At 73.0% G+C, this 230,686-nt stretch carries 160 protein-coding genes and 1 pseudogene; 98 read left to right on the forward strand and 63 right to left on the reverse strand.

Annotated features, from left to right (window positions below; genetic code table 11):
* Positions 1–79 precede the first annotated feature (79 nt).
* From FHX73_RS30740 to FHX73_RS30750, 3 genes are read right to left on the reverse strand one after another with little or no spacing between them, the layout of a single operon-like run.
* On the reverse strand, positions 80–1,390 hold the full coding sequence (locus tag FHX73_RS30740) for an aminotransferase-like domain-containing protein (RefSeq protein WP_145909216.1): 1,311 nt from the start codon (positions 1,388–1,390) through the stop codon (positions 80–82).
* Positions 1,387–2,331 carry an alpha/beta hydrolase gene (locus tag FHX73_RS30745; protein ID WP_145909217.1) on the reverse strand — a complete coding sequence of 315 codons (945 nt, stop codon included), beginning with the start codon at positions 2,329–2,331 and terminating at the stop codon, positions 1,387–1,389. Before FHX73_RS30745 ends, FHX73_RS30740 begins: the two co-directional genes overlap by 4 nt.
* Positions 2,332–2,356: 25 nt before the next feature.
* Positions 2,357–3,499, reverse strand: coding sequence for an alpha-hydroxy acid oxidase (locus FHX73_RS30750; RefSeq protein ID WP_145909218.1), 1,143 nt, complete (start codon positions 3,497–3,499; stop codon positions 2,357–2,359).
* A 231-nt stretch (positions 3,500–3,730) separates the two neighbouring features.
* Here FHX73_RS30750 and FHX73_RS30755 point away from each other — a divergent pair, with 231 nt between their 5' ends.
* The 13 genes from FHX73_RS30755 (at position 3,731) to FHX73_RS30815 (ending at position 16,714) form a co-directional block, all read left to right on the forward strand.
* Positions 3,731–5,116 (forward strand): class I adenylate-forming enzyme family protein, encoded by a 1,386-nt coding sequence (locus tag FHX73_RS30755; RefSeq protein WP_246213987.1) that lies wholly within the window; start codon positions 3,731–3,733, stop codon positions 5,114–5,116.
* 55 nt (positions 5,117–5,171) lie between these two features.
* Positions 5,172–5,450, forward strand: coding sequence for a phosphopantetheine-binding protein (locus tag FHX73_RS30760; protein ID WP_145909220.1), 279 nt, complete (start codon positions 5,172–5,174; stop codon positions 5,448–5,450).
* On the forward strand, positions 5,447–5,740 hold the full coding sequence (locus tag FHX73_RS30765) for an acyl carrier protein (RefSeq protein ID WP_211786390.1): 294 nt from the start codon (positions 5,447–5,449) through the stop codon (positions 5,738–5,740). Before FHX73_RS30760 ends, FHX73_RS30765 begins: the two co-directional genes overlap by 4 nt.
* Positions 5,737–6,849, forward strand: a complete 1,113-nt coding sequence (locus FHX73_RS30770; RefSeq protein WP_145909221.1) for a beta-ketoacyl synthase N-terminal-like domain-containing protein — start codon at positions 5,737–5,739, stop codon at positions 6,847–6,849. Before FHX73_RS30765 ends, FHX73_RS30770 begins: the two co-directional genes overlap by 4 nt.
* Entirely contained in the window at positions 6,846–7,367 is a 522-nt protein-coding gene (locus FHX73_RS30775) for a beta-ketoacyl synthase N-terminal-like domain-containing protein (RefSeq protein ID WP_145909222.1), read from the forward strand. The genes FHX73_RS30770 and FHX73_RS30775 overlap by 4 nt, the downstream gene beginning before the upstream one ends.
* A 98-nt stretch (positions 7,368–7,465) precedes the next feature.
* Positions 7,466–9,085, forward strand: a complete 1,620-nt coding sequence (locus FHX73_RS30780) for a class I adenylate-forming enzyme family protein (protein WP_145909223.1) — start codon at positions 7,466–7,468, stop codon at positions 9,083–9,085.
* The gene (locus FHX73_RS30785; RefSeq protein ID WP_145909224.1) at positions 9,082–10,359 is read left to right on the forward strand and encodes a beta-ketoacyl-[acyl-carrier-protein] synthase family protein; all 1,278 of its coding nucleotides are present in this window, start codon (positions 9,082–9,084) and stop codon (positions 10,357–10,359) included. The genes FHX73_RS30780 and FHX73_RS30785 overlap by 4 nt, the downstream gene beginning before the upstream one ends.
* Positions 10,360–10,407: 48 nt before the next feature.
* Positions 10,408–11,403, forward strand: coding sequence for a 4-hydroxyphenylpyruvate dioxygenase (gene hppD / locus FHX73_RS30790; RefSeq protein WP_145909225.1), 996 nt, complete (start codon positions 10,408–10,410; stop codon positions 11,401–11,403).
* Between the two features lie 26 nt (positions 11,404–11,429).
* Positions 11,430–12,344, forward strand: coding sequence for a phytanoyl-CoA dioxygenase family protein (locus FHX73_RS30795; protein WP_145909226.1), 915 nt, complete (start codon positions 11,430–11,432; stop codon positions 12,342–12,344).
* 56 nt (positions 12,345–12,400) lie between these two features.
* Positions 12,401–13,342 carry a thiamine pyrophosphate-dependent dehydrogenase E1 component subunit alpha gene (locus FHX73_RS30800; protein ID WP_145909227.1) on the forward strand — a complete coding sequence of 314 codons (942 nt, stop codon included), beginning with the start codon at positions 12,401–12,403 and terminating at the stop codon, positions 13,340–13,342.
* On the forward strand, positions 13,339–14,298 hold the full coding sequence (locus tag FHX73_RS30805) for an alpha-ketoacid dehydrogenase subunit beta (RefSeq protein WP_145909228.1): 960 nt from the start codon (positions 13,339–13,341) through the stop codon (positions 14,296–14,298). The genes FHX73_RS30800 and FHX73_RS30805 overlap by 4 nt, the downstream gene beginning before the upstream one ends.
* Before the next feature lie 176 nt (positions 14,299–14,474).
* Positions 14,475–16,169, forward strand: a complete 1,695-nt coding sequence (locus FHX73_RS30810) for a CocE/NonD family hydrolase (RefSeq protein ID WP_145909229.1) — start codon at positions 14,475–14,477, stop codon at positions 16,167–16,169.
* A gap of 167 nt (positions 16,170–16,336) precedes the next feature.
* On the forward strand, positions 16,337–16,714 hold the full coding sequence (locus tag FHX73_RS30815; RefSeq protein WP_145909230.1) for a VOC family protein: 378 nt from the start codon (positions 16,337–16,339) through the stop codon (positions 16,712–16,714).
* Between the two features lie 2 nt (positions 16,715–16,716).
* Here FHX73_RS30815 and FHX73_RS30820 read toward each other — a convergent pair whose 3' ends face one another.
* The 5 genes from FHX73_RS30820 to FHX73_RS30835 form a co-directional block, all read right to left on the reverse strand.
* Positions 16,717–17,070 carry a hypothetical protein gene (locus FHX73_RS30820; protein ID WP_145909231.1) on the reverse strand — a complete coding sequence of 118 codons (354 nt, stop codon included), beginning with the start codon at positions 17,068–17,070 and terminating at the stop codon, positions 16,717–16,719.
* 218 nt (positions 17,071–17,288) lie between these two features.
* On the reverse strand, positions 17,289–17,963 hold the full coding sequence (locus tag FHX73_RS30825) for a hypothetical protein (protein WP_145909232.1): 675 nt from the start codon (positions 17,961–17,963) through the stop codon (positions 17,289–17,291).
* Positions 17,964–18,154: 191 nt separating this feature from the next.
* Entirely contained in the window at positions 18,155–18,295 is a 141-nt protein-coding gene (locus FHX73_RS46610) for an RICIN domain-containing protein (RefSeq protein WP_342795338.1), read from the reverse strand.
* On the reverse strand, positions 18,292–18,570 hold the full coding sequence (locus tag FHX73_RS46615; RefSeq protein WP_170305151.1) for a hypothetical protein: 279 nt from the start codon (positions 18,568–18,570) through the stop codon (positions 18,292–18,294). Before FHX73_RS46615 ends, FHX73_RS46610 begins: the two co-directional genes overlap by 4 nt.
* Positions 18,571–18,611: 41 nt before the next feature.
* Positions 18,612–19,967, reverse strand: a complete 1,356-nt coding sequence (locus tag FHX73_RS30835; protein WP_145909233.1) for an extracellular catalytic domain type 1 short-chain-length polyhydroxyalkanoate depolymerase — start codon at positions 19,965–19,967, stop codon at positions 18,612–18,614.
* Between the two features lie 667 nt (positions 19,968–20,634).
* Here FHX73_RS30835 and FHX73_RS47360 point away from each other — a divergent pair.
* The 7 genes from FHX73_RS47360 (at position 20,635) to FHX73_RS30870 (ending at position 30,666) form a co-directional block, all read left to right on the forward strand.
* A complete protein-coding gene (locus tag FHX73_RS47360) occupies positions 20,635–22,641 on the forward strand; it encodes a glycoside hydrolase family 6 protein (RefSeq protein ID WP_281292748.1) in 2,007 nt (668 codons plus the stop codon).
* 81 nt (positions 22,642–22,722) lie between these two features.
* Positions 22,723–24,288 carry a cellulase family glycosylhydrolase gene (locus tag FHX73_RS30845; protein ID WP_145909235.1) on the forward strand — a complete coding sequence of 522 codons (1,566 nt, stop codon included), beginning with the start codon at positions 22,723–22,725 and terminating at the stop codon, positions 24,286–24,288.
* 216 nt (positions 24,289–24,504) lie between these two features.
* On the forward strand, positions 24,505–25,824 hold the full coding sequence (locus FHX73_RS30850; protein WP_246213988.1) for an ABC transporter substrate-binding protein: 1,320 nt from the start codon (positions 24,505–24,507) through the stop codon (positions 25,822–25,824).
* Positions 25,821–26,783 carry a carbohydrate ABC transporter permease gene (locus FHX73_RS30855; RefSeq protein ID WP_246213989.1) on the forward strand — a complete coding sequence of 321 codons (963 nt, stop codon included), beginning with the start codon at positions 25,821–25,823 and terminating at the stop codon, positions 26,781–26,783. Before FHX73_RS30850 ends, FHX73_RS30855 begins: the two co-directional genes overlap by 4 nt.
* Before the next feature lie 47 nt (positions 26,784–26,830).
* A complete protein-coding gene (locus tag FHX73_RS30860; protein WP_145909237.1) occupies positions 26,831–27,676 on the forward strand; it encodes a carbohydrate ABC transporter permease in 846 nt (281 codons plus the stop codon).
* 37 nt (positions 27,677–27,713) lie between these two features.
* Positions 27,714–29,177 (forward strand): GH1 family beta-glucosidase, encoded by a 1,464-nt coding sequence (locus tag FHX73_RS30865; RefSeq protein ID WP_145909238.1) that lies wholly within the window; start codon positions 27,714–27,716, stop codon positions 29,175–29,177.
* A gap of 277 nt (positions 29,178–29,454) precedes the next feature.
* Positions 29,455–30,666, forward strand: coding sequence for a heparan-alpha-glucosaminide N-acetyltransferase domain-containing protein (locus tag FHX73_RS30870; protein WP_170305153.1), 1,212 nt, complete (start codon positions 29,455–29,457; stop codon positions 30,664–30,666).
* Here FHX73_RS30870 and FHX73_RS45070 read toward each other — a convergent pair.
* Positions 30,612–32,741 carry a bifunctional polysaccharide deacetylase/glycosyltransferase family 2 protein gene (locus FHX73_RS45070; protein WP_170305154.1) on the reverse strand — a complete coding sequence of 710 codons (2,130 nt, stop codon included), beginning with the start codon at positions 32,739–32,741 and terminating at the stop codon, positions 30,612–30,614. The two genes, FHX73_RS30870 and FHX73_RS45070, sit on opposite strands and share 55 nt — an antisense overlap.
* Positions 32,738–32,992 carry a hypothetical protein gene (locus FHX73_RS45075; protein WP_170305155.1) on the reverse strand — a complete coding sequence of 85 codons (255 nt, stop codon included), beginning with the start codon at positions 32,990–32,992 and terminating at the stop codon, positions 32,738–32,740. Before FHX73_RS45075 ends, FHX73_RS45070 begins: the two co-directional genes overlap by 4 nt.
* Positions 32,993–33,170: 178 nt before the next feature.
* Between FHX73_RS45075 and FHX73_RS45080 the strand changes: the two genes are divergently transcribed.
* On the forward strand, positions 33,171–33,878 hold the full coding sequence (locus FHX73_RS45080) for a hypothetical protein (RefSeq protein WP_170305156.1): 708 nt from the start codon (positions 33,171–33,173) through the stop codon (positions 33,876–33,878).
* 81 nt (positions 33,879–33,959) lie between these two features.
* Entirely contained in the window at positions 33,960–34,565 is a 606-nt protein-coding gene (locus FHX73_RS30880) for a dihydrofolate reductase family protein (RefSeq protein ID WP_145909241.1), read from the forward strand.
* Here the strand turns inward: FHX73_RS30880 and FHX73_RS30885 are convergent.
* On the reverse strand, positions 34,559–34,912 hold the full coding sequence (locus FHX73_RS30885; protein WP_145909242.1) for a winged helix-turn-helix transcriptional regulator: 354 nt from the start codon (positions 34,910–34,912) through the stop codon (positions 34,559–34,561). The genes FHX73_RS30880 and FHX73_RS30885 overlap by 7 nt on opposite strands.
* 88 nt (positions 34,913–35,000) lie before the next feature.
* On the opposite strand from FHX73_RS30885, the gene FHX73_RS30890 reads away from it, so the two are divergent.
* Positions 35,001–35,813 (forward strand): polysaccharide deacetylase family protein, encoded by an 813-nt coding sequence (locus FHX73_RS30890; RefSeq protein ID WP_145909243.1) that lies wholly within the window; start codon positions 35,001–35,003, stop codon positions 35,811–35,813.
* Between the two features lie 29 nt (positions 35,814–35,842).
* Here the strand turns inward: FHX73_RS30890 and FHX73_RS30895 are convergent, their stop codons facing one another.
* Positions 35,843–36,220: a hypothetical protein gene (locus tag FHX73_RS30895; protein WP_145909244.1), complete on the reverse strand. Its 378-nt coding sequence runs from the start codon at positions 36,218–36,220 to the stop codon at positions 35,843–35,845.
* Between the two features lie 185 nt (positions 36,221–36,405).
* Here FHX73_RS30895 and FHX73_RS30900 point away from each other — a divergent pair, with 185 nt between their 5' ends.
* The 4 genes from FHX73_RS30900 to FHX73_RS30915 all read left to right on the forward strand — a co-directional run bounded on the left by FHX73_RS30900 (position 36,406) and on the right by FHX73_RS30915 (position 43,871).
* Complete coding sequence (locus tag FHX73_RS30900; RefSeq protein ID WP_145909245.1) at positions 36,406–37,377, forward strand: NmrA family NAD(P)-binding protein; 972 nt, start codon at positions 36,406–36,408, stop codon at positions 37,375–37,377.
* Between the two features lie 37 nt (positions 37,378–37,414).
* On the forward strand, positions 37,415–38,281 hold the full coding sequence (locus FHX73_RS30905; protein WP_145909246.1) for an alpha/beta hydrolase family protein: 867 nt from the start codon (positions 37,415–37,417) through the stop codon (positions 38,279–38,281).
* Positions 38,274–42,656, forward strand: coding sequence for a caspase family protein (locus tag FHX73_RS30910; protein ID WP_145909247.1), 4,383 nt, complete (start codon positions 38,274–38,276; stop codon positions 42,654–42,656). The genes FHX73_RS30905 and FHX73_RS30910 overlap by 8 nt, the downstream gene beginning before the upstream one ends.
* Before the next feature lie 318 nt (positions 42,657–42,974).
* On the forward strand, positions 42,975–43,871 hold the full coding sequence (locus tag FHX73_RS30915; protein WP_246213990.1) for a ParB/RepB/Spo0J family partition protein: 897 nt from the start codon (positions 42,975–42,977) through the stop codon (positions 43,869–43,871).
* Positions 43,872–43,937: 66 nt separating this feature from the next.
* Here the strand turns inward: FHX73_RS30915 and FHX73_RS30920 are convergent, their stop codons facing one another.
* Positions 43,938–50,264, reverse strand: coding sequence for an RHS repeat-associated core domain-containing protein (locus FHX73_RS30920; protein WP_145909249.1), 6,327 nt, complete (start codon positions 50,262–50,264; stop codon positions 43,938–43,940).
* A gap of 353 nt (positions 50,265–50,617) precedes the next feature.
* On the opposite strand from FHX73_RS30920, the gene FHX73_RS30925 reads away from it, so the two are divergent.
* On the forward strand, positions 50,618–56,497 hold the full coding sequence (locus FHX73_RS30925) for a LamG-like jellyroll fold domain-containing protein (RefSeq protein ID WP_145909250.1): 5,880 nt from the start codon (positions 50,618–50,620) through the stop codon (positions 56,495–56,497).
* A gap of 84 nt (positions 56,498–56,581) precedes the next feature.
* Here FHX73_RS30925 and FHX73_RS30930 read toward each other — a convergent pair whose 3' ends face one another.
* Positions 56,582–57,028 (reverse strand): anthrone oxygenase family protein, encoded by a 447-nt coding sequence (locus tag FHX73_RS30930; protein WP_145909251.1) that lies wholly within the window; start codon positions 57,026–57,028, stop codon positions 56,582–56,584.
* 90 nt (positions 57,029–57,118) lie between these two features.
* Here FHX73_RS30930 and FHX73_RS30935 point away from each other — a divergent pair, with 90 nt between their 5' ends.
* Positions 57,119–57,706 carry a TetR/AcrR family transcriptional regulator gene (locus tag FHX73_RS30935; RefSeq protein ID WP_145909252.1) on the forward strand — a complete coding sequence of 196 codons (588 nt, stop codon included), beginning with the start codon at positions 57,119–57,121 and terminating at the stop codon, positions 57,704–57,706.
* Positions 57,707–57,727: 21 nt separating this feature from the next.
* Here the strand turns inward: FHX73_RS30935 and FHX73_RS30940 are convergent, their stop codons facing one another.
* Complete coding sequence (locus FHX73_RS30940; protein ID WP_145909253.1) at positions 57,728–59,914, reverse strand: MMPL family transporter; 2,187 nt, start codon at positions 59,912–59,914, stop codon at positions 57,728–57,730.
* A gap of 615 nt (positions 59,915–60,529) precedes the next feature.
* Between FHX73_RS30940 and FHX73_RS30945 the strand changes: the two genes are divergently transcribed.
* The 5 genes from FHX73_RS30945 (at position 60,530) to FHX73_RS30965 (ending at position 69,450) form a co-directional block, all read left to right on the forward strand.
* Positions 60,530–60,697, forward strand: a complete 168-nt coding sequence (locus FHX73_RS30945) for a thiomuracin/GE37468 family thiazolyl RiPP peptide (protein WP_145909254.1) — start codon at positions 60,530–60,532, stop codon at positions 60,695–60,697.
* Between the two features lie 134 nt (positions 60,698–60,831).
* A complete protein-coding gene (locus FHX73_RS30950; RefSeq protein ID WP_145909255.1) occupies positions 60,832–63,459 on the forward strand; it encodes a lantibiotic dehydratase in 2,628 nt (875 codons plus the stop codon).
* A 167-nt stretch (positions 63,460–63,626) separates the two neighbouring features.
* Positions 63,627–64,013: a winged helix-turn-helix transcriptional regulator gene (locus tag FHX73_RS30955; protein ID WP_145909256.1), complete on the forward strand. Its 387-nt coding sequence runs from the start codon at positions 63,627–63,629 to the stop codon at positions 64,011–64,013.
* A gap of 89 nt (positions 64,014–64,102) precedes the next feature.
* Positions 64,103–66,172 (forward strand): phosphocholine-specific phospholipase C, encoded by a 2,070-nt coding sequence (locus FHX73_RS30960; RefSeq protein WP_145909257.1) that lies wholly within the window; start codon positions 64,103–64,105, stop codon positions 66,170–66,172.
* 371 nt (positions 66,173–66,543) lie between these two features.
* Positions 66,544–69,450, forward strand: coding sequence for a helix-turn-helix transcriptional regulator (locus FHX73_RS30965; RefSeq protein WP_145909258.1), 2,907 nt, complete (start codon positions 66,544–66,546; stop codon positions 69,448–69,450).
* 27 nt (positions 69,451–69,477) lie between these two features.
* Here FHX73_RS30965 and FHX73_RS30970 read toward each other — a convergent pair whose 3' ends face one another.
* Complete coding sequence (locus FHX73_RS30970; protein WP_246213991.1) at positions 69,478–73,989, reverse strand: type I polyketide synthase; 4,512 nt, start codon at positions 73,987–73,989, stop codon at positions 69,478–69,480.
* 517 nt (positions 73,990–74,506) lie between these two features.
* Between FHX73_RS30970 and FHX73_RS30975 the strand changes: the two genes are divergently transcribed.
* From FHX73_RS30975 to FHX73_RS31000, 6 genes are all read left to right on the forward strand, one after another.
* A complete protein-coding gene (locus tag FHX73_RS30975; RefSeq protein ID WP_145909259.1) occupies positions 74,507–81,604 on the forward strand; it encodes a type I polyketide synthase in 7,098 nt (2,365 codons plus the stop codon).
* Positions 81,605–81,609: 5 nt separating this feature from the next.
* A complete protein-coding gene (locus FHX73_RS30980) occupies positions 81,610–86,175 on the forward strand; it encodes a type I polyketide synthase (protein ID WP_145909260.1) in 4,566 nt (1,521 codons plus the stop codon).
* A 95-nt stretch (positions 86,176–86,270) separates the two neighbouring features.
* Complete coding sequence (locus FHX73_RS30985) at positions 86,271–86,534, forward strand: acyl carrier protein (RefSeq protein WP_145909776.1); 264 nt, start codon at positions 86,271–86,273, stop codon at positions 86,532–86,534.
* A gap of 2 nt (positions 86,535–86,536) precedes the next feature.
* On the forward strand, positions 86,537–87,361 hold the full coding sequence (locus FHX73_RS30990) for an alpha/beta fold hydrolase (protein WP_145909261.1): 825 nt from the start codon (positions 86,537–86,539) through the stop codon (positions 87,359–87,361).
* Positions 87,358–88,560: a glycosyltransferase gene (locus tag FHX73_RS30995; protein ID WP_145909262.1), complete on the forward strand. Its 1,203-nt coding sequence runs from the start codon at positions 87,358–87,360 to the stop codon at positions 88,558–88,560. The genes FHX73_RS30990 and FHX73_RS30995 overlap by 4 nt, the downstream gene beginning before the upstream one ends.
* Complete coding sequence (locus FHX73_RS31000; RefSeq protein ID WP_145909263.1) at positions 88,557–89,639, forward strand: class I SAM-dependent methyltransferase; 1,083 nt, start codon at positions 88,557–88,559, stop codon at positions 89,637–89,639. Before FHX73_RS30995 ends, FHX73_RS31000 begins: the two co-directional genes overlap by 4 nt.
* Before the next feature lie 26 nt (positions 89,640–89,665).
* Here FHX73_RS31000 and FHX73_RS31005 read toward each other — a convergent pair whose 3' ends face one another.
* Both FHX73_RS31005 and FHX73_RS31010 read right to left on the reverse strand, forming a co-directional pair.
* Positions 89,666–90,673, reverse strand: a complete 1,008-nt coding sequence (locus tag FHX73_RS31005) for a hypothetical protein (protein WP_145909264.1) — start codon at positions 90,671–90,673, stop codon at positions 89,666–89,668.
* A 170-nt stretch (positions 90,674–90,843) separates the two neighbouring features.
* A complete protein-coding gene (locus tag FHX73_RS31010) occupies positions 90,844–92,307 on the reverse strand; it encodes a glycosyltransferase (RefSeq protein ID WP_170305157.1) in 1,464 nt (487 codons plus the stop codon).
* Between the two features lie 639 nt (positions 92,308–92,946).
* On the opposite strand from FHX73_RS31010, the gene FHX73_RS31015 reads away from it, so the two are divergent.
* The 3 genes from FHX73_RS31015 (at position 92,947) to FHX73_RS31025 (ending at position 95,069) form a co-directional block, all read left to right on the forward strand.
* Positions 92,947–93,213 carry a hypothetical protein gene (locus tag FHX73_RS31015; RefSeq protein ID WP_145909266.1) on the forward strand — a complete coding sequence of 89 codons (267 nt, stop codon included), beginning with the start codon at positions 92,947–92,949 and terminating at the stop codon, positions 93,211–93,213.
* Positions 93,214–93,449: 236 nt separating this feature from the next.
* Positions 93,450–94,073 (forward strand): SEL1-like repeat protein, encoded by a 624-nt coding sequence (locus FHX73_RS31020; RefSeq protein ID WP_145909267.1) that lies wholly within the window; start codon positions 93,450–93,452, stop codon positions 94,071–94,073.
* 441 nt (positions 94,074–94,514) lie between these two features.
* Positions 94,515–95,069, forward strand: coding sequence for a P-loop nucleotide/nucleoside kinase family protein (locus tag FHX73_RS31025; protein ID WP_145909268.1), 555 nt, complete (start codon positions 94,515–94,517; stop codon positions 95,067–95,069).
* Positions 95,070–95,108: 39 nt separating this feature from the next.
* Here the strand turns inward: FHX73_RS31025 and FHX73_RS31030 are convergent, their stop codons facing one another.
* From FHX73_RS31030 to FHX73_RS31045, 4 genes are all read right to left on the reverse strand, one after another.
* Positions 95,109–96,272 (reverse strand): acyl-CoA dehydrogenase family protein, encoded by a 1,164-nt coding sequence (locus FHX73_RS31030; protein WP_145909269.1) that lies wholly within the window; start codon positions 96,270–96,272, stop codon positions 95,109–95,111.
* Complete coding sequence (locus tag FHX73_RS31035; protein ID WP_145909270.1) at positions 96,269–97,429, reverse strand: SDR family oxidoreductase; 1,161 nt, start codon at positions 97,427–97,429, stop codon at positions 96,269–96,271. The genes FHX73_RS31030 and FHX73_RS31035 overlap by 4 nt, the downstream gene beginning before the upstream one ends.
* Positions 97,426–103,911 (reverse strand): type I polyketide synthase, encoded by a 6,486-nt coding sequence (locus FHX73_RS31040; RefSeq protein ID WP_145909271.1) that lies wholly within the window; start codon positions 103,909–103,911, stop codon positions 97,426–97,428. Before FHX73_RS31040 ends, FHX73_RS31035 begins: the two co-directional genes overlap by 4 nt.
* Before the next feature lie 438 nt (positions 103,912–104,349).
* On the reverse strand, positions 104,350–106,536 hold the full coding sequence (locus tag FHX73_RS31045; RefSeq protein ID WP_145909272.1) for a HEAT repeat domain-containing protein: 2,187 nt from the start codon (positions 106,534–106,536) through the stop codon (positions 104,350–104,352).
* Positions 106,537–106,769: 233 nt separating this feature from the next.
* Between FHX73_RS31045 and FHX73_RS31050 the strand changes: the two genes are divergently transcribed.
* A complete protein-coding gene (locus FHX73_RS31050) occupies positions 106,770–106,979 on the forward strand; it encodes a hypothetical protein (RefSeq protein ID WP_145909273.1) in 210 nt (69 codons plus the stop codon).
* A 155-nt stretch (positions 106,980–107,134) separates the two neighbouring features.
* Here the strand turns inward: FHX73_RS31050 and FHX73_RS31055 are convergent, their stop codons facing one another.
* The 3 genes from FHX73_RS31055 to FHX73_RS31065 form a co-directional block, all read right to left on the reverse strand.
* A complete protein-coding gene (locus FHX73_RS31055; protein WP_145909274.1) occupies positions 107,135–107,887 on the reverse strand; it encodes a haloacid dehalogenase-like hydrolase in 753 nt (250 codons plus the stop codon).
* Positions 107,888–107,936: 49 nt separating this feature from the next.
* The gene (locus FHX73_RS31060) at positions 107,937–108,359 is read right to left on the reverse strand and encodes an NUDIX hydrolase (protein ID WP_145909275.1); all 423 of its coding nucleotides are present in this window, start codon (positions 108,357–108,359) and stop codon (positions 107,937–107,939) included.
* A 116-nt stretch (positions 108,360–108,475) separates the two neighbouring features.
* Complete coding sequence (locus FHX73_RS31065; RefSeq protein WP_145909276.1) at positions 108,476–109,318, reverse strand: NAD(P)H-binding protein; 843 nt, start codon at positions 109,316–109,318, stop codon at positions 108,476–108,478.
* Positions 109,319–109,471: 153 nt separating this feature from the next.
* Between FHX73_RS31065 and FHX73_RS31070 the strand changes: the two genes are divergently transcribed.
* From FHX73_RS31070 to FHX73_RS31150, 17 genes are all read left to right on the forward strand, one after another.
* The gene (locus FHX73_RS31070; RefSeq protein ID WP_145909277.1) at positions 109,472–110,380 is read left to right on the forward strand and encodes a LysR family transcriptional regulator; all 909 of its coding nucleotides are present in this window, start codon (positions 109,472–109,474) and stop codon (positions 110,378–110,380) included.
* Positions 110,381–110,621: 241 nt separating this feature from the next.
* On the forward strand, positions 110,622–111,704 hold the full coding sequence (locus tag FHX73_RS31075) for a zinc-dependent alcohol dehydrogenase (protein WP_145909278.1): 1,083 nt from the start codon (positions 110,622–110,624) through the stop codon (positions 111,702–111,704).
* Positions 111,701–112,660 (forward strand): ROK family protein, encoded by a 960-nt coding sequence (locus FHX73_RS31080; protein WP_145909279.1) that lies wholly within the window; start codon positions 111,701–111,703, stop codon positions 112,658–112,660. The genes FHX73_RS31075 and FHX73_RS31080 overlap by 4 nt, the downstream gene beginning before the upstream one ends.
* Positions 112,661–112,694: 34 nt before the next feature.
* The gene (locus tag FHX73_RS31085; RefSeq protein ID WP_246214042.1) at positions 112,695–113,693 is read left to right on the forward strand and encodes a phosphotransferase; all 999 of its coding nucleotides are present in this window, start codon (positions 112,695–112,697) and stop codon (positions 113,691–113,693) included.
* Positions 113,694–113,947: 254 nt separating this feature from the next.
* On the forward strand, positions 113,948–114,475 hold the full coding sequence (locus FHX73_RS31090) for a dioxygenase family protein (RefSeq protein ID WP_145909281.1): 528 nt from the start codon (positions 113,948–113,950) through the stop codon (positions 114,473–114,475).
* 122 nt (positions 114,476–114,597) lie between these two features.
* Positions 114,598–115,932 (forward strand): aspartate aminotransferase family protein, encoded by a 1,335-nt coding sequence (locus FHX73_RS31095; RefSeq protein ID WP_246213992.1) that lies wholly within the window; start codon positions 114,598–114,600, stop codon positions 115,930–115,932.
* A complete protein-coding gene (locus FHX73_RS31100; RefSeq protein WP_145909282.1) occupies positions 115,929–116,876 on the forward strand; it encodes an inositol monophosphatase family protein in 948 nt (315 codons plus the stop codon). Before FHX73_RS31095 ends, FHX73_RS31100 begins: the two co-directional genes overlap by 4 nt.
* Before the next feature lie 5 nt (positions 116,877–116,881).
* Positions 116,882–117,766 carry a diiron oxygenase gene (locus FHX73_RS31105; RefSeq protein ID WP_145909283.1) on the forward strand — a complete coding sequence of 295 codons (885 nt, stop codon included), beginning with the start codon at positions 116,882–116,884 and terminating at the stop codon, positions 117,764–117,766.
* Positions 117,753–118,649, forward strand: a complete 897-nt coding sequence (locus FHX73_RS31110) for a class-II aminoacyl-tRNA synthetase family protein (RefSeq protein WP_145909284.1) — start codon at positions 117,753–117,755, stop codon at positions 118,647–118,649. The genes FHX73_RS31105 and FHX73_RS31110 overlap by 14 nt, the downstream gene beginning before the upstream one ends.
* Positions 118,646–119,638, forward strand: coding sequence for an NAD(P)H-dependent flavin oxidoreductase (locus tag FHX73_RS31115; protein ID WP_145909285.1), 993 nt, complete (start codon positions 118,646–118,648; stop codon positions 119,636–119,638). The genes FHX73_RS31110 and FHX73_RS31115 overlap by 4 nt, the downstream gene beginning before the upstream one ends.
* A 3-nt stretch (positions 119,639–119,641) precedes the next feature.
* Positions 119,642–119,875 carry an acyl carrier protein gene (locus tag FHX73_RS31120; protein ID WP_145909286.1) on the forward strand — a complete coding sequence of 78 codons (234 nt, stop codon included), beginning with the start codon at positions 119,642–119,644 and terminating at the stop codon, positions 119,873–119,875.
* A 7-nt stretch (positions 119,876–119,882) separates the two neighbouring features.
* The gene (locus tag FHX73_RS31125) at positions 119,883–120,446 is read left to right on the forward strand and encodes an MOSC domain-containing protein (RefSeq protein WP_145909287.1); all 564 of its coding nucleotides are present in this window, start codon (positions 119,883–119,885) and stop codon (positions 120,444–120,446) included.
* Positions 120,443–121,810 carry a sialidase/neuraminidase family protein gene (locus FHX73_RS31130; RefSeq protein WP_145909288.1) on the forward strand — a complete coding sequence of 456 codons (1,368 nt, stop codon included), beginning with the start codon at positions 120,443–120,445 and terminating at the stop codon, positions 121,808–121,810. The genes FHX73_RS31125 and FHX73_RS31130 overlap by 4 nt, the downstream gene beginning before the upstream one ends.
* Before the next feature lie 50 nt (positions 121,811–121,860).
* Positions 121,861–122,319 (forward strand): MarR family winged helix-turn-helix transcriptional regulator, encoded by a 459-nt coding sequence (locus FHX73_RS31135; protein ID WP_246213993.1) that lies wholly within the window; start codon positions 121,861–121,863, stop codon positions 122,317–122,319.
* 26 nt (positions 122,320–122,345) lie between these two features.
* Entirely contained in the window at positions 122,346–123,728 is a 1,383-nt protein-coding gene (locus FHX73_RS31140; protein WP_145909289.1) for an MFS transporter, read from the forward strand.
* A 47-nt stretch (positions 123,729–123,775) separates the two neighbouring features.
* Entirely contained in the window at positions 123,776–124,069 is a 294-nt protein-coding gene (locus FHX73_RS31145; protein WP_145909290.1) for a DUF1330 domain-containing protein, read from the forward strand.
* Between the two features lie 49 nt (positions 124,070–124,118).
* Positions 124,119–124,790: a TetR/AcrR family transcriptional regulator gene (locus tag FHX73_RS31150; RefSeq protein ID WP_145909291.1), complete on the forward strand. Its 672-nt coding sequence runs from the start codon at positions 124,119–124,121 to the stop codon at positions 124,788–124,790.
* Positions 124,791–124,818: 28 nt separating this feature from the next.
* Here FHX73_RS31150 and FHX73_RS31155 read toward each other — a convergent pair whose 3' ends face one another.
* From FHX73_RS31155 to FHX73_RS31165, 3 genes are read right to left on the reverse strand one after another with little or no spacing between them, the layout of a single operon-like run.
* Positions 124,819–129,597, reverse strand: a complete 4,779-nt coding sequence (locus tag FHX73_RS31155) for a CHAT domain-containing protein (RefSeq protein WP_145909292.1) — start codon at positions 129,595–129,597, stop codon at positions 124,819–124,821.
* A gap of 45 nt (positions 129,598–129,642) precedes the next feature.
* Positions 129,643–130,605 (reverse strand): hypothetical protein, encoded by a 963-nt coding sequence (locus FHX73_RS31160; protein ID WP_145909293.1) that lies wholly within the window; start codon positions 130,603–130,605, stop codon positions 129,643–129,645.
* Positions 130,599–130,967, reverse strand: coding sequence for a hypothetical protein (locus FHX73_RS31165; RefSeq protein ID WP_145909294.1), 369 nt, complete (start codon positions 130,965–130,967; stop codon positions 130,599–130,601). The genes FHX73_RS31160 and FHX73_RS31165 overlap by 7 nt, the downstream gene beginning before the upstream one ends.
* Before the next feature lie 227 nt (positions 130,968–131,194).
* Between FHX73_RS31165 and FHX73_RS31170 the strand changes: the two genes are divergently transcribed.
* Positions 131,195–132,973, forward strand: coding sequence for an FUSC family protein (locus FHX73_RS31170; protein ID WP_246213994.1), 1,779 nt, complete (start codon positions 131,195–131,197; stop codon positions 132,971–132,973).
* On the opposite strand, the gene FHX73_RS31175 is transcribed toward FHX73_RS31170, so the two are convergent.
* The 5 genes from FHX73_RS31175 to FHX73_RS31195 all read right to left on the reverse strand — a co-directional run bounded on the left by FHX73_RS31175 (position 132,970) and on the right by FHX73_RS31195 (position 140,920).
* Positions 132,970–135,051 (reverse strand): SpoIIE family protein phosphatase, encoded by a 2,082-nt coding sequence (locus tag FHX73_RS31175; RefSeq protein WP_145909295.1) that lies wholly within the window; start codon positions 135,049–135,051, stop codon positions 132,970–132,972. The genes FHX73_RS31170 and FHX73_RS31175 overlap by 4 nt on opposite strands.
* A gap of 144 nt (positions 135,052–135,195) precedes the next feature.
* Positions 135,196–138,072: an ATP-binding protein gene (locus tag FHX73_RS31180; RefSeq protein ID WP_246213995.1), complete on the reverse strand. Its 2,877-nt coding sequence runs from the start codon at positions 138,070–138,072 to the stop codon at positions 135,196–135,198.
* Between the two features lie 154 nt (positions 138,073–138,226).
* Positions 138,227–138,997 carry a FadR/GntR family transcriptional regulator gene (locus FHX73_RS31185; RefSeq protein WP_145909296.1) on the reverse strand — a complete coding sequence of 257 codons (771 nt, stop codon included), beginning with the start codon at positions 138,995–138,997 and terminating at the stop codon, positions 138,227–138,229.
* A gap of 201 nt (positions 138,998–139,198) precedes the next feature.
* A complete protein-coding gene (locus tag FHX73_RS31190) occupies positions 139,199–139,702 on the reverse strand; it encodes an ATP-binding protein (protein WP_145909297.1) in 504 nt (167 codons plus the stop codon).
* Between the two features lie 273 nt (positions 139,703–139,975).
* Entirely contained in the window at positions 139,976–140,920 is a 945-nt protein-coding gene (locus tag FHX73_RS31195; RefSeq protein ID WP_246213996.1) for an ROK family protein, read from the reverse strand.
* A 501-nt stretch (positions 140,921–141,421) separates the two neighbouring features.
* Between FHX73_RS31195 and FHX73_RS31200 the strand changes: the two genes are divergently transcribed.
* From FHX73_RS31200 to FHX73_RS31215, 4 genes are all read left to right on the forward strand, one after another.
* A complete protein-coding gene (locus tag FHX73_RS31200) occupies positions 141,422–142,273 on the forward strand; it encodes a fumarylacetoacetate hydrolase family protein (RefSeq protein ID WP_145909299.1) in 852 nt (283 codons plus the stop codon).
* Positions 142,274–142,287: 14 nt separating this feature from the next.
* A complete protein-coding gene (locus FHX73_RS31205; RefSeq protein ID WP_145909300.1) occupies positions 142,288–143,043 on the forward strand; it encodes an SDR family NAD(P)-dependent oxidoreductase in 756 nt (251 codons plus the stop codon).
* Between the two features lie 93 nt (positions 143,044–143,136).
* Positions 143,137–144,129 (forward strand): aldo/keto reductase, encoded by a 993-nt coding sequence (locus FHX73_RS31210; RefSeq protein ID WP_145909781.1) that lies wholly within the window; start codon positions 143,137–143,139, stop codon positions 144,127–144,129.
* A gap of 29 nt (positions 144,130–144,158) precedes the next feature.
* Positions 144,159–145,001: an amidohydrolase family protein gene (locus FHX73_RS31215; protein WP_145909301.1), complete on the forward strand. Its 843-nt coding sequence runs from the start codon at positions 144,159–144,161 to the stop codon at positions 144,999–145,001.
* 67 nt (positions 145,002–145,068) lie between these two features.
* Here FHX73_RS31215 and FHX73_RS31220 read toward each other — a convergent pair whose 3' ends face one another.
* From FHX73_RS31220 to FHX73_RS31230, 3 genes are all read right to left on the reverse strand, one after another.
* Positions 145,069–145,398, reverse strand: a complete 330-nt coding sequence (locus tag FHX73_RS31220) for an L-rhamnose mutarotase (protein ID WP_145909302.1) — start codon at positions 145,396–145,398, stop codon at positions 145,069–145,071.
* Between the two features lie 71 nt (positions 145,399–145,469).
* The gene (locus tag FHX73_RS31225) at positions 145,470–146,513 is read right to left on the reverse strand and encodes an enolase C-terminal domain-like protein (RefSeq protein ID WP_145909303.1); all 1,044 of its coding nucleotides are present in this window, start codon (positions 146,511–146,513) and stop codon (positions 145,470–145,472) included.
* Between the two features lie 30 nt (positions 146,514–146,543).
* Entirely contained in the window at positions 146,544–147,311 is a 768-nt protein-coding gene (locus FHX73_RS31230; RefSeq protein WP_145909304.1) for a FadR/GntR family transcriptional regulator, read from the reverse strand.
* Between the two features lie 402 nt (positions 147,312–147,713).
* Here FHX73_RS31230 and FHX73_RS31235 point away from each other — a divergent pair, with 402 nt between their 5' ends.
* The 10 genes from FHX73_RS31235 to FHX73_RS31280 all read left to right on the forward strand — a co-directional run bounded on the left by FHX73_RS31235 (position 147,714) and on the right by FHX73_RS31280 (position 161,822).
* Positions 147,714–148,940: an ABC transporter substrate-binding protein gene (locus tag FHX73_RS31235; protein WP_211786391.1), complete on the forward strand. Its 1,227-nt coding sequence runs from the start codon at positions 147,714–147,716 to the stop codon at positions 148,938–148,940.
* 4 nt (positions 148,941–148,944) lie between these two features.
* Positions 148,945–149,913, forward strand: coding sequence for a carbohydrate ABC transporter permease (locus FHX73_RS31240; RefSeq protein ID WP_170305159.1), 969 nt, complete (start codon positions 148,945–148,947; stop codon positions 149,911–149,913).
* Positions 149,906–150,754, forward strand: a complete 849-nt coding sequence (locus FHX73_RS31245) for a carbohydrate ABC transporter permease (protein WP_145909306.1) — start codon at positions 149,906–149,908, stop codon at positions 150,752–150,754. The genes FHX73_RS31240 and FHX73_RS31245 overlap by 8 nt, the downstream gene beginning before the upstream one ends.
* 29 nt (positions 150,755–150,783) lie before the next feature.
* On the forward strand, positions 150,784–151,953 hold the full coding sequence (locus tag FHX73_RS31250; RefSeq protein ID WP_145909307.1) for a Gfo/Idh/MocA family protein: 1,170 nt from the start codon (positions 150,784–150,786) through the stop codon (positions 151,951–151,953).
* Between the two features lie 118 nt (positions 151,954–152,071).
* Positions 152,072–154,906, forward strand: a complete 2,835-nt coding sequence (locus FHX73_RS31255; RefSeq protein WP_145909308.1) for an NEW3 domain-containing protein — start codon at positions 152,072–152,074, stop codon at positions 154,904–154,906.
* A gap of 151 nt (positions 154,907–155,057) precedes the next feature.
* On the forward strand, positions 155,058–155,717 hold the full coding sequence (locus FHX73_RS31260; protein WP_145909309.1) for a ThuA domain-containing protein: 660 nt from the start codon (positions 155,058–155,060) through the stop codon (positions 155,715–155,717).
* Positions 155,702–156,811, forward strand: a complete 1,110-nt coding sequence (locus FHX73_RS31265) for a Gfo/Idh/MocA family protein (RefSeq protein ID WP_145909310.1) — start codon at positions 155,702–155,704, stop codon at positions 156,809–156,811. The genes FHX73_RS31260 and FHX73_RS31265 overlap by 16 nt, the downstream gene beginning before the upstream one ends.
* Positions 156,812–157,044: 233 nt before the next feature.
* Positions 157,045–159,876, forward strand: a complete 2,832-nt coding sequence (locus FHX73_RS31270; RefSeq protein WP_145909311.1) for an NEW3 domain-containing protein — start codon at positions 157,045–157,047, stop codon at positions 159,874–159,876.
* A gap of 132 nt (positions 159,877–160,008) precedes the next feature.
* A complete protein-coding gene (locus tag FHX73_RS31275; RefSeq protein ID WP_145909312.1) occupies positions 160,009–160,767 on the forward strand; it encodes a ThuA domain-containing protein in 759 nt (252 codons plus the stop codon).
* Positions 160,764–161,822 carry a Gfo/Idh/MocA family protein gene (locus tag FHX73_RS31280; RefSeq protein ID WP_145909313.1) on the forward strand — a complete coding sequence of 353 codons (1,059 nt, stop codon included), beginning with the start codon at positions 160,764–160,766 and terminating at the stop codon, positions 161,820–161,822. The genes FHX73_RS31275 and FHX73_RS31280 overlap by 4 nt, the downstream gene beginning before the upstream one ends.
* A gap of 7 nt (positions 161,823–161,829) precedes the next feature.
* Here FHX73_RS31280 and FHX73_RS31285 read toward each other — a convergent pair whose 3' ends face one another.
* From FHX73_RS31285 to FHX73_RS31300, 4 genes are all read right to left on the reverse strand, one after another.
* On the reverse strand, positions 161,830–162,819 hold the full coding sequence (locus FHX73_RS31285; protein WP_145909314.1) for an NHL repeat-containing protein: 990 nt from the start codon (positions 162,817–162,819) through the stop codon (positions 161,830–161,832).
* Positions 162,820–162,835: 16 nt separating this feature from the next.
* On the reverse strand, positions 162,836–163,741 hold the full coding sequence (locus FHX73_RS31290) for a helix-turn-helix domain-containing protein (RefSeq protein WP_145909315.1): 906 nt from the start codon (positions 163,739–163,741) through the stop codon (positions 162,836–162,838).
* Positions 163,738–164,502: a phytanoyl-CoA dioxygenase family protein gene (locus tag FHX73_RS31295; protein WP_145909316.1), complete on the reverse strand. Its 765-nt coding sequence runs from the start codon at positions 164,500–164,502 to the stop codon at positions 163,738–163,740. Before FHX73_RS31295 ends, FHX73_RS31290 begins: the two co-directional genes overlap by 4 nt.
* 153 nt (positions 164,503–164,655) lie before the next feature.
* Positions 164,656–165,489 (reverse strand): phytanoyl-CoA dioxygenase family protein, encoded by an 834-nt coding sequence (locus FHX73_RS31300; RefSeq protein WP_211786392.1) that lies wholly within the window; start codon positions 165,487–165,489, stop codon positions 164,656–164,658.
* 149 nt (positions 165,490–165,638) lie between these two features.
* On the opposite strand from FHX73_RS31300, the gene FHX73_RS31305 reads away from it, so the two are divergent.
* Positions 165,639–166,490: an AraC family transcriptional regulator gene (locus FHX73_RS31305; protein WP_145909317.1), complete on the forward strand. Its 852-nt coding sequence runs from the start codon at positions 165,639–165,641 to the stop codon at positions 166,488–166,490.
* A gap of 31 nt (positions 166,491–166,521) precedes the next feature.
* On the opposite strand, the gene FHX73_RS31310 is transcribed toward FHX73_RS31305, so the two are convergent.
* Complete coding sequence (locus tag FHX73_RS31310; protein WP_145909318.1) at positions 166,522–167,388, reverse strand: helix-turn-helix domain-containing protein; 867 nt, start codon at positions 167,386–167,388, stop codon at positions 166,522–166,524.
* A gap of 71 nt (positions 167,389–167,459) precedes the next feature.
* Between FHX73_RS31310 and FHX73_RS31315 the strand changes: the two genes are divergently transcribed.
* Together FHX73_RS31315 and FHX73_RS47365 are read left to right on the forward strand one after the other, a co-directional pair.
* The gene (locus FHX73_RS31315) at positions 167,460–168,317 is read left to right on the forward strand and encodes a phytanoyl-CoA dioxygenase family protein (protein WP_145909319.1); all 858 of its coding nucleotides are present in this window, start codon (positions 167,460–167,462) and stop codon (positions 168,315–168,317) included.
* A gap of 100 nt (positions 168,318–168,417) precedes the next feature.
* Positions 168,418–171,297, forward strand: coding sequence for an ATP-binding protein (locus tag FHX73_RS47365; protein WP_281292749.1), 2,880 nt, complete (start codon positions 168,418–168,420; stop codon positions 171,295–171,297).
* Here the strand turns inward: FHX73_RS47365 and FHX73_RS31325 are convergent.
* The 3 genes from FHX73_RS31325 to FHX73_RS31335 all read right to left on the reverse strand — a co-directional run bounded on the left by FHX73_RS31325 (position 171,266) and on the right by FHX73_RS31335 (position 176,618).
* Positions 171,266–174,304 carry an alpha-mannosidase gene (locus FHX73_RS31325; RefSeq protein ID WP_145909320.1) on the reverse strand — a complete coding sequence of 1,013 codons (3,039 nt, stop codon included), beginning with the start codon at positions 174,302–174,304 and terminating at the stop codon, positions 171,266–171,268. The two genes, FHX73_RS47365 and FHX73_RS31325, sit on opposite strands and share 32 nt — an antisense overlap.
* A gap of 139 nt (positions 174,305–174,443) precedes the next feature.
* Positions 174,444–175,355, reverse strand: coding sequence for a phosphotransferase family protein (locus FHX73_RS31330; RefSeq protein WP_170305160.1), 912 nt, complete (start codon positions 175,353–175,355; stop codon positions 174,444–174,446).
* A 174-nt stretch (positions 175,356–175,529) separates the two neighbouring features.
* Positions 175,530–176,618: a hypothetical protein gene (locus tag FHX73_RS31335; protein ID WP_211786393.1), complete on the reverse strand. Its 1,089-nt coding sequence runs from the start codon at positions 176,616–176,618 to the stop codon at positions 175,530–175,532.
* 564 nt (positions 176,619–177,182) lie between these two features.
* Between FHX73_RS31335 and FHX73_RS31340 the strand changes: the two genes are divergently transcribed.
* Complete coding sequence (locus FHX73_RS31340) at positions 177,183–177,638, forward strand: recombinase family protein (RefSeq protein ID WP_145909322.1); 456 nt, start codon at positions 177,183–177,185, stop codon at positions 177,636–177,638.
* Positions 177,639–177,645: 7 nt separating this feature from the next.
* Here the strand turns inward: FHX73_RS31340 and FHX73_RS31345 are convergent, their stop codons facing one another.
* Positions 177,646–178,803: an ROK family transcriptional regulator gene (locus FHX73_RS31345; RefSeq protein WP_211786394.1), complete on the reverse strand. Its 1,158-nt coding sequence runs from the start codon at positions 178,801–178,803 to the stop codon at positions 177,646–177,648.
* Positions 178,804–179,013: 210 nt separating this feature from the next.
* Here FHX73_RS31345 and FHX73_RS31350 point away from each other — a divergent pair, with 210 nt between their 5' ends.
* Positions 179,014–180,327 carry an outer membrane protein assembly factor BamB family protein gene (locus FHX73_RS31350; RefSeq protein WP_170305161.1) on the forward strand — a complete coding sequence of 438 codons (1,314 nt, stop codon included), beginning with the start codon at positions 179,014–179,016 and terminating at the stop codon, positions 180,325–180,327.
* Here FHX73_RS31350 and FHX73_RS31355 read toward each other — a convergent pair.
* The gene (locus tag FHX73_RS31355; protein WP_170305162.1) at positions 180,321–180,779 is read right to left on the reverse strand and encodes an ATP-binding protein; all 459 of its coding nucleotides are present in this window, start codon (positions 180,777–180,779) and stop codon (positions 180,321–180,323) included. The genes FHX73_RS31350 and FHX73_RS31355 overlap by 7 nt on opposite strands.
* 188 nt (positions 180,780–180,967) lie before the next feature.
* Here FHX73_RS31355 and FHX73_RS31360 point away from each other — a divergent pair, with 188 nt between their 5' ends.
* From FHX73_RS31360 to FHX73_RS31370, 3 genes are all read left to right on the forward strand, one after another.
* A complete protein-coding gene (locus FHX73_RS31360) occupies positions 180,968–183,316 on the forward strand; it encodes an ATP-binding protein (protein ID WP_145909325.1) in 2,349 nt (782 codons plus the stop codon).
* A gap of 75 nt (positions 183,317–183,391) precedes the next feature.
* Entirely contained in the window at positions 183,392–183,835 is a 444-nt protein-coding gene (locus FHX73_RS31365; RefSeq protein WP_145909326.1) for an ATP-binding protein, read from the forward strand.
* A gap of 106 nt (positions 183,836–183,941) precedes the next feature.
* Positions 183,942–184,379, forward strand: a complete 438-nt coding sequence (locus FHX73_RS31370) for a recombinase family protein (RefSeq protein WP_145909327.1) — start codon at positions 183,942–183,944, stop codon at positions 184,377–184,379.
* 197 nt (positions 184,380–184,576) lie between these two features.
* On the opposite strand, the gene FHX73_RS31375 is transcribed toward FHX73_RS31370, so the two are convergent.
* The 11 genes from FHX73_RS31375 to FHX73_RS31425 all read right to left on the reverse strand — a co-directional run bounded on the left by FHX73_RS31375 (position 184,577) and on the right by FHX73_RS31425 (position 201,911).
* Positions 184,577–185,500, reverse strand: coding sequence for a hypothetical protein (locus FHX73_RS31375; RefSeq protein ID WP_145909328.1), 924 nt, complete (start codon positions 185,498–185,500; stop codon positions 184,577–184,579).
* A 361-nt stretch (positions 185,501–185,861) separates the two neighbouring features.
* Positions 185,862–187,031, reverse strand: a complete 1,170-nt coding sequence (locus FHX73_RS31380) for a GDSL-type esterase/lipase family protein (RefSeq protein ID WP_145909329.1) — start codon at positions 187,029–187,031, stop codon at positions 185,862–185,864.
* Between the two features lie 170 nt (positions 187,032–187,201).
* The gene (locus FHX73_RS31385; RefSeq protein ID WP_145909330.1) at positions 187,202–190,222 is read right to left on the reverse strand and encodes an alpha-mannosidase; all 3,021 of its coding nucleotides are present in this window, start codon (positions 190,220–190,222) and stop codon (positions 187,202–187,204) included.
* Positions 190,223–190,309: 87 nt separating this feature from the next.
* Positions 190,310–191,566 carry a hypothetical protein gene (locus FHX73_RS31390; protein WP_145909331.1) on the reverse strand — a complete coding sequence of 419 codons (1,257 nt, stop codon included), beginning with the start codon at positions 191,564–191,566 and terminating at the stop codon, positions 190,310–190,312.
* 81 nt (positions 191,567–191,647) lie between these two features.
* Positions 191,648–193,384 (reverse strand): glycoside hydrolase family 35 protein, encoded by a 1,737-nt coding sequence (locus tag FHX73_RS31395; RefSeq protein WP_145909332.1) that lies wholly within the window; start codon positions 193,382–193,384, stop codon positions 191,648–191,650.
* A 33-nt stretch (positions 193,385–193,417) separates the two neighbouring features.
* Positions 193,418–195,385 carry a glycoside hydrolase family 5 protein gene (locus tag FHX73_RS31400; RefSeq protein WP_145909333.1) on the reverse strand — a complete coding sequence of 656 codons (1,968 nt, stop codon included), beginning with the start codon at positions 195,383–195,385 and terminating at the stop codon, positions 193,418–193,420.
* Positions 195,386–195,526: 141 nt separating this feature from the next.
* Positions 195,527–197,479, reverse strand: a complete 1,953-nt coding sequence (locus FHX73_RS31405) for a glycoside hydrolase family 5 protein (RefSeq protein WP_145909334.1) — start codon at positions 197,477–197,479, stop codon at positions 195,527–195,529.
* A 111-nt stretch (positions 197,480–197,590) separates the two neighbouring features.
* A complete protein-coding gene (locus FHX73_RS31410) occupies positions 197,591–198,436 on the reverse strand; it encodes a carbohydrate ABC transporter permease (RefSeq protein WP_145909335.1) in 846 nt (281 codons plus the stop codon).
* Positions 198,437–198,441: 5 nt separating this feature from the next.
* Positions 198,442–199,434 carry a carbohydrate ABC transporter permease gene (locus FHX73_RS31415; RefSeq protein ID WP_145909336.1) on the reverse strand — a complete coding sequence of 331 codons (993 nt, stop codon included), beginning with the start codon at positions 199,432–199,434 and terminating at the stop codon, positions 198,442–198,444.
* The gene (locus FHX73_RS31420; protein ID WP_145909337.1) at positions 199,431–200,702 is read right to left on the reverse strand and encodes an ABC transporter substrate-binding protein; all 1,272 of its coding nucleotides are present in this window, start codon (positions 200,700–200,702) and stop codon (positions 199,431–199,433) included. The genes FHX73_RS31415 and FHX73_RS31420 overlap by 4 nt, the downstream gene beginning before the upstream one ends.
* Positions 200,703–200,753: 51 nt before the next feature.
* Positions 200,754–201,911 (reverse strand): ROK family transcriptional regulator, encoded by a 1,158-nt coding sequence (locus FHX73_RS31425; RefSeq protein ID WP_246213999.1) that lies wholly within the window; start codon positions 201,909–201,911, stop codon positions 200,754–200,756.
* Between the two features lie 134 nt (positions 201,912–202,045).
* Here FHX73_RS31425 and FHX73_RS31430 point away from each other — a divergent pair, with 134 nt between their 5' ends.
* The 6 genes from FHX73_RS31430 to FHX73_RS45085 all read left to right on the forward strand — a co-directional run bounded on the left by FHX73_RS31430 (position 202,046) and on the right by FHX73_RS45085 (position 211,422).
* Positions 202,046–204,163, forward strand: a complete 2,118-nt coding sequence (locus tag FHX73_RS31430; protein WP_145909338.1) for an alpha-galactosidase — start codon at positions 202,046–202,048, stop codon at positions 204,161–204,163.
* 152 nt (positions 204,164–204,315) lie between these two features.
* A complete protein-coding gene (locus FHX73_RS31435; protein WP_170305163.1) occupies positions 204,316–206,115 on the forward strand; it encodes an alkaline phosphatase family protein in 1,800 nt (599 codons plus the stop codon).
* Positions 206,116–206,263: 148 nt separating this feature from the next.
* A complete protein-coding gene (locus FHX73_RS31440; RefSeq protein ID WP_145909340.1) occupies positions 206,264–208,084 on the forward strand; it encodes an alpha-amylase family protein in 1,821 nt (606 codons plus the stop codon).
* Between the two features lie 16 nt (positions 208,085–208,100).
* Positions 208,101–208,784: a response regulator transcription factor gene (locus FHX73_RS31445; protein WP_145909787.1), complete on the forward strand. Its 684-nt coding sequence runs from the start codon at positions 208,101–208,103 to the stop codon at positions 208,782–208,784.
* Complete coding sequence (locus tag FHX73_RS31450; RefSeq protein ID WP_145909341.1) at positions 208,784–210,565, forward strand: sensor histidine kinase; 1,782 nt, start codon at positions 208,784–208,786, stop codon at positions 210,563–210,565. Before FHX73_RS31445 ends, FHX73_RS31450 begins: the two co-directional genes overlap by 1 nt.
* Before the next feature lie 35 nt (positions 210,566–210,600).
* Complete coding sequence (locus FHX73_RS45085) at positions 210,601–211,422, forward strand: hypothetical protein (protein WP_170305164.1); 822 nt, start codon at positions 210,601–210,603, stop codon at positions 211,420–211,422.
* A gap of 257 nt (positions 211,423–211,679) precedes the next feature.
* On the opposite strand, the gene FHX73_RS31460 is transcribed toward FHX73_RS45085, so the two are convergent.
* The 3 genes from FHX73_RS31460 to FHX73_RS31470 all read right to left on the reverse strand — a co-directional run bounded on the left by FHX73_RS31460 (position 211,680) and on the right by FHX73_RS31470 (position 213,691).
* Positions 211,680–212,177 (reverse strand): NUDIX domain-containing protein, encoded by a 498-nt coding sequence (locus tag FHX73_RS31460; protein WP_145909342.1) that lies wholly within the window; start codon positions 212,175–212,177, stop codon positions 211,680–211,682.
* Positions 212,178–212,427: 250 nt separating this feature from the next.
* Positions 212,428–212,952 carry a hypothetical protein gene (locus FHX73_RS31465; protein ID WP_145909343.1) on the reverse strand — a complete coding sequence of 175 codons (525 nt, stop codon included), beginning with the start codon at positions 212,950–212,952 and terminating at the stop codon, positions 212,428–212,430.
* 493 nt (positions 212,953–213,445) lie between these two features.
* Positions 213,446–213,691, reverse strand: a complete 246-nt coding sequence (locus tag FHX73_RS31470; protein ID WP_145909344.1) for a hypothetical protein — start codon at positions 213,689–213,691, stop codon at positions 213,446–213,448.
* A gap of 612 nt (positions 213,692–214,303) precedes the next feature.
* Between FHX73_RS31470 and FHX73_RS31475 the strand changes: the two genes are divergently transcribed.
* Together FHX73_RS31475 and FHX73_RS31480 are read left to right on the forward strand one after the other, a co-directional pair.
* Positions 214,304–215,191, forward strand: coding sequence for a Scr1 family TA system antitoxin-like transcriptional regulator (locus FHX73_RS31475; protein ID WP_145909345.1), 888 nt, complete (start codon positions 214,304–214,306; stop codon positions 215,189–215,191).
* Positions 215,184–215,384 (forward strand): DUF397 domain-containing protein, encoded by a 201-nt coding sequence (locus FHX73_RS31480; RefSeq protein WP_145909346.1) that lies wholly within the window; start codon positions 215,184–215,186, stop codon positions 215,382–215,384. The genes FHX73_RS31475 and FHX73_RS31480 overlap by 8 nt, the downstream gene beginning before the upstream one ends.
* Before the next feature lie 116 nt (positions 215,385–215,500).
* On the opposite strand, the gene FHX73_RS31485 is transcribed toward FHX73_RS31480, so the two are convergent.
* Positions 215,501–217,087, reverse strand: a complete 1,587-nt coding sequence (locus FHX73_RS31485; protein ID WP_145909347.1) for a serine/threonine-protein kinase — start codon at positions 217,085–217,087, stop codon at positions 215,501–215,503.
* A gap of 195 nt (positions 217,088–217,282) precedes the next feature.
* Between FHX73_RS31485 and FHX73_RS47370 the strand changes: the two genes are divergently transcribed.
* Positions 217,283–220,177, forward strand: a complete 2,895-nt coding sequence (locus FHX73_RS47370; protein WP_281292751.1) for a helix-turn-helix transcriptional regulator — start codon at positions 217,283–217,285, stop codon at positions 220,175–220,177.
* Between the two features lie 65 nt (positions 220,178–220,242).
* Here FHX73_RS47370 and FHX73_RS31495 read toward each other — a convergent pair whose 3' ends face one another.
* Complete coding sequence (locus FHX73_RS31495) at positions 220,243–222,711, reverse strand: RICIN domain-containing protein (RefSeq protein ID WP_145909348.1); 2,469 nt, start codon at positions 222,709–222,711, stop codon at positions 220,243–220,245.
* Between the two features lie 663 nt (positions 222,712–223,374).
* Between FHX73_RS31495 and FHX73_RS31500 the strand changes: the two genes are divergently transcribed.
* A complete protein-coding gene (locus FHX73_RS31500; protein ID WP_281292753.1) occupies positions 223,375–225,843 on the forward strand; it encodes a ricin-type beta-trefoil lectin domain protein in 2,469 nt (822 codons plus the stop codon).
* 310 nt (positions 225,844–226,153) lie between these two features.
* Positions 226,154–226,951 (forward strand): S1 family peptidase, encoded by a 798-nt coding sequence (locus FHX73_RS31505; RefSeq protein ID WP_425461461.1) that lies wholly within the window; start codon positions 226,154–226,156, stop codon positions 226,949–226,951.
* 1 nt (position 226,952) lies between these two features.
* On the opposite strand, the gene FHX73_RS31510 is transcribed toward FHX73_RS31505, so the two are convergent.
* Positions 226,953–227,552 (reverse strand): GNAT family N-acetyltransferase, encoded by a 600-nt coding sequence (locus tag FHX73_RS31510; RefSeq protein WP_246214001.1) that lies wholly within the window; start codon positions 227,550–227,552, stop codon positions 226,953–226,955.
* Positions 227,553–227,746: 194 nt separating this feature from the next.
* Here FHX73_RS31510 and FHX73_RS31515 point away from each other — a divergent pair.
* The 3 genes and pseudogenes from FHX73_RS31515 to FHX73_RS31525 all read left to right on the forward strand — a co-directional run.
* Positions 227,747–227,959, forward strand: a pseudogene (locus FHX73_RS31515) (VOC family protein); the annotation flags it as partial.
* A gap of 126 nt (positions 227,960–228,085) precedes the next feature.
* Positions 228,086–229,585, forward strand: coding sequence for a hypothetical protein (locus FHX73_RS31520; protein WP_145909350.1), 1,500 nt, complete (start codon positions 228,086–228,088; stop codon positions 229,583–229,585).
* Positions 229,586–229,973: 388 nt separating this feature from the next.
* Positions 229,974–230,495 (forward strand): hypothetical protein, encoded by a 522-nt coding sequence (locus FHX73_RS31525; RefSeq protein ID WP_145909351.1) that lies wholly within the window; start codon positions 229,974–229,976, stop codon positions 230,493–230,495.
* The last annotated feature ends 191 nt before the right edge of the window (positions 230,496–230,686 follow it).

The following is a 230,686-nucleotide window of genomic DNA, read 5'->3' on the forward strand; positions in this document are numbered from 1 at the left end:
CCGGATCCGGTAGCAGCTCGGGAGCGGGAGGAAGGGGGCCGGGTTCACACCGGCCCCCTTCTTCCGTGCGCTGGCGCGTTCAGCCCGCGGACTCCCGGATGAAGTCGGCCAACCGGGCCACCCCCGCCTCGATCTGCCGCTCGCTCAGGGCGCTGATGGACAGCCGCAGCCGGCGCTCACCGCCGCCCGCCGGGTAGAACGGGGCCATCGGGGTCCAGAGGACCCCGTGGTCGCGGGCGCAGCGTTCCATCGCCGCCTCGTCGGCGGTGAACGGCACGTCCAGCACGGCGAAGAAGCCGCCCTCGGGCTCGTTCCAGGACAGGCCCAGTCGGACTCGCTCGGCCGTCGGGAAGTGCCGCTCCAACTCCCGTAGCAGCACTGCGAGGTTGGCCGCGTAGTGGGCGCGCGCCGGGGCGGTGGCGGGCCGTAGCCGGCAGTCATGGCGCAGCAGCATGCCGCCGATCACGGCCTGGCTCAGCGCCGGGGTGTTGACCGTCGTCATACTCTTCAGCTTGGCCAGTTCGTCGGCGAGCAGGCCGGTGCGGCCCCCCGGCCCGGTCACCTGCTGGTCGGCGACGACGTAGCCGAGCCGGGCTCCGGGGAAGCAGGTCTTGGCGAAGGAGCCGAGGTAGACCACCTGTCGGCGCCGGTCCAGGGCCTTCAGGGTGGGCCGTTCGCCGGGTTCGCGGGCGAAGAAGCCGTAAGGGTTGTCCTCGATCACCAGCAGCCCCTCCTCGGCCGCCGCCGCAAGCAGTTCGGCCCGCGCCGGCACCGGCATGCTGGTGCCGGACGGGTTGGCGAAGTCCGGGACCACGTAGAGCGCCCGCGGGCGCCGGCCCGAGGCCCGCACGGCGCGGGCCGCCTCGTGCACGGCCCGCCGGTCCGGTCCGCCGCCGGGGCCTTCGGGGACCGGGACGGTCGCCAGGTCGAGCAGCCGGGCGGCGCCGGTGACGCCGACGTAGCAGGGCGAGCTGACCAGCAGGACGTCCTCGGGCGTGGCGCACAGGGCGCGCAGCACCAGCAGCATGCCCTCCTGGGCGCCGACGGTGAGCACCAGCGCCTCGGGGGCCACGTCCAGGCCCTCGTCGTTGGCGAGGGTGCGGGCGACCAGGTCCGCGATGATGCCCTTGGTGGGGCCGTACTGGAACAGTGCGGTGCGCACCGCGCCGCGGCTCAGGCTGCGCTCGGCGAGGTGGGCGAGGTAGGTGTCCAGGTACGCGTGGACGGCCTCGGGCTCGAAGAAGCCGTCGTGCGGGCGGCCGGGGGCGAAGGAGAGCGCGTCGGGGTAGCGCTCGGTGACCTCGTTGAGCAGGGTCATCGCGTCCAGCAGCGGGTCCGCGAGGCTGGCGTGCAGTTCGCCGAGTGGCAGGCTGATTTCGGCGGCGCTCATCGCAGGGCCTCGCGCAGCCGCTCGGCGGCGTACCGCTGGGCCTCGCGGCCGTCGTCCAGGACGCCGGCCATGGCGAAGAAGCCGTGCGGCATGCCCGCGTAGCGACGGGCCTCGACCTGGACTCCGGCGGCCCGCAACGCCTCCGCGTACAGCTCGCCTTCGTCGCGCAGCGGGTCGTACTCGGCGGTGATCACGGTGGCGGGCGGCAGCCCGGCCAGCGAGGGCGCGCGCAGCGGCGAGGCCCGCGGGTCGGCGCCGTCGGCCGGGTCCGCCAGGTAGTGGTCCCAGTACCAGGCGACCGAGCGGCGGTTGAACAGCAGCGGGTCGTCGTGTTCGCGCAGCGACGGGGTGTCCGCGCCGTGGTCGGTGTTGGGGTAGACGAGCAGTTGGTGGCGCAGCGCGGGGCCGCCCCGCTCGCGGGCGGCCAGGGTGAGCGCGGCGGCGAGGTTGCCGCCGGCGCTGTCGCCGGCCACGGCCAGCCGTTCGGGGTCGGTGCCCAGCTCGGTGGCGTGCCCGGCGATCCACTCGGCGGCGGCCACGACGTCGTGGACGGCGGCCGGGAAGGGGTGTTCGGGGGCGAGCCGGTAGCCGGGCGAGACGGTGACGCAGCCGACGGCGTTGGTGAGCCGGCGGCAGATCGCGTCGCCGGTGTCCAGCGAGCCGAGGGTCCAGCCGCCGCCGAACAGGTAGAGCAGGGCGGGCAGTGGACCGTCCGGGGCGGTGTCGGCGGCCGGGCGGTGGATCCGCAGCGGCAGCGGTCCGCCGGGGCCGGGGATGGTGAACTCCTCGACCGAGCCGACCGGTTCCGGGTTCCCGGCGCAGGCCTGGAGGTCGGCGAGGTCGGCGGCGCGGGCCTCGGCGGTGGTGAGGGTGTAGAGCGGGGGCGTGCCGGCTTCGGCGCGCTGCTCTCGCAGGGCCTGGGCCTGGGGGTGCAGTGGCAAGGGGTGTCCTGGGGTCGGCCGCGGGTCAGCGGCACTGGTCGGGGGTCGGGGTGGCGAGGGGAGCGGCGGAGCCGGCCGGCCGGGCGACGGCGGTGTGGTCGAGGTCGGCGAGCCGTGGCCGGCCCAGCAGGGCCAGCGTGTCGTCGAGTTCGGCCTTCAGCAGAGCGAGGATCCGGGCGACGCCCTCCTCCCCGTCGACGGCCAGGCCCCACAGGACCGGGCGGCCGATCAGCACGGCTCGGGCGCCGAGGGCGATCGCGAGGGCGACGTCCGTGCCCGTCCGTACCCCGCCGTCCAGGAGGACGGGCAGTGTCGGCGGTACTGCGGCGACCACTTCGGGCAGCGCCGCCAGGGTCGGCAAGGCACCGTCGAGTTGGCGGCCGCCGTGGTTGGAGACCACGACGGCGTCGACGCCGTGCTCGGCGGCCAGCCGGGCATCCTCGGCGGTCAGGATCCCCTTGAGGACGATCGGCAGGCTGCTGCGCTCACGCAGCCAGGACAGGTCCGCCCAGGTCAGGCTGGGGTCGAACTGCTCCCTGGCGTGCTCGGCGATGCCCGAACTCCCCTGGCCGGAGCGATGGCTGGCAGCCATCAGGGTCTGGTCGAGGTTGACGGCGCGGATGTGCGCGGGGACGGCGAAGCCGTTGCGGGCGTCGCGCAGCCGTCGGCCGATCCGCGGGGCGTCCACGGTCAGCACCAGGGCACGGAAGCCGGCCGCTTCGGCCCGTTCGACCACGGCGGCCAGCGCGTCGCGGCGGCGCAGCCAGTAGAGCTGGAGCCAGAGCGGGCCGGTGGCGGCCTCGGCGATGGCTTCCAGGGTGCGGCTGGCGAAGATCCCGGCCACCATGACCGCCCCCGCGCGGCCGGCCGCACGGGCGGTGGCCACCTCGCCCTCGGGGTGGAACAGCTGGTGGTAGGCCATCGGTGCGATGCCGATCGGGGTGCGCAGCCGGCTCCCGAGCAGGGTGAGGCTCTGGTCGGTGGTGGAGACGTCGACCAGTGTGCGCGGGCGCAGGCGGCAGTGCTCGAACTGGGCCCGGTTGGCGGCCAGGGTCCGTTCGGCGCCGCTGCCGCCCTGCATGAAGTCCCAGATGTCGGCGGGGAGTCGGGCGCGGGCCGCTGCCTCGAAGTACGTGCTGTCGAGGTCCGCTGGTTCAACTGGCCCCATGAGCTGCCTTTCCGGGCAGGCCGCGCTCGGGCCCGCTCCGGCCCGGCAGCGTAGGAGGATTCATACCTATTGGTCTAGACCTTGCTTCCGCTCGATCATCTGTGTAATCGTCAAGCGTCTGACCGACCCCGTTGGTTGCGACCGATGTCCATCCAACCTCCCCTTCGTGGAGCGGCGTTGACAGGTTCATCCCCCCTTCCTCCCCCGCCGACCGGGGCCCCGCCCGACTGGGTGGACCGCTTCCTCCTGGCCGGCCCCGACGACCAGGAGTGCCTGCGCTTCGGCGCTCCGGTGACCCGGGCCGCCCTGCGCGCCCTGGTCGCCGAGCAGGCCGAACGGCTCGCCGCCGCCGGCCTGTCGAGCGGTGGCACGGTCGCGCTGCGACTGGCGCCCTCGCTCGGCTACACCGCCGCGCTGCTCGCCTGCTGGCAACTGGGCGCCCAGACCGTCCTGCTGGACCACCGGCTCACCGCCCACGAGGTCGCGCTCGCCGTCGAACGCCTGGCACCCCAGGTGCTGGTGGAGTCCGCGCACCGCCCCGCGGCGTCGCTGCGCGGCTTCGCCGAGACCGACCCCGTGCCGGCGGCCCTGCCGAACGGCCGCCCGGCCGCGACCGGCCACGCCCTGCTGCAGCTGAGCTCGGGCTCGACCGGTCCGGCCAAGGTGATCGCCCGCACGGCCGACGACCTGCTGCGCGAACTCGACTGCTACCGGCGGCTGGAGCTGTTCCCGAAGGCCGGGGAGCGGGTCGTCCTGCTCTCCTCGGTCGTCCATGTCCTCGGCCTGGTCGGCGGGTTGCTCAACAGCCTGCACGCCCGGGCACCGCTGACCGTCCCCGAGCGGATGACGACGGCCGGCATCCTGGCCGCGATCGCCGAGGACGACCGGCCGACCACCGTGATCGGTGTCCCGTTCCACGCCGAACTGCTGGCCGGTGCCAGCGCTCCCCCGCCGCTGCCGCAGCTGCGACGGATGATCGTCGCCGGCGAGCCGGTCCGCCCCGGACTGCCCGCCGCCTTCACCGCCCGGTACGGCGTGCCGCTCGGCACCATGTACGGCATGACCGAACTCGGGGTCATCGCCACCGACTTGGACGGCGCCCTGCACCCCTGGGCCGAACCCGTCCACGGCATGGCGCTGCACGAGGACGGCGGCGAACTGCACATCGCCATGGCCGACTCCCCTTACCCCGGCCTCGCCGACCCCACTCGCTGGTCGGACGGCCGACTGCACACCAGGGACGCCGCCCGGATCGACCCGGCGACCGGGCGGGTCACCGTGCTCGGCCGCCGCGACTCCCAGGTCTCCATCGGCGGCCTCAAGGTCGACCTCACCGAGGTCGAGCACACCCTCGCGGCCCTGCCGCAGGTCCGCGAGGCCGTGGTGGTCTTCGCGGACGGCGCCATCGAGGCCTACCTGGCCACCGAGCACGCCGCCGAGCAGGCCACCGCGCCCGCCGCCGTCCGCGACGCCCTGACCCGCGAACTGGCCTCCTACAAGCGGCCAAGGCACCTCTCCTTCCTGCCGGCGCTGCCCCGCACCGCCACCGGCAAGCTCGTCCGCGACACCACGGCGCTGCGCGCCGCCGCGGCTGCGGGCACCACGCCCGCAGCCTGATCCGCCGTCACGCAGCACCGCACCTGAACCCCGACACAGCACGAGGAGCACCACCATGCAGGAGCGCATCCACGAGTTCGTCCTCGCGGCCCTCACCGAGATGAGCTACGACGTCTCCGAGGTCACCGGCGAGACCGACCTCGGGCCCGCCGGGCTCGACCTGGAGTCGCTGGCGCTCGCCGACCTGTCGGCGCAGGTCGAGGACGAGTTCGGGGTCAAGTTCAACCTCGACGAGATGGAGACCACCGCGCTGATGACCCTCGACCAGTTCACCGCCGACGTGGCCCGCCGGATCGCCGCCACCGCCCCGACCGCCGCCGGCAGCGCCGCGTGAGCACGCCCGTGCTGCCGAACCGGGCCGAGGTCGTGGCGATGCTCGCGGCGTTCGGACAGCGTGCCGCGGCCGGTGTCCCCGAGGCCCTCGGGTCGCTGGAACTCACTTGGCTCACGGCCGAGTTCGAGCAGCGTTACGCGCTCGAACTGGAGCTCTCCGACGAGCAGTTCGCCGCCGTCCGGACGGTGGACGACGCCGTCGCGGTGCTGCGCGCGGCCGTGCTCGCCGCCGGCGCCGGAGCCGGAGCCGGAGCCGGAGCCGACAGAACCGTTGGGGCCGCGCGATCATGAGCACCAGCGCACCGTCGGCCGTCCGGCCGGTGATCACCGGTCTCGGGGTGCTCAGTGCCTTCGGCCGCGGGCTCGCCCCGCTGGCGGCCGCGACCGCACGGGCCACGACCGGCTTCACCGAGGTGACCCGCTTCGACGTCAGTCGGCGCACCACCCGGCGGGCGGCCCTGCTGCCCGACCCGCCGCCGCTCGCCCGAGCGGTGCTCGACGCCGTAGCCGACGCGTGCCACCAGTCCGGGCTGCCCACCGAACCCGGTGACACGCCGCTGCTGCTGGCCCTGCACAGCGATCTGCGCACCGGCGCGGTGGCCGAGGCCGTGACCAGCGGGTCCACCGCCCTCGGCCTGCCCGGGGTGACCCGGGTGTACACCGGCGCCTGCGTGGCGGCCGCCGGCGCGGTGGCCGACGCCGCCGCCCTGGTCGTCTCCGGCCGGCACCCCCGGGTGGTGGTGGCGGCCGGCCACCTGGTGGAGCCGGGCGTCTTCGCGGCCTTCGACGCGGGCCGGGCACTGGCCCGCGACGGGGAGCTGCGGCCGTTCAGCAGCGGGCGGACCGGCACCCTGCTCGGCGACGCCGCGGCAGCCGTGGTCGTCGAGGCGCACACGGCCGCCGCAGCGCGCGGCGCGCGCCCGCTGGCCCGACTCGCCGGCTGGGGCCGCTCCGGGGACGCGCACCACGTGTGCCGCCCACGGCCCGACGGCGAGGGGGTGGCCCGCGCCGCCCGGGCCGCGCTGGCCCGGGCGGGTGTCGCCCCGTCAGAGGTCGGCTACGTCAACGCCAACGGCACCGGCTCGCCGATGTCCGACCTGGCGGAGGCCCGGGCGCTGCGCGCGGTGTTCGGCGAGGCTCTGGACGAACTCCCGGTCAGCTCCAGCAAGTCCGTCCACGGCCACGCCCTGGAGGCCTCCGCGCTGCTCGAACTCGTCGTCACCATCGCGGCGTTGGAGAGCGAGCGGCTGCCGGTCAACGCCGGCTGGCTCGGTCCCGACCCGGAGATCGGCCTGAACCTGGTCCTGGCGGGCCCCCGCGCGGACCGCCCCCGCTACGCAATGAGCCTCAACTCGGCGTTCGGCGGCGCCAACACGGCGCTCCTGGTGGCCGCCGCATGAGCGGACTGCGCACCCTCGCCACCGCGAGCTGGCCGCACCCGCAGGGCAGCGGCGAGCTGCCCCCGCTGCCCGGCTTCACCGCCTCCACCTTCAACCCCCTGGTCGCGGCCGTCGCCGAGCTCTGCCTCACCCGGCACCGCGGCACGGACCGGGCCGACGGACCGGACGCCGACCGCACGGGGCTGCTGCTCGCCAGCGCCGGCGGCGACCGCGCCACCGCACTGGCCATCGACACCGCCGCCTCGGGGCAGCGGATGCCGCCGCTGCTGTTCTTCCAGTCCAACCCCAACGCCGTCCTCGGGCACATCGCCAGCCGCTGGGGACTGACCGGCCCCGTCGTCGCCATCAGCCCCCGGGAGACCGCCGCACCCGGCCGGATCCCGGCGGACGCAGTGGAGTTGGCCGCCCTGCTGCTCGCCGACGGCGACGCCGACCAGGTCCTGGTCATCGCCGCGGAACAGGCCGGACCGGGCGGGGGCGCCGACCACGCCACCGCGGTCCTGGTCACTTCCGCCTGACCGCACATCACCCCGTCCACCTGACACCCCGTCCGTTCGCGTCCCAGACGCCGCACCGCGCACCCGCATGGCCCCGCCATGGAAGGGATCCATTCACCGTGAGCATCCGCAGCATCCGCACTCTCCTGGCGGGCGACCCCGACGTCGGCGCAGGAAACGTGCTGACCAGCAGGATCGCCCTGGGCATCGGCCTCGACGACCCGCTGCTGACCTTCGACACCGCGGTGGACGACCACGCCGCCTGGGAGGCCCTCACCCTGCGCGAGGTCGACCGCGCCGTCCGGGCCCGGGCGGCCGCGCTGCGCGCCCTCGGCGTCGGCCGGCGGGACCCGGTGGTGGTGTACGCGACCGCCGCCGCCGACCACGTGCTCTCCTTCCTGGCGCTGACCCGGCTCGGTGCCATCCCGGCGCTGCTCAACCCCGGCGTGGAGGGCGAGCGCGCGGCCCGCTACATCGCCCGCCTCGGCGCCGTCGGCATCCTCACCGACCCCGCGCACCGGGCCGAACTGGCCGGGCACGACCCGGCGGCCCCGGTGCTCGCCGATGCCGCCGAGCTCGGCGCCGGCGACCCGGACGCGGCGCCCGAGCCCTACCGGCACTGCGCGGACGACCCGGTGGCGATCACCCACTCCTCCGGCACCACCGGGATGCCCAAGGCCGTGGTGCACTCGCACGCCAGCCTGTACGCGGCGATCCGCCACCGGGCCACGCTGCCCCGGCCGCAGGGCTCGGACCGGATGCTCAGCGCGCTGCCCGCCCCGCACGCGGCCACCCTGATCGCGCTGAACTTCGCCCTCAGCACGCACGGCCAACTCGCCCTGCTCTCCTCGCAGTCCGGCGCCGGCGTGCTGGACGCCATCGAGAGCTGGGAGCCGCGCGGCGTGATCGGCTTCGCCGCCACCTGGGCCGGCCTCGCCCACCACGACCTGACCGCCCGCAAGCTCGACACGATCGCGCTGTGGTGGAACACCGGCGACTGCGCGCACGAGGCGCACATCCGCCGGCTGATCGCCGCCGGCTCGCGCGAGACGCTCACCCGCGGGCAGCGCGGCCGCGAGCCGGGCTCGGTCTTCGTCGACGGCCTGGGCTCGACCGAGATGGGCCACTCGCACTTCTTCATCACCCACGCCCCCGGCACCGAGAAGTACGGCCGCTGCGTGGGCCGCCCGCACACCTTCGTGGACTGCGAGGTGGTCGGCCCGGACGGCGAGCCGCTCGGCCCCGGCGAGGTCGGCGAACTCGCCACCGCCTCACCGACCTTGGCGCCCGGCTACTGGAACGACTCGGTCACCACCTACCGCACCCGGCTGCGCGGCCGCTTCCTCACCGGCGACCTGATGTACCGGGACGAGGAGGGCTACTACTACCACGTCGACCGGCTGGTGGACTCGGTCGAGCTCGGCGACGGCCGGCGGCTGTACACCGCGATGTCCGAGGAGCGGGTGCTGGCCCGCGTCCCCGGCGTGCTGGACTGCACGGTCGTCGCGGTGAAGGACGGCGAGCGGGTGGTCACCGACGTGCTGCTGCTCCTCGCGGACGGCGCCGACCCGGCCGCCGACCGCACCGCGGAGGTGGTCGCCGCGCTCGACGAGCACACCGCCGCCACCGTCCGCTCGGTCCTGGTGGTCGGCGGCGACGACATCCCGCTCGGCCCGACCGGCAAGGTCCGCAAGGTCCTGCTGCGCGAGCGCCACCTCGCCTCGGTGGGTGCCCGATGAGCCGCACCGTCAGCCGGGCCCCCGGGCGCCCGGGCGCCGTCGTCACCGGAATGGGCATGGTCACCCCGCTGGGCCGCAAGCCCGGCGAGGTCTTCGAGGCGCTGACCGCCGGGCGCAGCGGCATCGTCGCCGTGCCCGAGGACCACGCCGCGCACGGGTGGCTGCCCGCCGCCGGGATCTCCCCGCACATCGAGGGCACGGAGGTGCTGCCGCCGAAGGAGACCCGCTGCGTCGACCGCTTCGTGCTGCTGGCGCTGGCCGCCGCGGACGACGCGCTGGCCGACGCGGGCCTGGTGGTCGGCCGCGACGTCGACGCCCGCCGCACCGCCGTGGTGCTGGCCACCGGTGGCGGTGGTCTGGAGACCTTCGAGCAGCAGTCGCACCGGCGTCTGGAGCGCGGCCGCCCCGCGGTCAACCCGTACCTGCTGCCGGGGATGCTCTCCAACATGGCGACCGCCCGGGTGGCGATCAAGCACGGGATCCGGGGCTTCAGCACCGCGATCGTGACGGCCTGCGCGGCCGGCGCCCAGGCCGTGGCCGAGGGCCTGCGGCTGATCCGGGCGGGCGACGCCGACGTGGTGGTGTGCGGCGGGACCGAATCCTCGCTGCACCCGACGATCGCCGCCACCTTCACCAACGCCCGTGCGCTGGCCCAGGGTTGGGACGACCCGGCGCAGGCGAGCCGACCGTTCGACACCCGCCGCAACGGGTTCGTGCTGGGCGAGGGCAGCGCCGTCCTGGTGCTGGAGAGCGTCGAGCACGCGAACGCCCGGGGCGCCGCCGGCTACGCCGAGCTGATCGGCTGGGGCTCGACCACCGACGCCCACCACCCGACCATGCCCCGCCCGGACGGCGAGGGCGCGGCCGACGCGATGCGCACCGCGCTCGCCAACGCCGGCCTGGCCGCGTCCGACATCGGCTACGTCAACGCGCACGGCACCGGCACCAAGCTCGGCGACATCGCCGAATCGGCCGCGCTGAACGCGGTGTTCGGCGAGCACCGGCCCGCCGTCAGCTCCACCAAGGGCGCCACCGGCCACCTGCTGGGCGCGGCCGGAGCGGTGGAGGCCGCCGTGACCGCGCTGGCCGTGGCCCGTGGCCTGCTCCCGCCCACCCTCAACCTGGGCGAGCCCGACCCGGCGTGCGACCTGGACCACGTCCGCGGCGCCGCACGGCCGGCGGAGCTGCGGGCCGCGCTGAGCAACGCCTTCGCGTTCGGCGGCCACAACACCAGCCTGGTCTTCGGGCCGACGCCCACCCGCGCCGCCAAGTAGGCCGCCGCCGGCCCACTCTCCTATCAACTGCACCTGCCAGGAGCCCAGTTGTCGATCCAGACGATCACCCATGTCGAGTACCACTGCGCGGACGCCGCGCGGACCGCCGCCGAGCTCCAGCGCGGCTTCGGCTTCCTGCGCGACACCGACCAGCCCGCGTGGCAGCCCGGAGTGCGGAGCGTCCACCTGCACCAGGGCAGCATCCGGCTGCGGCTCAACTCCAGCGAGCACACCGACCACCCGGTGGCCCGCTACGTCGAGCGGCACGGCGAGGGCGTCGCCGTGCTGGCGCTCGGCTGCACCGACCCGCAGGCCGCGCTGGAGCGGGCCGAGCGGCACGGCGCCGTGGTCCTGGACCGGGACGGCGCACTGATCGCCGGCTTCGGCGACACCGCGCTGCGGTTCGTCCCACTGGAGGACGCTCCGGCGCGGAGCGGTGGCGAACTGCTGGACGCCCTCGACCACGCCGCCATCTGCGTCCCGGCCGGCCAACTCGCGGACGCCGTACGGTTCTGCGAGGCCGCGCTAGGCTTCCACCGGATCTTCGGCGAGTACATCGCGGTCGGCGAGCAGGGGATGGACTCCAGCGTGGTGCAGAGCGCCTCCGGCGACGTCACCTTCACCCTGATCGAACCGGACACCAGCCGCCGGGCCGGCCAGATCGACACCTTCCTCGCGGACCACGACGGCGCGGGCGTCCAGCACCTGGCGCTGCGCACCGACGACATCGCCACCGCCGTCCGCACCGCCAGGTCGCACGGCGTCGAGTTCCTCGCCACCCCGGGCACCTACTACGACGGCCTGGCCGAGCGGCTCGGCGGCACCGCGATCCCGGTGCAGACGCTGCGCGAGCTGGACGTGCTGGTCGACCAGGACCACGGCGGGCAGCTGTTCCAGATCTTCGCCCGCTCGACCCACCCCCGGCGGACCTTCTTCCTGGAGCTGATCGAGCGTCAGGGCGCGGGCACCTTCGGCACCGCCAACATCACGGCCCTCTACGAGGCCGTCGAGCGCCAGCGCGCCACCGCCGGCGCCTCCGTCTGACCCGCCTCCACCAGAGAGAACGCCCCATGACCACCGCAACCGAGTTCGTCCTCACCCGGGCCGAGCGCGCCCTGCTGCCCACGCCCGAGGAGGTGGCGGGCTACCGCGAGCACGGCTGGTACCTGTCCGGCCCGCTGTTCACCGACGAGGAGCTGGACACCCTCCAGGCGGCCACCGAGAAGTACTACGAGGGGCACCGCGACCGCACCCTCGCCGTCCGGCCGCCGCGCCTGGCCGCCTGGGAGCCCTCGCACGGACCGGTCCAGCGGCACAACGACTACGTGCACTACGAGAGCGACGCGATCGCCGCGATCCTGCGCAAGCCCCTGGTCGGCGCCGTCGCCGCGCTGCTCGCCGGAGCCGAGGAGATCCGGGTCTTCCAGTCGACCCTGATCCTCAAGCCGCCCGTGCCCGAGGAGCCCTCCAACCGGGTGCCGTGGCACTTCGACAAGCACTACTGGCACACCTCGTCCTCGGACGACATGCTGACCGCCTTCATCCCCTTCCACGACTGCGGGGTGGAGAACGGCACCATCACCATGGTCGACGGCAGCCACCGCTGGCAGGAGCTCCCCTCGGGCGAGGACTCCACCCGGCACTTCGCCCAACGCGACGGCTCCGAACTGGAGTCGATCCTCGCCGCCAACGCCCGCCACAACGGCGCGCAGGTGCGCAAGGTGCCCATCATCATCCCGCGCGGGCACGTCAGCTTCCACCACTGCCGCACCTACCACGGCAGCGGCGCCAACCTGGCCGACACCCCGCGCCGGGCCCTCTCGCTGCACCTGCAGGACGGGGCCAACCAGTACCGCCACGCCACCCGCCCGGACGGCAGCCCCGCCTCCTACAACCACGACGTGCTGGTCCGCCGCACCGCCGACGGCCGCCCCGACTACGCCGACCCCGAGATCTGCCCCGTCATCTGGCGAGGAGTCCTGTGACGGACAGTCAGTTTCCTTATGTTGATGGGCTCGACACTCCTGCCGGGCGCTACCGGATGCTGCGGCTGATCCGCGGCTTCGAGGAACTCGCGCTCACCCTGGTGAAGTCCGGGGAGATCACCGGCGGCATCCACCCCTACATCGGCCAGGAGGCGGTGGCGGTCGGCGTCTGCGCCGCACTGCGCCCGCAGGACGTGATCACCTCCACCCACCGGGGCCACGGCCACGTGCTCGCCAAGGGCGCGGCCCCCGATCGGCTGCTGGCCGAACTCCTCGGCCGCACGACCGGGTTGAACAAGGGCCGGGGCGGCTCGATGCACGCCGCCGACTTCTCGCTCGGCATCCTGGGCGCCAACGGCATGGTCGGCGCCGGCGGTCCGATCGCGGTCGGCGCCGCCTGGTCCGCCCGGCAGGCCGGTGAGGACCGGGTCGCCGTCGCCTTCTTCGGCGACGGCGCGCTCAACCAGGGCGTCCTGCTGGAGTCCTTGAACCTGGCCGCGATGTGGCGGCTGCCGGTGCTGTTCGTCTGCGAGAACAACGGCTACGCCACCACGCTGCCGGCCGTGACCGCGGTGGCCGGCAGCGCCACCGGCCGGGCCGCCGGCTTCGGGATCCCCGCCGCCGAGGTGGACGGGATGGACACCGAAGCCGTCCGCGCGGCGGCCGCCGAGGCCGTCGAACGAGCGCGCACCGGCGGCGGTCCCGGCTTCCTGGAGTGCCGCACCTACCGCTTCGAGGGGCACCACACCATGGAACGGCTGATGAAACTGCGCTACCGCACCCCCGAGGAGATCGCCGACTGGCGCGACCTCGACCCGCTGCCGCGCGCCGCCGCACTCCTGCCGCCCGGCCTCGCCGCGCAGGTGGACGCCTCGGTCGCCGAACAGCTGGCCGCCGCACGGCAGTTCGCCATCACCTCCGAACATCCGGACCCAGCAGGCGCGTTGGACCTCCTCTACGCCGACGGCCTGCGCCCGAGGGCGGGGTCGACGGCATGAGGCTCTCCTACACCAAGGCACTCAACCGGGCGCTCACCGACGCCCTCGCGCAGGACCCGGCGGTCTGCGTCTTCGGCGAGGACATCGGCGCCGGCCTGGCCGGCCCCACGCTCAACCTGCTCGACCGGTTCGGCCCCGGCCGGATCGTCGACACCCCGCTCTCCGAGCAGGCCTTCACCTCGATGGCCATCGGCGCCGCCCTGAGCGGCCGGCGGCCGGTGATCGAGTTCCAGATCCCCTCGCTGCTCTTCCTCGTCTTCGAGCAACTCGTCAACCAGGCACACAAGTTCTCCCTGATGACGGGTGGCCAGGCCAGTGTCCCACTCACCTGCCTGGTGCCGGGCTCCGGCTCCCGGGACGGCTGGGCCGGCCAGCACTCCGACCACCCCTACAGCCTGTTCGCCCACGCCGGGCTGAAGACCGTCGTGCCGGCCACCCCCACCGACGCCTACGGCCTGCTGCGCTCCGCGATCGCCGACCCGGACCCGGTGGTCGTGTTCGCCCCGGCCGCCGCCCTGCCCGTGCGCGAGACCGTCACCTGGGAGCTGGCCCCGATCCCCCTGGGCTCGGCCCGGATCCACCGCGAGGGCACCGACGTCACCGTGGTCGCCATCGGCCACCTGGTGCACGACGCGCTGGCCGTCGCGGAGGAACTCGGCCCGGAGATCTCCGTCGAGGTGTTCGACCCGCGCACGCTCCACCCCTTCGACTGGACGGCACTGGCCGCCTCACTGGACCGCACCGGCCGCCTCGTCGTCATCGACGACTCCAACCGCAGCTGCGGCATCGGCGCCGAAGTCCTCGCCACGGCGGCCGAGCAGATGCGCCTCGTCGCCCCGCCCCGCCGGATCACCCGACCCGACGGCACGGTGCTGCCGTTCGCCCCCGGGCTCGACCGCGCCCTGCAGCCCCAGCGCGATCAACTGCGGGACGCCGTACGGGCCGTGCTGAAGTAGTCCCTGCCCCCTCGTTCCCCGGTCGAGTTCCGGCCCCCTCTCCACTTGGAGGTTTGCGCGGCACCGTTCACCCGTTCGAGTGAACAGCATGGAACACCTCCCCAGGGTGATCATGGCGGGGTCAGCATGTGCCTGACGCCTCGTCACCATCCCTTTCACAGAAGGTGGGTAAAGCCATGCCTGTCGACGGCAGCACGGATCCCTTTTTCGCGTTCGGAACCGATGACCTCGCGAAGCTGGACGCGATCCGCGAGGCGCTGCTCGACCCCTCGCCGCGCCGGATCGGCCGCCTGGACCAGTGGGGCCTGGCCGACGACTACGAGGTCTACGCGGAGATCGGCCAGTACTCGGAGACCACGATCACCCTGGCGGACGGGACGCAGCTCGACGCGTCGCTGAGCGTCCCGCGCGGCCTCGCCCCCGGGCAGACCTGCCCCGCAGTCGTCCTGCCCGCCCCGCTGATCAGCATCGGGCACCGGGCCTACCTCGGCATGCTCTCCCGCTGGACCCAGGGCGGCTACGTCGTCCTGGCCTACAGCCAGCGCGGTCTCGCGAAGTCCACGGGTGAGATCCACGTCGCCGGACCGCAGGACGTCGCCGACGCCGCCGAGGTCGTCGACTGGCTGCTGACGCAGAACCAGGTGGACGCGGAGCGGATCGGCTTCTTCGGCGCCTCCTACGGCGCCGGCACGAGCCTGCTCGCAGCCGCGAGCGACCCCCGGATCAAGGTCGTCGCGGGCACCAGCGCCTGGGCCGACCTCTTCACCTCGCTGTACGAGAACGGCACCCGCCACCTCGCGGCCTTCGAGGCCCTGGTGACGCTGTTCGGCGAGGACCGCTGCTCGCCCGAGTTCCGCGAGGTCATCCAGAAGATCCGCGCCAACACCATCGACGACCAGGTCAGGGAGTTCGCCCGGGTCCGCTCCCCCCGGAACAACCTGGCGAAGTACAACGACGCCGCGACGGCCATCCTGCTGACCACCAGCTGGCACGAGACCATCTTCTCCGTACCCGCCGTCATCGACTTCCACAACAACCTGACGGGGCCCAAGACGCTCCTCATCCAGGTCGGCGACCACGGCAACGCCGAACTCCCGGGCCTCGCCGGACTCCCCGCCAAGCCCACCGACATGGCCTACCGGTGGATGGATTACCACCTCGGCGGCACCGCCGGAAACGGCGCGCCGCCGCGGTTCGACATCCGCTCCGAGTACATGTTCAACCCCCTCTCCGACCTCCGGCACGCCTCCTGGGACGAGTACGCGCAGCCGAAGAAGCGGTTCCACCTCGCTGACGCCGCCTCCGGGCAGCGCGACGGACAGCTGGTCGAGGACCAGCCGCAGGCGGGCTGGACCCGTTCGGTGAAGGCCACCGGCAAGGGCACCAACATCGTCGTCGCCCCCAAGCTCGTCCAGACCGGCCTGGCCGAGCGCTGGGGCCTGCCCAACACCTACCGGACCGCCGAGACCGACCGCGGCCTGGCCGCCGTCTTCGCCACCGCACCGGTGGCGCAGGCCTCCCGCGTCCGGGGTGACCTGGAGCTGCGGGTCACGGTGAAGGCGCAGCAGGCCGGCGCCACGATCGTGGCCTACCTGCTCGACCTCAACCCCGCCACCGGCTCGGCCAACATCATCACCCACGCCCCCTACACCTTCACCGACCAGCCGGCGGGCCAGGCCACCACCGTGACCTTCCCCCTCCAGCCCGCCGACTACGTCGTGGCCCGAGGACGTCAGCTCCAGCTGGTGATCGACACCCAGGACCCGTTCTTCAGCTACGAGAACGTCACCACCCCGGTGTTCACCCTCGACATCACCTCCCCGAAGGGCAGCGAGTCCTACCTCGACATCCCCCTCCAGCCCATCGACTGACCCACGCCCCGGCACGCCGGTGCGACCGACCCGATCCCGACGGGCCGACCGCACCGGCTCTCGCCGTCCCTCCCCGCGTGTCCACGCATCACCAACCGTCCCCAGCTGCGAGGATTCCCGCACCGCCGCGACCAGGCCGTGGCCGGATCCGAGAGCGAGGGCGCCGCATGACGGACGGGACCGTGGGCATCGGCGGCATCAGCGGCGCGCACGTCATCCTCCACAGCCAGGACGCCGAGGCCGACCGCGCCTTCATCCGCGACGTCCTCGGCTTCCCGGGCGTCGACGCGGGCGGCGGCTGGCTGATCTTCCGGCTGCCCCCGGCCGAGGTCGCCGTGCACCCCGCCGAGGGAGCCCCCTCGCACGAGCTGTTCCTGATGTGCGACGACCTCACCCGGGTCCTCGGCGACCTCGCCACCCGCGGCGTACCACTCGCCCGCGAGGTCACCGAACAGCGCTGGGGCCGGCTGGCGGCGATCCGCCTCCCGAGCGGCGCGGAACTCGCCCTCTACCAGCCGCGCCACCCGACCGCGCACGACCTCTGACGTCACTGCTCCTCGTCGAACTCCTCGAACGGCTCGTCAGACCAGCGCCACGCCGCCGTCCCGTCACCGTGGACGTGCAACAGGAACTCGGCCACCGGCGTCCCGTCGGGAAAGCTCATGACGAGCGCCGCCCGGATCCGCTCATAGCAGGCGTCGGCGCGCTCCCAGTCCTCCTGCTCGGTGGCCCGCTCCTGCTCGGCGAAGAGCGGCCCGAACTCCTCGAACCCGGGCAGCGCCTCCACCTCGGCGTGCACCCACGGCATGTCAGTCCCCGTCACCCGCAGCCGGGCGACCTCGCGGTTGTCGTGGTGCAGTCGCCAGGTGCTGGGATCGGTGAGTGGTGAGTAGTCGGCCATGGCCCGATGGTGGCAGTCTGCGCTGACAAGCCGTGGGTAGGCCTATCAGCTGAGTGGGCGTCTGCTCCGCACTGCCGTCGGCCGGGGCGGGCGGTGACGCAGTCAGCGGGGGTAGTGAGCGACCAGCACCTGGCACTGGGCGCCTGCACGGTGAAACGGGATGAGGAGCCCGCCCTCATCGCCCCCACCAAGCCAGTCGCGACGGTGTTGATCAAGCCTCAGACCCGGCCGGAACGTTGGAGCATCAACCGGTAATGCTCCGGGGCAGCCAGGATGAGACTCTTGGCCCGCTCGTGATCGGCCTGAAGGACGCCCGGATAGGCGGACGAGTCCAGCGAGATCCACAAGGACAGGTCCTGGCGAGTTCCGGGGTCCTCGCAGGCCAGGAAGGCAGTCAAGACCGCATCTCGGTAGTCGTCGCGCAGATCGGACAGCGCGTCCAAGGCTGCCTTGCTCTCCGGAACGGGTATGCGGTTCTTCAGGTCGTCCGTTGATGCGTACCGGAGAGGCGGCCTGGAGAAGTACCAGGCCATCGTTGCCCCGACCTTCTGCGCGTCCGAGCCGGTACGGACGTACCGGATGATCTGCTCCTGCGTCCAGCGGTACCCAAGGGCCTTGATCAGAGGCTTGATGAGCTGGTTGATGCCGCTTCGGCACTGGTCATGCACGACGGCATTCATCAGGACGTCAGCGTGCCGGCGGGTGAGGTCAAGGTCCTTCACGGCGCCCCGACCGATCTCCCAGCGTTTGGCTTCGCAGCGATGATGCTGGTGCTCTCCCGTCATCCGGTCCGGAAGAACCCAGGACGGGCTGAAGACCTCCAACAGCTCATCAAGAAGCGGCTCGAAGGCCACTTCCCGCCCAGGGCGGTCAGGGATCATCTCGATTGCCACACCCATCCCCACGACAGACATTTGCCACCCCTCGCCAGCAGCGCTTCAGGATAACTGTGGTGCGCCGCCGCGGTGCGCAACACGTGTCGCACCTGACGGTGATACGCGGTAGACGGCGACCTGCGCGTTCTCGATCCTCGCCGCGGTGCCGGTCCCCACCACTACCGCGGTGACCGGCCCCTGAGCCCTGTTCAGCTCCGCAGGCTCCACTGCTGGCTGCCAGCACCCGAGCACGCCCACAACTGCAGCTTCGTCGCGTTGGCCGTGCCCGTACCGGTGGCGTCCAGGCAGAGGCCCGACTGCACTCCGGTGATGGTCCCGTTGGAGTTCACGTTCCACTGTTGGAGTCCGTCATCGCGGCGCCGAAGCCGACGATGCTCTGGAACGTCTGCGAGTTGTCGACGCTGATGGTCGCCGAACCCGAGGAGGCGGCGAAGCCGAGGTCGGCCTGCTGCGTCAGGTGTTGGCTCAAGTCCGAGGTGGTCAGCCACTTCTGGACCACCTCGCCGGCGGCCGAGGCGCGTGGCGCGGGCAGCACCGCCAGCGTCAGTCCGAATGTGCCGGCCAGTGCGCCGGCCAGGCTGGCGCGGCGGATGCCTTTCAACATCGTTGTCATGCCTCTCGGTTGGGGAGCAGGGTGGTGCGCACTTATCCGAGGGTCCACTGCTGGTTGCTTCCGCCGTCGCAGGACCAGAGCTCGACCGGGGCGCCGTCGGCGGTGGAGGCGCCGGTCACGTCCAGGCACAGGCCGGACTGGGCGCCGGTGATCGTGCCGTTGGTGTTGACGTTCCACTGCTGGTTGGCCTGGCCGTTGCAGGGCCAGACGATCGCCTTGGTGCCGTTGGCGGTGCCCCGGTCGTCGGCGTCCAGGCACAGGGTGCTGCCGCCGAGCGTGAGCGTCAGCTGGTTCGACGTGGTGTGCGTCCAGGTCTGGTTGGCCGCGCCGCTGCAGCTGTACGTCTGCTGCTGGGTGCCGGGCGTGGTGGTCGAGTTGGGGTCGTCCAGGCACTTGCCGGCGCCCACCGCGTGCAGTGCGCCCGTGCTGCCGGGGGTGGGGGCGCTGCCGTCGAGCCCCATGAAGTGGATGGCGTAGGCGGCCATCGGTGTTCCCTGGATGGGCAGTTGGTGCCCGGCGCCGACGATGCTGTACGTCTCGACCTGTGGGGTGCCGGAACTGCCGCCGTACCGGGCCCGGTTCCAGTTGGCGACCGGGGTGTCGGTCGAGGACGGGGTCTGGCTCACCCCGAGCACGTTGGTCCACTGCTTGGTCTCTTCGCCGAGGTTGTTGTAGTTCAGGGTGGGGTCGGCGGTGCCGTGCCACAGCTGCACGCGGGGGCGCGGCCCGGTGTAGCCCGGGTCGGCGTCACCGCGCACCAGGTCGCCCCACTGCTGCGCGGTCATGGAGACCTGGCCGCCGGCGCAGGGGCCGTTCCAGCCGCGTGCGGTGCCCGTGTAGAAGCAGTGGTAGGGCACGCCCATGAACGCTGCGCCCGCCTTGAACACGTCCGGGTAGTCCGCGAGCATGACGTTGGTCATCATGCCGCCCGAGGACTCGCCGGTGACGTACACGGCGTCGGGGTTCCCGCCGTAGTGCTGCTCGGTGTACGTGATCATCGACATCAACCCGACCGGGTCGCTGCCGCCGTTGCGCCGCAGCGCCTGGTCGGAGGAGACGTCCCAGCAGCTGCCGCCGGGGTTGGTGGAGGGGTAGATGACGAGGAATCCGTACTGGTCGGCCAGCGCCGCGAAATCGGTGCTGGAGTACAGGTAGGGCCCGGAGCCCTGGCAGCCGTGCAGCGCCAGCAGGATCGGCGGGTCGGGCTTGGCGTTGTTCGGGACGTACAGGTACATCTGCAGGTTGGTCGGGTTGGTGCCGAAGTTCGTGACCTGCGTCAACGAAGCGGCGACCGCCTGGGGCGCGGCGGGCAGGCTCACGCCGATCGCGGCGACGACCGCCAGGAGTACGACGAGCAGGCGGGAGTTCAGGTTCCGGGAACGCAGCATGGAATCGCTTCCTCCACGGGCTGTCGAGAGCGTTGGCAGCGAGCAGGGCATCCCCGGATGCCCATGGGGAGTTCGCGTCGTCGCGCGCTGGTGGTGGAGCGCTGCGATGAGATCTTCGCGGAACAGGTTCGCTGCTGCGGGTTCGAAGTTCTCGGTGGATGGCCCGTTCGGGGAGATGTGAGCGCTCACAACTGCGAGCACACGTTCGCGGCCGCCATGCTCTCGATTCTGGCGCTGATCTGACGTTCAGCATGCCGACAGTGCATCAGTGTTCATGACCTGTCAAGGAGTCACGGGACTACTGTTTCCCTCCCGGCGATGCGGATCGGGCGACAGCCACACCCGGCCCGCGCCCGGCCCGCCCGGCCCGCCGGAGGCAGCCGACCAGCGCGGACGCCCGGCAGCAGGCGCCCCGAAAGTTGCGCAACTCGCCCGACCGCCCGTGGGAGCGCTCCACAATGAACAGCTGTATCAGCAACGGCTCTTGACGGACCCCTAGCATCCTGGCTTTATGTGTCTGGGCACCGGCGAGAGCGCCCGCCGACTCGTGGAAGCGCTCCCACGCTTCCCGGAACTCCCCCAGGTTTCCCATCAGGACTCCCGTCAGGACTCCACCGCGCACGGCGCCACCCGGGCCCACCCCACCCCCACCCGAAGGGACCCGATCGTGCCCCACCTCACGCTCCGCAGACTCCGAACGGCCGCCGCCGCGGCCGCACTCGGCGCCACGGCCCTCGTTCCCGTGGTCGGTGCGCAGTCGGCGCAGGCCGCCGCCACCCACCTGGTCAACCCGTTCGTCGGCGCGACCGGCTACCTCAACCCCGACTACACCGCCGAGGTCAGCGCCCAGGCCACCGCCGACGGCGGCACGCTGGGCGCCACGGAGGCCCAGGTCGCGAGCAACTCCACCGCCGTCTGGATGGACCACATCGGTGCCATCGCCGGTGACGGCGGCCGCCTGGGCCTGCGCGCCCACCTCGACCGGGCGCTGGCCCAGTCGGCGAGCAGCGGCACCCCGGTGGTCTTCCAGGTGGTGGTCTACGACCTGCCCGGGCGGGACTGCGCCGCGATCGCCTCGAACGGCGAACTTCCGGCCACCGCAGCGGGGTTGACCACCTACGAGAGCCAGTACATCGACCCGATCGCGGCGATCCTGGCCGACCCGAAGTACGCCTCGCTGCGGATCGCCGCGATCATCGAGCCGGACTCGCTGCCGAACGCGGTGACCAACCAGAACAAGCCGGCCTGCGCCACCGCGACGCCGTTCTACGAGACCGGGATCGAGTACGCGCTGAACAAGCTGCACCCGATCGGCAACGTCTACGACTACCTGGACATCGGCCACTCCGGCTGGCTCGGCTGGCAGACCAACATGGTCCCGGCGGGCCAGGAGTACGCCAAGATCGCCAAGGCCACCACAGCCGGCTTCGCCAGCGTGGACGGCTTCATCAGCGACACCGCGAACACCACCCCGCTGAACGAGCCGTTCCTCACCGACCCCGACCTCCAGGTCGGCGGCCAGCCGCTGAAGTCCGCCAACTTCTACCAGTACAACCCGGACTTCGACGAGTACACCTACGACACCCAGATGTACGCCACCATGGTGTCGAACGGCTTCCCGAGCACCATCGGCATGCTGGTGGACACCTCGCGCAACGGCTGGGGCGGCAGCGCCCGGCCCACCGGGCTGAACACGGCCCCGACCACCACCAACGCCTACGTGGCGGCCAACAAGGTGGACCAGCGCCCGTTCCGCGGCGACTGGTGCAACGTCAACGGCGCGGGCATCGGCGCCCGGCCGCAGGCCCAGCCGTACGGCTCCGCCAACCCGATCATCGCCTTCCTCTGGGTGAAGCCCCCGGGCGAGTCGGACGGCGACTACCCGAGCGCGACCCACCCGCACGGCGACCCGCACTGCGACCCGAACGGCACCCAGACGGACGGCAACGGCGGCACCTACCCGACCGACGCCCTCGGCGCCGCCAACGTGCCGGCCGGCCAGTGGTACGGCGCCGAGTTCCAGCAGCTGGTCCAGAACGCCTACCCGTCCTTCGGGGGCTCCTCCAGCGGCGGCGACACCACCCCGCCGAGCACCCCGACCGGACTGACCGTCACCGGCACCACCGCCAGCAGCGTCTCGCTCTCCTGGACCGCCTCCACCGACAACGTGGGCGTCACCGGCTACGACGTGTACCGCAACGGCAGCAAGCTCGCGACCAGCAGCACCACCGGCTACACCGACACCGGCCTAACCGCCGCCACCGCCTACCAGTACACCGTCGCCGCCTACGACGCCGCCGGGAACCTCTCCCCCGTCTCCGCCGCGGTCACCGCGACCACGGCCGGCAGCGGAGGCGGAACCGGCGGGGGTGGCGGGTGCACCGCGACCTACTCGGTGTCCAATGACTGGGGCAGCGGCTTCAACGCCAACGTCACCGTGACCAACACCGGCAGTGCGCCCACCACGTCCTGGAAGGTGACCTGGACCTGGGCCGGCAACCAGCAGATGACCAACGCCTGGAACGCCACCGCCACCCAGACCGGCAGCGCGGTCAGCGCCGTCAACGCGGGCTACAACGGCACGGTGGCCGTCGGCGCCGGCACCAGCTTCGGCCTCTCGGGCAGCTACTCGGGCGGCAACACCGCCCCGACCCTGACCTGCACCGCGAGCTGAGCCCAAGCCACCTCCTCCCCCACGGGGCCGGCCGGACCACCCACCGGCCGGCCCCGCTCCTTCGCCCATAGGAGCGCTCCCATGACCCCTCCCCCGACTCCCCGCACCGTGCTCGCCACCGCCCTGCTGGCCGCCGGCACACTGGGCGCGGCACTGCTGCTGCCCGCGGGCGCGTCACCCGCCGCTGCCGCTGCCTCAGCCGCCAACAGCCCGTCCTGCGCCGTCAGTTACAGCACCAACGACTGGGGCAGCGGATTCACCGCGAACGTCACCGTCACCGACACCGGCAGCACCCCCCTCGACGGTTGGACCCTCGGCTACGCCTACACCGGCAACCAGACCCTCGGCAACGGCTGGAACGGCACCTGGACCCAGACCGGCAGCACCGTCACCGTCACCAACCCCAGCTACGCCACCACCATCGCCCCCGGCGCCAGCTACACCACCAGCGCCAACTTCAGCTACAGCGGGAGCAACACCGCACCCACCGCCTTCACCGTCAACGGCACCGTCTGCAGCCCGAGTTCAGGCCCCACGCCCACCCCGACACCCACGCCCACCCCCACCCCGACACCCACACCCACGCCCACGCCCACGCCCACGCCCACGCCGACCGGCCCTCCCCCGCCCGGGGGCGCCGCGCCCGCGCTGCACGTGGCGGGCAACCAGCTCCAGGACGTCACCGGACGCACCGTCACCCTGCACGGCGCCGACCGCTCCGGCGCCGAATTCGCCTGCGTGCAGGGCAACGGCATCTTCGACGGCCCGATGGACCAGGCCTCGATCGACGCGATGAAGAGCTGGCACCTCACGGCGGTCCGGATCCCGCTCAACGAGGACTGCTGGCTCGGTCTGCCGAACGTCCAGGCGGCCTACGCCGGTTCCACCTACATCAACGCGATCAAGTCCTACGTGCAGCTCCTGCACCAGAACGGCCTGAACACCGTCCTGGACCTGCACTGGACGGACGGCGCCTACACCGGCAAGTCCTCGGCCTGCACCTCCGCCGCCGCCACCTGCCAGAAGCCGATGCCCGACGCCGCCAACGCGATCCCGTTCTGGCGCTCGGTGGCCGCCACCTTCAAGGGCGACGACGCGACCGTCTTCGACCTGTTCAACGAGCCCTACCCGTCCCGCGCGACCGGCAGCGAGGCGAGCGGCTGGGCCTGCTGGCGCGACGGCGGCAGCTGCCCGGGCATCGGCTACCAGGTGGCCGGCATGCAGGCGATGGTGGACGCGGTGCGCGGCACCGGCGCGGACAACGTGCTGATGCTCGGCGGGATCGAGTACGCCAACGACCTCACCCAGTGGCTGGCCTACGAACCGACCGACCCGCTGCACCAGTTGGCCGCCTCCTGGCACTCCTACAACTTCAACGCGTGCTCCTCGGCCGCCTGCTGGGACAGCCAGCTCGGGCCGGTCGCGGCGACCGTGCCGGTGATCAGCGGCGAGCTCGGCGAGAACGACTGCGGGCACGGCTACCTGGACTCACTGCTGCCCTGGCTGGACCAGCACGGGATCTCCTACCTCGCGTGGACCTGGAACACCTGGGACTGCTCCAGCGGCCCCGCGCTGATCTCGGCCTACGACGGCACGCCGACCGCCTTCGGGGCGGGCTACCGGGCCCACCTCGCCACGCTCGGCTGACCCCGCCACCGCACGCCCTGCCGGGCGCCCCTCGGGACGCCCGGCCCTTCGTCGTACCCAACTCCGGCAGAGCACACATCAGTTACATCCGTGCCTGACCCTTGACACGCGCCGCCGCCAGGCCGCAACCTTCCGGCAGGCGTCTGGGAGCGCTCCCACGCCCTGCTCCCACGCCCTGCTCCCACCACCCGACCGCACTGTCCCGAAGGAGCCCCTGTGCACCAGACCCGAACCACCCGCCCCCGCAGATCCGCCCTCCTCGGGGCGGGTGCGCTGGCCGCCGCCGCGGTCCTGCTGGCCGGCTGCTCCTCCAGCGGCGGCTCCCCCGCCGCGGCCGGCCCGGGGCAGAAGATCACCCTGACCGTGGGCGACTTCGGCACCTTCGGCTACAAGGAGGCCGGCCTCTTCGACGCCTACATGGCGGCCCACCCGAACATCACCATCAAGGAGGACACCACCACCGCCGAGGCCGACTACTGGACCGCGCTGCAGACCCACCTGGCAGCGGGCAGCGGCATGGACGACGTGCAGGCCCTGGAGGTCGGCCGGATCTCCCTGGCCACCTCGGATGCGCTGAGCAGCGCCTTCGTCGACCTCGCCAAGGCGCCCGGCGTCAGCAAGGGCGACTACCTCCCGTGGAAGTGGCAGCAGGCGACCACCGCCGACAACCGCACCATCGGCCTCGGCACCGACGTCGGCCCGATGGCCATCTGTTACCGGCAGGACCTCTTCCAGGCCGCCGGCCTGCCCAGCGACCCGGCCGCCGTCAGCGCGCTCTGGGCCGGCGACTGGTCCAAGTACGTCGAGCAGGGCAAGGCCTTCCAGGCCAAGGCGCCCAAGGGAACGTACTTCATGGACACCGCCACCGGCCTGTTCAACGGCGTGGTCTCCTCCGCCGCCCAGCAGTACTACCAGGGCGGCAAGCTCGACTACAAGGACTCACCGAGCGTCAAGTCCGCCTGGAGCCTGGCGATGCAGGCCGACTCGGCCGGACTCTCCGAGGGGCTCAAGGAGTTCGACCCGGCGTGGCAGACCGCCTTCGCGCAGTCCAGCTTCGCCACCACGATCTGCCCGTCCTGGCAGCAGGCCAACATCCAGAAGTTCTCCGGCGCGGCCAACGCCGGCAAGTGGAACATCGCCCAGGCTCCGGCGGCCGGCAACTGGGGCGGATCATTCCTGACCGTGCCGAGCTCCGGCAAGCACCAGGCCGACGCGGAGGCGCTGGTGGCCTGGCTCACCGCCCCCGAGCAGCAGGCGAAGGTCTTCGAGGCGGTCGGCAACATCCCGTCCAACCAAGGCGCGTACGCGCTCAGCGAGGTGAGCGGCTACAAGAACCCCTACATCGGCCCGAACGCCCCCACCGGCCAGATCTTCTCGGCCGCGGCCAAGGCGATCCAGCCCGCCGAGACCGGCCCGCACGCCGGTGACCTGCAGAACGACTTCAGCAACGGGATCCTGCTGGTCGAGCAGAACCACAAGAGCGCGGGCGACGCCTGGAACACCACCGTCCAGCAGATCGACAGCAGCATCCAGTGACCCGGGCACTCCCCACTCCCCCAACTCCCGAGCGCCGCCAGCTCTGGCGCAGCAGGCTCTACCGCTGGGACAGCAAGGGCACGCCGTACGCGTTCGTCGCACCGTTCTTCGTGGTCTTCGCCGCCTTCGGGCTCTTCCCGCTGCTCTACACCGGCTGGCTCTCGCTGCACCAGGTGAGCCTCTACCACGTCAACCAGGCGCGGTGGGTGGGCCTGGGCAACTACCGCGACCTGTTCACCGGCGCGCCCAGCAGGTTCTTCTGGAACGCGCTGCGCAACACCGTCACGCTCGGCGCGCTCTCCACCGTGCCGCAGCTGGCGATGGCCATCGGCCTGGCCCACCTGCTCAACTACCGGCTGCGCGCCCGGGGTTTCCTGCGCACGGCACTGCTCGCGCCGTACGCGACCTCGGTGGCCGCCGCCACGCTGGCGTTCGCGCTGATCTTCAGCCCCGAGGGCGGGATGGCCAACTGGTTCATCCACCTGTTCGGCTTCGGCCGCGTCGACTGGGAGGCCGGCCGGTGGAGTTCGCAGTTCGCCATCGCCACCATCGTGACCTGGCGGTGGACCGGCTACAACGCGCTGATCTACCTGGCCGCGATGCAGGCGGTGCCGGGCGAGCTGTACGAGGCGGCCGCCATCGACGGGGCGAGCAGGCTGCGCCAGTTCTGGCACGTGACCGTGCCGGCGCTGCGCCCGACGATCCTGTTCACCGTGGTGATCTCCACCATCGGCGCCACCCAACTCTTCGGCGAGCCCTTCCTGTTCGGCGGCCAGAGCGGCCACCAGGGCGGCGCCGACAACCAGTACGAGACGCTCGGGGTGCTGATGTACGACCAGGGGTTCCACAACAGCATGCTGGGCCGGGCCTCGGCGGTGGCCTGGACGATGTTCGCGCTGCTCCTGCTGCTCGGCCTGGTCAACGCCCTGATCGCCCGTCGGCTCCGGCGGTCGCAGTGACGAACCCCGCAGCGAGCAACCCCGCACGAGGAAAGGTGCGGCGGGGCATGGCCCGAGCCGGACGCACCCACCACGCCGGCCCGGTCACCTACGCGGTGCTGGTGCTGGCCGCGCTGGCCTCGCTCTTCCCGCTCTACTGGACCCTGGTGGCCGCCTCCACCGACGCCCACCGGGTGGTGTCCAGCCCGCCGCCGCTGGTCCCGGGCGCGAACCTGTTCAAGAACCTCTCCTACGTCTGGCACCACGCGGGCGGGCGGGGCATGGGCCCGGCCCTGCTCAACTCCACGCTGGTCGCGAGCTCGGTGACGCTCGGCACGGTGGTCTTCTCGGTGCTGGCGGGGTTCGCCTTCGCCAAGCTGCGGTTCGCCGGGCGGGGCGTGCTGATGGGCCTGGTGGTGGCCACCCTGGCCGTCCCCGCGCAGCTGAGCGTGGTGCCGCTGTTCATCCTGATGCGCCAACTGGGCTGGGGAAACCACCTGCAGGCGCTGATCATGCCCACCCTGGTGACGGCGTTCGGCGTGTTCTTCATGCGCCAGTACCTGGTCCAGGCGCTGCCGACCGAGCTACTGGAGGCGGCCCGCACCGACGGCGCCAACTCGCTGCGGGTGGTCTGGCACGTGGTGCTCCCGATCGCCCGGCCGGCGATGGCGGTGCTGGGCATGCTCACCTTCGTCCAGTCCTGGAACGACTTCCTGTGGCCGATCATCGCGATGAACGGCGCGACCAACCCGACCGTGCAGGTGGCGCTGGCCGGCCTCGGCACCGGCTGGTCCACGGACTGGTCGGTCATCATGGCCGGAGCGCTGATCGGTACCCTGCCGCTGTTGCTGGTGTTCGTCCTGTTCGGCCGTCAGATCGTCGGCGGCATCACCCAGGGCGCCGTGAAGGGCTGACCCGCCGTTGTCCTCTACTTCCATGGGAGCGCTCCACATGACCTTGGCACCCCGCACCACCGATCGCGCCGAGTCGCCGCGGCGACAGCCCCCGCAGGTCTTCCCGCCCGGCTTCCGCTGGGGCGCGGCCACCGCGGCCTACCAGGTGGAGGGCGCCGTCCGGGAGGCCGGGCGGACGCCGTCGATCTGGGACACCTTCAGCCACACCCCCGGCCGGGTGACCGACGGCCACACCGGCGACCTGGCCACCGACCACTACCACCGGTTCCGCGAGGACGTCGCACTGATGGCCGAACTCGGCCTGAAGGCCTACCGGTTCTCGATCTCCTGGTCGCGGGTCCAGCCGACCGGCCGCGGCCCGGCGCTGGAGGCCGGCCTGGACTTCTACCGGCGGCTGACCGACGAGCTGCTCGCGCACGGGATCCAGCCGGTGGCCACGCTCTACCACTGGGACCTGCCGCAGGAGTTGGAGGACGCAGGGGGTTGGCCGGCGCGGGCCACCGCCGAGCGGTTCGGCGAGTACGCCCACCTCGCGGCCGAGGCCCTGGGCGACCGGGTGGCGCTGTGGACCACGCTCAACGAGCCGTGGTGCTCGGCCTTCCTGGGCTACGGCTCCGGCGTGCACGCGCCCGGCCGCACCGACCCGGCCGACGCGCTGCGCGCCGCGCACCACCTCAACCTGGCCCACGGCCGGGCGGTGGCCGCACTGCGCGCCGCACTGCCGCGCTCCGCCGAGCTGGCCATCAGCCTGAACCTGCACCAGGTCCGGGCCCTGACGGAGCGTCACGCGGACCTGGACGCGGCCCGCCGGATCGACGCGGTGGGCAACCGGATCTTCACCGGTCCGCTGCTGCACGGCGGTTACCCGGCGGACCTGAAGGCCGACACCGGGCACCTGGTGGACTGGGAGAAGCTGGTGCATCCGGGCGACGAGGCGGCGATCGGCGCGCCGATCGACCTGCTGGGCCTCAACTACTACACCCCGACCCTGGTCTCGGAGGCGGCGGACGGGGTCGGCGGCAACGCCCACGACCCGCACGGCAGCAGCGAGCACTCGCCCTGGCCGGGCGCGGAGCACGTGCTGTTCCACCTGCCGCCGGGCCGGACCACCGAGATGGGCTGGTCGATCGACCCGACCGGCCTGTACGACCTGATCACCGAGACCGCCCGCGCCAAGCCGGGCCTGCCGCTGCTGATCACCGAGAACGGCGCCGCGTTCGCGGACACCCTCGCCGCCGACGGCACCGTGCACGACCCGGAGCGGATCGCCTACCTGCACGGCCACCTGGCCGCCGTGCACCGGGCGATCGAGGACGGCGCGGACGTGCGCGGCTACTTCCTCTGGTCGCTGCTGGACAACTTCGAGTGGTCCTACGGCTACCACAAGCGGTTCGGCGCGATCTACGTGGACTACCCGACCCAGCGCCGGATCCCCAAGTCCAGCGCCGCCTGGTACGCCCGCACCGTCCGGGCCAACGCGTTGGCGGAGCCGGCCGAGTAGCGCGGGGCGCGGCCGACGGTGGGTGATCGGTGATCAGCGAGCTGCCGGGCCGTTTCCTCCGGACCGGCGGTTCGTTGATCGAGCGGTGCTGTGAAGGCCTTCGGGGCGCCGGCAGTGCCGCACTGCCGACAGCCGGAGGGCGGAGTTCACCGTGGAGACATCGGAGTCCGGGTCCGGTCCGGCGCTCGCGGCCGTACCGAGTCAGGCTGATGCCTCGTCAGCCCGGTCGGCGGAGGGGGCCCCGGAGACAGACCGCGTCCGCCGGCGCCTCACCGCGTTGGACACGTTCCGCGGCTGCCTGGTGGTCCTGCGGATCTTCATCGGCAGTCAGGTGGAGGAGCTCGCGGCTCCGGTCCTGCTGCACGCGGACGGGTTCGGGTTGACGGTCGCCGACCTGGTCGCGCCGGGGTTCCTGTTCATCATGGGCTTGGCGGTGCCGGTGTCCATGTCGGCGTTCCTCCGGGCGCCGGGCGCGGGCGATCCGGGCCGGCCGGACCGGCGGCGGCAGTTGCTGCGCATCGGACGCCGGGCCGTCCTGCTGTACGCGATCGGCACGTTCCTCAACGCGTACCCGTTCCTGCCCGAGGAGCTGGCGCACCTGCGGTTCACCGGCGTGCTGCAACGGCTGGCCGTCGTGTACCTGGTGGTGTCGCTGCTGTACGTCTCGTGCGCCTGGTCGCTGCTGCCCGGCGCGCGCACGAGGGTCACCCGTCTCCTGGTCCGGGGGTTCCTGCTCGGCGGCTTCCCGCTCGTGGGCGTGGCCGGCTGGATCGTGGCGACGTACACCTTCCACAGCCCCTGGCCCGAGTGCGCCGACGTGCACGGGCTGGTACGGGACTGCTCGCTTGAGGCCTACCTCGACACCGGGATGTGGGGCACCGGGCACAACTTCAACGGGGCCAGGTTCGACCCGGAGGGGCTCCTGTCGACGGTGGTGGCGGCCGTCAACTGCTGGGCAGGGCTGGTCATCGGCATCGACATCGTCCGGCACAGGCAGCGCTACGGCACGGTCGGCGGCGTTCGCCGGCGCGCGTCCCTGCTGATCGCCGTGGGCGTCGTGTGCGTCGCGGCGGGGCTCGCGCTGGGCCTGGTCATCCCGATCGGCAAGCAGCTGTGGACCCCGTCGTACGCGCTCGTGACCGTCGGGATCATGACGGTGGGCTTCGGCGCGGTGCTGTTGGTGTTCGACGGCGGGCTGCGGCCCGTGACCGTCGGGGCGAGCCCGGTGGGCTCCACGCTGGTGGCTCTCGGCCGCAACCCGCTGTTCTTCTACGTACTGTCCGAGGTCGTCATCGACACGCTGGACTACCTGCCGCTGCGGCACCACGGCGAGCAGGGGTCGGTGTGGAGCGTGCTCCCCGAGGTCGGCCTCGCCTCGTGGCTGCCCGGGCCGCTGGCGAGCGCGGCGTGGGCGGCGCTGTGGCTGCTGCTCTTCTACGTGCCGATCGCCCGGCTGCTCGTGGCGCGCGGCTGGTACATCCGGGTGTGACGGCGGCCGTGGCGCTCCCGCGCGCTCTGCCACTGGGGCCCGACCCCGAGGGCCGCGCTGACCAGGGCGTGGGCGGTGACCAGGCACAGGGCCGTGCGGTAGAGGGTCTGCTGGAGGGGCACCAGCCACAGGTGGCGCAGGCTCTCCCCGTCCTGGCGCAGGGCGTAGGCGGCGAGGGCGAGTTGGGCGAGGCAGAACGCGGCCCAGGTGCCGGCGGGGGCGAAGGTGCTGCCGAAGGTCAGCCCGTAGAGGGCGGCGGCGTCCAGGAGGGGCGCGGCGAGCGGGAGGACGAGCTGGAAGAGCAGCAGGTAGGGCAGGGTGCGACGGCCCAGCCGGCCCGCGGTGCCGCGCTCCTTGACGGCGTGCCGGTGCTTCCAGCTGGACTGCAGCGTGCCGTAGGCCCAGCGGTAGCGCTGGTGCCACAACTCCCGCACGGTGGTGGGGACGTGGGTGGCGGCGTGGGCGTCGCTCCGGTAGACCACGCGCCAGCCCGCCCGGCACAGGGCCATCGCGATGTCGGTGTCCTCGGCCAGGGTGTCGGCGCTGATGCCGCCGCAGGACGCGAGCGCCTCGCGCCGGAACGCGCCGATGGCGCCGGGGACGGTGGGGCTGGCGCCGAACAGGTCGAAGAGCCGGCGCTCCAGGCCGAAGCTCATGACGTACTCCAGGTGCTGCCAAAGGGGCAGCAGGCCGGTGCGGTTGGCGACCTTGGTGTTGCCGGCCACCGCGCCGACCGCGGGATCGTCGAAGGCCGTGACCAGGCGGGCCACGGCGCCGGGGGCGAGCACGGTGTCGGCGTCGACCATCAGGATCACGTCGTGCGCGGCGTGCGCGATGCCGGCGTTCAGTGCGGCGGGCTTGCCCCGGTTGGGCTGGGTGAGGACGCGGACCCTGGGGTCCTGCACGGTCCGGGCCGCCTCCGCCGTGCCGTCGCCGGAGCCGTCGTCGACGACGACCACGTCGATGTCGGGGCAGCCGCCCGCCAGCAGGGCGCGCACGCAGGCGGCGATGGTGTCCCGCTCGTTGTGCGCGGGGACGACGACCGAGACGGGCCGGCCCGGGTCGGGCAGGCCCCGGGCGGCGGCACGCCGCCGGTGCGCGACGGCGGCCGCGGCGAGCAGGAGTAGCCGACCGACCGTCAGCACCGCCACCGCGGCCAGCAGCCAGGCGGTCGCGGTGGGCACGGTGACGGCGGCCTGGAGCAGCAGGATCAGCGCGGCGCCGTACCAGCGGTCGAGCCGGGGCGCCGGGGCGGTCTGCGGCGGCAGGCCGACCGCCTCGGTGAGGGTGGTGAAGCGGTAGCCGCGCGCTTTGAGCGTGTCGATGTACTGGCCCAGGGCCGCGACGGTGCGGGAGCGGTCGCCGCCGCCGTCGTGCATCAGGACGACGGCCCCCTGCCCTTGCGGCGGCACGGCCTGGCGCACGATGTCCGCGGTGTTGCCGCCCTCCCAGTCGAGGCTGTCCTGGGTGGACAGGACGGTGAGGTAGCCGAGCGCCCCGGTGCGCCGGATCGCCTGCCAGTCGCGGTTGCCGACGGCGTCGGGCGTGGAGGAGTAGGGCGGTCGCAGCAGCGTGGTGCTCCGGCCGGTGGCCCCGGCCAGCACGGCGCGGCTGGCGGCGAGTTCCAGTCGCACCCGCCAGATCGGCGCGGTGGCCAGGTCGGCGTGGGTGAAGGTGTGCAGCCCGACCTCGTGCCCGGCGGCGGCCTCCGCGCGGACCAGTTCGGGGTGTTCGGCCACGTGCTCGCCGATCACGAAGAACGTTCCCGGGACCTGCTTGGCGGCCAGCAGCCGCAGGACCTGCGGGGTCCAGGTCGGGTCCGGGCCGTCGTCGAAGGTCAGCGCCACCGTCCCCGGGTGCACGGCGGAGCTGACCGGCGTGCCGTCCCGGTCGTCGACCAGGGGGCCGCCGCCGGCCACGGACCCCGGCACCAGGTCGTCCGGCCCCTGGCTCTGCGAGGTGCCGGCCGCGCCGACCCCGTGCAGCACCGAGGTGGCCAGGAACAGCGCCAGCAGAAAGACCGTCAGGACGCAGGCCAGGACCCACCAGTGCCCGCGCGGCGTGCCCCTCCTCACCGCAGCGTGCTGGTGCGGCCGGCCACGGGCGGCCGGGCCGCGGGCGCGTGCGGATCCGCGTACAGGATGCCGCCGGCCAGGGCGAGGACGGCCAGGCACCCCAGGCAGACGAGCGCGCCCACGGTGACCGCGACCACGCGGCGAAGGCCGTGCGGATCGTCGAACACCGCCAGTGCCGTCTCCGATGCCGTCCCGACGGGCGGAGGGCTCAGGAGCGCGTTGGCCACGCCACTGGATGCCGAGGGGGTCACGTGAGGCTCCTGCCTTGGGCGGGCGGTCGTCCCCCGGAGCAACGACCCACGTCCCCACGAGGGGACGGGGGATACGGCGAACGGGCCAACATGATCGCGACACGGTTCGCCGCGGCACCCGGGCCTTTGGAATGCTCGTGCCAGCCACCACCCCGCAACCGCACGGACTGGACCGCCCATGGCCGCGTCGCACGACAGCACCCCACCGGAACCGCCCGCGCACCGCCCCCGCACCGGACGCGCGAGAACGGCGGTCCGCCTGGCCGGCGGCCTGCTCGCCGGCCTCGCCCTGCTCGGCGCGGGCCTGCGGCTCGACCACCGGCTCACCACCATCGACCTCCCGCACGTCAACCGGCCGGCCCAGGACGGCTACACCCTCACGGTGTACTTCACGCCCGGTCAGGCGTACTACCACGGCCCGCAGCGCGGCATCCACGACCAGGCCTGCGCCGGCCAGGACCTGCCGGACACCTACCCCGGCGACTTCCTCGACCGGGTCGGCCTGGAGGGCTTCGGCAAGACCCTCCACGGGGACTACCTCGGCTGGGACTTCAGCCGGCACTGCTACTTCTCGACCGGCCAACCGCCCGTCGGCTCCCACGAGAACCCGCTGGTCCCCTGGCAGTCCGTCGCCGCCAACCACCTGTCCCCCGGCACCCGGATCCGCGTCCTCGACTGCGGCCAGGGGCTCTCCCCCGACACCTGCGCCCGGGTGAAGGCCGCGGACTGGCACGTCGACGACCTCTGCAGCATCGGCTGCGACGACGCCGAACACCTCGACCTGTACATCGGCGAGCAGACCCGGGCCGACCTCGAAGACCAGGACTCCTACTTCGTCACCACGAACGCGAAGGTCCGGGCCGACGTCCCGGCGGCGGCGAACTGACACACCCTCAAAGGCCCCCGGGGTCCCGCCGATGAGTTCGCGCCGCTTGTACCGTCTACCCGTCGACGAAAGGAGCGCACCGTGCGCAAGATCATCGTTTGCACGTTCCTCACGCTCGACGGCGTCATGCAGGCCCCCGGCGGCCCGGACGAGGACGCCGAGAGCGGCTTCGAGCACGGCGGCTGGCAGAAGCCGCTGGACGACGACGAGGTCGGCCCGGCCATCGCCGGCTGGTACGAGCACTCCGACGCGATGCTGCTCGGCCGCAAGACCTACGACATCTTCGCGTCGTACTGGCCGACCGCCGATCCCGCCAACCCGTTCACCGAGCGGATGAACGGCATGCACAAGTACGTCGCGTCGCGGACCCTGACGTCCGTCGAGTGGCAGAACTCCACCCTGCTGGCGGGCGACACCGTCGAGGCGGTGCGCGAGCTGAAGGCCTCCGCGGGCGGCGACATCAACGTCGTCGGCAGCGGCGACCTCGCGCAGACCCTGATGCGCCACGGCCTGGTCGACGAGTTCCGGCTGACCATCCATCCGGTGATCATCGGCACCGGCAAGCGGCTGTTCGCCGAGGGTGCCGTCCCCACCGCGCTGGAGCCGGTCAGCGTCACGACGACGAAGGGCGGCACCGTCATCGGCGTCTACCGGCCGAAGGGCAAGCCCAGCTACGACAGCTACTGAGTCGGTTCCGACTCCTGGAACCGCGCCACGGCCGCGCCGTGCTCATGCGCCCACTCGGTGAGCACGGCGATCGGCTCCACCAGCGTCCGGCCCAGGTCCGTCAGCACGTACTCGACCTTCCCGGCCCCGGCGTGGCGGTCGACCAGGCCGTAGCCCTGCAACCGGCGCAGCGTCTGGGTCAGCACCTTGCGCGAGATGCCGCCGATCAGCTCGACCAACTCGCCGTGTCTGCACGGTTTCCGGCTCAGCGCGAACAGCACGACCACCGCCCACTTGTCGGCGATGATCTCGATCGCCAGCCGGGCCGGGCAGTCGGCGAGGAAGATGCTGCCGGGGTACTCACGCATGCCCCGACGGTAGCGCGCGGCCAGGTACCCGGAGGTACCCGGCGCCTCCCTAACGTCGATGGCGCAAGCCACCGAACAGGGGAAGCGCATGAAAACAACAACCGCATGGCCGGGCGGGCGCAAGGTCGCGGCACTGGTCACCGTCGCGTTGGAGCTGTGGTCACCGGGGCACTGGCCCGGCTACGCGCCGATGGCCGCGGCGTGGCCGCTGCCGCCCGGCACCGACGACACGCACAGCACCTCCTGGGCGGACTACGGCGTCACCACCGGCATCTGGCGGCTGCTCGACGTGCTCGGCGACCTGCCCGCCACCGTCGGCGTCAACGGGCTGGTGGCCGAGCGGCACCCGGAGACCGTCAGGGCGGTGCACGCGGCGGGTCACGAGATCGCCGCGCACTCCTGGGCCCAGGAGGGGGTGCCCGCGCTGCTCGACGTCGAGGCCGAGCGGGCCGACATCCGCCGCTGCACCGAGATCCTGCGCCGCGTCACCGGCGTGCGCCCGACGGGGTGGTTGAGCCCGCGCGCCACCGGTTCGCGGCACACCGACGGCCTGCTCGCCGAGGCCGGCTACCGCTGGACCGGCGACCACGGCGACCGCGACCTCCCGCACGTGCTGTCCACCGCGCACGGTCCGCTGGTCTCCCTCATGCACAGCGACCACTCCGACGTCCGCGACGCCGGGGCCGGCCCGCACGCCTACCGCGACCTGCACCGCGAGCTGCTGGACCAGTTGCTCGCCGCCCCCGGCCCGGGCGTCTTCCGGATGACCGTCCACGCCCACGTCGCGGGCCGACCGCTGCTCGCGGGCATGGTCGGCCAGATCCTCGACCACCTCCGCGGGTCCGACGACGTCTGGGTCGCCACCCACGCCCAGCTGGCCGAACACGTCCTCGCCGGATGACCTCGCCGGGCCGGGCCCGGGCAGGAAGGTCACGTGCCGTCGGACGTCGTCTTCGTGCACTGCACGTACACCTGGAGCGCGAAGGCCTGGGCACCGTCATTGCGCACCGTGACCAGCCACCTGCTGTTGTCACTCGCGTCGGGGTGGGACTCCAGGACGACGGGCTTCGCCGTCGTCGGGTCGGGGCTCGTGACCTGCCAACCCCCGCTGAGGAGCCGCTCACCGGTCGGGCAGGGCAGGGACAGCGAGGTCATCCCCGCAGGGAGCAGCTCCACGGGAGGGCTGACGATCGCCTGCGTGGCCAACGCTCCGTCCGGGCAGTGCGCCAAGGCCTGGGGCGCGGTCGCAAGGACGAGGAGGGCGGCACAGGCGCTGACGGTGACGGACCGTCGGGTGAGGTTCTGCACGGGGACTCCCTGGTCAGGGGTGGCCGGCGTCGGGACACACAGTTCCGCCGGGTCGCAGTGATCCCTGTCGTGCCGCCCACCTGGTTACGCACACCTGACGGGATTTCATCCCTGCGACCGCCGCACACCACCCGTCTCGCACATTCGTCGTTCATTTACGGGCTCGCACCCACCAAGGAGGAATCATGACCCACGTCCTCGTCGTCGGCGGCACCGGAGCCATGGGCGGCCACGTGGTCCGCCGGCTGCTGGCCACCACCGACGCCACCATCACCGTCCCCACCCGCCACCCCGAGTCCGCCCACGCCGCCGCGCTCGCCGCCACCGCGCCCGGGCGGGTGCGCGTCGTCCGCTCCGACCCGGCGGCCCTGGAGACCCTGCTCGGGCGGGCCGACCGGGTGTTCGCCAACACCGACTTCTTCGCGACGGGCAGCGCGGTCGGCGAGTACCGGCAGGGGCTGCGCCTGCTGGAGGCGGCGCAGCGGGCCGGCGTGGAGCGGTTCATCTGGTCCTCGCTGGACAGCGCGGTGTCCCTGACCGGCCACCCCGTGCCGCACTTCGACAGCAAGGCCGCCGTCGCCGCCCACATCGACCTGATGCGCTCGGAGGAGATGCTCCGCAAGGAGACCGACGGCTGGTACACCGACCACGTCTCGGTGCTGACCACGGCGCCGTACTTCGAGAACCTGCGGGACCGGCTCACTCCCCGACCGGACGGCCGGGGCGGCCTGGCGTTCAGGCTCCCGCTCGGCGCCGCCCGCTACCCGCTGGTCGCCCTCGACGACATCGCCTGGTTCGCCTGCCACATGTTCGAGAACTGGCAGTCCTGGGGCGCCCTCGACCTCGCGGTGGTCGGTGACAGCCTCACCGGGCACGAGATCGCCGCCACCTTCGCCCGGGTCACGGGCACGCCCAGCGCTTACGTCCCGATGCCGCACGACGATCTGCAGGCCGCCGTCCCCGACTTCGGCCACGACTACGCGGCGATGTTCCGGTTCTTCGCCAACCGCGACCTCTACACCCGGGACCGGGACATCGACCTGCTGCGCCGCCTGCACCCCGGCCTGATGACCTTCGAGGACTGGCTGCACCACACCGGCTGGACGGGGCCCGCTCTTCCGCGCCCGTCCGCCTGCCACGGCCGAGCCATCGAGTAGCCTTTCGGGTCGACGGGGACGGCCATCGGGGGGACACATGGCACGGATCGTGTGCGTGCACGGGATCGGTCAGCAGCTGGGCAGCGAGGAGCAGTTGCTCGGGGAGTGGCTCCCCGAGCTCGCCGGGTCCACGGGTCGCGCCGGGGCTGTGCTGGCGGCCGAGGACGTGCGGATGGCGTTCTACGGGGACCTGTTCCTGCCGGCCGGGCGGGTGCTCGGCGTGGGCGAACCCCGGTACACGGCCGACGACATCGAGGAGGGACTGGAGCAGGAGCTCCTGCTCGCCTGGTGGCAGGCGGCCGCCGAGCTGGAGGCCGGGGTGCTCGGCCCCGAGGCCCGCACCCTGCTGCGCACCCCCGGTGCGCTCCAGGCCGGGCTGCGGACGCTGAGCCGGGTGCCGTTCTTCGCCGGTGTGGCGATGCGGGCCATGGTCTCGGACGTCAAGCAGGTGCGCCGCTACCTCACCGAGCCCGGCATGCGCGAGCGCGTCTGGGAGCGGCTGGACGCGGTGGTCGACGCGGACACCCGGGTCGTGGTCGCGCACTCGCTCGGCTCGGTGGTCGCCTACGAGGCGCTCTGCCGCCGGCCCGACTGGCCGGTCCGCGCGCTGATCACCATCGGCTCGCCGCTCGGCATCCGCAACCTGATCTTCGACCGGCTGCTACCGCCACCGCAGGACGGCACCGGCCACTGGCCGGGCCCGGTCGCCGAGTGGACCAACCTCGCCGACGCGGGCGACGTCGTCGCACTGGTGAAGGACCTGTCCGAACCGTTCGGCGCCCGGGTGCGCAACCACCGGGTGCACAACGGGCCGCACGCGCACGACGCCCGCCCGTACCTGGGGGCGGAGGTGCTGGGCGCGGCGGTCGCCGCGGGACTGCGCGGGACGGCCGGACTTGGCTGACTCAGCGTCAGACGGCGGGCGGCGCTTCCTGATCACCGCCGCCGCCTGCCACTACCCGCACGAGCCGTCCTGGGACCGGCCGGAGCTCGCCGAGGACCTGCGCCGGATCAACGAGCTGTTCACCGGCTCCTTCGGCTACACCCACCTGCCGGTGCTCGGCGTGGACCCGACTCGCGATCAACTGACCGCCGAGCTGCGCGCGTTCGCCATGAGCCCGGAACGGACGGACGAGGACTACCTGGTGGTCTACCTCGCCGCCCACGGCGAGGTCCGGGACGAGGACGGCAACGAGCACCTCGTCCTGCTCTCCGACGCCCGCCCGGCCGACCTCTCCTTCACCGCGCTGCGCACGGCCGACCTCGCCCGCACCCTGGTCGACCGGACCAGGCTGCGCCGGATCCTGCTGCTGCTCGACACCTGCGAGTCGGGCACCGGCGGGGCGCAGGCCGCCGCCCGGGCCGCCGTGACGGACGCGGCCTGGAAGGAGAGCCGGCCGGGGCGCGGCTTCGTCGTGGTCTCCGCCACCCAGCCCTACCAGCTCGCCGTGCCGGGCGTTTTCACCACCGGCCTCACCCGCGCCGTGCACAGCCTGGCCACGGTGGGGAACGCGCCCGGCGACCTCCAGATCGGCGCCGTGGTCGACGTCATGCGCGGGTTCGCCGAACCGACCCAGCAGGTCACCTGGGACGCCGTCAGGCTGACGGCCGCTCTGCCCGCGTTCCTGCCCAACCCACGCCACGACCCGACGATCCGCGGCGTCGAGCAGCTGCTGCGCGCCACGACCGGCCAACGGGAGCGGCGGGCCGAGGAGTTCCGCCGCGACCTGCTGCCCAAGGCGCGGGCCGCGCTGGACCACGACACCCCGGGCACCTGGCGGTTCACCGGGCGCCGCGCGGCCCTGGCCGCGCTGGGCGAGTGGCTGGCGGCCACCGACGACCCGGGCCGCGCGCTGCTGGTCACCGGCGACCCGGGCTCGGGCAAGTCGGCGCTGCTCGGCCTGCTCACCGCGCTCGGCCACCCCGAGTGGCGGCGCAGCGTGCCGGTCGACGAACTCGGCCTGCGCCCGGCGGCCGTACCGGCGCCGGGCGCGGTCAGCGCGGGCCTGTACGTCCGGGGCGCGACGACCGCCGAGGTGCTCGCCGGGATCGCCGCGGCCGCCGGGACCGGTGCCGACACGCTCGGCCAACTGGTCGAGCACCTGCGCCGCTGGCCCGAGCCGCTGACCCTGGTGATCGACGCCGTGGACGAGGCCGCCGACCCCCGGGAGCTGGTCGACCGCCTGCTGCGCCCGCTGCTCGACCACGCGCGCGGCACCCGGCTGCGGCTGCTGATCGGCGCGCGGGCCTTCCTGGTGCCGCTGTTCGGCCCGGCCGCCGCGATCCTCGACCTGGACACCGCCGCCTACGCCGACCCGGCGGGCCTGCACGCCTACGTGCTCGGCGGTCTGCGCGCGGCCTTCCCGGCGGCCGCCGGACCCGCCGTCGCCGAGGTCGCGGAGGCGGTGGCCGAGGCGGCCGGGCACTCCTTCCTGGTGGCGCGGATCCTGACCCAGACCCTCGCGCGCGGCGCCGAACTGCCCGACCCGGCGGACCGGCACTGGCGCGACCAACTGCCCACCGTGCCCGGCGACGCCATGCGCGAGGACCTGCGGCAGCGGTTCGGCGCGCGGACCGGGCAGGCGGAGGACCTGCTGCTGCCCCTCGCGTACGCCGAGGGGCAGGGCCTGCCCTGGGAGAGCGTCTGGGCACCGCTGGCGAGCGCGCTCGCCGGCCGGACCTACCGCGACGAGGACCTCGTCTGGCTCTTCGAGCGGGCCGGATCGTACGTCGTCGAGAGCGAGTTCGAGGGCCGGTCGGTGTACCGGCTCTACCACCAGGCGCTCGCCGAGTACCTGCGCGCCGGTCGGGCGCGCGCCGAGGTCGACGCGGGCTTCGCCACCACCCTCACGGCCGGCGTCCGGGACTGGTCGACGGCCCACCCCTACACCCGCTTCCACCTCGCGGCGCACGCCGCCCGAGCCGGCCGGCCGCTGGAACGGCTCGCCCTGGACCCGCACTTCCTGCTCGCCGCTGAACCCGCCCGGCTGCGGCGCGCGCTCGCGCAGCTGCCGCCCGGGCCGGCCCGGCGGGCAGCCGCCGCCTACCACGAGTACACGGCGCGCACCCTGGGCGACGCCACGCCCGAACGGCTGTCGTACCTGCTGCTCGCCGCGCACCGCACCGGCAGCACCGAGCTGGTCGAGGCGATCGGTCGGGCCGGTGAGACCCTGCCCTGGACCCCCGAGTGGGCGCACCAGGCGCGCCCCTGGCGGGTCCGCCGGGTGCTGACGCACCCTCAGGCGGCGGTGCGCCTCGCCGAGCACCCGGGTGGGCTGCACACGCTCGACGCCGAAGGGACGGTGCGGAGCTGGGACCTGGACACCGAGGTGGCCACCGCCCGCGGGGCCGTCCCGGCGGAGTTCGCCACCGTCCGCGCGGGCCGGTACGGCGAACCCGACGCGGTGCTGGCGGCGGCCTGGGAGGACGGGGCCGTCGTGGTGCGGGAGTTGGGGACCGGGGAGGTGGTGGCCACCACCGGAACGGTCCTGGTGCCACTCCCGATTCGGTTCGGCGTGGACCCGGTGCGATGGGTCCGCCGCCTGCTCCGCCACCGCCTGCGCCCCGGGCCGATCGCCCTGCTGGACACCGCGGACGGCCTGTACGTCGCGGCGGCCGCCGGCCTCGACGAGGTGCGCCACGTCCACGCCTGGTGCTTCCCGCACGACCCGGCGGCGCAGCCGCAGCACTGGCAACTTCCCTGGCGGGAAGAGCGGGTGAGCGACACCGTCGGCCTGGAGCTGGTCGAGGATCCCCGGCAGGGCATCGTCGTCACCGTCGCGGACTACACCCGGTACGGCAGGGTCCAGGCGCCGCTGCCGCGGCTGCGTTTCTGGACACCGCTCGCCACCGAGCAGCGCGACGTCCCCGTGCACCGACCGGAGCACGGCACCATCGACGGCTACACCCGGACCACGGCCGTCGCAGCCGGGGTGGCGGGCGGCCGGACGATCGGGGTGATCGGCACCCACGAGGGCGGCATCCTGGCCTGGGACCTGGCCCGCGGCGCGCTGGTGCTCAACCGCCACACCCCCGGCTACACCGCCCGGAGCCTGCACTGGAGTCGGGACTGGCCCCCGGTCAGCGCCCTCGCCCTCGGCCACCTCCACGGCCATCCGGTGGTCGTCTGCGGCCACCAGCACGGCCTGGTCCAGGTGTGCGCCCTGGACGGGGCCGAGCAGTACGACATCCTGCGCCCGGGGCAGTCGGAGGTCACAGCGATCACCGTCCTCGAAACGACCGGACAGCTCGCCGTCGCGTGCGCGGACGGCCGCGTCCACCTCTACGAGCCGCCGCCCGGCTGGAACACGCCGAGGACCGGCGGGTCCATCGGCGCGCTCGTGGTGACCGACTCGGGCCGGGGCCGGTCCGTCGTCGCCGGGGACAGCACCGGCACCATCACCGCCTACGACCTCGCCGACGGCACCGTACGGGCGAGCGGCGCGGCCCGGGCCGGCGATCCGGTGTCCAGCCTGCTGGCGCTGCCCGGAGCGGACGGCGCGGTGGCGTTCCTGACCGAGTCCGACGACCGGCCGGCGATCTGGCCCCCGGCGCAGCGGCCCGCTGACGCACCGTCGGACGGGCCCCCCGCCCGGAGCAAGAGTGGGCCCGCCTCGCTGACACTGCTCACCGCCGCCACGGGGGCGGAGTACACCGTGCTGGTCTGGCGGCAGGGCGTCGCCTTCCACAAGGGGAGTGCCACCTGGCGGATCGGCCTCAACGGCGGAGCAGCCACCCCGGTCGGCCAGCCACCGGAGCTCCAGCCCCTCAAGGGCGTCCACCTGCGAGCACTCACGGCCGAAACCGTCTGCGACCGCCGGCTGCTCGCCGTCTCGGGCGAGCACATGTCTCCGGGGGTAGTGGACCTGGGAACCGGCCGCTTCTCCGGAGAGAGCTTCAGGAACTGGCTGCGCAGCACCTCCGTGCAGCCCACCAGCGTCACCGTGGGCACCCGCCAGGGCACCACGGTGATGGTCATGGGCCACCGGTGGGGCGAGGTCGAAGGGTACGACCTGCCCGGACTGGTCCGGTGGGCCACCCGGCCGCCCCACCATCGCGGCCGGGTCACCGCCGTGCTGCTGCACGAGTCCACCGGGCACACCCTGCTCGCCTCGGCCGGCGTCGACGGCATCGTCCACCTCACCCGCTACCCGGCCGGCAGCACCGTCACGGTCGACCTCGGAGAGCCCGTCACCAGCCTCGCGATGGGGGACGACACCACCGTCGTGGCAGGCGCCGGATCCGGCATCACGGTGCTCCGGCTCCCCCGGGTGCCGTAGGCGAGGAGTCGGAGAGCCGACGGGGCGTCAGGCGCTGGCGGGTTCGATCGCGTTGCGCGGGTTCGGTGTCTCCAGATGTCCGCAACACCGTCCCAAATCCCAGCTCAGCGGCTTGCGGCGAGGCGGCCTGTCCCACGATCGGGTCTTGTTCTGGTGGCTGTTCCACGGCGTTGGAAGGATCCCCCACGCCAGCACGAGGCCCCACGAAGGGAGCCGGTCCACCAGATGAACGGCGGCCCACGCACCAGCGTCCGCGAACTCCGGATCCTCCAGCCGACCGAACCAGCCGTAGCGGAACGCCAGGACCCCCCGCCACCCGTGTCCGTCCCCGTCAGCCTGCTCGACCTCACCGGGTCCCCGCGGCTGAACGGCATCGACCACCGGCACGTCGAACTCCTCCGCGAGGCCGACCCGCACGCGCTGCCACCGGTGCTGGTCCACCGACCGACCATGCGCGTCGTCGACGGAGTGCACCGCGTCCACGCCGCGCTGCTGCGCGGCGACCCGATGATCGATGCGATCTTCGTCGAGGGCGACGACGACGAGCTGTTCGTCCGCTCGGTGCGGGAGAACATCGGTCACGGACTGCCCCTGTCGCTGGCGGACCGTCAGGCGGCCGCGCTCCGCATGCTCGCGGTGCGGCCTGACTGGTCGGACCGCATGATCGCCCGGAACGTGGGCCTGTCCCCCCGAACGGTCGGCGCCCTGCGCCGCCGCCACGACGACGCACCCGCCGCGCCCGGCCACCGCGTCGGCCTGGACGGGCGCGTCTACCGGCTCGACACCGGCCACGCCCGCGAAGCGGTCCGGCAGGCACTGGCCCGCAACCCGTCGGCGAGCGTCCGCGAGATCGCCCGGTCCGCGGGCATCTCCGTGGGCCACGCGCACACGCTGCGCCGGGAGTTGCTGGGAGGCGGCGATACGGGCACGCCCGTGGCAGCGCCGCCTCGCAGTGCGGCCGCTCCGTTGGCGCGCCCGGTGGGCCAGGGAATCCCCGTCGCCCTGGTGCGGACACTGGCGGCGGACCCGTCGATCAAGCTGACCGACCGGGGCCGGGACCTGCTGCGGCTCCTGGCGACGCAGGCCCTCGGCCCGGGCGACTGGTCGGACCTGCTGGCGGCGGTCCCCTCGCACCGGGCCGAGGCCGTCATCACGCTGGCCGACGGATTGGCGACAGCCTGGCGGCAGTTCGCCGATGAACTGCGGGAGCGGTGAGGCGGTAGGAAGGTGGATTGGTGCGGGGCGCACGCTGACTGAGCGTGCGCCCCACGATCCGTTCGGCTAGTACCCGAACGGGCTGGTTCCTCCGCAGGAGTTGCCGCAGAGGGTCTGTGTGATGTACATCCCGTAGTCCCCGACGCCGGTCATTCGCACACCGGCCCTGATCGTCGAGTCGTCCTTCGCGACTGCGGCCTTGAACGCCTCGTAGGAATCCCGCGCACGCTTCGGTATGGTCGACGCCCCGGTCTTACCCGCTTTGGCCATGTCACTGAGGAACTCTCCTCCGGCCTGTTCCGCCGCCTTCGCGGTCCTGAATCCAACGCCCGTAATGCCGACGCCGGCGAAGCTTCCCACCGCGCCCGCGATGTCGAACACCTCGTTCCAGCCGGAGTCATGAGTGGCGTTCGCGATACTCGCTGAGCCCGAGACGACATCGGCGGTCACCGCCAGCCCGATGATGACGACGTCCAGAACGGGGAAGGGCGTCGTCACCAACGCCAGCGTGTCGAGCAGTGGTGCCGCATGTGTCACGAAGTTCACGGCGGAGCAGAACCAGCCCGAGCACGAGGCCTGTTGCGCAGCCCGTGCCGCCTCCGCCTCGCGGTCGGCCTCCGCCTGTGCCTCCCGTTGCTGGAGAACCACGTTGGCGACGTCGTACTGCTCCGTCACCTGAGCCGCGTACGACGGATCCTTGAACGCCCGGGCCTGCGCCTCCATGCACCGGGTGCTGTCGTCGCACCCGTTGGTGATGACGGTGTTCTCCACCGTCTGCTCGTTGTTCTGCTGCGCGGCCTGCTCGTTCTGCTGTTCCTGCTCGATCGCCTGGAGCGAGCCGCACTCCCCGCTCGCCGCGCACAGCATCGACATGCCGCTGGGGTCGCTCCCGTTGACCGGGTCGGCGGCCGAGTAGGCGTACCCGTTCAATTCCTGCGGGTCGCCGGTCTCCAGGACCGGGTCGACGCTGACGAAGCGTCCGGTCACCGGGTCGTACTTGCGTGCCCCGATGTCCATCAGGCCGGTTGCGGCGGAGTCCGGCTTGCCGATGAAGCCGTGGTTGTCCGGCCAGGTGCCGCCGGCGGTCTTGCCGCGCTCGTTGCCGTAGGGGTCGAAGGCGCGGCGGGTCACGGCGAGGGTGGTGGTGTTGACCGCGATCTGCTGGGTGCCGTGCTGGTCGCCGAACTCGTAGTCGGTGGAGCCCGCCTGGCCCGTGGACTCGCCGACCAGGGTGCCGCCGAGGGTGTAGTAGCGGGTGGCGGAGACGGTGCCGTTGGCGGTGCGGGTCACCTCCTGGCCGGGCAGGTAGAGCGTGGTCGAGCCCGGGTCGTGGCGGACGATCTCGTTCCCGTCCGCGTTGTCGACGTAGCTCGTCGTACCGGCGGCCGCGCTGTCCTTCGCCAGCCGTCCGCCCGCGTCCCAGGTCAGGGTCTGGTTCGTCGATCCGCTGACGTCGGGTCGGCTGGTGGTGTTCCCGGCGGCGTCGTAGCCGTAGGTGCACGGCGAGGTCGGCGCCGGGCCGGTGGTCGAGGTGGCGCAGAGGCTGTGCCCGCCGTTCTGGCCGGACGGGGTGTAGCTGTAGGTGGTGGTGACGTCACCAGCGCCCGATCCGGGCAGCGCGTGCTGGGTCTGGGTGGCGCGGCCGCCGTCGGGGTTGAAGGTCCAGTTGGTCCAGTAGGGGGCCGGGCCGCCGCCGACGGTCGCGTTGCCGGCGCTCGCCGGGTCGGCGGCGCAGGCGTCGGTCGCGGTCCAGGCCTGGGTGAGGCGCTGCAGGGCGTCGTAGCCGAAGCACTGGTCGTCGACGGCGCCGACGCCGTTGGGGCCCTGGGTGTCGTCGATCCGGGTGATCTGCCCGGACGGGTCGTAGGTGTACTTGGTGTCGTCGGCCTGCGCGGCCGCCGTCTGGGTGTCCAGGTTGACGTCGTCGGGCCGCAGCGTCTGAACGTCGTAGGTGAAGGACTCCCAGGCGTTGTTGGTGGATCCGCCGTAGGTGATCTGGCCGGGCAGCGCGTAGCCGTTGAGCACCTGGGAGGCGGTGATCGAGGTGCCGACGACCGCGACCGGCTGGCCGAGGTGGTCGTAGCTGGTGGTGACGGTTTCGGCGGGCATGGTGCCGACCGGCGCCGGGGTGGTGGTCAGCAGGAGTCCGGTGGACGAGTACCCGTAGGAGGTCGTCCAGGTGCCCTTGAGCCCGGTCTCCTGGAACGGGAGGGTCAGGTACTCGCCGGTGGCGTCGCCGATCCCGTCGTAGCCGGAGGCGCCGGAGGTGTAGTCGCCCGCGCTCGTGTACTCGGTCTCGGAGGTCGGCTGACCCGGCTGCAGGGTGTCCCAGACCCAGGAGGCGAGTTCAGTGCCGGAGGTCGACCCGGAGTACTCGGCCGTCTTGCGGCCCAGGGCGTCGTAGGAGTAGGCCAGCGTCTGCTTGCGGGCGTCGGTGGCCGACACGGCCTCGTTGTCGAGGTCGTAGCGGGTGGTCGAGACGCCGGTGTCGGGGTCGGTGGCGGACAGCTTGTTGCCGAGCAGGTCGTAGGTGTTGGACCAGGTCGATCCGGCGGACTTGAGCTGCGTCTGGTGGCCGAGGGCGTCGTACTGGTAGGTCGTCGGCTGGATGCTGCCGCCGGAGACGACGTCGCCGGTCACGGTCGGGTTCGCCGTGTACTGGTCGAGTTCGGTGGTCCGGCCGCGGGCGTCGGTGATGGTGGTGGCCGTGGTGCCGCCGGTCGGCGGGACGGTCGTGGTGCGGTCGCCGCCGTACACGGTCCGGGTCGTCCCGGTCGGCAGGCCGTCCCGGAAGGTGGTCGCCGAGGTGACGCGCCCGCTGCCGTCGAAGGAGTTGACGGTGCGTCCGTCGACCGCGTTGACGGCAACCGTCTGGACGGTCGTCGAGGGGGCGGCCGTGATCAGGTAGTGGTCGTTGGTCGCCACCGTCCAGCCGTGTCCGTCGTAGAAGGTGTCGGACACCTGCGAGCCGCCGCCCTCGGTGGCGGTCTGGGTCTGGACGGTGCGTCCGAGCGCGTCGGTCAGCGTCGTGGCGGTGACGTAGGCGGTGCCGGTGCCGTAGTCGACCAGGGTGTTGGCCGTGGTGACCTCGGGGCCGTTGCTCTGCAGCAGGTACGAGTAGGTCGCGCTCGGCGTGTTGGTGCCCTGCGCGCGTCCGGGCTTCCACAGCTGGGTCAGCCGGCCGAGGGCGTCGTAGGTGGCGCTGGTGACGTGGCCCGCGATGTCGGTGCTCGACACGACGGTGCCGCGGTCCGGGTTCTGGATCGTCGTCGAGGTCTGGTTCAGCGGGTTGGTGGACACGACCTTGGTGAGGGGGCCGCCGTCGGCGGGCGTGTAGGCGGTGCTCGCCGTCCGGCCCAGCGCGTCCTTCGTCGAGAGGAGGCGCCCGGAGGCGTCGTAGGCGGTCGTCGACTTGGTGAAGAACGCCGGCGCTGCCCCGTTGGTGTCGTTCAGCACGTCCGTGCGGGTCACCTCCCCGGGTCCGGGCAGCTGGCCGAGCGTCGAGCTCCCGTCGTAGTAGTTGCGGGTGTCCGCGAGGACGTTGCTCTGCGCCGTCCCGGCCGGCGGGCAGGCCTGCTGGGACTCGATGGCCTCCGCGACCCGGGTGTGGATCCCGAGCGCGGCGTTGTCCGCGTAGGTGTTCGTGGTGCACAGCTCCGGCACGCCGTCGCCGGTCGCGTCGGTGGAGACCAGCCGGCCGGTGCCGTCGTAGGCGTCGGCGGTGCTGGTGGTCCGGACGCCGCCGGCGGCCAGGTCGGTGAGCGCGCGCGACTTGGCGGGGCGGACCAGGTCAGCGGTCAGTGCGGGCAGTCCGGTGCGGGGCCGGGTCGCGGTGGTGGCCACCACGGTGTAGTCGGTCAGCGTGGCGGAGAGCTCCGCCCCGCCGTCCCCGTCGAACACCTGCGTCTCGTAGGGCTGGTCGATGAGCCGGTAGTCGTCGGTGGTGGTCTCGCCGAGCGTGTCGGTCACCGTGGCGGTGCGGGTGGCCCCGCCCGGCAGCACGTCACCGTTCATGCCGCGGTAGTAGAAGGTGGCGGCCCGGGTCGGCTTCTCGCCGTTGGTCGGGTCACCGGTCTTGACGTCCACCTCGCCGTAGCCGCGGAACTGGCCGTAGGTCCGGTTGGCCGGCTTGACCACCTCGTTGTCGTCGAAGTGCCAGGCCGCGCCGCCGACGTAGGAGTACGAGGTGACCTTGGGCGGCGTCAACTGCTTCGATCCGCCCTCGGTCACCTGGCTGACGACGTAGGTGTCGAACCAGTCGAGGACGGGAGCGGAGTATCCCGGCGGCGTCCAGTACACCGGCATGCACTGCGTGGTGTTCGTCGACGGGTCCGACGGGATGGTGCCCGAGGCGCACGAGGTCGTGTAGGTGACCGAGGTGACGTCCCCGGTGTTCGAGGTGACGGTGGTCAGGCGCCAGTGCAGCATCGGCGGCAGGCTCTGGTAGCCCGGCACCCGGTTGGCCAGCAGCTGCCCGGCGAAGGTGGTCGCCGGCAGCGCGATCGACGAGCCGTCGGCCGCGAAGCCGGTGCGGGTGACCGACGACAGCCAGAGCGCCGGGTCGCCGTCGGTCGGGAACTGGTGCCCGAGGTCGTAGGAGTCGACCCTCACGTACTTCGAGCCGTTCCAGTACTGCGTGGTGATGTTCGTCAGCATCTGGCGCAGCCAGAACGTCGGCGAGTGCACGTTGCAGGTGGCGCCCGACGCGCAGTCCTGGTCCATCGGCACGTCCGGCCAGTACGTGGCGTTCGCGGAGGTGAACTGCGAGTCCGCGCAGGTGTTTCCGGCCGGTGTGCCCGGGGTGCACCGCTGGCTGGTGGAGAAGGTGATCTGGTCGGGGGCGGTGGCGCCGTAGACCGTGCCGTTCTCGTCGCGCAGGCCGTAGTCGATCCGGCTCAGGTAGCCGCCGCGGGTGTAGGCCGTGCCGGTGGTCGAGCCGTTCTGGCCGTAGTAACCGGTCTCCGGCGAGTAGTAGTACATCTGGACGTTGCCGTGCACGTCCTCGACCTCGTCCAGGTTCCACCGCCAGGCCTGGGTGCACTCCGAGGAGGCGAAGCCCGCCGAGGAGTAGCACGGGTCGCCGGGGTGCGCGCCGTAGACCGGCTCGGTGAAGACCGAGTTGGTCGTGGCCTGGTCGGTCCAGCCCTCGCCGTGCTCGCGGCCGAAGAAGTACTGGGTGCCGTCCGGGGTGGTGACCTTGAAGTACTCGTTGCCCAGCGCGCCGTTGCTGGTGTCGGTCAGCCGTTCCACCCGCGAGCCGTCGTCGGACTGCAGCTTGAGCTGGCCGGTGCTCTGGTCCCACACCAGGGCGTTCGACTGGCCGTTCAGCGACATGGTGAGGATCTGCCCGGCCCAGCAGTTGTCCCCGGTCTGCGAAGCGGCGGGCAGGTCGGTGAAGGTCGAGCAGGTCTCGTAGGTCCGCTCGATGTAGCCGGGCGCGTAGTCCCAGCCCTCGCCGACCCAGGACGGCTGGTTGTTGGTCGTCGCGGTGGCACCGTCGACCAGCGCCGAGTCGTAGGACAGCGCGACGGACGGGGCGCCGCCCGCCGCCACCGGCGGCACCGCGATCGGGTACGACCAGGTGAACGCGCCGGACGCCCCGCCGGCCGACCAACTGCCGGACGGCTTGAGCGAGGTGGCGGTGAAGTCGCCGTTGGTGCCCGAGGATCCGGCGGTGGCGGCCAGCACCATCGCCGAGGCCGCGGCCCCGGTCGCCGGGCTCGCGGCGTGGTCGCCGGTTCCGGCGGCCGGGAGCGTGAGGTCGGCGCTGACGGTCTGTGCCTTCGCGTCGTTGCGCGAACCCGCGACCGGCGTCTGCATCTGACAGGCCGTCAGCTGAGGTGTCGTCAGCGCACAGGCCGGCAGCTCCACCAGGCGCAGCCGGGTGCCGAATCCGGCACCCGCGGCGTCGGCGAACGAGGAGTAGTCCACGCTCGCGGTCGTCCGCGCGCCGCCCGCGCCGGGCTGCGGGGTCAGGGTGAACAGGACTCCGGTGACACCGGCGGCCGCGGCGGCCTTCTGGTCCAGCACCTGAACGTGGACGCCAGCCGGGGCCGTTGACGCGTTCGGGGCCGCGGCACGGCCGGTGGCGGCGCCGTGCAGGGTGACCGGGAGTGCCGCGACCGGGGTGCCGGCCGCGTGGGCCTGCTGCCCGGTGCCGGCGCCCGCGAGGCTGACGTCGGCGGAGGCCGCGGCCGGCCACGAGGACCCCTTCCGCGCGCCCACCGGCATCTTCTTCGGCGCGGCCGGGGCCGTCGGTACGAGCGGACGCGTTGCGGCGCGCTTGATCTGCGGAACCGCGGGCGCGTGCGGTTTCGCGGCGGTGGCGGCGGCCGCCGACGGCGGCGCCGATCCCATGGCGAGCGCCGCCACGGTCGCGAGCGCGACGGTCACGCCGAGCCCCCGTCTGACCGTGGACGACGCGGATCTCTGTTTCTGGGTGCGCAAGGCTGCCCCCCGGTTGCTGATGGCGGAGTGTGCCCGGGCCGTGACAGGCCGACAGGCGGCGGTCAGCGTAACGACGGCCGCGATGGTTGGGGTAGGAACGGCCGCTGTTCACAAGTTCCCTGGTGGCCAGTGGTGTTCACGGCCGCCGGGTGTTCTCTTGAGGGGCCCGCGAAGCCGGGTATAGCGTCCGCCCGCCGGGCCGAGGGGCCGGCGGGGGCGGCGTCGATTCGCGTGGGGGTGTCCGACCGCGGGCGCATGCCCCGAAGTGTTCTGTTCCACCAGCTTCGGGAGTTGTTGCCATGAGACAGACCAGGAGTGCCGGCCCGCTCCGGCGCCCGTCACCGCGCACGTGGCTGCTCAAAGCAGTCGTGGCGGCGACGTCGGTGATCGCGGCGCTGGCCGTGCAGGTCCCGGTGGCCTCGGCGGCGGCCACGGCGCCGCACGCCTCGCCGTCAGCGACACCGTCACCGGCACCGTCACCGACAGCCGCCACCACGACCACGACCACGACGAGCGCTCCCGCGAAGCAGGCTCCGGCGCAGCAGAGTTCGTCGCAGCCGGCCTCGGCGAGCGCCACCGCCGAGGCGACCGCCTCCGCGAAGGCGAAGGCCACCGGCAAGCCGGTCGAGGTCGCGCCGCTGACCACCGAGACCGTTCAGGTGATGGCGAATCCGAGCGGCACGTTCACCGCGACCTCCAACCTGCGGCCCGTTCGGGTGAGGAAGAACGGCACCTGGACACCCATCGACAGCACGCTGACCCGCAACGCCGACGGCTCGTACTCGCCGAAGGCCTCGCTGCTGGCGATGTCGTTCTCCCCCGGCGGCACCGGCCCGGCGATCACGGTCGCCGATCCCACCGGCAAGCACGCGCTCGCGCTCAGCTGGCCCACCGCGCTGCCGGCGCCGAGGGTCTCGGGGAACGCGGCGGTCTACGCCGACGTGCTGCCCGGTGTGGACCTGCGGCTGGCGGCCAGCGGTGACGCGTACACCGAAGTCCTGATCGTGCACGACGCCCAGGCGGCCGCCAACCCGGCGCTGGCCTCGCTGACGATGCACGTGCACGGCACGGGCCTCACGCTCAAGGCGGGCCCGGACGGCACGCTGTCGGCCACGGACGCCTCGGGACACCCGGTCATGTCCGCACCGCAGTCGATCATGTGGGACTCGCGCGCGGACAGCCGCGCCGGCCCCGCGCCGACGGCCGACGACCCGGGGTCGGGCGTCGTCACCCCGCTGAGCGTGTCCGTCGCCCCCAGCGCGGCGCCCAAGGCCGCCGCCGGGACCGTCGGCGGCGCGAGTGCGGACGATGCCGAGCTGACGGTCGCGGCTCCCGCCGCCGCGCTGACCGGCAAGGGCGTCGTCTTCCCGCTCTACCTGGACCCGGGTGCCCAGTTGGGGCAGCTCAACTGGGACGAGGTCGACAACCAGGGCCACTTCTGGTGGGACGACAGCACCCTCGACGTCCGGGTCGGCTACTGCGACGACCCCACCTGCCCCAGCCCGAACCCGACCATGCGGTCCTACTTCGAGATGGACACCAACTACCTGGCCAAGGGCAACGGGACGCACGCCACCGTCCTCGGCGCGAACTTCTACATCACCCAGACCTGGAACGCGCCGTTCAACTGCGTCGCGGAGCCGGTCGACCTGTGGAGCGCCGGCCCGATCGGCTCCGGCAACACCTCGTGGCCGGGAGAGGCGATCAACAACCTCGCCTCGGTCTCGTCCGGGGCGGGCCACGACTGTCCTTCGGCCTCGCTGAACTTCAACTCCCCCGGCCTGACCTCGTTCATGCAGCAGGCGGCGAACGACTGGTGGCCGAACACCACCTTCGGCCTGGTCGCCGACAACGAGAGCGACCCGATGCAGTGGAAGCGGTTCGACAACTCCTCGCCCGCGCTGAGCGTCACGTACGACTACCCGCCGAACACCCCGGGCGGCCTGCGCGTCTCGGACCAGATCGACTGCGCCGGCACCATCTACACGCCCGACGCGCAGCCGACGATGTACGCGACCGCCACCGACAACAACCCGCAGCCGCAGAACGTGAACTACTGGTTCGAGATGTGGCCGGCCGGCGGGTCCTCGCGTGACTCCTGGAACACCTCGCCGGTGACCCGGGCCAGCGGCCAGGAGGGCGGCTGGCAGGAGAACATGACGTCCGACATGGGCGTCGGCAACGACCAGTTCCAGGTGCGGGACGACAACGGGCCGCTCTCCTCCGGCTGGTCACCCTTCTTCAACTTCCACACCGTGCACGAGGACCTGTCCGGGGTCCATCCGACCGTCTTCTCCTACGACTTCCCGCAGGACGCCGCGGGCAACGCGCTGTGGGGCGCGCCGCAGGGCCTCGGGCGGTTCGAGATCGGCAACGGCGGCAACGCCAACGTGGCCGGTTTCCAGTACTCCTACGACAACAACGCCTTCCCCGCCCCGCCGACCTGCGGCAACGGGGTGGCGGGCAGCACCAGCGGCGCGGTGGGCGCCACCGGCGGCTCCGGCACCGGCGGCGCGATCCTGCCCACGCCCCCGGGCGGCGCGCTGGCCTTCGGCCACCACACGCTCTACGTGCGCGGCTACGACGTGGTCGGCAACCCGACCGGGGTCACCGCCTACCAGTTCCTCCTCTCGCAGAGCGGAGCCTCGGCCACCGCGCACCTACCGGTGACCAGTTCGCTGAGCAACGCCGCCCTCGGCAAGTGCCTGGACGACCCGAACAACAAGGGAGCCGCCGGCGACATCGCCCAGATCTGGGACTGCAACAACGCCCTCGCCCAGGAGTGGTCGCTCAACTCCAACGGCACGGTCACCCACAACGGCCTGTGCCTGGACGTGATCGGCGGACCGAGCGCCACCGCGAACGGCACCAAGGTCCAGCTCTACACCTGCAACGGCTGGGCCAACCAGCAGTGGCAGGTCGCCCAGGACAGCACCGGCAACTGGATCCTGCGCAACCCCAACAGCGGCCGCTGCCTGGACGACTCCCTCGGCTCGAAGACCGACGGCCAGCAGTTCCAGATCTGGGACTGCAACAACACCGACCACCAGACCTGGGGCTTCGACCTGAACCCGTACCGCTACGGGGGCGCGGACGCCCTCACCGCGGGCGGCGTGACGGCGACCGGGACCCGCTCCGGCTCCTCCCTGTCGGCGCAGAACCAGATCTGTGACGCGGGCGGCAAGGGCTGCTTCTCCGGCGGGCAGCAGCTGTGGTGGTACGGCGCCGGGCCGGGCGGGGGCTCGTACGTGACGGTGCCGTTCACGGTCGCCGGCGAGGCCGACTACGCGCTGAGCGCCCGGTTGACCAGCGCCCCCGACTACGGCCAGTACGAGTTCGCGGTCGACGGCACGCCGCTGGACCCGACCGTCGTCGGGCTCGCCCAGGCCGTCGACCAGAACGGCAAGCCCTACGGCCGCTACGACGCCTACCGGGCGGCGGGCTGCTGCGGGATCAACGACGTGTCGCTCGGCGGTCTGCACCTGACCGGCGGCCGGCACACCCTGACCATCACGATCGTCGGGACCTCGGGCGCGGCCGGCGCCTACGGGCTCGGCCTGGACTACTTCTCCGCCGCGCAGTACGCGAACGCCACCGCGGCCTCGTTCTCGGCCTCGCTGAACAACCACGGCATCACCGACGACGCCGCCCCGGCCACCGGCGACCTCGACTTCGGCCCGGCGGCCCCCGGGGACGTGGGCGGCGTCGGCGCCGGCGACTCGCTGTCCAAGCAGACCCTGGCCGCCGCGAACCTCGCGCCGGGCACGGCGTTCACCCTCGACGGCATCAACTTCACGATGCCGACGGCGAACGGCGCCGGGAACGACAACACGGTCGCGACCGGCCAGACCATCACCCTCGACCCGTCCCAGCAGATCCGGGCCAACGCGATCGGGCTGCTGGTGGCCGGCACCAACGGCGGCACGGCGCAGACCACGGCGACCGTCAACTACGCGGGCGGCCAGGCCGCCGAGGCCCCGGACGTGCCGAAGTTCCCGTCGGTGGGCGACTGGTGCAGCGGCCCGGCGGCCTCGGCCGCGTACACCCTGGCCTACCGCAACGACCCGCACGGCAAGGACACCAGCGGCACCTGCAACTCGCCGAAGCTCTACCTGGTGGTCCTGCCGGTCCACCCGATGAACAACCTCGCCTCGATCACCCTGCCGTACGTCGGCAGCGGGTTCACCCCGGGGGCCGCCTCCGCGGCCCTGCACGTGCTCGCCATCGGCGTGCGGCCGGCCGCGGCGGCCAACCTCACCAAGAGCGCGGACGCGTCCGCCGGCAACCACCCGCTGACCATGAGCGGCAACGTCGGCTTCGACGGCTACGCCAAGGGCAAGCAGGGCGCGGCGGTGTTCGACGGAGCCGGCGGCTCCGCGGCCACCTCGGGTCCGGTGCTCGACACCACCAAGTCGTTCAGCGTCTCGGCCTGGGCGAACCTCCAGCAACTCGGCAGCGCGAACCAGACGTTCGCCGTCCAGCAGGGCTCCACCGCCAGTGGCTTCTCCCTGGACTACGTCGGCAGCAGCGGCCACTGGCAGTTCGGCCGACCGAACGCCGACACGATGAATTCGAGCCACGTGCAGGCGGTGTCGAACGCCGCGGCCACCACGGGCTGGCACCACCTGGTGGGCACCTGGGACGCGACCAGCGGCACGATGCGGCTCTACGTCGACGGAGTGGCGCAGAACTCCACGGCGACCGACACCACCCCGTTCGCCGCGAACGGCCCGCTGGTGATCGGTCGCGGCTACTGGAACGGAACGCCCACCAACTTCGTCAACGGCGAGGTCACCGACGTGCAGGCCTACCAGCGCGTGCTCTCGCCCGCCGACGTCGGCGCCCTGTACAGCGGTCCGGTCACCAACGACCTGACCGGCTCGACCGGCCCCGCGACCGGGTGGTGGCAGCTGCAGGACTTCGGCCGCAACTGGACCGGGGCGTGGGCCGCCGAGCCCACCGCCGCCGCGCCGAGCACCACCAAGCCGCTGGCGGGGATGACGATCCGCCAGATCGTGCACCCCAGCGACCTCGGCTTCGGCCAGGTCCAGACCCTGGTCAACGGCACCCCCGGCACCGAGGCCCCCGTCCCGGTGCAGACCCGGATCCGGCTGACCAACCGGTTCAGCACCACGCCAGTCACCATCGACGCCGCGAGCATCGCCGCACAGACCGGCACCGCCGGGACGGTCGGGGGCGCGGCGACGGGCGCGGCCACCGCGCTGACCTTCGACGGCAAGGCCTCGGTGACGATCGACCCCGGCGCCGAGGCGGTCTCGGACGCGGTGCGGCTGCCCGACACCAGCACCGGCACCGGCAACCTCGCGGTCAGCCTGACCCTGGCCGCCGGCACCGGCACCCCGCCCGCGGCCGCCCAGCTCACCGACCCGGCCTACCCGGTCTACGTCGCCTCCGGGAACCAGAGCGCCGACACCGGCACCGCCGGTACCTGGTCCACGGACCCGTCGCTGACCGGCCGCTACTGGCTCTCCGGCGTCGACGTCACCGACGTCAACGACCCGAACGTCGCACAGACGGCGGGCAGCCAGCCCGGCACCATCGCGGTCCTGGGCGACCAGGTCAGCGGCGCGGGCAGCCCGGCCACCTGGGTCGACGCCCTGGGCAAGGACCCGAACGCGGTGTCGCTGCCCAGCCCGAACCCGGGCGGTTTCGTGAACCTGTCCAGCGCCGGTGCCACCACCGCCTCGGCGGTGGCGCGGTTCGGCGCGGCGCCGAACGCCACGGTGCTGGACGAGCCGAACCTGCGGGCGGTCGTCGTCACCCTGGGGATCAACGACCTCACCTCCGGGGAGTGCGCGACGGCGAGCAGCGCCTGCGCGGCCACGGTCGAGCAGAACCTGCAGAAGCTCGTCTCGACCCTGACGCCGTACGGGATCGAGAACTACTCCGGCCCCGACGGCACCGCCCCGGTGCACGTCTACCTTGCCACCGTGCCCGACCAGGCCAGCCTGACCCCGACCCAGGAGGCGCAGCGCACCAAGCTCAACACCTGCATCAAGGGCGGCGCCTGCGACTACACCGGCCTGATCGGCAACACCGGCTACGTCGACCTCGACGCGGCCGTCACCGCGGCCGGCCCGGGCGCGAGCCGGGCGGCGATCAACAGCGCGATCACGGCGAAGTTCGACGCGAACGCCAGTCTGATCAACACCTGGTGATCCGGGGCTGAAGCCGACGAGGGGGTGGGACGGGCAGCTTGCCCGTACCACCCCCTTCGGCTGACTCGCCATCAGCACGCGGGGTCAGCCGAGGGCCGCGGTCAGCAGGGTGAAGGCGGCGATGATGACGGCCACGCGGGCGTAGTGGAAGCGGTCCCAGCGGTTCATCTGTTCTTTCCAGTCCGCGGGCCGGTTCTCCGGGGTCCACGTCTTGCCCCGGTTGTTGATCGGGACGAGCAGCAGGACCGACATGATCACGCTGACGATCAGCAGCGCGCCGGCGGTGACGACGAGGCCGGTGCCGTGGTGGTGCCATCCGGCGACGGCCCAGATCGCGCTCAGGACGAGCGAGCCGATGTACCAGAACGGCATCACGGCGCCGAGCATCCTGCCTCCGTGGGCGCGGCCGAGTTGGCCGCTGTCCTCGGGGAGGGCGTTGAAGATCGGGTTGATGACGAAGGCGACGGAGAACTCCACCCCCACCATCAGTCCGACGACCACGACGGTGACGACCTCAAGTGCGTGGAGCATGGTGATCCCCCTTGGATCTAGCACTGCTAGCTGTTGATGCAACGCTAGTACTACCGGCGCTCGATTGTCTAGCGGCGCTAGAATCAGGGCATGCCGATACCGGAACGCAAGGAACGCCATGAGCGCGAACGGGCGGACCGCGAACGCCTCATCGTGGCGATCGCCCGCGAACTCGCCGAACAGCAGGGCTGGGACGCGGTCACCACCCGCCGGCTCGCCGCGCGGATCGCCTACAGCCAGCCCGTCCTCTACAGCCACTTCCGCGGCAAGCGCGAGATCATCGGCGCCGTCGCCCTGGCGGGTGCCGCCGAACTGGCCGCAGCGGTCCGGGCCGCGACCTCAGCCACCGACAGCCCCCGCACCCGGGTCGCCGCCCTCGCCCGCGCCTACCTCGGCTTCGCCGCCCGCAACCCGGCGGTCTACGACGCCCTGTTCCAGCTCGACGGCGGCCTCGCCTTCGCGCACGAGGACACCCCGGCGCCGCTGAAGGACGCCTTCGCCACCCTGCTGGACACCCTCGCCGAGGTCGCCGGCGAGGGCGTTCACCCGGGCCTGTTCACCGAGGTGTTCTGGGCGGCCCTGCACGGGCTGGCCACCCTGACCAGGACGGGACGGCTCCCGCCGCCGGAGGCCGAACGCAGCGTTGAGCTCCTGGTGGACCGGCTCACCGCGGCCTGACGCACCGTCACCCGCACCGGGTCACGCGGACTCGTCCGCGGCGCGCAGCTGCTCCTCCAGGCGGGTGCCCTCCAGGTCCGGGTCGGGCACGTAGCGGGCGAACCAGCGCGGGTGGTACCAGATCCGGGCGCCGACGATCGCCATCACCGCCGGGACCACGGTGAGGCGGACCACGAAGGCGTCGAGGAAGACGCCGGCGGCGAAGCTGAAGCCGATCGCCTTGATCGTCGGGTCGCTGGTGAACATGAAGGCCACGAAGATCGAGAACATGATCAGCGCGGCCGCGGTGACCACCCGCGCGGCGCGCGCGGTGCCGCGCTGCACGGCGCCGCGCGCGTCGTCGGTCGCGGTGAAGTCCTCCTTGATCCGGGAGACGACGAAGACCTCGTAGTCGCTGGAGAGGCCGAAGATGATCGCCAGCATGATCAGGGGCAGGAAGCTGATCGTCTCGGTCGGCACGATGTTGAAGAGGTGCCGCCCCCAGCCCCACTGGAACATCGCCACCTGCGCGCCGAAGGCCGCCGCGACCGACAGCAGGAATCCGATGATCGACTTGATCGGCACCAGGATCGTCCGGAAGGCCAGGGTCAGCAGGACGAAGGCCAGCCCGACCACGACCGCGAGGAACACCGGGAGCGCGTCGGCGAGCTTCTGCGAGACGTCGATGTTGGAAGCCGTGGTGCCGCCGATCAGGACCGGCGCGCCGACCACGGCCTCCAGGGCGGCCCGGTGGTCGCGCAGGCCGTGCACCAGGTCGGCGGTCGCGGTGTCGTTCGGCCCGCTCTTCGGCACCAGCCGCACGATGGCGACCTGGTTGTTGGAGGCCAGCGAGGAGGCCGCCGCCACGTCGGGCTGGGTGGCGAGCGCGCCGGTCAGCCGCTGCACGGCAGCCGGGGTGGCGGGGCCCTCGGTCACCAGCAGGAGTGGACCGTTGTAGCCCGGGCCGAAGTGAGTGCTGATCAGGTCGTAGGCCCGGCGCTGGGTGTCGGAGGTCGGCTTGGACGCACCGCTCGGGAGGCCGAGTTGGATGGAGAGCGCCGGGATCGCCAGCACCAGCAGCAGCGCCACGCCGGTCGCGGCGGCCGGCACCCGGTGCCGCACGACGAACCGCGCCCAGCGCGCGCCGCCGGTGGTGGGCGACTCCGCGGCCGAGGTCTTGGCCACTCGCTCGTGGTGGCCCGGGCGCAGCCCGGTGCTGACGAAGGCGGTGATCTTCTCGCCCGCGAAGCCCAACAGCGCGGGCAGCAGGGTCAGCGCGATCAGCAGGGCGACGGCCACGGCGGCGGCCGCCGAGAGCCCCATCACCGTCAGGAACGGGATGCCGACCACGGACATGCCGCTCAGCGCGATGATCACGGTGAGCGCGGCGAACACCACCGAGCCGCCGGCGGTGCCCACGGCGAGCCCGACCGACTGGTCCAGCGCCATGCCCTGGAGCACCTGGTTGCGGTGCCGGAAGAGGATGAACAGGCCGTAGTCGATGCCGCAGGAGAGTCCCAGCATGATCGCGACCGTGGTCGAGGCGGAGGCGATGTTGATCACCGAGGCCAGCGCCGTGATGCCCATCAGGGAGACGACCACGCCGAGGACCGCCGTCAGGATCGGCATCCCGGCGGCGACCAGCGCGCCGAAGGTGATCATCAGGATGACGAAGGCGACCACCAGGCCGATCAGCTCGGGCAGCTCCGAGGGCACCACCCGCCAGCCCGGGTAGACGCTGCCGGAGTACTCCACCTGCACGCCCGCGGACCGGGCGGGCGTGACCGCCTGCTTCAGCGCGTCCAGCGAGGAGTCCTTCACCTCCCCCGGCTGCCCCGTCCACTGCACGGTGACCAGCGCCACCTGCCCGTCGGGCGAGACGCCGTTGGCGGCGTAGGGGTCGGAGACGGTCGCCACCTGCGGCACCGTCCTGATCCGGGCCAGCGAGGCGTCGATCCCGGCCCTCGGCCCGGGCTCGGTGACGCGCATCGCGGCGGGCACCGCGAACACCACCTGGGTCTGACCGCCTGCCAGCGCCGGCAGCGTCCGCTTGAGCAGGTCCGTCGTCCGCTGCGACTCGGTGCCCGGGATGGTGAAGGTGTCGTTCGTCTTCCCGCCGCTGGCGGTCGCCAGCGCCACCGCGAGCACCGCCACGGCCAGCCAGGCGCCGAGCACGGCGCGCCGGTGCCGGAACGCCCAGCGCCCGAGCCGGAACAGGTAAGTGGACACGCTGACGCCTCCGCGGGAAACCGGTCGACCCGCCGCGGACACCTGCCCCGGACGGCCACGCTGTCCCTCGCAGTCTGCCGCCGGCCCGGCCGGGGGCGCCCTCCGGCAGGTCCATCCGTGGCGGCCGGGACCCGACGGCACGTCAGGAGCACGCGGACGGCACCCGGCTGACGCACGTACCGCCCTGGCGTACGTGCCGCCTGACGTGCCGTCGGCGCTGCCGCCCGTCCGTACGGAATGAAAGTCCACGGTCGCAGTGCCGAATGCGGCCGTCAATGAGGAACATTCCGCATCGCAGATATCCGTCGTGATATCTGAACGAATTCTCGGCGGCCTCCTGCGGATACGTGGATTGACGGGCAGTGTGGTCCGATGTAGCGTCTGCCGCGAAACACCACGGCGGCACCGAAAGACCTATTTCAGCGAAACACTGAAATTGTCGGTGCAGGCCGAACCGGGTGGCCTCGAACCCGACAACTCTTCACCGAAGGCGGTGCGATCGTCGATTTCGACGCACCGCTCCCCCTTGAGCTCGGCAGCCTTGGAGCTCTTCTGCGACCAGGTGCTGCCCGAGGTGAAATCACTGCGACTCACAGGAAAGGAGGTGTACAAAAAATGGAGGGATTCGACGACCTGGTGCTGGACGACAGCGCCTTCGAGCTCGTGGACCTGGGCGCGGTGGTGCCTTCCTCGGTGACCGCCGGCTACGGCCTCACCGAGCTGTCGGCGTCCGCCGGTGCGAGCAGCTGCTGCTGCTGCACCCCGTGCTGTTCCTGCACCTGATCCGGTGCTGATGTTCCTGGCACACGAGCTCTAGCCGGTGCGCGTTTGTGAAGGGGACCGGGTGGCTCTCGGTCCCCCCTCTGACCAGTCATCAACGAAGGCGTCCAGCAGTGGCGGTGGAAGGCAGTGGCCCGATGAGCCCGCAGGCCCGGTCCGGCACGGCGCGCCACGGGCTCGGCCCGGCCGCCGTGATCCGCCTCGCCGGCAGTCCGGTCGCCGTGCTGGACGGGCTGCGCGGTGTGCGGAGCTCGCGCACGGCCGCTGAGCTGGTGCGGCTGCGCGCCGGGATCGCCGCCGCGACCGGCGAACTGTCGGGCCTGCTGTATGCGGCGATCGGCGCCGCGGGCGACGGGGAGCGCAGGGCCGGGCTCGTCGCGGTGCGCCGGACCGTGCACCGCGAGCGGCCGGTCGATCCCGCCCGGCTGGCCGGGCTGCCCGGCGATCTCGCGGACCCGGTGCGGGCCTGGACGGCGCGGCTCGCCGAACGCGACCGCCTGCTGGCGGTGCTGCCCGAGCAGCTCGAACGGGACTGGGCCGAGAGCTGCGAGGCGCTGCGCGCCGCGGCCCGGCTGCCCGCCTTCCAGTTCGGGCTCGTGCACGCCAACTCCGACCTGTTCCAGGCCCTCGACAAGTGGCTGCGCACCGGACGCGCGCCGCAGCGCCAGACCGTGCTGCGGCTGGCGCAGTACCTGGCCCGGTCCGCGGCCAAGACCAGCCCGTACTCCACGTTCACCAGCAGCGGCCTGGCCGCCTGGGGCGAGGCCGGGGAGATCGTCGAGTCGGCCGTGCGGGCCGGCAGCGCGGTGACCGGAACCGAGGTCAGCGTCGGCTCGCTGCACCGGATCGCACGGGCCGTCAGTGCACGCCCGGAGGTCGCCGGCGGCTGCCGGGTGCGGCTCAACCCCAGCGCGACGGCCGCCGACGGCACGCTGGTGTTCCTCGGCCGGGGGCCGGTCGAGCAGGTGCACGGCCTCGCCCTCACGCCGGCCCTGGGCCGGGTGCTCGAACTGGCCGCCCACGGCGGCACCTTCGACGAGCTGCGGGGCGCGCTCCCGGCCGGGGCGGCCGGCGGGCGCCAGGTGGAGGCGTTCCTGAACCGCCTGGTGGCGCTGGGCCTGCTGGAGCTGGTCCCGCCGCTCGCCGACCAGTCCGCGGACCCCGTGACCGATCTGCGCTGCTGGCTGCACCGGCTCGACCGGCCCGGCCTGGCACGGCTGGACCGCACGCTGCACGAGGTCCATGAGGCGCTGTCGGCCTACCCCGCGACCACCGCCGCCGGCGACCGGGTCGCCGTCCGCGAGGCCGTGGTCCGCGCCCTGGACTCGGCCCTGCGCGCGGCGGGCGACCACGCCCACGCCGAAACCCCGGCGCTGGCCATGGAGTTCGCCCGGTGCAGCTTCTACGAGAACGCGGTGCACCCCGGCACGGCTGCCGTGCTGGACCGGGCGGGCTGGCGGCCGCTGCTGGACGACCTCGACGCGGTGCGCACGCTGCTCGGGCTGATCGGGCCGGACCTGGCGTTCAAGCTCGTGCTCGGCTCGCTGCTGGAGCGCCGGTACCCGGCCGGCGCGGAGGTGCCGCTGCTGGTGTTCTACCGGGACGTGCTGGCCGAGCAGTCCGCCCACGCCGCCTCGGCCCCGGCGCACAGCCGCTTCGCCGATGCGGACAGCCCCGTCGAGGCGGTGCGCGAGCTGCACCGCCTGCGCGCCGCCGGCAAGCGGCTGCTGGGCGAGCGGGCGCCGGACGGGGACGGTGTGGTCCGGGTCGGCGCCGAGGAGGTGCGCCTGCTGGCGAAGGAGTGGCCGGACTGGGTCCGCGCCCCGGCGTCCGTCGCGGTCTACTGCCAACTCGCCGAGACCGCACGGGGCCCGGAGCTGGTGGTCAACACCGTCAGCTGCGGCTTCGGCCGCGGCCGAAGCCGGGTCCGGCAGGTGCTGGACGCGCTCGGCCTGCTCGCCGGCGCACCGCCCGAGCCGGGGCCGGCCGAGGGCTGCGGCGAGGTGCTCTTCGCCGAGTTCGAGGCCGTGGCCGGCTCCGCGGTCAACGTCCGCAGGCCCGGTGTCCGGCTGGCCGTCGACTATCCCGGTGTGCGCAGCGTGCGGGAGGGCGGGGCCCTGGTGCCCGTCAACGACCTGTACGTGCGACGCGGGGAGGACGGGCTGCCGGCGTTGGTGTCGAGGCGGCTCGGGCGGCTGATCCGCCCGGTGCACCCGGGGCTGGGCGACCGGCTGCTGCCGCCCGCCGCCCGCTTCATGATCGAGGCGTTCGGCGAGTCCACCACCTGGTTCGGCGCACACACCGAACTGCGGATGACCGCCGACCCGCGCGCGGACCTCGACGTGCGCCACCTGCCCCGGCTGATGGTCGGCAGCGTGGTGCTGCGGCGTGCCGTGTGGATGACCCGCGCGGACCGGCTGCCCCGGCGCGCGGACGCCCCGACCGACGCGGCGTGGATCCTGCGGCTGGCCGGCTGGCGGGCCGAACACGGCGTGCCCGAGCGGTGTTTCGTCACCGTTCTCGAACCGGCCGACCTGGGCCGGGGCGGGCGGGGCCCGGGCAACGGCGTCAAACCGAACTACGTGGACTTCACGAGCCCGCTGCTGCTGCTCGGGTTGGACCGCCGGCTCACCGAGCCGGGGGCGATCGTGCAGCTCAGCGAGATGCTGCCGGAGCCCGGCCAGGTCCGGGGTGAGCACGTCGCCGAGTACGTCGTGGAACTCGACGAGCCCGGAGTGACCCGCGTCCGAGCAGCGGGCGAATAGGTACTCCGTTCGGTAGTTTTACGCCTCCCGTGGCGAGGGGCCGGTGCAGCAGGGTGGTGGCGACCGCACGCGGTAGGTGCGTTCGCCCACCCCCCGCCGTCGCACGCTCGTGCGTTCGGCGGCGAGGACGCGCCTTCCGCACCACATGGACCACGGAGGACAGTGCCATGGCCACCCTTGAGACCACCGCCACCGTCGACATCGGCTACCGGTCGGACGGCCCCGGCCGCCTGATCCTCGACCAGATCGCCGACAAGTGGTCGATGACGGTACTGGCGTTCCTCGACCGGCCGCGGCGGTTCAACGAGATCCTGCGCCACCTCGAAGGCGTGACCCACCGGGTCCTCACCCACACCCTGCGGCGCCTGGAGCGCAGCGGGCTGGTCGCGCGACGGGTGCTGACGGCGTCGCCGATCCGGGTCGAGTACTCCCGGACCCCGCTCGGCGAGTCCCTGCGGGAGCCGTTCGGCCACCTCTACGCCTGGACGGTCGAGAACCTGGACGACATCCGAGCGCACCAACTGGCGTACGACGAGCGCCTGCGCGGTCAGTAGGACCCCACCCCCGGATCGGCGGGCGCCCCGCGGGGCGCCCGCCGTGCTGCCCTGCCCGTTTCGAAACCCACGCTTCCCCGGAGGTCCCCGTGTCACCGCTCACCCGCCGTACCTTCCTCGGCTCCGCCGCCGCCCTCGGGGCGGCCGTCGGCCTGGAGGTCGTGCCCGGCACGCAGGCCCGCGCGGCCGCCGCCGCGGCGCGCACCGGCACGATCCGCGACGTCAAGCACGTCGTGGTGCTGATGCAGGAGAACCGCAGCTTCGACCACTACTTCGGCACGCTGCGCGGCGTGCGCGGCTTCGGCGACCGCACGGCCGTCCAACTCCCGGACGGCAACAGCGTCTTCAACCAGCCGAACGGCGGGAAGCGCCAGTACCCGTGGCAGCTGAGCGCCACCAAGACCTGGTGGTGGGGCGTCAGCAAGGAGAAGATCGCGCAGTGCGACGGCTCGCTCGCGCACACCTGGGCCACCCAGCACGCGGCCTGGAACAACGGGCGGATGGACTCCTGGGTCGCCGCCAAGGGGTCCGACCGGACGCTGGGCTTCATGGACCGCTCGGACATCCCGTTCCACTACGCGCTGGCCGACGCCTACACGATCTGCGACGCGTACCACTGCTCGGTCCTCTCCTCGACCGGCCCGAACCGCACCTACCTGTGGTCCGGCATGATCGACCCGGACGGCAACGCCGGCGGCCCGGCCTACGACGGTGCCTCGGAGTCCGGGCTGACCTGGCAGACCTACGCCGAGGCGCTGCAGGACGCCGGGGTGAGCTGGAAGGTCTACCAGAACGCCTCGGACAACTTCGGTGACAACGGGCTCGCCTACTTCGACACCTTCGAGCACGCCCCGCCGGGCAGCGACCTCGCCGTCAACGGCATGGGCTCGGTGCCGAGCACGGGCAAGACGGCGGACGACATCGTCGCGGCGATCCGGGCGGACACCCTCGACGGCACGCTGCCGCAGGTGAGTTGGGTGGTCCCCGACCAGCTGTACTCCGAGCACCCGGACGGCCCGCCGGAGAACGGCGCGCACTTCGTCCACCTGGTGCTGCAGGCGCTGGCCGCCGACCCGGAGGTGTTCGACTCCACGGTGCTGTTCCTCAACTACGACGAGAACGACGGCTTCTTCGACCACGTGCCGCCGCCGGTCGCACCGGACGGCACGGACGGCGAGTTCTACGACGGCACCAACGTCGGCCTCGGGTTCCGGGTGCCGATGATCGTCGTCTCGCCGTGGACCCGCGGCGGCTGGGTGGACTCGCAGGTCTACGACCACACCAGCGTGCTCCGGTTCCTGGAGACCTGGACCGCGGCCCTCGGCACCCCGGCCGTCTGCTCGAACATCAGCGCCTGGCGCCGCAAGGTGTGCGGCGACCTGACCGGTGCCTTCGACTTCGCCAACCCGGTCCACGGCCTGCCCTCGCTGCCCGACACCAGTGACACGATCAGCGCGGCGTCCGCCGCCCTGGAGGTGAACCCGGCCCCGGGCACCAACGAGATGCCCGCCCAGGAGTCCGGCACCAAGCCGGCCCGCGCGCTGCCCTACCAGCCGAACGCCTGGGTGGACCGGATCGAGTACGACGCCGACGACGCGATCCGGCTCCGGATCGCCATGGCCAACCAGGGCCCGAAGGCCACGGCCTGGGCGCACTACTCGGTCTACGCCAACGCCTACCGCACCGACGGCCCCTGGCAGTACACCGTCGCGCCGCACAACGCCTCGACCGGCACCGACGGCAGCGCCAAGGACTCCTTCGACATCGGCGCCGACTACGGCGACGGCCAGTACGACCTCTCGGTCCACGGCCCGAACCGGTTCGTGCGCCGCTTCACCGGCGACGCGACCGCCGACGGCCGGACCGCCGAGGCCACCACCGGCTACGCGCCCGCGCCGCACACCAACCGCCAGGCGCTCTGGTTCCACCTGGCCAACACCGGCACCTCGACGGTCACCTTCACCATCGCCTCCACCAACTACCGCACCGGCACCTGGCACTACCGGGTCGCGCCGGGTGCCACGGTGAGCGACCACTTCGACAACGTGGCGGTCTGCGGCGGCTGGTACGACTTCACGGTGACGGTCGACGGCGACGACTCGTGGAGCCGCCGGGCCACCGGCCACATCGAGACGGGCGGCGCGAGCATCACCGGCTGACCAGGACCGCGACACGACGCCCCGCCGGCTGCTCCGCCGGCGGGGCGTCGTTCTGCAAGGCCGAAGACGTGGCAATTAATTAACTTACCGACGTATTGAATGTTCACTTGGCCTGCCCATACGCTCTGGCCTGCCACGGTCGTGTCCGCGGCAGGTGACGGACCGGACTCCGCATCCCCGGGAACGACAGTGCGCGCGACGCAGGGACGCCCGGTAGCACCTCACGCGCCATCGGTCGGCGCCCCACCGCGCTCCTCGGAGGTTCACGTGTCCCCGTTCATCCGCCATGCCCTGTCAGCACCACCCCGCCGGCGGCCGGGGTGCCCGGCCGCACGAGCCCGCACCGCGATGGCCGGCACGCCGCAGCGCTGATGCCGGACAACCACGACTTCGCCCACTCCCCCGACTCGCCGCCCGCCACGACCGACACCTGGCGGGACGTCAGCAAGCAGCCGCCCGTCGGACGGGCGGCCGAGATCGCGCGGCTCGAACGGGCCGTGCACTGGCTGCGGTCGGGACACGGGACCGTCCTGGAGCTCGCCGGGGATCCGGGCCTGGGCAAGAGCACCCTGCTGAGCGTCCTCGCCGGGCTCGCCGCCCGGGCCGGGATCCGGCTGGCCCGCGGCCACGCCGGCCGCGGGAACGCCGCCCCCGGCCAGGTGTTCCGCGACGCCTGGGGCGACCATCCCGCGCTGGACCCGCGCGACGTCGACGGCGACCGCTTCCTGCAGGCGGCCCGGGGGCTGGCCTTGGACTGGGCCTCGGGCGCCGGTGGTGCCCTGCTCCTCGACGACGCGCAGTGGTGCGACTCGGGATCGGTCGAGCTCGTGCGGCGGCTCATCCGCCGTCCGGTCCCGGGACCGTTCCTGCTCGCCCTGGCACACCGCCCCCGGCAGACCAGCCCGATCCTGCTGGCGGCGCTGGACGAGGGCGTGCGCGCCGGCACCGTGACCCGGATCGCGGTGCCGCCGCTGGGCCCGGACGCGGTGCGCGAGCTCCTGGCCCGTTGGTCCGCCGACAGCGGCCCGGAGCACGAGGACCACCTCGACCGCTTGCGGGACGCGGCCGGCGGCAGCCCCCGCAGCCTGCGCATCCTGCTGGCCGCCGGCTGGGATCCGGGCCGGTCGCCGGGCCGCGGCGACGACCCGGGCCTGCTGCTGCGCGAAGCGGCCGCCCTGACCGCCGAGTTCGAGGCGGTGTCGCCGCAGGCCCGCGCGGCCCTGGGCGCCGCCGCCGTGCTCGGCACGCCCTTCCGCCCCCAGGACGTCGCACCGGTCTGCGGACTCGATCCCGACCACGCCTTCGCGGCGCTCGGCGAGCTGACCCGCGCCGACCTCGTGCGCGGCCGCGGCGAAGGCGGCACGCTCGGGTTCCGCGACAGCGTGCTGGAGCAGGTGGCCCACGAGCACATGGACCTCCTCGAACGCTCGACGGCCCACCGGCGGGCGCTGGACCTGCTCACCGAACAGGGCGGCACCGCAGCGCAGTTGGCCCGGCACGCCGTGCACCTGCTCGGCACGGACTCCGCGGTGGCCGCACCCGTCCTGGCCCGGGCCGCCGCCGAGGCGCTCGCGCACCGGCCGGACGCCGCGGCCCGCTGGCTGCGCCTGGCGCTCGACCACACGCCGCACGGCGCAGCGGGCAAGGAGGCGCGGTCCGAGCTGGAGGTGCTGCGCTCCCGGGCGCTGATCGGCGCGGGGCGGCTGGACGAGGCCCGCACGCTGATCCACGAAGTCCTGGGCCGCTCCGATGAGTTGCCCTGGCAGCTGGCCGTCCGGGCGGCCGGGGCCGCCGCGGACGTCGAGCGCCTGCTCTGCCGCCACGAGGAGGCGGAGGCCATCGCCGCCGCCGCACTGCGCCGCCTCCCGGCCCCCGGGAACGGCGGACCGCTCCCCCTCGAAGCCGCCGCCATGACCTACGAGTACGCGCTGGTCCAGTCGATGCGCGGCGACCACGTCCGGGCCCGCGCGACGCTGCGCCCGGCCCTGGGCAGCGCCCTCGAACCCGCGCACCCGACGGGGGTGGCGATCCGCTGCCTGGCGGCCTGTCAGGACGCCTACCTGGGGGACGTCGCCGAGGCCGTCCGCGCCGTGCGGGAGTGCGCCGACAGCACGGACGCGCTCCCCGACCCCCAGGCCGGACGGTCGCCGGAGATGTTCCTGACCCTCGGCACCGCCGAGTTCTACCTGGAGCGGTTCGACGCCGCCGCGCGCCACTTCGGGCGGTTCCTGAAGGTGCCCGGTGCCCGCGCCCAGCAGCACCTCGCCTCGTACCAGCTCGTCGGCCTGGCGGTGGTCGACCTGTGCGGCGGCCGGTTGGCGCAGGCCGCGCGCCGGGCTGCCGAGGCCGAGCGGTCGGCCACCGACATCGGCTCGCAGGAGATCACCGGCCTGGCCCGGGCGGCGCGGGCCGCCGCACTGGCCTGGACCCGCGGCCGGCGCGACACGCGCGAGGCCCTGGCCCTGGCCGACTCCGCGCTCCTCGACCTCGCGGCGCGGGACAGCTGGTGGTGTCTCAGCGCGATCGGGCTGGCGGCCCAGGTGCGCCTGGTCGCCGGGGACCCGGACGGCGCGCTGCGCACCATGGTGGACGGCGCCGGCGGGGAGGACGTGGCGCAGCTCCAGCCCGCGCTCGAACCCTCGCTCCGGGCGCTGATGGCGTCCGCCGCGCTGAACTGCGGCGACCTCGTGTCCGCGCGGCACTGGACCGCCCAGGCGGAGGCCGCCGCGCAGCGCCTCGGGCTGCCCGGGCAGCGTGCGTGGGCGGTGCGCGCACGGGCGGCACTGCATCTGACGGATGGTCAGCCGGACCTCGCCGCGCCGCTGTTCGAGCAGGCCGCCGAGGGGTTCCAGCGGGCCGGGCTGCCGCTCCAGCGGGCCTGGACGCTGGTCTCGGGCGCCCAGGCGGCCGGCGCGGCGCAGGGACGGGACGTCGCGCTGGGCTGGCTGGACTCGGCCTCGGTGATCGCCGACGCGCTCGGCGCGCTCCGGGTGCGCGAGGAAGCGGCGCGCGTGCGGGCCGAGTTGGCCGGCAGCCGGTCCGAGCGCGACCCGGCGCAACCGCCCGCGGCCGGGCCGCTGGCGGTGCTGAGCGACCGGGAACGCGAGATCGCGGCGCTCGCGGCGGCGGGGCTGCGGTCGCGGGAGATCGCGCAGCGGCTCTTCCTCAGTCCGCGGACCGTGGACGCCCACCTCGGCCGGGTCTACCGGCGGCTCGGCCTGTCCTCGCGGGCCGAGCTGGCCCGGGTCATCGGCGGGCGGGACGGCGCCGTGGGGTGAGGGGATGACCCGGGCTCGCGGTGCGGGTCAGCCGTTCAGCCGGCGCACCTGCGCGGCGAGCGTGTCGACGGTGCGGGCGAGCTGCTCGGGGGTGTGCTCGCTGGTGACGAAGAAGCGCAGTCGCACCAACTCCTCGGCGACGGCCGGGTGCAGGATCGGGTTGGCGCTGATCCCGTGGTCCGCCAGGGCGGCCGACAGCGCCACGGCCTTGGCGGAGTCCTTGACGATCACCGGGACGACCGGGGTGCCGTGGCTGTCGCCGGTGTCGAGCCCGGCCTCGCGGGCCGAGTGCAGGAACGCCTCGGAGTTGGTCCACAGCCGCTTGAGCCGCTCCGGCTCCGCCCGCATGACCCGGATCGCGGCGAGCGAGGCGGCGGTGTTGGCGGGGGTCATGCCGACGCTGTACACGAAGCCGGGGGTGGCGGCCTTCAGGTAGTCCACCACCCGCCGGGTAGCGGCGACGTAACCACCGCAGCCGGCCAGCGACTTGGACAGCGTGCCGGACCACAGGTCGACGTCCCGGCGGTCGACCAGGAAGTGCTCGCCGACGCCGCCGCCGGTGGCTCCGAGGGTGCCGATGCTGTGGGCCTCGTCGATCATCACGAGCGCGCCGTGGCGGCGCTTGACCTCGATGAGCGCCGGCAGGTCGACGATGTCGCCGTCCATGCTGTAGACGCCCTCGACCACGATCAGCACCCGGCGGTACTGCCCGCGGACCCGGCGCAGCAGGTCGTCGAGCGCCGCCATGTCGTTGTGCGGGAAGGGGCGGCGGCGCGCGCCGGACAGCCTGCAGCCCTGCAGGATGCTGTCGTGGGCGAGCGCGTCGTGGACGACGAGGTCCTCGGGGCCCAGCAGGTGGCCGATCACGGTGACGTTCGTCGCGTGGCCGCTGACCAGTGCGATCGCGGCCTCGCAGCCGTTGAGGGCGGCGAGTTCGGCCTCCAGCTCGTGGTGCAGCGGCTTGTTTCCGGACAGGAACCTGCTGGCGGAGACCGAGCTGCCGTAGGTGTCCACGGCCTCCTTGACCGCCCGGGTCACCTCCGGATGGCCGGACAGCCCGAGGTAGTTGTAGCCGGCGAAGGAGATCAGCTCCCGGCCGTCGATCCGGGTGGTGGCGCCCAAGGTCCCTTCGTTGAGCAGGAAGTACGGGTTGCGGTCGAGTGCGGCGACGCGCCGCTCCATCGCGAGCAGCTCGGGGAAGTCCTCGATGCGGGTCTGCGGCGCGGCGGTCGCCGTACCGGTCGCAGGCCCGGTCTCGGTCTCGGGAGCGGTCTCGGTCTCGGTCTCGGGAGCGCCGTCCGCCCGGGACGCGCCGACGAGGTCGGCCACCGCGTCGACCACGGCGGCGATCGTGGGCTCGCCGGAGAGCAGCTCCGGGCCGATCCGGTCGGCCGCGTCGGGGAAGTGCCGGCGCAGCCGCTCCACGAGCTCGACCAGCATCAGGGAGTCGAAGCCGAGGCCGTGGGTGACCACCGTGTCGTCCGCCAGCTGGTCCAGCGGGAAGGCGCTGACCGCCGCGAGCTCGGCGCGGACCCGTCGACGGACCAGCTGGTAGGAGGCCGTCCGCTGTTCCTCGGGCGCCGTGGCCCCGTCCGCACCGCCGACGGACACCGGCCGGTCGAGGCCCGCTGTCCCGGCGAGGGTCCGCAGGACGTCCAACTGCTCGCGCAACAGCGTGACGACGTCGTTCATGGGGAGTTCCTGTCCTTCGGGGCGCTGTCTGGGAGGGCTGAGCTGGGGCTGGGGCCGGACTCCGTGCTCGGGCGCGGGGCTGGCCGGGGTGTTGTCCGCCTCGCCGGCCGCGACGGCGGCCAGGCCCGGGACGGTCCGCGGTCCCGGCACCCGGGAGGCGACCCGGGGGTGCCAGTGCGGCGTCGCGGCGAGCGGCGAGGGCGGCAGCGTGACCAGCTGCGTGCCGGCCGGCACCAACCCGGTCGCATCGAACTCCACGCCGGCGACGGCGAGTTCTCCGAGGCCGCCGAGCAGGCTGCGCGCGTCGTCCGGGTCCGGCCCGGTGAGCGCGACGCAGCGCACCCCCGCCGGGTCGGGGACGCTGTGCCGCACCGCGCCGAGCAGGCTGGCGCCGCCCAGCAGCTGCACGAAGATCCGGGCGCCGCCCTGGTGGGCGGAGTGCACCGCGTCGCCGAAGCGGACCGGGGCGCTCGCGTGCCCGGCCCACAGCTCGCGCAGGACGGCGGGGTCCGACTCCGCCCGGCCGCTGACCGTGGACACGAACCCGCCCACGGGCCGGTCGATCCGCCGGGTGGCCAGGTCGGCGGCGAGGTCCGCGCGGACCGGGTCGAGCAGCGGGGAGTGGAACCCGTTCGACACCTCCAGTGCGCTACTGGTCACCCCGGCGGCGGCGCAGCGGCGGGCCAACTCCGCGAGCCCGGAGGCCGTTCCGCTCCAGACGGTCTGGCCGGGGTGGTTGTGGCAGGCCGCCCAGACGTCGTCGAGGTCGCGGGTGAGGCCTTCCGCCTGGTCCACGGTCGCGCGGACGGCGAGCATCCCGCCCCGGCGGTGCGCCTCCGCGCGGCGCATGTGGGCGCCGCGGGTGAGCAGCAGCCGCGCGCACTCCTGAGGTGCGAGCGCGCCGGCCAGCACCGCCGCGGGGAACTCGCCCACGCTGTGGCCGAGGCTGACCGCCGGGGCGAGCCCGAGCGAGCGCAGCAGGGAGCCGACCGCCACGCCGAGCGCGCCGAGGACGGGCTGGCACACGTCGGTGCCGGTCAGTCGGGCCCGCCCCTGCGGGCTGTCGGCGTCCGGCCCGTGGACGGCCGCCAGCAGCGAGAACCCGCCCGGGTGCGCGGTCGCGGCCGCGTCCCAGGCGTGCACGCTCTCCCGCACGGCCGGGAAGCGGTCCAGCAGGTCGCGCAGCATCCCGGGGCGCTGGCTGCCCTGCCCGGGCAGCAGGAACGCCACCGCCCGCTCCGACTCGGGCAGCGGCCGGTCGGCGGCCCAGGCGCCCTCCCCGAGAGTGCCGGTGCGGCCCTGGGCGAGGGCACGGCGGGCCTGCTCGACCCGGGCGACCAGTTCCTCGTGCCCGGCCGCGACCACGGCCAGCCGGGCCGTCAGCAGCTGACGGGCCGCCAGGGTCCGCGCGATGCCCGCGAGCGGCAGGTCCGGCGTCTCGGCGACCGTCTCGCGGAACCGGTCGAGGTGGGTGACGAGGCCCGCCACCGAGCCGGCGGAGAAGAGGAACAGGTGCGGCGGCTCGGTGCGGGCGGGCGGGCGCCGCACGGGGGTGCGCGCCCGTACCGGGGCCTCCTCCAGCACGACGTGCACGTTCGTCCCGCCGAAGCCGAAGTTGCTGACGCCGGCGCGGCGCGGCGTCGCGGCGGTGTGCTGCCAGGGCCCGAGCCGGTCGGGGATCCGCAGGTCCGCGCCGTGCAGCTGGTCGGCGCGGGCGGTCCGGGTGGCCGGCATCGGCGGGATGGTCCGGTGATGGAGCATCAGCGCGGCCTTGATCACCGAGGCGGCGCCCGAGGCGCCCAGCGAGTGCCCGATCAGTGACTTCACCGACCCCAGGCTCGCCTCGACGCGCTCGCCGGTGCCCTCGTCGCGGATCCGGGTGATCGCCTCGATCTCGGTGGCGTCGCCGACGACGGTCGCGGTGCCGTGCGCCTCGAAGGCACCGACCGAGCGGGCGGAGCAGCCCGCGTCCCGGTAGGCCCGTTCCAGGGCCAGCAGTTGGCCGCCCGCCCGGGGGGTCATCGGCCCTTCGGACGCGCCGTCGTTGGACATCCCCACGCCGCGGATCACGGCGTAGACCCGGTCGCCGGCGGCCAGCGCCTCGTCGAGCGGCCGGAGCACCAGGACGCCGACGCCGTCGCCGAGCACGAAGCCGTCGGCCCGGGTGTCGAACGGCCGGCACGCCCCGGCCGCCGAGACGGCGCCGATCTTCGAGAAGGCCAGCAGGGTCCTGGGGTCCAGGGCCAGGTAGGCCCCGCCGACCAGCGCCACCCTCGACTCGCCGGCCGTCAGGCTGGCCACCGCCTGGTGCAGCGCCACCGTGGAGGCGGAACAGGCCGCGTCGACGGCGAAGCTCGGCCCGTGCAGGCCGAAGAACCGGCTGACGTTGGCCGCGGCCATGTTCAGCAGCGCCCCGGGCAGCACGAAGGGCCCCATGGTGCGGACGTCCGGGACGAGTTCGACGTACTCGGACAGGTTGAGCCCGAAGAACACACCGGTCCGCTCGCGGTCGAAACCGCCCTTCTCCCAGCCGGCGTCCTGCAGCGCCTCGCGCGAGGCGTCCAGCAGCAGCCGGTGCTGGGGGTCCATCCCCTGCACGCGCCGGGGCGGCATCCGGTAGTACCGGGCGTCGAACCGGTCGACCTGAGCGATCGTCGCGAGCCGGTCGGTGTAGGTGCCGTGGCGGGCCCGGCGGTCGTCGGGTGTGTGGAGCGGCGCGTGGTTCCAGCGCTCCGGGGGGACGGGCCGGAACTGGCGCTCGGCGCGCCGCAGGAGGCGCCAGTAGTCCGGCAGGTCCCGCGCGCCGGGGAACCTGCACCCCATGCCGACGATGGCTGTGTCACGCAAAGCTACCCCAAGTCTGAGTGAGGGCTGCGAGGTGGCGCCGGCGGTCGGTGGGGCGACCGTCGCCGCGCTGCCTGGCGGCCGGTCCCGCCCGGGGACCGGCGGCCGTCATGCTCGCAAGGGCCGTGACGGCGGCGCATGGGTAGAACTACGGCATCCGTTACCCAAGGGGCCCACGCGTCCGCCCGGGCCGAGTTGGTCAGTCCTGTCGACAGTGACCAGGTCAGCCTCATCAGCAGCTGCCGGGGTACCGTTGTTGATGATCCGTCAGATCATCCTCCGGACCCTGACGCATGGTTGACATGAGCGCGCCGGTCGGGCTTAACCTGTGTGACGCTACCGGCCGGTAGCGTCAGCGCGGGCCCGGACATCGGAACACCGAAACGGCGCCGGGGAACCCTGCCCCCGGTTCCTTCACGGTGCTCGGGCATCGGCATGCCCCCAGCAGAGCGGCCCGGCGCTGCGCCGTGCCGGAGTCCCGCGTTCCCCCGCATCCGCCATGCTGCCCATCGGAGTGCCCATGAGGCCCAACTCGCCGCCGGACGACCTGATCATCGGCGTCACCCCGCACCAGGAACCGGATGCCGCGCTGGCCGAGGCCGTCTGCCGGGCCGGCGCGCTCGGCGTGCTCGACCTCGGCGCCGGCGACCGCCGGGCGCGCGAGGAGCTCGACCGGCTGCGCGAACGCGTCCCCGGCCGCTTCGGGGTCCGGCTGGGCCCCGGCTGCGCACTGTCGCCCGGCGAACTGCGCCGGGCCGACGGGACCGGACCGCACACCGTGCTGCTGGCGCCGGACGCCGCTCCCGCACCGGGCACGCCCGACTGGGACCCGGCCCCGTTCACCGGCCTGCGCCTGCTGGTCGAGGTGACCGGTCTGGAGCAGGCGCTCGCCGCGGTGCACGCCGGGGCGGACGGGCTGATCGCGCGCGGCAGCGAGAGCGGCGGACGGGTCGGCGAGCTGAGCACCTTCGTGCTGCTCCAACTGCTGCTGGCCAGCCCGGGGATCGAGGTCCCGGTCTGGGCGGCGGGCGGCATCGGTCCGCACACGGCGGCGGCCGCCGTGGTCGGCGGCGCGGCCGGGGTGGTGCTGGACAGCCAGCTGGCCCTGCTCGCCGAGTCGGCCGTGCCGGAGCAGGTCGCGGCCGTGCTGCGCTCGATGGACGGGTCCGAGACCGCGGTGGTCGACGGGCGCCGGGTGCTCCGGCGCGGCGGCGGGTCCGCCCTGCCAATCGAGCTGACGATCGGTCAGGATGGCTTCCTGGCAGCCAGGTTGGCCGAGCGGTGGGGAACCGCCGGACGGACCGTGCACGCCCTGCAGGACACCCTCCGGGACGCCGTCCGGCAGGCGGCGAGCAGCGCCGGGGCACCGCTCTCCGCCGCGCTCGGCACCCGGCTCCCGCTCGCCCAGGGCCCGATGACCAGGGTCAGCGACCAGCCGCGGTTCGCCGCCGCGGTGGCCGAGGCGGGCGCGCTGCCGTTCGTCGCACTCGCCCTCGCGGACGGCGCACAGACCCGTGACCTGCTCGCCCGCACCGCCGCCGCGCTCGGCGAACTGCCCTGGGGTGTCGGCGTGCTGGGCTTCGCCGCCGAGGAGGTGCGCAGCGCCCAGCTCGCGGAGGTGCTGGCCGCCCGGCCCAGCCACGCGGTGATCGCCGGCGGACGCCCGGCACAGGCCCGGGTGCTGGAAGAGGCCGGGATCCGCACCTTCCTGCACGTGCCCTCGCCCGGCCTGCTGCGGCAGTTCCTGGCCGACGGCGCCCGCCGGTTCGTCTTCGAGGGCTCGGAGTGCGGCGGCCACGTCGGGCCGCTGCACAGCTTCCCGCTCTGGGAGGCGCAGTTGGGAGTGCTGGCGGACTTGCTCGACGAGCAGCGCGGCGAACCGCCGACGATCGAGGTGCTGTTCGCGGGCGGCGTGCACGACGAGCGCTCGGCGGCGATGGTGGCCGCGCTCGCCGCGCCGCTGGCCGGGCGCGGCGTCGCGGCCGGCCTGCTGATGGGCACCGCGTACCTGGTCACCGAGGAGGCGGTGGCGCTCGGCGCCGTGCAACCGCGCTTCCAGCGCCAGGTGCTGGCGGCGAGCGCCACCGAACTGCTGCACTCGGCACCCGGGCACGCGACGCGCTGCGTGCCGAGCCCGTTCACCGAGGAGTTCCGGCAGACCAGCGAACGGCTGCGGTCCGAGGGACGGCCGGACCGGGAGGTCTGGGAGCAGCTGGAGCGGCTGAACGTCGGGCGGCTGCGGATCGCCAGCAAGGGCCTGGACCGGGTGGCCGGGGAGCTCACCCCGGTCGACGAGGAGGGGCAGCTGGCCCGGGGGATGTTCATGGCCGGCCAGGTCGCCGTGCTGCGCTCGGCCACCACCACCATCCCCGAGCTGCACGCCGCGGTGACCGGCGGGGCCGGGGCCTTCCTCGCCCGGCGGGCGGCCGAACTCACGGACCGGCTCGGCGGGTCCGCCGCACCGGTCGAGCAGCCCAGACCGCTGGAGATCGCGGTGGTCGGCATGGCGGGCATGTTCCCGCAGGCCCCCGACCTGCCCGCGTTCTGGGCGAACGTGCTGCACGGTGTGGACGCGGTGACCGAGGTTCCGGCGGAGCGCTGGGATCCGGCGCTCTACTACGACCCGGAGGGCGAGCCGGGCCGCACCCCGTCCAAGTGGGGCGGCTTCCTGCCCCGGATCCCGTTCGACGCGCTCGCCTACGGCATCCCGCCGGCCGCGCTCGGCAGCATCGAGCCGGTCCAGCTGCTCGCGCTGGAGGCGGCCCGGCGCTCGCTGCTGGACGCGGGGTACGACAGCGGCGCGGGTGACGGCGGCCGGGCCTTCGACCGCTCGCGGGCCGGCGTGGTGTTCGGCGCGGAGGCGGGCAGCGACCTGTCGAACGCGGGCGTGCTGGGGGCGGTGCTTCCCGCCTACCTGGGTCGGGTGCCGGGCCCGCTCGCCGAGCAGCTGCCCAAGCTCACCGAGGACTCCTTCCCCGGCATGCTGGCCAACGTGATCTCGGGGCGGATCGCCAACCGGCTGGACCTGGGCGGCGCCAACTTCACGGTGGACGCCGCGTGCGCCTCCTCGCTGGCCGCGCTCGACGTGGCGTGCAAGGAACTCGTCGCCGGCACGGCCGATCTGATGCTCTGCGGCGGCGCCGACCTGCACAACGGGATCAACGACTACCTGCTGTTCGCCTCGGTGCACGCGCTCTCCCCCACCGGCCGGTCCCGCCCGTTCGACGCCGCGGCCGACGGCATCGCGCTCGGCGAAGGCGTCGCCTGCCTGGTGCTGAAGCGGCTGGCCGACGCGGAGCGGGACGGCGACCGGGTGTACGCGGTGGTGCAGGGGGTCGGCAGCGCGAGCGACGGCCGCTCGCTCGGGCTGACCGCACCCCGGCCCGAGGGCCAGCGGGCCGCGCTCGAACGGGCCTACCGGGGCGCCGGCGTCGCACCGGCCGCCGTGGGCCTGGTGGAGGCGCACGGGACCGGCACCGTGGTCGGCGACCGCACCGAACTGGCCACCCTCACCGAGGTGTTCACCGAGGCCGGGGCGGCGCCCGGGAGTTGCGCGCTCGGGTCGGTGAAGTCCCAGATCGGGCACACCAAGTGCGCGGCCGGGCTGGCCGGGCTGATCAAGGCCTCGCTCGCGCTGCACACCGGCGTGCTGCCGCCGACCCTGCACCTGGAGCGGCCGAACGCCGCCTGGGAGCCGGACCGGAGCCCGTTCGCCTTCCACACCGAGGCCCGGCCGTGGGCCGCGTCGGCGGGCGAACGGGTCGCCGGGGTCAGCGCGTTCGGCTTCGGCGGCACCAACTTCCACGCGGTGCTGCGGGGTTACGAGGGAGCGGTGCCGGTGCACGGCCTCCAGGAGTGGCCGGCCGAGCTGTTCCTGTTCCGCGGCGCCGACCGGGCCCGGGCGCTGCGCGGCGTCAGCGAACTACTGGGGCTGGCGATGGAGCCGGGTCAGCCGTGGCGGCTGCGCGACCTCGCGCTGGCCGCCTCCCGGCGGGCTTCGGCCGGGCACGGGCCGGTGCGGGTCGCGGTGGTGGCGGGTGATCTCGCGCAGCTCGTCGCGCTGCTGAACCGGGCGCTGGCCGAGGAGCACGCGCCGCAGGACGGGCTGCACCTGGACCCGGCGGACGGCGCGCCCGGCGGTGAGCTCGCCTTCCTCTTCCCCGGCCAGGGCAGCCAGCGGCCGGGGATGTTCGCCGAGCTGTTCACCGCGTTCCCCGCGCTGCAGGGGCAGGTGCGGCTCGGGCGGCGGTACGCCGACCTGCTGCACCCGCCCGCCGCGTTCACCCCCGAGGCGCGGGCGGCCCAGCGGGCCGCGCTGACCGACACCCGGGTCGCCCAGCCGGTGCTGGGCCTGACCGGGCTCGCGGCCCACGAACTGCTCGCGCTCGCGGGCGTACGGCCGCAGCTCGCGGCGGGCCACAGCTACGGCGAGCTGGTCGCGCTCTGCGCGGCGGGGGCGCTGGCGGCGCAGGACCTGCCGGAGCTCAGCGCGGAGCGGGCCCGGGCGATCCTGGCCGCGGTAGGGGACGGTGCCGGCCCGGGGCGGGACCCCGGCGCGATGGCCGCCGTCCGGGCCGGGGCCGAGGAGATCGAGAAGGTGCTGTCGGGCACCGAATCGGTCGGCGGTGTGGTGGTGGCGAACCACAACGCGCCGCGGCAGGCGGTGATCTCGGGGCCGACCGAGCAGGTGGCGGCCGCCACCGAGCTGCTGCGGGAGGCCGGGTACGAGGCGAAGCGGCTGCCGGTGGCCTGCGCGTTCCACAGTCCGCTGGTCGCCGGCGCGGGCGAGCAGTTCGGCGCGGCGCTGGCCGAACGGACGCTGCGGGCAACGGAGTTCCCGGTCTGGTCGAACCGCACGGCGGGGGTCTATCCCACCGACCCGGCCGCGATCCGGGCGGAACTCGCGGCGCAGATCGGCGCGCCGGTGCGGTTCGCGGCACAGATCGAGGCGATGTACCTGGCTGGTGCCCGGGTGTTCGTGGAGGCCGGGCCCGGTTCGGTGCTGACCCGCCTGGTGTCCGAGGTGCTCGGCGACCGGCCACACCGGGCCGTGCCGCTGGAGCGGCGGCGCACCGGCCTGCCCGGCTACCTCGACGCGCTCGCCGAACTCGCCGTCGCCGGCGTGCCGGTGCACACCGACCGGCTGTTCCGCGGCCGCGACGCGGTGCCCGCGGGCCGCGCGCCGGCCCCCCGCCGCCCCGGCTGGACGGTGGACGGCCAGCTGGTGCGGACCGCCGCAGGAGAGACCTTGCCCGGTGCGCTGGCACCGGCCCGACCCGTACCGGAGGCCCTGGTGTCCACGCACGACCCGCGATCCGCGGACCCGCAGGCGCTGATCGCCGATTTCCTCAGCACCAGCCGGGAGTTGATCGCCGCTCAGCGGGACGTGCTGCTGACCTACCTCGGGGAGGCCCGACCTGCGGTGCCGCCGGTCCGCGCCACCGTTCCTCAGCTTCCGCAGCCCGCCGCGCAGTTGCCCGTCCCCGAGCGCGTGGCACCGCAGCCGGCCGGCCCGGGGAGCACGGGCGATCTGCTGGCCACCGTCATCGAAGTGATCGGCGAACGCACCGGCTACCCCGCCGACATGATCGAACCCGACCTCGACCTCGAAGCCGACCTCAGCGTCGACTCCATCAAACGCACCGAAATCATCGGCCAACTCGTCCGCCGACTCACCGACCAGAGCGACACCGTGTCGTTGAACGACGACGAGGTCGAACAACTCGCCCGCGCACGCACCGCCACCGCCATCGCCGACTGGCTCACCGCACGGTTCGGCCAACCGACACCGGCCACCGCCCAGCCGCACCCGGGCGACCTGTTGGCCACCGTCATCGAGGTCATCGGCGAACGCACCGGCTACCCCGCCGACATGATCGAACCCGACCTCGACCTCGAAGCCGACCTCAGCGTCGACTCCATCAAACGCACCGAAATCATCGGCCAACTCGTCCGCCGACTCACCGACCAGAACGACACCGTGCAGCTGAACGACGACGAGGTCGAACAGCTCGCCCACGCACGCACCGCCACCGCCATCGCCGACTGGCTCACCATACGGTTCGGCCAACCGACACCGGCCACCGCCGATGCTCCGCAGGACGTCCCCGCAGCGCCGGCGGGTCACGACCCGGTCCGACTCTGCTTCGAGGAGGTCCCGCTCCCCCAGGCCCCCGCGCCCGCCGACACCCTCGCCGGACAGCACCTCCACCTCCTCGGCGACGACGGCCACGGCCTCGCCACCGCGCTGGCCACCCGCCTCGCCGCGCTCGGCGCCCAGGTGGCCGCCCACCCGGCGGACCATCAGCTCTCCCCCGCCGACGGCGAAGCGGACGCGGTCCTGCTGCTCGATCCGCTCGCCGCCGACGGCGCCCCGGTGCTCCCCGGCGCCGTGCCCGCGCTCCAGGCGGCGCTGGCCCGCGCACCGCGCCGGCTCCTCGCGGTCAGCCGCGCCGAGCGCGACGGGCAGGGTGAGAGAGGACGGGCGGACGGCCTGCGCGGCCTGTTCCGCACCCTCGCCCGCGAGTACCCCGCGCTGTCGGCCCGCCTGCTCGAACTCGACCGCTCCGACGGCCCGGCCGGGCCCGAGGAGCAGGCGCAGGCCGTGGAGGCCGTCGTCGCCGAACTGCTCGCCGACGACCACGAGGCGGTGGTGCTGCGCACCGCGACCGCGCGGCACGGCCTCGCGCTGCGCGAGCGCGGCCTCGGCGCGCTCGGCAACACGGGCGCCGGCCCGGCCGGCGACGGTGTGGCCGAGGCCGCCGCGCTGGGCCTGGACCGGGAGGCCGTCGTGCTGCTGGTCGGCGGCGCTCGCGGCATCACCGCCCACGTGGCGGCCGCGCTGGCCGCCGCGAGCCGCTGCCGGCTGGAGCTGCTCGGCCGCACCGCGCTGCCGGACGGCCCCGAGGACCCCGCGACCGCCACGGCCCGCGACCGCGCCGCGCTGCGCGCCGCGCTGGCCCGCCAGGGCGTGCCGCTGCCGCAGGTGGACGCCGCCGCCTCCCGGCTGCTCGCGGGCCGCGAGGTCGCCGCGACGCTGGCCGAGCTCGACGCGCTGGGCTCGCCGACCGGCTACCGCACCGTGGACGTGGCCGACGGCGTCGCGCTGCGCCAGGCGGTCAAGGAGGTGTACGCCGAGCACGGACGGCTGGACGGCGTGGTGTTCGCCGCGGGCGTGATCGAGGACAAGGTGCTGGCCGAGAAGGACCCGGCCTCGTTCCGGCGAGTCTTCGCCACCAAGGCGGACGGCGCCCGCGCGCTGCTCGACGCGCTCGCCGAACTGCCGGTCGGGCCAAGGTTCACCGTGCTGTTCGGCAGCATCGCGGCGGCTCTCGGCAACCGCGGCCAGGCCGACTACGCGGCGGCCAACGACGCCCTGGAGCAGCTCGGCGCCCGGTGGGCCCGCCGAACGGGACGGCGGGCGCTGACCGTGCACTGGGGCCCGTGGGCACCGTCCGCCTTGCACGGCGGCATGGTCTCCGCCGAGCTCGCCGGCTCCTACGCCGACCGCGGGGTGAAGCTGATCGACCCGCAGGCGGGCGCCCTCGCCCTGCTGCGCGAACTCGCCTGGGGCGAGCCGCAGTCGAGCTCCGTGGTCTACACGGCGTCGGGCTGGTGACGGGGATGACGACCCGTCACCTGCCACCCGTGGCCGTCGTCGGGATGGCGGTGCTGCTGCCGGGCGCCCCGGACCTGGCCGCCTACTGGCGCAACCTGCTCGCCGGCGCCGACGCGATCGGCGAGGTGCCGCCCGGCCGTTGGGACCCGGAGTACTACGACCCGTCGGCCGCCGACGGCTCGCCCGACCGGCTGTACTGCCGTCGCGGCGGCTTCGTGGACGGCATCGCCCGGGTGCAGCCGACCCGGTTCGGCCTGATGCCGAACTCCGTCACCGCCACCGAGCCGGACCAGCTGATCGCCCTGCAGACCGCCGCCGCCGCGATCGAGGACGCCGGCGGCCCGGACCGACTGCCGGACCGGGACCGGGTCGGCGTGGTGCTCGGCCGTGGCGGGTACCTGACCCCGGGCCTCGCCCGGCTCGACCAACGGGTGCGCGGGGCCCACCAGTTGACCCGCACTCTCGGCGAGGTGCTGCCCCATCTGACGGCTGATCAGCTCGACCGGGTGCGGGCGGCGTTCACCGAGCGGCTCGGACCGGACCGGCCGGAGGCGGCGATCGGCCTGGTGCCCAACCTGGCCGCCTCCCGGCTGGCCAACCGGCTCGACCTGCGCGGGCCCGCGTACACCGTCGACGCCGCCTGCGCCTCCTCGCTGGTCGCGGTGGACCAGGCCGTCGGCGAGCTGGCGAGCGGACGGTGCGACGCGGTGCTCGCGGGCGGGGTGCACCACTGCCACGACGTCACCCTGTGGAGCGTCTTCGCCCAGCTCGGGGCGCTCTCCCCGAGCGAGCGGATCCGCCCGTTCCACCGCGGTGCGGACGGCATCCTGATCGGCGAGGGCACCGGCGTGGTCGTGCTCAAGCGGCTCGCCGACGCCGAGCGGGACGGGGACCGGGTGTACGCGGTGATCCGCGGCACCGGAGTGGCCGGCGACGGACGCACCGCCGCACTGGCCAGCCCCGACCCGGGCGGCCAGCGGCGCGCGGTGGAGCAGGCCTGGCGGGCCGCCGGGTGCGACCCGGCGGCACCCGGCGCGCTCGGCCTGCTGGAGGCGCACGGTACCGCGACGCCGGCCGGGGACGCGGCCGAACTGACCACCCTGGCACAGGTGTTCGGCCAGGCACGGACCGGCGAGCGCCGGGCCGTGCTCGGCTCGGTCAAGTCGATGATCGGCCACACCATGCCGGCCGCGGGCATCGCCGGGCTGGTCAAGGCCGCGCTGGCCGTGCACCACGGGGTGCTGCTGCCGACGCTGCACTGCGAGGAGCCGCACCCGGCGCTGGCCGACACCCGATTCCGGCCGATCGCCGCCGCCGAGCCCTGGGAGACCGTGCGCGGCGGTCCCCGGCGCGCCGGGGTGAACGCCTTCGGCTTCGGCGGGATCAATGCGCACGTCGTGCTGGAACAGGCGCCCGGCAGCGCGCCGTCGCCCGTCCTGCCGCTCGCCGGGCGAGCCGCTCGGCCGACCGGTGCCGGCCCCGCGCAGGTGGTGGAGCCAGAACGGGTGCTGCGCCTGGCCGCCGACACGCCCGAGCAACTGGCCGCGCTGGTCGCCGCCTCCGACGACCCGGCCCTGCTCCGCGCGGGCCGGCCCGAGGACGGCGGCCCCGCCCCGCGCTACCGCCTCGCGGTGGTCGACCCGACGCCCAAGCGCCTCGCCGTGGCCCGGCGCGCCGTGGCCCGGGGCCGGGCGTGGCGCGGCCGGAGCGACGTCTGGTTCGCACCGGCGCCGCTGCTCGGCCCGGGCGGCGGCCGACTGGCGTTCCTCTTCCCCGGCTTGGAAGGCGAGTTCGCGCCCCGGGTGGCCGACGTCGCGGACCACTTCGGGCTGCCCCGACCGCCCGTCGGCGACGGCACCGGCAAGGTCGGCGACCCGCCCCGCGTCGGCGACGTCGGCCGGCACGGCGCCGGTGTGGTCGCCGTCGGGCGCCTGCTCGACGCGGCCCTGCGCCGGATCGGCCTGCGGCCGGACGCCGTGGCCGGCCACAGCGTCGGCGAGTGGACCGCCATGATCACCGCCGGCCTGTACTCCGGCGCCTCGGTCGACGCGTTCCTGGCCGCCTTCGACCCGGACGCGCTGCGGGTGCCCGGCCTGGCGTTCGCCGCGCTCGGCGCGCCCGCGGAGCGGGTGCTCGAAGCGCTGGCCACCCTGCCCGGCATGACCGAGGTCGTGCTCTCGCACGACAACGCCCCGCAGCAGGCGATCGTCTGCGGACCGGAGCAGCCGGTCGCCGAGCTGGTCCGCCGGTTCCGCGAGCGCGGGGTGCTCGGCCAGGTGCTGCCGTTCCGCTCCGGGTTCCACACCCCGATGCTGGGCCCGTACCTGGCGCCGATCCGGCAGGCCGCCGAACGGTTCGAGCTGCACGCGCCCGCCGTGCCGGTCTGGTCCGGCACCACGGCCGCGCCGTTCCCGGCCGCCGAGGCCGAGGTGCGCGAACTCTTCCTGCGCCACCTGCTGGAGCCGGTGCGGTTCCGCCCGCTGGTCGAGGCCATGTACGCGGCCGGCTTCCGGGCGTTCGTGCAGGTGGGCACCGGGCAGCTGGGCTCGCTGGTGGCGGACACGCTGCACGACCGGGAACACCTCGCCGTCGCGGCGAACGCCCCGCAGCGCGACGGGCTCGCCCAACTGCGGCGAGTGGCGGCGGCGTTGTGGGTCGAGGGCGCCGAACCGGACGCCGCCTCGCTGCTGCCGGGCCGGGCCGGAGGACCGGCGGTGCCGGCGGCGCGTGAGCACGTGGCCGTGCCGCTGGATCTCGGCAGCGCGCTGGTCTCGCTGGACCCGGCGACGCTCGGGCCGCTGATCCCCGAGCCGGCTGCGCACCTGCGTCCCGAGGCCGACCCCCTCGGGCGGCTCGGCGAGCACTCCCCCGTGGCCGCCGAGCTCCACGCCCTGCTTCGCGAGACCGAACGCACCGCCGTCGAACTCATCGGTGCGGCTGGTCAGTTCGAGAGGCGTGTGCCCGCAGCCGAGCCGGTCACCCGGCTGCACATCTCGCTCGACGCCATGCCCTACCTCGCCGACCACTGCTTCTTCCGCCAGCGCCCGGACTGGCCCGATCCCTCGGACCGCTGGCCGGTCGTCCCCGCGACCACGATCGCCCAGCATCTGCTGGACGCCGCCGAGGCAGCCGCGCCGGGCCGGATCGCCGTCGGCGCACGGGACTTGCGGTTCGGCCAGTGGGTGCCGGCCGCCGAGCCGCTCGACGTCGAGATCGCCCTCCAACAGATCGACCCGGACCTGGTGAACGCCAAGTTCGGCCAGTACGCGGACGGCGTCGTCGAGCTGAGTGACCGTCATGAGGCCCCGCCCGCCCCCTGGCCCGTCGACCCGGCGGCCGAGCAGCCCCCCGAGCTCACCGCCGCCCGCCTGTACCAGGACCGGTGGATGTTCCACGGCCCGGCCTTCCAGGGCCTGACCGAGCTCACCGCCATCGGCGCCGCGCACGTGCGCGGCGTGATCACCGCGCCCGCCGCACCCGGTGCACTGCTGGACAACGTCGGGCAGCTGCTCGGGTACTGGATCATGGCCAGCCGCACCGAGCGGACCGTGGTCTTCCCGGTCGGCATCCGCCGACTTCGCTACCACGGACCGGCCCCGCGGCCCGGCACCCGGCTGCACTGCCACCTGCGGATCACCGCCCTCACCGAGAGCGTGCTCGAAGCCGAGGGACAGCTGCGGCTCGCCGACGGCACGGTCTGGGCCGAACTGCACGGCTGGCAGGACCGCCGCTTCGACAGCCACCCCGAGACCCGCCCGGTCGAGCGGTTCGTCGACCGCCACACCCTCGCGCGACCGCAGCCCGGCGGCTGGCTGCTGCTGCACGAGCGCTGGCCGGACCTCGCCTCCCGCGAGCTGATCATGCGCAACCACCTCGGCGCGGCCGAACGGGAGCGGTACGCGCAGCAGCCGCCGCGCACCCGCCGGGCCTGGCTGCTCGGCCGGATCGCCGTGAAGGACGCCGTCCGCCGGTGGCTCTGGGAACAGGGCGAGGGCCCGGTCTTCCCGGCCGAGATCGAGGTGCGCAACGATCCGGCCGGACGGCCGGTGGTGGCCGGGGTGCACGGCCGCGTGCTCCCGCCGCTGGACGTCTCGCTCGCGCACCGCGCCGAGGCGGCGGCCGCCCTGGTCCGGCCGGCCGGGGACGGAGTCGGAGTCGGGGTCGGCATCGACCTCGAAGAGGTCGTGGACCGGCCCGCCGAGACCCGGCAGGTGGCCCTCGGTGCAGCCGAATCAGCACTGCTGACGGAGTGTCAGGAGCGCGACGGTGGCAGCACGGCCCTCTGGTTCACCCGGTTCTGGGCCGCCAAGGAGGCTGCGGCCAAGGCGGCGGGCACCGGACTGCGCGGCCGTCCCCGCGACTTCGCCGTGGTCGCCGCCGAAAGGTCCGCCCTGGTGGTCGAGGCCGCCGGGCCGCGCGGCCCGTGGCGCCACCACGTGCACTGGGCCGTGGTCGACAGCCCGCCGGGCCTGCCGCCGCGCAGCTACGTGGCGGCCTGGACCACCGGCGACCGGCCCGAGGAACAACTCCACACGCACCAGCACGACTTCGAGAGGACGACAACGACGTGACCGTCAGCGAGCAGACCACGGACCGCACCCCGCCCACCACCGAGCGGGTCCTCGGCGAGAACACCGCCGAGTGGGTCCTCGGTGAGATCACCGCCATGCTGGCCGAAGTGCTCGACGAGTACGGCCTGCAGGACGCCGAGGTCACCATGGCGACCCGGTTCACCGAGGACCTCGAACTGGAGAGCATCGACCTGGTCACGCTGGCCGGACAGCTCCAGGAACGCTGGGGCGAGCGCGTCAACTTCGCCGAGTTCCTCGCGGGCATGGAACTGGACGAGATCATCGACCTGACCGTGGGCCGACTGGTCGACTACGTGGTAGCCCAGCTGACCACCGACGACCACGACGAGCGGGGCTGACCGTGGCCTTCCTCGACCTCGACGGGCTGCGCTGCCACGTGCAACGGCTCGCCCCGAGCGACGGCGGCCCGCCCTGCGCGACCGTCGTCCTGGTGCACGGGCTGCTGACCGACAGTCTCGCCAGCTACTACTTCACCCTGGCCCCCGCGCTCGCCGCCGCCGGCCTGGCCGTGGTGATGTACGACCAGCGCGGCCACGGACGCTCCGAACGCCCCTCCACCGGATACCAGTTGGAGCGGTTCACGGCCGACCTCGACGCGCTGCTCGACCGGCTCGCGATCGCCGGGCCGGTGCACCTGGTGGGCAACTCGTTCGGCGGCACCGTCGCGTTCGACCTGGCCGTCAACCGGCCGGAGCGGGTCGCGAGCATCCTGGCCATCGAGTCCGAGCCCGCCTCGCCCGCCTGGTCCGCCAAACTGGACGGCATCCTGCGCCGGGCCGGCACCGAACTCACCGACGAGACCGCCCTGGCCTGGGTCGCCGCCGAACGCGGCCGGCACACCGCCAGGTTGGCGCGCACGGCGGGCCGGCTGCTGGCCGCCACCTCGCTCGCCCGGGACATCCCGGCGAGCCGGCTGCCCAGCGAGTCGCAGCTGCGCGCGATCCGCTGCCCGGTGCTCACGGTGTACGGCACGGAGTCGGACCTGGCCGAGCAGGCGTCCTGGCTGGACGGCCTGCTGCCCGACTGCCGCAGCGAGTTCGCGGCCGGGCAGGAGCACTCCGTCCTCATCGAAGCTCCGTCACTGGTGCGGACCTTGACGTTGGATTGGCTGCGCGAACAAGGCGTCACCGGGCTGCGCGAGCCCCTGGAACGGAGCCTGCGGTGAGCCGGTTCCTGCTCGTCGTGCCGCCGCTGGTCGGGCACGTGAACCCGCTCGTCGGCGTCGCCGCCGCCCTCACGGCCCGCGGGCACACCGTCGCCTGGGCCGGACTGCCCGAGCTGGTAACGCAGTTGGCCGGCGAGGACGCCGAGGTGTTCCCGTGCGCCGTCCCGCCCCTGGCCCCCCACCGCCCGCCGGAGCTGCGCGGGCCGGCCGCGCTGAAGTTCCTCTGGCAGGAGTTCCTGGTCCCGCTCGCCGAGGCGATGGCACCCGACGTCGTGACGGCCTGCCACCGCTTCCGTCCCGACGTCGTGGTGGCGGACCAGCAGGCGGTGGCGGGCGCACTGGTCGCGGAGCGGCTCGGTCTGCCGTGGGCCACCTCCGCGACCACCTCCGCCGAGTTCACCGGGGCGCTCGACGGCATGCCGCTGGTCGCGGCCTGGGTCCGCGAGCAACTCGACAGGCTGCGCGAACGGTTGGGCACCCCCACGACCGGCACCGACCCGCGGTTCTCCCCCGCCCTGGTGCTCGCGTTCACCACGGCGGAGCTGGCCGGCAGGCCGACCGGCGCCGGAACCGGCCGGGTCCGCTTCGTCGGCCCGTCCCTGGCGGCCCGTCCGACGTCCGCGGCGTTCCCGTGGCAGTGGCTCGACCCGGCCCGCGCCACCGTCCTGGTCACCCTCGGCACCGCCAACACCGACGCCGGCGCGGCCTTCCTGACCGTCTGTAGGAACGCCCTCCAGGCCCGGTCCGACCGCGTGCAGGCGGTGATCGTGGACCCGGCAGGCGCACTGTCCGACCTGCCGCCCAACCCCGACCTCCTCGCGCTGCCCGCCGTCCCCCAGCTCAGCCTGCTGCCGCGCACCGCCGCCGTGGTCTGCCACGCCGGCCACAACACCGTCTGCGAGGCACTCTGGCACGGCGTGCCGCTGGTGGTCGCCCCGATCCGCGACGACCAACCGGTGGTGGCCCACCAGGTGGCCGAAACCGGCGCCGGAGTCCGGATCCGGTTCGGCCGCACCGACGCCGACCGCCTCGGCCGGGCGGTCGACGCCGTGCTCGACGACCCCGCCCACCGTGACGCCGCCCGCCGGATCGGCGCCTCGTTCCGCGCCGCGGGCGGCGCCTCCCGCGCCGCCGACCACCTGGAAACCCTGGCCGCCACCGACCCTCCGCCCACCGCGTCCACGCAGGAGTCCCGTTGACCGAGCCGCGCACCGCAGTCCCGCAGCCCCGCACCGCCGTCGTCGACGCGCTGCGCGACGCCTACCAGGCCGAACTCGCCGACGGCACCGACCGGTTCTTCCAGCCGCGCCGCACCGACTGCCCCTGGTGCGGCGCCCACCAGTTACGCGCCAGGCTGCGCACCCGCGACCTGTTCCAGTACAAGCCCGGGCACTTCGCACTCGACCGGTGCGACGGCTGCGGCCACGTCTTCCAGAACCCCGCCCTGACCGAGGACGGCCTGGCCTTCTACTACCGCGACTTCTACGACGGCCTCGGCGAACAACGGCTCGGCGGCGCGTTCGGCACCCGCCGCCGCACCTACCTGGGGCGCGCCCGCTCCGTACTCCCGTTCGCCGCCGCACCCGAGCGCTGGCTGGACGTCGGCACCGGGCACGGACACTTCTGCGAGGCCGCGCGCGAGCTGTTCCCCACGACCGTGTTCGACGGCCTCGACCTCAGCGCAGGCGTCGAACTGGCCGCCCAGCACGGCCGGATCGCCCACGCCCACCGCGGCGCGTTCCCCGACCTCCCCGGCCTGGAGGGCCAGTACGACGTGGTGAGCATGTTCCACTACCTCGAACACAGCACCGACCCCCGCCGCGAACTCGCCGCCGCCCGCCAGGTGTTGCGCCCGGACGGCCTGCTGCTGATCGAGGTCCCCGACCCGCAGAGCCGCTACGCCCGCCTGCTCGGCCGCTGGTGGCTGCCCTGGCTCCAACCCCAGCACCTCCACCTGGCCCCGGCTGCCAACCTGCGCGCCCGCCTCGCCGAACTCGGCTTCACCGTCCTGCTCGAACAGCACGCCGAGGCCCACGACCCGATCGACCTGCTCGCCGCCTGCTGGCTCCTCCTCGACGCCCTCGCCCCACGCGAGGACGCCCCATGGCACCCGGGCACCCCACCCGGCCGCCTGCGCCAGGCCCTGCGCGCCGCGGTGTTCCTCGCCGGAGCGCCGGCGCTGCTGCTCGCCGCCCTGGCCGACCGCCTGCTCGCCCGCGCGGCCGGCCCGGCCGGGCTCTCCAACGCCTACCGCCTGCTGGCCCGGAAGGACGGGTGAGCTGTGCGGATCAACTGGCCCTGCCCCTACTGCGGGTGGTCGTAGCCCTTGAGCGAATCAACGATGTCATCCCCGTACACCCAGAACGTGCCCGCATTCCCGTACCTGTCCCACGCGACGATCTTCGGGCTGTAGTACCACTTCCAGTCGTTTACCGGCCCGTTGGGGATGTGCCACCCGTCGCCGCCGATGGTGGCGTGCACCCAGGTGAAGCACAGGTAGCGTTCGGGATCCGCCCTGTCGTACATGGCAACGTCATCGCACCAGTCGTTCCCGTCCGGGAAATTGACGATCCGTCCCGTACCGCGGTCGTGCGGCTCGCGGTACCAGACATAGCCGCCGTAGAAGTTCCTCCGACCGTCCTCAGGGGTGATCCTGCAAGCGAAGAGCCCGTCATAGCCAGGCTCGCTGGCGTAGTCCTGCACGCGGAAGGCGACGAAGTAGTTGTCCTCGGCTTTCAAGGACAGGTAGTAGTTCCACGCATCTGTCGTCACACGACCCGTGTTGCCGCCTTCGCGGGTCGACGCACGCGAGCAGTCCCAGGTGATGTCCCCCCACGTGTACGTCACCGCCGATCGCGGACTGAACGTGACGCGACTCTGGTACGCCCCGCCTCGGGAGCTGCTGACGGTAGCTCCGGAGTCGGTTTTGACACGAACCCCAATCGACTTCCGACTCACCCCCGGCCAGCCGTACACGTAGAACGTGACGCACTGAGCCCCGTCGTCTTCGATCGTCGATTCGGCGCGCTCGCCGACCCCGTCAGGGGTTGCGGTGAACTCGTTCGCGGCGTCCGTGTAGGCCCACCCCGAGTAGCCGTTCCAGTCGAGTTTCGACTCGTCGTCGTAGTCGATGAGCCACAGGTTCTCCGCCAGGTGCTGGAGGTCGACCTGGACGGGATTTCCGTCCTCGTCGGTCGGCTCGACGGTGATCGCCACGGCGATCCTGTTCTGTCCGTTCGCGTAGATGTGGCAGTCCTGGCCGCCGCTCCGGAGTGTCACCGAGAGGTTCGACACGCTCGCCCAGGTGGACATGTCCGGTCTCCTTCGTGGTGTGACACGGCCCGGTGTCTTCCGTTCCCGGCACCAAGACTGACGCGTCGTCATCCACCACGTCGCGGGAAGGCGCAGAATGGCCGGTTCCTGCGGCCGGATCGGGAGAGCCGACTGACCGCCTGCGCCGAGCTGCTCGCCCGAACGAGCCGTCAAGGTGCCGCGTGGCCGTGCGGTGTCTTCTCCCAGCTGAACGGCGAGAACGCCAGTTGGTGCACTGCCCGCCAGGCCGCGACCCACCACAGCACCGAGTAGAGCGGCGTGAACACCGCGCGCCACGGGGCCCGCAGCCCGGCCCGTCTGGCGGCCACGAAGGTGATGGCCATCCAGAGGCCGGCCGCCGCCAGCTGGGCGGCGGTCGCCGACAGCACCAGCCCGGCGTCGGCGGTCCGCCACGGTCCGCACAGGGCGGTGACCGTGAGGGCGGCGAGCACCGGCTGGACCAGGGCGGTCACCGGGGCGCTCGCGACGATGCCGAGCAGCACGAGGAGTCCGCCGGGCCCGAACCGGCGGGCGGTCCGGTGGGGGCGGCGGGTGTGCACCATCGTCGTCATCAGGAAGCCCTTGAACCACCGGGTGCGCTGGCGCACGTACGGGCCCACGGCGTCGACCGCCTCCTCCCAGGTGACCGCCTCGATGGTCTCGGTGCGGTAGCCCAGGGCCGCGCAGCGCATGCCGAGGTCGGCGTCCTCGGTGACGTTCCAGGCGTCCCAACCGCCGAGCGCCCGCAGGGTGGCCGTGCGGAAGTGGTTGCTGGTCCCGCCGAGCGGTATCGGCAGCCCGAGCCGCACCATCCCCGGCAGCGCCAGGATGAACCGCAGGGCGTACTCCATGGCGAACTGCCCGGTCAGCCAGTTCCGCTCGGCGTTGTGGAACAGCAGCCGCGCCTGCACGCAGGCCAGCCGTCCGTCACGCGCGGCGAACCGGGCCGCGACCTGGCGCAGTTGGCCGGGATCGGGCCGGTCCTCCGCGTCGAAGATCACCAGCAGTTCGCCACGGGCCAGCATCAGCCCCAGGTTCACCGAGCGGGGCTTCGTCTGCGGCGGGCCGGACGGGAGTTGGACCACGCGGACGAACCCGGGCGGATTCGCGGCCAGCACCGCCCGGGCGGTGTCCGGGTCGTGCCGTTCCACCAGCACCAGCACCTCCAGCCGGTCCGCCGGGTAGTCCAGCCCGGCCAGGTGCCGGACCAGGTCGCCGATCACCCCGGCCTCCCGGTAGGCGGGCACCAGCACGGTGTAGAACGGGAGCTCCTCGGACGCCAGCGGCGGATCGTCCGAGCCGCCGTGCCGGCCCGCACCCGGCAGGCCGGCCACCATGACCACCGCGTTCAACACGCTGTACGCCGTCACCAGCACGGTCAGCAGCCCGAGGACGACCAGCGGCACGAACACCAGCCCGGCCACGGCCGCGGCGACGCCGACCGCGACCGCCATGAGCTGCCAACGGGCGAACCCGCTGCTCGCCGCCAACTCCGGATGCCGCCGGGCGAACCCGTGCGCCATCAACTCGGCCACCGCCGCGGACTGCTCGACCAGCGTCCGGTCCTGCTCCTCCGCCGTGCCGCGCGCCAGCGCTTCGATCAGGTCCCCGCCGGTGTCCACCAGTTCCGCCATGTACATCCCCTCCCAGGAGCAACGACTATCAGATCCATGATCAAGAGTGGTACTCCGCGGGCCACGGGGCGGCCGGGGAGATGGTGATGGGGTGTCAGCGGATGGCCAGGATGTGCGGGTGACGGCCGCAGGGATCGCGCGCAGGCGGCGATCAGTGCGGGGGTGTGGGGTGCGGCGGAGGTGGACCGGAGTCGGCACGGAGGTGAGGTGGAGGTGGGCCACGGTGCTCGGCGCCAGCTCGCCCCCGCAGACACTCGCTCTCCCCAGCTCAACAACCAGATGGCGGCGGCACGGAGGCGGCGGACCTCCGTCCGAACTCCGTTTCGCCTCCGCGCGTGTTCCGCGCACCTGCGCACCTGCGCACCTGCACACCGCACCCGGACACCTTGCCGCCCCGATCCGGTGCGCACCCACTCGCGCACCTGCGCACCGCACCCGAGCACCAGGGGTGCGCACCCCGGCCCTCCGGTGGATCCGGAGGTGGCCTGCGCCCACATCGTCCAGGGCCACCGCGACGGACCCACCCGGCACGGGACCACCGGAGCCAGAGTTCGCCCGCAAGGCCTGGGCCGTGCTCGACGCGAAGCCCGGCGCGGAGGCTCCGGACACGTCGCGTCCTGTGGTGTGTACCGTCGCTCCATGAGCGCGAGTCAGCAGCCAAGGTTGGACGAGATCGAAGAGCGGTTCGCCGCTGTGCTGGCCGGGCGACTGAGCCGGGACGAGGCCGACCGGTGGGCGGGAGAGTGGATCACCGCCGAGGGTCTCGCCTGGGACGACGTGTCCTGGTGGGCACTGGGGCTGCTGCACGGCATCGATCTGCCAGCCGGACCGGAGGACGGCTTCCTCCACGACGATGCCCAGGTGAGATCATGGCTGGCCGAGCTGCAAGTTCGCCGGGCCGCGTGACCGCGCGGCGCTGCGGCAACCACCGCGCTCACGATCGGAACGACGAGAAACACTCACCAGCCCACGGCCGAGGCCCACTGGCTCTCCATCACTTTCCGTGAATCGACGGTCAGCTGTGCCTCAGCACCTGGCGAGCTGAGCGTTCAGCGTCGGAGCTGGCATGATCACCGAGTGACAGATGTTCGCTTGCCCGCATTCCGGGGACCGGTGCGGTTTCGCTGCTGGGGTGGTTGCTGATGGCTTGGTGGTTCCGTCGGCGGTCGGAGCCGGACGACGAGGTGGTGTCGGTCCGACTGCCGGCCAGCCACGAGGTCGAGCTCCCGCGCGACGAAGAACTGGCCGAACTGACGGCCGGGGCGGAGCAGGGCGACGACGTGGCGATGGGCAACCTGGCGGCGGTCCTGCACCGGAAGGGCGACCAGGCCGGCGCGCTGCACTGGTGGGGCCGGGCCTGGGAAGCCGGGAACGTGGTGGCCGGCTTCAACCTGGGGATGCAGCACGCGGTCGCCGGTGACGCGAACCGCGCGCAGGTGGTCTGGGAGAAGGTCGCCGCGCTCGGCGATCCGGACGCCATGCTGGGCCTGGTCAAGCAGGCGCTCGACCGCGGCGATGCGGCCGGTGTCGAACGCTGGGTGCCGGTGATCCTCGCGCAGGACGAGGCGTTCCCGATCACCGCCTTGGGCGTGGCCTTCCGGGAGCACGGCGACTTGGCACGGGCCGTGCAGGCGTTCCTGCGCGCCGAGGAACTGGGCGACGGGTACGCGATGGAGTACCGAGCCCGGATCCTGGCTGCCCGGGGGCAGCACGAGGAGGCTGAGGCGCTGCGCGCACGGGCGGCGACGGCTGAGCGGATGCTCTGAGACGTGGCAGCGCGGCGAGCCGGCCCGCGGACGCTGACGGGTGTGTGCTGCAGGCGGCCGGGGTCGGCGGGGTGGACCGTGGGCTGAGTGACGGTCAGCCAGCCTGCGGCATCGGCGCCGGGAGCCGTACCGGCAGCGGGTCGGCTGCGGAGACCACGAAGACCGGAGAAGTACCTCTTCCGGTATTCAGCCTGGGCACCATCATCACCTCCGTCACACCCCTGACCTGCACGAACACGCCGGCCGGGGGTGTCCCGTGATTAGCGGGACACCCTGCTGGACGGGGCGGCGGACACCCGTAGCGGGACACCCTGACGGCCACTCGGCTCCCGGCGCCGTCGGCTCGGAGGTGGGGCGGAGGAGTTCGTGCGGTGCCCGGGCGGCCACCGCCTGTGGCTAAAACAGTGGTCGTCCCCCAGCCTTCCCTGACACGATTTCGGTGTGACCACCTTGTTCCTGATGGTCGGCCTGCCGGGGGCCGGCAAGACGACGCGCGCCCGGCAACTCGCCGAGGAGCACGGCGCGCTGCGGCTCACGCCCGACGACTGGATGCTTCCGCTGTTCGGTGTGCCGGAGGCGGAGGGGAAGCGCGACGTGCTGGAAGGGCGGATGCTCTGGCTCGCCCTGGAGGCGGTGCGGCTCGGCACCAACGTCGTGGTGGACTACGGCTGCTGGTCCCGGCACGAGCGCTCCGCGATCCGCTGGCTGGCGGAGGCGGAGGACGCGCACTTCCGCATGGTCTACCTGCCGGTCAACGACGCGACCCAGCGCACCCGGATCGCCCACCGATGGGCGACCACCCCGGAGGAAACGTTCCCGATGACCGAGGCCGACATCATGCTCGGGCGCGCGCACTTCGAGGAGCCCGACGCGACGGAACTCGAAGGGCGCGAGCTCGACGGCCCGCCCCCGGGGTGGCCGACCTGGCGGGAGTGGGCGGCGGAGCGGTGGCCGTCGTTCGCCTGCCCTGCGCCGGCTCCGCCGGCATCGACCTGAACGGCACCTGCTCGGCAGGGGTGACGGGCACTCCCCTCGTCAGGTCCTGCGCTCGGGCGGGAGGACGTGGCGGGTGTAGAGGAGCTCCTGCAGAACGTCCTCGCCGCCTTCGACGATGGACACGTAGCGCATGTCATCGGCCAGGTCGCCCATCGGGGAGTCCTGGGTGTAGCCCAGTCCGCCGAACATCTCGGTGCCGGTGGTCGCGATCTCCCAGCCGGCCCGGCCGCAGAACAGCTTCGCGGCGAGGGCCGACTTCAGACTGCCGGTGCGCAGCAGCGCGGTCGCACCGTCCGGGAGTCGGGCCAGTGCGTCGAACTCCTCGGCCGCGCTCAGGCACTGGTTGCGCATCACCATGATGGTGGTCTCGATCCGGGCGAGCTTGGCGGCGAAGACGGGGTGCGCCTCCAGCAGGGTGCCATGGACGCGCTTGTGAGCGGCGTAGTCCAGGCAGAGGTCGCGGATCCGGCGTGCCACCCCCACCGCCGAGGCGGCCATCAGGATGCGGCTGGTGTTCAACCCGACTTCGAGGATCCGCAGCCCGTGGCCGGACAGCACGTTCTCGCGGGGCACCCGGCAGTCGCGCAGGCTCACCTGGTAGGTGGCCGAGGCGGGGAGCCCGCGCAGCTGCCAGCGTTTGACGATGTGGATCCCGGGTGTGTCGCGGGGCACGACCACCGCGAGGTGCTCCTCGTCGGCGTCCGTGGCCGTGACGACCAGGAAGTCGGCGAAGTCCGCGTTGGTGGAGAAGAACTTCTCGCCGGTGAGGGACAGTTCGGCGCCGCTCGGACTGGCGACGGTGGCCGTGCGCAGGAGCTCGCTGCCCGCCGCCTCCTCGCTGGCGAGGGTCGCGCAGTAGCCGCCGCGCAGCGCGAGCGGTTCGAGGAGGGTGCGGCGCAGGGCGGTCGAGCCGAACAGGTCGACCATGGTGGTGCCCAGGATCGAGATGAACAGCGTGAAGGCGGTGCCCGCGTCGGCGTAGGCCAGCTCCGAGACGAGGTCGACGCCGTCCCGGAGCGCAACGCCCCGGCCGCCGCAGTCCGCCGGGAGCCACCAGTTCGCCAACCCCTCCTGGTGGAAGCTCTGTTGGAGCGGGGTGGGCACCGGCACCGGGCCTCGGGCGGATGCCTCTCCGTCCCGCTGGAGCCACCGTCGGTCGGCGGTGAACGAGCGGACCCGTTCGAGCAGTTCGGTGGTCGTCATGCGCGGTGCGTCCTTACCGGGCTGGGGAGGGTTCGCTGGGCGATGAGGCTGCCGACCAGGCCGTCCAGGAACGCGGCGTCGAGGTCGGGTGCGCGGACCCCGGCGGCCTCCAGCGCCTCCCAGGTCCGCGCGCTGTGCACCTCGGGAGCGCGCTGCGCGGGATCCGGGGCGAGCGTGTACCGGTAGACCCCGCTCAGCGCGAGCATCTCCCGGACGGCGGGGTGGTCGGAGTCGTCGAGCCGCTGCCACCACAGGTCGACCGGGACGGGTTCGAGCGGGAATCCGGCCCGCCGTACGGCCGCGAAGAGGTCTGCCAGTTCCAGCGGTCGCGGTCCGACCAGGTGGAACGTCCGGTCGCCCGACTCCTGCGGAAGGCCGGCCAGGCGCACGACGGCGCCGGCGACGGTGTCCGCCGTGGCGACGGGGAGCGCGGCGTCCGTCCGCGGCACCGCGCCGAGGGCGACGGCCGCGCGGAGCAGCGGCACCAGCAGGTCGGACTCGAATCCCGCGGTGGCACCGCCGTCGGCGGTGACGACGCCGGGACGGAACACGGTCACCCGCACGCCCCGGTCGGCGGCGGCGCGCACCTCGCCCTCGGCCGCGGCCTTGCTGCGCGGGTAGCCCAGCGGCCCGGCGGTCTGCGGGCTCGCCCTGGTGCGCTCGTCGACCGCGGGCAGTCCGGCGGCCCGGGCGCCGAGTAGCGATCCGAGGGTGGAGACGTGGTTCAGGTGTGCGGGCCGGCCGGTGAGCAGCGCGTGCCGCTCGGCGAAGGCGACGACGGCGCGGGTACCGCCGAGGTTGACGGGCGCCAACTGCTCGTAGTCGGCCGCGAGGTTGACCGTCGCGCCGCAGTGCACGATCAGGCCCGTGGTCTCGGCGAGCGCGTCGTACGAGCGGGCGCCGAGACCGAGCCGGTGGTCGGCGAGGTCGCCGGGCACGGCGACGACCCGGTCCCGGTACGTCTCCTCCGTCAGACCCGCGGCGCGCAGCCGCTCGGTGAGCCGGGCCGAGGCGGAGGCGGCGTCCGCGGCGCGGACCAGGCAGTGCACCGTGGCGGCGGTGGCGGTGAGGAGGTGGGCGCAGATCCTGCTCCCGAGGCTGCCGGTGGCACCGGTGAGCAGGACGGCGTGCGGTCGGAGCGCGTCGTACGGCCTCATCCGGTCTCCCCCGGCGCCTCGCTGGCCAGGGCGGCGGCGACCGCGGAGAGCGGGTCGCTGCCCATGAGCCGTGACAGGGGCGCGTCGATCCCGAAGTCCTTGCGCAGTCCCGAGCGCAGTTGAGTGGCCATCAGGGAGTCGAGGCCGAACCGGTTCATCGCCCGGGCGGCGTCGATCTGGTCGGCGCGCATGCCGAGGATGCCGCTGAGGCGCTCCTTCAGGTAGGCGGTGAGCTGGGCGGGATCGTGCCGGAGGGGGGCGGTCGGGGTCGGGCGCTGCGGCGGCGCGGGGGGCTGCGGCCCGGCCACCGGCAGAACGGGGACGGGCGCGGTGGCGGGCGTCGACCGGGTGGCTGTCGGCGCGAGCTCCGCCAGGAGCGGGTTGCCCTTGTCCTGCGGGTAGGCGGCGAGGTAGGCGTTCCAGTCGGCGGGCGGGAACAGCAGGTGGCGGCCCGGCGCGGTGAGGTGGGTGTCGAAGAGGCGCGGTGCGTCGTCCGGAGCGAGCGGGAACATGCCCCGCGGCCGGACGTCGTGGCCGTTGCTGGCGCTCAGCCGGGCGGCGAGGCCGACCTCGGACCAGTAGCCCCAGTTGACGACCGTGGCGGGCAGGCCCTGCGCCAGCCGGTGGGCGGCGAGGGCGTCGGTGAACGCGTTGGCGGCTGCGTAGGCGCCGAGGTGGTGGCCGAGGGCGAGGCCGCCGAGCACGGAGACCGCGGAGGAGAAGAGGGTGAAGAAGTCGAGCGGCTCGTCGGCGAGGGCCCGGTGCAGGGCCCAGCCGCCGGCGACCTTCGGGCCGAAGGTCTCCCGCAGTTCCTCGGCGGTCAGCCCGTCGGCCGGCCCCGACTGCAGGGAGACTGCGGAGTGGACGGCTCCGGCGACCGCGGGCAGCCCGTCCCGCCTGCGCCGCTCAAGCAGCGCGGCCAGCGCCGACTCGTCGGCCGCGTCCAGTGCCGCGTACTCCACCTGCGTGCCGGTTGCACGCAGTTCGGCCAGCAGGCGGCCGCGCGGGTCGGCGGCGGCCAGCGCGGACTCCGGGGTGCGGCCGGTCAGCAGCAGGTGTCCCGCCCCGCGCTGCGCCAGCCACCGGGAGGCCAGCCCGCCGACGCCGCTGAGACCGCCGGTGACCAGGTAGGTCGCCCCGGGCCGGATCTGCACGGGGCCTCGGTCCCCGGCCCGTTCCCGGGTCGGGAAGGAGAGCACCACCTTGCCGGTGTGGCCGGAGCGGGCGAGCAGGGCGAACGCCTCGGCCGCGTCCTCCACCGGGAAGACCCGGGGGGCGGGAGGGGCCAGCAGGCCCTCGGCGACCAGGTCGGTCACCGTGCGGACGAGCGCGGCCAGCCGCTCCCTGCCGTGCTCGTAGAGGTCCACCAGGTTGACCGGCAGGTAGCAGCGGCTGCGCGTGAAGACCCCCATCGGGAGCGGGCGGTGGGCGGCGATGTCGTTGACGGCCAGGTCGACGTACCGTCCGAAGGGGTTCAGCAGGCCGAAGTTGGCCTCGACGGCGTCCCCGATCTGGGTGCCCAGGACCACGTCGACGCCGCCGCGCTCCGGGTCGTCGGGATCCCGGAACTCCTCGGCGAACCGGGTGGACCGGGAGTCGCCGACCTTCGCCACGCCCATCTGGCGGAGCAGGCTCCGCTTGGCCGGGGTGCCGGCCGTGGCGTAGACGGTGGCGCCGCACATCCGGGCGATGTCGATGGCCGCGAGGCCGACGCCGCCGGTGGCGGAGTGGATCAGGACGCACTCCCCGGGCGCCAGGCGGGCCTGCTCGACGAGCGCGTGGTAGGCGGTGGCGTGCGCGGCGGGCAGGGCCGCCGCCTCGGCCGCGCCGAGCCCGTCCGGCCGCCGGCGCACCAGCGCGGCGGGTGCCAGGACGTGGCTGCGCAGCGCCGGGTACGCGAACGCCAGCACCCGGTCGCCGACGGCGAGTTCGCCGACGCCCTCACCGACGGCGGTGACGGTTCCGGCGCTCTCGCAGCCCAGTTTCGGGGGTCCGGCCGGGTGCGTGAGGTCGGTGCCGGTGAGCGCGAGGACGTCGTGGAAGTTGAGGCCGGCGTGCGAGACCTCGATCTCGACCTCGCCGGGGCCGGGCAACGGCCGTGCCACGTCCCGCAGTTCGAGGCCGGTGAGGCCGCCGTCGCCGACCAGTTCGCGGGCTCTGGCGGCGGTCGGTGCCGGGGCGGGGTCCAGTCGGGGCGCCAGCACCTGCGTGCCCCGCAGCGCGACCCGGGGTTCCGCCACGCCGCTGAGGACCAGCTGTGCGAGCCGGGCGGCGTCGGCCGCCTCGGTCTGGCCCGGGTCCGGGTCCGGGTCCAGGTCCACCATGGTCAGGCCCGGGCCCGGGTTCTCCTGACCGGCCACCAGGCCGAGGCCCCACAGGGCGGACCGCCAAGGGGCGTGGACCGGTACGGCGGCACCGTCCGGGGCTTGTTGAGCGCCGCGGGTGACCGCGTACAGGCGGACGGGGCCGGCGCCGGAGGCCACCGCGCCCACCAAGGTGCTGAGCACGGCGCAGCCGCGCACCGCCTCCTCCTGGACCCGCTCGGACGACGCCCCGGGCTCGTCGGCGCCTGGCACCGGCGAGGTCCACAGGGCGATCACGCCGTCCAGGGCGCCGTCCTCGGCCGCCTCGTCCAGCAGCTCGCGGACGGCACCGGCGGAGCCGGGGAGCTCCGCGACCTGGGTGACCTCCGCTCCGGACCGGGTGAGCGCGCGGGCGAGCCGGCGCCCGAGCGGTCCGTCGGCGCCGAGCAGCAGCCAGTTCCCGCCGCTGCGGCCGCTCGGGGCGGTGGGGAGGTCTACCGGGTGCCACTGGATCCGCCGCACCCAGTCCGACCGGTCGGCGACGGGGCCGGGGAAGGTCTCCGCATCCGCCCGCGCCGTCCCGCGTGCCTCCGTCCCCCGTGCCTCCGTCGCCCACGGCTCCGCCGTCGGCGCGGCCCCGGCCGTCAGTGCCGCCGACCGAACGCCTGTGACCGCCATGACCACGTTCCCCTCTTCGTCGCTGATGGTGATGTCCGCGACCGCGGATCCGCCGCCGTGGCCGACCAGCCGGACGTGCGACCAGACGTGCCCGCCCTGCGGGATCGCGCCGGCCCACACTCGGTCGATGCCGCTGAGCACGAACCCCCGCCCGGCGTCCGCGTCGGCGGTGTGCGCGAGGAGTGCGGCGACCGGCTGCATGCAGGCGTCCAGCAGCACCGGGTGGACGAGGTGCCCGGCGGCGGGTGGCACCGCGACGCGGGCCAGGCATTCGGCAGGGCCGAGCCAGATCTCCCGCACGCCCGCGAAGGCCCCGCCCCAGCTGTTCGCCCCCGCGGAGTGGCGGCGGTAGAACTCGGCACCGTCCAGCCGGGTGCCCCGCTCACGCACCGCGGCCGGGGACTCGGCGGCCGCGGGCGGCGGCCCGCCGTTCCCGACGGCCGCCCGGGCGTGCCGGACCCAGTGCGCGGAGGTGCCCGTGCGGCTCTCCGCCACGAGCCCGGCCGGCCCGGTGGCCCCGGGCCCGGCGGCGTCGTCCGCACCGACGCCGGCCGCACCGGCGCGCAGCCGCAGGCCCGCGCCCACCGCCAGCGGCAGGGCCTCGGTGAACTCGATGCCGACCAGTTCCCGGGCCGGTGCGGCCTGCGCCAGCAGCAGCTCGACCAGCGCCGCGCCGGCCAGCACCGGCGTCCCGCCCACCTGATGGTCCATCAGGTACACCGCTCGTCCCGTCAGGTCGAGCGGATCGCCCAACAGCGGGTGCTCCGGCGACTCCGGCCACTCCGGCCGCTCCGGCGACTCCGGCCACTCCTGCTGCTCCTGCTGCTCCGCCCCGATCTCGGGCCAGCGGTAGCCGGGTGCCTGGTACCAGTGGCGCTCGCGCTGCCAGGGGTAGCGCGGCAGGGGCGGGGCGGCGGTTCGGTCGGCCGGGCCCTGGACCGCGCTCCAGTCGACGTCGGCCCCGGCCTCGTACAGCCGGCCCAACGACCCGTACAGCGAGAGCCGTTCGGGTTCGTCCCGCCACAGCGAACCGAGGACCAGGTCCGCCGGCCCGGCCTGCGCGTCGAGGGCCGCGGTGAGCAGCGGGTGGGGCGAGACCTCCAGGAACACCGTGGGGGCCGGTCCCCGCGCGGCCCTGACGGCCGCGTCCAACCGCACCGTCTCGCGCAGGTTGCGCCACCAGTACGCCGCGTCCAGGGCGGTCCCCGGCGTCTGCGCCCCGGTGACGGTCGACAGGAACGGCACCCTGGTGGCGGTCGGGGCCAACCCGCGCAGGGCCTCGCCCAGCGGTCGGCGCACGGGGTCGATCCGCGCGCTGTGGGCGGCGTAGGCGACCTTGACGGAGCGGCAGGCGATGCCGCGCTCCTCGCAGCCGAGGACCAGGGCGCCGATCTCGTCCGGTGCCCCGGCGACGACCGTGGCGGAGCCGCTCTCCTCCACCGCGACCGAGGCGTCCGGCGCGAACTCCGCCAGCAGGGCGCGCGCCTGCGCCGGGCCCGCCCCGATCCGGGCCATCGCGCCGGGCGGTGCCAGCCGCTCCAGGAGTTCGGCCCGCACGCAGCTCAACCGGCCCGCCTCGGCCAGGCTCAGGGCACCGGCGCAGTACGCCGCGGCGATCTCACCCTGGCTCTGGCCGACCACGGCGGCGGGCTCGATGCCCCAGGACCGCCACAGGTCGGCCAGCGCGACGCCCACCGCCCAGAGCGCCGGCTGCACCCGTGAGGTGCGGCGCTGCCACGCGGCGTCGTCCGACCGCAGCGCTTCGAGCAGGGACCAGCCCGCGTGCTCGCCGACGATCTCCTCGCACTTCTCCAGCGTCGCGCGGAACACCGGTTCGTGGTCCAGGAGTTCACGTCCCATGCCGAGCCACTGCGAGCCCTGTCCGGGGAAGACGAAGACCACCCTCGGCGACCCTTCGGCGGAGCCGGACCGGCGGTCGGCCGCGCCCGCGAGCGCCTCGGCCAGCTCGCCGGCGGACCCTCCCGTGACGGCGAGCCTGCGCTCCCAGTGGGTGCGGCCCTGCGCTGCGGCCCGGCACAGCTCCGCCGGGCCCGCGTCGCCGGACTCGCGCAGCGCGCTCCGGTACCGGTCGGCGAGGGCGGCCAGGGCGGGTCCGCTCCGTGCGGCCAGCGGCAGCACAACGGGTGACCGCGGTGCGGTCCGCGCGGCGGCGGGTGCGGTCCGGACCCGTGACGGCACCGGGGCGGATTCGAGCACCAGGTGCACGTTCGAGCCGCTGACGCCGAAGCTGTTCACCCCGGCCAGCAGCGGCTGCCCGGCCGCGGCGAGCTCCACGGTGTCCGCCGGGACGCGCAGCAGGCCGCCGCGCCAGTCCACGTCCGGGTTCGGCACCAGCAGGTGCGGGTTGCCGGGGAAGCGGCGGCGCTCCATGCACAGCACCGCCTTGATCAGCCCGGTGATCCCGGCGGCCGCCTCGGTGTGCCCCAGGTTGGTCTTCACCGACCCGACCAGGCAGGGCGTCTCCCGCTCGCCGGGCACGGCCAGCACCTCGCCCAGCGCGGCCAGTTCGACCCGATCGCCGAGCGGGGTCCCGGTGCCGTGCGCCTCGACGAAGTCCACCTCCGCCGCGGACCGTCCGGCCGACCGCAGGGCCCGGCGCAGCACCGCCACCTGCGCGCTGCGGCTGGGGGCGGCCAGCCCGTTGCCGGTGAAGCCGTTGTTGTTGGTGGCGCTGCCCAGGATCACCGCGCGGATCCGGTCGCCGTCGGCGAGCGCGGCGTCGAGCGGCTTGAGCAGCACCAACCCGACGGCCTCGCTGCGCACGAACCCGTTGGCCGAGGCATCGGCGAACTTGCAACTGCCGTCCGGCGACAGGCCGCCGGCCCAGCCGAAGGTCAGGTGGGTGTGCGGCGTGAGGATCAGGTTCACGCCGCCCGCGAGGGCCACCTCGCACTCGCCCGCCCGCAGGCTCTCGCAGGCCAGGTGGACCGCGAGCAGCGAGGACGAGCAAGCCGTGTCCACCGAGAGCGAGGGCCCGTCCAGGCCGAGGGCGTAGGACAGCTTCCCCGAGTACACCGACCGGGCCGTCCCCAGCTCGGAGTAGATGTCCAGCGCGTCCAGGTCCGGCAGGTGCCGCAGCAGGTAGTCGCCGGAGTTCGCCCCGACGAACACCCCGGCGGACGCGTCCGCCAGCCGCTCCCGGGGCATGCACGCGTCCTCCAGCACCTCGTGCGCCGTCTCCAGCAGCAGCCGCAGCTGCGGGTCGGTGCGCTGGGCCTCGCGGGGTGACATGTCGAAGAAGAAGCCGTCGAACCGGTCGATCCCGGGCAGGAACCCGCCCCGGTCGGTGGGAATGCGGCCGGGCGTCCGGGGCTCGGGATCGTGCAGTTCGCGCATCCAGGCGCGGTCCGCCGGAGCCGTGGCCACCGTCTCCCGGCGCTCCTCCAGAACCCGCCACAGCGCGTCGACGTCCTTCGCCCCCGGAAAGCGCCCGCTCATCCCCACCACGGCGATGGCACTGCTCGGCCGGTCGAAGTGCATGCTGGATCGAGCCTCCTGGTCCCTGACGGGTTCGTGTGTCCGGATGACGGATGGTCAGCGACCGGGTGCACGGCGGGCGCGGTCTCTGACAGCCCTGACCCGGCACCAGAACGGGGACGGCTCGGACGCTCCCGCGCCGCCGACGGCTCTCCCGATCGCACGCACCACCGCCGCCCCCACTCCCTCTCGCCGCCCCGGCGGGATCTTCCCGTCATGATCATCGACCCGACAGCGGTGATCGAAACCCGCGGCACCCGAATGACCCGAAATCGACGCACCCTCCCATCGACGAAGGCGGTCGGCCCCATCTCGGGTAGGCCGAAGGACAGGCCCGCAGGTGGTCGAGTGCGTGCGCCCGGCCTGTCCGACGGATTGGCCACTGCACCAGGTGGGGCAACGGTAATGGTGTTCACGGGAACGGTGGACACCACCACCGAACTAACCAGGGAGCTTCGTTGGATCAAAGGAGGCGACGCGCTGGGCGCTTCGGTCGATCTCGATGACGCGGGCAGCGGGGAGGGCGGTCCAGGTGGCTTGCGACGAAGCGACGATCAGCTGGATGCCCTGGTCCGCGAGTTCCGAGACTGCGTCGAAGACCCCGTGTTCCTCCTTGGGATGCAGGTATGCGAGGGGCTCGTCGATGAGGACAATCCGGTTCGGCGCACCTCCCGACTCGGCCAGGGAGCGCAGATACGCCAGCCTGTTCTCCAGCCCGGAGGCCCGCCTGTCGGGAGCCCGGTAAGTGCGATCGTTGACGCAGTGGCAACTGTACGGAGTCCGTTGGGCGTTCCGGGAAATCCGGAGGTGACTGGCCAGGTCAAGACTCACCTGGGTCAGCCGATCGACCGGGAGAGCGAATTTCGTCCGCTGCAGCGACAGGGCCAGGGCCTCCAGCAAAATGGTCTTCCCTGTGCCGTTGGCGCCCACGAGCACGGTGATCCCCTCGTGGAAGCCGATTCCCTGACGCAACGCCGCGACGATCGGCAGGGTCCCGAGCTCCTGATAGGAATCCGGCAGTTCGGCAGCCTGAAGAATGGCGTTGCCCGTCACCAGCGAGGTGGCCGGGGTGTAGCCCTGGCGTGCGAGCCCCTGCACGGCGATCCAGCGGACGGACTCCGCGACATCGCCGCAGAGGGAGCGGAGCGCGGCGAGTGCCGCGCCGTCGCCTGGCCAGCCTCCGACCAGGCACTCCGCGGCAAGGGCCCGGACCAGTACCTCGCCATCACAGGTGAGAGTGATCAGGCAGTCGCGGACCACCGGATCGTCCCCCCATCCCTGAACCAGCGCCTGTACCATCGTGTGCCGGACTCCCGGGTCCTCGTGCTGGACGAGCCGGGCCAGCGCGTCCCGCGCGGTGTGGTCTCCCGCCCAGCCGTGTACCAGCCCCAGCGCCGCCGTCTTCCGAACGTCGTACTCGGGGTCACCGGCCAGCGCCGCGACGGCGTCCCGAGCCTCGGGGGTCCCGGCCCAGGCGGCTGCCAGGCCCCAAACCGCGTTGTGGCGGATGGCCGACTGGTCGTCATGGACCAGGCGGAGGAGGGTGTCGCGGGTGCTCGGGTGGTGGGCCCAGCTCGCCAGGACGGTCCGCAGGGCGGCGCCGCGGGCGCGCGGGTCGCTCAGGCGGGTGGCGTCCACCAGGATCGCCAGTTCGTCGTCGGGGGCCAGTGGCGCGTTGTCCGCGAGGACGCGACGCAGCTCGGTGATCTTCTGCTCCTCCGCGGCGTTGTACTCCTGGACCCGGCCGAGGGCAGTCGCGATGTCCACGAGCGCGGGCTCGGCGTTGAGACCGGAGGAGAGGGCGCCCCGGGCCGGCAGCGGCGGGAGGTCGGGCAAGGGCCGCAGGTACCCGACCTCGGCATGCGCTGCCAGCCTCCGCAGGTTGCCCTGCGCCTGGTCCCACAACAGCTCCAGCACCCGCCGCCGGTGGTCGACCCGGTCGAACTCCGCCTCCGCCGCCGCCTTGTACTCGACCGCGTCGGTGCGCTGGCGCTCGGCCAGCGAGCGCGGAACTGTCCGCCCGGCAGTGCGTGGCATGCCGGACAGGTCGAGATCGAGCTCGGTGATGATGTCCCGCAGCGCGTCGATGATCTGCAGCAGTGTGCCCATCAGTGCCTGGGTGTCGCTCAACTCCCGGCGGAGGCGGTCCCCGGTGCGGTTCGCGCGTTCGAGGTCGAGCTGCGTCTGCAACGCGGCGACGGCCGCCGCCGTGGTGGGCGGCTGCGGCTGCGGCTGCGGCTGCGGCTGCGCAGTAGGGCGGGCCCGCAGCTGTCGGGCCTCGGTCAGTAGTTCCGTCGCCTCCCGGTACAGCGCCTGGTGGCGCTGCGGATGCAGGCCGGCGCCGGCGCTGGTGATCTCCAGGAAGACCCTGAGGAATCGGAGGGACGGCAGCGCGGCACCGCCCTTGAAGAGGCGGTCGAGGTGCGACTTGGAGAAGCTCAACCCGCCCACCGGGTCGGCCGGCCCGCCCGCCCCCGCCGTGATCCGCGCCTCCTCCCGGTCGACCCGCTGCTGGAAGGCCTGGGCGATCTCACGCGTGCTCAGGCCCGCCTCCTGAGCCCGGGTCCGGAGGAAGTCGCCGAGTCCGCACGCGGCACTGGTGCCGTCCCCCGCCGTTGATGCGCTCATCGCTGGTCCTTCGACTCCCTGCCCCGAATGTGCCTCAGGCGCGTCCCTGGGAAGGGCCCGGGACACCCGCCATCCTCCCAAGTCGGGGCCTCGCCAGCAGGCGAATGCCCCGAACGGTCCCGGGCTGTCCCAGGCTGTCCCAGCGAGGGTTGGGGGCACCGCGGGCGCCGAGCACGCTGGTTGCGCGGTCGACGGCGGCCGTGAGGTGTTCCAAGTAGTGGAGGCGTACTGCGATGTCGACGGAGATCAACGAGACAGTCCAGGCGATCGGCCCGGGATGTGCTGCTCACCTGGCCGGCATCCCGGAGCTGCTGGTGGCCGCGGTCCCGGAGTTCCTCGGCGGACTCGCGGTGACGCTGGTCACCGCGCTGGCGGCCTGGGGCCTGCACCGGCGGCACGCCCGTCGAGCGCTCCCGGTTGCTGCCGAGGAGGAGTCCGGCTGATGTGTCGTTGTTCGATGGGGCTGGTGCGGAGAGTTACTCGGCTGACGAGGCTCAACAACGCCGCGTCATCAGGGCAACGAGGCATCGCAACCACGAACTGACGGCCCCTGCCAAGTCCTGGCGCGGCCGACCCCCGGATGCTGGTTGAGATCATCTCAGCCAGCATCTCCTGCTTTCTGTTCTCTCCTCGCTGCTGACGTCAGATCAGCGATCGACTTGAGCAGGAGGCGCGGGTTCAGCAGATCGGCGACAACCCTGTCCGCACCGGCGTCCGCGAGGTCCCGTGCGCCGACTGTGCCGGACGCGACACCGATGACCTTGGCACCACCCAGGAGACCGGTACGGACGTCCTCCAGCGAGTCCCCGATGATCACCGTGTTGTCGCGAGCGAAGCGGGTGCCGTACTTCGCAGCGGCCCGCTGCTGGGCGATCGAGACGAGCGCCGGTCGGTGCGCGTCATCGGAGGCGTAGGCGCCCACCTCGGTGTCCACGAATCCGTCCAAACTGAACACCCCGAGCTTGATCTCCGCACTCCGCCGAAGGTTCCCGGTCAGCACTCCGGGCACCAGAGCATCCGCAGCCCACACCGCTCGCAGCGCGGCCTCGGCCCCGACCATCACCTGCCCCTCCTGCCGCATCTCGGGCACTCGCGACTCCAACAGTTCGGGCATCAGCTCGATCACACGATCAGCCAGCCGCTCGACCTCCGCCTCGCCGGTCACTCCGTTGGCGCGCAGCAGCTCGCGGACCGCGAGCGGCATGGTGACGCCGGTCCCCCGCGCGGGCAGCCGCTCAGCCGGGCGGCCGACGACGCGGGCGAAGGCGTCCTGATAGACGCGCCGGTCAGTGGTGCCGACGTAGAGCAGCGTGCGGTCGATGTCCCAGAGCACGAGCACCTTCTCCGGCATCCTTCAGCTCCCCTTCACGAGAAGTGCCGCCGTTCCCGGACACGGTCGATCAGGCGATGCCGAGCTGGTCGTACCAGCGGGCGATGGAGTCCTTGTAGCCCTGCGGCATGACCAGGTCGTGGACCTGGGCCCTGGCGAACAGGCCGACTTCCTTGTGCTCGTCGCTCACCACCGGGGCCTGCTCGGGCCCGAGGCGCCGACAGCCGTAGGTGACGATGAAGACGTGCCGGTCGGGGATCGGCTGGTACATCCAGACGTCCAGGAGCGGGCCGGCCGCCACGTCCCAGCCGCTCTCCTCCTGGACCTCCCGGGCCGCGCAGTCCGCAGGCTCCTCGCCGAGTTCGAGCTTGCCGCCGGGCAGCTCCCACTCCTCCCGTTCGTTCTTGAGCAGCAGCACTCTGTCCTGCGAGTCGAGCACGACGCCCTTGACGGAGATCGGGAACGTGCGCGGGACGTACGGGGAGTCGCTCATCGCTTCCTTCGCGGTGCACCGGCGGCTGTGGGCTCCCCGAACCTAACAGCTGAGCCGGCGCCAGGGCGTCACGGTACGCCCGTACCTGAGTTGACGGTCAGTCACTTCATCTAAGGTCAGGCCTTGAACGCGGCGGCGTTGTCGCGGGCCCACTGGGCGTAGTCGAGCGCGGGCCGGCCCAGCAGGTCCCGCACCGTTTCCGTTGTGGGGCCGGGGTGGTGGGCGTAGTCGGCCAGTGAGCCAAGCAGGCGGGCGGGGACCTCCTCCGGCAGGCCTTGGCCGAGCATGGCGGCCCGGAGGTGGTCCGGGGCGACCTCGATGAAGCTCAGGTCGCGGCCCAGCACTTCGCCCAGGAGGCGGACCTTCTCGGTCTGGTCGAGCGGGTGCGGCCCGGTCAGGACGTAGGCACGGCCGGCGTGTTCCGGGTGGGTGAGCGCCAGCGCCGCGACCTCGGCGATGTCGCGCTCGTGGATCGGCGACGTGGTGGCGGCGGCGTACGCGCCGCGGACCGTGCCGGTCGCGAGGATCTGTGGTGCCCAGGCCAGGCTGTTGGCCGCGAAGTCGGCGCAGCGCAGGAACGTCCAGTCCAGGCCGGAGGCCGTGGCAGCGGCCTCGACGGCGGCGAAGTGCGCGGCGAACCGGGGTTCGCCGGCGGGGTGTGGCACGGTCGACGACGAGATCACCACGACGTGCCGGACGCCGTGTCGGGCCGCCTGGGCCAGCAGCGGTGCGGCGGCGCCCGCGACGGCGCGCGGGGACAGCAGCACGGCCTCGACGCCGTCCCAGGCCTGCTCCGGGATGTTCGGCACGGCGGGGTCGCCCTGGAGCACGGTCACCGTCTCCGGCAGGCGGGCCGACTGGGGTGAGCGGGTGATCGCGGTGACCTTGCGTCCCTGCGCCGCCAGGACGTCGATGGTGGCGCGGCCGACCGTTCCGGTGGCTCCGATGATCAGGATCACGGGGTTCTTCCTCTCGCTGACTGCGCTTGGCCGGCAGCCCCACAGCGGACCTGACGGCTGGTCAACTCATCGTCGAACCCCGCAAAGTGCTGATCAAGGTAGACTTCGCGCCCGCATCGGACACTGCACGGTTACCGACCCGGGGGAACGGCCGTGGAACTGCGCGACATCGAGATCTTCCTGGTACTGGCCGAGGAGCTGCACTTCGGCCGCACCGCCGAGCGCCTCGGCGTCTCCCGGGCCCGGGTCAGCCAGTCGGTGAAGAAGCAGGAACGCCGCATCGGCGGCCTGCTGTTCGACCGCACCAGCCGGACGGTCCGGCTGACGCCCATCGGCCGCCGCCTGCGCGACGACCTGCGGGCGGCCCAGGAACAGATCCAGCAGGCCCTGGCCCGCGCGGGGGCCGCCGCACGCGGGCTGCGCGGCACCGTGCGGCTGGGCACCATGGGCGTCGTGGGCGGCCACCTGAGGTGGTTGGTCTCGGCCTTCACGGCTCAATACCCCGACTGTGACGTGGAGTTCGTCGAGATCCACCCCAGCGACCCGTTCCGACCGCTGCGTGACGGGCGGGTCGACGCGGCGCTGCTCTGGCTGCCGGTCCGGGAGCCGGGGCTGGCGGTGGGTCCGATCGTCCTGACGGAGGGTCAGGTCCTCGGAACGGCTTCGGGTTCGGACCTCGCCGACCGCGCGGCGGTCCACCTGGAGGACCTCGGCGGTCGAACCGTCCCGGACCCCGGCCCGCTCGTCCCCGCCTACTGGATCGAGCACATGCTGCCCGCCCGTACGCCCGCCGGCCGCCTCATCTCCCGTGGCAGCGTGGGCGGAGCGGCCACGTTCCACGAGATGCTCCCGCACATCGCCGCCGGCCGCGTGGTGGCCCCGGTGAACGCGCACGTGCAGTGGGCCTACAACCCGCCGGGCGTCGTGTGGCTGCCGATCAGCGATGCGGCGCTGACGGAGTGGGCGCTGGTGTGGGCGCGCGCCAACGAGAGCCTGCACCTGAACGCCTTCGTGGAGACCGCGCGCGAGTTGGGGCCACGGCCCATCAGCGCCGACGGCTGACACTGACCCCACCCCGCACACTGCCAACACCGCCCACATCGCCCACACCGGCCGCTTCCTCACCTATGTGACATCAGCGGCGAATTGGCTCAGAGGTGTCTGTCCGGTCGCATTCCGCTGCGTTAGCGTCGCCCTCCAACAGCGATGGGGAGGTCACGTGCGCGCTCTCGTCTATCTGGCTCCAGGCTCCGCCGAACTACAGGACAGGCCCGCCGCACAGCTCGTGCACGACGATGACGTCGTGGTGGAGATCGTCGGTACCGGGGTCTGCGGAACGGACCGCAAGATCCTGCTCGGGCGGTTCCCGGCCCGGCCGGGCGTGGTGCTCGGGCACGAGTCGGTGGGTGTGGTGCGGGAGACCGGGGCGCAGGTGCGGTCGGTCGGGGTCGGGGACCGGGTGGTGGTCAACCCGACGCTGTACTGCGGGTGGTGCGTCCCGTGCCGCCGGGGAGCGACCAACTTCTGCCGTCACAAGGCCGGGACCGAGGTCGGCGTCGACCGGGACGGCACGTACGCGGAGACCGTGGCCCTGCCGGAACGTTTCGTCGAACGGGTGCCCGCCGGGCTGCCCTTCCGCAGTGCGGTCCTCATCGAACCGCTCGCCTGCGTCCTGAGCAACGTCAGGGCCGCGTCCCTGACCTTCGACGACACCGTGGTGGTGCTCGGCGCGGGCCCGATCGGAATGCTGACCGCACTGGTCGCCGCCCGCGAGGCGCGCCGGGTCACCGTCGCCGAGACGGACGGCTACCGGCTGGAGCGGGCCCGCGAACACTTCACGCACGTGGTGGACGTGGCCGGCACGGACCCGGCCGAAACCCTGCTGAAGACCTCGGACGGCGAGCGTCCCTCCGTCGTCTTCGACACCACGGGCACCGGCCTGGACGCGGCGTTGCGGCTGATCGACGACGGCGGCCGGGTGGTGGTGATGGGCTTCGACGACACCTACACGGTGCCGCTGCGCCCGCTCCAGCTCACCAACCGGGGCATCCAGGTGATTGGCGCCGGGGACTACCGGGCCGACATCTTCCCGGTCGCCGTCGACCTGGCCGCCGAACTCAGCGCCGCCCCGCGGCGCCCCGGCACCAGCACCAGCACCAGCACCAGCACCAGCACCCTCCTGGACCGGCTGGTGACGCACGAGTTCCCGCTGGAGCAGTACCCGGAGGCGTTCGCCGCACTTGGCGGCCTCACCCAGGCCGACCAGGCCGACCGAGCCGGCAGCGGCAACAGCACCCAACCGCCCCCGCGCTACGACGCGCTCAAGGTCGTCATCCGCTCGCACCGCGGCCCGGTCGGCGCCGACGGCTGGCCGGTGGCCGAGTGAGCGCGCCGCGCCTCGGGTCGATCGAGTCCGGGGGGACCAAGTTCGTCTGCCTGGTCGGCTCGGCCCCCGACCGGATCGAGGCCGAGACCCGGTTCCCGACCGGCGAACCGGGCCCCACCCTGGCCCGGGCCATCGCCTTCTTCCAGGAGACGGCCGCCAGCACCGGACCGCTTGACGCGGTCGGCATCGCCTCCTTCGGCCCCCTCGAACTGCGGCCGGGCCACGCCAAGTTCGGCCACCTCGCCGCCACCCCCAAGCCCGGCTGGTCCGGGGTGGACGTCGCCGGCCCGATCGCCGCCGCGCTCGGCGTGCCGGTGGGCATCAACACCGACGTCAACGGTGCGGCCCTCGGCGAGGGCCGCTGGGGCGCGGCGAAGGGCTTGGACACCTACGTCTACCTCACCGTCGGCACCGGGATCGGCGGCGGCGCGGTGATCGGCGGGAAGGTGGTCAACGGCCTGGTCCACACCGAGATGGGCCACCTCTCGGTGCCACGGGTCGCGGGCGACGCCTTTCCCGGCTCGTGCCCCTTCCACGGCGACTGCTGGGAGGGGATGGCGGGCGGCGAGGCGATGGGAGCCCGCTGGGGAGTGCCGGCCGAGGAACTGACCGGCGACGCACTGCGCGAGGCGCTGCGGCTGGAGGCGGCCTACCTGGCCGCGGGGCTGCGCAACATCATCTACACCACCGCACCCCAGCGGATCGTGATCGGCGGCGGCGTCGCGGTGCTCCCCGGGCTCTTCCCGCTGCTCCGCGCCGAACTGGCCGCGGTCCTGGGCGGATACCCCGGGCTGCCGGAGCACGCGGCCGAGGACTTCGTCGTCCCGGCACGGCTCGGCCGGCTCGCCGGACCGGCCGGCGGACTGGTCCTGGCGGACTCGGCAGCGGCAGCGGCGGCAGCAGCAGCCGCACGGCCGCGGCCCGATGATGGGCCATCAGGGGGACCGGACGCATGAGGACGGCCCCGGGCCGGGCAGGCTGGCCGGTGTGATGCGCCCCGATCCGGTGGGTCTCCTCGACCCGGCCACCCACGCCTGGCTGACCGGGCACGCCCTGCCCGGCGCCCTGCTGCACGAGGTGGACCCGCTGCCCGGCGGGTTCACCAACGACATGGCGCTGCTCACCGCCCAGCCCCCCGACGCGCCGGGCGCGGAGCGCTACGTGCTGCGCCGCTACCGGCCCAGCGACAGCCGGGTCCCGCGCAACACCTGCGCGGTGGAGCTCGCCGTCCTCGGCCGGGCGCAGGCCCGCACCGTCCCGGTGACCACGGTGGTCGCGGCCGATCCGCACGGCCGGGCCACCGGCCGCCCCACCCTGCTCTACCGGTTCGTGGACGGGATCCCGCTCAGCCAGGTGCTCGCGGACGGCCCGGTGAGCGGCGACGCGCGGGTGCTGGGCCGGGCCGTCGGCAGGGTGCTGGCGCGGATCGGCCGGGTCGAGCTGCCCCGGCCGGGCGCGTTCGGCGACCCTTCGCTGGTGCCGGCCCCGGACGGCGCGGTCCCGCTGGGCGACCTGCCCGGTTTCGTCGAGCGCTGTCTGGTCGAGGCCGTCCCGGGCGGACCGCTGAGCGGGGCGGACTCCGCCGTGCTGCGCGCCCTGGCCCACGGCGGGCCCCGGGCACTGGCCGCCGTGGCGGGTGAACGGAGCCTGGTGCACGGCGACTTCAACCCGAAGAACGTCCTGGTCCACCGGCGTGCCGGGCAGTGGGCGGTGGCCGCCGTGCTCGACTGGGAGCTCGCGTTCAGCGGCTCCCCGCTGTTCGACGTCGGGAACATGCTGCGCTTCGCCCACGAGTACCCGCCGTCCTTCGCCGCGGGCTTCGTCGACGGCTTCCGGGGCGGGAACGGCCGGCTGGACGACGACCGGCTGGGGCTCAGCCGGACGCTGGACCTCTTCGCTCTCGCGGACATCCTCACCGCCCCGCCCGACCCGGCCTACTTCGCCCGCGCCCGCGCCGTGCTGCACCGGTCCACCGCCCACCGGAACTGACCGCGACCGGCCGGGCGAACGGGACGAGCGGCGCCACCGGCCGTCGCTCGTCCCGTTCGCCCCTCGTCCCGTTCGGCCCGTGCGCCGCTCGAATCCCAGGAGGCAACTGCTTTCCGTGCGGATCACGGAATTCCGGTCGCAAGTGCCGAACAGATGGCGCAGAGGTGACGCACGGCCTTCTTCTCAGCATCGGGAAAAACGGTTAGTCTGCCTGGGTCGAAGTGACAGATCCTTGATCGAGGGAGAATTCTGCCATGGCGAACGGAACCCCGGAGAATGTCCTGACGACGCTCACCCCGACCGTTCGCTGCAACGGGACGCCGCCCACGCCCGCCCTGCGTGAAGGGCCGTACTACAAACCCGACACCCCTTTCCGGACCAGCTTCCGCAGCGACGAGGTGGCCGGCGTCCCGATGCTGCTGCACGGCGCCGTGCGCACCCCCGAGGGCAAGCCGATAGCGGGCACCCTGCTCGACTTCTGGCAGGTCGGGGAGGCCGGGGTGTACGACGCCGACGGTTTTCGGCTGCGCGGCCACCAGTTCACGGACGCCGAGGGGCGGTGGCGGCTGGAAACGGTGCTGCCCGCGCTGTACCCGGGTCGCACGCGGCACGTGCACGTGAAGGTGCAGCCGCCCGGCGGATCCGTGCTGACCACGATGCTGTATTTCCCCGGCGAACGCCGGAACCACCTCGACAAGTATTTCCGGCCGGAATGCCTGATGGACGTGCGGGAGACCGCCGAGGGCTGGGACGCCGAGTTCACGTTCGTGCTGGACGTGTGAACTCCCGCTGCCAGTAATTCCGGGGAGCCTCGTATTCCGCTCCCCGGAGAAATCCGCGACATCGGTATCCGCCGTCCGTCGTGTCCGCAGGACGGAACAGGACGGAATTCGACAGGAGATACATGGCCGACCTCATGCGCGACCAGCCAGCCACGGAGAACGGTGCCCGGGGCGACGTCCGCGGTGACGCCCTGAGCTACGCCCAGAAGCACCTGTACTACCCGGTCAGTGCGTACGAGATGGACCACGGCGAGGGCATCCACCTGTACGACACCGACGGCAACGAGTACCTCGACTGCGCGTCCGGCACCTTCAACCTGAGCCTCGGCTACGGGCACCCCGAGGTGGTCAAGGCCATGCGCGACCAGGTGGAACGGCTGGTGCACGCCACCTCGACCTTCCAGACCGCCCCCGTCAACGAGTTGGTCCGCCGGCTGGTCGAGATCACCCCGCCGAACCTGACCAAGGTGCACCTCAAGGTGTCCGGCGGCTCCACGGCCAACGAGGGCGCGGTCAAGATGGCGCAGCTCGCCACCGGCCGCCGCGACGTCGTCACCCTGTTCCGCAGCCACCACGGCCAGACCATGATGACGACCACCATGTCGGGCGAGTCGTTCCGCAAGGCGCCCTTCCCGCACCTGATGCCGGGCGTGCTCCAGGTTCCCGACCCCTACTGCCTGCGCTGCTTCTACCGCCAGGCGGGGCCGGACAGCTGCGGCATGTTGTGCGTGGAACGGATCAACGACTTCCTGGACCACGCCAGTTCCGGCAGTGTCGCCTGCGTGGTCGTCGAACCGGTCTCCGGCAGCGGCGGCAACATCGTGCCGCCCGACGGCTACCTGGCCGCGCTGCGCGCCCTGTGCGACGAACGCGGCATCGTCCTCATCTTCGACGAGATCCAGACCGGCATCGGCCGGGTCGGCCGGATGTTCGCCGCGGAGCACTACGGGGTCCGGCCCGACATCCTGACCACCGCCAAGGGCCTCGGCGGCTCCGGCGCCCAGATCGCGGCCATCGTCGCCGACGAGCGGATGTCCGGGCTCAGCGCCGACCACCACTCCTTCACCTACGGCGGCAACGTCCTCGCCGCCGCCGCGGCGGCCACCACCCTCGACGTGATCGGCCGCCCCGGCTTCCTGGAGAACGTCCGGGAGGTCGGCGCCCACATCATGGACCGGCTGCACGCGCTGGCCGCCCGGCACCCCGCCATCGTGGACGTGCGCGGCCTGGGCCTGATGATCGGGATCGAGATCGGCGACGACCGGGGCCGCCCGCACAGCGAACGGGCCCAGGTCCTCGCCCGGCGCGGCATGGACCACGGCCTGATCCTGCGCACCTCCCGCTACGGCCGGGGCAATGTGATCAAGATCCGCCCGCCGCTGATCCTGACCCGTACGGAGGCCGATCTGCTCTGCGACCGGCTCGAAGCCCTCTTCGCCGCGGAGGCCGCCGCATGACCGTCCCCGAGCACGGCAGCCCCACGGCTGTCCGGCAGTACGTGATCGGCCTGGCCGGCGCCGTCCGCGCGGCCGTGCTGGCGGCCCAGCACCGGGCCGGCAGCCGGCTGGTGCGCGGTCATTCGCCGGGCGGGGACGCCCAGTTCGGCCTCGACGAGGTCGCGGAGGCGGCCGTCTGGCAGTACATCGTGGACCACGACCTGCCGGTCGCCGTCTACTCCGAGGACCGGGGGCTGAAGTACCACGGCACGGACCCGCGCCACCTGCTGGTCGTCGACCCGATCGACGGCACCCGGCCCGCCGTCGCCGGCCTGGAGTCGGCCACCGTCTCGGTCGCCGTCGCCCGCCTGTCGGAGCGCCCGCGCATCGCCGACGTCGAGCACGCGCTGCTGATGGAACTGCGCACGGGCGCCTACCTCTACGGGGACCTGGCGACGCCCGGCATCACCGCGCACGGCTACCACCACCCCGTCCCGGCGCTGACCCGGACCACCGACCTCTCGCGGATGTTCTGGTCGCTGGAGTTCAACGGCCACCCGGCCCGCCTGATGACCGAGGCCTACGGCCACCTCATCGACCGCTCGGCCAACACCGGCGGGGTCTTCGTCTTCAACAGCGCCACCTGGTCGATCTCCCGGCTGCTCACCGGCCAGCTCGACGCGTACGTGGACATCGGCAACCGGCTGCTGCGCGACGACCCGGCGCTGCTGCCCGAGTTCGAGCGCGTCGGCAACGGCCGGGTCCTGCACCTGTTCCCGTACGACATCGCCGCGGCCGTCTTCCTCGCCGAGCGGGCCGGGGCGGTCATCACCGACGGCTACGGGCAGCCGCTCGGCGGCACGGTGCTGACCGATCTCACCGTCGGCAACCAGCAGTCCTGCGTGGCCGCGTCCACCCCCGAACTCCACCGGGCCCTGCTCTCGGCCGTCCGCTGGAAGGAGTGACGACCTTGCCTTCCCAACTCAGCCCGCCCGACGCCGAGTTCCGGGCCCTGCTCGACCGGCTCTCGGACAAGGCCACCGCGGACTACTACAACCCGTTCACCACCTTCGACTGGCCGCCGGAGATCCCCACCGACGGGCTCTGGATGTCCCCCGAGCTGCTCTCGGTCCACGGCACCGAGCTGATCGACGAACTGAGCCCGGCTCAGCTCCAGGCCCTGAGCCGCTGGGAGAGCGTCAACTTCTACAGCCTGAACGTGCACGGCATCCGCGAGCTGCTGATCGAGGTGACCCGGCGCATCCACACGCCCGGCTTCGAGGTCCCCTCCGAGTTCTTCCACCACTTCATCGGTGAGGAGAACGACCACATGTGGTTCTTCGCCACCTTCTGCCTCAAGTACGCCGACAAGATCTACCCCGACAAGTCGGTCAAGCTTCCCCAGGCACCACGCCACCCGGACGTCGAGAACTTCCTGGTCTTCGCCCGGATCCTGGTCTTCGAGCAGATCGTGGACCACTACAACGTCCGGATGGCCGCCGACCGCCGCCTGCACCCGACCGTGCGGCACATCAACCAGCTGCACCACCAGGACGAGTCCCGCCACATCACCTTCGGCCGCCGCCTGGTGCAACTCCTGTGGGAGCGGCTCCTCGCCGGCGGCCTGGACCAGGAGGCCCGGCTCGAACTGCGCGACTACCTGGGCCGCTACCTCACCACCAGCATGGAGTCCTTCTACAACCCGGCGGTCTACCGGGACGCGGGCCTCACCGACGGCTTCGCGCTGCGCCGGCGGCTGCTCGCCCACCCCGCCCGGCAGGCCGCCCACGCCAAGGTCCTGCACAAGACCACCGACTTCCTCCAGCGGATCGGGGTGTTCGATGACCGTCACTGACCCCACGGCCACCGGGGACACCGACACCGGCACCGGGACCGCCTGGTCGGTCCGGGACGGACTGGCCACCCTCGACGAGCCCGCCGTCCTGCTGAAGGCCGCACTCGACGCGGTGTTCACCCGCTGGGGCGCCGAGGCCGGCGCCCGGCAGCAGAGCTACCCGCCGCTGCTGCGGGCCGAGGACCTGCGCTCCCTCGACTACTTCCGCAACTTCCCGCACCTGGGCAGCCCGGTCACCCGGATCCGCCCCGACCGGCTGACCGCCCTCGCCGCGGACCAGCCCGGAGCCACCGCGCTGCCCGCACTGCCCGCGGCCGACCTGGCCGACGCCACCCACCTGCTGCCCTCCGCCGCCTGCTACGGCTGCCTCCTGCACCTCAGCGGCAGCAGTTCCGACGCTCCCGTCCTGGTCACCACCGTCGCGCAGTGCTTCCGCCACGAGGACCACCACGACGGGCTGCGCAGGCTCTGGGGGTTCACCATGCGGGAGATCGTCTGCGTCGGCTCCGCCGACGCCGTGCGGGCCCACCTCGACCGGCACCGGGAGCGGATCGCCACCTTCGGCGCGGCGCTGGGCCTCACCCTGGACCGGCAGCCCGCCACCGACCCCTTCTTCGAGAAGGACGGCGCCCGCACCGTCATGCAGCTGCTCGCTCCGGTCAAGGAGGAGTACCTGCACACCGACGGCACCGCCATCGCCTCCACCAACAACCACCGCAACTTCTTCGGCGAACGCCGCGGCATCCGCCACGCGGGCCGCCCGGCCTTCAGCGGCTGCGTCGCCTTCGGCCTGGAGCGCTGGGTGCACGCCCTCGGCGACCGCTTCGAGGGGGACCTGGGCGCCGCACTCCGCGCGGTCCAGCGGGCGGGGGCCGGTTCGTGACCCGGCTGGCCGCCCGGCTCGGCCTCGAACTGCCGTTGCTGCAGGCCGGGATGGGCGGCGTGGCCGGGCCCGCGCTGTGCGCCGAGGTGTCCCGGGCCGGGGCGGGCGGCACCCTCGCGCTGTACAAGGAACCGCCCGCGCGGGCCGCCCGGCTGGTCCGGGAGGTGGCGGCCGCCACCTCCCGCCCGTTCGGGGTGAACGTGGTTCCCGAGGTCACCGGCCCGGCCGCCTGCCTGAGCCAGCTCCGGGCCGTCCTGCCCGAACTGCCCCGGGGCGGCTTCGTCACCTCCTTCGGGCTGCCCGACACCGACGCGGCCCGGGCCGTCCGGGACGCCGGACACCCGCTGGTCGTCCAGGTCGGCACCCTCGCGGACGCCGGCACCGCCCTCGCCCTGGGCGCGGCCGTCCTGGTCCTCCAGGGCACCGAAGCCGGCGGCCACCTGCTCGGCGAGCTGCCGGTGGACGCCCTGCTGGCGAGCGTCCGGTCCCGCCACCCGTACGCCGTGCTGGCCGTCGCGGGCGGGATCGCGACGGGGCGGGACCTCGCGGACGCCGTGGCACGCGGCGCGGACGGGGCGATGGCCGGCACCCTGTTCGTTCCGGCGGCGGAATCCACCGCGCACCCGGAGTTCAAACGGCGGGTGGTCGAGGCCGTGGCCGACGACACCGTCATCACCTCGCTCTTCCACATCGGCTGGCCGCACCGCCCGCACCGCGTCCTGCGCAACCCGCTCACCGACGCCGCGGACCGCTACCCGGCCACCTTCATCGCCACCACCCGGGTGGACGGGCGGGACTACCCGGTACCGCGCTACAGCGCGGCGGCTCCGGGGGACGGCACCACCGGCCGCATCGAGGAGATGGCCATGTACTGCGGCCGGTCCTGCACCCGCGTCACCACCGCGCACCCGGCCGCCGCGACCGTCGCCCGGGTCCGCCAGGAATACGAGAGCGCGACCGAAGAGCCGCACCGGATCCAGGAGAGGTGACCCATGGACGCCGCCATCAAGCCGGTCGTGGACTGGCTGCTCGAACGCAACCCCAGCTTCGAGGAGATCCCGGAGGACCTCGACCTGATCGAGAACCGGCTGATCGACTCGCTCGGATTCATGGAGTTCGTCCTGCTGCTGGAGGACCTGATCGGCAGGGAACTGCAGCTCGACCAGATCGACGTGGACCAGTTCCGCACCCTGCGTTCCCTCGCGGACCACTTCCTGAAGGGGTGAGCAGGCCATGACGCTGGCTCCGCCGCCGACCGGACCCGGCCGGGTCCTCTCCCTGCACCTCGCCGGGCGCCCCGGCGAGCCCACCTTCCGGGTCCCGCAGGCCCGCGCGGTGACCGGCCGCGGCCTGGCCGGGGACCGCAACTACTGGGCGGGCGAAGGCCCCCGGCCCCGGCGCCGGGGGGCCGGCCGGGCCTCCGGGGTCTGCGACGTCACCCTCATCGAGGCCGAGGCGCTCGACGCGCTGGCCCGCGAACACGGCATCACGCTCACCGCCGCCGAGTGCCGCCGCAACCTCGTCTGCCGCGGCATCCGGCTCAACCCGCTGGTGGACCAGGAGTTCCAGGTCGGCGCGGTGGTGCTGCGCGGCCTCAGGCTCAGCGAACCCTGCGCCCGCCTCGAAGAGTTGGTCCGCCCCGGCCTGATCCGCGGCCTGCTGCACCGCGGCGGGCTGCGGGCCGAGGTGGTCCGCGGCGGGACGATCCGGGTGGGCGACCGGGTCCTGCCGCCCCCGCACGACGCACTGCCGCTGCTGCCCCCCGTTCCGGCCTCTGCAGACAGGACGACAGCATGACCTTCGAAGGCGCCGCCCCCGAGTGGGAGAGCGGCACGGCACCGGAGTTCGGCGCTGACGCCCCGTCAGCCAAGGCCGTGGAGCGCGCGGAACGGGCGAGCGAGGAGCTCGCCGCGGCAGGGGCTCACGTCTCGGTCCGCCCACTGGGGTGGGGCTTCGCCCTCCACCTCGACCAGCGGGCCGCCGACCGCCTCGGCCCCGCCGACGGCGCCGGGCCCGACAGCGGCTTCCTCGGCCTGGTGTCGGAGGTGCTCGCCGGTTCCCTGCCCGAGGCCATGGCCGAGGCCGTCGGCGCGGAGCTGGCCGGACGCGCCGAACGGATCAGGTCGAGCGCCCGCGGCGCCGGGTGCGAACTGTTCTCACCGTGGGCCGCCCCCACCCTGCTCGCCCCCACGGCACTCGACGCGCGGCCGCGCGAGACCGGCCTGTGGTTCAGCGTGTTCGAAGCGGGCGCGGGCTGGGGGCCCGACCTGCCGTTCACGGCCCACTACGCCTCCGAGGCCCCCGCCCTGGCCGTCCACCGCGATGACCTGTACTGCGTCTACCAGGGCCGGGGCGATGACCCCGAGCTCTGGTGGACCGCGCACCGCGCCGACGGCAGTTGGTCCGAGGACCAGCCGTTCCCCGCCCACCACACCCTGGGCAGCCCGGCCCTGGCCGTGTTCCAGGACCGGCTGTACTGCGCGCACCGCGGCGGCTCGGGCGACTGGAGCATCGCGCTGACCTCCTACGACGGCGGTACCTGGGAGCCGGACCGGCCGGTCCCGGGCGCCGAGAGCGTCTACGGCCCGGCGCTGGCCGTCTTCCGCGACGCGCTCCACCTCGCCTACGCCGACGCCGCCCAGCGGATCATGGTCACCACCAGCCGGGACGGCCGCAGTTGGACACCCCCCGAACCCGTCCCCGGCTGCGCCACCACGAGGTCCCCGGCCCTCGCCGTGTACGACGGCGCCCTGCACCTGCTGCACGGCAACCCCAAGGACGGGGCGATCCACTGGAGCCGCCTACGCGACACCGCCTGGACCCCCGAGGGCGCGCTGCCCGGCCACCGCACCCGGAGCAACATCGGCCTCGCCGTCTTCGACGGCAAGCTGCTGTGCGTCCACCGCGACCCCGCCCGCCAGCAACTGTGGTGGTCGGCCTTCGACGGCACCGCCTGGAGCACGGACACCGAACTGCCGGGCCACAGCAGCAAGTACGGTCCGGCCCTGGCCGTGCTCCCGAACCGGACCGGCACCCGCGACCAACTCCTGTGCGTCCACCGGGGCCACGCCCAACGGTTCGTCACCGCGACCGGCGAAGTGCTGACCGACGAGGACCCGGCGGGGCTGCACGACCTCGACGACCCGGAGGCCGCCGACTGAGGTCGCCCAAGATGCATAAAGGATTCATATAAATTCGCTATGCTTCTGGCATGAGTCGCCCAGACGCCGCGCACGGCGCTTCCGATGCCATCGGGTCAGCCCTCTACGGCCTGGCCACCCGGGCCGTGAGGCGCCTTCCCCGCGACATGAGCCTGACCTCCGCCGCCACCCTGGCCACCCTGGCCAAGACCGGCCCGCGACGGATCACCGATCTGGCGTCGGCCGAGGGCGTCACCCAGCCCGCGATGACCGTCCTGGTCCGGGTGATGGAGGAATCCGGGCTGGTCGAGCGGACGGGCGATCCGTCCGACCGGCGGGTCACGCTGGTCTGCCTGACCGAGGCCGGCGCGACGTACGTCCGGACGCGGCACCAGGCAGGCGTCGACGCGTACGCACGGTTGATCGACCAGCTCACCGGTGACGAGGCCGAGGCCCTGGCGGCAGCCCTGCCGGCACTGCTGCACCTGGCGGAGCTCGAAAGCAACGCCCCGGCGGAGCCGGACCAGTGACGTCGGCTCAGGCTCACGGCCGGCCCGTGAGCACCGCCCCGATACGTCCCGAGGCACGTCCGCTGGTCCCCGCCCTGGTCTTCATCGCCCTGGTCGTGGCGGCGGTCGCCAGCCTCGGGACGCCGCTCATCACCAGCGTGGCGACCACCTTCCACGTCTCCCTCGACAGCGCGCAGTGGACGCTGACCATCGCCCTGCTCAGCGGCGCCCTCGCCACACCCGTCCTCGGCCGACTCGGAGCCGGTCCGCACCGGCGGCCCGCGATCCTCGCCACACTGGCGATCGTCGTCGGCGGCAGCGCGCTCACCGTGCTGCCGCTGCCGTTCGCCTGGCTGCTCGCGGGCAGGGCGGCCCAGGGCGTCGGACTCGGTCTCACGGCGCTGATGATGGGCGTGGCCCGCGACCACCTCCCCGAGGAGCGCGGCGCGGCCACGATCGCCCTGATCTCGGTGGTCTCCATCATCGGAGCCGGCGTCGGCTACCCGCTGGCCGCGCTGCTCGCCGAGCTCGGCGGGCCGCGGGCCGCCTACGGCCTCGGCCTGCTCGTCACCGCCCTCGCCTTCGTGACCGCGTGGCGCTCCGTGCCCGCGGCTCCCGACGGGCGCTCCGCCCGGGTGAACGTGGCCGCTGCGCTCGCCTTGGCGGGCGGCCTGCTCCTCGTCCTGTTCCTGGCCGGCGAGAGCGGCCTGTGGAGCCGGCACCTCTCCGTGGCGCTGGCCCTGGCCGTCGCCGCCGTCCTCCTGCTCTGCGCCTGGACCGTCTCCGAGCTGCGGAGCAAGACGCCCCTGGTCGACGTCCGGGCGGCCCGGCACCCGGCGGTCGCCGGGGCGAACATCGCCATGTTCGTCGGCGGGAGCGGCATGTACCTGCTGCTCACCCTCATCACCCGCTACGCGCAGACGCCGCGCAGCGCCGGCTACGGCTTCGGACTGACCACCTTCGTGGCGGGGCTGGTCCTCATCCCGTTCTCCGCGCTGGGGTTCGTCGCCGGAAAGCTCACGCCGCGGGTCCGGACCAGGATCGACGGCCCCCTGCTGCTGGCCGGCAGCGCCGCCATCGTCGGCGGCGGGTTCGTCCTGTTCGCCACCGCGCGGTCCGACCTGGCCGAACTGCTCGCGGCCATGGGCGTGCTGGGCTTCGGCGTCGGCAGCTTCTCGGCCGCCATGCCCGGCGTCATCCTGGCCGTCACCCCCAAGAGCGAGACGTCGAGCGCCATGAGCTTCAACTACGTCGTCCGCAGCGTCGGGTACTCCCTGGGCAGCGCCCTCGGCGGTCTGGTGCTGGCCGCCGGCACCGCCACGGGCCACCTCTTCCCGGACGACGGCGCCTACACGAGCGCGGCGTTGATCGGCGTCGCCGCGATGGCGATCACGACGGTGGCCGCCCTCGCCCTCGCCCGCCGGACATAGGTCCGAGCATGTGTCCGACCATCAATTCCGAAACACCGGAGGTTACCGTGCCCAAGGGCTACTGGGTCAGCGTCTACCGCACCATCGTGGACCCCGAGAAGCTGGCCGCCTACAACGAGCTGGCCGGTCCGGCCGTCAGGGCCGCGGGCGGGCGGGTGCTCGCCCGCGACGGCCAGGTCGTCGCCCACGACGCCGGAATCGCCCAGCGCACCATCCTGATCGAGTTCGACAGCTTCGAGCAGGCGGTCGCCGCGCGCGCGAGCGCGGCCTACCAGGAGGCGCTGGCCGCACTCGCCGACGGCGTCGAGCGCGACTTCCGCATCATCGAAGGCCTCGGCTGACAGCGCCGGGGCATCTCTTAGTGAAACCTGGTTGCGGTAGTCTGTGTAGGTGACCGCACCGCAGTTTGAGCGCGCCCGAAGCGCGGAGGCCAAGCAAGCCCGCGAGACGTCGATCCTGGAAGCCGCCGCACGCCTCGCCGGCGAGCACGGCGTGCGCGCGGTGACCCTCACCGACATCGCTGCGGTGGTGGGCATGCACAAGTCGGCGATGCTGCGTTACTTCGAGACCAGGGAGGAGATCTTCCTCCGTCTGGCAGCCGGCGAGTGGGTCCAGTGGTCGCAGGACGTGCGGAACCGGCTCGGCGAGTTGGACGGCGCACGCCCGGCGGATCCCGGCACGCCGATCGCCGTCGCGGCAGTCCTCGCCGACTCGCTCGTCGCGCGGCCGCTCTTCTGCGACCTGCTCGCCCACACGCCGCTCAACCTGGAGCGCGGCGTCTCCTTCACGGCCGTCCGGTCCTTCAAGCTGATCGCCATCGGCGAGGTCGGGGCAGTCGGCACCGCCCTGCGCGGCGTCCTGAACCTGACGGAGGAACAGGCCGGCAACGTCGTCGCCACCGCCGTCTCCATGGCCGGCGCGCTGTGGCAGATGGCCGCGCCGGGAACCGAACTGCGCCGCTTCTACCAGGACTCCCCCGAGCTGGCCCACGCCCTCGTCGATGTCGCGCCGAAGCTCGCCGACATCCTGGGCGCGCTGATGCGGGGTTACGGCATGGCGTGACGATTTCGACCACGCCCCGGGAATCCCCTCACGCCCCGATGTACACGAAGCCCGCCCAGTGCTCCGGCCTGGCGAACGGGCGTTCGTCGGGCTCGCGGAAGGCGACGACCTCGAAGCAGCCGTCCAGCACGTCCGGCGGTGGCCAGTCGGCGCCGGTCTCGCGGATCTCGGCGAGGTGGGCGCGGAGCTCGGCCGCGGTGAGGTCGCGCAGCCAGCGTTGGGCGGCGCGCAGGGCCTCGGGCGGGGTGGTGCCGGCGCGCAGGGCTTGGTAGAAGCGCAGCATCAGGATCAGGCAGGAGTCGTCGGGCACCGGCCACAGGGTGGCGATCACCCCGGCCACGCCCGCCTGGAGCAGGGCGGTCGGGAAGCCGATGAGCTCGTCCGGCAGGTCCTCGCCAACCACGCCGGTCCGGCAGGCGGACATGACGACGAGTCGGGCCCGCAGCTGACGGCCCAGCAGTTCGGCCATGGTGAGGGTGTCCTCGCCGGACAGGACAAGGGCGCTGGCGAGCGGATCCGCCGGCACCGCGCGGGCGTGGCCGGCGTAGTGGACGACGGACGCCCGGCCCAGTGCCGCGAGCAGCGCCTCGGCCGCCCCGCCGGTGCGGGCGTCGGCGCCGTCCAGCACCCGGCCGCGGCCGAGCGCGGCGGAGGCGAGCCGCGCCTCGACGGCCGCGTGCCGCAGCTGCGGTGCTCCGCCCTGGCCGCCGACGGCGAGGGCCTGGTCGATCGCCTGCCCCTCGGCCGCGGCGGTGGCGGCCGCCAGGACCCGGGCGTTGGGCGCGTGGCGGATGTCGAGGACGTCGAGTGCGGCCGTCCCGGGCCGGTCGGGCAGGGTGGCTGCGTGCAGCGGCAGCAACCCCAGGTGTCCGCCGGCCAGCAGCACCACCGGTCGGCCGTCGTCGCCCAGGGCCTGCGCCAGCGGACCCGTGACGCGACGGCCCAGCTCAGCGAGGAGCGTGGGCAGCAGGGCGCCGACCTTCGCCGCGGGCACTCGGCTCAACGCCGTGGCGGCGCCCGCGACCCAGGCCCCGGTCAGTTCCGGCAGCAGCAGCGTGTCGACCTCGGGCCCGTCGCCGGTGTCGCGGACGACCAGGGCGAGGCCGATCCACTCGGTGGCGAGCAGGTGCACCTGTGTGACGTCCACGGTCTGACGATTAGTCACCAGTTGTGCAGAGCCAGCCAGTTCGAGCTCGGTGGCCAGCTCCTCCAGTTCGCGCACCAGCTCCGGCACCTGCCAGCCGTCGGCGCTGAGCAGGGCCCCCGGGGCGCCGGAATGCTCGGTGCCCAGCCGGTTCAGCCTGAGCGTCAGCTGGTTCCAGCGTCTGACCAGCTCGTCGTGGCCGCGGCCGGCGGCCAGCTCCAGCTGCCGGGGCCGCAGGTCGAGCACCCTGGTCAGCTCCGTGGCGCGGGCGCTCTCCACCAGTTCCACCGCCCGCGCCGGGTCGCCGGCGACGGCGGTCGCGAACGCGGCGAGCAGGGGCAGACCGCCGTCCCTGCGCAGCCAGGCCTCCCGTTGTCGCCGCAGCGGCTGGCCCTGCACCAGGAGTCGGCGCGCGTCGGCCCCGACCCCGAAGGCCTCCGCCGCCTCCGCCCAGCGCGAGCGCGCGGCCAGCAACCGGCCGGTTGCCCCGGCGAGCCGGACCACCGTCTGCGGCGACCAGCCGGGGCCGTACGCGAGGGCCTGCCGCGCCTGGGCGAACGCCTCCTGCTCGGCCGCGTCGTCGGCGGTGAGGTCGGACAGCAGCAGGAGGGACTGCGCCAGGTTGGCCTGGTAGAGGGGTCGGAACGGCGAGTCGGGGCCGATCAGGTCGAGGGCCCGGCGGACGTGGGCGCCCGCCGATTCCGCGTACCGGGCGTCGCGGCGGTGGGCGGCAACCGTCTGCTCCACGACCGCCAGGTTCACCAGCCTGCGCGCCAACCGCGACGACCCCGCGGGCGTGAGCTCGACCGCGAGCGCGGCCGCTTCCAACGCCTCCCGGAGGTCCTCGTCCTCGCGGTCGGGGTGGTTGGCGCGGGCCACCAGGGCCGTGCCCAGGTTGGTGAGCAGGCTGGGCAGCGTGCTCGCCCCCGGCAGGGCCTGGTCGCGGCCTGCGCGCAGGAGGCGGATCGCGGTGTCCAGGGCGGCGGGGTCGCCGGTGGTGGCGTAGTGGTCCTGGTAGGCGATTCCCAGGGTGCCGAGCGCCTGGGTGTGCGCGAAGCTGCCCGCCTCCGTGTCGATCACCTCCTCCAGGAGGGCGATCGCGGTCTCCAGGTCGGCGAGTTGGCCGGTGTGCTGGAACCGCCGGCGGTAGAAGACCGCGAGGCTGTTGCGGGTCGCCAGCGGCTGGCCCGTCCGCCCTGACGACTCGTCGGCGAGCCGGATCGCCTCGTCGAGCAGGGCCGGCTCTCCGGTCAGCTCGTGCCGCAGCACGAGCACCTCGGCCAGCAGGCCGCCGAGTCCGGGAACGGCGCCGTGGGCGGCCCGCAGCAGGCCGATCGCCTCGTCGACATCGGCCCGGGTGCCCTCGCCCCCGCTCAGCCGGAGCAGCAGGGCGACCAGCCGGTCGTCCCGGGGGTCAGCAACCAGGTGTTCCGTCAGGACGAGCGCCTGGTCGGCCTCGGCCTCCGGGTCCCGCATCCGCCCGGTCCGACTCAGCAGCATTCCCAGCCGGGCCGACCGCAGCTGCTGCGCGTACTCCTCGTCGCCGGGTTCGGCAGCGGCCTCGGCCGCGGCGGCCACCCGCCGCACCAGCAGCCAGAGCTCCTCGGCCGGGTGCCGGTTGTACGCCTCGACGACGGCCTGCAGCAGCGACAGCCAGCCGCCGCTCCGACCGGGCAGCGCCTCGGCCTCGGCCACCCGGTCCGCCACCTCGGCCGGATCGCCGAACCGCACGGCGTAGGCCAGCAGGCGCCAGGAGAAGAACGAGTGCGCCTCCAGGTCGACCTCCACCGCCTCCCCGGCCTCCGCGATCTCGGCGACCTCCCGCAGCGCCGCCCGCGCCTGGCGGAGCGACGCGGGACGGTAGCCGGCCGCCTCGCCGGAGGTGGCGATGTCGGCCAGGTCGAGCAGCCAGTGGCTGCGCTGGTCGGGATCGGTCGCCGAGTCGATCGCCCGGCGGATGGCCGCCACGGCCTCCTCCCGGTCGCTCCCGTCGCCCTCCCGGTAGGCGGCCCGCCGGTCGAGGACGGTGGCCAGGCTGCGGTGCCACATCCCGGGGTCCACCCCCAGCGCGCCGGCGATCGGGATCCGGTGCAGCTCCACCACCCGGTCCAGCGCGAACTCCTGGTACGGCGAGTCGAGTTCGGCCAGGTAGCCGGCCATCAGCCGGCCCCGGAGCACGTCGAGCAGCTCGGTCGGGGCATCGGGCGGGGCCAGCCGCAGCGTGACTTCCAGCAGGCCGACCAGGCGCAGCCCGTCGTCCGGCGACTGTTGCCGCAGCTCCTCCAGCAGGTGCGCGGCCAGCTGGTGGAAGGCCCGGTCGCTGAGCGAACTCCGCTCCCACATCGGGTAGTCCGTCATGCGATGGCCCGCGCGAAAGGCGTCGAGCCGTTCCGCCCGCCGCTTCTGCCCGTTGGCGTCCTCGCCGTCGGCCACCAGCTCCGCCAGCATCGCGCGGGTCTCCTCGGAGCTCAGGCCGGGGAAGCCGACGAACAGCAGCTCCTCCTCCGCCTCCGAGCGCGCGTGCACGAACGCGTCCAGCGCCACCGCCGTCTCGTACCGCTCGCGGTGGGCGATCTCCGGCACGGCCCGCACCGGGCCGACCTGCGCGGCCCGGTCGAGCAGCCGCGCCACGAACTGCCAGCGGAGCCGGATGCTCGGCGTGTCTCCCCGCAGGGAGGTGTGCACGTGCTCGCGCACCGCCGGCTCCAGCAGCACCGGGTGCTCGGTGATCAGCGCGACGATGTCCTCGGTCCTCGGCGTGCGCAGCAGTTCGTCGAGCAGGTCGACCGCCTGCAGCACGAGCACCCGGTCGCGCCCGAGCACCGAGTTCCCCTCGGCCCGGAACCTGCGCAGCGCGTGCAGCCAGCCCTCGGCGCGGCGCCGCTCGTCGGGGTCCGCGATCTCGTCGACCAGTTCGGCGAGCACCGCGTCGGAACTCTCCTGGGCCAGTGGGAGGTAGGCGGCGACGGCCGAGGCGAGCGTCGGCTCGTCGTCGGCGGGGCCGTGGGCGAAGAGCGCGCGGGCGACCTGCTCCAGTACGGCGCGGGCCGGGTCGGTCTCCTTGGCCCGGCGCAGGAACTGGGCGATGAGCCGCAGCCGGTGGACGACCAGCGGGTCCGGCTGGCGCTGCGCCAGGTCCTCGGCGACGTCGGCGACCGGACCGTGCAGCAGGTAGGGCCGCGCCTCCATCATCCAGCGCCGCTCGATCCACCGGGGCAGGTTGAGCATCTCGTTCAACAGGTCGACGTACCAGTCGAGATCGGCGCCGAACCCGGCCTGGTCCTTGAGGGGGGTGGCATCGCCGAGGGCGATGTCGACGTCCGCGTCGATGGTGCCCTGCAGCAGCCGCCGGTGGTTGACGAACCGGGCGCGTGAGTCCTCGTCACCCCGGGCAGCGGCCAGGCCCTCGTACCGCTCGATCAGCGCGATCGCCTCGGCGGTGACCAGCTGCGGATGGTCGAGGATCAGCTGCCGGGTCTCGACCCAGCTCGTGGCCGAGTAGATGGCTTGGACGAACTCGTTGAGCTCCTCCTGGTGTTCGTCGTGCTCGTCCAGGGGCTGTGCCTCCGGTCCCGGGCGCCCGGGTTTCGCGCGCCGTCCCAGCAGCCGCCCGAGCTTCCCCGCGATCCCCCGCCCGGCGCGCGCCGGCTCCCCGTCGTCCACCCGAACCACTATGCCGTGCAGCGGCGTTGGCCGCCGGGCTTCCGCTCAGCTGCCGGCGGCGGACCCAGGGCTACCGTCTGCGTAGCGCAGGTCCTTCGGCGGGATGCCGCGCCGCAGGAACTCCGTCAGGGCACGACCGGACGCCACGTCCTGCGACGGGTCCGCGGGCGGCGGCCAGTGCACGGCCGCGTACAGGTCGAACCGGTGCAGGTCAGTGGCCGCCAGCACCAGGTCCCGGTAGGTGCGGGCCGCGGCGAGCGCGGTGCCGTAGTACGAGAGCGCGCAGACGATCGGCGCGAGCAGCAGCATCCACCAGGCCAGGGGCACGTAGAGCAGCAGCGCCAGCCCCCAGAGGAACGAGCCGGTGGCGGCCTGCAAGGTGCCGCGGGCGGCGGTGAGTTCGGCCCGTTCGCCGTCGTCCAGCAGCAGCCACAGGTGCGGCCAGCAGACCACGGGATCGATCCCGTACCGGTGCCGGGGCCCCTCCTCGGCGGTGCGCAGCAGGTTGCCCAGCCGCGTCGGCAGCACCGCATCGGGGTCGGCGGGCACGGCGGCGATGCGCCGCTCCAGCCTGGCCAACCTCGCCATCCGCTGCCGCGCGGCCACCTCGTGCGGGGCGGCCGCGTGCGCCCGGTGCAGCTGCGTCGCGGCGGTGCGATCGGCCTGCCGCCGCTCGAACCGACGGAAGGCCAGGGGCTGCGCGGCCCGTGCGGGCCAGTACCCCTCCAGCAGCCGCAGCAGCGGCACGGACAGCCGGCGCCCGACGACGCCGAGCGCGTACGCGAGGAGCATCAGGAGCAGCACGAGCAGGAGCTGCTCGGAGGCCTCCAGCCGCGTCAGCTCCGCCGAACGGTCTTTCCAGTGCCCGGGTTCCAGGCCGGTGAGACCGTGCCGGTGGTAGGTCCAGGCGAGCCATCCGGCGAGCAGCACCAGCAGCGGCCCGCCGTACCCGGCGGAGCCCCGCTCCCCCAGCTTCCCGCCGAGCCCCTCCCAGAAGGCGGTCAGCACGGCTCTAGCGGAACGTCGTGCTGGTCACAACGCGGCACCGCCTCGCCGGCGTCGAACCGGTACCACTCCTGATCGCAGTTCGGGCAGACGTACCGCGGCGGCGCCCAGGCCCCCGGGTCGCCGGGGAGCGGATCGTACAGCCGGTACTGCTGATCGCCCGCCTGACGGCTGCGCACCGCCCGCCGCAGCTCCGCGCGCTCGGCCAGCAGCGCCACGAGCTCGGCCCGCACCGGCTCCCCCGCCTCGGCGCGGTCCAGCAACTCCACCAGCCGCGGACGGACTTCGGCGGCCGCGGCGCCGAGTATCCGGTCGAGGTCCTGGGCGATCGACCGCCCGATGTTGATCAGTTCCTGATCTCCCACGGGCAGCACTCTGCCACAAGAAGGCCCACCCGGAGGACGGTTCGGCGCTCGGCCGGCGAATCCCCGACCGCCGGGCCGCTTCACCCGCGCGCAACGCGCGCGGAACAAGACGGACAGCGTCGCCGGTTAGGCTGGTCGGCAGCCAGGCCGAAGACGTCCACGGCGGCCGGCGGCGATCCCGTCGGCATCCCGCACCCATCCGCCGTCGGACGATACGGATCTGAGCCTTGGTCATATCCCCTCGCTCCCTTCCCAGGTGGCTGACCCACGCGCTCGCCTGGCCGCGCGGGCCCCGGGCCTGGGGCGCCGTCGGGCGGGCCGCACTCGGCACCGCCGTACTGCCCGTGGTGCTGCTGAGCGGCCTGCCCGCCGCCGTCGGGGTGTTCGCCGCGCTCGGCGCGATGCTGGCGACGGTGAACGACCGTCCGGGCGGGCGGCGGGCGGCGGTGCCGCGGATCGGCGTCCCCGCTGCCGCCGGTGCGGCGTTGCTCGCGCTGGGCGCGGCCTTGCAGGCGGCGCACGCCGGGAAGGTGCTGACGGCGTGCGTGCTGACGGTGGTGGGGCTGTTGGCCGGGATGGTCAGCGTGATCGGGCCGGTCGCCTCGGCGGCCGGCACCCAGTTGCTGATCATGGCGGCGATCGGTGCCGGGATGCCCTCCCGGCTCGCGCCGTGGACGATGGCGGTCGCGTTCCTGGCGGGCGCGGCCTGGGTGCTGACGCTGCGTCTGGCGCTGCCCGGCGGACGGCCGGGAGGGCTGTCGTTCCTCGACGGCGAACGGGAGGCGGTCGCCGCCGCGTACCTGCGGGTCGCCGAGCTCCTGGAGGCGGTGGGCACGCAGGCGGCGCCCGCCCGCCGGGTGGCGTTGAGCGAGGCGCTCGACCGGGCGCAGGAGGCGCTCGGCGGGCCGCGCCTGCGGGCGGCGGGCGCGGCCGAGCGCAGGCTGCACGCCAGGTTCGCGGCGGTGCTGCCGCTCGCGGAGGCGGCGGCCGCCCTGGCCTGGAACGGCACGCCGGTGCCGGAGCGGCTCGCGACGGCGCCGCGCCGACTGGCCCGCGCGGTCCGCGAGGACGGCCCGTGCGGTCCGCTGGCCGCACCGCAGCGCCGGACCTCCGAGCTGCGCGCGCTCGACGACGCGGTGCTCGCCGCGGCCCTGGCGTTCGGGAGCCGGGACGGCGGCGCCGGTTCCGGGCTGCCGGCGACCAGCCGTCCGGGCGCCCGGCTGCGACGGGCGGCGGGCGCGGCGGGTCGTGAGTACGGGCTGCGCGTGGCCGTGGCCATCCTGTCGAGCACGGCCGTCGCCATGACGCTGCACGCCCAGCGCTGGTACTGGCTCCCCCTCACCGCGGCCTTCCTGGTCAAGCCCGATCTCGGTCCGCTGGTCTCGCGGGTGCTGTCGCGCGCGGCGGGCACCGTCGCGGGGGCGCTGCTGTTCGCGGCCTGGGCGACGGTGCTGCCGGGCACCGTCTGGGCGGTCGCCGCGGTGGTGCTCGCGGCGGCGGCCATCCCGGTCGCGGGGCGCCACTTCGCCGGGCTGACCGCGGTGGTGACGGTGCTGGTGCTGGCACTGATCGGTGTGGCCAGCGGCCCGCAGGCGATCGGGGACCGGGTCGCGGACACCCTGTTGGCCTGCGCGATCGTGCTCGCGGTCGGCCACCTGCCGATCCCGGGTCACAACGGCCGCACGCTGTCGGCGCGGGTCGGCGCCGCGGTGGAGGCCGCGCGCGGCTACCTGGCCGGGCTGCACGGCGACCCGGCCCGCCGGACCGCGCTGCGCCGCTCCGCCTACCGCACGCTCGCGGACGCCCGCCGGGCGGTGGAGCTCGCGGGTGCCGAACACCCGACGCTGGCGCGCCACGGCGCGCAGGCGGCGCCGGTGGTGGCGGAGCTGGAGCGCGTGGTCGACGCCACCACCGCCTACGCGGTCCGGGTGGCCCAGGGCGAACCGGTCCCGCCGGAGGTCACCGAGCTGCGCGCGCGGCTCGACGGGATGACCGCCGCACGCTAGGGACTGTCTACCTCCGCGATGAGCAGCACCACGTCGTCCTCGTCGTCGTCCGCCTGCCGCAGCGCGGCCAGCAGGCGGTCGCACGTGACTTCGAGCGGCTGCCGGGGCCCGCGCAGCAGGTCGAGGAGCGCGGCGAGGCGGGTGGAGATGGGCTGGGTGCGCGTCTCCACCAGGCCGTCGGTGTAGAGCAGCAGCCGGTCGCCGGGGGCCAGCTCGACGCAGCTGGACTCGAACCGGACTCCCCCGACGCCCAGCGGCGCGCCCGGCGGCAGGTCCAGGAACTCGGGTTCCCGGCCGGGGCGTTCGAGCACGGGCGGCGGATGGCCGGCCAGCGCGACGCGGCACTGCCCGCTGTGCGGGTCGTGCACGGCGTAGACGCAGGTGGCGATGGTCTCCTCCAGGTCGGCGGTGACGCGGTCGAGGTGGCCGAGCACCTGGGCGGGGTCGAGGTCCAGGTCGGCCAGGGTGCGGGTGGCGGTGTGCAGTTGGCCCATGCCGGCGGCGGCGTTGATGTCGTGGCCCATCACGTCGCCGACGACCAGTGCGGTCTTGTCGCCGGCGAGCTCGATGACGTCGAACCAGTCGCCGCCGGCCAGCGCGGTGCGGCCGGCGGGCTGGTACCGGGAGGCGAGCCGCAGGCCCGCGGACCGGGTGGGCGTGCGCGGCAGCAGGTGGCGTTGCAGGGTCAGGGCGGCGTTGCGCTGGCTCTGGTACCAGCGGGCGTTGTCGATGCACACGGCGGCGCGGGCGGCCAGCTCCTCGGCGAGCAGGATGTCGTCCTCGTCGAACGGCCGCGAGTCGCCCAGGCGTTTGAGGTCCAGCGCGCCGAGCACCTCGCCGCGGGCGATCAGCGGCACCGCCAGGTAGGAGTGCAGGCCCGCCCGGCCGAGCAGGGCCGCGGCCTCGTCGTCGCGGGCGATGGCCGGCAGGTCCGTGCCCGCCACCCGGGCCACCAGGACCGGGCGGCCGCTGGTCACGCACCGGGTGACCAGGCGGTCCGCGGCGTACTTGGCGATCTCCCCCACCGGGTCCGCGGCGTGCAGGGCGTCGGACGGCTGGGCCGCGGCCACGGCCAGGGCCCGCAGGGTCACCGGCCCGGCCACCGGCCCGCGGGTGGGCGGGCGACCGCTGAGCACCGAGTCCAGCACGTCGACCGCGGCGACGTCGGCCAGGTCGGGGATGACGAAGTCGGCGAGTTCCTGGGCGGTCCGGCCAAGGTCGAGGGTGGTGCCGATCCGCATGGACGCCTGGGCGACCAGCGCCAGCCGCTGCCGGGCGCGGGCGGCCTCGGCCGTCACGCGCTGCTGCTCGGTGACGTCCAGCACCGAGACCGCCAGGCCGATCACCCGCCCGATCGAGTCCTCCAGCCGGAAGTACGACGCCCGCCAGGCGCGGTCGGCGCCTTGGTCGGCGAGGGTGCGCCCGAAGGTGAACTGGTCGACCAACGGCTCACCGCTCGCCAGCACCTGACGCATCGACGCCTCCACCGCCGCCGTGTCGAGGAACGGCAGTGCCTCCCGGACGTCGCGGCCGATGTGCTGCGCGGCCGGCAGGCCGTTGAGCCGCTCCAGCGCCGGGTTGACCATGACGTACCGCAGATCGGTGTCGAGCACGGCCAGCCCGATCGGCGACTGGGCCACCATCCGCACCGACAGGGCCAGGTCGCGCTCGACACCGCGCAGCGTGGCCTCGTCGGTGGCGATCCCCAGGGCGTAGACCCGGCCGTGCTCGTCCTGCAGCCGCATGTTCCGGAACTCCACCTGCCGGGTGCTGCCGTCCTTGTGCCGCACCGGGAACACCCCGGCCCAGTGCCCGCCGCCGTGCATCACCTCGGCGAACAGCTCCAGGATCATCCCCCAGTGCTCCTCGGCGACCAGCAGCTCGGCCGCGTACCGGCCGAGCGCCTCCTCGGCGCTCCAGCCGAACAGGTCCTGGGCCTGCGGGCTCCACAGCGCTACCCGCCCCTCCGCGTCCAGCACCGCCGCGGCCACCCCGAGCAGGTCCAGCAGGCCGCCGGGTTCGGACGTGGTGGGCCGCACCGCGCCGGGCGCCGGCCGCCGCGCATCGGAGGCACCCATCCCCGGCCCTCCTTCCGCCTGCCACCGGTTCCGGCGGCCCGCTGTCCCGTTCCGGCTGCGCCGCGCCACCTCGCCCTGTCCGCGGGTCGCCCTCCATCGTCTCTCCGCACCGGCCGCTCGGACAGCCCGGCGGGCCGGAACCGCTCAGGCACCGCCCCCCAGCCCCCGCAGGGCCTCGGCGACCGCCCTGCGGGTGGTGCCGAGCTTGCGCAGCACCCGGGCGACGTGCTGCTCGACGGTGCGGGGTGAGAGGAAGAGCGCGCCGGCGATGTCCTGGTTGGTCGCGCCGCGCGCGAGCAGTTCGGCGACCTCGCGTTCGCGCGGGGAGAGCCGGTCGCCGTAGCCGCGGCCGGGGGGCGCAGGCCGGCTCGCTCCCCGCTCGCCCAGCAGCTGCCGGCAGCGCGCGACGGCGGCGGTCGCGCCGAGGCGCTCGTACTCCGCCAGCGCCGTGACGAGGTGCTGCGGCTCGTCGTCGGGGCGGGCGAGCAGCTCGGTGCGCCCGAGTCGCTCAGCGACGCGGGCCGCCTCGTAGGGGCGGCCGATCTCCTGCCAGGCGCGGCGAGCCCGGGCGAAGTGCGCGGCCGCCTCGGACGGGTCGGAAGCGCTCAACAGGCCGCGGGCAACGTGGAGATCGGCGTCGGCTGCGGGCGTGTCGCGGCCGCGCAGCCCGTGCTCGGCGTCGTCGGCGAGCTGTTCGGCGCCGCCGCGGTCGCCGGCGGCCAGGGCCGCCTCGACGGCGGCCGGGACCATGCCGGCGGACCTCGGCCAGGCCTCGGTCTCGCGCAGCAGCGCGACCGCCGGGGCCACCGTGGCGACGGCCTCCTCGGTGCTGCCCAGGGCCAGCCGCAGGGTGACCAGCCCGGCGGCGGCCCGCAGCGCGACGCTCACCTCGGAGTGCGTCTCGCCGTGGGCCGCCGCGGCACCGAAGTGTTCGAGCGCCAGGCTGCTCTGCCCGCGGGCCGCCGCGAGCGTGCCGAGGATCAGGGCGCGTTCGACGCGCACCAGCACGATGTCCGGGTACTCGTCGGCGAGGGCGCCGATCCGCTGCTCAAGGCCGTCCCAGTGGCCGCCCTGGAGGTCGAGGGTCAGCAGGGTGGCCTGGCCGTAGACCCTCAGGTACGGGATGCCCGAACGGTCGGCGGGCTCCCGGTTGCGGGTCAGCAGCTGCCGGGCGCGGGCGTCGTGGCCGAGCTCCGCGGCGAAGGTGCCGGTGTTGTGCACGGCGCGCGCGACCTGCCGGGCGACCGCCTGGTCCGGGGAGTCCGGCGGCAGCCGGTCCACCAGGGACCAGAGCGCGGGGTCGCCCTCGCGCGCCATCAGGGTGATCCGCGAGGCGCGGACGGCCGCCCGCATGCCGTCGTCGCGGGAGTCGGCCACGGCGGCCTCGGCCCGGTCCATCCACTCCCCGGCCCGCTCGACGGCGCCGTCCCACTCGTTCATGGCGAGCGCGACCATCGCCCGGGCCGCCCGCTCCGGGCGGCTCGCCAGCTCGCCGGCGGCCCGCTCGATCTCGCCGAAGCCCGCGCGGTCGCCGGCCTGGGTGAGCATGAGCAGGCCGAGGCTGAGGCGGGCCTCGCCGCGGGTGGCGTCGGACAGCTGCGGGTCCGAGACGATGTGGCGCAGCAGTGCGGCGTTCGCGGTGTAGTCCGCGCCGAAGCTCGCGATGTCGGCCAGGGCGAGTGCGGCGCGCGACCTCAAGTCGTGGTCGAGACGGGGCTCTTCGAGAATCTGCCGGAGCAGCGTGGCGGCGGTGCCGGTGTCGCCGACGGCGATCGACTGGTCGGCGGCCTGCTCCGCCCGGCGCAGCCACTCCTCCCGGTCGCCGAGGGCCCGGGTGTGGTGGGCGATCTGCACCAAGGGCACCGGCTGGTGGGCCCGGAGGCGCTCAATCGCCCGCTGGTGCAGCCGCCGGCGCTCCGGTCCGGGCACGTGCTGGTAGGCGACCTGCTGGGCCAGCACGTGGCGGAAGGTGTAGCGCCCGGTCTCGGTCTCGCGCAGCACCGAGGCCGCCAGCGCCTCGGTGATGCCCTGGGCGCCCTCGGCCGGGTCGATCCCCGCGATCTCGACGAGCAGCGGTTCGGCGGTGGCGACGGCGAGCACGGCGGCCGCGTCCACCACGGCCGCGCCGGCCGGCGACAGTGCGACGAGCCGCTCGGTGACGGCCTCGCGCAGGCCGTGCGGCGCGTCCGCGCGGTGCAGCCGCTGCGCCGCGTCGTCGTAGCCGCTGCGGCGGCCCTGCTCCCGCAGGGTGATCAGGTCCTCGACGGCCACCAGCGGGAGCCCTTCGCTGCGCTGGTGGAGGGTGCGGCCCAGGGCCGGGGTGGCGTGCTGGCCGAGCGTGGCGGTGGCCAGCGCCCGGATGTCGGCCTCGCCGAGCGCGTCCAGGCGGATGGTGGCGCCGTTCACCCCCGGCGGGTGGCGGTAGGCGGCGCCGAGCACGGGGGTGCCGGGGCCCAGGTCCTCGGCCCGGTAGGTGAGGACGAGGGAGAGCTGCGCGGGCAGGTCGCGGGCGAGCAGCAGGAGCAGGTCGCGGGTCGCCTCGTCGACCCAGTGCAGGTCCTCGACGACCAGCACGACCGGCCCGAGCGCGCCGAGGAAGGAGCGCACGCCCTGGACCAGCCGGCGCCGCTCGACGTGCGGGTCCCCGGCCGGCTCGGGCGGGGGCGGCAGCCGGTCGGCCAGGTCCGGGAGCAGCGGTGCCAGGGCCCCGGCGGTCGGCGGGACGCCCGCCGTGGGCAGCCAGTCGCCCGCCCCGTGCAGCGCGTCGATCACCGGGCTGAACGGGAACGGCTCGCGCAGCGGATGGCACGAGCCGGTGAGCACCCGGCCGCCCTCGCCGGACAGCACCAGCGCCGCCTCGTGCACCAGCCGGGACTTGCCGATCCCGGCCTCGCCCTCGACCAGCACGACCGCCGGCGGCTGCCGGACCGCGGCGAGCAGCAGCTCCAGCTCGCGCCGCCGCCCCACGAACGGGAGGTCGCCTCCCGTTGCCGCCGAGTCGGGGTCGAGGACCTTCACCACGAGCGTCAGCCTCCTGAGCTGTCCTGCGGGGACCAGCCCGGCGGCGCCGGGCGCGGCGCCGGGCCCCTGTGTCGATGCTACGGCCGCTGTCGATCAGGCCGGGCGGAGCGCGCTCGGGCGGCCGCGCCCTCGGTGCTGCGCTCCCGAGCCGTGGTCAGGAGGCGCTCTCGCTGCCGGGGATGACGCGGCGCCAGATCTCCTGCTGGAACTGACGGGTGGTCAGCTCGACGTGCTCGGCCATCAGCGCCTCGGCCTGATCCGGCTCACCGGCGGCGACCGCCTCGGCGATCGCCGCGTGTTGTTCGGCGGCGGCCGTGAGCGAACCGGCGGCGACTCCCGTCAGGCCGATCGTGGCGACCTGGCGCTGCAGGCGTCGCACCGCCTCGACGGTGGAGGCGATGAACATGTTCCCGGCGGCCGTCGCGACACCGATGTGGAAGGCGTCATCGGCGGCGGTGAAGGCCTCGATGTCGCCCTGCTCGGCGGCCTGGGCCGACTGCTGCGCGGCCTCCCGCACCGCCTTCACCTGGGCGGGCCTGGCCCGCTGCGCCGCCAGGTTGGCCGAGATGGTCTCCAGGTAGCGGCGGAACTCGAACAGCTCGTCCACCTGTTGCAGGTCGGCCGGCAGGAAGTTCGCCACCGACTGCTGCCAGGACGGCGGCTCCGGCTCGGCCACGTAGATGCCGCGCCCCTTCTGCACCGACAGCCGCCCCAGCGCCGAGAGGATCTTGACCGCCTCCCGGACCACCGTGCGGCTCATCTGGACCTCGTCCGCGAGGTCCTTCTCGGTGGGCAGCCGGGCGCCCGGCTGCAGGCCCGACCGGACCACGTACTCAAGGATCCGCTCGGCCGCCACCTCGTAGCCGGGGCGGTAGGCGCCCGCTGCCTCCGCAGACGTCGCGGACGACTTCTCGGACCCGGTCAACGGCACTCCCCATGCTCGCGAGCGAGGCTGACGGGTTCCGCTGCGAGCCTTACCTGCCCTTGGTCGGCGCCCGATGCTTCACACACATTCGGCTGATTTCGGGTTCAGTGAAGCACACGGGCACACCTGACACCACCATCGGTGCGCGCCGGGGCCGCTCCCCTCCGCCGTCCTAACCGCCGCCCCGGCCGCCGGTCCGCGTCACCCCGCCATCGCCGCCGCCGCGCTGACGGTCAGGCAGGCCAGCACCCTGGTCCCGTCGGCGCAGGCCCGCACCAGCCACCGGCTGCTGGAGCGGCGCACCAGCTCCAGGCCCCGCCCGACCGGGTCGCCGCCGGGCGGCACGTGGCGCGGGAGCAGCCGGCTGCGCCACCGGCCCCAGTCCCTGACCTCGACGGTCAGGTCGGCGCCGTCGTGCTCGATCAGCAGGGCCACGTCCTGGCTGCCGCTGTGCAGCACCGCGTTCGTGGCGAGTTCCGAGACGACCAGCAGCAGCCGGTCGACCACCGCGTCGTCGAGGTGCCAGCCGCGGGCGGCCTCACGGGCGAACCGGCGAAGCGCCGGGACGGCCGCCGGGGAGGCGGGCAGCACCCGCAGCGCGACCGGCCTCGCCCCGCCGTGGAGGTCCCAGGCGGAGCGCCCGTCGGAGTCGGCCGTCCCGGGGACAGGGGCGGCGGTCGTCGGCGATGAAGAGGAAAAGGCCATGTCAGCTCCCTGGTGGGTCCCCCAGGTGGTGCACACCCCCTCGGATACCTACGACCGTGCCCGGCGCCGGCTACGGCGGGCAATCCGTGGTGGCCGGACTAGGTATACGTATCGCGGGCCCGGCCCCCGGATCCTTACCCGTGGCCGGCAGCGGGGCGCCGAGCAGCGGCCCGGGCCGGGTGCCGCGCAGGGCGTCGAACCTGCCGACTCCCTCGTACCGGCCGCTGCCGCGTGCGGCCCCGGCCGCGGGCGACACGATGGCGCCGGTACCGGTCAGCGGCACGACGGACTCCTCGGGTGGGCCTGGCGCGCGGTCCGCACAGCGAGCAGGTCGGTGGCGAGCAGCGCGGCGCCCTGGCAGCCGGCGTGGTGGCCGAGTTCGGCCGGGACGATCTCGGGGGTACGCGGGAACGCCAGCCGTTCGGCGACCGCCGCGCGCAGCGGTCCGAAGTACCGTTCGCCGGCCCGGGCGAGACCCCCGCCGATCACGATGCGCTCGGGGTCGAACAGCGTGGTGGCGGCGGCGAGGCCCTCGGCGAGCGCCTCGATCGCGGTGTGCCAGACCGCCACCGCACTGCGGTCGCCGGCCGCGGCGCGTTCGCCGACCTCCTTGGCCGTGACGTCCCGCTCACCGGTGTCGGCGGCGTAGTGGCGAGCGATGGCGGCGGCGGAGGCGACCGTCTCCAGGCAGTTCCGGCCGCCGCAGGGGCACGCCCCGCCACCCGCGAGCAGCGGCAGGTGGCCGAGCTCGCCGGCCGTCGAGTGGCTGCCGGCCAGCGCCCGCCCGCCGATCATCAGGGCGGCGGCGACCCCGGTGCCTACCGGGACGAAGAGGAAGTTGCGGCTGCCGCGCCCCGCGCCGAGCCGGGCCTCGGCCAGGCCGCCGGCCCGCACGTCGTGGCCGAGCGCCACCGGGATGCCGAGTGCCTCGGTCAGCCGCTCGCGGACCGCCAGCCCGCGCCAGCCGAGGTTGGCGGCCAGCAGGCAGACGCCGGTCGCCTCGTCGACGATCCCCGGCACCGCGATGCCCGCGGCCGCCGGCCGGTGCCGCTCGGCGAGTTCGGCGGCGGCCGCGAGCACGGAGTCCAGCACCGCGTCCGGCCCCCGGTCGGCGAGGGTGGGCCAGCGTCCGGTCGTTCGCAGGGTGCCGTCCGGTCCCGTGGCGCCGCCCTTGATGTAGGTGCCGCCGACGTCCAGCGCGATGGTGGTGACGGTCACGGCTGGTTCAGCACGATCGAGCGGGTCAGGTTGCACGGCCGGTCCGGGTCCAGGCCGCAGGACTCGGCGATCTCCTGCTCCACATGACTCACAACGGCCTCCCAGCATGGGGGATCGACAGGGTGTGCTGCTCTGGACCGGGTCCCCGTCACGCGCTGGACGGTGGGTCGACGTCTGAGCAACTCTAGATTGGTGGCGCCGAGTTGGCGCAGATGTGCGGGCACGTCGGCCACGCCTGGCACCCCGGGGCGAACTCGCAGTGGCGTCCTGCGGATGCGATCAGACTCTAACCACCGCCGACATCCCGGAACAAGCGCTCCCGTCGATGTTTCTGAACAATCTAGGGTCCGCAATGCCATTGGGAGGCCCCCACCTGCGCAGACAGGGGTTCCATGTCGACCGGGCCGGCGGAAATAAATCTGATCCACTGCTTGCACGGCCCCGCGATCTCTCCTAGAGTCCCACCACACCCAGACCAGAGGCCTGATGAGGAGCTCCCCGATGAAACTGCTGCGGGTCGGTCTCGCCGGCCGGGAAGTACCGGCGGTGCGAACGCCGGACGGACGGCTGCTGGACCTGTCGGCGATCACTCCCGACATCGACGGCCGCTTCCTGGCCGACGACGGGGTGTCCCGGGTCCGCGCGGCGCTGGCCGAGGGCCGGCTGCCCGAGCTGGACGGGACCGGCCTGCGGGTCGGGGTGCCGGTGGCCCGCCCGGGCAAGGTGGTCTGCATCGGCCTCAACTACCGTGACCACGCGGCGGAAACCGGCGCGCCCATCCCGCCCCGGCCGGTGGTGTTCATGAAGGACCCGGGCACCGTGGTCGGCCCGTACGACCAGGTGCTGATCCCCCGCGGGTCGGTGAAGACCGACTGGGAGGTGGAGCTCGCGGTGGTCATCGGCCGCCGCGCCCGCTACCTGGACTCGCCCGCGGACGCCCTGGCGTGCGTGGCGGGGTACGCGATCAGCAACGACGTGTCGGAGCGGGAGTTCCAGCTGGAGTACTCGGGCCAGTGGGACCTCGGCAAGTCCTGCGAGACCTTCAACCCGCTGGGCCCGTGGCTGGTCACCCCGGACGAGGTGGTCGACCCGCAGGAGCTGCGGCTGACCACCAAGGTGAACGGCGTCATCCGCCAGCACGGCGCCACCAACGACATGATCTTCGAAGTGGCCCACCTGCTCTGGTACTTGAGCCAGTACCTGGTGCTGGAGCCCGGCGACGTGGTCAACACCGGGACGCCCGCCGGCGTCGCGCTGGGCCTGCCCGGCCGGCCGTACCTGCGCCCGGGCGACATCGTCGAGCTCGCCATCGACGGGCTCGGCGAGCAGCGCCAAGTCTTCGCAGCCGCCTGAGAGGAGGCACCACCATGACCGAACTGACCGGCCTGCGGGCCATCGTCACCGGCGGCGCCTCGGGCATCGGCCTGGCCACCGCCGAGCTGTTGGCCCGGCGCGGTGCGGCGGTGGCCGTGCTCGACCTGGCGCCCGGCGGGCTGCCGTCCCCGCTGCTCGGCTTCAGGGCCGACGTGGCGGACGACGCGAGCGTGCGCGCCGCGGTCGACACCGCCGTGCTCGCACTGGACGGCCTGGACATCCTGGTGAACAACGCCGGGATCGGCGCGACCGGCACGGTCGAGGAGAACCCGGACGACCAGTGGCGGCAGGTGCTCGACATCAATGTGCTCGGCGTCGTCCGCACCACCCGGGCCGCCCTGCCGCACCTGCGGCGCTCGGCGCACCCCGCGATCGTGAACACCTGCTCGATCGCCGCGACCGCCGGACTGCCCGGGCGGGCACTGTACTCGGCGAGCAAGGGCGCCGTGCAGGCGCTGACCCTGGCGATGGCGGCCGACCACGTCGCCGAGGGGATCCGGGTCACCTGCGTCAACCCCGGTACCGTGGCCACCCCTTGGGTGACCCGGCTGCTGGACCGCTCCCCCGATGCCGCGGCCGAGCTGGCGGCGCTCCAGGCCCGCCAGCCGCACGGCCGGCTGGTCGGCGCCCAGGAGGTCGCCGCCGCGATCGCCTACCTGGCCAGCCCGCTCGCGGGCTCGACGACCGGCGTCGCGCTGCCCGTCGACGGCGGCATGGCCGGCCTGCGCGTCCGCCCCGCCCAGGGCTGACCACCCCCGAACTCCCCGGCCGGACCCGTGCGTTGTGAGGGGCGCACTGGTCCGGCCGGGGCACTTTCAGTGAGAGGCGACCCCACGATGTCCCTGCGCACGACCGCCCTCGGGCGTACCGGCACCCTCGTCACCGAGCTGTCCCTGGGCGCCGCGGCGCTCGGCAACCTGTTCCACGCGGTGAGCGACGAGGAGGCCGCCGCCACCGTCGACACCGCGTGGGAGTGCGGGATCCGCAGCTTCGACACCGCCCCGCACTACGGACTGGGCCTGTCCGAGCGCCGATTGGGCGCCGCGCTGCACACCCGGCCGCGCGAGCAGTACACGCTCTCCACGAAGGTGGGCCGCCTGCTGCTGCCCCGGGTCGGGCCGCACGGCGACGACCTGGCGAACGGCTTCGCCGTCCCCGCCACGCACTCCCGGGTCTGGGACTTCAGCGCCCGCGGCGTGCGCACGAGCATCGAGGACAGCCTCGACCGGCTCGGCCTGGACCGGGTGGACACCGTCTACCTGCACGACCCCGAGGAGCACGAGCGCGAGGCCTTCGAGCAGGCCTACCCGGAACTCGAACGGCTGCGGGCGGAAGGGACGGTGGGTGCGATCGGTGTCGGCATGAACCAGACCGACACCCTGACCCGGTTCGTCCAGGACACCGACGTCGACGTGGTCCTGCTGGCCGGCCGCTACTCACTGCTCGACCAGGGCGGGCTGCGCTCGCTGCTGCCCGAGGCGGCGCGGCGCGGCGTCTCGGTGCTGGTCGGCGGGGTGTTCAACTCGGGCCTGCTGGCGGATCCCAAGCCCGGCGCGACCTTCGACTACGCGCCGGCCTCCCGCCAGCTGCTGGACCGGGCGCTGGCCCTGAAGGCGCTGTGCAAGGAGTACGACGTCCCGCTGCGGGCGGCCGCACTGCAGTTCCCGCTCGGCCACCCCGCGGTCCCGGGGATCCTGCTCGGGGCGCGCAGCGGCGCGGAGGTCGCCGACGCCGTCGCGATGCTGCGCCACCCCATTCCCCGGGCACTGTGGCGCGCCCTGCTCTGGCACGGTCTGCTCGCCTCGGACGCACCGTTCCCCGGGGAGCGTTCGTGAAGCGGCCCACCACGACGAAGGGGGCGGCCGTGCCCGTCATCGACGCCCACCAGCACGTCTGGGACCTCGCGGTCCGCGACCAGGGCTGGCTCACCGGACCCGAACTCGCGCCGCTGCGACGTGACTTCACCATGGACGAGCTGCGCCCGCAGGCCGCGACCGCCGGGGTCGACGCCACCGTGCTGGTGCAGACGATCTGCGTGCCCGAGGAGACGCCCGAGTTCCTGGCGCTGGCCGCCGCCGACCCGCTGGTGGCCGGCGTCGTCGGCTGGACCGACCTGACCTCGCCCGCCGTCGCCGACGCCCTCGCCGAGCTGCGTGAACTTCCGGGCGGCGAGCGGCTGGTGGGGATCCGCCACCAGGTCCAGGGCGAGGCCGACCCGGAGTGGCTGCTGCGCCCGAAGGTGGACCGGGGGCTGGCCGCGGTCGCTCAGGCCGGACTGGTCTACGACCTGGTGCTGCGCCCCGAGCAGCTGTCGGCGGCCGTCGAGGCCGCCCGATCCCGGCCCGAACTGACCTTCGTGCTGGACCACTTGGGCGCTCCCCCGATCCGCCCCCGCACTCCGGACAGCTGGGCAGCCGACCTGCGCGCGCTGGCCGGGCTCCCCAACACCGTGGCCAAGCTCTCCGGCCTGGTCACCCAGGCCGACTGGCACGCCTGGGACATCGCGGACCTGCGGTCCTGCGTCTCGGTGGCGCTGGAGGCCTTCGGCCCGCAGCGGCTGATGTTCGGCTCGGACTGGCCGGTGTGCACGCTGGCGGCCGACTACACACAAGTGGTCGCGACCACGAGCGAGTTGCTGGCGGACCTGTCGGCTGACGAGCGGCGCGAGGTCCTCAGCGGGACGGCGGCCCGCGTCTACGGGCTGTGACGCAGGCGTAAGGGGGTGAGGGGCGGACGCAGCTGCGTCCGCCCCTCACCCCTTTCGCGCCGCCGCGTCAGTCGAGGTGGAAGACCTCCTCCGCCGGCGCCCACCACTCGCCCGACTCCGCGCTGTCCAGCGGCTGCTGGCAGGGGTCGGTGCGGGTCCACCACTCGCGGGTGACGGGGCACTCGCCGATCCGGGCGGAGTCGGCCGCCCAGTCCTCGCCGCTGTATTCCAGGTAGCTGAAGAGCAGTCCGTCGCGCAGGAAGATCGAGTAGTTGCGGATGTTGGCGCGCTTGAGGGTCGCGAGCACCTCGGGCCAGGCCGCGGCGTGCAGCGCGCGATACTCGGCCTCCAGTTCCGGGCGCAGGCGGATGACCGTCGCGAAGCGTTGAACTGGCATGATGTCAGCTCTTTCTGATGGATGGTCAAGGCCCGTCGGCCCCCTCGCGAGGGGGCCGACGGGCCGTCTGGTCACCAGCCGGGCTGGTCGAACCCGATCCCGGGCGCGGTCGGGGCCTGCACCAGGCCGTCGGCGCCCACCGCCGGCTCGCGCACCACGGGGTTGGTGTACACCAGGGACTCGTAGTAGGTGGTGTTGGGTATCGCCATGCACAGGTGCGCGTTGACCACGCCGTTGCCGTGCACCTCGGCGCGCAGCTGGTAGCTGTCGGCCAGGTGCGCGATCCGCATGGCGCCGGTGATGCCGCCCTTGAGCTGCGCGCTGGTGCGGACCAGGCCCGCCGCGCCGGCCGCGATGAAGTCGCCGGTGTTCATGTGGGCGCCGTCGGAGGTCTCGGCGACCAGCAGCGGGATGTCGACCTGCTCGGCGAGCCGGCGGTAGGAGGTCACGCTGAACTCGCGCATCGGCTCCTCGTACCACAGGTAGCCGGCCTCGGCGGCGGCCCGGCCGACGTAGATCGAGTCGAGGAGGTCGAAGCCGGCCGAGCCGTCGTACATCAGCGGCACGTCGTCGCCAACGTGCGCGCGCAGCTTCTGGCACAGGTCGGCGTCCGCCTTCGGGTCGCCCCAGGCGTGCAGCTTGATGGCACCGTAGCCCAGCTCCAGGCACTGGTCGGCCACGTCGAGGTACTCCTCGACGCTGCCGTAGGTGACGGTGCTGGCGTAGGCCGGGATCGCCTCGCGGTAGCCGCCGAGCAGCCGGTGGACCGGGAGTCCGGCCGCCTTGCCGGCCAGGTCCCACAGCGCCACGTCGACCAGGCCGAGGGCATAGATCGGAAACTCCTCGATCCGGTCCAGCTCCCACATCCGGTGCCAGAGCAGCTCGCGCATCAGCGGGTCGCGCCCGATCAGGTCGGCGCGGATCCGGCGGTCGACCAGGTCGGCGACGATCACTCCGCGCCGCGTGTGCGCCTCACCGATCACGCCCTCGTCCGTGTGGACGCGCAGGATGCCGCCGAGCACCGCGGGTTCCGAGCCCGGCAGGCCGGCCCGCCAGCGGAAGGGCGGCGACGCGGGCAGCTCGACCAGTTCGACGGTCACATCGGTGATTCTCATGGGTTTCCTTCAGACGGTTGGGCTGGAACTTCAGGAGTCGGCGTCGTCGCCGGGCAGCACGTGGCGCCAGATCTCCCGTTGGAACTGCTTGGCGGTGATGCCGATGTGTTCGGCCATCAGGGCCTCGGCAAGGACGGGCTCACCCGCGGCGACGGCTTCGGCTATCGCCTCGTGCTGCCCGGCGGCCACCCGCAGCGATCCGCCGGCGGCCCCGGCCAGGCCGATGGCCTCGACCTGGCGTTGCAGGTAGTGGGCGGCATCCACGGCGGAGGCGAAGAACATGTTGGAGGCGGCTGCCGCGACGGCGAGGTGGAAGGCCACGTCGGCGGCAGCGAAGGCCTTCAGGTCGTTCCGCTCCGCTTCTTCGGCGGTCTGCCGTGCGGCCTCGCGAAGCTCCCTGACCTGCACCGGGGTGGCCCGCTGCGCGGCGAGCCTGGCGCTGATGGTCTCGACGTGGCGGCGGAACTCGAAGAGTTCGTCCACCTGGCGCAGGTCGGCCGGCAGGAAGCTGGCCAGCGACCGCTGCCAGGCGGATTGTTCGGGTTTGGCCACGTGGATGCCGCGGCCCTTCTGGACGGACAGCCGCCCGAGGGCGGAGAGGATCTTCACCGCCTCCCGGACCACGGTGCGGCTCATCTGCACCTCGTCCGCGAGCTCCTTCTCGGTGGGCAGCCGGGCCCCCGGACGCAGGCCGGCCCGGACGACGTATTCGAGGATGCGTTCGGCGGCGACCTCGTAGCCGGGACGGTAGGCGCCGTTCGCGCCCGCAGGTGCCGAGACCTTCACTGAGTCGGTCATCCGCTCTCCCCCTGTTCGTTCTGGAGGCGTCGGTCGGCTCGGATTCACTTCGACACCCGATCGACGTCTTGTTTCAGATACATCGGCTAGCTCACGATTCAGTGAAGCACATCAAAACTCTTGACGCCAGGATCTGGCGACTACAGACTCTTCCCCATCCCACCTGGGTGGTTTCACCCCATTCCCACCGCAGCACCCGACGCAGGAGCCAGTTCCCGCACCATCGGAGGAGCTGTCCCCCTGCGGAATCGGCCCCTCAGACCGCTGGATCCTGACATGTTTCGGATCTATGGTGACGAGCCCCGCACGCAGAGATAGGCAAGGCACATGGACATTCGGCGTAGCAGCAAGCAAACCTCCCGGACCGGCAGACGCCGGGCAGCGCTCGCCGCGGTAGCCGCTGTGGTTCTCGGCGCGGCCGGCTGTTCGGCCGGCTCGAACGGCGGCGGCACGGCGAGCGGCCCGGTCCAGCTCACCTACCGGATCTGGGACGCCAGCCAGCAGCCGGCCATGCAGAGCATCGCCGACGCCTTCCACGCGGCGCACCCGAACATCAGCGTCACCGTCCAGCTCACCGCGAGCTCGGAGTACTGGACCAAGATGCAGGCCGACGCCACCAGCGGCAGCGCACCGGACGTGTTCTGGATGAACGGCCCCAACGCCCAGCTGTACGAGTCGAACGGCATCCTGATGCCGCTGTCGGACAAGCTCACCGCCAACGGCCTGAGCCTCTCGAACTACCCGTCGAGCCTGGACAGCCTCTACAGCTACAAGGGCACCCAGTACGGCATCCCGAAGGACTTCGACACCGTCGGCCTCTGGTACAACAAGAAGCTCTTCGACGCGGCCGGCGTGAAGTACCCCGACGCGACCTGGACCTGGCAGGACCTGCAGAGCGCCGCTGCCAAGCTCACCGACTCCGCCAAGGGCCAGTACGGCATCCTCGCGCCGCCGTTCGGCCAGGAGAACTACTACGACACGATCCTCCAGGCCGGCGGCTCGATCATCTCGCCCGACGGCAAGACCTCCGGCTACGACCAGCCGGCCGACATCGCGGGCCTGAAGTTCTGGACCGACCTGGTCAAGGCCGGCTACTCCCCGTCGCTCAAGTCGATGACCGACACCTACCCGAGCCAGCTGTTCGAGGGCGGCAAGGTCGCCATGTACTACGGCGGCAGCTGGGACACCCTGGAGTTCGGCAAGAACCCCAACCTCAAGGGCAACACCGACGTCACCGTCCTGCCGCAGGGCGCCAAGCGCGCGGTGGTGATCCACGGCCTGGCGAACGTGGGCTACGCCAAGACCAAGCACCCCAAGGAGACCGCCGCCTTCATCGGCTTCCTCGGCTCCCAGCAGGCGGCCGAGATCGAGGCGCAGCAGGGCGGGGTCATCCCGGCCTACAACGGCACCCAGCAGGCCTGGGTGAACGCCAACTCCCAGTTCCACCTGCAGTCCTTCCTGGACGAGGTGCCCTACTCGGTGCCGTTCCCCACTTCGAAGAACACCTCCGTCTGGCAGAACCAGGAGGCCACCGTCTTCGGGCCGGCCTGGGACGGCTCGGCGGACGTGGCGTCGGTCGCGAAGCAGATGGCCGGCATCATGAACACGGCGCTGAGCAAGGAAAAGTGAGCTCATGACTCCCTTCGCGGCTCAGCGGACCGCGGGTCAGCCCGCACGCGCCGGCTCCCGGCGCGGGCGGCGCCCCAGCCGCAACCACGGCTGGGGATGGGCCTACCTGATGATCGCGCCGACCACCATCGGCCTGTCGGTCTTCTACCTGTGGCCCATCGCCCAGACCCTCTACTACAGCTTCACCAGCTCCGGCCCGTTCGGCGGCCACACCTGGACCGGCCTCGCCAACTACCAGGCGCTCGGCGGCGATCCGTCGGTCGGCCAGTCCGTGCTCAACACGCTGCTGTACACCGGCATCCAGTTGGCCGCCATCCCGTTCGCCCTGCTGGTGGCCGCGCTGCTCAACCAGCCTGGTCTGCGGGGGCGTTCGGTCTACCGGGTGATCTTCTTCCTGCCGGTGGTGACCATGCCGGTCGCCGTGGCGATGCTGTGGCGCTGGATGTACCAGGGTGACTACGGCCTGGTGAACTACCTGCTGTCGCTGGTGGGGATCCACGGTCCGCACTGGGCCTCCGACCCGGACTACGCGCTGTACTCGGTGGCCGCGATCGGCATCTGGATGTCGTTCGGCTACAACCTGGTGATCTTCCTGGCCGGCCTGCAGGGCATCCCCGCCGAGTACTACGAGGCCGCCCGGGTCGACGGGGCCGGACCGGTCCGGACCTTCCTGCGGATCACGGTTCCGCTGGTGAGCCCGAACATCTTCTTCGTCACCGTCCTGACGGTGATCAACTCCCTGCAGATGTTCGACATCGCCTACATGATGATGAGCACCCCCGGCTCCGCCGCGGGAACCGCCAACCCCGCGCTTCCCAGGGTCCGGTCGATCTCGTACCTGTTCTTCGAGAAGGCCTTCGTCGAGCACGACACCGGCTTCGGGGCCGCGGTGGCCTTCGTCCTGGTCGCCTTCGTGGTGCTGGTGACGGTCATTCAGTTCCGCCTGCAGAAGCGGTGGGTGCACTATGCCTGAGGTCCAGTCCAGCAGCCGCGCGCCGCGGCACCGGGCCCGCTCCGTGGCCGTCCACGCGGTGCTGATCGCCGGCTCGGTGGTCATGCTCGGCCCGTTCCTCTGGGAGCTGGTGACGGCGCTCAAGCCGTTCTCCGAGACCACCCAGCTGCCGCCGACCCTGCTGCCGCACCACTGGCAGCTGTCGAACTTCACCACGGTGTTCCGGAGCCTGCCGTTCGGGCGGATGTTCCTCAACACCGTGCTGATGACGGTGGGACGGACCGTCTGCCAGGTGGCCTTCTCCGCGATGGCCGGCTACGCCTTCGCCCGGATGCGGTTCCGCGGCAGCGCGGTGCTGTTCGCGCTGTTCCTGTCGGTCCTGATGGTGCCGGGCCTGGTCTTCCTGATCCCGCAGTACCTGATCATCGAGCAGCTCGGCTGGCTGAACACCCTGCAGGGCCTGATCGTCCCGATGATGTGCAGCGCCTTCGGCACCTTCATGATGCGTCAGTTCTTCATGTCGCTGCCGACCGACATCGAGGAGGCCGCCCGGCTGGACGGGGCCAACCCCTGGCAGGTCTTCTGGCGCGTGGTGCTCCCGCTGGCCAGGCCCGGACTGCTCGCGCTCACCATCCTGACCGTGCTGTCGTCGTGGAACGACCTGATGTACCCGCTGATCGTCAACACCGATCCGCAGAAGATGACGCTCTCCGCCGGCCTGGCCTCCCTCCAGGGCGAGCACTTCACCGACTACTCGGTGCTGATGGCGGGCTCGCTGATGGCGACCGCGCCGATGATCGTCATCTTCGTCCTGCTCCAGCGGCACTTCATCCAGAGCATCGCCTTCAGCGGCGGCAAGTGACGCCCCAGCACCTCGAAAGGACCAGCACATTGGACGACCTGAAGCTCGGCGTAGTCGGCCTCGGCAACCGCAGCGACCTCGCCGACCTGGCCCACCGCCCCGGCTCGGGGTCCCTGGTGGCCGCCGTCTGCGACCGTGACCCGCGCCTGCTGCAGGCTGCCCCCGGCCGCTTCGGTGACCAGGTGCGGACCACCCCGGACCACCACGACCTGCTCGGCGCCGGACTCGACGGGGTGTTCGTGCTCACCCCCGACCACACCCACGAGCAGATCGCGCTGGACTTCCTCGCCGCCGGCGTCCCGGTCTTCCTGGAGAAGCCGATGGCGATCACCACCGAGGGCTGCGACCGCCTGCTCGCAGCGGCGCACGAGCACCGCACACCGCTCTACGTCGGCCACAACATGCGGCACATGCCCGTCGTGGTGGCCATGCGCGACCTCATCGCCAAGGGCGCGATCGGCGAGGTCAAGGCGGTCTGGTGCCGCCACTTCGTCGGCAACGGCGGGGACTACTACTTCAAGGACTGGCACGCCGACCGGCGCAACACCACCGGCCTGCTGCTCCAGAAGGGCGCCCATGACATCGACGTCATCCACTACCTGGCCGGCGGCTACACGCGCCGGGTGAACGCCATGGGCGGGCTCACCGTCTACGGCGGCATCACCTCGCGCCGCGACCGCAGCGGCGAGCGGATGACCGAGTGGCTGTCCCACGAGAACTGGCCGCCGCTGAGCCAGACCGGGCTGCATCCGGTGGTGGACATCGAGGACCTGAGCATGATGCAGATGCACCTCGACAACGGCGTCCTCGCCGGCTACCAGCAGTGCCACTACACGCCCGACAACTGGCGCAATTACACGGTGATCGGCACCGAGGGACGGCTGGAGAACTTCGGCGACTCCGAGGGCTCCGAGATCCGGGTCTGGAACCGCCGCTCCGACTACCGCGCCGAGGCGGACCTGGTGGTGCGCGTGCACACCCCGACCGGCACCCACGGCGGCGCCGACCCGGTGCTGGTCGCGGAGTTCCTGCGGTTCGCCCGGGACGGCGGCGCCACCGTCACCTCGCCGGTCGCGGCCCGCGAGGCGGTGGCCGCCGGGTACGCGGCCACCATGTCGCTGCGGGACGGCGGTCGGGCCCTGGACGTGGCCCCCGTCGCCCCGGACCTGGCCGCGTACTTCGCCGACGGCCAGCAGTGAGCCGGTCAGGGGCCGGCTGAACCTCCCCTTGTGCGGCCGATGCCGCCCAGCCGTCCCCTGACCTCCCCTTCCCCCCCTTTGCGGCTGCCCCCGGCCGTGTCCCCCCTCGGAGCCCCCCATGAAGAAGCAGCGGAACACCGCCCTCAGAGCTGTGACGGCGGCGTTCGCCCTGGCCATCACGACCGGTCTCGTCTCCATCACCCCAGCGACCGCCAGTCCGAGCGCCCCCGCCAACACCTCCTCCAGGCTCACCGCGGGCTCGCTGCGGATCGGCCTGAGCTCGAACGGCACGGTCACCAGCCTGGTCGACACCGCCAACGGCCACGACTACGCCAGCACCGACCACCCCGAGCCGCTGATCAAGCTGGTCGCCGACGGTGGCCAGCAGCTGCCCACCGCGGTGGCGTACGACAACCACGCGTCCACCTACACCTTCACCTTCGGTGGCAAGGGGATCAAGGTCGGCGTCAAGGCGGTCTCCAAGGACGGGTACGCGACCCTGGAGGTGACCAGCGTCAGCGCGCCCAAGGGGGTGGATGTGCAGACGCTGCTCTGGGGCCCGCTCACCACCACCATCACCCAGACCATCGGCGAGACCGTCGGCGTGGTGCACGACAACGACTTCGCCATCGGCATCCACGGGCTCAACGACAAGAGCGTCGGCGGCTGGCCCACCGAGGACAACAACCTCAGCTTCCCCGGCGGTCCGTCGCCGACCGGCAAGCCGTCGTGGCCGTTCGGCACGTTCAGTGCCGCCCAGACCGGCTGGGGCAGCGTCCTCCAGGCCTACACCTACGACTACACCAAAGCCCGTACGCGAAACCCCGGTTGGGACGGCGAATCGTCGATCACCGCGCCTGCGCTGACCGGTGACGACGCGCAGATCAAGGGCTCGAAGATCGCCCTGTTCGGCACCGCGCCGGGCAACGTGGTCACCGCCCTGTCCGGGATCGAGACCGGCGAGCACCTGATCCACCCCCTCGTCGACGGCCAGTGGGAGAAGACGTCCCAGGGCGCCTCGCAGTCCTTCCTCGTGCTCAGCGACCTGGGCACCGACACGGCGGCCCAGGCCAGCGCGTACGCCAAGGCCGCCGGGATCCGGACCGTCTACTCGCTGCCGGGCACGAACGGCCCCTGGCAGTCCAACGGGCACTTCCAGTTCAACAAGCACTTCGGCAGCTCGGACGCCGGCGCCACCCAGGTGGCCGACACGGCCGCGACCGACGGCGTGACGGTCGGCGTGCACACGCTGTCCAACCTGGTCGACGGCGGCGACCCGTACGTGGCGCCGGTACCTGACAAGGGCATGGCCACCATCGGCTCGGTCAAGCTGACCCGGCCGCTGTCGGCCACGGACACCACGGCCTACGTCGACGGCAACACCGCCCTCAAGGGCGCAGGCGGGGACACCATCTGGATCGGCGACGAGATGATGGGCTTCGGCGCGGTGACGCAGGTGGCGGGCTCCGCGAACGAGTACCAGGTGACGCTCACGAAGCGCGGCACGTGGGGCACCACCCCCGCCGACCACGCCGCGGGTGACAACGCGGCCCGGCTGCAGGGGTACGACGAGCGGGCCGTGGCCGGGATGCCGATACTCCCCGGGCTCTCCGGCCGGCTGGCGCAGATCTTCAACACCACCGGGCTCAGGTCGATGTCCTTCGACGGTCTGGAGAGCGCCACCCTGACCGGCTACGGCACCTTCGCCACCAACCGGCTCGTCAACGGCATGTACCGGGACATCAACGACACCGACAACTTCGTCTCGGAGGCCAGCAACCTGCTGCCCGGCACCTGGGACGCCACCACCCGGGTGAGCTGGGGCGAGGGCTCCCATGGCACGCCGTGGTCGCAGGTCCTCGGCCACCAGCCGTACTACCAGCGCAACTACATGCCCGACATGATGGGCTGGGTCACCTACAACCCCACCGACACCGTGCGCGACCAGGAGTGGACGCTGTCCCAGATGGCGGCCTGGAACGCGGGCGCCGGTCTGCAGACCAGCGTCGCGGCGCTCAACAGCAGCGGCAACACCGCCGGCGTGCTGGAGGCCTGGAAGCAGTGGGAGGCCGCCCGCAACGCCCACGCCTTCACCCAGGCGCAGATGGACGCCATGAAGGACACCAACTCCCGCTGGCACCTGGAGAACACCGTGCCGGGCAAGGCGTGGAACCTCTACCAGGTCGACTACCCGAAGACCGCGCTCACCGCGCCGGACGACGGCACGACGACCGACTGGGACTACACCAACATCAACCCGGCACAGTCCCTGCAGTTCGAGCTGCTGGCCGCCAAGGGAGACGTCGCCAACCCGTCCTTCACGGTGGGCGGTAGGACCGTCACCTACCCGGTCACCGTGCCCCGCGGCGACACCTTGGTGGTCGACGCCGCCGGCACGGCGAAGGTGACCGACCGCACCCAGCACGTGGTCAAGACGGTCACCCCGCAGGGCTCGGTGAAGCTCGCCGCCGGCGACCAGACCGTCAGCTACCAGGCGACCGGGGCCACCGGCTCGAACGCCCAAGTCCGCATCATCACCTACAGCGCCCCCCAGAAGCTCACCGCCCAGGTCACCACCGACGCGCCCGCCACCGCCGCCCCCGGCTCCGCGAACACCGTGACGGCCAGCTACACCAACCCCGGCACCAGCACGGTCAAGGGCGTCCAGCTGACCCCCGCGGCCCCCAAGGGCTGGACGGCCGTGGCGACTTCGCACACCACGTTCGCCACCGTGAAGCCCGGCCAGACCGTCACCGCCACCTGGACCATCACCCCGCCGGCGGACGCCAAACTCGGCGACTACAACCTGCCCGTCCAGGCCACCTACCAGGGCCAGCAGCAGTTCTCGCCGGAGTCGATCGCCCGGATCACCCTGGTCGCCCCCTCCCCGACGGCCACCGCCACGGTCCAGGACCCGCTCTCGAACCGGGTGCAGAGCGACCCGGGCGCGTGACCCCGGTCGGCTTCCTCTGACATAACGTCAACTCCTCGGGTCGGTAACCACTGTGAGGCCGACCCGGGGCCCGGCGCGGAGCTCCCGCGCGACCACCACCCGATCCCCGCCGTGTGACGACACGCGGCGCCGACAGGAGCGTGCATCCACCTTGACCACTCACACCACCCGGCGGGCGCTGGTCGTCCGCGGCGGCTGGGACGGACACCAGCCGGTGGCGATCAGCGACAGCTTCGTCCCGTTCCTCCAGGAGCACGGGTACGCCGTCGAGACCTCCGAGGACCTCGCGGTCTACGACGACGCCGAGCGCCTGGCCGCCACCGACCTGATCGTGCAGTGCTGGACCATGGGCACGCTCACCCGCGAGCAGTGCGACAACCTCACGGCGGCGGTCGTGGCCGGCAGCGGCTTCGCCGGCTGGCACGGCGGCATCGTCGACTCCTTCATGGACCACGGCTACCACCTGCTCACCGGCGGCCGGTTCGTGATGCACCCGCCCGGCTTCCACGACCACACCGTCCACCTGGTCCCCGAGCAGGCCGAGCACCCGATCATCGCGGGGCTGGAGGACTTCGAGGTGCACACCGAGCAGTACTGGATGCTCACCGACCCGCACATCGAGGTGCTGGCCACCACCGTCTTCCCGCCCGACGAGCTGCGCGACCGACCCGCCGTCACCCCGGCGGTGTGGACCCGCACCTGGGGCGCCGGGCGGGTCTTCGTCTCGACCATCGGGCACAAGCCCGACGACTTCGACGTGCCGCAGGTGCGCACGCTGACCGAGAGGGGCCTGCTGTGGGCGAGCCGTTGAGGGTCGGGATCGTGGGCGCGGGCAAGATCAGCGGGGTCTACCTACGCACGCTGAACCGCCTGACGTCCGTTCGACTCACCGCCGTCACCGACCTCGACGAGGAGCGCGCCCGCAGGCTCGCCGAGGAGGGCACGGCCGGGGGCGCGGGCAACGGGAGCGAGGTCGCCGTCGTCGGATCCGTCGCGGAGCTGGTCGCCCGGGACGACGTCGACGCGGTGCTCAACCTGACCATTCCCGCCGCGCACGCCGAGGTCGCCCTCGCCGCGCTCGCCGCCGGCAAGCACGTCTACGGCGAGAAGCCGCTCGCGGCCACTCGGGAGGAGGCCGAGGCCGTGCTCGCCGCGGCCCGCGCGGCAGGCCTGCGGGTGGGGTGCGCCCCCGACACCGTGCTGGGTACCGGCACGCAGACCGCCCGCAAGGCCGTCGACGACGGCCTGATCGGCCGACCGGTCTCCGCCACCGCCTTCATGACCTGCGCCGGCCACGAGCGGTGGCACCCGGACCCGGAGTTCTACTACCGTCCCGGCGGCGGCCCGCTGCTCGACATGGGGCCGTACTACCTGTCCGCGCTCGTCCACCTGCTCGGGCCCGTCGTCAAGGTGACCGGCGCCTCCGCGCGGCCGCGCGCCGAGCGCACCATCGGCAGCGGCCCCCGCGAGGGGCAGACCTTCGGGGTGGAGGTGGACACCCACATCACCGGCATCCTGGAGCACGCCGACGGCACGCTCACCACCCTGATCATGAGCTTCGACGTCGAGGCCGCCCGCCTGCCGCGGATCGAGGTGCACGGCACCCTGGCCTCGCTGTCCGTGCCCGACCCCAACCTCTTCGAGGGACCGGTCGAGATCAACCGCGGCGACCAGTGGGAGACCCTGCCGCCGAGCGCCGGCTACCAGGACGGCGACCGGGGCAGCGGCCTCGCCGACCTGGCCGAGGCGCTGACGGACGACCGCCCGCACCGCGCCTGCGCCGAGCTCGCCGCCCACGTCCTCGACGTCATGCTCACCCTCCTCGACGCGGCGGAGCAGGGCCGGGCGCTCCCGGTCACCAGCACCTGCGAACGCCCCGCCCCGGTGGCCCTCACCAGCCACTGACGGCAGCCGCCCGCTCGCCCGCGGAGGTGGCCGCGCACTTCGCGGACGGGCCGCAGTGAGCCGGCCAGGGGACGGCTGGATCAGCCCCAGTCCAGCCGTCCCCTGGCCCCCTTCCCCCCTTGACCGGTCGGGTCCACCCGGCCTGCGGGCGGTGCGCACAACCGCTCGTGACACTTCCTCAACCCCCTTCGCGGCCGACCCTCCGGCCGTGTCCCCACCCGAGGAGTCCCCCCATGAAGAAGCAGCGCAACACCGCCCTCAGAGCGGTGACGGCCGCCTTCGCCCTGGCCATCACGGCCGGCCTCGTCTCCACCACCCCTGCCATGGCCAGCGCCCCCGCCCCCGCCAACACGGCGTCCAGACTCACCGCGGGCTCGCTGCGGATCGGCCTGAGCTCGAACGGCACGGTCACCAGCCTGGTCGACACCGCCAACGGCCACGACTACGCCAGCACCGACCACCCCGAGCCGCTGATCAAGCTGGTCGCCGACGGTGACCAGCAGCTCCCCACCGCGGTCTCGTACGACAAGTGCGCGTCCACCTACACCTTCACCTTCGGTGCCAAGGGGATCAAGGTCGGCGTCAAGGCGGACTCCAAGAACGGGTACGCGACCCTGGAGGTCACCAGCGTCGACGCCCCCAAGGGGGTGGACGTGCAGACCCTCCTGTGGGGCCCGCTCACCACCACCATCACCCAGACCATCGGCGAGACCGTCGGCGTGGTGCGCGACAACGACTTCGCCATCGGCATCCACGGACTCAACGACAAGAGCGTCGGCGGCTGGCCCACCGAGGACAACGACCTCAGCTTCCCCGACGGCCCGACCAAGGTGGGCGTCTCCGACTGGCCGTTCGGCTGGTTCAGCGCCTCCCAGACCGACTGGGGCAGCGTCCTCCAGGCCTACACCTACGACTACACCAAAGCCCGTACCCGAAACCCCGGTTGGAACAACATCACGTCACAGGACGTGCCGGCGCTAACCGGTGACGACGCGCAGATCAAGGGCTCCAAGATCGCCCTGTTCGGCACCGCACCCGGCAACGTGGTCACCACCCTGTCCGGGATCGAGACCGGCGAGCACCTGATCCACCCCCTCGTCGACGGGCAGTGGGAGAAGACCTCGCAGGGCGCCTCGCAGTCCTTCCTCGTGCTGAACGACCTCAACACCGGCAATGCCGCCCAGGCGAGCGCGCTCGCCAAGGCGGCCGGGATCCGGACCGTCTACTCGCTGCCGAACTCGGAGGGCCCCTGGCAGTCCACCGGGCACTACGACTTCGACGGTTCCTTCGGCGGCTCGGACACGCGCGCTGCCGGTCTGGCCGCCACGGCCGCGACGAACGGTGTCTCAGTGGGCGTGCACACGCTCTCCAACACCGTCGACACCTGGGACCCGTACGTGAAGTCGGACCCCCAGGGCCTGGCGACCCAGGGCACGGTCAAGCTGACCCGGCCACTGGACGCCTCGTCCAGGACGGTCTACGTCGACGGCGACTCCCCCTTCAACGGCGGCAACGGCAACGCCCTCCGGATCGGCAACGAGCTGATCAGCTACGGCGCGGTGACCAAGGTGGCCGGCTCCGCCAACGAGTACCAGATCCACCTCAACGGCCGCGGCGGCTGGGGCACCAAGGCGGCCGCCCACGCCGCGGGCGACGACCTGGCCCGGATGACCTGGTACGCCTACGACCAGTTCGACGCCGGGATGACGATGCTCCCTGCACTCTCCGACCGGCTGGCGCAGATCTTCAACACCACCGGCATCAAGGCGATGTCCTTCGACGGCCTGGAGACCGCCACCCTGACCGGCTACGGCACTTTCGCCACCAACAAGCTGGTCAACGGCATGTACCGGGGCATCACGGACACCGACAACTTCGTCTCGGAGGCCAGCAACCTGCTGCCCGGCACCTGGGACGCCACCACCCGGGTGAGCTGGGGCGAGGGCGCCCACGGGAACACGTACACCGGGTCGTTGCTCGCCCACCAGGCCTACTACCAGCGCAACTACATGCCCGACATGATGGGTTGGGTCGTCTACAACAACTCCGACACGGTGCTCACCCAGGAGTGGCAGCTGTCCAAGATGGCGGCCTGGAACGCGGGCGCCGGCCTGCAGACCAGCGTCGGCGCCCTCAAGAGCAGCGGAAACACAGCGGGTGTGCTGGAGGCCTGGAAGCAGTGGGAGGCCGCCCGCAACGCCCATGCCTTCACCCAGGCGCAGATGGACGCGATGAAGGACGCCGACTCCTACTGGCACCTGGAGAACACCGTGCCGGGCAAGGAGTGGAACCTCTACGACGTCGACTACGCGAAGACCCCGGTCACCGCGCCGAGCGGCAACACGACCAGCTGGACCTACAGCAACACCCACCAGGCGCAGGCCCTCCAGTTCCAGCTGCTGGCCGCGAACGGGGACGTCACCAACCCCTCGTTCACCGTGGGCGGCCAGACCGTGACCTACCCCGTCACCGTGCCCCACGGCGACACCCTGGTCGCCGACGCCACCGGCACCGCGAAGGTCTACGACCACACCCAGCACGTGCTCAAGACGGTCGCCCCGCAGGGCTCGGTGAGCCTCGCCGCCGGAGACCAGACCATCAGCTACCACGCGACCGGGGACAACTCGAACTCCCAGATCCACCTGATCACTTACGGCGCCGCCCAGAAGGTGACCGCCCCGATCACCGCCGACGCGCCCGCCACCGCCGCCCCCGGCTCCGCCAACACCGTGACCAGCAGCTACACCAACCACGGCACCGACAAGCTGAAGGACGTCCAGCTCACCCTGGCGGCCCCCAAGGGCTGGACGGCCGTGGCGACTTCGCACACCACGTTCGCCACCGTGAAGCCCGGCCAGACCGTCACCGCCACCTGGACCGTCACCCCGCCCGCCGACGCCAAGCTCGGCGACTACAACCTGCCCGTCCAGGCCACCTACCAGGACCTGCCGCAGTACTCCCCCGAGGCGATCGCCCAGCTCACCCTGGCCGCGCCCGCCCCGACCGCCACCGCGACGGAGCCGGGCCTGTTCCTGAACCGGGGGCAGAGCGGCCCGGGCGCGTGACCGCCTCCGCCTAGGCAAGCCGACGGGCGGCGCTCGGGACCCTCGCGTCCCGGGAGCCGCCCGTCGGTCTCTGACGCTCCGTCAGGGACCAATCGGCTACTTCCCCTTCCCAGTCCAGAAAGGCATCAGCACATGAGCAAGACGTCCCCCCGCCCGCTCCGGGTCACGGTCTGGAACGAGAACGTCCACGAGACCACCGAACCCGCCATCGCCGCCCGCTACCCGAACGGCATCCACGGCGCGGTGGCCGACGCGATCCGCGAGCACCTACCCGACGCCGAGGTCGGCACGGCCACCCAGGCCGAGCCGGAACACGGCCTGAGCGAGAGCGTGTTGGCGCGGACCGACGTGCTCGTCTGGTGGGGCCACATCGCGCACCACCTGGTCGAGGACGAGGTCGTGGAGCGGGTCAAGCAGCAGGTGCTCGCCGGCATGGGCCTGGTCGTCCTGCACTCCGGCCACCTGTCGAAGATCTTCACCTCGCTGCTGGGCACCACCTGCAACCTTGCCTGGCGGTCGGGCCACGACCGGGAACTCGTCTGGACCGTGGACCCGACGCACCCGATCACCCGCGGGGTCCCCAGCCCGATCGTCATCCCGCAACAGGAGATGTACGGCGAGCACTTCGACATCCCCGCCCCGGACGAACTGGTCTTCATCAGCTCCTTCAGCGGCGGCGAGGTCTTCCGCTCCGGCTGCACGTTCCGCCGCGGCCACGGGCGGATCTTCTACTTCAGTCCCGGCGACCAGGACTACCCCGTCTACTTCCACCCCGATGTGCGCCGCGTCATCGCCAACGGAGCCGCGTGGGCCCGGCAGGACGCGGGCGAGCGGTCGCTGCCGCAGATCCGGAACCGCGCCACCGGCTGGTTCGAGGAGGAGAACCGATGACGACACCGCTCAGCTTCCGGATCCACCCCCAGGACGGACCCCTGCGCGTGGTGCTGGTCGGCGCCGGCGGCATGGGCCGGACCTGGCTGCACACCCTCCAGGCGGCGGACCGGGTCGAGTTGGCGGGCGTCGTCGACCTGGACGCCGCACTCGCCCGACGAGTCGTCACCGAGGAACTCGGCGAGGCCGCGGGCGCACCGGTCGTCGTGGGCACCTCCCTGCGCGAGGTGGCGCCGCGCTGCGCAGCGGACGCCGTGATCAACGTGACGGTGCCCGCCGCCCACCTCCCGGTCACCCTGGAGGCCCTGGACCTGGGGCTGCCGGTGCTCGGCGAGAAGCCGCTGGCCGACGGCCTGGCGGCGGCGGCCACCCTGGTCCGGGCGGCGGAGCAGGCCGGTGAACTGTTCATGGTGAGCCAGAACCGCCGCTACGACCGGCACTTGTGGTCGCTGCGCCATCACGCCGCCCAGTTGGGGCCGGTGGGGGTGCTCACCCAGGAGTTCTTCAAGGCACCCCGGTTCGGCGGATTCCGGGACGCCATGGCGCACCCGCTGATCCTCGACATGGCGATCCACAACTTCGACGCCGCGCGGTTCGTCCTGGACGCCGACCCGGTGGCCGTCTACTGCGAGGAGTACAACCCGCCGTGGAGCTGGTACGCGGGCGACGCCGCGAGCACCGCCGTGTTCGAGATGACCGGCGGCACCCGCTTCGTCTACACCGGCAGTTGGTGCAGCGAGGGCCTGGAGACCTCCTGGAACAGCCGCTGGCGCCTCAGCGCCGCAGGCGGAAGCGCCCTCTGGGACGGTGAGACCGCACCGGTCGCCCAGTATGCGGACGGCCGGCCGGACGACGCCCGACCGACCGTCCCGCTGCCACCCGCGGAGAACACCGCGGGCGCCCTCGCCGAGTTCGTCGAGGCGCTGCGCACCGGCCGGGTGCCGATGGGCGAGTGCCACGACAACCTGCTGAGCCTGGCGATGGTCTACGCGGCCATCGCCTCCTCGCGGACCCGCAGCCGCGTCGAGATCGCCGACGTGCTGGGCAATTGCTGACGGATCATCAGCTCCCGGTCTGCTTGGCGAGTTTGGTGTAGCGGCCGCCGAGCAGCCACTCTGCGATGTACAGGTTGCCGTCCGGGTCGCTCGCCAGGCCGTGCGGGGAGTTGAACTTGCCCGGTTGCAGGCGGTCGGTGGGCACCGGGCGGCCCTCGGTGTCGAGGGCGTTGGGCCAGCCCGGCTCCTGGGTGACGGCGCCGTTGTCGCCCAGGTAGCCGACCAGTTCGTCGTCGCCGTCCAGCACGGCCAGGCGCGAGTACAGCTCGCCCACGATCAGGTGGTCGCCGTCGAAGGCGAAGACGCTGGGCGAGTTGAGCACGCCCTGGCCGACGGTGCGGCGGAACGTGCCGTCCGTCCCGTAGACCTGGATCCGCGCGTTCCCCCGGTCGGCGACGTACAGCTCGGGTGCGCCCCGGCGGGTGTCGAGCGCGATCGAGTGCGGGCAGTCGAAGGGTGACCCGCCCTCCTGGCCGTTGATGCTCAGCAGGTACCGGCCGTCCCCGTCGAACTTGTGGACCAGGCTGGATCCGTAGCCGTCGGTCACCCAGAGGTCCCCGGTGGCGGCGTCCACCGCGACGTCGGTCGGCGCGTAGTGCCCGCCGTCGGCGTACACCTCGGCCGGCGGACGCTCGACGCGCCCCAACTCCCGGCCGTCCAGCGAGTACTTGGCCACGGCCGGCCCCCAGCCGTCGTCGCCCAGGGTGCCGTCCGGCCGCAGGACGCTCTTCCCGCCCGGATCGGCGATCCACACCGCGTCGCCGTCGATCCGCAGGCCGTGGCCCTCGCCCAGCCGGACCGGGAAGGAGCGCAGCAGCGAGCCGTCCGTGCCGAGCACCAGGACCAGTGGCTCCCGGGGGTGGAACGTCACCACCTCACCGGCATCGGTGACCTGGATCCCGGGATGCGCCCAGCCCGTCCCCGCGAGGGCGGGATCGGGCACCGCCGCCCAGGCGTCGACCCACTCGTACGCGATCGGGCCACAATCGATTCTCACGTCAACTTCCTTGTCGTCACAGGTGCAGCGTGCCCTTGAGCGCGCGATGGGCGAGTGGTGAGTGGCCGTGCAGGCGGCGGAAGGCGGTGCTGAAGGCGCGGACGTCGAGGTAGCCGCAGGCCTGGGCCACCTCCGTCACCGTGGTGCCGGTGTCGAGGAGCAGGACCGCCGCCAGGTCGAGCCGCTGGCGGCGCAGGGTGGCGATCAGCGAGGTTCCGGTCTCCTGCCGGAACAGCCGCTCGGCGTGACGCTCCGACAGGTGGACGGCGGCCGCGACGTCCCGGACCGTCATGGGCCGGGACAGGTTGTCGGACAAGTACCGCTGCATCGCCACCACGGCGGGCGACAGCCGACTCACCGCAGGAGGCAGCGCACTCAGGTCGTCGTCGGCTGCGAAGGCCCGCGCGGTGTCCACCACGAGTGCGGCCCCGAGCCCGGCCAGTGCGGACTCGTACCCGGACCGCACCGGCGCCGCGTGCTCGGCGAGCACGGTGAGCAGGGACGCCAGCGAACCAGCACGCCGTGACACCGTCGGCCCGGTAGGGTCGGTGAGCCCGGACCACCAGCCCCGCTCGGCGGGACTCGGGCCGTGGGGCCCGGCCCGCAGGGTGAAGCTCCAGAAGGCGATGCCCAGGGGGTCGGTGTGGCTCGACTCGATCTCGTGCACGTCGCCGGGCCGGGCGAGGAAGAGGTCACCGGCACCGACCTCGTGGTGCTCGTCGCCGGTGCTGAACCGCCCGGCGCCGCCGTAGGCGAGGCAGACCTCGTAGAAGGAGTGCCGGTGCCAGTAGTTGCGCCAGGGCGACGTCGGGTAGAAGCCCCAGCTGAGGAAGTCGGCCTTGAAGGCCCCGGCCTGGCAGGTCCGCAGCACGCCGGACAGCTCCGTGAGCCGCCCGGCGTTCGCCACGTTCCCCAGGCTCAACCGGTCCTCCTGCCCGTGGGGTCGACGCCCGCCAGCATCATGCCCTGTCCCAGTGAGTGGTCGTGCGCGCGGACCGCCGGCGGATCCGCCGGGTCCCGGAACTGCACCAGCCAGGTGGTGCGGGCCTCGTCACTGACGTTGACGCCGGAGGCGTGGACCGTCAGGTAGGAGAAGAAAAGCACATCACCGGCCTCGGCGGGAAGCGGTACGGCCGCGTCGAACGGCACGTCGGGCAGGTGGTAGCTGCCCTCCTCCACGTGCTCCAGCGGCCCCTGGTGGTGGTTGCCCGGCACGATCCGGACGCAGCCCTTCTCCTGCGGGGCGTCGTCCAGGTGGAAGATCGCGGCAGCGACGCGGTGGTGGGTGTGCGGGAAGAACGGGTGGTCCTGGTGCGGCGGGAACGGCGATCCGTTCTCCGGCGGCTTCACGAACAGCTTGGTGTGGTGCAGCTGCACGTTCGGCCCGCCCAGCACCGCTGCGGCGACGCTGGTGAAGCGCTCGTCCGTCAGCAGCCGGGAGAACGCGGCGGAGTGGAACTGCACGTCGTGCAGGTGCTGCAGCCGCGTCGGTGCTCCGCCCGCCAGGCCGGCCGCCGAGTCCCACGTCGGATTCTCGTGGCCGCCGACCGTGGCCAGCGCCTCGTGGGCGCACTGGCGGTAGGCCGCCGCCTCCTCCCGGCTCAGCAGCCCCTTGACGAGCACGTACCCGTGCTCGTTGTAGTGGCTTGCCAGGTCCGTGAGTTCGGCCGTTCGCGAGGTCATTGTCGTTGCCTCCTCCTGTGAACTGCCCGGCCGGACTGCGGCCGGGCTCGGGAACGACACTAGGTACCGGGCCGCCGTCCGCCGTAGACCTGCGACGGACGGCGGTGTTCGTGAAACGGACACGCGGCCGGCGGCGACGGACCCGCCACGCGCTCAGGCCACCCGACCGTCGAACAGGACCGGGTTGATCGGCGAGTCGGCCACCTGGCCGGCCTCGACACCGGGGAAGAACCGCTCGATGGCCTGGTACTCGTTGGTGGGCTCGGTGATGCGGATGTCCGCGTCCATGTAGATGACCGTCATCACCCGCCGCGGCGCCGTCCCGCGGTTCGGTCCCGCGTGGTGGAAGGTCCAGCCGCGGTGGAAGCTGGCGTCGCCGAGGGCGAAGGGCTCGACGACGTCCCCGAAGTCCTGCTCGGCCAGGAGTCGCTCCAGCCGTGCCTCGGACTCGTCGGAGATCGGGAGGTCACGGCCGTGGGAGAAGTTGTGGCTGCCCGGGGCGAAGGCCAGGGGGCCCATGTCCAGCCCGGTCTCCTGGAGCGGCAGCCACAGGGTGACGGTGCGGTCGGACGACAGCGGCCAGTAGTACTGGTCGGCGTGCCAGGGGGTGATGCCGCCGCCGGGCTCCTTGTAGAGGGCCTGGTCGTGGTAGAGCCGCACGGCGTGCACGCCGAGGAGCCGGGCCGCGATGCCGGCCAGGCGGCGCGAGAAGACCAACTCCTTGGCCGGCGCGCTCTCCTGCCACAGGTTCTCGATCTGGAGGAACGCCTTGCCGTAGGTGTCGCGCTCGCTCAGCGGAAGGTGCTGGGTGTTCAGCCGGATCACCTCGGCGGTGATCGTCGGCTCGTACCGCGCGATCGTCTCCGGCGACAGCACCCCGGAGAGGTGGACGAAGCCGTCCCGGTTGAAGTCGGCGGTCGCGGTCGGCGGCAGGCCCTCGTAGGGGAGGTCCAACTCGTTGGAGGGTGCCTGGGGCATGTCGGTCATCTGGGCTCCTGCTCATCGTGCCTGCGGTGGCGGCGGGTTGCCGGTGCCAACCGTTCCAGGAGACCGAGGGCGGTGCCACGCCCCCGTTGTCCACTTCTGGTACTCGGTTGTCACTGTTGCCCGGTGGCGGTCCGAGCTAGGGTGCCCGCATGAAGCCCCGCTACGAGGCGCCGGGGACATCCGACGGAACCACGTTCGCGTGCTTCATCCGCCGCGATGACGCTTTCGGCTTCTCCTGGCACCACCACCAGGAGTACGAGCTCACGCTCATCACCCAGGGCTCGGGAACGCGCTACGTGGGTACCACCGTGGAGCGCTACCACCCCGGCGACCTCGTGCTGCTCGGCCCGGACCTGCCGCACACGTTCGCCTCCGAGCCGCACGAGGGGCCGGCCGGAGCGGTGGTGACGCAGTTCCGGCACGACTTCCTCGGCCCGGAGTTCTTCGCACTGCCCCAGTTCCGTTCCCTCCAAAGCCTGTTGACCCGCTCCACCCGTGGCCTGCGCTTCGGCAGCACGCCGACCGAGGTGCGAGCGGCCCTCGCCCGGCTTCCCCAACTGGACGGTGCGGCACGGACGGTGGGACTCCTCGACGTACTGCACCGGGTTTCCGGCGACACCACGGCCGCTCCGATCACCGGGCCCGGATACACCGCGGCTCCGAACGGCGCCGTGCGCGAGCGCGTGGACACCGTCTGCCGCCACCTCCAACAGGCCCACACCGCGCCGGTGCACCAGGAGGAGGTGGCGGCCCTGGTGCACATGTCGCCCACGTCCTTCAGCCGCTTCTTCCGGCAGGCCATGGGCCGCACGCTCACCGACTACGTCAACCAGCTCCGGGTGGAGACGGCGTGCGCCCTGCTGGCCGACACGTCACTGCCGGTCACCGAGGTCGCGGCCCGCAGCGGCTACCAGAACCTGTCGAACTTCAACCGCCGCTTCCGCGAACTGAAGGGGCTGCGACCCACGGAGTACCGCGCCGCCCACTGGGGAACTGGCTGACCACTCGTCAGTTCGCTTCCGGCGCCGTGCCTCAGCCGTCACCACCACCGCTCCGCACCCGACGCCGGTGCCGCGACGGCGTCTCGCCGGTCTCCCGGCGGAACGCGGTGGCGAAGTGCTGGGACGAGGAGTAGCCGAGGTCGACGGCGATCGCGGTGACCGTCAGGTCGGTCTCGGCGAGCAGCAGCCGGGCGCGCTCGGTGCGCAGGCGGGTGCGGTAGCGGGCGGGGGTCTCGCCGGTCTCGACGCGGAACAGTTCCGCGAAGTGGGCGGGTGAGAGCCGCACTTCGGTGGCCAGCTGATCGACCGTCAGGCCCTCGGCGAGCCGGTGCTCGATGTGCCGTTTGGCCGTCGCGACGGCCGGGTGCATGGCGAGGTGACGCCCTGGGGGCCGACTCCGGGCCAGCCGGGAGGCCTCGATGACGAGCAGCGCGGCGGTGCAGGCCAGGCCGGCCGCGCGCTGCGGCTGGTGGGTGGTGACCTCGCGCAGGAACAGCTCGAACGGCGCAACCAGGGATCCGGCGTCCGTGATCACGATCGGCCGGCGTTGCCGCCACAGCGGGTGGAGGTCGTCCGGTGGTACGAGCTCGGCGGGCGCGAGTGCGGCGAAGTAGAAGTGGTAGGGCTCCGGGCCGGATTCCGCGAGCGCGTGCGGCACGGCCGGCGGCACCATCAGCAGGCCGCGCGCGGGGACCTCGCAGGTGCGGTCCGCCACGGTCCACCGCGTCGGCGGACCGGCCAGCTGCAGGTAGAGCTCCCAGGTGTCGTGGGCGTGGGTGCCGATGACCCAGCTGGTGGGGGCGTGCTGGTCGCCCGCGTGCGCCAGGCCGGGCACGCCGGCCTGGCGCAGGTTCGCGTGGAACCCGGCGCTCAGTCCGGCGGGGCGGTCTATGGTCACCCGAGGATTATGTACAAACGCAGGGGTCTCCCGCACGCTCCAGCAGGGCCGTTGCTCATAGCGTCTGGGGCATGGTGAACAATGTGCTCGACCTGCTGCCGACCGACCAGGACGTGGCGTCCTACCAGGAGAACGGCTACTGGATCTCGCCACCGATCCTCTCCGACGAGGTGCTGGACGCCGCCGAGCGCGGCATGCACCGCCACTACGCCGAGGACGTCGACCACGATCTGGCCGGCGACCCGCACCGGGAGCTGTGGGGCTGGCGCGCCACCGACGGGGAGGTGCTGCGCAAGAACGACTACGCCTCCCTGCGGGTCGACGAACTCGCCCTCCTGGTAGGCCAGTCGGTCATCTCCGCGACCGCGGCCCGGCTCTCGGGAGCGGCGGAGATCCGACTCTGGCACGACCAGCTGCTGTACAAGCCCAGCGGTGCGGCCCGGCCGGGCAACGTCGGCTGGCACACCGACCGGCAGTACTGGCGCTCCTGCGCCAGCCAGCAGATGCTGACCGCCTGGGTGCCCTTCCACGACGTCACCGAGGCCCACGGGCCCCTGATGTTCGCGGCGGGCAGCCACCGTTGGCAGGAGGAGGCCGACCTGAGCTTCTTCGACCAGGACCTCAGCACGATCGGGCGGTACGCCGACGCCCACGACCTGCGCATCGTCACCGCGACGCTCGGCCGGGGCCAGGTCAGCTTCCACCACGTCAGGACCCTGCACGGCAGCGGTCCCAACCACAGCGGCGAAGCGCGCCGGTCCATCGCCGTCCACCTGCAGCCCGGCGACAACCACCACGTGCACGCGCACAACGCCGACGGCTCCCTGGTCCGCCACGGCAACGACCGGCTGGCCGCCGCCCGGCCGGACGGCACACCCGACTACGCCGACCCCGCCGTGTGCCCCCGGCTGTGGCCCCCGGTTCGCTGACCGGCGCGGTGGTGCGAAGTCCCACGCGACCCGGCCGCTGAGCTGCTTCGCCGGGCGCATGGTTGCGGGCTAGCGTGGTCGTAACAGGGCAGGTGATCGTGTGCAGGGTGTACGTGGCCTCACTCCGGGCGGGCCGCTGCGGTTCGTCGGCCGACAGCGCGAGCTCGATCTGCTGCTCAGCGCGGTGCGACATCCGCCGGCGGTGGTGCTGGTGGAGGGCGAGGCCGGGATCGGCAAGTCCCGGCTGATCGCCGAGGCCACCACCGCGCTGACCCGGGAGCACCGGCCGGTGCTGGTTGGCTTCTGCCACCCGTTGCGAGAGCCGTTCCCGTACGGCCCGGTGGTGGACGCACTGGGCAAGGCCGGACCGTGCCTGCCCACCGGTTTGTTGCCGCCCGCCACCGGAGCGCTGGCCCCGCTGCTGCCGGACCTCGCCGACCGGTTCCCACCGCCACCGCCACCGACCGACGATCCCCGGGCGGAGCGGTTGCGGGTGATCCAGGGCGTGCGCTCGCTGCTTGCCGCGATGGGCGAGGCCGTGCTGGTCGTCGAGGACCTGCACTGGGTCGACGCGGCCACCCGCGAACTGCTCCTGCTCCTGGCCCGCGACCTGCCACCACAACTGAGCGTCGTGCTGTCGTACCGGACCGACGCCGCCGGGCCGCGCACCCCGGTGCTGGGCTCCGCGTTCCGGCGCCCGCCCGGCATCGGCGGCGCGGTGATCCCCCTGTCGCGTCTCGGCGAGAGCGATCTGCACGACCTGGCCACCGACTCCCTGGGCTTCCACGCCACCCCGGCACTCGCCGCCGCGCTCTTCGCCCGCAGCGAAGGGCTCCCGCTGGTCGCCGAGGAGGATCTGCTCACCCTGGCCGAGCACTCCCGCACGCACGGCTTCGAGGGCATCGCCGGCCGACTGCGGGACGCGGACGTGCCCCGGGGGCTGCGCGAGGCGTTGACCGAGCGGCTCGCCGCGCTCTCCCCCGAAGGCGTCGCGGTCACCTCGGCAGTGGCCGTCCTCGCCGTCCCGGCCAGCCAGGAACTCCTCACCGGGGTCGCGGGATTGACTGAGGATCAGGCGGAGCGCGGGCTCGTCGAGGCGCTGGACGCCTCGGTGCTGCGGGAGGACGGCGGCGGCCGGTACGCCTTCCGCCACGTCCTCGCGCAGCAGGTCGCGTACGGGTACGTGCGCGGGCCCCGGCGGATCCACCTGCACGAGCGGGCCCTGGAGGAACTGCGGCAGCAGCCGGCGCCGCCGCTGGTGCAGATCGCCCACCACACCCGGGCCCTCGGCGATCGCGCGGCCTGGCTGAAGGCAGCCGAGGAGGCCGTCGACCACGCGACCGCGGTGGGCGACACCGGCACTGCCGAGACCCTCATCGGCCAGATCCTCGACGAGCCCGACCTGGACCCGGCGGTCCGTTCACGTGCGGCCCTGGCCCTGGCCGGCCTCGCGGCCCGCGGCGTGGACCCGGCCGCCCACGCCAGACGGCTGCGCCGCATCCTGGCCGACCCCCAGCTGTCGAAGGCCGCCCGCGGTGAGATCAGGTTCGGACTCGGTCTCGTCATCTTCAACGAGCTCGCCGACACCGCGGGGGCCGAGGAGTTGGAGAAGGCGGTCGAGGAGCTCGGCGAGAACCCGTCCCGTGCCGCACGCGCGATGAGCACTCTCACGCTCAACGAGGGGCAGGGACAGGAGATGGCCCGGGCGTGGCAGGAGCGGGCCGAACGCGCGGTCGAGGACGGCCGGGACGAGGCGGTGCGGGCGCTGGTCCACGGCAACCGGCTGGCGCTGCTGATGCGGTCGGGCGATCCGTTCGACTGGTCGCTGCTGGATCCGCTGCCCCGCCGGGCGGACGATCCCGACATCGTGCGCCAGAGCGCCCGGACACTGCACAACGTCGCCGATGTCGCCTTCGAGCTCGGACACGACCGGCGGGCCGCCCGCCTCATGGCCGAGGCCCGCGAGCTGGCCCGCCAGGTCGGATATCCCCTGGCCGAGTGCTACATCGCCGTCGCGCTCCTGCGCATGGAACTGCTGGCGGGCCGCTGGGACACCCTGGAGGGGCGCTTCGCCGACATCGTGGCCGCCTACCCCGCGATGACGCTTCCCCGGATCGAGCAGGCCCTGTGCCTGGGGCGGCTCACGGCAGCCGATGGCCGACGTGCCCAGGCCCTGGAGCACTTCACCACGGCGGCCGAGGAAGTCCAGCAGCGCGCGGTCAGCGCAGCGCTGCGCGCGGCCGCCGGACTGACCGCCATCCACCTGGCCCAGGGCAACCCGGGCCTGGCCCAGGCGGTGGCGAGGAAGGCCTTGGACCTGCTCCGTCAGGCAGGAGCCTGGCCGAAGGCGACCGGCCTGGTGCCGGTCGCGGTCGAGGCGGAGCTGGCCTGCGAGGCCCGGGAGGCCGCCGAGCAGCTCGTCGAGGACGCCGCAGGTGCCCTGGCCGGCCGAGACACCCCCGCCGCCACCGCCGAACTCCACCTCGCCCGCGGCCTGCTGGCCATGGCAGCCCAACCCCCGCGCGCCGCCGACCACTTCGCCACCGCCCAGCAGCTGTGGCAGGACATCGGCCGCCCCTACGAGACCGCCCTCGCCGCCGAACACCGCGCCCGCGCCCTCGCGGAGACCGAGACCGACCCCGCCGAAGCCGCCGAGCCGGTCGCCCAGGCCACGGCCGCCTTCACCTCGCTCGGCGCCACCGCCGACCTCGCGCGCGCCGACCACCTCTCCCGCAGCCTCGGACTCACCAAGCCCGGGAGCGGCGGGCAGCGCGGCTACGGGGACCGGCTCTCCCCCCGCGAGCGGCAGGTCGCCGAACTGCTCGCCAGGAACGCCACCAACCAGGAGATCGCCGACGCCCTCTTCCTGTCCCCGAGGACGGTGGAGCAGCACGTCGCCAACGCCCTGCGCAAGCTCGACACCACCCGCAAGAACGTCGCAGCCAAGCTCACCGAGGACGAGGCAGCAGCCGGACGGTGAGGATCTGGAAGGGACGCAGCGTCAGGCGCACAACATCGCCGTCCAGCTCGGCACCCGCGCCCGCTCCTTCGCCGAGCGGGCGTTCCAGCAGGTCGGTGACGGCCACCGAGGCGAGTGGGAAGCCGGCGGTCAGCACCGCCGTGGTGCGGGCGCCCCGGGCCTCGTAGAGGCGGACCACCACGTCGCCCGACTCGTCGTCGGCGAGCTTCACCGCCTCGACCACGACGAGGTCCTCGACGGCGTCCTCGACGACGGCGACCAGTGGTTCGACCGGTGCGGCGCCGGGGACGGCGCGCTCGGGCAGGTTGACGGCGTAGCCCTCGCGGACGGCGTCGGTGAGCTCGGCGCCGATCACGAAGCCGTAGCGCAGCCGGTGGTGGCCCCGGTCGGCGTCCGGGTCGGGGTAGCTCGCGGCCCGGAGCAGGGTGAGGCGCACCGTGGTGGTGCTGCCGCCGTCGGGGCGGACGTCGCGGGTGACCTCGTGGCCGTAGGTGGAGTCGTTGACCAGGGCCGCGCCCCAGCCGGGCTCGCCGACGTGCAGGAAGCGGTGTGCGCAGATCTCGAACTTGGCGGCCTCCCAGCTGGTGTTGGTGTGGGTGGGCCGCTGGACGTGGCCGAACGGGATCTCGGCGCTGGAGTGGTCGGCCCGCAGGTCGAGCGGGAAGGCCGCCTTGAGCAGCGTCTCCCGCTCCTGCCAGTCGATCTGGGTGTCGACGTCCAACCGGCGGGAGCCCTCGCCCAGCGAGAGCAGTTGCACGATCCGTGAGTCGCCGAAGCGGCGCACCACCCGGATGCCCTCGGCGGTCGCGGTCACCGACTCGGCGTCGACCAGGTCGCGCACGGTGTTGCGGTAGAACGCGTCGATGTCCCAGGCGTCCCACTCGTTGGGGAAGTCCTGGTGCAGTTGCAGCAGGTTGGCCACGGCGCCCGGGGGCAGGGCCTCGCGGCCGGCGGTGCGGTCGTAGGCGGAGGTGACCAGCCCTCGGCCGTCGACGACGACCCGGACCAGGCCGTTGTCCAGGACGAGGCGGTCCCCCACCGCCTCCGGCACCACGCCGGCGTCCGCCGCCGGCCGGGGCAGCGCGCCGAAGGCGGGGATGCCGTCGCGGGCGAACGGCGAGGCGTTGAAGACCACTTCCTGCTCGCCGGGGCCGGCCAGGGCGCGCTGGGCCGCGCCGACGATCCCCGCGAGTTCGGCGGTCACCTCGGCGTAGGCCTCCTCCGCCTCGCGGTGCACCCAGGCGATCGAGGAGCCGGGCAGGATGTCGTGGAACTGGTGCAGCAGCACCGTCTTCCACAGTCGGTCCAACTCCTGGTACGGGTAGGCGAATCCGGTCCGAATGGCCGCCGTGGCCGCCCACAGTTCGGCCTCGCGCAGCAGGTGCTCGCTGCGGCGGTTGCCCTGCTTGGTGCGCAACTGGCTGGTCAGCGTGCCCCGGTGGAGTTCCAGGTAGAGCTCGCCGACCCAGACCGGCGCGTCGGGGTACTCGGCGTGCGCGCGCTCGAAGAACTGCGCGGGGCTCTCCAACACGACCCGGGCCGAGCCGTCCAGGTCGGCCACCCGCTCGGCCCGGGCCAGCATCTCGCGGGTCGGGCCGCCTCCGCCGTCGCCGTAGCCGAACGGCAGCAGCGAGCTGTTCGCCGGTCCCTTGTCCTGGAAGTTCCGTACGGCGTGCGCCAGTTCGGTGCCGGTCAGTTCGGCGTTGTAGGCGTCGACGGGCGGGAAGTGGGTGAACATCCGGGTGCCGTCGATGCCCTCCCACCAGAAGGTGTGGTGCGGGAACTTGTTGGTGGTGTTCCAGGAGATCTTCTGGGTGAGGAACCAGCGCACCCCGGCGAGCTTCATCAGCTGCGGCATCGCCGCGTTGTAGCCGAAGGTGTCCGGCAGCCACATCTCCTCGGTATCCACCCCGAACTCCGCCAGGTAGAACCGCTTGCCGTGGACCAGCTGCCGCACCAGCGCCTCACCGCCCGTCAGGTTGGTGTCCGGCTCCACCCAGAGGCTGCCCACCAGCAGGAACTGACCTTCCGTCACCTTCTCTCGCACCCGGGCGTACACCTCGGGCCGCTGCTCCTTCAGCCAGGCCAGGTGCTGGGCCTGGGACATCACGAAGCGGAAGTCGGGGTGATCGTCCATCAGTTGCGTCACGTTGGCGACGGTCCGGGTGACCTTGCGCACCGATTCGCGCAGCGGCCAGAGCCAGGCGGTGTCGATGTGCGCGTGGCCGACGGCCGAGATCCGGTGGCTGCTGGGCGCCGCGCGGGCGTCCAGCGCCGGGCGCAGCACCGCGCGCGCGGCGGGCGCGCTGCCCGCGACGTCCCGCAGGTCCACGGCGTCGAGCGCCCGCTCGATCGCGGTGAGGAGCTGCCGGCGCCGGGGGGAGTCCTCGGGCAGCGCGTGCATCAACTCGCCGAGCACGTCGAGGTCCTGGACCAGTTCCCAGACCTCCCGGTCGAAGACCGCGAGGTCCGCCCGGAGCACCTGGTAGAGCGGGTCGGCGCCGGTGCCGGCCGGCCAGTCGGGGCGGCCGCCGAGGTGCGTCGGATCGAAGCTTTCGAGCAGCGCCGGGTTGGCGGCGGCCTCGATGTAGAACGTGAACTCCTCGCCGCCCACGGCTGCTTCGGCGACGGGCAGCCAGGCGTTGCGCGGGTTGAGCGCCTTCACCAGCGTCCCGTCGGCGCGGTGCACCAGACCCTCGGCGGACATGCCCGGGTCGGCCTTGGCGAAGCCGAGGTCGAGCACGGCCTCGACCCGCCGCCCGGCCCACTCCTCGGGCACCCGGCCGGTGATCCGGAACCAGCTGGTGGACCACGGCGGCCCCCAGCGGTGACCGACGCCGACCGGCCGGTAGGGCGCGGCCAGCGCCTCGCCCACCGGCACCGGCTCGCCGGGCGCATCCCAGACCGCCACCTCCAGCGGTACGCACTCGGCATGGACGGCGGGCCGGATCCGCCGACTGAGCACCCGGTCGAGGCGCTGCTCGGTGAGGCGTCGGTTGTCGTGCATGAGGTCTCCGTGAAGGTTGGTGCACTCGCGGGCGGCGGCCGCCGTGATCGGCCTGGTCGCATCGCGCCCCCGGATGTTTCAGACTCTACGGAGCGCGGCCTCCCGAGGACAAGCCCGTCTCACGATGTTTCCGATATATCTAGCGCCCGAGCCACTCCTTCGCCTCCTGGGCGTACTCGGGCGCCCACTGCGGCGACCAGCGCAGGAAGTAGACGTGCATGCTCAGCGCGTGCAGCACCTGCCCGAGCTCGACCCGCCGCTCCCAGTCGTCCGGCAGCGGACACGCGGCGGCGTAGGACCTGAGGAAGACGTCGCGGCCGGCGAGCGGGCCGAAGACGTGCTCGTCGAGCTTGCCGAAGTCGCGGAACCTGTCGGCGTACCCCGCGTGTTCGAAGTCGAGGACGCAGCTGATCCGCCCGTCGCGCACCAGCACGTTCGGCAGCCACAGGTCGCCGTGGGTGAGGGCCGGGACGTTCGGCCCGTCCTCCAGTCGCGCCACCGCGGCGGCGATCGCGGACCGGAAGCGGCCGGGGTCGCCGATCAGCTCGGGGTCAGCCCGGGAGAGCAGCGCCGCCGCCTCGGCCTCGACCGACTCCCGCAGCGACGACGCCCGGCCGCCGCCCAGCACGTCCCCGAACCACGGCCCCTCGATGGCGTGCAGCCGCCCGACGACGTCACCGAGATCCTGGAGCAGCACCAGCCGCCGGCCCTCGTCGAGGGACTCCCACACCTCGTCGGCCGCGTCGCCCTCCTGGTACTCCTGGATGACCACCGGGCCGTCCAGGGCCGCCTCGTACGGCACCAGCCGGCGGTACCGCACCACCGGGATGCCGTGCTCGCCCGCCACCCGCGTGCTGGCGACGAGCCGCTTCAGGTGCTCGGGATCCCGGTTGCGCCGCGGCACCTTGACCAGCAACCGGCCCTCGTCGGTGGCGGCCACCCACTGCTCGCTGGTGTGGCCCCGGTCGAGCGGGCGGACCGACTCGACGCGGGCCTGCGGGCACTCCCGGTTCAGGATGTGCCGGATGGTGGCCGTGAGGTTCGTTGGCATGGGGATCACCTGGGGGTCGACGTGCCGGGCGCACCGGCCGCTGGCGTGCGGGAGATCTGCGGTCGCTGGTTGTTTCGGAGACATTGTTCCGCAGAGCGAGGGCCGACACACCACGCAGGCGGGCCCGCCTCCCTCAGGAGACGAGCCCGCTCGGTCATGCGGTGCGGTGGGACGTCAGTGCAGGATCGCGTGGGTGATCGCGCAGGAGTTGGTGTCGTTCGACCAGCTGGCCTGCTCGGCGAACTTGCCGGTGCCCATGCTCACCATGGCCGCGCCGCCGGCCTTGCCCGGGGCGATCCAGGCGCACTCGTCGGAGTTCTCGTCGCCGCTGGCAGCGGTCCAGCCGCCGGCCGGGAACTGGTCGGACATCATCTCGTGCCACTCGTGGCCGAGGGTCATCGTGTAACCGTCCAGCTTGCCGGACTTGTTGACGAAGTTGACGCCGCAGTTCTCGCCGGCGTCGATGTTGTACGGCTGGTTGCTGAAGGCCAGCTGGCCGTACGGGGAGTTGACCGCGCCGCCGTCGAGCTGGGCGTCACCGGTGTAGTCGTGCCAGGCGCAGTAGCCGGTGAGCGGGTCCGCGTAGCCGTCGGGGTCGGTGCCGTGGGGCGAGAGGACGATGTAGTAGGTGTGCCGGTTGGAGGCGGCGGTGGTGTTGCCGAAGTGCTTGGCGGCCTTGACGGCCTCCTGGCCGAGCTGGTGGCCGGTGGCGTCCGTGGGCTCGGCGCCGGAGTTGTCGTACCAGATGCCGGACAGCACGCCGCCCTTCTGGTACGGCACGAACGCGGCGTTGGCCGGGCAGCTGGTGGCGCCCTTCTTCACGTTCGGGCCGTCGCACCACTGGGTGAGGTCGGCGGACCACTTCTCGCCGCCGGTGCCGATGCCCTTGAACATCTGCTGGGTGACCGGCGCGGCGCCCGCGGGGTCGCCGGAGAAGGTGGCGTTCCCGTTCTTGTCGGTGCCCTGCTTGCCCCACTGGTTGCCGTAGAAGACCAGGTAGACCTTGGACTTGCCGTCGTTCACGCCGACGCCGTCGACGCCGCCGCCGTAGGACAGGGTGTTCGGGCCGGTGGCGACCTTCGCGGCGGTGTGGGCCCGGGCCCCGTCGACCTGCGAGACGAACGGAATGGCGCCGTGGTGGGTGTGCGCACTGGCCGCGACGGCGTTCGGGGCGGCGGCCAGGAATGCTCCGGCGGCGAGGGACAGGGCGGCGACGCCGGTGAAGGCGGCGCGGGCCGAGCCGCGGAGCGTGGGGGTACCCATGATCGGGAGTTCCTCTCGTCGATCGGCCGTACCGGTTGGGGACGGTGGCACGGCCGGGAAGTGACACGGGGTCAGTGGGCGCTTCCGGAAGCGGTGGTGCGGGAGTCACCGGGCGCACGGGGGCCCCGTCGGGCCTGGTGCGCGGTTCTCCGGGCAAGCCGTTGCTGCCGCAGACGGCGGGCGGCTGGATCCACCAAGTTCTCTGCACTGAGCGGCCGTTGAGCCTCTGTCAGCGGATCCCTCGGCTTGCTTGCGGTAAAGCAAAGCAGCCCTGTCGTGACACTGTCAACATTAATCCCCCAGGTTTCTTAATTACTCGAACCGCCGTCCCCGCCGGGCGGCCGCGCAGTGACGGTGGATCAGCGGTGGGCCCGGTGACGCAGATCAGCGACCTGCCAGCCGGTAGCCGCACGACAGCGGCCGACTCCTCCCCCGGGCTGATCCCCTGACCGGGCTCCCAGCTTCGGCGGCGAATCTGAGTACTTCCCCCGTGGGCGACCCCGGGGGTGATCACCGAACGTATGGGTGTCCGCCTCGTGCCCCGACCGCTTCCAGGAGTCCCCCATGGACGCCGCCGCACCGGCCATCCGGCCGACCACCGGCCCCGTCGACCCGGCCCTGCCGCCCGCCGCGTACCTGCGCTGCCCGATCGGCGCCACGCGCGCCCGGCGCGACCAACGCGAAGCACTGGAGCACTTCGCCGCACGCCTCGGCCTGCCCGCGCCGGACTTCTACGAGGACCTCACCGCGTCCGGCGCCGAGCCGCCGCACGACCGGCCCCGGTTCCAGGCCCTCACCCGTGCCGTGCAGGACGGCAGCCACCGCCTGCTGCTGGTACCCGGCCCCTCGGTGCTCGGCGACTGCGAGGACCGGGTCCGCGACGCGCTGCGCCGGCTCACCTCGGCCGGCTGCGGCCGGATCCTGGCGCTCCCCGCCCCCGGACAACTGGTCCGGGTCGGCCGGGGACGCCGCAACGCGGGCCCGGCCTACTCCCCGGCCCGGGCCCGCCGACTGGGCTGACGGCGCATCAGGGGAACAGCGCCTGGATCCCGATCACGGCGCCGCCGCGCGCCCACTCCTCCGGCGGGAGCGGGCGCAGGCTCAGCGGGCAGCGGGCGGCCGCCTTGAAGCAGAGCTCCGCGTAGGCCTCCCGGATCGGGCCGTCGAGCAGGTCGAGGGTGTCGGACGACTCCGCCGCGATGACCACGCGCTCGGGGCCGAACAGGGTCACCAGGGTGGCGATGCCCGTCCCGACGGCCCGGCCGGCCCGGACGAAGGCCTCCCGCGCGCCCGGGTCGCCGTCGCGGGCGAGCCGGACGGCGCCTTCGAGGTCCAGCTCGGGGTCGCCCGCGGCCTCGCGGACGGCAGCGAGGATCGCGTCGGTGGAGGCGATCGCCTCGACGCAGCCGTTCGAGCCGCAGCGGCACGCCGGGCCGTCCGGGTCGACCCGGACGTGGCCCAGCTCGCCGGCCGCCCCGTACGCGCCCGTCACCAGCTCGCCGTTGACGACGAGTCCGGAGGCGACCCGGGCTCCGAGGGTGACCAGCGCGAAGTACTCGGTGCCGATGCCCTCGCCGAACCAGTGCTCGGCGACGGTCAGCGCCTTGACGTCGTTCTCGACAGTGACGGTCAGGCCGGTCGCCGCCGCCACCGGCTCGGCCAGCGCGACGTCCTCCCAGCCGGGCAGCAGTTGGTGACTGACCTGCCCCGTGTCGCGGTTCGCCCAGCCGGCGACGACGATCCCCAGCTGCCGGGTCCGCTCCCTGAACTCCCCGGCACTGTCCAGCAGTTCGTCGACCAGCTCGGCCAGCTGCGCGACCACCGGGGCGGGATCGAGCCGGTCCAGCGGGCGCTCGGCGGTGGCCCTGACCCGGGCCCGCAGGTCGCAGACCGCGCCGTGCAGCGAGTCGGCGCCGATCCACACGCCGACGAAGAACTCCCGGTCCGGGGTCACCGCCAGCGGGTTCACCGGTCGGCCCGCGCCCGGGGCGGTGCGCTCCGGCGGCAGCTCGTGCAGGTAGCCGCCGTCGATCAGCGGCCGGGCCGCCTTGGTCACCGCCGTCGACGACAGACCCGTGCGCCGGGCCAGCTCCACCCTGCTGAGCGGGCTCTCGGCCAGCAGGATGGCGAGGATGGTGGTTTCCGCGGGCGCCGTGACCAGCGGGTTCGCGTGGTTCGGGAACACCTCGGCAAGGTACTTGCCGCCTGTGGCTTTGTCCACCACGGGTGCCGCCGGCCGGGGCCGGCCCTGCCGACTCCGGCTTCTCGGAGTCGTAGGTCGGGGTCCACCCGGGCGGACTCGATCGGATGACAATGCCTCACTGCGTCCGCCATGATCATCCGGCGCACTGCCGAGCTCGCGGGGGGAAGTCCTGTGGTCGCCGATACCGTACCGATGTCCGTCCGCCATGACGCCGCGTCAGGACTGTGGACCCTGACGGCGCCTCGCAGGACGCTGGGTGCGCCGGTCGTCTTCGCCGACCGGGTCTACCTCCCGGTCGACGGCCGGGTCACCGCGCTCGACCGCGCCACGGGCCGGGTGCTCTGGCAGACCCCGCACCGGGTCGAGTTCCAGAGCGACCACGAGAGCGCCGTCTTCGCGGCCGGTGAGCACCTCGTGGTGCCCAACTCCCATGCCTACGGGACCGATGACGACATGATCTCGTTCGCCGTGCTGAGCACCGCGACCGGTGACCTGAGCTGGTCCCGGGAGCCCGAGCGGATCTCGGGCTTCTCGGCGCACGGCCGCACCCTGGTGTTCTGGCGCCTCGACCGGGAGGAGCGGGGGGCGATCACCGCGGTGGACCTCGCCACCGGCAGCCTGCGGTGGCGGCACGATCTCGACGCGCTCCGCGCGGTGCTGCCCACCGACGACCGGGTCATCGCCAGCACGGCCGGCGAGGGGAAGCGGGAGGTGCGGGCCTTCGGCCTGCCCGGCGGCGAGCAGCTGTGGCGGACCGAGGAGCACGGCTGGCCGGCATCGCTGCGGCTCTCGAGCCAGGACCCCTCGGCCGAGCCGGTGGTCGTGGCCTGGACCTGGCTCGGCAAGCAACTGCGGTGGTTCTCCCCCGTCACCGGCAGGAAGCTCGGCTCACTCGTGGTGCGCCCCAGGACCAGCTTCTACGGCAGCGACGACCCGCTGATGCGCGCCGACGGCAAGAGCCTGTGGCTCACGACCAACGACAAGCGCCGGATCGACCGCCTGCGCCCGTTCGCCGCCTGGCGGCGCACCCGAACCTTCACCCCACTGTCTCGCCGGCTGGCTTACAGCACTCCCGACCTCGCCGAGGCGGCCGGCTGGCTCTACGCGCTGGCCCGCCCGGACGACGAGCCCGAGGACACTCCCTGGGAGGAGCGGAACGGCACCCTGGTGGTGGCGGCCAGGGTGAACCGCCCGGGCCGTAACCGCCGGCTCACCCCCGTGCACTGGCCCGCGGCGATCCCGGACGGCGAACGGCACGTCATGTGGAAGGACCTGATAGCGGGGCGCAACCACCTCTACGTCCACGGGTGGCACCGCGACGGGACGCGCCGAACCATCGCGGTCCGCGGCGACCAGGTGCTCTGGCAGCGCGAGGGCAGATCGTCCTTGGCGGTACCGGTCGACGACCAGGTCCTGCTCGTCGAACGAGGCACCGAGCACGACCACCTGTACGTGATCGACGGCGAGACGGGCGGACTCGCTGCCGGCTCGTGCGGACGTCAGTGACCGATCATCGGGCCGAGCGCCAGGCAGGCCACCACCCGGGTCCCGGCGGCCGAGGCGAACACCCGTAGCCAGCTGGAGCAGCACCGGACGATGCCCAGCCCCCGCCCACCGGTCACGTCGTCCTCGGCGATCTGCCGGGCCGACCACCGGCCGCACCAGCTCCCGGAGTCCAGGACCTCGACGGTCAGGGCCTCGCCGTCGGACTCGATGACCAGCGCGACGTCGGAGCTGCGGCTGTGCAGCACCACGTTGGTGACCAGCTCCGTGACGACCAGCGCCAAACGGTCGGCGGCCTCGGCGGGAACGTTCCAGCGGCGGGCCGTGTCGACGGCGAAGTGCCGCAGTCCCGGCACCGCGGCCTCGGTCGCGGGGGCGTCGAGGCGGGCGGCCGCCTTCGGGCGGAGCGGCAGCACCGGGTCGGCGGTCTCGGGGCGGACGGAGGCGAGGGCCATGGCTGACTCCTGGTGCATCCCGTAGGTGGTGCAAGCGCACGGGGCTGATGACGACGATCGTCCTGCCCGGCCCTGCGGACAATCAGGGGTCGCCGAAGTAGGTATACGCATGCTCACGGTCCTCGCCCGGAGGGGACCGGGGCGGCCATAATGATCTAGGGACCACGAGCGACAGGAAGCGATCCGGCATGGGCGAGCCGTCGACCTCCAGCCACGCGTCCGGCACCGGCCGCCTGCCCGCCGAGGTGGCGGGCTTCGTCGGCCGGCGGGGCGCGCTGGGCGAGATCGGGCGGCTGCTCGGCACCGCCCGGCTGGTGACGCTGACCGGGCCGGGCGGGGTCGGCAAGACCAGGCTCGCACTGCGGGCGGCCGCGGCGGCGCAGCAGTCCTTCCTGGACGGCGCGCGGCTGGTCGAACTGGCCCAGCTGCGCGACCCGCTGCTGCTGGCGCAGGGCGTGGTGGACGCGCTGGACGTGCAGGACCGCTCCGAGCGCTCGCCCACCGCGGTGCTGGCCGGCTACCTGGCGGACCGTCAACTCCTGTTGGTGCTGGACAACTGCGAGCACCTGGCCGAGCCCAGTGCCCGGCTGGTGGAGGAGCTGCTGCGGGCGGCGCCCGGGCTCAAGGTGCTGGCCACCAGCCGGCAGGCGCTGGGCCTGCTCGGCGAGCACGTCTACGCCGTCCCGCCGATGCGGGTGCCGAGCTCCGAGCGGATCACCGGCGCGAAGGCGCTGGCCCGGTTCGAGGCGGTGAAGCTGTTCGAGCAGCGGGCGGCCGCCGTGCTGCCGGGCTTCGCCGTCGACGACGAGAACGCCACCGCCGTGGCCCACCTGGTGACGGCGCTGGACGGGCTGCCGCTGGCGATCGAGCTGGCCGCCTCCTGGCTGCGGGTGCTCGGCGTGCAGGAGGTGCTGGACCGCCTCACCGACCGGTTCGCCCTGCTGGACGGGCGGCCGCAGCAGGCCCGACGGACCCTGCGCGACCTGATGGACTGGAGCTACGGGCTCTGCTCCCCGGCGGAGCGGCTGCTCTGGGCCCGGGTGTCGGTCTTCTCCGGCGGCTTCGACCTGGCGGCGGCCGAGGCGGTCTGCTCCGGCGACGGGATCGAGCGCTCGGAGCTGCTGGTGCTGGTGGCGGGCCTGGTGGACAAGTCGGTGCTGATCCGGCAGCAGGCCCCGGGCGGCGCCCGCTACCGGCTGCTGGAGACGGTCCGCGAGTACGGCGCCCGGCAGTTGGGCGACGGCAGGCCCGCCGAGCAGCGCCGGCACCGCAACCACTTCCGGCGGTTGGCCGAGCAGGCCGAGGCGCAGTGGTTCGGCCCGCGGCAGCCGCACTGGTTCGCCGTGCTGCGCGCCGACCACGCGAACCTGCGCGCGGCGCTGGAGTTCTGCGTGACCGAGCCGGGCGAGGCGGAGGCGGGCCTGGCGATGGTGGTGCTGCCGCGCGAGTACTGGATCGCCTCGGGCGCGCTCGGCGAGGGGCGGCAGTGGCTGGCCCGGCTGCTGGCGGTCGCCGGGGACGGCGGTGCGGCGCGCACCCGGGCGATGGGCCTGGACGCCTGGTTCGCGGTGCTCCAGGGGAACCTCACCGAGGCGGAGCCGCTGCTCGTCGCGCACGCCGAACGGGCCGGCCGGCTCGGGGACGAGGCCGAGGCGGCCTGGGCGCTGCAGTACCGGGGCGCGGCGATGGGCTTCGCCGACGAGGGCTTCGAGTCGATCGCGGTGTTCGCGGAGGCGGCCGCCCGGCACCGGGCGGCCGGCGACCTCTCGGGCCTGACCAGCGCGCTGTTCAAGCAGTCCTTCGGCGAGTCGATGGTCGGGGAAGCGGGCCGGGCGCTGGCGCTGAGCCGGGAGGCGGTGGCGGTCGCCGCGGCGGCGGGCGAGTCGCTGCTGCACTCCTACGCGGTCTTCGCCGAGGGGCTGGCCACCTGGATGACCGGCGACCAGCCGGCCGCCGGCGAGCTGCTGCGCAAGGCGATCCGGCTCAAGGAGCCGTTCCACGACCGGTGGGGCCTGGCCCTGTGCGTCGAGCTGACCTTCTGGAGTGCGGCCGAGGCGAAGGACTGGGACCGGGCGGCGTACCTGCTGGGCTGCCTGCACGCGCTCTGGCAGGCGCAGGGGGCCTCGCTGGAGGAGTCCGTGCCGTTCATGGTCCAGGTGCACGAGCACTACGCGGAGCAGGTGCGCGGCGCGCTGGCACCCCGCGCTTTCCGGACGGCGGCGGACCGCGGCAGTCGGCTCAGCACGGAGCAGATCGTCGAGGACATCCTGCGGGAGCGGGACCGGGACCGGGAGCAGCCGGCCGCCGACGACCGGGGCGTGCGGCTGACCAAGCGGGAGATGCAGGTCGCGGAGCTGGTGGCGCAGGGCATGAGCAACAAGGAGATCTCGGCGGCGCTGGTGATCTCGCTGCGCACGGCCGAGAACCACATCGAGCACGTGCTCGCCAAGCTCGGCTTCTCCTCGCGGACGCAGATCGCCGTCTGGGTCGCCCGCCACGCACCCGCCGGGCCCACCCGAAGTGCCCGATCTGAGTAGTTCTCCCCTGTTCCTCACCTTTGCGGTCCGGGAGCGTTGAGCACGCCCCATCGGACCACCGCACTGGATCTCCCCATGGACGCCACCGCCACCGTCGGCACCTTCCCGACCGACACCGGGCCCGCCCTGACACCCCCGGCCGCACCACCGGCCTGGCTGCTCCCCCACAGCCCCCGCTCCGCCCGCACCGCCCGCCGGCTCGCGCACGCCGCGCTGCGCCGCTGGGGCACGGACGCCGACACGGTCGACCAGGCCCTGCTGGTGGTCTCCGAACTGGTCACCAACGCCGTCGAGCACGCGCTGCCGCCGGTCACGCTGCGCCTGTCCCGGCACCCGCACGCCCTGCACATCGAGGTGGCGGACGGCGGCCCGGCGGCCCGGGACGGCGCGTGGACGGCCGGGTGCATGCCGGAGGAGCACGGTCGCGGCCTCGCGATCGTCACCGCCATCGCCCGCGAGCACGGCTGCCGGGTCCGGCCCGGCGCCGGCACCCACTGGGCGGACCTGTGCGCCGCCTGAGCCCGGGCCACCGGTCGGCCGGGCCGCTGTGCCAGCGGTGGCACCGGCTGCGGCTGTTCGCCTGGCGCCTGTGCCACTGACCGGCCCGTCCGAAGGAGACAGCCCCGTGACCATCTCGACCGACTTGCTGCCCGCCCTGTCCCCCGCTGCCTACCTGCGCTGCCGGGCCGCCCAGCCGGGCGCCCTGGAGGGCCAGCGCGCGGCACTGCGGAACTTCGCCGTCCGACTCGGCGTCCCCGCGCCCGTCTTCTACGAGGACCACACCGGTCCGGACCGCACGGCCGGCCGGTGCCCGCCCAGGTTCGAGGCGCTGGTGCACGAGGTCCTGGCGGGCTCCCACCGGCTGCTGCTGGTGCCCGGGTTCTGGGTGCTGGCCGGCACCGAGGAGCGGCTGCGGCTCACCCTCCGACTGCTCTCCGCGGCCGGGTGCGGCCGGATCCTCGCCCTGCCCACTCCGGTGGCACCGCCGCCCCTCCTCCACCAGGGGGTTGCGCAGGGACCCCGGCCCGGGTGGGCGCCGCAGCGGTCCCGGCCGCTGCTCTGAGAGGCCGCTTCAAGAAGCAGGTCACCCCTGCACCGCCTGCTGATGAGCCGTCACCGCAGTCCCCGGCAGCCACGCTGCGAGTGGGGCCGCCCCGGCCGCGCACCCGACGTTCGGGTGCGCGGCCGGAGTTCGGGCCGGGTGTCCGTGGCCGGCTTGACCTGTTACGGTCCCGGCCGACGGTTCAGTAGCGTGCGGCGTCAGCCCTTGGTGACGCAGGCGTTGGCGGCGTTCGACCAGAGGCCCTGCAGGTCGAAGGTGCCGGTGCTGAGCTTGACGTAGGCATCCATGTCCACGCAGGCGTCACCGATCTCGCCGTCGCCGCCGTTCCAGCCGATGCTCGGCCAGAAGTCGGTCACCGTCTCCGCGTACTCGTGGGTCTCGGTGGACTCGATGCCGGAGAGCATCCGGCCGTCGGTGAGGGTGGTGCAGGCGCCGGCGCCCATGTCCGGGACGTACGGCAGGTTGGTGTAGGCGAGGTTGCCGTAGCTGCTGCTGGTCACGTCGTGCCAGCCGCAGAAACCGCTGTCGGGGAAGCCGTCAGGGTGGGTACCGGTCGGCGAGACGATGACGTACTGGGCGTTCAGGTTCGGCGCCTGGGTGGTGTTGCCGAAGTGCTTGGCGGCCTTCGCAGCCTCGGCGCCGAGCTGGGTGGCGGTGGCGTCGGCGGGCTCGGCAGAGCCGTTGTCGAACCAGACCCCGGCCAGCGGGGTCGAGGTCGGGTGGTTGACGTGGATGCCCTTGGTGCCACAGGTGACGGTGCCGGCGGCAACACCCTCGCAGTACTGGTCGAGGATGGTGCCCCAGGTGTCCTGGCTGCCGTACAGGCCCTTGAACATGGCCTGCATATCGGGGGCCACGCCCGCCGGGTCGTTCTTCCACTGCGAACCCCAGAAGACCAGGTAGACCTTCGGGGTCGGGGAGACCACGCCCTGGCTGGCGCTGGAGTCCACCGACAGCGTGCTGCTGGACGTGGCGGTGACCGCCGCGTGCACGCCGTGGGCGAGCGGCTTTACACCGAAGTGGGTACCGGTGCCGACGCCGGCCTGGGCACTGGTGGGCAGGAGTGCGGCGCCGAGCGCGAAGGCGGCCAGCACGGCGGTGTGCAGTGCGCGGATGCGCATGAGTTCCTCCCGGTGAGGGCGTGGGGGATCCGACGCCTCGGTGGCGTGGATCGACAGGTGAACCAGGTGACTCCGCACGCGCATCGAGCAGATCGAGCGCGAGCCGACCGGGCGGGAGCGAGCAAGAGGGGTCGGCTCTGATGAGTGCTGCGCATGGGGGTGCACCTGACAACTTCGAGAATTCCTGCCGCGACCCCATCTGTTCCATAAGGGAGAGCTGAAATGCGTATCCCTAGTCGCCACCGCAAGCGAGTACGTACTCAAAGAGGTTGACAGCCCGTCACCGTGCGTCGAGCCGACGGTCCCGACCTGACGGGTGAGCACCCGTCAGGTCAGGGCCTGTCAGGTCAGGACCCGAGCGTCAGGAGGCCGGCGTCAGGTAGACGCCGTCGGTGCCCTCGCCCGGCGTGTTCTGGCAGCTGAAGCTCTGGTCGGCCGGCTCGGCGGCGACCAGGCTCAGGCACCGGCCGAGCGCCAACTGCCCGTAGTAGTTGGGGTGGAAGGACTCCTGCTTGGAGCCCTGGGTCAGGCCGAGGGTGAGGAAGCGGGCCCACTCGGAGGTCTCCGCTGACGGGGGCTGCGAGGAGGTGGCCAGCTGGTCGGAGGTGGAGCAGACCTCGTGGCCCTGGAGCAGGTCCTGGACGTCGAGGAACTGCACGCCCCGGTCGGCGGCGACGTCGGAGAGCCGCTGGGCGACCTGCGGGACCAGCTGGTCGCGCGCCCAGTCGAGGTCGTCGTTGCTCGCGGGGCAGCCGCCCTTGGTGGTGCGGTTCCAGCCCTTCTGCGAGTAGCGGTCCTCCGAGCTGCGCGGGAACGGGGAGGGGTAGGACTGCAGCACGATCCGGTAGGCGGAGGAGGCGTAGCCGTCGGCCTTCATCACCGCACGGATCTCGTCGATCGACTTGCCGACGTTGTCCATCGCACCGTCGATCTGCGAGTCGACCGCGTCCTGCTGGGAGTCCCGGCAGTCGCCGGCCGAGGCCTCGTAGTCCAGCACGCACTGGGTGATGTCGTGGACGAAGCCGAGGTCGTTGCCGCCGATCGACAGCACCACGGTGCCGACCCGGCGGTGGGCCGCGATGGCGGCGAGCTGGTCGGCCTGCGGCGCCTCGCCCTTGAGCGACTGGCCGCCGTCGGCGGCGCGGAAGACGTTCTCGGTGGTGGCACCGGAACAGGCGATGTTGACCGCGCGGCCGCTGCCGAAGGCGCTGAGCACCTCGGCGGAGTCGGAGCGGTCGCAGCCGTTCTGCGCCGTGGCCCCGTAGACCTGGCTCGCGTCGTAGCCGTGGCCGGTGTACGCGCGGTCGGTGCCGTTGCGGCTGCCGGTGAAGGTGTCGCTGTTGCCGGCCCAGCGGCCGGCCTCGCCGGAGATGTAGCTGTCGCCCATCGAGACGGTGATGGCGGTTCCACTGTGCGGCGCGGCGGCCTGGGCCGGGCCGGCGGTCACGGTGAGCAGGCCGGTGGCGGCCAGCGGGAGGGCGAGGGCGGCTGCGGTGAGCCGCCGGGCTCTGAAGCCAGTGTCCTGATGCATCGTCAACTCCTGTGTTCCACACCTGCGCTGCCTGACGCAGCGAGGGGGTTGGGGGTTTGGGTGAGGGTGTGTGGGCCACCGCGCCGTGCGCTGTGTGCGGTCAGCGGGGCGCGGTGACCCAGGCGGTGGGGCCGACCCTCGACGGCCCTCCGCCGCTCGGGGACTGCGGGCTAGCCGTGCAGCGGCCGCAGTCGGAGGGTGCGGATCTCGAACGGACGGAGCTTCAGCTCGATCTGACTCTCCGTCAGTGAGGCCGGTTCGAGCTCGCGCTCCAGCAGGTCGGTCACCGCTGCCGAGGCGACCGGGAAGCCGGCGCTCAGCAGGGCGGTGGCGCGCCCGCCGTGGGCCTCGTAGAGGCGCACGACCACGTCGCCGGAGCCGTCGTCGGCGAGCTTGACCGCCTCGATGACGACGGCGTCGCCGTCGACCCCGACCAGCGGCGCGACCTCGGCCGCGCCGGTGAGCACGCGTTCCGGCTGGTTGAAGGCGTAGCCCTCGCGCACGGCGTCGGCGATGTCCGCGCCGAGCACCAGGGCGTAGCGCAGCCGGTGCCAGCCCTGGTCGGCCTCGGGGTCGGGGAAGCGGGCGGCGCGCAGCAGCGAGAGCCGCGCGGTGGTGGTGGTCCCACCGTCGGGGCGGACGTCGCGGGTGACCTCGTGGCCGTAGGTCGAGTCGTTCACCAGTGCCGCACCCCAGCCCCGTTCGCCGAGGTGCAGGAAGCGGTGGGCGCAGAACTCGAACTTGGCGGCGTCCCAGCTGGTGTTGGTGTGGGTGGGCCGCTGGACGTGGCCGAACGGGGTCTCGGCGCTGGAGTGGTCGGCCCGCAGGTCGAGCGGGAAGGCGGCCTTGAGCAGCTTCTCCTGCTCGTGCCAGTCGATCTCGGTCTCGATGTCCAGCCGCCGGGCGCCCTCGGCGAGCGAGATCGCCTGCTCCACCCAGGAGTTGCCGAACCGGCGCACCACCACGACCGCGCCGTCGCGGACCTCGACCGACTCCGCCTCGACCAGGTCGCGCACCGTGTTGCGGTAGAACTCGTCGATGTCCCAGGCGTCGTACTCGTTCGGGAAGTCCTGGTGCAGCTGGAGCAGGTTGCCCACCCGTCCGGGGGCGAGTGCCTCCCGGTCGGCCACCAGGTCGTACGCCGAGGTGACCAGACCGCGCGCGTCGATCCGGATCCGGACCAGCCCGTTGTCCAGCACGAAGCCGTCCGCCTCGGGCACCGGAGCGACCCTGGGGGCGGCCGGCCCGCCGCGCGTCACCGCGCCCAGGGCCGGCACCCCGCCGCGGGCGAACGGTGCGGCGTTGAAGACGATCTCCTGCTGCCCCTCCCCCGCCAACGCCCGCTGGGCGGCCTCGACGATGCCGTGCAGCTCGGCGAGGACGGCGGCGTAGGCCTGCTCCGCCTCCTGGTGCACCCAGGCGATCGAGGAGCCGGGCAGGATGTCGTGGAACTGGTGCAGCAGCACCGTCTTCCACAGCCGGTCCAACTCCTGGTGCGGGTAGGCGAACCCGGTCCGCACCGCCGCCGTCGCCGCCCACAGTTCGGCCTCGCGCAGCAGCTGCTCGCTGCGCCGGTTGCCCTGCTTGGTGCGCAACTGGCTGGTCAGCGTGCCCCGGTGGAACTCCAGGTAGAGCTCCCCCACCCAGACCGGCGCGTCGGGGTACTCGGCGTGCGCCCGCTCGAAGAAGCGCGCCGGGCTCTCGATGACGACCCGGGCCGCGCCCTCCAGGTCGGCGAACCGTTCGGCGCGGGCCAGCATCTCGCGGTTGGGGCCGCCCCCGCCGTCGCCGTAACCGAACGGCATCAGTGAGCAGGTGGCGGCGGCCTTGTCCTGGAAGTTGGCGACGGCGAGGGCGACCTCGGCGCCGGAGACCTCGCAGTTGTAGCTGTCCACGGGCGGGAAGTGGGTGAAGATCCGGGTGCCGTCCAGGCCCTCCCACCAGAAGGTGTGGTGCGGGAACTTGTTGGTGGTGTTCCAGGAGATCTTCTGGGTGAGGAACCAGCGCACCCCGGCGAGCTTCATCAGCTGCGGCATCGCCGCGTTGTAGCCGAAGGTGTCCGGCAGCCACATCTCCTCGGTCTCGACCCCGAACTCCTCCAGGTAGAACCGCTTGCCGTGGATGAGCTGGCGGGCCAGCGCCTCGCCGCCGGTGATGTTGGTGTCCGGCTCCACCCAGAGGCTGCCCACCGGCAGGAACTGACCCTCCGTCACCTTCTCCCGCACCCGCGCGTAGACCTCGGGCCGCTGCTCCTTCAGCCAGGCGAGCTGCTGGGCCTGGGACATGACGAACTGGAACTGCGGGTGGTCGTCCATCAGCTGGACCACGTTGGCGACGGTCCGGGTGACCTTGCGCACCGTCTCGCGCAGCGGCCAGAGCCAGGCGGTGTCGATGTGCGCGTGGCCGACGGCGGAGAGCCGGTGGGCGCTGAACGCGGCGGGCGAGGCGAAGGCCGGGGCCAGCTCGACCCGCGCCGCCGCGGCGCTGCCGGCGATGTCGCGCAGGTCCACGGCGTCCAGCGCGCGCTCGATGGCGCCGAGCAACTGCCAGCGGCGCGGCTCGTGTTCGGGGAGCTCCCGCATCAGCCCGCCGAGCACGTCGAGGTCCTGGACCAGCCCCCAGACACCCCGGTCGAGGACCGCCAGGTCGGCCCGGAGCACCCGGTAGAGCGGGTCGGTGTCCGGGTCGGCGCCGGTCAGCCAGCCGGGGCGGTCGCCGGCCCGGGTGATCAGGTGGTCGTCGCACAGCACCGGGTTGGCGGCGCCCTCGATGTAGTAGGTGAACTCCTCGCCCCCGACGGCGGGTTCGGCGACCAGAACCCAGGCGTTGCGCGGGTGCAGCGCCTTCACCACGGTGCCGTCGGCGCGGTGCACCAGCCCCTCGGCGGAGAAGCCGGGCCCGGTCTTGTTGAAGCCGATGTCGAGGACGGCCTCGACCCGCTGCCCGGCCCACTCCTCGGGCACCCGGCCGGTGATCCGGAACCAGCTGGTGGACCAGAGCGGCCCCCAGCGGTGCCCGACGCCGATCGGCCGGTAGGGGGCGGCGAGCGCCTCGCCGACCGGCACCGGCTCGCCGGGCGCGTCCCAGATCTCCACGTCGATGGGGACGGTGCGGGCGTGGACGGCAGGCCGCAGGCGCTCGTTCAGCACCCGGTCGAGCCGGGCCTCGGTGAGGCGTCGCTTGCTGTGCATGGCGTTCTGATCTCCATGTGGGAAAAGGCAGTTCGGAGGATCTCCGGGGGCCGGCGGGGCGGCTCGCCCCGCCGGCCGCGGACCGGATCAGTCCTGGCTGAGCGGCACCGGCCATTCGTCGTGGTAGACGGTGAACGGCAGGTCCTTCTCGAAGAACGTGGTGCTGAGGATCCGCAGGCGGGCCATCAGCGCGCCGCCGATGTCGATGCCGCCGTAGAGCTTGACCGAGCCCTTCTTGTTCACCAGGCCGCCGTCGTCGTCGAAGGTGGCGCTGCCGGAGACCACCGTGCGCAGGTAGGGCTCGATGTCGGCCTTGACGCCGAGGTCGTCGAAGATGGCGACGGTGCCCTCGGTGAGCAGGCCGGTGTGGATGTCTCCGCGGCCGGAGATCGAGCCGGCCGGCGGCGAGAGCTCGGGGCTGCCCTGGTCGCTGTCCGAGCTCCAGCCGTCCTCCTTGGTGTAGTCCGAGTGCACACCCCAGTTGTCGCTGTAGCTCTGCTCGGTGTCGACGGTGACGGTGCCGTTGGCCGAGACGTCGGCGTAGAGCGTGAGGTCCACGTTGACGACCACCGGCACCACCCCGACCCAGATCACCGGCGCGGCCTTCAGGCTGGCGAGCGGGACCTTGATGGTGCCGGTGCCCGCCTTGAAGGTGCCCGCGACGTGCCAGTCGGCCTCGGTGTCGCTCTGGAAGCCGACGTGGGCGTGCTGGAGGTCGAAGGCGGTGCCCGTGTAGTCGAAGTCGATGCTCGGTTCGAGGCTCATGGAGCCCGAGAAGGCGGCCGAAGTCCCGTCCGGCAGGTCGAGGTCGGTGTCGGCGCTGAGCTTCAGGCTCATCGAGGACGAGCCCGAGGCGCCGTCGATCCTGGGCACGTAGCCGACCTGGAGTCCGGGCACCTGCGAGTCGACCTGCACGCTGGCCGGCGCCAGCGCGGTGTGCACGGAGGCGGTCGTATCGCCGAGCAGCTCGTTGACGGCGGCGGGGCGGGTGCTGACGGTCTGCTTGCCGTCGGCGGCCGGCTGCGCGGCCGTGACGACGAGCAGCGCGCCCTTCGGGGCGGCCGGGGTCGGCGGGTTGTCGATCACCTGGCCGACCTTGACGCCGCCGGGCTTGCTGCCGGAGGCGGTCTGGCCGGGGGCGGCGGTGCCGGTGGTCAGCACGGCCTGCCCGGTGGCCGGGTCGTACGAGGCCAGCTGGTCTCCGCCGGCGCCGGTGACGACGGCGGGCGCGGGCTGGGCCGACCCGACGGCGGCGGCACTCGCCGTCGGGGCGGCGGCCAGGCCGCTGAGGGTGAGCAGTGAGCCGACCGCGAGAACGGTGGCGGTCTTCTTTCCTATCGACATGACGTTGCGTCACCTTCGGGTGGGGTACGGGGACGGAACAGCGTCTTGCGTGGTTGATCGAGCGGTCGGGAAGAGTGGGTTTCAGTCCTCGGTCGGCCCGAGGTCGGGGCGGTCCCGCAGCTCCACCCAAGGCGTGGTGGCGGCGTGCAGTTCCAGCACGGTGATCTCGTTGCGGCCGGCCCGCAGGACGGGTGCGGGGACGTAGAGGGTGGTCTGCGGGCCGCGGGACCAGTAGCGGCCGAGCGCGAAGCCGTTGATCCAGGTGAGGCCCTTGGTCCAGCCGTCGAGCGCGAGGTAGGCGTCGGCGGGCTCCTCGATGTCCACGGTGCCGCGCCGGAAGGCCGGGCCCGCCACGGCGCGTCCGGCGTCGTCGAAGGTCAGCGCGTCCAGGCGGTCGAGCGGCAGCGAGCGGCTGTTCCAACTGGACACGGTCCGGCCGTCGAGCGTCACCTCGCCGAGCAGGCCCTTGCGGTCGTGGATCTGGCGCCCGTAGTTGACCCGGCCCTGGTTCTCCACCAGCACGGCCAGCCAGGAGTCGGGGTGGGGCACGGTGAAGGCCAGCGCCTGCTGGTGGTTCTCGCGCTCCAGCACGCCGACCGGCTGGCCGTCGACGAAGACCTGCGCGCGGTCGCGCACCTGCTCGGCCCGCAGCACCATCGGGCCGGCGGCCGGCAGCACGGTCTCGTAGAGCACGAAGCCGACGTCCTGGCCGAGCTCCTCCATGGTCTGCGGCCGGTCGGCCAGCACGGGCTCGCCGAGCTCGGCCAGCTGGTCGAACAGGTCTGCCTGCTCGGTGAGTTCGACCCGCACGGGGGCCAGCTTCGCAGCGGCGGACACCTCCTCCTCGGGCACGGGCGCGTACTTGGCGATCACCTTGCGGAAGGCCTCGTACTTCGGCGTCGGGTCGCCGGCCTCGTCGAGCAGGGCGTCGTAGTCGTAGGAGGTGGCGGTGGGCCGGTAGACGCCCTTGTCGTTGGCGCCGTTGGTGAAGCCGAAGTTGGTGCCGCCGTGGAGCAGGTAGATGTTGACGCTGGCGCCGGCGGCAAGCAGCTGGTCCAGGTTGCCGGCGGCGTCCTCGGGGTCGCGGGTGACGTGCACGCCGCCCCAGCGGTCGAACCAGCCGATCCAGAACTCCGCGCACATCAGCGGGCCTTCGGGCTGGTGGCGGCGCAGCTCGGTGAGCCCGGCCTCGACCCGGCTGCCGAAGTTGGCGGTGCGCAGCACCCCGTCCAGGCCGCCGCGCCCGAGGTCGGCGGGCTGGTCGCAGGTGAACAGCGGCACGTCGACGCCGTGCCGGCGCAGCAGTTCGGCCAGTTCGGCGAGGTAGGCGGTGTCGGTGCCGTAGGCGCCGTACTCGTTCTCCAGCTGGACGGCGATGACGGTGGTGCCGAGGTGCGGCCGGACGGCCTCCATCAGGGCTTCGAGGTACTCGTCCACGGCCGACATGAACCGCGGGTCGCGGCTGCGCAGTTCCATGTCGTGGTCGGCGAGCAGCCAGGAGGGCAGGCCGCCGCCCTCCCACTCGGCGCAGATGTAGGGGCCGGGCCGGAGCAGCACGTGCAGGCCTTCGGCGGCGGCCAGGTCGAGGAAGCGGGGCAGGTCGAGCCCTCCGTCCGCGTGGAACTCGCCGGGCCGGGGCTCGTGCAGGTTCCACGGGACGTAGGTCTCCACGGTGTTGAGCCCCAGCAGCCGTGCCTTGCGGAGCCGGTCGGCCCACTGCTCCGGGTGGACGCGGAAGTAGTGCAGTCCGCCCGAGATGATGCGGAACGGCCGGTCGTCGAGACGGAATCCGTCGGCGGCGATCTCCAGTCGAGGCATGGCTGTGGTGCTCCTAGGGGGTGGGGGTGGGGATCAGTCGAGCGGGCGGCAGAGCAGCACGTCGGGGACGCCGTGCTCGTCGTACCGGTAGGTGTCGGCGACGCCGGCGATGTACTCGTCGTCGTTGCACTGGCCCTTGTAGTTGCCGGAGGCCCAGTCGCTGTCGACCGAGCCGCCGTCCGAGGGCCGGTTGTCGCCGTGGTCGAACCAGACGTCGCGGCCGTCGGTGGGCAGCGGGTCGGCGGACGGCGCGCAGAGCAGGGCCGCCATCGAGCCGCCGTTGTTGCTGAAGCCGACGGCGAAGGAGTTGTCGGGGCACTGCAGCTTGTCGTAGCCGCCGGCCCAGTCGCCCTCGTTGGTGTTGCTCCAGTTGGTGACGACGGTCCAGTCGCCCTCGCCCTTGGCGGGCTGGCCGGCGTCGGTGCACAGGCCGGTGCCGTTGCCGCGTCCGAGGGCGATCAGGCGCTGGGAGTCGGGGCAGTTGCCCTTGTAGTTGCCCGGGGACCAGTCGTCCTGGTCGAGCATCGTGCGGGACACGTCCTGGTCGCCGTTGCGGGCGTTGAGCATGTTCCAGTGGTTGACCTGGGCGACCTTGCCAGTCTTGCCGGAGGAGTTGATCAGCCTGTTCCAGTCGGCGGTCCGCCAGTCGCCGGAGTCCTCCAGGCCGGTGCGCTTGCCGTCGGCGGTGTAGGACAGGGCGGCCCAGTTGTCCTGGAGCTTGCCGTTGTCGTCGGTCCAGCCGATCAGCGGCCAGATCGCGAAGTCGGTGTCGTTGGCCTCCAGGATGCCGGTGAACCGGTCGAACCAGTCCTTCTCCTTGGCGTCCGTCTGGCCGCGCCCGGCGGTGCCGAACTCGCTGACCCAGACGGGAGCGGTGAAGTGCTGGCCCGCCTGGGTGACGAACAGCGCTTCGTCGTTGACGGCCTGCTCCAGCTCGTCCGGGCTCAGGTCGCGGTAGCGCGGGTCGTTGGTCTCGCCGTTCAGCGCACCGCCGGTGGCGCCGGTGTGGTTGGGGCCGGTGAACCCGTAGAAGTGCGCGGAGTAGACCAGCTTGCCGGAGTCGATCAGGGTGTTGGACAGGGTGCGGACCGGGGTGAGCATCGGGCGGCCGTGCGGGAACATGCCCTGGGGGATGCCCTGCCAGTTGATGCCCTCCATGATGATCAGCATGTCGGGGTCGTCCTGGAGGATCTTGTTGCCGGCCTCCTCGAACGCGGCGTACTCGTCCTTGTCGTTGTTCCAGCCCCAGTTGGGGTCGTCGGTGCCGTCGCGGCGGACCTCGTTGCGCAGGTCGGCGCCGACCACCCGCTTGTTGTCCTTGTAGCGGTCGACCAGGAAGAGCCAGTCGTCCTCCCACTGCTGGGTGGACTGCCCCTTGTCCCAGCGCTCGTTGCCGTCCAGGCCGCAGCACCAGTGGTAGGTGGTGGTGTGGTTGTTGAGGATCACCGCGAAGCCGTCGCCGGTGAGCGCCTTGACCACCGCGTCGTAGACCTCCAGCGGGGTCTTGCCGCGCAGCTGCGGGTTGGCCCGCACCGCGGAGTCCGGCACGGTGCTGTCGTCGTGGATCATCGCGTTGGCGAACGGCAGCCGGATGCTGTTCAGGCCGAGGCGGTGGAAGTCGGCCAGGATGCTCGCGATCGGCGCCCGGTCCAGGCCCATCGGGATGTTGTTGGACACCTCACCGGCCTGGTTGTTGGCCGGGTCGGTGGGGTCGCCGCTGCCCAGGTAGTGGCTCTCCGAGCCGTCCCAGTTGCCGGCCTTGAGCTTGAAGCGGTTGCCGTGGGCGTCGACGATGTAGCGGCCCCTGGTGCTCAGCGGGCCCTGCCAGGAGGCGGACAGCTGCTTGCCGGTCAGCACGGTGGGGGCGGCGGAGCCGGTCGAGGCGACGGCCACGCCGGTGCCGGGGGCGCCCGCCAGCACCAGCGCCGACACGGCGACGACGGCGGGCAGCAGGCGGGTGGAGCGGCGTCTGACGGTTCTTCCGTTCGGAAGCGGTCTCATGGTGTTCCCTCCGAGGAGTGGGGTCGAGGGAGTGGATGTGGTGGGGGTACTGCGGACCGGACCGGTGGTCCGAGGCGGGGGCATGGGCCACCGGTCCGGGGCTCAGGGGGGCGGCTCGCCCCTTGGGGGTGTACGCGCGGGTCAGTCGAGCGGACGGCAGAGCAGCGCGTCGGGGGTGTCGTGGTACTTCTGGCTGCTGGACCAGTTGAAGGCGACGCCCGCCAGGTACTCGTCGGTGTCGCACTGGCCCTTGTAGTCGTACGGCGCCCAGTCGTAGCCGATCTGAGTGGGCGTCAGCGGCGGGTTGTCGCCGCGGTCCATCCAGACCACCCGGTTGCTGGTCCCGAGGTCCCCGGCGGCGGGCTCGCACATCACGCCGGTGAACGCGGTGTCCCACATGCTGTAGCCGGCCACGAAGGAGCCCTGCGGGCACTGGGCCTTCTCCCAGCCCGGGGCCCAGTCGTCGGTCGTGTACTTGGCGTCGGTGACGACCTCCCAGTCGCCGTCACCGGCCGCCGGCTGGTTGACGTCGGTGCACAGGCCGCGGTGCTTCTCCCGGCTCAGGCCGATCAGGCGCTCGCCGTCGGTGCAGGAGCCCTGGCGGTTGCCGGGGGTCTGGACCGGGTTGGCGAGGATGTACGCGGACTCGTTCTGGCTGCGGAAGTCGAGGTCGAGCATGTTCCAGTGGTCCGCCTTGGCCACCTTGCCGGTCTTGCCGGGCGCGTTGACCAGCTTGTTCCAGTCGGCGGCCCGCCAGTCCTGCTCCAGGCTGTGGGTCCGGTTGCCGTTGGCGTCGTAGGACAGCGCGGCCCAGTTGTCCTGCTGCTTGCCGTTGGCGTCGGTCCAGCCGACCAGCGGCCAGATCGCGAAGTCGGTGTCGCTGGCGGCGAGGATGTCGGTGAAGTTGTGGAACCAGGCCGGCTCCAGCGGGTCGCTCTCACCGGTTCCGGCCGCGCCGAACTCGCTCACCCAGACCGGCGCGGTGAAGTGCTCTCCCGACTGGGTGACGAACAGGGCCTCGTCGTTCACGAGTTGCTTGAGCTGGTCGACCGGGAACTTCTCGTACGGCCAGTCGTTGGTGTGGCCGGGCCCGCTGGCCACGCCGGTGTAGTTCGGGCCGATGTAGCCGTAGAAGTGGACCGACTCCACCAGCTTGTTCGACTTGATCAGCGTCGGGGACAGGTTGACCAGCGAGTGCAGCAGCGGCCGGCCGTACTCCAGACCGTTCAGGGGGATGCCGTACCAGTTGATCCCCTCCATGATGATCAGCATGTCGGGGTCGTCCTGGAGGATCTTGTCCCCGGCCTCCTGGAACGCGGCGTACTCGTCCTTGTCGTTGCCCCAGCCCCAGTTGGGGTCGTCCCAGGTGTCGCGGCGGACCTCGTTGCGCAGGTCGGCGCCGACCACCCGCTTGTTGTCCTTGTAGCGGTCGACCATGAACAGCCAGTCGTCCTCCCACTTCTGGGTGGACTGCCCGCTGTCCCAGCGCTCGTTGCCGTCCAGGCCGCAGCACCAGTGGTAGGTGGTGGTGTGGTCGTTGAGGACAACGGCGAACCCGTCTCCGGTGAGCGCCTTGACCACCGCGTCGTAGACCTCCAGCGGGGTCTTGCCCCGCAGCTGCGGGTTGGCCTTCACGGCCGAGTCCGGCACGGTGCTGTCGTCGTCGATCATCTCGTCGGCGTACGGCAGCCGGATGGTGTTCAGGCCCAGGCTGTGGAAGTCCGCCAGGATCTTGGCGATCGGCGCACGGTCGAGGCCGATCGGGATGTTGTTGGAGACCTCGCCCGCCTCGTTGTTGGCGGGGTCGGTCATGTCGCCACTGCCCTGGTAGTGGCTCTGCGAGCCGTCCCAGTTGCCGGCCTTCAGCTTGAACCGGTTGCCGCGCGCGTCGACGACGTACCGGCCCTGGGTGCTCAGCGGGGCCTGCCAGGAGGCGGCCAGTTGACGGCCCGTCAGCACGGTGGGGGCGGCGGAACCGGTCGAGGCGACGGCCACGCCGGCGCCGGGGGCGCCCGCCAGGATCAGCGCCGAGACCGCGACGAGCGCCGGCAGCAGGCGGGTCAGGCGTTTCCTTCTGAGCAGAACCAAGCTCATGGTCTTCTCTCCGGGGTGGGGACGAGAGAGCGGATGGTCGGGGTGGTGCGGACCGGACCGGTGGTCCGAGGTGGGGGCATGGGCCACCGGTCCGGCGCTTCTAGGGGCGGCTCAGCCCTTGAGGCCGCTGGTGGCGATGCCCTCGACGATGTAGCGCTGGGCGACGAGGAACATCACCACCAGCGGGGTGATCGTGACCACCGCTCCGGCGAACAGGCCGGGCAGGTTGATGGTCTGTGAGGTGAGGAAGGTGGAGAGCGCGATCTGGGCCGTCCAGGCGGACGGGTCCTGTCCGACCACCAGCGGCCACAGGAACGCGTTCCAGCTGTCGATGAAGGCCAGCGCGCCCAGCGAGGCGAGCATCGCCCCGGAGGAGGGCAGCGCGATCCGCCGGTAGAGGCCGAGCCAGCCGAGCCCGTCGAGCCGGCCGGCCTCCTCGATCTCGCTCGGGAACTGCAGGTAGAAGTTGCGGAAGAGCAGCACCGCGAACGGGTTGAACAGGCCGGGCGCGATGATGCCCCACAGCGTGTTGATCCCGCCCAGCGCGCCGACCACCACGAAGGTCGGCACGAAGGTCACCGACCCGGGGATCATCAGCGTGGCGACCACCAGGGCCAGCACCACCCCCCGCCCCGGCACCGGGATCCTGGCCAGGGCGTACCCGGCGGCGGAGGCCAGCAGGGTGGAGACCGGTGCGGTGATCCCGGCGATCACCAGCGAGTTGCCGAGCGCCTGGCCCATGTGCAGGGTCGGGTCGGAGAACAGCGCGGTGAAGTTCTCCCAGTGCATGCTGGTGGGCCACCAGGTCCAGTGCGGCGTGGTCAGGCCCTTGGTGTCCATCAGCGCGTTGCGCAGCATCAGGTAGAAGGGCGTCAGGAAAAGCACCGTCAGCAGCCCGGCCAGCAGCCCGCGCCCGGATCGGCGGGAGGCTCGGAACACGGTTCGCAGGGTCGTCATCCCACTCACCCCTCCTTCTTGCCGAAGCCGGTGATCCGGCCCTGGAGCAGGGTCACGCAGACGATCAGCGCGGTGAGCAGGAAGGCGCCGGCCGAGCCGATGCCGTAGTCCTGGTCACCCATCGCGGTGTTGTAGAGGTAGACCAGCGGCGTCTGCACGGGGGCCGTGCCGGTGCCGCTGAGCCCGCTGCTGAAGAGGTTGTAGAACTCGTCGAAGGCCTGGAAGGCCGCGATGAACTGGAGCATCAGCACGGCCACCGAGGTGTTGCGCAGCAGCGGCAGGGTGATCCGGCGCAGCAGGCGCAGGCCGGTGGCGCCGTCGAGCGCGGCGGCCTCGTAGACGTCGCGCGGGATGCCCTGCAGGCCGGCCAGGAAGAGCACCATGTAGAAGCCGACCTGGAGCCAGAGCCGCAGGGTGACCAGCACGACCCAGTAGAGCGGGGGGTGCGTGCTCTGGATCCACGGCACGGCGGAGCTGCCGAACCAGCTGCCGATCATGTTGGCGATACCCGAGGGCAGGCCGTTGAACAGGCACATCTTCCAGAGCAGCGAGGCGGCGACGTAGGAGACCGCGGTCGGGATCAGGAAGGCGGTGCGCAGCACCGCCCGGCCGCGCCGGATCCGGTGCACCAGCAGGGCCAGGCCCAGCGAGGCGGCGAAGGTCACCGGCACGATGAAGGCGGTGAACAGCAGGATCTGGACGAGCGAGCCGCGGAACGCGGGATCGGCCAGCAGCGTGCGGTAGTTGTCCAGCCCGACCCAGTGGCCCAGGGTGATGGTGCCGCGGGCCTGGCTGAGGCTGAGCAGGAAGCTCCAGCCGATCGCCAGGTACTTGAAGACGCCGAGGCCGAGCAGCATCGGACCGGTCAGCAGGGCGAAGGCGGCCCAGGCGCGCCGGTCCGTCCGGGGGCGGCGGGCCGGCTTCACCGTGGTCGGTGGCGGTGGCGGCGGCGGGTCGGTTCGCCCGCCGGGCCGGATCGCACGGGGTGCGGTCTTCATCCCGCGAGCTGCTTGTCGATGTCGGCCTGGGCCTGCTGCGCCGCGTCGGCGAGCAGGGTGGCCGCGTCGCCGCCGGCGACGATCTTGGCGGCGGCGCCGCTGAACAGGTTGCCCACCGCGCTGTCCCAGGTGCCGGGGTTGCTGCGGCCGTACTTGGCGGCCAGCTGCACGGTGTCCTTGGCGGTGCCGGTGGCGAGCTTGTCGGCGGCGGCCGCAACGGAGTTGCGCGGCGGGATGTGGAAGCCGTAGCCCTCGGCCCAGTCCTTCTGCAGGTCGGTCTGCTCGACCCAGAGCCACTGGACGAACTTCTTGGCCGCGTCCACGTGGCGGCCCTTGGCGTTGACGCAGCTGGTCCAGCCGCCGACCCGGACCACGGGGGTGCCGCCGGCCTTGAAGGCGGGCCAGGGCAGCACGCCGAAGTCGTCGCCGAGCGAGCTCTTGACCTGCGGCATCGCCCACAGGCCGCACCACTGCATCGGCACGACGTTCTGCAGCAGCGCCGACGGGTCCCACCAGTCGGTGGTGAAGCCGAGCTGGAGTGACTGGTCGTCGTGCAGCCGCTTGAGGCCGGCCACCGCCTCGACGGCCTGCGGGGAGGCGAAGACCGCCTTGCCGTTCTCGACCTGCCCGCCGCCGTTGGACAGCACGGCGAGGATCGGGGTGTCGCCCAGCCCGTCGTTGCCGACGAACAGGCCCTTGCCGTTCTTGGTGGTCAGCGCCTTCGCGGCGGCGACCAGCTCGTCGAAGGTCTGCGGCGGGTTGATCCCGGCCTTGGCCAGCGCGCTCTTGCGGTAGTAGAGCATCATGACGTCGTCGATCATCTTGACGCCGTAGCGCTTGCCCTGGACCGTGACGTAGTCGAGGTCGCCCTGGTTGAAGTCGCTCGCGGCGCTGCCGTAGACGTCGTCCAGCTCGGCGATCTGGCCGCGGCGGGCCATGCTCTCGCTGAAGTCGCCGATCTCGAAGACGTCGGGCGCGGCCGTGGTGAGCAGCGAGGCGTTGAGCTTGCTGGTGTAGTCGCCCGGCACCCAGGTGACCTTGACCGCGATGTCCGGGTTGGCCTTGGTGAACGCGGTGGCGTAGCGCAGCGCGGCCTGCTGGGTGCCGGCCTCGCCGTAGGCGTGGTACCAGACGTTCAGGGTGGTCCGGGCGCCGCCGGAGGACCCGCCGGTGGGGTTCGTGCTGCAGCCGACCACGGCTCCGGCGACGACCATCAGCGTTCCGCCGAGGAAGCCTCTGCGGCTGAGGGGGGTTCTCTGTGCGCTCATTGCGTGTCCTTGGTGCTGGGTGGAGGGGTGGGGAGTGGGGGTGACGGTTGGTCAGGGGAAGAGGGTCTGGATGGCGGTGATCGCTCCGCCGCGGGCCCATTCCTCCCACGGCAGTGGCCGCAGGGTCAGCGGGCACTTCGCCGCGGCCTTGAAGCAGTGCGCCGTGTAGGCCTCCTCGATCTGGGCGCCGAAGAGGTCGAAGGTGTCGAGCCCCTCGCCGGTGACGACGACGCGTTCGGGTCCGAGCAGGCTCACCAGGGTGGCGATGCCGGTGCCGATGGCCCGGCCGGCCGCGGCGAAGACCTGCCGCGCGGCGGGGTTCCCGTCGCGGGCCAGCCGGACGGCGCCGGGGAAGGCGAGGTCCGGGTCGGCGACCGCGAGTCGGACGCCGGCCAGGATCGCGCTGCTGGAGGCGATGGCCTCGACGCAGCCGACCGAGCCGCAGTGGCAGCGCGGGCCGGCGCGGTCGACGCAGATGTGGCCCAGCTCGCCGGCGACGCCGTACGCCCCGGTGACCAGTTCGCCGTTGACGACCAGTCCGGAGCCGATGCCCGCGCCGATGGTGACCAGCGCGAAGTACTCGGTGCCGATCCCGTCGCCGAACCAGTGCTCGGTGACGGTCAGGGCCTTGACGTCGTTCTCGATGCTGACGGCCAGTCCGGTGGCGGCCGCGACGGTCGCGGCGAGCGGCACGTCCCGCCAGCCGGGGAGCACGGAGTAGCGCACCAGGCCGCGGTCGCGGTCCACGTCGCCGGAGACGGCGATCCCGAGTCGGCTGGTACGTTCCCTGAACTCCGGTTCGCTGTCAAGCAGTTCGTTGACCAGCTCGGCGATCAGCGCGCACACCGTGCGCGGATCGCGGGCGGTCAGCCGGCGCCGGCCGGTGACGCGCATCCGGGCCCGCAGGTCGCAGACCGTGCCGTAGAGCGCGTCGGCGCTGATCTTCACGCCGGCGAAGAACTCCCGGTCGGGGGTGACCGCCAGCGGGTTCACCGGGCGGCCGGCGCCGGGGGCGGTGCGCTCGGGCGGCAGCTCGTGCAGGTAGCCGCCCTGGAGGAGCGGCCGGGCGGCCTTGGTCACCGCGGTGGAGGACAGGCCGGTCCGGCGGGCCAGTTCGACCCGGCTGAGCGGGCTGACGGCCAGCAGCATGCTGAGGATCGCGGTTTCGGCCGGTGCGGTGACCAGCGGATGCGAGTGGCTCGGAAACACGGCGGCAACGTACTCTTAATTAAATAACTTTGTCCAGTATTGATTTACCTCCGGGTCGGCCATAGGCTCTGGCCGCCTGCGCGGGCCGCTCTCATCGCAGTCGTCCGCCCCGATCGACCCCACGGGACCCACCAGTGCCTGCCACGCCCCCGTCCGTCTCCTTCGACCCCACCCGCGACCTCGGCGTCCTGCGGACACCGGGCAGTACCTACGCGCTGCGGATCGGAGCCGACGGCAGCCCCCGGCACCTCTACTGGGGAGCCCCGCTCGACCCGGACGAGCTCGCCGCGCTGCCCGCCGCCGACTCCCCCGCGGCGAGCAGCTTCGAGGCCGACCCGGCCCCCGACGAGCTCGCCCCGCAGACCGGCGCGCGGTTCGGACCGGCCGGCCTCCAGGTGCGGTTCGCGGACGGCACCCGCGGCGCCCAGTGGACCTTCGCCGGACACACCGTCAGCGGCGGCGAGCTGCGGCTGCGCCTCGCCGACCGCCACTACCCGCTCACCGCCGACCTCTGCTACCGCCTGCGCCCCGGCAGCGACGTGATCGAGCGCTGGACCGAGCTCAACCACACCGGCGACGAGGGCAGCGGCCCGATCACCGTCGACCGGCTCGACTCGGCCTGCTGGACCGCACCCGCGCTGCCCGACCACCGGCTCAGCCACCTGGTGGGCGGCTGGAACAGCGAGTTCCAGCTGCACCGCGACCGCCTCCCGGTCGCCGAGACCGTGCTCACCAGCCGGCGCGGCCTCACCAGCCACCACGCCAACCCCTGGCTCGCCCTGGACGACGGCACCGCCACCGAGGAGCACGGCCAGGTCTGGAGCACCGCCCTGGCCTGGAGCGGCAGTTGGCGGATCACCGTGCACCGCGACCCGGTCGGCCGGACCACCTGGACCGGCGGCTTCGGCCACGAGGGCCTCAGCTGGACCCTGCAGCCCGGCGAGACCCTGCACACCCCGGTCTTCGCCGGCCTGCACACCACCGGCGGCTTCGGCGCCGCCAGCCGCGCCTGGCACCAGCACCTGCGCACCGCCGTGCTGCCCGAGCCGGACCGGGACCGACCCGTGGCCTACAACTCCTGGGAGGCCACCGGCTTCGACGTCGACCTGCTCGGCCAGGTGCGGCTGGCCCGCCTCGCCGCCCGCGCGGGCGCCGAGCTCTTCGTGCTGGACGACGGCTGGTTCGGCGCGCGCACCAGCGACCGGGCCGGCCTCGGCGACTGGACGCCCCGGCCGGCGGCCTTCCCCGACGGGCTGCGCCCGCTGGCCGACGAGGTGCACCGCCTGGGCATGGCCTTCGGCCTCTGGGTGGAGCCCGAGATGGTCAACCGCGACAGCGACCTGTTCCGCGCCCACCCCGACTGGGTGGTCCACACCCCGACCCGGGACGCCACCGAGCTGCGCAACCAGCTGATGCTCAACTTCGCCCGGCCCGAGGTGGAGGCGTGGGCGCAGCACACCCTGGACCACCTGGTGCGCGAGCACCGGGTCGACTGGCTGAAGTGGGACGCCAACCGGGTGGTCACCGAGGCCGGCTGGCCCGGCCACCCCGACCCCGACCGGCTCTGGATCGAGCACGTGCGCGCCGTGCACCGGGTGATGGACCGGCTGCGTGGCGACCACCCCGGCCTGCGGATCGAGGCCTGCGCGGGCGGCGGCGGCCGGGTCGACCTGGCCGTGCTGGCCCGCACCGACCAGGCCTGGACCTCCGACAACACCGACCCGGTCGACCGGCTCGCCATCCAGCACGGCTTCAGCCAGCTCTACCCCGCCCAGGCCATGGCGGCCTGGGTCACCGACAGCCCCAACGTGACCACCGGCCGCGCCACCCCGCTGCGCTTCCGCGCCCACGTCGCCATGGCCGGCGCGCTCGGCCTGGGCGGCGACCTGACCCACTGGAGCGAGCAGGAGCTCGCCGAGACCGCCGACCTGGTCGCCCGCTACAAGGAGATCCGCCCGCTGGTGCAGCGCGGACGCCAGTACCGGCTGACCGGCCCCGGCGGGGTCACCGCCGTGCACCACGCCGCCGCGGACGGCGGCGAGCACGCGGTGCTCATCTGGCGCCCCGTCACCCGCTTCGGCCACCCCGCCGCCGAACTCCCGCTGCCCGCCCTGGATCCGACCGCCCGTTACCTCGACCTGGAGACCGGCACCACCCACGCCGGCGCCCTGCTGGTGCGCCGGGGCATCGACCCGCGACTGCCCGCCGGCGACTACGCCAGCTCCCTGATCCGGCTGCGCCGGACCGACTGACCCGCCCCGCTGGAACCGCGCCGATGCCTGCGTCCCGGTCATCGGCATCGACGACGCCCAGGGCCCCGGGCGTCACCATCGATCCGCGCCGGACACCGGACGGCCGAGCCCCGCGCCCGCCCGTCCCTCCCTCCAGCTCAGAAGGCCACTCAATGAAACTGCTCCTGAGATCCTCCGGAAGCGTCCTCGCCGTCCTCGGCGTGCTGCTCGCCGCCGTCCCAGCGACCTCCGCCGCCGCGGCCACCACCAGCCAGAACCTCATCGTCAACGGCAACGCCGAAGCCGGGTACTGCACCAAGGACTGGGGCGCGGCCAGCACCGTCCCCGGCTGGACCGTCGAGTCCGGCAGCCCGAACGTGATGTGTTACACCCCCGACGAGTTCCGGCTGCCGTCCGGTTCGGCGCCCGGCACCGCGTTCTTCGCCCCCGGCAACCAGGGTGACGGCGCGATGACCCAGACCGTCGACGTCTCCTCCGCCGCCCGCGCGATCGACAACGGCGGCGTCTCGTACGACCTGCGCGGCTGGCTCGGCGGCTGGACCGGCTACTGGGGCCACGTCACCGTCTCGCTGCACTTCCAGGGCGCCGACGGAACGGAGCTCGACTCGGCCGACCTGCCGACGGTCACCTCCTCCGACCGCGAGAGCACCACCGAGTTCCTGCAGCGCAGCACCACCGGCGACGTGCCGGCGGGCACCCGCGCCATCCAGGTGCAGGTGCAGTTCCAGCAGACCGGCCACGAGACCGGCTACCTGGACAACCTCTCGCTCACCCTCGACACCCCGGTGAAGGCTAAGAAGCTGACCCCGCCCGCCTCCAAGGTGCCCGGCTACGACCACGTGTTCACCGTCATGATGGAGAACACCGACTACTCCCAGATCATGAACGACCCGGACGACACCCCGTACATCCACGGGTTGATGGACCAGGGCGCCCTCATGACGAACTACCACGCGGTCTACCACCCGAGCGACGAGAACTACCTCGCCGTCTCCGGCGGCGACACCTACACCTCGGGCGCGACGTACTGGCCGAACATCAACTCCCCGCAGCGCAACCTCGGCGACACCGTCGAGGCCGCCCACAAGACCTGGAAGGCCTACGAGCAGGGCATGGGCACGCCCTGCAACACCAGCAAGGACAACGACGGCGAGTACATGCCGGACGACGCGCCGTTCATCAACTACACCGACATCAGCGACGATCCGGACCGCTGCGCGGCCCACCTCTTCGACACCTCGCAGCTGGCCACCGACCTGCAGAGCGCGGACACCACGCCGAACTTCTCCTGGATCGCCGCCGACGACTACAACGACGGCGAGGGCTCCGGCAACGGCAGCTCCAAGAGCCTGCAGACGCAGGACAACTGGCTGCGCGACACCCTGGAACCGATCCTCTCCTCGCCGGCCTGGACCGACCAGAAGTCCCTGCTCATCCTCACCTGGGACGAGTCGCAGAACGAGGCGGCCAACCACGTGGCAACGATCGTCGTCGGCTCCCAGGGCACCGTGCAGCCCGGCACCTCCAGCACGGCCCGCTACGACCACTACAGCACCGCCCGCACCATCGAGGCGGCCCTCCACCTGCCCGGGCTCACCGCGAACGACACCTACGCGACCCCGCTGAACGACGCCTTCGACCCGCCGGTGACCACCGACCCGGCTCCGCTGAGCAGCAGCACCCCCACCGTCTCGGACGGCGGGAGCATCACCATCGACTACACCATCCCGCTCACCGCGGACGTCAGCTCGACCAACTGGATCGGCATCTACCCGGCCGGCGCGGACGCCACCCAGCGGTCCTGGCTGACCTGGCAGTACGCGCCGAACGCCAACGGCGCCCTGACCTTCGGCACCGGCAGCCTCAAGGGCCCCGGCGACTACGACGTCTACCTGCTCGCCAACGACGGCTACACCGTCATCAGCGGCCCCTACCGCATCACCGTCAACTGACCCGGACCGCAGCCCACCGCCAGGCGCCCCCACCGGGGCGCCTGGCTCCGCCGCATTCCGGTCTGTTGACGGCCCGTCACCCCAGCACCCCGCACCCAGCACTCCGCACCAGCCGGGACTCCCCCTGGTCCCGTAGAGAGGTCCTGCCATGGACACCAGCCAGCACCAGCCCACCCTCGACCCCGCACCGTGGGCCGACGCGGACCACTCGGTCCCGGCCTGCGGCGCCCGGATCAGCGTGGACTGCCCCGCCGTCACCCTGACCGTGCAGCGCGAGGACTCCGCCGGGGCCGACCTCGTGCTGACCGCCGACGCGGCGACCACGGTGACCGTCCGGCTGGACGTGCCGCTGGGCGAGGCCGTCGGCTACTGGCACCCTGAGGCCGGCTGGGAACGCACCGTCACCGCCGACCTGACCCCGTGGCGCACGGTCTCCCTGGTCCGCTCCGCCCCCGTCGGCTGCCTGCACGACGCCGCCGGGCACGCCCTGCTCGCCTTCGCCGCCGACCGCACGATCGCCGAGACCCAGGTCCGGTTCGGCGCCTCGGCGCAGCACGGGCGGTTCGGCGTGTGGCTGCGCTTCCCGCTGGCGGCCGACCGGTCCTGCCGGCTGCGCCTGGTCGCGCCCGGCGGCACCGTGGCCTCGGCGCTGCGCCGGCTGCGAGTCTGGCTGGCGGGGCTGCCGAGCGCGCGGCCGCTGCCCGTACCCTCCTTCGGCCGCACCCCGGTCTACTCGACCCGGCACTCGCTCGGGCGGGCGGTGAACGCCACCGAGGTGGAGCAGGAAGCCGTGCTGGCCGCCGAGTTGGGCTTCGGCCGGCTGCTGCTGGACGACGGCTGGCAGCGCCGCGGGCGCGGCCCCGGCTACGCGGGCTACGGCGACTGGCGCCCGTCCCCCACCCGGTTCCCCGACCTCGCCGCGCACGTCCGGGCCGTCCGGCGCACCGGGCTGCGCCAGGTGCTGTGGATCGCCCCGCTGCTGCTGGGCCGGGGCTCGGCCGCCCACCGCACCTGGGCGCCGTTCGCGCCGCACCGGGCGCGCCACCTCGGCTGCCGCATCCTCGACCCGCGCCTGGCCGAGGTGCGCCTGCACGTGGTGGAGACCTGCCGCGCCCTGGTGACGGCCTACCAACCGGACGGCCTGCGGCTGGACTTCCTCAACGAGGCGCTCGCCTACAGCGGCGCCCGCCCACCCGCCCGGCCCGGCGCCGGCTACATCGCGGACCTCGGCCAGGCGATGGCACGGATGCTCGCCGACATCCGGGGCGCACTGCGGGCCGCGCGCGGCGACGACTTCCTGCTGGAGCTCGGCGAGGGCTGCACCGGCCCGGCCGCCACCGCGTACGGCAACGCCCTGCGGCCGCTCGCCAGTCCGGGCGACCCGGTCGCCGACCGGATCCGCACCCTGGACATCGCCCTGCTCGCGCCCGGCGGCGCCGTCCACTCCGACCTGCTGACCTGGGACCGGGAGGCCTCGCCGGAGGCGGTGGCCCGCCAGTTCCACGGCGCGCTGCACGCCGTGCCGCAGCTCTCCGTGCGGCTGGCCGAACTGCCCGCCGCCCAGCGGGAGGTGCTGGCCTTCTGGCTCGCCACCTGGCGCCGGCTCTCCGGCGTGCTGCTCGGCGGCCACTACGAGCCCGGCCGCCCGGACGAGCTCTACCCCCAGGTGCTCGCGGCCCTCGGGAACCGACGCGTCGTCACCAGCTACACCGACCGGCCCGTCCGGCTCCCGACCGACGCCTGGCGCTCGCTGTCCATCGTCAACGCCACCACCGCCTCCCGGGTCCTGGTCGAGGTGTCGGCGCCACCCCGCCTGGTCCGCCTGCGCAGCCACGACGCCCGGGGCGAACGCTGCCAGGACGCGAGCCTCCCGCTCACCCCGGGCCTGCACGAGCTCGACGTGCCGCCCTCGGGCCTGTGCACCCTCACCCTGACCTCCGGCCTCTTCGTGCTCGGCGCCGCGAGGTGACCTGATGGGTGACCTGATGAGCGCGCACATCCTGGTCGTCGAGGACGACGTGAAAGGGGCCGAGCTGATCCGCGTGGCCCTGACCTCCGACGGCCACACGGTGGAGGTCGTGCACGACGGCCGCACCGCGCTGGAGCGGGTCGGGGCCGGCGCGGTGGACCTGGTGGTGCTCGACCTGATGCTGCCGGGCGTCGACGGGCTCACCGTGTGCCGGCGGCTGCGGGAGCGCGGCGACCTGCCGGTGGTCATGCTCACCGCCCGCTCGACCGAGGACGACGTGCTGACCGGGCTCGGCGTCGGCGCCGACGACTACCTGACCAAGCCCTACAGCCCGCGCGAGCTGGCCGCCCGCATCCGCACCGTGCTGCGCCGGGCCGGCGCCAGGACCCGGCCCGCGGTGCACCGGGTCGGCGACCTGCTCGTGGACCCGGGCACCCGCACCGTCAGCTGCGCGGGTCGGCCAGTGGTGTGCACCCCGGACGAGTTCGCGGTGCTCGCCGCCATGGCCGCCAGCCCCGGCCAGGTCTTCACCCGGACCCAACTGCTGCGCCACACCCGCGGCTTCGACCGCGCCTCGACCGAGCGCACGGTCGACGTCCACGTGATGAACCTGCGCCGCAAGATCGAGGCCGACCCGGCCGCGCCGACCCGGCTGGTCACCGTCTACGGCGTCGGCTACAAACTCGCCGAGGCCCGCTGATGGCCGCGCCGATCCCGCTGCACCGCAGCCTGCTGGTGCGGCTGCTGGCCGCCTCCTGCCTGATCGCCGCCTGCGCGATCACCGCCACCGCCTGGCTGACCACCTCCACCACCTCCCAGGCCCTGGCACGCAAAGAGGGGCAGACGCTGGCCAGCAACGCCGACATCCTGGCGCAGCTCAGCGGCTACGCCGCCACCCACCGGGACTGGAACGGGGTCGGCCCGCTGCTGCGCCAACTCGCCTCCGACAACCGCGTGCGGATCACCCTGGTCGGCACCGACGGCGCCGGCAGCGGCATCGCCTCCTCCAGCACCAGCACCGGCGCCCTGCCCAGCACGGCAATGGCCACCGTCGACCCCCTGCACTTCGACACCTCGACCGAGCCGGGCGCGCAGCGCCCCGGCATCGACCCCCGGCTGGTCGGGCCCTACCGGCTCACCGAGGCCGAGACCGAGCAGCAGCGGCAAACGGCGGACGCGCAGGTGACCTGCCTGGCGCGCGCGGCGGGCCAGCGGGCCCAGGCCGTCCGGCTCCCGTCCGGCCGGTACACCATCAGCTACGGCAGCGACGTGCCCAGGTCGGCGGTCATGTTCTGCAGCGTGTACGGCTCACCCGCCGCCACGGCCAGCGAACGCCAACCCCTCGCCGAGCTGACGTCGGCAACCGCCGCCTGCCTGCAACGCGCGGACGTCCACGTCCCGTTGAGCCTGACCGTCACCACCGGGTTCGCGCTGGCGGGCGTGGACCCGGCCAGCGAGGCAGCCGCGCGGGGCGACCAGTGCCTGGAGCAGGCGCGCCGCGCCCAGTTGCAGCCCTACGCCGCGCCCGCCGCGCAGCTGTACGTCGACACCGGCGCCCCGGCCGCCTGGCGCTTCGAACTGACCGCGGCCAACTACGCGAAAGTCGCCTGGACCGCCGCCCTGGTCCTGCTCCTCACCCTCGCCGTCTCCACGCTCGTCGGCCTGCGCCTGGTGCGGCCGCTCAGGGCGCTGATCCGCACCGCCGGCCAGGATCCCGACGAGTTCGCGCTGGCCCCCGTCACCACCCGGGACGAGACCGGCCACCTCGCGGTGGCGTTCAACCGGCTCACCGAACGCCGCCAGCAGATCGACGAACAACGCAAGGCGATGGTCGCCGACATCGCCCACGAACTGCGCACGCCGCTCACCAACATCCGCGGCTGGCTGGAGGTCACCCGCGACGGCCTGGTCGAACCCACCCCGGAACTGATCGACTCCCTGCACGACGAGGCACTCGTCCTGCAACGCGTCATCGAGGACCTCCAGGACCTGGCCAGCGCCGACGCCGGCACCCTGCGCCTGCACCCCACCCCGCTCGACACCGGCGACGTGCTGCGCCAAGTCGCCGCCGCGCACCGGGCCCACGCCGTCGCCAACGGCCTGCGCCTCACCCTCGACGCGCCGCCCTGCCCGCCGCTCACCGCCGACCCCGACCGGCTGCGCCAGGTGCTGGGCAACCTGCTCTCCAACGCCGTGCGGCACACCCCGCCCGGCGGCCGCATCACCCTGAGGTGCCGTGGCGATCAGGACACCGTGACGATCACCGTGGCCGACACCGGCACCGGTATCGCCCCGGAGGATCTGGCCCACGTCTTCGACCGCTTCTGGCGCGGCGAGAAGTCCCGCAGCCGCCGCACCGGCGGCAGCGGCCTGGGCCTGGCGATCGCCCGCCAGCTCGTCCAGGCCCACGGCGGCACCATCGAGGCCGACAGCACGCTCGGCGCGGGCACCACCATGACCCTGCGGCTGCCGGTTTCCTGACAGGTTCCCAACGTCCGCTCGCCAGACTCGTTCCCGTGACAGCAGCGGAACCGCTGCTGCCCGCTCCCCGTCCCGACGAGCAGCAGAGCGGACCCGCGATGCCCCTCACCCCCAGTGCCCCCGGCCGCCTCATCGTCCTCACGGCGACCGGCCTCCTCCTCGCCGGCTGCGCCACCCACGGTGCGGCGCCGGGCCCGCTCGCCGCCGTGACCGCCGCCGCCGTCCCGGTACGGCCCGCGCTCACCGCACAGTTGTCCGGCACACCGAGCGCCGCCCTGCCCGGCCTCGGCCCCAAGACCACCGCCGCGATCCCCGCCGACGCCCAGCAGGTCGTGCTCGCCACCGGACAGGACAAGGACTCCTCCAGCACCACCGTCCGGCTCTACGAACGCACCGGCACCACCTGGACCCCGGCCGCGCCGACCTGGCAAGCCCACAACGCGCGCAACGGCTGGACCAACGACCACCACGACAGTGATCTCCGTTCCCCGATCGGGGTGTTCACGCTCACCGACGCCGGCGGCCTGCTGGCCGACCCCGGCAGCAAGCTCCCCTACACCCGCTCCTCGGATTTCGTCGCCAGCGGTTCCGGCTTCCTCGGCGAAGACCTGCGCGGCTCCTTCGACTACGTCATCGCCATCAACTACAACCGCACGCCGGGCACCTCCCCGCTCGACACCGCCAAGCCCCTCGGCCCCGCCCGCGGCGGCGGCATCTGGCTCCACGTCGACCACGGCGGCCCCACCCACGGCTGCGTCAGCCTGCCGGCCGACGCCATGGTCGACCTCTTGCACCGCCTGGCCCCCGCCCGGCACCCGGTCATCGTCATGGGGGATGCCGCCTCGCTGGCTGCCTGACGACAGGACCTTTGTCGTCCTGAGACGACCAGTCGGACTGACCGGTCGTCAGATGTCAAGAGGCCCGGCGGCGCGTTCGCGCCGCCGGCCCAGCTCGTCATCGGCTCCCACAGCCGCCCGAACCACGTCCCCCACGATGTGGTGGAAGCGATCCCCTCCGCACGTCCCACTCGCCCCGGTGCCGCCTTCGCGCCTGAACGAGTAGTCCACCCGCCAACGCAGACCCCACCCCGGCGGCAAACCCGGCCCACTCGACATCACGCCACCTGACCCTGCATCAGGAACCGCCCCAGCGTCGGGCCTACTTCAGCCACCGCCACCGCCCGCGTGATCCGTCGCACGTGATACGGCAGGCACACGGTCTCCAACTCGGCTACCCTCACCCAGTCGTAGCCCAGCAGGTCCGGCCCCGCCGCCTCCTGCGGACGCGCCAACCCCGCCTGTTCCATGTCCAACCGGCGCACGAACACGAAGTTGTACCCCTCCCGTGCCTCCGGCTCCGGGTTGGCCGGCGAGTAGTCCACCACCGCCAGATCCGCGCCGCCGAACGGCACCGCGATACCCAACTGCAACCGCACGATCCGCTCCACCGCCACCATCGCCGACTCGTTCGGCGCGCAGTGCCCACCCGGCAACCACCCGCAACGGCGCTCCCGCATCCGAAGGACCATCACCTGGTCCCGTTGCGGGTGCAGCAACACCGCCTGCGCCCCGATCCGACGCGGCGGCGGACTGACGTAGTTCGACCTGTCCATGAAGATCGTTCCCTTTCATTCATCACGTTTGATGGCCGAGAAGATGGCAGCCCCGGAGCGGCCCGAAGCCCGTTGCGACACCGGGGCCGCCGACCCGCCAGGAGGGAGACAGACCTGACGGGAGATCAGAGGAATCACCAGCTGGGCGGAAGCTCGTCCCACCCGGCCGGAGGAGTCGTGGTGTCACCGGGCAGAACCCGCCGCACCCACGCCCAATAGCGCCATAGCCAGCACGCCCGCAACCAGCCCGTCACGGCACCTCCCCTCGCCGCCCCGGGGCAACCGGGACCGTGCCGCGAGGGCGCAGCGCAACCCCGGACTCCAGCAGCACCCGGCGCGCCAGCCCGGAGGAGACCCGCAATGCGTCGGCCACCCCGTCCACCGACCCGACGCGCGCGTACAAGTCCGACAGGTACTCCCGACCGGGCGAGATCCACCCCGTCTCCACCGGCCGAACCCGCGCCGCTCGCACAACCGCGCACTGATACACCCACGAGCGCGACCGCCGCCCCAGCGTCATCGTCCTGTGGAGCCCCACCGCGGTGCGCACCACGTCGCCCACGGCGTTGAACTCCCGGCGCACCGCCACCAGGCGGCCGACGGAGCCGCGCGAGTCAGCCACCCGCCCACCCAACGCCGGCAAGAGCCCACCCACCGTCGTGCAGCCGCCCTCTTCCCGCAGCGGGCACAGGCACGTGAGCGCCCGCCCCTCCCGCAACCAGGCCGCCGACCCATCGCGCTCCAGCCACACATGCGTGAACTCAGCGATCTTCACCCCCTTCCTCCTCCTTTCCCTGCCCGTCCCCGCCCTTGGCCGCGTCGGCCGCCCCCTCCTGCGCGACCAGCCGGGCGGCCACCCGCGCAGCCACCCCCGCGTACGGCTGCCCCGCCCGATCGAAGGCCGCCAACACCGGCGAACCACACCTCAGCCGGCGCCCGGGACTCCCGGAACTCGACATGACTTCTCCTCAACTCGATGCAAAAAGCAGGAAATTGGGACAGCTCGCTCGGGGGAATGGCACCCGAGAAGCGACAAAAGACGGTCCCGCCCACCGTGCCCACCAGCCAGTGAGCGGGACCCGGGCACGACACCAGCAGCCACTGGCATCGCACTCCTCGCTCCGGACGCGCCTTGCGCTCACGCCCAGAGCCACCCCCACGGCCGGTTACGTTCAGGCAGTTGGGGGCGCACCCCCGGGAGACCTCAGCCCCCAGGAGCCCCGCACCGCTCGGCGACAAATCAACCCAGCAGCACGGGAGTCTTCACATCACCAGTCGGACCAGGCCGCCAGCCCGTCGCCGTCACCGAGACCAGCGGGAAGCCCGTAACGGGCCACCAGCTGTGCGGTTCGCACCACGCTGTCGCGAACAGCCTGTCGGTACTCCTCGCTGAGCATCACCAACGTGAGGTGCTCGCGAGGAAACGTCCGCTGATTGCGCGTGTGATCCGGCTCGGCCCACAAGAACGCCCACACCTCCGGCGTGATGGCATCAAGCGAGAAGCCATCCATCACGGCCGTTGCTCCGGGTGCAGCCGCCCAGGATCGCGGATCGCGCGAGCCCGCCGAATCACCGCAGCAACCGCCGGATGAGAACAACCATCCGCCGCAGCCAACCCCTTACAGGTCCGACATGCGTTGACCGAACCGGCAGCGCGGGCCGGAGAACCCCCGCTCATCCCGGATCACGTCTCACCTGACACCGGACACACCGGCACGCCGGCCAATCCGATACGACCGGCAGGCAGGGCTCACCCGACCGCACAGTCGCGGAGCGGATCACGTCCTGTCTACCGCCATCAGTCAGCCGATAGACCTTCAAGGTCATCAAACTCGTGCGGCGTCTTCCCATCGCGCTCTCACCTCCCGGAGCAGAACGGGCTATCAATCCAGCTCAGGGGACAAGCAGGACAGCCCACTGGGCATCTGACGAGTCGTCATGATCACAGTCCGTCAAGACTGGTCTCACGGCGAGTAGTCTGCTCCTGACAGCCTGAAAAATGCAAGCTCTCACCGAAGCTTGCATTTAGCATGCTTTCGAACGGTGAGCGAGCTTGCAGCAGGCATGCAAGAGTGCTTTCATTTCCCATGCTGGGAAGGCTCCCGGCGGGCCAGGAGGGGTGACTTGTGGCAGAACGAGACCGGCCGATCGGATCAACCGTTCCCCGGCGCCAATTGGGGAGGCAGCTGCAACACCTACGCACCTTGAAGGGCTACACGGTCAAGCGCGCAGCAGCCAGCTTTGAGATCTCCGAGGCCAAGCTCTGGAGAATTGAAACCGGTCGAACCTCGGTCCGAGCCATGGAAGTAGAAGCCATGTGCCGGGAGTACGAAGCCACTCCCTCTCTCATGGAAGCCCTCGTGGGCCTTGCTCGTGAAACCAAGAACAAAGACTGGTGGTACAGCTTCAAAGATGTGATCCCGGATGGATTCGACCTCTACATCGGCCTGGAGCAGGCCGCCTCGGAGATCAAGACGTTTGAAACGTCCCTGGTCCCCGGGCTACTGCAAACCGATGACTATGCGCGCACCGTTTTCCGCGCCGGCCAGCCCGACGCTGAACCGCGAGAGATCGAGCGCCGCGTCCGCCTGCGTACGGCGCGAAAGGCCATCCTCGACCGGGGGATCGGGGCGCCCAAGCTGCAAGTTGCGATCGGGGAAGCGGTACTCAGGCGTCAGATCGGGTCCAGCGAGGTGATGGTTGGCCAACTGAAACACCTGAGTGATCTGATCGACCGCGTTGACCTGCGGATCGTCCCGTTCGCCGCCGGGCTCCATCTCGGAGTCCTCAGCGGCTCATTCACCCTCCTGCACTTCCCGCTCACCCCGGATGGCGAGGACACCGAGCCGCCGACTGTGTATTCCGACGGATATGCCGGTGATCTCTACCTCGACAGCTTCCGGGAAGTCGATCTCTACGAGAAGACGTTCAAAAGCATCTGGGCAGCAGCACATACTCCCGAGGAGTCAAGGAAGATGATTTCTGAAGCAGCAAGGAGCTACGAGAATGGCTGACCTGACGGCCACCGAGTGGTACAAGTCCAGCTACAGCAACCACCAGTCCAACTGTGTCGAGATCGCCCGAGCCATACACGCGATTCCGGTCCGGGACAGCAAGGACCCGGAGGGTCCCGCGCTGACGTTCTCGCAGTCGTCATGGGCGACGTTCATCAACGGCATCAAGGCTGGCGAGCTGCCCGTTTCCTGATTGAATATCAGCCTGTCAGCCCCGGCGATGACTTCGTCGGGGCTTTGCCGTACGCGGCTGGGGGCGGCGGGCCCCAGGGGCTGACCGCTCGTCACCCGGCCGACGGCGCCCGCCCGCTACCGGTCGAGCCGAAGGCCGGCCAGCGCGTTGTCGAAGACCGACCGGTTGCGGGCCCAGTCGGCGCTCGGCGCGGAGAGGTAGACGATGTACCGGGTGCCGGACCTGCCGAAGGCCATAGCCGCGGCGCTGTATTCGCCGGTGTGGCCCTGGAAGGTGAAGTCCCAGGTGGCGGCGGCCATTTCGCGGTAGGAGGTGTCCTGGATGGCGAGGCGCTGGTAGCCGGGGAAGTTCCCCTTGGTGACGGACAGCGCCTCGTCCTCCTGGAGGAACTGGAGCGGGACGGTGGCGGGGCGGTTGACCATGCCGACGCGGAGGCTGATCTGCTTGCCCGGGTCGACGTAGGCCCACCCGGCGGTCTCGCCGACTTCGGTGAGCGATCTGCGGGTCCAACCGTCCGGGACCGGGACGGAGAGGCCGAGGTCCGGCTCCGCCTGCAGGTGGTAGCCCTTGGCGACCGGGGACGGCCCGGACAGCACGGACGGTGCGAGGGGTGAGACCTGCGCGGACGAGGCGGCCGTGGTCGGCCCCGCCCCCGACACCCGGTGGGTTGCTCCGGGCAGCAGCACCAGGCCGGCCAGGGTCGCGCCGCTCACGGCCACGGCGACGGCCGTCCAGCCGAGCGTGCGCCGCACCCGTCGGCGGGGACGCGCTGTCGGCGCGCTGATTTCAGGGGCGCTGACCGTCGCGGTCGCGGCCGGCTCCGCCGGGCGCGGCAGCACGGCCGTGGCCCGCTCGGTGGCCCGCTCGGCGGCCGCCTTGGCACCCGACTTGGCGCCCGGCGTGCCGAGCAGCCGCTCCGCCCCCACCGCGCAGGTCCGAGCCTCGGGGTCCTTGGCGAGCAGCCCCTCCACCAGCGGAACGAGGTCGCCGCCCCGGGTCAGCGGCTCCAGCGGCTCCGCCGTGATCGCGTACGCCGTGTCGAAGGTCGCACCGCGGCGGAAGGGCGGCCGGCCCTCCAGCGCCTCGTAGAGGACCGCGCCCAAGGCCCACAGATCGGAGGCGGGGCTGGGCTCACCGCCCTTCACCAGCTCGGGCGCCAGGTAGTCGACGGAGCCGATCAGCTCACCGGTCCTGGTGAGCGTGGTCGTGCCGGAGGCGACCGCGATGCCGAAGTCGGTGAGCACCAGCCGACCGTCGGTGCCGAGCAGCACGTTGCCCGGCTTCACGTCGCGGTGCAGCACGCCCGCCGCGTGGGCCGCGCGGAGCGCGGCCAGCAGGTCGCGCCCGATCCGGGACACCTGCGCGACGGGCAGCGGCTCGTCCTCGCGGAGCAGCTCGCCGAGCGTCCGGGACGGCACGTACTCCATGATCACGCAGGGCAGGCCCTGGTCCTCGACCACGTCGTACACCGCGACCACATTGGGGTGGTTGATCCGGGCCGCGCTGCGCGCCTCGCGCCGGGTGCGCTCCAGCAGGGTGGCCAGTTCCTCGTCGCTGCGGCCGGGCCACATCCGCATGGTCTTCACCGCGACGCTGCGCCCCAGCAGCACGTCCTCGGCCCGCCACACGGTGCCCATGCCGCCGGCGCCTATTCGTTCCAGCAGCCGATACCGTCCGGCAACCACCCGGTCCGTATCAGACACGATGAATCCCTTTGTGCAGACGCCTTGGAGAATTCCGCACACAATAGCCCAGATGTCGTCAGCCCGGACAGGGAGCGACGCCAGGTGAGACGGGCGGCGACGCACCGGTGATCCCCCGCCCGGCCCGATCACCCCGGACGTGTTTGCCGCCGTTCGACCGCGCGTTCTAGGGTGGCTCGCCATGGTGGAGATCAGGTGACCCAGGACCTCGACGACGGACTCGCCGCCCACGGCGGGCGGTTCCCGCTGGTGGGTCGACGCCGCGAGCTCGGGCGACTGCTAGCCGCGCTGCGCAATCCCCCCGCGGTCGTGCTGGTCGAGGGCGAGGCCGGGATCGGCAAGTCCCGCCTGGTGCGCGAGGCCGGCCTGCTGCTGCGCGCGGAGCACCACCAAGTACTGACGGGCTTCTGCCACCCCCTGCGCGAACCGCTCCCGTACGGGCCGGTGGTGGACGCGCTGCGCCAGGCCGACCTGACGCGGAGCCCGGTGTTCCCGCCGACCACCGGCGCGCTGGCCCCGCTGCTGCCCGACCTCGCCGAGCTGCTCGGACCCCCGCCGCTGCCGCCGGCCGACGCCTCCGCCCAGCGCTTCCACCTGGTCCAGGCCGTGCGGTCGTTCCTGACCGCCCTCGGGCCCACCACGCTGGTCGTCGAGGACCTGCACTGGGCGGACGACGCGACCCGCGACCTGCTCCTGCTGCTCGCCCGCGACCTGCCGCCGCAGCTCGGCCTGGTGCTCACCTACCGCGACGAGGACCTGCCACCCGATGGCGCCGTGCTCGGCGCGGCCTACCACCGGCAGCCGGGCACCGGCGGGTCCACGATCCGGCTCGGCCCGCTGGCGGAGCCCGAGGTGCGGGAGTTGGCGGCCGCCGCCCTCGGCCCGCACGCCACGACCGCGCTCGGCGCCGCCCTGTACCAGCGCAGCCAGGGCCTGCCGCTGGCCGCCGAGGAGGACCTGATCACGCTCGCCGAGCACGGCGAAACCCCCGGCCACCGCGGGGCGTTGGAGCACTTGCAGGACGCGGCCGTGCCGCGCGGGCTGCGCGAGGTGGTCCTCGAACGGCTCGCCGTGCTGTCGCCCGCCGCCGTCGCGGTCGCCCATGCGGCCGCCGTGCTCGCCGTCCCCGCGCGCGAGGAACTGCTGACCGCCCTGGCCGGGTTGAGCACGGAGCAGGGCGCCGAGGCGCTGACCGAGCTGCTCCTGGCCTCGGTGCTGCACGAGGACCAGGGCGAGGAGCGGGGCGCGTACGCCTTCCGGCACGTGCTCGCCCAGCAGGTCGTCCACGAGCACGTGCCCACCCCCGCCCGGCTCCGCCTGCACCGGCGGGCCATCGAACTGCTCCAGGCCCAGACCCCGGTCCCGCTGGTGCGGATCGCCCACCACACCCTCGCCGCCGGCGACCGGACCGGGTGGCTGCTGCGCGCGCAGGAGGCCGCCGACCAGGCGATCGCCGTCCGGGACGGGGGCACGGCCGCCACGCTGCTGCGCCGGCTGCTCGACCAGCCCGAGCTGCGGGGCGAGGCGCGCTCCCGGGCCGCCCTCTCGCTGGCCGCGATCGCCGCCGGCAGCGTCGACTTCCGCACCGACGTCGACCTGCTGCGCCGGCTGGTGGCCGACCCCGCCCTGTCGCTGGAGACCCGTGGCGAGATCCGGCTCAGCCTGGGCCTGGGGCTGCTGACCGAGAACGCCGTCGCCGCCGGCTTCGACGAGGTCGAGCGGGCGGCCGGGGAACTCGCGGACCGCCGCCCCGAGCGCGCCGTCCGGGCGATGGTGGCCCTGGCCCTCAAGGAGGCCGAGGGCCCGCAGTACACCCGCGCCTGGCTGGAGCGCGCCGACGGCGCGGCCCGCGCGAGCGGCAGCGAGGCGCTGACCGCCGCCGTCCACGCCACCCGCCTCACCCTGATGGCCTGTCAGGGCAGTGCAGGCGTATGGGAATTGACGGAGCGGCTGCCGCGCCGGGCGGCGGACACCGAGCTGCTGCGGCAGAGCGCGCGGGCCCTGCAGAACGTCGCCGACACCGCCTCCTACCTGGGCCACGACCGGCGGGCCGCCGCGCTGGCGACCGAGGCCGGGCAGCTCGCCGCGCACACCGGCAGACCGATCACGGGGTTCCTGTCCCGGGGCACCCTGCTGCGGCTGGACGCGTTCGCCGGGCGGTGGGACGGACTCGCCGAACGCCTCGACTCGTTCGTCGCCGAGTACCCCACCGCCGGCGGCCCGCGCGCCGAACGCGCGGTGCTGACCGGGGCCTTCGCCGCCGCCCAAGGCCAACTGGCGCTCGCCCGAGACCTGTTCGGCGAGGCTGCCCGGATCGCCGCCGAGCAGCTGCTGGTCGGCATCGAGCTGCGGGCCGCCGCCGGCCTGTGCGCCGTCCACCTCTCGGTCGGCGACCCCGCCCGCGCCTGGGCGGTCGCGGACCGGGCCGTGGCCACCGTGCGGCACACCGCCGCGTGGCCCCGGACCGCCGGCCTGCTACCCGCCGCCGTCGAGGCTGCGCTGGCCTGCGGTCGGCGTACGGCTGCCGAGCAGCTGGGCGCCGAGGCCGAACGGGCGCTGCGCGGACGCGATGCCCCGGCGGCCGCCGCCGACGTGGAGCTCGTCCACGGCCTGCTGCTCCTGGAGGCCGAACCGGCCGCAGCCGCCGGGCACTTCGCCGCCGCGGTGCAGGCGTGGCGGAAGATCGGCCGCCCGTACCAGACCGCCCGGGCCCTGGAGCGGGAGGCCGGCGCGCGGCACCGCGGCGGGCCCGGGGCGGCCGACGATCCGCTGGCCGAGGCCCTGGCGCTCTTCACCGACCTCGGGGCCACCGCCGACGCCGCGCGCTGCAAGCAGCTCCAGCGCGACCTCGGCCTCGTCCGCCGCGGGCCCGGCCGCCCCGGGTACGGTGACGGCCTTTCACCGCGCGAGCACCAGGTCGCCGGCCTCCTCACCGCAGGGGCCACCAACCAGCAGATCGCCGAGTCCCTGTCGCTATCGCCGCGGACGGCCGAGAACCACGTGGCCAAGGTGCTGAAGAAGCTCGGCACCAGCCGGAAGCTGGTGTCGAGCGTCTACCAGGTGGCCCCGGACGGGGATGCGGGCACGTAGCAACGCGGGCCGGTGCCCAGGACCCGGCGGTCCCGGGCACCGGCCGCGTCACGGCGGGTCGGCCCTCAGGAGACGGTCCACTCCTGGTTGGTCTTGCCGCTGCCGCAGGTCCACTGGATCACCTGGGTCCCCGCGGTCTGCGAGTAGCCCGTGACGTCCAGGCACTTGCCGCTGTTGACGGACACCACCTGGTCGGTGCTGCCCCCGGGCACCGGAACGAGCTGCCACTGCTGGTTGGCCTTGCCCTCGCCGCAGGTCCACTGGATCACCTGGGCACCGTCGGCGGTGGAGGCACCGGTGACGTCCAGACACTTGCCGCTGTCGGCCGACATCAGCTCGTAGGTGCCGGTGGCGACCGGGACCAGCTGCCACTGCTGGTTGGCCTTGCCCCCGCCGCAGGTCCACTGGATCACCTGGGCACCGTCGGCGGTGGAAGCGCCGGTGACGTCAAGGCACATCCCGCTGTTGGCGTTCACCAGGCTGCTGACGGCCGGGCCGGCCGGCGCGGTGACCGTCAGGTTGGCGAAGTCGGCGTTCTGGAAGCCGCCGACCCCCAGGCCCGACTGTCCGCCGCTGTGGCTGTAGTCGGTGACCGAGGCGACCTGGACGTGGTCGACGGACGCCGTGATCGACGGACCCCGCATGGCCAGTTGCAGGTGGTGCCAGGTGCCGGGGCCGCTGCCGGAGTAGCTGCCGGTGGCCAGGGTGGTGTCGGCACCGGAGGTGTTCTCGGTGAACAGGGTCCAGCTGCCGCCCGTGGTGATCTGCAGGTGGTAGGCGGAGTGGTCGTGGTCGATGTGGTCCAGGCGGCCCAGCACCTCGGCGGAGCCGGTCTGCTCCAACTGGGCGTCCACGCCGACCTGGTAGTCGGTCCAGTCCGGGTCGCCGACCAGGGTGAGCGGGGTGTAGCCCATGTCCGTGTGCCAGGGGATGGGCGCGGTGGTGAGGACCTGGCGCGCGCAGTTGACGGCGCCCGCGCCGGCCGGGCACGGGGCGGTCTCGAACGCGCCCGCCCAGTCGTGGAAGTACGGGACGGCGGAGCCGATCGCGGCCTGGCCGAGGTCGGCGGTGTACGGCAGCGCCAGGGCAGCCCGGGCCGGCGGCACGGCGGTGCCCTTGCCCTGGCCGGTGGTGGTCGTGACGGTGTAGAGGTAGCCCGGCTGCACGGTGAGCGAGTACGCGCCGCCCTGCGGGGTGATGTCCTGGGTGTGCAGGAACCACTGGCTCGGGTCGGCCGACGCCATGTCGGTCGCCCAGACGTGGACGGTCCCGGTGGACAATCCGCCGGTCACGTTGAAGTCCAGGGTGGTCGGGGTGGTGGCGTCGGTGGTCTCGATGACGGTGCTGTAGTCCTGGCCGGACTTGAGGGTCACGTAACTCCCGCTGTGCGGGTCGCCGTTGGCGCCGGCACCGGGCAGGTAGCCGCCCGCAGTGTCGAGATACTGCCAGCCGGGCTGGGCGAACTGCGTGGTGTGGGCCATCGCCCAGATGTCACGGTCCACCGAGTAGGCGCCCGACCACGGCTGGTCCGCCGTCATCATGCCGGAGCCGTAGTACGGGAGGTGGGCGGGCCAGGAACTGGTCAGCGCCCACTTGATGTCGGCGGTGACCTTTCCGTCGAGGTACTCGCGGTTCAGGTTGCGGGCCAGCGCCGACGGGTCGGCGCCGGCACTGTCGTTGTCGTCCTCGGACTGCCACAGCGGCTTGCCCAGGCCCAGCGCCGCACTGGGAACCGGGCAGCCGGTGTACGCCGGGGTGGAGTGCCAGCAGACGCCGTGCGAACCCCACACCGCGACGGCCTTGTTGAACGCCTGGTCGGTGGCGAGGTCGTTGGCGACCGTCCCGCTCGCGTCGTCGGTGTCGGCCGCCACCAGCTTCGTGCCGGAGTAGCCGTTCGCGTCGAGCGAGGTGCGCAGGTTCTCGAACCAGCCCTTGTCGTAGCCGACCTCGTTCCAGCCACCGAGGTAGCCGATGGTCAGCCCGTGGCCCTGGGCGCAGCCGAGCCAGTTGTTCAGGTAGGTGATGTTGTCCTGCGACCACATCCCGCCGTTGAACCAGCCCGGCCCGGCCCACTCCAGGCCGTAGAAGGTGATCGCGGGATTGCGCTGCTTGGCCTGCTCCATCAGCCACCACTCGTAGCCGCGGTTGCAGTCCAGATCGGTCCGGCTGCGCATGTGGCTCGGCTCGGGCCCGTCGCTGGAGTTGGCGTCGGCGCCGATCTCGACCTTGAGCATCTGCAGGTTCGCGCCGTAGCCCGGCTTGAACAGGTAGTCCAGGATCTGGGAGCGCTCGGGCTCCGGGTAGTCGACCAGCAGGCGCGAGGTCGCGCCGCCTCCGCTGATCGCGCCCATGCCGTCGAACGTCCGGCCGGCGGAGGTGCCGTCGATCGTCACCGACTGGGTCGCGGTGGCCGTACTGGCGGTGCCGGCCGCGGCCGGTGCGGCGGCCGCGGGCAGGACCCCGGCCGCGAGTGAGAGCCCGAGACCCACTGCACCGGCGATCATGCGGCGCAGTGGGCGTGGAAGGCGTCCCATGGGGACCTCCTGGGAGTGGGGGGTGGAGGTAGGGGTGGGGGAAGTCCTCCCCACGACCGGATGCAACAGAACCGATCGCATGTCATCACTACCAAACGCGACCGTCACAGGGAAGCGGCCTGTCGACTCCCCGTCAAGAGACCCGAAACACACACCTGGTCGACTGATATCCCATTGTTACGGAAAGCCTGGACGGAAGTCCGGAAATACCTGCGCCAGGAACTACTCACGAATTGCGAACCAATTGACTGAGTATCCGGCGACCACCGGGGTGCGGACGGGCTCAGCTCCTGGCACTACCTCTCCTTTCATGGCTCTCACCTGCTTGTTTCTGCACCTTCGAGTCGATCGGACCCAGCGCGGCAGGTGTTCTGCGCACCCCGTCGACCCGAAGTCCGCCGAACCCCGCACGGCTGGCCGGCCACCGATTCAGCGGTCGCCGAGGACTCCGCGGGGTCACTCGCGGCGCAACCGTGAAGTCGATTCCCTGCATTCCCGAACCGAATCGCGAGGCGGCCCATTGACCGCCGACTCACTCCAGCCCTAGTGTGCGCATCTGGTCGTATCCGTTGACACGTGAGTTCTTGCGGCCGCTCCCCCACCCCGCCGTTCGGAAGCGGCTGCGGAACGCCGCTTCCGGGTGTCAGTCGAAAGGCATCCCCCTTGCACGGGCCTCTTCGCGTCCTGGGCGTCCCCGGACGCACACTCAGAAAGGCGGCCGTCGCCGCCGCGTTCCTGCTGTCCAGCGCCTTCGCGGCCGTACCGGCCGCCGCCCCTGCCGCAGCGGCCGCGGCACCCGCCCCGGCCTCCACGGCCATCACCGTGGACGGTCACGCGACCGGGCGGGTCTTCGACGGCGTCGGCGCGATCAGCGGGGGCGGCGGCAACTCCCGTCTACTGGTGGACTATCCGGAACCCCAGCGCAGCCAGATCCTGGACTACCTGTTCAAGCCGGGCTACGGCGCCTCGCTGCAGACCCTCAAGATCGAGATCGGCGGGGACACCAACACCACCGACGGCGCCGAGGCCAGCTACCAGCACACCAAGGGCACGGTCGACTGCGACCAGGGCTACGAGTGGTGGCTGGCCGAGCAGGCCAAGGCCCGCAACCCCGCCATCAAGATCTACGCCCTGGCCTGGGGCGCACCCGGCTGGGTCGGGGTGAACGACCCGGCCAACCCCTCCCCCGGGCAGCCGTACTTCTGGTCCCAGGACATGATCAGCTACCTGATGGGCTGGTTCGGCTGCGCGGCCCAGCACCACCTGCCGATCGACTACGTCGGCGGCTGGAACGAGAACGGCTACAACGCCGCCTGGTACGAGGACTTCAAGAGCGCCCTGGTCGCCAACGGCCACGCCGGCACCAAGGTGGTCGCGGCGGACAGCTACGACTGGAGCCTCGCCACCGACATGGCGAAGGACCCCGCGCTGAACTCCGCGATCGACATCGTCGGCATGCACTACCCCTGCGGCTACCTCGGCGCCATGAGCTCCTGCTCCAGCACCCCCACCGCCGTCGGCCTGAACAAGCCGCTGTGGGCCAGTGAGAACGGCTCGCAGGACGCCACCACCGGCGCCGCGCCGGTCGCCCGGGCGCTCAACCGCGACTACCTCGACGCCAAGCTCACCTCCTACATCAACTGGCCGGTCGTCGCCGCTGTCTACCCCAACCTGCAGTTCAGCAGCGACGGCCTGTCGCTGGCCCAGCAGCCGTGGTCGGGCAACTACTCGGTCGGCAAGACCACTTGGTCGATCGCCCAGACCACCCAGTTCACCCAGCCCGGCTGGCAGTACCTCGACTCGGCCGGCGGCTACCTCGGCGGCAACCGCAACAACGGCAGCTACGTCTCGCTGAAGTCCCCGAACAACTCGGACTACAGCAGCATCATCGAGACGATGGACGCCACCGCCGCCCAGACCGCGACGTTCACCGTCACCGGCGGCCTGTCCACCGGCACGGTGCACGTCTGGGCGACCGACCTCAACTCCTCCGACCCGGCGGACTACTTCGTCCACCAGCAGGACCTCACCCCGGTGAACGGCAGCTACTCGCTCACCCTGCAGCCCGGCTACGTCTACTCGGTGACCACCACCACCGGCCAGGGCAAGGGCACCGCCACTCCGCCGCCGGCCGCCCCGCTGAGCCTGCCCTACTCCGACACCTTCGAGAAGCCGGCCACCACCAGCTCGCCGAAGTACTTCTCCGACATGAACGGCGCCTTCCAGACCGTCGGTTGCGGCGGCGGCCGGACCGGCACCTGCCTGCGCCAGATGGCCCCGGCCTCCCCGCTGCGCTGGACCAGCGAGTCGGACAACGCCCCGTACACGATCATGGGTGACGGCAGCTGGGTCAACTACACCGTCAGTGCCGACACCATGTTCGAACAGCCGGGCAGCACCGAGGTGTTGGGCCGGGTGAACCAGCAGAGCCACAACAACAACGGCCTCAACGCCTACCACCTGCAACTCAGCAGCACGGGCGCCTGGCAGATCGTCAAGAGCGACCTCGCCTGGAACTTCACCACCCTCGCCGCCGGCACCGTCACCGCCCCCGGCCTGAACACCTGGCACACCCTCGCCCTCACCATGCAGGGCCCGACCCTGACCGCCGCCATCGACGGCCAGACGGTCGGCAGCGCCACCGACTACTCCTTCACCTCCGGCATGGCCGGCCTGGGCGTCACCGGCTACCAGACCGACCAGTTCGACAACTTCACCCTCACCCCCGGTGCCCCGGGCGGCAGTTCCTTCACCGGCCAGGTTCCGTCCGGCCTCACCGGCAAGTGCCTGGACGACTCCGGCGATTCCGCCGCCGACGGCAGCCAGGCCATCCTCTGGACCTGCGACCCCACCGACCCGGCCCAGACCTGGACCTGGAACAACGGCCAACTCCAGCACGACGGGAAGTGCCTGGACGTGATCGGCCAGGGCACCACCGCCGGCACCCTGGTCGACCAGTGGACCTGCAACGGCGGCGCCAACCAGCAGTGGACCCCGCAGCCCGACGGCACCCTGAAGGGCGCCCAGTCCGGCCTCTGCCTCGACGACCCCGGCGCCAGCACCACCGACGGCACCCAGCTGGAGATCTGGACCTGCAACGGCGGCACCAACCAGCGGTGGACCCTGCCGTAGCGGCCGTCCGACCGGTCACCGTGCACAGCGGCTCAGCAGCGGGAGCGGCTGTGCGCGGTGACCGATCGTCAGTCTCCTTGCGTACGTGCTCGTCGTGCGGCGCCGGTTCCTGTAGGGATACGTATTCCAGCCGTCCCTTATTGCCCGCGTGAGGGCACGGCAGGAATTCTCTGAGTTGTCAGGTGCGCCTCACGCACAACACTCAGCAGAGCAGGCCCCTCCCGCTTGATGAGCGTGTGGAGTCACCTGGTTCACGTGCCGATCCACGCCGCCGAGGCGTCGGATCCCCCTACCCGCGAATGGAAGCGCGTTGACCCTGCTGCGCAAGATGCTCACCCCCCGACGAGCGCTGGCCACCGGCGCCGTCGCCCTCGCCGCCTTCTCCCTCCAGCCGACCGCCCCGGCCGCCGCCCAGCCGGTGCCCTCCGGCGGCCCCGGTCGGGTGATCGGCGGAAACCGGGCCACCGAGGGCGAGTTCCCGTTCGTGGTCCGGTTGTCGACGGGCTGCGACGGCGCCCTCTACAAGAAGGACATCGTGCTCACCGCCGCGCACTGCGTGGGCGAAACCCGCAACGAGACCAGGATCACCGTCACCGGGGGCAGCGTCGACCTCCAGTCGGGCAAGGCCGTCTCCATCCAGTCCACCAAGGTCTACGAGGCCCCGGGCTACATGGGATGGGGCAAGGACTGGGCACTGATCAAGCTCGCGAAGCCCTTCAACCTGCCCACCCTGCCCATCGTCACCAACGGGAACTACGACAAGGGCGATTTCACCATCGTCGGCTGGGGCGACGACGGGAGCGGCAACCAGCAGCGCTACCTGCGCAAGGCCACCGTCCCGTTCATCGACGACGCGACCTGCAAGAAGGAGTACGGGGACAACTTCGTGCCCAGCGACGAGATCTGCGCCGGCTACCTGGGAGGCCACGTCAACACCTGCCCGGGCGACTCGGGCGGGCCGATGTTCCGCAAGGACGACCACGGCAAGTGGATCGAGGTCGGCATCGTCAGCTGGGGCTCGGGCTGCGGCGCCCCGGGCTACCCGGGCGTGTACAGCCAGGTGTCCCACTTCGCCGCCGACATAGCGCGCGCGGCCAACACCCTCTGAGCTACAGGTTGAGGCGCGGTCCCGGGGCGGCCTGGTCATGTGCGCCCCGGGGTTGGGCCGGCCCGGGCTCCGCGGAGTCCGTCGCCAGCCGCGCATGGAGTTCGACGTCGAAACGGGCGCCGTCGTACTCCAGCTTCTGACGCTGCAGCCCCTCCACCGCGAACCCGGCGGCCGTAGCCACCCGGCAGGAGGCCGGGTTGTTGGTACGGTGGCCCAACTCCAGCCGGAACAAGCCGAGATCGTCGAAGGCCCACTGGGTCAGCGACCGGCAGGCCCGTACCGCGACGCCGCGTCCCCGAGCCGCCGGCGTGGTCCAGTACGACACCCAACCGGCCCGGTGACGTCGGTCAACCGCCCCCACGGCGACATTGCCCAGTACGACACCCGCTTCGTCAACCGCCGCGAAGGCGAAGGCGGAACCCGCCACCCACCGTTCCGCCTGGGCCGACAACCACCGCTCGGCGTCACCCACCGTCGTGACCGGCTCAGGGGCCTGCCCTCGCATCAAGGGATCGGCGAACGCCGTCAGCACGGGTTGGACATCATCGGACGACCATCGACGCAACCACAGTCCCGACGACGCCTTGAGAAGATCACGCACCGCCGGAGTCTCCCCCATCCGCGCCCGGTCCCGCCACCGATTACTCCCGTGCCTCCTTGGGCTCGCCGACGGGCGGAGGTGCGGCCAACCCCACCGTCATAGCCCCGGCTGTCCCGGCGGTGTGGGTCGTCGAAGTACGCTCCCGAGTCCCACCTGAGATCAGGCCGAACATGGGACCGACGAGGTCCGACGCCTACGCCTTCCTCGTCTCCGATGAGGAGTTCGACGCCGCCTTCGCCCGCATCCGGGAGGCCGGCCTCACCTTCTACGCCGATCCGCACTTCAAGCTGCCGGGCGAGATCAACCACCACGGCGGCCGCGGCGTCTACTTCCTCGACCTGGCCGGCCACGGCCTGGAGATCCTCACCCGTCCGTACGGCAGCCACCCGCAGCCGTTCGGGGGCTGACGGCCCGGACGGAACCGGGCGGAATCCCAACTCCGGGGTTCCGTTTATCCGTTGTCCATCGGCATCGGCCAGGATCCGGCCCTGCGGCGCTCCCCCGCCGCAGGACCGGACCCTGGAAGGACCGCCTTGAACCAGCCGCTCTCCGCCACCGAGACCCAGAACCTCCGACTGCTGCGCGGGAAGATCGACGCCATCGTCACCGCCGGAAAGCGGCCGGCCCTGCACGACACCGGTGTGCTCGGCCACGGCGCGACCAACGACGTGGAGATCGCGTTCTACGAGAGGTTCCGGCGACTCGGCGTCCGGCTGGGGCAGTTGGAGAGCAAGGTGGTGGTCAGCCCGGCCCTGCCGCCTGCCATGAACGCCAACACCACCATCACCCAGGAACCGCCGCTGGCCGTGCAGAACATCGAGGTCCGAGCGAGGCTGGTGAGCACGCCCGGCCACCTGCTCACCCCCCGCGCGCTGGTCCTCGTCCACGAAGTGTCGCACGCCCTGGACGAGGGCCCCGACTTCCCCGTCAAGGACTACGCCTACCGGGCAGGTTGGGCCTGGGGCTACCTGACGCCGACGGCGGCCGCGGCGAACGCCGACACCTTCGCCGAGGCCGCCGCCCGGCTCGCCGAGCTGATCGAGGAGCATCCTGGCCGCTACCGGGTGCCCGGCCGGATCCCGGCCCAGTGCACGCTGCTGCGCACCGGCGATCGGGGCGGCGAGCTCGGGCCCGCGCTGGCCTGGGTGGAACTGGTGGTCAACCGGGCCTGGATCCGGAGCAACGACTGCATGAACCAGGGTGCCATCGAGATCGCCAACGACGACTGGACGAAGACCAGGAAGGCCTGGGAGGACAACCCGACCAAGACCGGGACGTTGAGGATCGAGGCGCTGCTGCAGCAGAGCAAGGTGATCGGACCGCGCTACGCCGGCTTCTTCCGGACCGGCCTGTCCGACACCCACAAGGGGACACTGCGTCAGATCCATGAGTTCACGACGGCGCTGAAGGGTGCGCTGTCCGAGCTCGAACCGGTTCCGGCCGGCTCCGGCACGGAGGTCACGTACGACGCCGGCACCCGCCGGTTGACCGTCCCCTACGCGGCCACCGGCGAGGGAGTGCTGGCCTTGGGCGAGCGCATCCTGCGCGCGCTGATCGCGAGCACCGACGGCCAGGGCGTCGCCGCCTTCGCCGCGCACCGGCGCAAGGTCATCGACTGGCTGGTCGCCAACGACCGCCCGATCGAGCTCCGGACGATGCAGCAGGTGCTGACCGCCTTGACCGGCGCACAGGTTCGGCGGATCGGCCAGCAGGATTGGCAGGACCTCGCGGCCGACCTCCAGTGGGCCACCCTGCTGGAGATCAGGGACCGCTGGCGGGGCCTGGCTCCCCAGGCGGCCGAGCTGGCGGCGATGGCGACCGCGCAGACCGAAGCGCTGGAGGGGATCGAGGTGGCACTGTCGGCCGACATCGACCGGGCCATCGCGATAGCCGGTCAACTTCCCGGCACCAAGCCGGTGTTCCAGGAGCTGATCGACGCCCTCACACTACTTCGGGGCATCGTCACCAGCGTCCTCAAGAACCGCACCGAGCAGTACACCGCCCTCGGCAACCGGTTGGCCCCGTTCAAGTAGCCGGTCGGCCCCGAGGCTGGTCGCCGCGGCCCGGCGTGCAGAGCCGCTGCCGCCGGGCCCGCCGCCAGGCAGCCGGCGTGGCAGCCAGCGCCTCCTCGGCCAAAGGGCGTTGGGCCGCGTACAGCCGGCCGTAGTCGAAGGCCGTACCGGCAGCGGTGCCCGGCGCGGCGGCGAGTTCCGACAGCAGGTGCTTTCGCGACGCGGCGCAAGGCTGCTCAATGGCTCGCCGGTGTCCGGCACGGCACCGTCCCACCGCTTCCACCCACCGACCAACCGTCCAGCACTCGGGCGAGGAACGCCCCGGGCTCGGCAACAGATCTCCGAACCAGCCACCGAAGCAAGCGAGTTGTGCTCTCATGTGAGAGTGACGAAAGCCGTTGAGGGTGCGATGGACCACGTCGACACATCCGTGGTGACCGCCTGGAGCCGGGCGGTGGTGCGTGAAGTCGCGCCGGGCGAGATGCCGTTGTTCAAGGACCTGAGTGGTGCGTTCTTCGCGGGCGGGTTGTCCTCCTCCGGGGAGCGGGACGCGCTGCTCGGATTCGGTGTCGACACGGGCGACGTGCTGGTGACGGCCGCGGCACTGCAGATGTGCACGCAGGTCTGGCAGACGGTCACGCAGAAGACCGGCGAGGCCGTCTGGGCGGGCGCCGCGGCGCTGGCACGGCGCCTGCGCCGGCGCCTCACCGGTGCGGGCGGCACAGCCGGCCCGGGTGAGGCGGCCGACCCGGCCCCGGAGTTCACCGTTGCCGAGCTGCGGCTGATCCGGACGGCCGCGCTGGAGCGCAGCGATCAACTCGGGCTGCCCGATGCGCAGTGCCAGTTGCTGGCCGATGCGATCGTCGGCGCGCTGGCGGCCCCGGTGGCGCTCGATCCGCCGCCGCCTCCCGTCGAGGGCGCCGGGGACTGAGGTGCCCTCGGTGCCGAGACGGCCGCAGCACCGCAGCGCTGCGACGGCGGTCCTGTTCGTGTTGCTCGCGATCACCGTCACCATGTCCGTGGCGACCGCGTGCGGAGACGGGGCGGACCATGTCCTGGGCGGCCCGGCCAAGATCCGGCAAATGGAAACGTGCGCGTCATCGGCATACGCGCAACTCCTCG

The sequence above is a fragment of the Kitasatospora viridis genome (genome assembly GCF_007829815.1).
In the GTDB taxonomy this organism is placed as follows: Bacteria; Actinomycetota; Actinomycetes; order Streptomycetales; family Streptomycetaceae; genus Kitasatospora; species Kitasatospora viridis.

Excerpts from the sequence above, each read along its gene's own strand:
- FHX73_RS30955 (WP_145909256.1), top strand. The coding sequence starts at position 63,627 with ATGGCCACCCTTGAGACCACCGCCACCGTCGACATCGGCTACCGGTCG.
- FHX73_RS31200 (WP_145909299.1), top strand. The coding sequence starts at position 141,422 with ATGAAACTGCTGCGGGTCGGTCTCGCCGGCCGGGAAGTACCGGCGGTG.
- FHX73_RS30930 (WP_145909251.1), bottom strand. The coding sequence starts at position 57,028 with ATGCTCCACGCACTTGAGGTCGTCACCGTCGTGGTCGTCGGACTGATG.
- FHX73_RS31040 (WP_145909271.1), bottom strand. The coding sequence starts at position 103,911 with ATGCACTTCGACCGGCCGAGCAGTGCCATCGCCGTGGTGGGGATGAGC.
- FHX73_RS31020 (WP_145909267.1), top strand. The coding sequence starts at position 93,450 with ATGGCTTGGTGGTTCCGTCGGCGGTCGGAGCCGGACGACGAGGTGGTG.
- FHX73_RS31360 (WP_145909325.1), top strand. The coding sequence starts at position 180,968 with ATGGGCGAGCCGTCGACCTCCAGCCACGCGTCCGGCACCGGCCGCCTG.
- FHX73_RS46615 (WP_170305151.1), bottom strand. The coding sequence starts at position 18,570 with ATGTTGAAAGGCATCCGCCGCGCCAGCCTGGCCGGCGCACTGGCCGGC.
- FHX73_RS31220 (WP_145909302.1), bottom strand. The coding sequence starts at position 145,398 with ATGCCAGTTCAACGCTTCGCGACGGTCATCCGCCTGCGCCCGGAACTG.
- FHX73_RS31005 (WP_145909264.1), bottom strand. The coding sequence starts at position 90,673 with ATGTCCACCTGGGCGAGCGTGTCGAACCTCTCGGTGACACTCCGGAGC.
- FHX73_RS31275 (WP_145909312.1), top strand. The coding sequence starts at position 160,009 with ATGAGCAAGACGTCCCCCCGCCCGCTCCGGGTCACGGTCTGGAACGAG.
- FHX73_RS30820 (WP_145909231.1), bottom strand. The coding sequence starts at position 17,070 with ATGGCCGACTACTCACCACTCACCGATCCCAGCACCTGGCGACTGCAC.
- FHX73_RS30985 (WP_145909776.1), top strand. The coding sequence starts at position 86,271 with ATGCTGGCCGAAGTGCTCGACGAGTACGGCCTGCAGGACGCCGAGGTC.
- FHX73_RS31450 (WP_145909341.1), top strand. The coding sequence starts at position 208,784 with ATGGCCGCGCCGATCCCGCTGCACCGCAGCCTGCTGGTGCGGCTGCTG.
- FHX73_RS31460 (WP_145909342.1), bottom strand. The coding sequence starts at position 212,177 with ATGGACAGGTCGAACTACGTCAGTCCGCCGCCGCGTCGGATCGGGGCG.
- FHX73_RS31280 (WP_145909313.1), top strand. The coding sequence starts at position 160,764 with ATGACGACACCGCTCAGCTTCCGGATCCACCCCCAGGACGGACCCCTG.
- FHX73_RS30865 (WP_145909238.1), top strand. The coding sequence starts at position 27,714 with ATGACCTTGGCACCCCGCACCACCGATCGCGCCGAGTCGCCGCGGCGA.
- FHX73_RS31010 (WP_170305157.1), bottom strand. The coding sequence starts at position 92,307 with ATGGCGGAACTGGTGGACACCGGCGGGGACCTGATCGAAGCGCTGGCG.
- FHX73_RS31225 (WP_145909303.1), bottom strand. The coding sequence starts at position 146,513 with ATGAGAATCACCGATGTGACCGTCGAACTGGTCGAGCTGCCCGCGTCG.
- FHX73_RS31350 (WP_170305161.1), top strand. The coding sequence starts at position 179,014 with ATGTCCGTCCGCCATGACGCCGCGTCAGGACTGTGGACCCTGACGGCG.
- FHX73_RS31415 (WP_145909336.1), bottom strand. The coding sequence starts at position 199,434 with ATGAAGACCGCACCCCGTGCGATCCGGCCCGGCGGGCGAACCGACCCG.
- FHX73_RS30965 (WP_145909258.1), top strand. The coding sequence starts at position 66,544 with ATGCCGGACAACCACGACTTCGCCCACTCCCCCGACTCGCCGCCCGCC.
- FHX73_RS31445 (WP_145909787.1), top strand. The coding sequence starts at position 208,101 with ATGAGCGCGCACATCCTGGTCGTCGAGGACGACGTGAAAGGGGCCGAG.
- FHX73_RS31405 (WP_145909334.1), bottom strand. The coding sequence starts at position 197,479 with ATGAGCTTGGTTCTGCTCAGAAGGAAACGCCTGACCCGCCTGCTGCCG.
- FHX73_RS31525 (WP_145909351.1), top strand. The coding sequence starts at position 229,974 with ATGGACCACGTCGACACATCCGTGGTGACCGCCTGGAGCCGGGCGGTG.
- FHX73_RS30805 (WP_145909228.1), top strand. The coding sequence starts at position 13,339 with ATGAGGCTCTCCTACACCAAGGCACTCAACCGGGCGCTCACCGACGCC.
- FHX73_RS30945 (WP_145909254.1), top strand. The coding sequence starts at position 60,530 with ATGGAGGGATTCGACGACCTGGTGCTGGACGACAGCGCCTTCGAGCTC.
- FHX73_RS31060 (WP_145909275.1), bottom strand. The coding sequence starts at position 108,359 with ATGAGCGACTCCCCGTACGTCCCGCGCACGTTCCCGATCTCCGTCAAG.
- FHX73_RS30900 (WP_145909245.1), top strand. The coding sequence starts at position 36,406 with ATGACCCACGTCCTCGTCGTCGGCGGCACCGGAGCCATGGGCGGCCAC.
- FHX73_RS31035 (WP_145909270.1), bottom strand. The coding sequence starts at position 97,429 with ATGAGGCCGTACGACGCGCTCCGACCGCACGCCGTCCTGCTCACCGGT.
- FHX73_RS31340 (WP_145909322.1), top strand. The coding sequence starts at position 177,183 with ATGGACGCCGCCGCACCGGCCATCCGGCCGACCACCGGCCCCGTCGAC.
- FHX73_RS31015 (WP_145909266.1), top strand. The coding sequence starts at position 92,947 with ATGAGCGCGAGTCAGCAGCCAAGGTTGGACGAGATCGAAGAGCGGTTC.
- FHX73_RS31435 (WP_170305163.1), top strand. The coding sequence starts at position 204,316 with ATGAAACTGCTCCTGAGATCCTCCGGAAGCGTCCTCGCCGTCCTCGGC.
- FHX73_RS31205 (WP_145909300.1), top strand. The coding sequence starts at position 142,288 with ATGACCGAACTGACCGGCCTGCGGGCCATCGTCACCGGCGGCGCCTCG.
- FHX73_RS31130 (WP_145909288.1), top strand. The coding sequence starts at position 120,443 with ATGACCTTCGAAGGCGCCGCCCCCGAGTGGGAGAGCGGCACGGCACCG.
- FHX73_RS31305 (WP_145909317.1), top strand. The coding sequence starts at position 165,639 with ATGAAGCCCCGCTACGAGGCGCCGGGGACATCCGACGGAACCACGTTC.
- FHX73_RS31300 (WP_211786392.1), bottom strand. The coding sequence starts at position 165,489 with ATGACCGACATGCCCCAGGCACCCTCCAACGAGTTGGACCTCCCCTAC.
- FHX73_RS30760 (WP_145909220.1), top strand. The coding sequence starts at position 5,172 with ATGCAGGAGCGCATCCACGAGTTCGTCCTCGCGGCCCTCACCGAGATG.
- FHX73_RS30815 (WP_145909230.1), top strand. The coding sequence starts at position 16,337 with ATGACGGACGGGACCGTGGGCATCGGCGGCATCAGCGGCGCGCACGTC.
- FHX73_RS31240 (WP_170305159.1), top strand. The coding sequence starts at position 148,945 with ATGACTCCCTTCGCGGCTCAGCGGACCGCGGGTCAGCCCGCACGCGCC.
- FHX73_RS30905 (WP_145909246.1), top strand. The coding sequence starts at position 37,415 with ATGGCACGGATCGTGTGCGTGCACGGGATCGGTCAGCAGCTGGGCAGC.
- FHX73_RS30795 (WP_145909226.1), top strand. The coding sequence starts at position 11,430 with ATGACCACCGCAACCGAGTTCGTCCTCACCCGGGCCGAGCGCGCCCTG.
- FHX73_RS31420 (WP_145909337.1), bottom strand. The coding sequence starts at position 200,702 with ATGAGCGCACAGAGAACCCCCCTCAGCCGCAGAGGCTTCCTCGGCGGA.
- FHX73_RS31330 (WP_170305160.1), bottom strand. The coding sequence starts at position 175,355 with ATGCCAACGAACCTCACGGCCACCATCCGGCACATCCTGAACCGGGAG.
- FHX73_RS31030 (WP_145909269.1), bottom strand. The coding sequence starts at position 96,272 with ATGACGACCACCGAACTGCTCGAACGGGTCCGCTCGTTCACCGCCGAC.
- FHX73_RS31400 (WP_145909333.1), bottom strand. The coding sequence starts at position 195,385 with ATGAGACCGCTTCCGAACGGAAGAACCGTCAGACGCCGCTCCACCCGC.
- FHX73_RS31230 (WP_145909304.1), bottom strand. The coding sequence starts at position 147,311 with ATGACCGACTCAGTGAAGGTCTCGGCACCTGCGGGCGCGAACGGCGCC.
- FHX73_RS31355 (WP_170305162.1), bottom strand. The coding sequence starts at position 180,779 with ATGGCCCTCGCCTCCGTCCGCCCCGAGACCGCCGACCCGGTGCTGCCG.
- FHX73_RS31390 (WP_145909331.1), bottom strand. The coding sequence starts at position 191,566 with ATGTCGATAGGAAAGAAGACCGCCACCGTTCTCGCGGTCGGCTCACTG.
- FHX73_RS31395 (WP_145909332.1), bottom strand. The coding sequence starts at position 193,384 with ATGCCTCGACTGGAGATCGCCGCCGACGGATTCCGTCTCGACGACCGG.
- FHX73_RS31055 (WP_145909274.1), bottom strand. The coding sequence starts at position 107,887 with ATGCCGGAGAAGGTGCTCGTGCTCTGGGACATCGACCGCACGCTGCTC.
- FHX73_RS31480 (WP_145909346.1), top strand. The coding sequence starts at position 215,184 with ATGGCTGACCTGACGGCCACCGAGTGGTACAAGTCCAGCTACAGCAAC.
- FHX73_RS31090 (WP_145909281.1), top strand. The coding sequence starts at position 113,948 with ATGGCGAACGGAACCCCGGAGAATGTCCTGACGACGCTCACCCCGACC.
- FHX73_RS31410 (WP_145909335.1), bottom strand. The coding sequence starts at position 198,436 with ATGACGACCCTGCGAACCGTGTTCCGAGCCTCCCGCCGATCCGGGCGC.
- FHX73_RS31100 (WP_145909282.1), top strand. The coding sequence starts at position 115,929 with ATGACCGTCCCCGAGCACGGCAGCCCCACGGCTGTCCGGCAGTACGTG.
- FHX73_RS45080 (WP_170305156.1), top strand. The coding sequence starts at position 33,171 with ATGGCCGCGTCGCACGACAGCACCCCACCGGAACCGCCCGCGCACCGC.
- FHX73_RS30740 (WP_145909216.1), bottom strand. The coding sequence starts at position 1,390 with ATGAGCGCCGCCGAAATCAGCCTGCCACTCGGCGAACTGCACGCCAGC.
- FHX73_RS31175 (WP_145909295.1), bottom strand. The coding sequence starts at position 135,051 with ATGGGTGCCTCCGATGCGCGGCGGCCGGCGCCCGGCGCGGTGCGGCCC.
- FHX73_RS31375 (WP_145909328.1), bottom strand. The coding sequence starts at position 185,500 with ATGCGCATCCGCGCACTGCACACCGCCGTGCTGGCCGCCTTCGCGCTC.
- FHX73_RS31365 (WP_145909326.1), top strand. The coding sequence starts at position 183,392 with ATGGACGCCACCGCCACCGTCGGCACCTTCCCGACCGACACCGGGCCC.
- FHX73_RS31245 (WP_145909306.1), top strand. The coding sequence starts at position 149,906 with ATGCCTGAGGTCCAGTCCAGCAGCCGCGCGCCGCGGCACCGGGCCCGC.
- FHX73_RS31295 (WP_145909316.1), bottom strand. The coding sequence starts at position 164,502 with ATGACCTCGCGAACGGCCGAACTCACGGACCTGGCAAGCCACTACAAC.
- FHX73_RS30890 (WP_145909243.1), top strand. The coding sequence starts at position 35,001 with ATGAAAACAACAACCGCATGGCCGGGCGGGCGCAAGGTCGCGGCACTG.
- FHX73_RS30785 (WP_145909224.1), top strand. The coding sequence starts at position 9,082 with ATGAGCCGCACCGTCAGCCGGGCCCCCGGGCGCCCGGGCGCCGTCGTC.
- FHX73_RS30845 (WP_145909235.1), top strand. The coding sequence starts at position 22,723 with ATGACCCCTCCCCCGACTCCCCGCACCGTGCTCGCCACCGCCCTGCTG.
- FHX73_RS31045 (WP_145909272.1), bottom strand. The coding sequence starts at position 106,536 with ATGAGCGCATCAACGGCGGGGGACGGCACCAGTGCCGCGTGCGGACTC.
- FHX73_RS30810 (WP_145909229.1), top strand. The coding sequence starts at position 14,475 with ATGCCTGTCGACGGCAGCACGGATCCCTTTTTCGCGTTCGGAACCGAT.
- FHX73_RS30885 (WP_145909242.1), bottom strand. The coding sequence starts at position 34,912 with ATGCGTGAGTACCCCGGCAGCATCTTCCTCGCCGACTGCCCGGCCCGG.
- FHX73_RS31050 (WP_145909273.1), top strand. The coding sequence starts at position 106,770 with ATGTCGACGGAGATCAACGAGACAGTCCAGGCGATCGGCCCGGGATGT.
- FHX73_RS31085 (WP_246214042.1), top strand. The coding sequence starts at position 112,695 with ATGCGCCCCGATCCGGTGGGTCTCCTCGACCCGGCCACCCACGCCTGG.
- FHX73_RS31335 (WP_211786393.1), bottom strand. The coding sequence starts at position 176,618 with ATGGGTACCCCCACGCTCCGCGGCTCGGCCCGCGCCGCCTTCACCGGC.
- FHX73_RS31125 (WP_145909287.1), top strand. The coding sequence starts at position 119,883 with ATGACGCTGGCTCCGCCGCCGACCGGACCCGGCCGGGTCCTCTCCCTG.
- FHX73_RS30775 (WP_145909222.1), top strand. The coding sequence starts at position 6,846 with ATGAGCGGACTGCGCACCCTCGCCACCGCGAGCTGGCCGCACCCGCAG.
- FHX73_RS31440 (WP_145909340.1), top strand. The coding sequence starts at position 206,264 with ATGGACACCAGCCAGCACCAGCCCACCCTCGACCCCGCACCGTGGGCC.
- FHX73_RS30950 (WP_145909255.1), top strand. The coding sequence starts at position 60,832 with ATGAGCCCGCAGGCCCGGTCCGGCACGGCGCGCCACGGGCTCGGCCCG.
- FHX73_RS31495 (WP_145909348.1), bottom strand. The coding sequence starts at position 222,711 with ATGGGACGCCTTCCACGCCCACTGCGCCGCATGATCGCCGGTGCAGTG.
- FHX73_RS30860 (WP_145909237.1), top strand. The coding sequence starts at position 26,831 with ATGGCCCGAGCCGGACGCACCCACCACGCCGGCCCGGTCACCTACGCG.
- FHX73_RS30835 (WP_145909233.1), bottom strand. The coding sequence starts at position 19,967 with ATGCTGCGTTCCCGGAACCTGAACTCCCGCCTGCTCGTCGTACTCCTG.
- FHX73_RS30800 (WP_145909227.1), top strand. The coding sequence starts at position 12,401 with ATGCTGCGGCTGATCCGCGGCTTCGAGGAACTCGCGCTCACCCTGGTG.
- FHX73_RS31135 (WP_246213993.1), top strand. The coding sequence starts at position 121,861 with ATGAGTCGCCCAGACGCCGCGCACGGCGCTTCCGATGCCATCGGGTCA.
- FHX73_RS31095 (WP_246213992.1), top strand. The coding sequence starts at position 114,598 with ATGGCCGACCTCATGCGCGACCAGCCAGCCACGGAGAACGGTGCCCGG.
- FHX73_RS30980 (WP_145909260.1), top strand. The coding sequence starts at position 81,610 with ATGACGACCCGTCACCTGCCACCCGTGGCCGTCGTCGGGATGGCGGTG.
- FHX73_RS31385 (WP_145909330.1), bottom strand. The coding sequence starts at position 190,222 with ATGCACAGCAAGCGACGCCTCACCGAGGCCCGGCTCGACCGGGTGCTG.
- FHX73_RS31255 (WP_145909308.1), top strand. The coding sequence starts at position 152,072 with ATGAAGAAGCAGCGGAACACCGCCCTCAGAGCTGTGACGGCGGCGTTC.
- FHX73_RS31315 (WP_145909319.1), top strand. The coding sequence starts at position 167,460 with ATGGTGAACAATGTGCTCGACCTGCTGCCGACCGACCAGGACGTGGCG.
- FHX73_RS30770 (WP_145909221.1), top strand. The coding sequence starts at position 5,737 with ATGAGCACCAGCGCACCGTCGGCCGTCCGGCCGGTGATCACCGGTCTC.
- FHX73_RS30750 (WP_145909218.1), bottom strand. The coding sequence starts at position 3,499 with ATGGGGCCAGTTGAACCAGCGGACCTCGACAGCACGTACTTCGAGGCA.
- FHX73_RS31110 (WP_145909284.1), top strand. The coding sequence starts at position 117,753 with ATGACCGTCACTGACCCCACGGCCACCGGGGACACCGACACCGGCACC.
- FHX73_RS31325 (WP_145909320.1), bottom strand. The coding sequence starts at position 174,304 with ATGCACGACAACCGACGCCTCACCGAGCAGCGCCTCGACCGGGTGCTC.
- FHX73_RS30925 (WP_145909250.1), top strand. The coding sequence starts at position 50,618 with ATGAGACAGACCAGGAGTGCCGGCCCGCTCCGGCGCCCGTCACCGCGC.
- FHX73_RS31120 (WP_145909286.1), top strand. The coding sequence starts at position 119,642 with ATGGACGCCGCCATCAAGCCGGTCGTGGACTGGCTGCTCGAACGCAAC.
- FHX73_RS30975 (WP_145909259.1), top strand. The coding sequence starts at position 74,507 with ATGAGGCCCAACTCGCCGCCGGACGACCTGATCATCGGCGTCACCCCG.
- FHX73_RS31190 (WP_145909297.1), bottom strand. The coding sequence starts at position 139,702 with ATGGCCTTTTCCTCTTCATCGCCGACGACCGCCGCCCCTGTCCCCGGG.
- FHX73_RS31270 (WP_145909311.1), top strand. The coding sequence starts at position 157,045 with ATGAAGAAGCAGCGCAACACCGCCCTCAGAGCGGTGACGGCCGCCTTC.
- FHX73_RS30935 (WP_145909252.1), top strand. The coding sequence starts at position 57,119 with ATGCCGATACCGGAACGCAAGGAACGCCATGAGCGCGAACGGGCGGAC.
- FHX73_RS31380 (WP_145909329.1), bottom strand. The coding sequence starts at position 187,031 with ATGCATCAGGACACTGGCTTCAGAGCCCGGCGGCTCACCGCAGCCGCC.